This window comes from Mesorhizobium sp. B4-1-4 (assembly GCF_006439395.2).
In the GTDB taxonomy this organism is placed as follows: Bacteria; Pseudomonadota; Alphaproteobacteria; order Rhizobiales; family Rhizobiaceae; genus Mesorhizobium.
This window is the reverse complement of sequence record NZ_CP083950.1, coordinates 230,686-461,371: the sequence shown is the minus strand read 5'-3', so window position 1 is coordinate 461,371 and position 230,686 is coordinate 230,686. Positions and strand designations below refer to the sequence as shown.

The following is a 230,686-nucleotide window of genomic DNA, read 5'->3' as shown; positions in this document are numbered from 1 at the left end:
CACCAGCGTCGACTTGCCTGAGCCGGACAGCCCCATGATGACGAAGATCTCGCCGGTGGCGACCTCGAAAGTGGCGTCGACCACGGCGGGCAGATGCGCTTCGGCACGCAGCCGTTCGGCCAGCGCGTCGGGTTCGATGATGTAGCCGCGTGAATCGAAATAGTAGGCGGGACGCCGCCCATAGACCTTCCACACATTGCGGCAGGCTAGTTTTATCTCTCGGACCGCCTTGCTCATCGTCGGTCGCCCGCATCAAGCAAGCGTCCGGTTCCCGGATCACCGGGAACCGAGCGGCAATTCTCGTCAGTGCCTGGGCAAGGCATGGGCCGAGATCACCCCTTGGCCGCGTCGACCCAGGGTTTCCACACTGCTTCGTTCTTATCGAGCCAATCCTTGACGACGGCGTCGAGGTCCTTGCCCTGCTTGTCGACCGCCAGCATCATCTTCTGCTGCTCGGTGGCATCCATCTTGAATGCCTTGAGGAAGGCATAGGCTGCAGGCCATTTGGCGCCGAAGCCGGACCAGACGATCTTGTCGACATCGGGTGGCGTGATGCAATGTTCGTTGGTCTTGTCTTTACAGGGCGGCATGGTGATCCAGCCGACATCGTTTTCGGCCAGCGCGTAGTGCGGCCCCCAGAACATCATCACCAGCGGTGACTTGGCGGCTTCCGAGGCCTCGAGTTCGGCGACCAGCGCGCCTTCCGAGCCGGCCGGCACGGCGGTGTACTGCATGTTGTTGTCGGCCAGAATAGTCGCGGCTCGCGAACCCCAATCGGCCGGATAGTCGAGGAAGCGGCCGTTGGGCGCGGTCTCGGGTGTCGACAGCGCCTGGATGCACTCCGGCTTGTTCAGCGCGTTCCAATCCGGTAGGCCGGGGCAGACCTTCTCCATGAATTTTGGATAGATCCAGCCCTCCTGCGTCTTCAGATCCAGCTTGCCGATGTCCTCGATCTTCTTTTCGGCCAGCACTTTGGGATAGATGTCGCCGACATTGTTCAGCCAGATTTCGACCGAGGCACTCAGCGTGCCGTCGGCAAGGCCGGAGAATTGCGGGAAGTTGCCGGCGGTGACGTATTCGACCTTGTAGCCGAGCTTTTGAAGCAACTGCCCGGCGATGTGCGTAGACACATGCGATCCGGTCCATTCGAGCATGGCGAGCTTGATCGGCTCGTCCTTGGCGCCGAGATCGGCGGCTCGTCCCTGAGCGGTTACAGCGAGCAGAAGCGCCAGCCCGACGCCGGCGCCTTTCAAGGCATTTGTTCTTGTCATGTCAGTTCCCCTGTCGGTTGGACTTTTTTATTCCTTACTTTTTGCCGACCTCCTCCCATGAAGGCCCGCAGCCATCTCGCGCGGATGCTACCATAATGCTCCGCCGGTGATCTGAATGTTTTCCATGGTGATGCCCTTGGCGATATCCGAGCAGAGGAAGACGGCAAGTGCTGCGATCTCCTCCGGCTGCATCATGCGTCCCTGAGGATTGCTCTTCCTGAATTCCTCCATGACATCCTCGGCGCTGCGCCCCTTGCCTTCGCGCTCGACGACCTGCGCCACGTTGCGGCGCATCAGTTCGGTCTCGACCCAGGTTGGGCTGATCATGACGCAGGTGACGCCATGCGCCGCACCCTCCAGCGCCACGCAACGGGTCAGGCCGAGCAACCCGGCCTTGGAGGCGCAATAGGCCGGATTGTCCTTCCAGCCGACGGTGGCGGCGGTCGAGCCGATGTTGACGATGCGGCCCCAGCCACGTTCGATCATGCCTGGCAGTACGGCGCGGGTGACGCGAAACGCGCCAGTCAGATTGGTGTCGACGATCTTGTCCCACAGTGCGTCGGAATGACCGCAGACCGGTTGCTCGGCGGTGGTGCCGGCCGCGTTGACCAGAATGTCGGCCGGACCGATGGCGGCCTGGGCCTCGGCCGCGAAAAGGTTGGTCACGTCGCTGTCACGCACATCAAGATGGGCAGCATAAACTTTGATGCCGTGGGCCGACAGGGCCGAACACACGCGCTCGATCTCATCGGCGCCGGGATAATAGGCGGCATCGGATTTGTCGGCGCCCGCGGGGGCGATGTAGGAGCCCACGGCGACGTTGGCGCCGGCCCTTGCCAAGGCGGTGGCAATCGCAAAACCCATTCCGGAGAACCCGCCGGTGACGATCGCGCTGCGGCCGGAAAGGTTTGTCATCAGGCGAGATCTCCACAAGGTTTGGTGCGGGCGGCAAGGCCGGGCGGGAATTCACACGGCAAGATAGCCTCCATCGACGACCATCTCGGAGCCGGTGACGAATTTCGATTCATCCGAAGCGAGGTAGAGGACCATGTAGGCGATGTCGTCGGGCTCGCCGAGGAAGCCGATCGGGTGGCGCGACAGCGCCTTGGCCTTTTCCTGGTCGAGCGTGCCGAGATCGCGCAGATAGTTTTCGGTCTGCGGCGTCCAGATGTAGCCGGGGTGGATGGAGTTGCAGCGGATGCCGTAGCGCTTTTCGGCACAGTGCACGGCGACCGCCTTGGTCAGCGTGCGCACGCCACCCTTGGAGGCGCAATAGGCGGCAAGTTCGGCCTCGCCGATGATGCCGTCGATGGACGACAGGTTGACGATCGAACCGCCGCCAGAACGCTTCATCAGCTTGATGCCTTCCTGGCAACCGAGGAAGACACCGTCGAGGTTGATGGCCATGGTCCGCCGCCATTCGGCAAGCGTGGTGTCTTCGATGTTTTTGGCAATCGCGATGCCGGCATTGTTGACCAGAACGTCGAGCCGCCCGAACCGCCCCTCGATCGCGGCCATGACGGAAGGCCAGTCCTCCGGCTTCGAGACATCGTGGCGAAGTGCCAGTGCCTGGCCGCCCGCCTTCTCGATCTGCATCGCCGTATCGGCGGCAAGCGCATCATCGATGTCGCTGACGGCCAGCGTCGCGCCTTCCGCCGCCAAAAGCAGCGCGGACGCCCGCCCGAGGCCGAGACCGGCCCCGGTGACGAGCGCTACCTTGTCTGCAACGCGACCTGTTTTCGCCATCAGCTTCCCTTGTTCATCGACTCCAGCGGCTTGCCCAGCCAGTCGCGGTAGAATCCTTCGAGGTCCGGTTCGAAATCGTGCACGATGGGATAGCCAGGTGCGGCAGCCTCCACCTCGTGCATCGTGCCGCATTGCGGGCAGATGAACTCGCGGATCTCCATCCATTCGGGATCCGGCAGATCGCTGTTGGGATAGATCTCGCGCAGTGACTCTTCGGTGTTGCGCACGATGATCGAGGCCTTCAGCTTCCAGTTCTTGCGGTAGTCGCCAAAGGAGTGGCCGCATTCGCACCGGGTCACCCGCTCGTCGCCGCTCTGGCAGATGAACAGGTGATCGGAGACCGGCAGCAGGATTGGATCCTTCCAGCCGACGCGGTCCTGCAGCACCGCGACATATTTGAAGAAGCGGTCGTCGTCCTTGTAGGCGCTCATGACGCGGCGCGTCTGCGGCCAGGGCAGCGTGCCCGCGACCAGATCGGCGATGACTTCCTTGCTGTACGAGGTCATGGCTTTGCTCCCGGCATGAAGATCGATCTGGCGTCGACGTTCCAGAACGCGCTGAAATCCTTGGTGAAGCGCGGCGACAGCTTGATCGCGCTGGCATACATTTTCTTCACCTCAGGTGCGAAGTCGGCCTTTTCGACCCGGACACGCTCCTTCGCGATCCACTCCGATACCGGCCTTGCCTGGGCGAGCCGCTTCGCGCGCATCTCGGCGCGGTGGCGCTTGGTGGCCTCCAGGTTAGCGACAGGATAGCCATCCGCATCCTCATCCAGCATGATGCCGAAGATGCCTTCGGCGGCTTCGCGGGTGAGATAGCCGTTCTCGACATCCGATGCCGTCTTGATCGGATCGCGCTCCAGCACGTCGCCATAGCCGCCGCCGCCATTGTAGGAATGGGTGAAGACGTCGCCGGTCTTGTGCGGCGCGGTGATGTAGGGGCCTTCCATTGTCACATGCTCGCCCTGCAGCCGGACTTCGAGTTCGGACCGGTGAGGGTTGGTGCCGGTGTGATGTGCCAGCGGCGCGCCCTTTTCAGCCAGTTCGAAGATGTTCGAGTCGCGCACGGCGCGGTGCTTCTGGCAGGTCGGCGCCGGATAGCCGCCGCACATGCCGCCATTGTCGAAGACGCGCGAGGAATGCTCGGAAGTGACCAGCCTGAGATGGTCGGTCTTGCTGACCAGCCATGTCGACAGGAAGGAGCAGCCGCCGCGATATTTGCCGGCGCCGCCAGAATTGGGGACGATGGAGCGGCCGATATAGACCATCGGCATGTTCTGTTCCCAGATTTCGATATTGCCCATGTCGGATTCAGGATTCCAGCCGACATAAGCGGTGTCGAGCCCATCCTTGATGGCGAGCGCGCCGGAGCCGGCGGCGGCGCATTCGAAATGCGCCATGCCGAACAGCGAGCCGTATTGGCTGGTGCCGCCCATCTCGATCATCGGGCTGTTGACCTGGCCGACGAAGGCTTCCTCGACGAAACCGCGGGCGATAAACGAGCGCGACAACAGGCGCTGGAAGACGCCATAGGCGGGCAGCAGCAGCGCCCATGAGGTGGCTGTCGCCACCATCTCGTTGTCCGGATTGGTCCAGGTGCCGTGCGGCAGTTTCAGTTCGGTCGCCATCCAGGCGCCGTCATTGACCAGGCCCTCGAAATTCATGTGCTGGGTCAGCGTCACGAACATGCCGCCGTCCATGCCGGCCGGCGTGCAGTTCATCGAGTGGTAACCCCAGGGCTGCGTGCCCTCGAAGTCCATGATGATCTTGCCATCGGTGGTGATCTCCATCTCGATCGGCATATTGTAAAGCCAGTCGGGGTCGCCGAGCGGCTGATAACCCGGCTTGCCGGCGGTGACATGGCCGTAGAAGGTGTGGCCACGATAGATGCCCGGCACGGTCAGCTGGCGGGTGCGGGCAAGCTGGGCGCGGCGGCCCTCCTCGATGAATTCCTTCGAGATCTTCATCCAGTAGTCGAGGCCGATCTCGTCGATCAGCGCCTTGACGCTTTCGCGCATATCGATACAGGAGGCGACCTTGGCCTTCTCGTCCAGCACCCAGTAGATCGGCATGCGCAGATTGCGCTCGCAGCGGATCACGTAGTCGCGCCGCAGCTCGTCGTTCTGGCCGACCTTTTCGGCGCAGACGAACAGGCCCTCGGTGAAACGCTCCTGCGCCAGCGCCACGTCGCCGCCGGGCGTGATGCCGCCGGCTTCGAGTTCATGGCAGACGGCGCCGGCCCAGCCGACGAGCTTGCCCGAATGGAAGATCGGCACCACGTCCATCACGTCGGGCACCTGTACGGTGCCGATGAAGGCGTCGTTGTTGGCGAAGATATCGCCGTCGACAATACCGGGGTTTTCCTCGTAGCCTTGTCTGATCATCCATTTGATGAAGCGGCTCATCGTGTGCACATGCACCATGATGCCATTGGAGAGCGCGATCGCATCACCTTCCGGCGTGTAGATGGCGACCACCATCTCGCCGACCTCGCGCACGCCGGGCGAGGCCGAGATGCGGCGCGCCATTTCGCGTGCCGACACGCAGTAGGCGCGCAGCTTGGTGTGCAGCGTCTCGAATTTCAGCGGATCCTGGTTGCGCAGCGAAAGTTCCGTGATGCCGTCGTAGCAGCCGGTCTCTTCCATGAGCCGTTCGGATTCGATTAGCCGCTCGCGGATGCGCAGGGCGGAAGCGGGTTTGTCCAGCATGGCGTTCGCCCTTCTCAAGCGTGGGTATAGTGCAGCAGCGTCCACTCATCGACATGGACACGGTCTTGCGGATGGACGACGAGCGTCGTGGCGGGGTGTTCGATGATGGCCGGGCCGATCACTTCATGGCCGGGCTGCAGAAGGTCCATCTCGTAGAGGTCGGCCTTGTGCCAGCGGCCGCCGATATAGGCCTCGCGAACGCCCTTATCGGCCGATGCCGGATCGGACTTGCCGAGCGGGCGCTTCAAGAGCACAGGCTTGACCTTGTCGGCGGTGGCGATGAGCCCGAGCTCCGTGATCGAGAAGCCGGCTTCGCCGTAGCGTGAGACGCGATGGTTTACCTTTGCGTAGACCGCCTCGAATTCGTCGATCACCTTGCGCATGTCTTCGGCCGAGTTGATGGCCGACAGCGGCGCCATCACCTCGACGTCCTCAAGCTGGCCGGTATAGCGCATCATCAGGAACGGCACGGTCTTGACCTTGTCCCTGCTATGGCCATCGGCGATCATCTCGTCGACGGCCGCCTTGGTGAGATCGTCCCAGATGGCGGTGACTTTCGTTCCGAAGGCCACCAGCTGGTCATCGCTTGCGCGCGCGCCGATATCGATCTGCGTCGACACCGAATGCCGGCGCATGAAGTCCGCCGTGGTGCAGCCGAAGGCGGAGAAGGCGGCGGCGAACTGGAAAGTGATGATGTCCTTGAAGCCGATGCCGCGAGCGCAGCCGGCCAGGTGCAGCGGGCCGGAGCCGCCATAGGAAAGCAGCGTGAACTCCGAAGGGTGGATGCCCTGGCCCGAGATGACGCGGCGCAGGGCGTTGTTGGCGTCGGCCTCCAGCATGTCGATCATGCCCTCGGCCGCCTCCTCGACGCCGACGCCAAGCAGGCTTGAGCACTTCTCCTCGAACGCCTTGCGCGCCTTCTCGACCTGCAGCACGACCTTGCCGCCGAGGAAGTAATGCGGGTTGAGGCGACCCAGGATGGCGTCGCAATCGGCGATGGTGGGCTCGGTGCCGCCCTTGGCGAAGCAGATCGGGCCGGGATCGGAACCGGCGCTCTCCGGTCCGAGGGAGACTTTCCTGGTCAGCGGGTCGACCTTGAGGATCATGCCGGCGCCGGCGCCGATCGTGTCGAGATGCAGCGTCGGCACGTTGAGCTTGAACCGGTCCATCAGCGGCTCGTTCTCGATCCGCGTCTGGCCGCGCGTGATGACGCCCATGTCGAAGGAGGTGCCGCCCATATCCGAGCAGATCAGCGAGTCGTTGCCGATCAGCTTGCCGACATAGGCCGCGCCCAGGATGCCGCCGATCGGGCCGGAGATCATGGTCTCGTGCAGGCGCGGATGATTGATCGAGGTCAGGCCGCCGAAGGACAACAGCGTCTGCACGCCATATTTGAAGCCGTATTTCTTCGAGACATCCTCGATGCCCTTGAGCTGCTTGCGGCCGCGCGAAGTGGCATAGGCCTCGATCAGCACCGAGTTCAGCCGCGACTGTTCGCGGATCACCGGCCGCACCTCATGGCTGGTGTAGACAAGGATGTCGGCGCCGACAGCGGCGATCTCCTCGCGGCAAATCTCGGCGATGCGCTTCTCATGTGCCGGATTGACGTGGGAGAAGACGGTCATGATGCAGATCGCCTCGACCTTGTCGGCGATCAGTCTCTTCGCGGCGGCATGAACCTCGTGCTCGTAGAGCGGCAGGATGACGTCGCCGAACTGGTCGATACGCTCGGTGACGCCGTGGGTGCGGCGGCGCGGCACCAGCGGATCGGGATGGTGATGCGTCACCGCATGCAGCCGGTCGGCATAGGAATAATCCGCCCAGGCCTGCAGGCCACGGCCCATCAGGATCATGTCCTCGAGGCCCTTGGTGGTGATCAGGCCAAGCTTGCGGCCGGTGCGCGACAACAGCGTGTTGAGCATGCCGGTGCCGGAGTAGAGCACCACATTGACGCCGGAGAAGAGGTCCTGCAGCGAGATGCCCCAGGCGTCGGCCGCGTCCTCGGCCGAAGCGAGGAAGCCCTCGGCCTCGTTCTTTGGCGTGGTCGCCGATTTGCCGATCTTGAAGTGGCCGTCCTGATCGACAAGGATGGTGTCGGTCATGGTGCCGCCGGCGTCGATGCCGATAACGATGGGGTTGGTGGTGATCTGGTCCACGGGTCGCCTTCCCTTGCCGAAAGTGACCACAGGCTAGATTCGACAGGCCGGTTCGCGCCATATGCCTAAAGGCACAATGACGACGAGGGGTTCGTCGCCGACAAAGAGGCATGCGCATGGGCAATATCTGGGCGCCGCTCGCCAAGGCGATCGCCGCCACCGGCACGGACAGGCATGTCGATTGCCTGATCGACCTGATCGGCGCGGATATCGAGCACGACCTCGTCACGGTGACGCGCTACTCGACGACGCAGACACCGGAATTCGTGAAGCACCGGCGCTTCTCGGATGAAATGGTCCGGCGCTATCTCGACAACTACTATGTATTCGACCCGTTCTATGCCTCGTGGCGGCGCGAGCGCCGGTTGGGCATCATGCCGCTCAAGCGACTGGCGGATGACGAGGCCAAGCGCGGCCAGTACATAGCCGGCTTCCTGGCACAGTCGGAAATCTGCGACGAGGTCGGCATCATGCTGGCCGATGGCGGCGACTGGTGCCTTGGCATCTTCCTCGATCGCTCGACCAGTTCGTTCAAGGAAAGCGAGATCGCCTTGCTGGACGAACGGCTGCCGGTGTTCGAGGCACTGCACGCGCTCGACATCAAGGCGCGCGGAGCCGAGTTTTCCCGCACGTCAGCGCCGACAAGCCCCGGCGCTTCACCGCGACAGAAACCGACAATTCCCGTTAGCCTGTGGCCGGAACTCTCGCCCAGGGAAAGGGAGCTCGTGCAACTCATCCTGGCCGGCCACCCGACCGCCACCATCGCCGAGCGGCTCGGCATCACGGTGGGCACGGTCAAGAACCATCGCCGCCGCATCTACGAAAAGCTCGACATAACGACTGAGCGAGAGCTTTTCCTCCAATTCTTTCAGCACCGCGATCCAGAAATCTGACTGGACCAGAAATGAGCTGTGTCGCAAGTCAGCCGCAGCGGCAGGACGGATTTGACAGCAACGTCGCGGCTGCCCAGTTCCTCGGGATGGGTGAAATTCGGGTTACCTTGGATACCCTCAAGCTGCTGGCTGCATGGCCGCCCTCAGCAACATGCCAAACAGGTCGCGTGGTTCATCGGGATCGGCGAGCAGGTCGAGTTCCTCGTAGAGGCCGGTCGCTTGCAGTTGGTCGCGTATATAGCGCAGCGCCGAAAAATCCTCGATCGCGAAGCCGACCGAATCGAACAGCGTGATCTGCTTGGCGTCTCGGCGGCCTTGGGCCTTGGTGGTGATTACTTGCCAGAGTTCGGTCACGGGATGGTCAGGGGCCAGTTGCTGGATCTCGCCCTCGATGCGTGTCTGCGGCGGGAACTCGACGAAGATATCCGAGCGCAGCAGGATATCCTTGTGCAGTTCGGTCTTGCCGGGGCAATCGCCGCCGACAGCGTTGATGTGGACGCCGGAGCCGACCATGTTGTCGGTGAGAATGGTGGCGTTCTGCTTGTCGGCGGTAACGGTCGTGATGATCCCGGCACCTTCAACCGCTTCCTGCCCGGTCCCGCAGATGATGATATCGAATCCCATGCCTGAAAGGTTCTTCGCGCATTTCAGCGAGGCGGACCGATCGATGTCGTAAAGCCTGAGCCGGTCGATGCCTGTGAGCGCCTTGAAGGCGATCGCCTGGAATTCCGATTGGGCGCCATTGCCGATGATGGCCATGGTGCGCGCGCCGCTCGGCGCCAGATACTTGGCCGCGACAGCGGAGGTGGCAGCGGTGCGCAGCGCGGTCAGGATGGTCATTTCGGTGAGCAGCATCGGATAACCGCTGCCGACATCGGCGAGCACGCCGAACGCCGTGACCGTCTGCAAGCCCTGGCGCATGTTCTTGGGATGGCCATTGACGTATTTGAAGCCGTAGAGGCGCCCATCGCTTGTCGGCATCAGCTCGATGACGCCGTCATGGCTATGCGAGGCGATACGCGGCGTCTTGTCGAACAGTTCCCAGCGACGGAAGTCTTCCTCGATGTAGCTTGCAAGCTCGGTCAGGAAGCGCTCGACACCGATGGCAATCACCAGCTTCATCATACGGTCGACACTGACGAAGGGGACGATGTTCAGCTTTGCCGTGGTCATCATCAAAAGCTCCCGGAATGGCTGCGGGTGGGGCGGTCCATGATGCGGCGACCCATCAGGCTCGCGGTCAGGTCGACCATCAGCGTCGCGGTTCGGCCCCGCTCGTCCAGAAAGGGATTCAACTCGACCAGGTCGAGGCTGGAAACGAGACCGCTGTCGGACAGCATCTCCATCACCAGATGCGCCTCGCGGAACGTGGCACCGCCGGGAACGGTGGTGCCGACCGCCGGGGCGATAGACGGGTCGAGGAAGTCGACATCGAGACTGACATGCAGCAGGCCGTCTTCCGCCGACACGCGCGCCAGGAAAGCGCGCAGGAGTGGAGCAATGCCATGCTCGTCGATGGCGCGCATATCGTGCACGGTTACTCCTGCCTCGTTGAGCGCCGTTCGCTCGGCCGGGTCGACACTGCGCAGGCCCATGGTGCAGATGCGCGAGGGATCGACCGCTGCCGGCAGATCCGGAAAATAGCCGCGGAAACCCGGCTGGCCGCTGGCATAGGCGAGCGGAACACCGTGCAGGTTGCCGCTGGCGGTGGTATCGAGCGTGTGGAAGTCCGGATGCGCATCGAGCCACAGAACGAACAGCGGGCGCCCGCTTTCGGCGGCGCGGCGGGCGATGCCCGATACGGTGCCGGCCGAGATCGAATGGTCGCCGCCGAGAAAGATCGGCATGGCATCCTTGCTCACAGCGTAGGCGGCCTCGGCGATGGCGGATGTCCAGGCCGATACCTCAGGCAGGGCCTTCAGTGCCAGGTTGCCGTGCACGAGGCGTCTTGTCGGAACCGGCTGGACGGCACCCATATCCTCGACAGTGTGGCCGAGGCCCGACAGCACCTGGGAAAGTCCGGCGGTCCGCAGCGCACTCGGACCCATTTCACATCCCATTCTGCCAGCGCCGTCCTGCACCGGCGCCCCGACGATTCTGCAACGCATGGTTTCTCCCGCTGGCAACGCTTGAACAGCCGGGAAGGAACCATGGCGGCATGGCGACGTGAACATATTAAATTGGCAATCCGACAAGGCTGTTTTATCATATCGGTATCGATTTTGATCGAAACGGCAGCACCCGATGGATTCCTTAGACGAACGGCTCGTGACCTTGCTTCGGCACGACGGGCGGCGCAGCGTATCTGATCTGGCCGTGGACCTCGGCGTTTCACGCGCCACGGTCAGAGCGCGCATGGAGCGGCTTGAACGGTCCGGCCAGATCATCGGCTACACGGTCGTGCTCCGCGCCGATGCGGTCGATCAGCGCATTCGGGGCATCATGCTGATCGAGATCGAAGGCCACGCCGCTGATCGCGTGGTGCGCTCGTTAGGAGGCTTCCCCGAGGTCTCGGACATCCACACGACCAATGGCCGCTGGGACCTGGTGGTGGAACTTGGGACGGCCTCGTTGACCGATTTTGATGCTGTATTGCGCCGCATCCGCCTCATTCCCGGCATAACCGGCAGCGAGACGAGCCTCCTCCTGGCAACGCCGCGCACGACTCGGGCACGGCTGGCCTAGCCCTGCGGTTGTCCAAAGCCACCGGCGGCCGCTGTTGGTTCGATAATGACGGTCGGGTTCTTCATTCCCCGAACTTGCGGGTCAGCAGCATGTGCCTAGCGACGGCGAACCCACTGTCTACGGTGAGGCGCGGGTTCAAGCGGCTGGGTACATCGCTGTCCCTGCAAATCGGTCAGGACCGGCGCTCTCGCGCGCTGCTGTGAGCGAAACTGGCCGGCCGTTCGGGATCACCGGTGACGTCGTCGTACGACCGCAGCCATTTGTCCTTGGGACTGTCTTTCAGCCCTTGCCGCCTTGGCTACGGTCCTCCCGGCCCACGCCGATCTCAGCAGACCGAGGATTTCGCCGCGTATCAGCGGCCGCGGATTCCAATAGGCGGACGACATTGCAAGATCGGCGGCGCCGGCGAGATCCGCTTCGCGCATTCCGAGGTCACGCAAGGCCCGTGGCGCTCCGACGCCGTCCGCGAAGATTGCAAGCGCATGACCAATGTCGCCGTCATCAAAGATTTCGCGTATCGGATCCAGAAGGGCACCTGTGGCGGTCGCGTTGAAAGCGATCGTATAGCGCAGCATTACCGCGTGGGTCTCGGCATGAGGCAGGCCGAAGGAGCCGCCGAGCACATGGCATAGCTTGTGGTGCAAGGCCATGCCGACTTGCCCGAGCACAGTGCCGCACAGCCATGCCCCATAGAGGGTCTCGCCACGCGCCGTGAGATCCCGAGGATTGCGGCAGACGTCCGGCAATGCCCTCCGGAACGCTCGAAGCCCCTCTGTCGCGAGAAGCGTCGATATCGGATTGCGATCGCGCGCATAGAGCCCCTCGGCAGCATGCGCCATGGCGTTGAGCGCGCTTGCCACGGTCGTCGAAACCGGCAGCGAACGGATAAGTTCGGCGTCGTAGAGGATGACCTGGGGCTGAATCCGGGCATCCGTCAATGTCGTCTTGACCCCGTCTTCGGTCTGACCGAGCACCGGAGTGGCTTCGCTGCCGGCATAGGTCGTCGGCAGCACGATTTGCGGCAGTCCGGTTCTCAATGAAAGCGCCTTGGCAAGCCCAATGGTCGATCCACCGCCGATCGCGACCAGGCAATCCCCGTCCATTTGTCCAACTTGTAACATGGCCTCCTGGGTCACCGGCACGGGCGTGTGCATTTGCGCGAGCGGCAGTACGCCTGCGGCGAATTCGCCCATATCCGTCCTCAGGTCGTGCGCCATCGCGACCTGGCCGGGGGTCGAAATTATGATCGCGCGCCTGCAGCCGAGGCGCTCTACCTCGGCGCCGGTGTCATGGCGAACCCCTGGGGCAAACCGGACCCGGACTGCTGCCTGGGAGAATGCGAATTCAGGTAGAAACGATGACATCGGCCTGCTTTCTCCGGCTCAGAACGAGCGGATTTCCTGGATATAAGCTTCGAAAAAATCGGAGAAGGTGGCAACCCGGAGCGGTAGCTTTTCGTAAGGCGGATAGTAGAGCGTGAGCCAGATCTGCGGAGTGCTCCAGTCCGCAAGAACCTCCACCAGCCTTCCAGCGGCGAGATCATCGTCGACGATGAACCGGGGCAAGAGCACGATCCCTTCGCCATTGAGGGCAAGTCGGGCGAGCAGATCGCCACTGTTGGAGCTGAAGACGCCGGTTGCCTTGTGGGTTCGCCGGCCGCCGCCTTTCGAGAGTTCCCAATGCTCGTCGCGCGCATCCGACGCGTAGCTGAGGCAAGCATGCTCCGCCAGATCGTCGGGCGACTGCGGGGTACCGCGGGAGGTCAGATAGTTTGGGGCAGCAACCAGCACCCGCGGCACCTCCCTTATCTTGCGCCAGATGGTCGACTTGTCGACGGGCGGCCCGGAAATCCGGATCGCGAGATCGTAGTCCTCTTCGACGATATCGACGAACCCGTCGGAAAGCGCCAGGGAGACGTGCGTCTGCGGATACAGGGTCACGAATTGCGAGAGCACGGGGGGTAGCACCTTCAGCCCTAGTGAAAGCGGGGCGCTGATGCGGATGCCACCGGACGTTATCCCCTGAGCCTCGCGGGTTTCCTCCGCCGCACGGACGAGACCTTGGGAAAGAGGCGCCACGCGCGCCGCGTAGACGGCTCCGGCGGATGTCAGGGACACCTGCCGCGTCGTGCGTACCAGCAATTGCACGCCGAGCTGCCGTTCAAGCCCGGCGATGGTGCGCGTCACCGACGCTGGTGTCATGCCGAGCTGGCGAGCCACGCCGGCGAAACTGCCTCGTTCGGCGACGGCCAGGAATACGCGCAGAGATTCAAGTTCACCCATTCTGAGATTATTACGATATGAGCAACAATCAATGCAAGATTATGCCTATTCCGGGGGCCAAAGAGGGAGGCTATCTGTTTGCTCGACGAAGACAACCAAGAGCGAGGACACCACCATGCTTACCCAGATCAAAGGACTGCATCACGTCACTTCGATGGCTGCCGATGCACAGGAAAACAATGACTTTTTCACCAAGACGCTGGGCCTGCGCCGGGTCAAGAAAACCGTCAATTTCGACGCGCCCGACGTCTATCACCTCTATTACGGCGACGAGGTCGGATCCGCGGGCACGGTTATGACCTATTTCCCGTTCCCGCATATCGCCAAAGGCAATCGCGGCGCCGGTGAGGTCTCCGAGACCGTGTTTTCGGTGCCGAAGGAAACGCTTGGCTACTGGAAGGAACGTTTTGCCGGCAAGGGCGTGCTCGGACTGCAACAGGACGAAGCTTTCGGTGAGAAGCGCCTGCGCTTCCTCGGCCCCGACGGCGACGGATTTGCCCTGACTGAAGTCGATGGCGACAAGCGTCAGCCCTTCGCTGGCGGAACGGTGCCGACCGACGAGGGTGTCCACGGATTTCACGGGGTGACCATGCGGCTGCGTGACGGCGGCGCGACGGGCGAGCTCCTGAAATATATGGGCTACGAGGAAGCCGATCGGCGGGGAGCGCTGACCCGTTACGCCATCAAGGGCGGCAATGGCGCCGACTTCGTCGATATCGAGGTGTTGCCCGGCGCGCCGGCGGCGCGCCAGGGTGCCGGCTCGGTGCATCACGTCGCCTTCGCGGTCGAGGACAGGGCGGCCCAGGCCGAGGTGCGCAAGGCACTGATGGACACGGGCTATCACGTCACCCCGGTTATCGACCGCGACTATTTCTGGGCCATCTATTTCCGCACGCCCGGAGGTGTCCTGTTCGAGGTGGCGACCCACGAACCCGGATTCAATCGCGACGAGGACACCGCGCATCTCGGCGAGGCGCTGAAGTTGCCGCTTCAGCACGCCTCCCTGCGCGACCGGATCGAAGAGATCCTCCCACCCATCGTCGACTGACATCGGAAATCCCGCCGCCGGCTGCGGCCGGCGGCCTTCGGTGAAATAGGAGAACATCATGTCTCGTGACGCTTACCACCATTTCGCAAAGCAGCCCGAAATCGGAGCTCCGCTTGTCTTCGCATTCCACGGAACCGGCGGCGACGAACATCAGTTCACCGGCCTGATAGGGCAGATACTGCCCGGAGCCGGCATCATCTCGGCGCGAGGCGACGTGTCCGAGCATGGCGCAAACCGCTTTTTCCGCCGCAAGGCGGAACGTATCTACGACATGGCGGACCTTGCGACCCGTACCAGGAAGATGACGGATTTCATCCGCGCCCACCGGGAAGCGAATGAAAGCGCAACGGTCTTCGGACTCGGCTACTCCAACGGCGCGAACATTCTCGCTTCGGTGATCTTCGACGCACCAGAGCTTTTCGACCGGGTAGTGCTGATGCACCCGTTGATCCCCTGGTCGCCGCGACCCAATCCGGGTCTTCGATCGCTTGAGGTTCTGATCACCGCCGGCAGGCGCGATCCGATCTGCCCGCTGCCCTTGACAGAGGCGTTGGCCGGCTATCTCGAAGGCCAGGGCGCAAAGGTCGATTTGAAATTGCATGATGGCGTGCATGAGGTCAGGCAGCAGGAGATCGATGCCGTCACCACCTTCCTGACCCGCGGCCCATAAGGCGCTTTGCGCGACCGGTTTCCTCAATACCCCCGGTCGCTGCCACCCCAAGGATAATCGAGAACGCGAGTGTCCACTTCGATTGGGGCCAGAAATTTGAGGCCGGGCAGGCAAGAGGCTCAATGCGGCAAGACAGGTCTGGATCCCGCCTGCCGCCCGAAGACGACGCCGAATTTTCTCGTCCCGGCTATCGACGCTTCAGGTCACTGATCTTAAGCAATCCCTCGATGCGCCGACGAGGTCGCCTTCATGCAGATAAACCCGACAGACAGGATGCCGACATGAGCAGCCATCAGCCAAGCGGCATCCATCACGTCACCCTGATCACCCGCAATGTGCAGGCGAATGTCGATTTCTATGTCGGTTTCCTTGGCTTGCGGCTGGTCAAGCGCACAGGCGGTTATGAGGATGCCGAACAGCTCCATCTTTTCTATGGTGATGGGCTTGGATCTCCAGGTTCACTCGTCACCTTCCTTGTCTGGGAAGACGGCGCGCCGGGGCGTGTGGGCAATGGCCAGGTTTTTGAAATAGCCTTCGCGGTTCCTCCGGCCAGCCTTGGCGAATGGATGACGCGCGCCTTGAAACATGGCGTTGCGGTTGACGGGCCGATGCACGAATTCGGCGAAGCTGTCCTGCGATTGAAGGACCGGATGGCATCATCGTGAAACTGGTCGCTTCCGATCTTTCCGCGACGCATCCATGGGGCAAAGCCGAGATCACCCCGCGACGGTTGCGGGCCGTGACGATCCTGTCAGAGGTTCCGGAAGAGACCGCCGCTTTCATCGAGAGGTTCGGCTATCGGCGTGGTCCCAGCCGGGGCAGTATCACGCGTCTTCTGTCCGATACCGATGCCGTCGACATCCGTGACGGCTCTGGCTATGTTCCTGGCATTCCCGGCACCGGTACGGCCGACCATGTTGCATTCCGTGCCTCGGACACCGCGGCCATTGATGCGCTGCGGGAGCAATTGTCGCGGCTCAATTCGTCGCCCACCAATGTCCACGACCGGCGCTATTTCACGTCGCTCTATGTGCGCGAGCCCGCGGGCACATTGCTGGAGGTGGCAACGGACGGGCCGGGCTTCACCGTCGACGAAACAGCGGAGCAACTGGGGACAACCTTGATGCTGCCTCCGGCCGACAGGGACCGGGCCGATGATCTTCGGATCATGTTGCCGCAGTTCGCCTTGCCTGGAGAGGCGCGTTTGCCACGGCGCGACCTGCCATTCGTGCATCGCTTTCACACACCCGAAAATCCGGACGGCAGCACGATCATCCTGCTGCATGGCAGCGGCGGGACGGAGGCGGATCTGATGCCGCTGGCGCATCGGGTGGCGCCGCGCGCGACACTGCTCGGCGTGCGCGGACGCAGCCACGAAGAGGAAAGCGCGCGCTGGTTCCGCCGGATAACGGCCACCACCTTCGATCAGGCTGACATCCAAGCCGAGGCTGAGGCCTTCGCGGCCTTCGTGGAAGGCGCCATCACGGGTTATGGGCTCGAATCCGGACGCATAAGCTTTCTCGGATTTTCCAACGGCGCGAATTTCGCCGCCGCGATGATTGGTCTGCAACCGGGAGTCATCCGCCGGGCGATCCTTTTGCGATCAATGGCGGTGCTGGAGACCTTGCCCACGGCCGACCTGGGCAACGTTGGCGTTCTGATGGTCTCCGGCTCGCGCGATCCGTTGGGTGACGGCTCCCGGCTGGCGAATTGGCTCGCAGCGTCCGGCGCGACGCTGGAGGTGCACGTCGTCGAAGCAGCGCATGAGCTTACACCGGAGGATACGGTGGTCGCACAGGAGTGGTTTGGCAGGAAGTACGGAGAAGATCATGGCTGACATCAAAATCAGCAAGGAACAAACCGAACCGGGGAGCGGCATGGACGCTATGTGGCCCGCATAGAGGGGATCGACGCAGAGGCCGAGATCACCTTCACGAAGAGGGGCGCCGATCTGATCAGCGCCGATCACACGAGTGCGCCGGAGACGATGAGGGGAACTGGCGCTGCCGCTGCTTTGGTTTCCTTCATGGTGGAAGACGCACGCAGAAACGGCTTCAGGATTCTGCCGATATGTCCCTATGTCCGCGCGCAATATCGCAAGCATCCCGAGTGGGCCGACGTCATGACGATGCCTCCGGGCGCGGAGCCCAATCCCGGGAAGCACGGTTGATCCATCCGGATTTGTAGCTCGCTCGCGGCTGACGTGTCGGAGTGGTACAACGAGGGAAGCACCGTCACGATGCTGCCGGAGACGGTGCGGCCGAATCCTGGCGGGAGGGGGCCTCGTGCCGCATGAGAAAACGCTCAATGGAGCGGATGATCGCGATCAACAGCAGATTGATCACCAGATAGAGCACCCCGGCGATGGCGAAAATCTCGAAGATCGCGAAGGTCTGGCTCATCAGCCGCTTGGCATAGCCGGTGATTTCGAGCACCGTGATTGTCGATGCGAGGCTGGTGCCCTTGACGACGAGAATGAGTTCGTTGCCATAGGCCGGCAGCGCCTGGCGGATGGCGAGCGGAAACTCGATGCGCCGGAACCGTAAGATGCGCGACATGCCGCACGCTTGGGCCGCCTCGACAAGCCCGACCGGAACCGACATCAATCCGCCGCGCAGGATTTCGGATGTATAGGCGGCCGTGTTCAGCGCCAGCGCCAGCACGGCGCAGCGCGCACCGTCGCTGATCACCCACCACAGAGCCGCGTTGTCCTTGATCAGGGAAAGCTGGCCGAGCCCGTAATAGAACAGGAATATCTGCACCAGCAGCGGCGTCCCGCGAAAGACGTTGCTGTAATATTTGGCGAAGCCTGACAGGAGGCGGTTGGAGGACAGGCGCATCAGCGCCAGGCCGAGACCCAGATTGAAGCCGATCAGCACCGAAACGAACGTCAGCGCCGCCGTGACCCATAGGCCCTTGAGCAGAACGGGAACCGCAAGCTGGATGAGGTCCATCATACTACTTTCTCGTCCGCAGCCTGAGCAGGCGTTCGATCCCGTCGAACCCTGCCTGACTTGCAAGCGTGATGAGGAGATAAACCACTGCCGCGATCAGATAGAAGATGAACGGATGGCGGGTGGAATTGGCGCCGATGAATGAAATGCGCATCAATTCCTGAAGGCCGACCACCGAGACCAGCGCCGTGTCCTTGATGGTGGTCTGCCAGACATTGTTGATGCCGGGAACGGCGATGCGCAGCATCTGCGGCGCGATGATGCGGCGGAAGATCCGGCCGCCGGGCAGTCCGAGCGCGCGAGCGGCCTCGATATGCCCATTGGGGATGGCGCCGAGCGCCCCGCGCACGACCTCGGTCGAATAGGCGCCTGAAATGGCGCCGATGGCGATGACCGCGATAACGAACGCATAGCCGCTCTCGGCGACGCCGGCATAGCCGAAAGCGGTCACGACCCTGGTCACGAATTCAACCGAACTGAAAAACAGCAGGTAGATGATCAGCAGTTCGGGCACGCCACGCACCAGCGACGTATAGACATCGACCAGCAGCGAAAGCGGAAATATCCGGGCCCACTTGATCAGGCCGCAGACAATGCCGATCACCAGCCCGGCCGCCATGCTGACGAGACCGACGAGGATCGTTATCGAAGCGCCGCGCAAGATCGCGGGCACCCAACCCGCTTCCCAAACCTGCCAGAGACCGAATTCCATGTGAGTGCTCTAGTCTGCGCGAATGATACGAAGCCCGGATGCATGCGCCCGGTTGCCCGGGCACATGCGATAGAAGTCCACGGCGTTATTGGCAGGGCCGGGAAATGTCCGTCTTGAACCATTTCTGGCTGGCCTTGCCGACCGAACCATCGGCGATCAGCTCGCAAAGCCCCTTGTCGATCTTGGCCTTGAGTTCGGTGTTGTCCTGCGCGATGCCGACGCCGATGCCCTCGCCAAGCGTCGGATCGAACGTGCTCTTGATCTCGACACCGACCAGTTGGAAGTTCTTGCCATCCGGCTTGTCCAGAAAGTCCTGCAAGGCGGATTGATCGGCGAAAGCGGTGTCGATACGGCCGCTCGCAAGGTCGATCTGCATCTGGTCGAGCGTATCGTAGGTTTTCAGGTCGGCGTTCGGCGCACGCTTCTCGAGGAAATGCGCGTGCGTCGTGCCGGCCTGCACGCCAACCTTCTTGCCGTCGAGCGATTTCAGCAGCGTGTCGACGTCGGTGATGGCAGCCAGATCGGAGTCCTTGGCCGCGACGAACATATTGGCCAGTTCGGCGTATCCGACGCTGAAATTGATCTCCTTCTTGCGATCGGCGGTGATCGACATGCCCGAGATGATGACGTCGAAGCGCTTGGCCTTCAGCGCCGGGATCAACCCGTCGAAGGCCTGCACGACGAAGTGGCACTTCACTTGTAGCTTGGTGCAGAGCAAGGCGCCGACATCGGCGTCGAAACCGGTGACATTGCCATTGGCGTCGGACATGCTCCATGGCGGGTAGGCGCCTTCGGTTCCGATGGACAATTCGCCTTCGGCGGCCAATGCGCTGCCCATGCCTCCCGCGAGAAAGGCGAGCAGCGTCAAGACTTTCAGTTTCATGTCAGTTCCCCTTGTTGTTGATCTCATTGCCGTTGTCCGGTGCGAACCGAACGCTTCGAGGGTGCGGTTTTTCCTCACAGCGTGCGCGCCAGGAACTGACGCAGACGCTCCGAGCGCGGGCTGCCGAACAGCTCCGCGGGTGCACCCTCTTCCTCCACCTTTCCCTGGTGGAGAAACAGGACCTTGTGGGAGACCTCGCGCGCGAACTGCATCTCATGCGTCACGAGGATCATGGTGTTGCCTTCCTCCGCCAGTTGACGGATCACCCGCAGCACCTCGCCGACCAATTCGGGATCGAGCGCCGATGTCGGTTCGTCGAAAAGAATGACCTTGGGCCGCATCGCAAGCGTTCGGGCGATCGCCGCCCGCTGCTGCTGGCCGCCGGAAAGCTGGCCCGGATAGTGGGCGTGCTTGTCGGCAAGACCAACCTTCTTCAACAGGGCGTGGGCGTGTTCGATGGCCTTCTCGCGGGGCTCCTTCAGCACATGCCTGGGCGCCTCGATGATGTTCTCGACCACCGTCATGTGCGGCCAGAGATTGAAGTTCTGGAAGACCATCCCGACGCGGGCGCGGATGCGTTCGACCTGCGCCATGTCGGCCGGCCCGATACGGCCGTTGGACAACGGCTTCATCTTGATGACCTCGCCGTCGATGGCGACCTTGCCGCCATCCGGTTGCTCCAGGAGGTTGATGCAACGCAGGAACGTGCTCTTGCCGGATCCGGACGAGCCGATCATGGAAATCACCTCCCCGGCATGGGCCGTGAGATTGACCCCCTTCAACACCAGAAGGGAGCCGAACCTCTTGTGAAGTTCGTCGATCTGCACGGCTGGCGTCGTGGTCTTTGGTTCATGCATGGGAGCCTGGTCGGCCACCGAAGCGCGAATGGTTCGCGACATTTGTTGGCTCCCGATGGCCTCCTCCTGGCCTATCTCGACAGCCTCCAGGTCCGCCAGCGCACGGTCGAAGTATCGCAGGCTGCTCGACAGGCAGGTCCGCTGCCAATCCGCGTCGGCCGGAATGAAGGCCGAGCGCAGCGTGTCCCGGATCCGCTTGCCCAGCGGCGAATCGAGCTTGCCGAACAGATGCAGCCAGTTGTCGGCTTGCACCGCTTCCATCACGGTCGGACCGTCCAGCGTGCCGCATTCGACGACAAGCGGCAGCACACGCGCCTTCGGCATCGCCTTGCGGACGGCATCGGAGACATAGCCGGTCGCAGTTGCGGCGATGCCGGTTCCCGTTTTGGCGCCCGGACCGGTAAGGACTGTCGCAAGCGCAGGCCCGAAGATGGATTTGCCCCAGGCAAGGCCGGGATGCTCGGAACTCGCCACCGAAAGCAGAGCCGGATAACCATAGGGCCCGGCGCCGGTATGCAGGTCGAAGACGATGACCTGACGCGCGCCGCCGGCAAAGGTCTTCAGGATTTCGTTCAAGGTTCGGTTCGACCAGACGGGACCGCCGCCGCCGTAATACAGTCCGTCTGCGAATTCATACTGGCCGGCCTCGACGATCGCCGCCAGTCCGGCATGCCCGAGTTCCTTGCGCGCCGCGGCGAGCTTCTCGTCGGCCGCTATGCGATCCGACCCTTCCCATTCATGATAGGCAAGCGCATCGTGCAAGCCGGCATAGCCGTTGTTGACGGGAGCGCCCGCCGACCAGTCGATCAAGTTGCGGTTGAGATCGACATTGTCTTCATTGACGCGCCGCGACCATGCCGTGCCCCAGGGATTGATGAGGTGGACGGCAAGGATCGCTATGTCGTCGGGCAGACGCCGCAGGTTCTTCTGGCCCAGCCACGCGGTCTGGCAGGTCGAGCCGAACGGCCCCTCGACGCCATGCGTTCCGGAGATGAGCACGATCAGTTTCGGCGCATCGCGACGGCCAAGCAGCGCCACATCGGTCGCCAGGGCCTCGCCATCCGGTCCGTTCAGCGGATGGATATATTCAGACAGTTCCGCGCCCGCCCGCTTGGCCGCCTCGCGGAAGCCCTGGCGCAAGCCGGCGAAATCCGGGGCATAGGGCGCCGGCTCTTCATGGCGTACCATTGGTCCCGCCGGGCGACTGGCAGCCGCGGTCAATCCGTTCATTCCCTGTCGTTCCGCCGTGGGGCTAATCATCGTTGAGATCGCTCGCGTTCTTAAGGGGCAGTCGGCGCTCGCTGCCGGAAGGGAGCGGCCTGGAGGACCGGACGAACCAGGCATCGCAGGCAAGCACCTTGTCGGGGTTCATGATCGACTGATCGTCCAGCGCTCTTTTCACCCGCTCCATCGCGGCGAGTTTCGTCGGGTCGGCTGTCGCCAGCAGGGAATGGATGCGCTTCGACCCAACGCCATGCTCGGCGGAAAAGGAACCGCCAATCTCCCGGAGTTGTTGATACAGGACGTCCTCGACCGCCTTGGCGATGTGAGGAGTCAGCGGACCCTGGCGGTTGAGCACGATATGGAGGTTCCCATCGGCCAGATGTCCGAAGACATAGGGCGCGAGACCCGATTCGATCGCGGCAAGGCCGGGTACGATCCTTTCGAGATAGGTTGAAATCTCCGACAATGGCACGGATACGTCGAAGGAAGGCGCATCGGGATGAGCGCGGTAAAGCACCCCGGTGTCCTCGCGCAGCCGCCACAAATCGTCCTCCTGCCGCCGTGAGCCGGCAATGATGCCGGTCGCTTCGGGATGACGCTCCATCGCTTCCGAATAAATCCGCTCGAAATCCTCGCGCAGCGCGTCCTCGCGCGCGCCGCCAAGCGACAGCAGCAGGAACAAAGGCTGCCCGGGCGCCACGCCGGCTTCGGACCATCCATGCGCGGCGGCTGCCAGCCTGAAATACGAGCTCCACATCGCCTCCGCCGCGCGCAGATGCCCGACATCCGATTCCAGCGCCATGCGGATGATCTGCAAAGCCGCCTCGATCGACGGCAGGCCGAAAAGCGCGGTGGCGGTGGCTCGCGGCGAAGGGTCGAGCTTGACGACCACGCGGGTGACGATGCCGAGCGTGCCCTCGGCACCGATGAAGAGATGCTTCAGGTCGTAGCCGGCGGAATTCTTCACCACCCGGGTCAGATCGGAATAGATCGATCCGTCGGCCAGCACGGCCTCGAGGCCAAGCACGCGATGGCGCATGACGCCGTTGCGAAAGGCCATCACCCCACCGGCATTGGTGGACACCATGCCGCCGATCGTCGCCGAGCCGCGCGCTGCAAGGTCTATGCCCGGTTCCAGCCGGTGTTCGAGCGCGGCCTGCTGCAGGGCTTCCAGAGTGACGCCGGCGCCGACCACCGCCACGCGCTCGATCGGATCGAGCCGATCGATGTGGCTCAAGCGCGCCGTCGACAGGACGATCTCGCCCGGCCGCGAAATGCTGCCGCCGACCAGGCCGGTCCGCCCGCCTTGCGGCACGATGGGAACCTCGTTGCGGCGGCAGATGCGCACCACCGCCGCGACCTCCTCCGTCGACGAAGGCGTGACGACAATGCCGGCGCCGCAATCCATACCGTTCGACCCAAGGTCGATCGCCCTGGCATCGTCGCCGGTCCGCACGTTCGAGGCGCCGACGACACCGCGGATGCTGTCGACAACAGGCAATGGCACCGCCTGGCCGATCCAGCCCGCTTGCCCTGGAGAAGCGAGGCCGGTCATTGTGCCACCAATCCCTGAAGTGCCGTGATCAGCCGGTCATTGTCCGCCGGGGAGCCGATGGTGACGCGCAAAAAGCGCTTATAGCCGGCCTCACGCCACGCCTTGACGATAATCGCCTGCTTGAGGAGACCAGCGGCAAGGCTCGAACTGTCGACCTTGCCGTCGAAGAACAGGAAGTTCGTTTGCGACCGCGCAACCTGGAAGCCAAGGCCGGCAAGCGCGGCGGCTGTGCGGGCACGCTCGGCTCTGATGCGCCCCACCGACGCCTTCATCCAACCTTCATCGGCAAGGGCAGCGACAGCGGCGGTCTGCGCCGCGGCGTTGACGTTGAACGGCGTCTTCGCGGCGGCAATCACTCTCGCCAGTTCAAGGCTGGAACAGACGGCATATCCCACGCGCAGTCCCGCCAGGCCATAAGCCTTCGAAAACGTCCGCAGCACGACATGGTCGATAGAACTGTCGCGCAGAACCTCGATGCCGTCCGGCGCGCCGGGATCGGCAAACTCGAAATACGCCTCGTCGAGGACGAGAAGCGTGCCGGGCCGAACGGCGCCGATCAGCCGTCGCAAGCTGGAGCGGTCGAGACCGGGGCCGACCGGGTTCCAGGGCGAGGATATGAAGACCACTCGCGGCCCGGCGGCGATCGCCGTTTCGAGCGCGGCAAGGTCGAAGCTCATCTCCGGCGTCATGGCGATCTTGACGACATCAGCACCGGCCGCCAGCGGCTCTATCTCATGCAAGCCGAAGCTCGGCACCGTCGTCACCACCGAGGCGCCCGGCACCAGGACGGCACGCGAGATGGCGGCGATCATCTCCTCGGAGCCATTGCCGACGACAATCAGGTTGGGGTCGACCGTCAGTCTATCGCCAAGTGCCGCCCGCAGCGCGGTGCAAGCTGGGTCGGCATAACGCCATGGCTCGAAGGATGAGGAGGCCAATGCGGCCATGACGGCGGGAGAACAACCGTCAGGGTTTTCGTTGCTGGCAAGCCGGGCGATGTCGTGGCGGCCACTCAACGCCCGCGCCATCGCGATGTTCATGCCGGCATTGTAGGGCGGCAATGCCGCGACATGCGGATTGAGAGGCAGGCTCGACGCTGGTTTGACCGACTGTTCCAAATCCCGACTTCCGTTTCCCCTGACCACGCGCGGCACGACGATCTTGTCAAATATCCAGGACGACTGATCCGCGCGGCTTCGAGCAGCACAGCAGCACGTCGCCAGCCTTGAGTTCGTCCAGCGGTTCTTCGAAATAGGCGACGTCGCCCGAGACCAGCCGCGACTTGCAAGTCCCGCAGATGCCGGCCCGGCAGCTGAATTCCGGTGTTAGGCCTTGATCCTCAGCGAAGTCGAGCAGCGATGCCGCCGAGCCGTCCCAGACCGCCTTGAGGCCCGATTTTCGGAATTCCACGGTTGTCGTCTCGCCGGTCGCCTCGATCCTTGCCAGTTGCACGCGAACCGGGGGAGCTCGCACCGCATCCGGCTCGAGCACCGTCGCCGGGCCGAAAAATTCGTAGGCGATGCGATGCTTTGGCACGCCAAGCCCACGCAGCAGGGCGTAGATCGCCTGCATGAACGGTGGTGGCCCGCAGAGGTAGAAGTCATAGTCGTCGATCGGTAGCAGGCGCTGCAGCACGTCTCGCGAAATCATGCCCTCGCTTTGAAAGCGCCGCTCGGCCCTGTCGTGTTCGGACGGCGATCGGTAGCAGTAATGGGCGATCAGCCCGGGCCGGGTGGCGACCAGGCCGGCCACCTCGTCGCGCAAGGCATGCACGTCGCCATTCTCGCAAGCATGGATGAAGACGGCACGGCGGTCCGGCATCGAGGCCAGCGCATGCAGCATCGACACCATCGGCGTCAGCCCGACGCCGCCGCTGAGCAGCACGACCGGACGGGGGCTGGTCCTGTCGAGCACGAAATCGCCGCGCGGCCCTTCCGCCTGGAGCACATCGCCGACGTCGACCTGATCATCCAGGAAGCACGAGCTTATCCCGCTGGGAAGCCCTGGCGCGGGTGCGACCTCGCGTTTGACGCTGATCCGGTAGCGGCCCTTGCTGGCCGGCGAACAGGAGACGCTGTAGTTGCGCAGCACGTATTGCCTTTCGCCGGCGGCATTCCCAGGCACCGGAATGCGAAACACCAGGAACTGGCCTGGCTCGAAAGCGCGCCAGTCGCGTGGATTGACCGGCTCGAAATGAAACGACGTGATGACGGCGCTCTCCTTCACCTTCGCGACCACCTTCAGGTCGCGAAACCCGCTGCTTGCGATAGAGTCGCGGGCGGTGAATGCGTTCATTCGGCGGCCGCCAATTCCTGGCTCTCGCTTGCGATCAGCTTGGCGAGGTTGCGACGGAAGCGCAGCGGCCCGACGTCGATCTTCAGATCGAGATTGGGTGTGTGCTTGTTCGCCATGCCCTTGTGCACGGCATTGAGCACGACGCGATCCTCGTCGAAGGCGCCACGCACGGATGTGGCGAACTGGCGCGAAACCTCCAGGTCGTCGGGCGCGAAATTGCGCATCTGGAACCAGTAGTATTTCGTCTGGTTCTCATCGACCGGCGTCATGAAGTTGTAGCTGTCCATGAGGAACACATCCTCGTGCAGCGGCTTGCCCTCGCCGCCAGTGCGGGCCGGCACGAAGATCGCCTTGATGATCGCGTTTGAGGGGTAACGCACCTCATAGTGCTGCTTGCGGTCGCATTTGCCGCTGAATTTGAGAAAGGGCGCATAGAAGGGCGCCGGCTCGGCATCGACCACCCAGCGCCACACGGTCACACCGTCCGCGCCGACCGTCGTTTCGAGCGGCGCATCCTCCATGGCCTGGACGCCGCCGAAGGAAGATTGGTGGACCCATGACACATGCGAGGGATCGAGCAAATTATCGGTCATGTAGAGATAATTGCAATCCAGCGACATCGACTCGCCGCGGTTGACGCCCCATGCCGGATCGCCCCAGTGGTCGACCTCGAAAATCAAGGCGGGATCGGCCTTGGCCGCCTCGCCCATCCATATCCAGAGCAGTCCGTAGCGTTCGGCGATCGGATAGGAGCGGACGCACGCGACATGCGGTATCTTTTCCGCGCCCGGCACACGCGTGCAGGTTCCCGTGCTGTCGAAGGTCAGGCCGTGATAGCCGCATTCGACCGTGTCGCCCTTGATGCGGCCCATGGACAAAGGCAGCTTGCGATGCGGACATGCGTCTTCGAGCGCCGCCACCTGCCCATCGGTCCGTCGGTAGAGGACAATGTCCTCGCCGAGGATTTGGGTTGGCACCAGCCGGTCGGCGACCTCATGATCCCATGCGGCAACGTACCAGCAGTTTCGAAGAAACATGGCGTCCTCCCCAGCTTGTGAACACGAAAACGAATATCGTGCGAGCTTGGGGCGACATAGGGCTTGCATCTGCGTTCTATTTTAGAAAAACTAAATCAAGCTGACCCCAGGATCGTTGCCCAGGTGAACAAGACGCCCCCGTTGCGTGCGATACAGGCCTTCGAGGCTTTCGGCAGGTGCGGCAGCGTGACCGCCGCGGCAAACGAGCTTGGAGTGTCGGTCGGCGCGGTCAGCCAACAGATACGCAAGGCCGAAGATGCCCTGGAGGCGAGGCTGTTGGAACGGCGCGGCAGGAGCGTGGCCCTCACGGCGTTGGGCCGTGTCTATCACGCAGCGGTTTCCGTCGGATTCGAACAGATTCGCGAGGCTCAGGATGTCATCGAACGGGCCCGCTCCGCGGACACTTTGACCATCTCCTGCCTGCCATCACTGGCCAGCAAATGGATCGGCCCGCAACTGCTGGATTGGCAGGCCAGCCATGCCGGCGCGACGGTGCGCCTGGTTGGCGCCGAGACAGAGCCCCGATTGGACACAGAAGAGTTCGACTTCCGTATTTCCTACGGTGACAAGTATCGTGATTTCAACCACTACACCGAACTGTTCACGGATTGGGTGGTGCCGGCATGCTCGCCAGCGCTGCTCGCAAAGCATCCTGTGCGCAAACCCGCCGACATTCTCGATCTGCCGCTTCTCAGCATAGAGTGGGCCCGCGACCACCGCTCGCCGCCAGGTTGGGCGGAATGGGCCGCAAGCATCGGGGCATCGTACCGAAAGGTTTCGGGCGAAGTCGCCTTCTCCTTGTCGAGCGCCGCGATCGATGCCGCGACGAACGGAAGGGGCATAGTGCTGGCGCAACTTTCGATGGCCGCCGAGGATATCGCGTCCGGCCGGCTCATTGTCCCTTTCGATCAGCGGCTAAAATTATCTCAGGCCTATTTTCTTGCCTGGGACCGTGCAGCCTTGCAAAAGCCCTTCGGTCCGGAACTGCGCGCATGGATCGTTTCGATTTCCAAGCGGATGGGCGCGGCATTAAGCTAATGTCCTCATGTCCCGCTCTCGGTCGCCGCCGAGCGGCGGATGCGAAGGCGTGTGCCGCAGTGGTCTTTCAACCGTTAATGTGTGGAGCGAGAAGATCTTTGAGACCGATGTTTCGAAACATCTCGCGGCGCATGCGATCGCCGATCCTGAACACTTCTTCTGCCCCATCCTGTGAGGGATCAACGAAGACGCGATAGGGCCGTTTTCCGAACGGCGCATTCACGACGTCGGCAATTGCTATTGCGACAGCCGAGGCATCGGCGTCTGCGGGTTCCAATGCGGCCAAACCTTTCAGCGCCTGGTCAGCGACCCCCGCATAAGGGCCGCTCTCATAGGCCGCGACCACGCCTTTATCGGCTGGCGTGCCAGAATGAGCGAAGTGGTTAGTGCCCTTGGTGAAGGCGCCCGGAACCACGATTGAGGTTTCAACGCCCCAGCGTGCGACTTCGCTCGCATAGGATACAGCGAGCGAATCCATAGCAGCTTTGGCGGCGAAATACGGTGCTAGAAACGGCGGTGTCCCACCGCGCGTGGATGAGGACGAAACCCAGACCAACAGGCCACGCCCCTGTTTGCGAAGCTGCGGCAACGCCACCCGGTTGATGCGCTGCGTCGAAAGAACGTTGATGTCATATAGTTCAGCATATTGCTCCGGCGTGAAGGCCTCTGCTGGTCCAAACACCATATGGCCAGCGTTATGCACGATAACGTCGAGCCGGCCATTGTCCGCGATTATCTTGGTAACCCCGGCGGCCACGGACGGATCAGAACTGACGTCAAGCTCGACCGTCCTCAGGTCGACGCCCAACTCCTTTGCATAAGCCTCAACCTCTGCAACTCGCGGCGCGTTGCGCCCGGTGGTCTCCCGCATTGAAGCGTAGACCGTGTGGCCCGCTTGAGCGAGTGCTCGGGCGGACAGCAGGCCGAAGCCGCTAGATGCGCCGGTGACAAGGATCACTTCTTTCATGGTGAGGCTCCTAGACAGTGAGTGGGGATAAGCTTGAGGGGGTTCCCGTCAGCACATTCCGCCGTTCGCGCGAATCGTCTGGCCGTTGATCCAGCCGCCCTCAGGGCCAGCGAGAAAGCCGACGACGCGCGCAATATCCTGGGGCTGGCCGAGACGTTCGAGCGGATTCATCTTCGCCATGTGATCGATGAGTTCCGGGCTCTTTCCGCTCAGGAAGAGGTCAGTGGCGACAGGACCGGGCGCGATCGCGTTCACACTGATGCCGCGGCCGCGCATTTCCTGAGCTAAGACCTGGGTCAGGCCTTCGACAGCGGCCTTGGTAGCGATATAAACCCCATAGGTCGGCAGGCGAGCGCCGATGACACTGGATGAGAAATTGATAATGCGTCCACCGACTCGCAAGCGCTTTGCCGCTTCACGGCAGACGTTGAACGTGCCCTTTAGATTGATTGCGATGGTCTGGTCGAATGTCTTGTCGTCGAGGTCGGCGATTTTAGCGAGCTTCAGGATGCCGGCACAGTTGACGACAACATCGACCCCGCCAAAGGCATTCTCGGCCGCGTCGAACATAGCGATGACCGCCGCGGGATTGGCGACGTCAGCCTGTGCGACGATCGCTTCGCCGCCCGACGCTGCAATCTTGTCGGCAACTTCCCGGGCTGGACCCGCACTGCCAGCATAATTCACGACGATCTTAAACCCGTTCATCGCGAGGTGAAGGGCGAGTTCTGCACCGATACCGCGCGATGAGCCGGTGATTAGTGCAACCTTTCCAGTCTTGCTCATGTGTTGCTCCTTCATGTCTTGCATCGCCATCAAAGGCGGTGGCCGGGAGCAATCTAGGACTTGAGTGAGGCTAAAAAAAATGCATAACTTTCACTGAAAGGATAACTGAAAGTATGCCTATATGGCTTTCGACACTAGATTGCTGAGCGGGGTCGGCGTTCTCTCAGCCGTGGTCGAGGCTGGCAGTTTCGCCCGAGCAGGCGAAGCCATGGGCCTAACTCAGCCCGCGGTGAGTCGCGCCGTAGCTCGCCTAGAGGAGCGGGTCGGCATCCGAATCTTCAATCGCACCTCTCGTGCTATCTCGCTAACTGACGAAGGTCGGCGCTTCTATGAAGCAATCGCGCCACTTCTCGCCGGCATCGAGGATGCATCAGTGACGGCCAGCGGGTCAAAGGCGGTTGTTCGAGGGCGGCTAAGAGTCAACACGGATGGTACATTCGGTCACTATATATTAGCGCGGCGAATGAACGAATTCCTTGACCGTTTCCCTGATCTTTCCGTCGAAATAAGTGTGCGCGACAGAATGGGCGATCTGGTCGCAGACGGCTTCGACGTCGCGATCCGTTTCGGAGAACCAGAGTCCTCTTCCCTAAAAGCTAGGTTATTGCTCGAAACGCGTGTCCTAACGTGTGCTTCCACCGCCTATCTTGCGCGCCGAGGCGAGCCCAAGCATCCGAGGGATTTGGAGAAAGGACATCAATGCATATTAATCCGCGATCCGACGACGGGGCGTCCCTTTGAGTGGGAGTTTCAGCGAGGCCGGGAAGTTGTTCCATTCGAGGCTCCCGGGCGGCTGATGGTCAACGACACAGCCTCCTTAGTTGGGGCTTGCGTCGGGGGAGTTGGCATCGCGCAATTGCTGGAGCTCTATGTCAAAGATCTGCTCTCGGAGGGGCGAGTTGTCCAGTTGCTTCCGGACTGGGTAGACGAGACTTTCCCTCTTTATGCCTATCATCATGCGTCGAATTTAGTCTCCGCCAAAGTTCGCGCCTTTCTAGATTTCGTACAGGAATTGACCGTCTGATGCAGAAACATAGGCACATCAGCAATCGCGTCCTCGGCGCGTCTTAAGAACTGGATCCCCACTTTGCGCCCGATAGAGCGCGCGGCGATGTAGCGTTTCACAAAGGCCAGCAGGTCCTGGTTGATAACGTCGGCGTTCGTCGTGCACATACCATGCGGGTAGGCTAGTGCCCGCCTAAAGTGGATTGAGTGCATCTCCCAGATGGATTTCCAAACCACTCAACCAAAATCTCATCTAGCGAAAGAGACGACACGGAGACAAACCGTGTCGCCCCGGATCGCTCCTCTACTTTGCGATATGCTCGCGAATGCCATCGGCGATTTGCCGCAATGCTGCATCCGTCGATGGAACATGACGTAGCGCGTTCAGAAGCACGAAATCGTGTATCGTACCATTGTAGCGCACGGCAGCTACGTCGACGCCGGCCTGCTCCAGCTTGTGGGCATAGGCCTCCCCTTCGTCGCGAAGAGGATCGTTTTCGGCGGTGATGACGAGCGCTGGTGGCAAGCCCTTCAGCTGATCGAGCGTGGCGCGTAGCGGCGAGACGTAAGGATTGTCGCGTGTCTTGGCGTCGGGTGCATAGAGATCCCAGCCGTACTTCATGAATGAGCGCGCCAGAAAGCGGTCCGTGCCATAGTCCAGATAGGACTGGGTATCGACGCTGGCGTCCGTAGCGGGGATGAGCAGCACCTGATAGCTGATTTTCGGACCATTGCGATCTTTCGCCATCAGTGACAGGGCTGCAGTCATATTGCCGCCGACCGAGTTGCCAGCGACCGCGATGTGCTTCCCATCAGCACCGAACTCGCCGGCATGGGCAGCAACCCACTGGAGCGCAGCGTAGGACTCCTCCAATTGGGTCGGGAATTTGGCCGTCGGCAGCGGCGTATATTCGACGAACACACCAATCTGGCCCGATCCAACCACCAGATCGCGCAGCAGGCGCTTATGGTTCTCGTAGTTGCCGACAATCCAAACGCCACCATGGATAAAGAGCAAGACACCCGTCTTCCCACTCACCTTCTCAGGCTTCATGACGTAAAGCTTCACTTGGTGCCCGTTCTGCGTGATGGTCTTCTCCGCCGTGGTGACGCCGGACATGTCAACCTGCGTCTGGTTCTGGAGTCCCGTCAGAATCTCCTGCGGCTTCGGCTGAGGCAGTTCCCAGAAGGGGCTAGGTGTTTAGTCCCGGCATTTGATGGACCGGGTCGAGTCTGAACCGTTCGGGCTCTTTTTTCCAGATTTTGCAGATGAACTCATAAGGCGTGAGGCCTTTGAGGGTCTTGAGCCTGCGTGCGAAATTGTAGGCTGAGATGAAGTCGGCGAGGTGTCGGCGCAGCTGATCGTGATCGTCATAGTGGAAGCACTTGACGGTCGCGTCCTTGATGGTTCGGTTCATCCGCTCGACCTGGCCGTTGGTCCAGGGATGGTTGATCTTGGTGAGCCGGTGCTCGATGCCATGGTCGGCGCAGACATCATCGAAGATATGCCGGGGGGCATGGCGGTCGCAGCTTCGGTTGGTGAACTGGATGCCGTTGTCGGTCAAAATGGTGTGGATGGCATAGGGCACGGCCGCGATCAGATCTCGCAGGAACTGGACCATCGTCATCTTGTCCGCCGTCGCGTGTAGCTGCGCATAGGCGAACTTGGACGTCCGGTCGACGGCAACGAAGAGACGCAGCTTGCCCTCGGCGGTCTGCACATCGGCGATATCGATATGGAAATAGCCGATCGGATAGGCCTGAAACTTTTTCTTGGCCGGCTTGTCACCATCCACCTGCGGCAATCGCGAAATACCATGGCGTTGAAGGCAACGATGCAAGGACGAGCGTGTCAGATGCGGGATCGTCGGCTGAGACAATCATCCAGTGGCAGCAGCGTGTGCTTGCGAAAGGCGACGATGGCCGCCTCTTCCTCCACAGACAACACCGTCGACTTCGGGTCCTTGGGGCCTGTCGGAAGATCGGCGGTCGAGGTTCGGTTCTTCCACTTTCGAACCGTCTTCTGATCGATCCCGTAGCGCCTGGCCAGCGCCCTCAGGCTCTCTTGACTATTTTGTATTGCTCGACGGATTGCCTCTGTCGTCGTGGCGCGGCCGTGCAGAACTTGTCCCATAACCCATCCTTCCAGTCGGAAGAAAATATCGCACCATTAAAGCTCGGGATCAAACACCTAGGGTCCTTGTTGATCTGCTCCAGGAACGAACGAACCTGCGGATCAATGTTCGGGTCGCTGACGACGTTCGGGGCGGCAAGGGCAGATTGGGTCATGATCGTGGCTCCTGCAAACAGAGAGATGAACTTCAAGAGGCGGGATAGATGCTCTCGGATGGTCGGCGGCCCGGAGCCGTCGTTCTGGATAGTGGTGATAATCACTGCTGGTCTCCTTTGTGGCCCTGTGTAGGGCATGACGCCCTTCGAAGGGCTTCCGACGGCCGCCTCCTGAAAGGGTTCGGGTTTGGGGCATTTGGTTGCGGCTAGCCGTTCACGCTGCGCCAGGCTCAAGCGCAGTTGCAGACGTTGCTCGGCATACTGGACCTGACATCGCGGTCTCGCATCGAACCGTCGAGATCGAGCACCCTCTCCCTCTCCGTTGCTACGGTATTGGCGGCCATTCTGGTCGCGTCACGTAATTCAACTCGATAGAAATCCGCACCAGTCGAACGGCTTTATTTCTCAACGGTTGGTGGTCCCACTCCTTGTCTGACATCACCGTCAGGGTTGGCGGCGAGAGATAGTGTAGGAGTTGCGTATAACTAAAAGAAATGCATAGTGATCAATGAAATAATGACTAAAAGTATGTCTTGAGCCGGTCAGATCTGACGCAAATCCCTTCCGGTGCCTTGGGACAGCCTTGAAATCATTCTCTGGAGTGTCCGATACGCCGTTTACGCGCAGCGTAGCCGCCGGAATTCCCAACGGCTGATGGCCGAGTTGCTCCGATCCTGGCGAACGCCAGTAGATCTGTCACCGGAGTTCGAGCCACGCAACTCGTCGCGAACAGGGTCCGGGCTATTGCACAATCTGTCTGCCGTCCGCGCCGAAGCACGCGTCAGACGCCTTGTGCGATGTACACGCGAGAACGCGATAGAACGTGTCCGATGCCCTCTTGGGCTTCTGACGCCATTCCCGAGCAATCTGCCCCGCATCGCTGGCCATCGCTTGGTCAACACTTGGCGACGTCAAAACAGAAAAGCTCGCGGAAATTGCCGTTTGGTTCGTCCCGATCGATGGTGTCGCTATCAGGTAGCTTTTTCTCCCCGGCCGCTGCCGTACGATCACAAGCGCCACCGCGATGTGTTCGATTGTCTTGAAGCTCCCCCTCGCGCGGGCCAGTCTGGATCCGCGAAGGCTGGCAGCGCTCAATCCCCGTTGGAGTGCAAGGTTCGCGTCTTTCTGACCAAGCAGTATCCCGAAATCTTGAAGGGCAAAGTCGAGAACACGGAAGATACACTTCGTGATGCGATTTTATGGCGTTAACGAGAAGTCGAACCGGCAATGATCGTGCTGGCCTTCGCAGGCGCAGTGTATCTCCTCCGCTTCGATCTTGCCCGACTTCGCCGCCGAGTGACGAAGCAGAAACGAAAGCGCGCCGGTGACAAAGCCCTCGAACATGTAGCAGACGCGCTGGCCGGGTCGCTGCCCGGCCTCGAGGGCAAAGATCGAATTCCTGAGGCTGATGCTTCCGCGACTGCCGGCAACGTCCAACATATCGATCGAGAACTGGCCCCAGCCGCGCTGCGACAGGCGCTGGAAATAGTGGCGGAATGTCGCCTCGCGATGGAGACCCTTGCCACGGACTTGCGCCTCGCACCATTCGATGGCGGACTTTGCCGTCGCCTGACGCAGGATGGCGCGGTAGGTCTCGCGGCCTAGGGCTTCCTCAACCGCGAGATGATTGTTCACCAGAAAGTGCCTGGGCAGATAGACCATGGGCAGCTCGTCGGTCCGCCAGATGCCGCTTGTCTCATCGACATCGATCGGAACCTGGGGCCGCATGATCTCAAGCTGCCTGCCGCTGCGCGGCGACGGAGGCGGACTGGTCCTTGTAGAGCTCGCCGTCCTTCATGATGACGATGAGGTTCTTCTCATGCACCATCATGTCGAGATCCTTCAGCGGGTCGCCATTGACTAGCAGCAGATCGGCGATGAAGCCTTCCTTGACCATGCCAAGCTCATCGCCAAGGCCCATCACCTGGCCGCCGAGTCGCGTGCCGCATTGCAAGGCTTCGCTGGGCGAATAGCCGAGCAGGTCGACGAAATGCTTGAGGTCGCGCGCATTGGTGCCTTGCGGCGTCTGCGCGAAGCCGTAGTCGCCACCGATCAACGCGCGCACGCCGCGCTTGCGGAGTTCCGTGTAGACCTTGCGGCTGTCGTCCAGGATGCGCTGCATGCCGAACTTCACCGCCATCTCATGCGTGAAGCCGAAGGGCTCGCCCTCATAGAGCGTGCCGTAGATGATGCCGATGGCCGGGCCGACGAAGATGCGGTCCTTGGCCGATTCCAGCGCGTCCAGCGCCTCCTCGTCGGCGGATTCGCAGTGGTAGATGACGTCGACGCCGCATTTGACCGCGCGCTTGACCGAGCCGGCGGCGCGGGCATGGCAGTTGATCTTCTTGCCGAAGTCACGCGCCACCTGCACCGCCGTCCGCACTTCGGCCTCGCTCATGACGGTAAGGCCGCCATGCGCCGCCGGGCTCAGATCATCGCCGGAGATATTGATCTTGATGTTGTCGGCGCCTTCGCGACAGCAGAGCCGCACCGCCTTGGTGATCTCCTCGACGCCATCGGCGATCATGCCGAAGCTCTCGTGATACATATGCTGCTGGCGCTCGTCGCCGAGACCGCCGGTGACCGTAATCTCCGGGCTGCCAGCGCGCATGCGAGGACCCGGCAAGCGGCCGGCATTGATCTCATTGCGGATGACGATGTCGAGCCTGAGCTTCGAGGTTGCCGCACTATAGGCGCTGGTGAAACCATGGTCGAGCAAGGTCTTGGCATTGCGCATGGTGAGCAGAAGATGCTCCTCGGGCGGGATCAGGCCGAGGTCGGAATCCTTGATCGCGCCGCCAAAGGAGATATGGGCATGGCCTTCGACGAGGCCAGGCATCAGCGTCATACCGCGGCATTCAACCGTCGTCGCACCGTCGCCGGACAATTGATCTGGCGTGCGCGCAATGGTGACGATGCGGCCATTGTCGACCAGCAGATCGGCCGGATAGGCGTCGGCGCCCGTGCCGTCCCAGATCATGGCATTTCTAAACATCACTCTTGTCATGATATCGTCCTTTCGGGTTTGGCGGGGTTATTGGTTGACGGCTTGCCGGGCGGCGACGTCGTCGGCCACGACATTGGAGAGGATGCCGACGCCTTCGAGTTCGACCTCGCAGACATCGCCATGCTTCATGAACAACTGCGGCTTGCGCGCCACGCCGACGCCCGATGGCGTGCCGGTGACGAGAATGTCGCCCAGCTCCAGCGTGATGGCTTCGCTGATGATCGAGATCAGCGAGACGACGTCGAAGATCATGTCGTCGGTCGAGGCGTTCTGGACGACCTCACCGTTGAGACGCGTCTGGATGCGCAGGCCCTTGCCGCCCGGCGGCAACTCGTCTGATGTCACGAAGATCGGACCGAAACAGCCGGTGCCGTCGAAATTCTTGCCGACGGTCCATTGCGGCGCCTTGGTCTGGAAGTCGCGGATGGAGGCATCGTTGAAGATGGAATAGCCGGCGACGTGGCTCAACGCCTGGGATGGCGCGATGTGGCGGCCGGCCTTGCCGATGACGGCCACCATCTCGCCCTCATAGTCGAGCTGGATCGACGCTTGCGGACGACGGATGGCAGCACCATGCCCGATCAGGCTGGTCGAGAAGCGGGCGAACAAAGTGGGATAGGTCGGCGGCACGAAGCCGCTCTCGATCGAATGATCGACATAGTTCAGGCCGACACAGATGATCTTGCCGGGCCTTGAGATCGGCGGCAGCCATTCTACCCATTCCGGATCGATCCGGCGCCCGCAGGCCAGCCGCCCGCCAGCGGCATGCAACGCCTGCACGCCATCAGCGATCAACTCGTCGAGCCATCCGGGAAACATCGCGTCGCTTGCGTCAATGCCGCGGAACTCGCCTGCCGGCAAGGCGATCGCCAGCCCAGGTCCCCGCGGCGATTTATAGGCTGCAAATCGCACTGGTCTTTTCCTCGCTTCTGAAGGCTGGACTTTGTTGAGAAATTATATATCTGTCAACATAGAATATATTATTTTGCATTCTGACTTCTGCCAGAGATAATGTATCAAGGCTCCTCGATGGACGGATTCGCCCGCAGGCAAACGGATGGCTAGGGAAGGCTCGATCAATCTCACCCAGGGCGCGTATGAAGATTTGCGCGCCGATCTCTTGTCGTGCCGGATCGAACCGGGCAGCCGGCTCAAGGTCCAGGAGCTCTGCGACAGGCTGTCCGTCAGCCTTGGCGCTATACGCGAGGCGCTGTCGCGGCTGACCTCCGAGGGCCTCGTCGTGGCCGAACCGCAGCGTGGCTTTCGTGCCGCTCCGATCTCGGCCGAGGACCTGCTCGATCTTACCAAGACGCGCATCCAGATCGAGACTTTGTGCATCCGCCGCGCCATCGAGGTTGGCGACGTCGTCTGGGAATCGCAACTGGTGGCCGCTCTCCACAGGCTGTCGCGCACCCCCGAGCACACGCCCGACGATCCCGTGCATTCGAGCGACGAATGGGCGACCGCGCACGCAGCCTTCCACAAGGCGCTTGTCGCCGGCTGCGATAGCCATTGGCTGCTGCGCCTGCGCGACCAGCTTTACGACCAGAGCGAGCGCTACCGCCGCCGTTCGGTCTCGCTGGCGCCAAGAGCCCGCAACATCGGCAAGGAACATCAGGACCTCGCCGCTGCCGTGCTCGACCGCGATGCAGAAAAGGCAGCCGAACTGCTGGCGGCGCATCTGGCTGTCACCACCGACATCCTGCTTGCGGCGGAGACCTCCGACCTTCCGGCACGCAAGACGACGGTGCGGGCGTAGCGTTTCATCCAACTTTCTCCGGAAGTACAAAACGCCGTCCGTGCAACTGGACGGCGTTTTGCATCGCCGCCTACTGTCGCAGATTGGTCCAGATGCGGTCATAGGCGCGGATCGCCTTCTCGTCGCATGACGGCGCGAAGGTGATCTTGAGATCGGCCGGCGGATTGAATTCGGGCGAGCCGCCGACATCGGGCGCCAGGAGCTTGTTCGATCCAGCGATCGCGCTCTGGTAGCCGGTATATTTCTGCTGCAGCGCGATGTTTTGCGGATCCATCAGAAAATTGAGGAACTTCTTGGCGTGCTCGACATTGGGCGCGCTGGTCGGCACGGCGACATTATCCATCCAGCCGACAACGCCTTCCTTGGGATAGACGTATTTGACCGTCGATTTCTGCTGTCGCGTCGCCAGCGCCTTGCCCGACCATTGCTCGTGCATGACCGTCTCGCCGGCAACCTGGCGCTCGACGATACCATCGGAATTGTAGACCTTCACAAAGGGCTTCTGCGCCTCGAGCAAGGCGTCAAGTTCCTTGAGGTCGGCTGGATTGCTGTTGCACTGGTCCTTGCCGAGATAGACCAGCGCCAGCGACATCACTTCGGTCGGCGAGCCGAACATGCCGACCTTGCCCTTGAGTTCCGCCGGCGGATCGAACAGCGGTTTCAGGCTGTCGGTCGGGCCTTTGTAGACTGATGTGTCGACCGAATAGGAGGTGGTACCCCACACCCATGGCACGGTGTATTTAGCATCGGGATCCCAGGGACGGTGCTGCCATTTCGGATCGACGTTTTTAAAATTCGGCATCGCGCCCGCATCGACTTCTTGGAACAGCTTCTGCTTGACGAAGATCGGCACGAAGTCGTTGCTGATGATCATCACGTCATAGCCGGCAGCACCCGAACTCAGCTTGGCGAGTGCGGTCTCGTTGGAATCGTAGGTGTCGATGGTGACCTTGATCCCGGTCTCTGCCTCGAACTTCTTGATCATTTCGTCCGAGGTATAGTCGGTCCAGTTGTAGATATGCAGTTCACCGGCATCGGCGAGTGCGGTGGTGGTGATCGCCCCCAGCATGGCGGCGGCCAAGGCTGTTTTCGAAAGTCCTTCCTTCCATTTGGTCACGGTCGTTCTCCTCTGACTGGTTTCTTTGTTGTGACTTCTTGTTTGACCATGATCTCCTCCGAAAACCGGTTCCCACTTTTCAGGATCATGGTCAGGCAAATCGGTTGCGCCGTCCGACGAGCAGGGCCGCCGCGACGAAGATGATGGAAACGGTAAGAAGGATGGTGGAGATGGCGTTGACCTCGGGCGTCACGCCAAGCCGCATCATGCCGTAGATGTAGACCGGCAGAGTGGTCGAGCCGGCGCTCGACACCATCATCGAGATCAGGAAATCATCGAGCGAGACGACGAAAGCCATGATGGCGCCTGCCAGAATCGCCGGGGTCAGCAAGGGCAGCGTGATCCGGCGAAACAGCCGCCACTCGTCGGCATAGAGGTCGCGTCCCGCCTCCTCCAGCGTGCCGCCCATGTCGCGCAGCCGCGCCTGGATCGGCAGCAACGCGAACGGGATGCAAAAGACGGTATGGGCGATCATCAGGTTGATCAGCCCGTGATGCATGCCGAGCCCGGAAAAGAAGATCAATGTGGTGATCGCCACCACGATCTCCGGCACCACCAGCGGCATGGCGATCAGGGCGGTTGCCGCGCCGCGCCCGAAACGCAGCCGGCCGCGTTCGAGCGCCAGAGCACCGGCCGTAGCGATGGCCGTCGAGGCGATGGTGGCAACGATAGCGATGATGAGGCTGTTAAAGGCGGCGTCGCGGATCGCGCCATTGTTGGCGACCGCGATGAACCATTTGAAACTGAAGCCGGACCACACGGTGACCAGCCGGCTCGAATTGAAGGCGTAGATAACCAGGATCAGCAGCGGCGCGTAGAAGAACACGAATATCAGAGCGGTGTAGACCGACAGGCCCGGCGTGTGCCGCCAGTCGAACGGTTTTGCGCCATTCATCGCCGTTGCTCCCCGGCTTTGCGCGAGCGGATGACAAAGACGGTCAGCACGACGACAGTAACCACGGTTGAAAGCGCTGCACCAAAAGGCCAGTTGCGCGACGAGGTGAACTGCATCTGGATCAGGCTGCCGATCAGCAGCTTCTTGCCGCCGCCGAGCAGGTCCGGCGCCAGGAATGAGCCCAGCGCCGGCGCGAAGACTAGCGTCGCGCCGGCCAAGGCGCCGGGCCTCGCCAGCGGCCAGACGATGCGGCGGAAGACGGCGGTGCGGCTGGCGTAGAGATCGTAAGCGGCCTCGATCAGCCTGGGGTCGAGGCGCTCCAGCGTCGAATAGATCGGCAGCACCATGAAAGGCAGGAAGGTGTATACGAGACCGAGCAGGATCGACCCGTCATTGTAGAGCAGCGGCAACGGATCGGAGATGATACCGGCATGGCGCAGCGCGCCGTTGGCCAGACCCTCGTCGCGCAGGATCAGGATCCAGCAATAGGTGCGGATCAGCGTGTTGATCCAGAACGGCAGCGTGACGGCGAACAGAAGCACCCGACGCCGCTCTGGCGTCTGGCAGACGATATACCATGCGACCGGCAGGCCGAGCACGAGGCAGATCAAGGTGGTGGCGACAGCGAGATAGACCGAGCGCAGGATGATTAGCGCATAGCTCGGCGAGAACACCAGGCTGTCGTCGAAATCGCGCTGGTAGAGGAATTGCAGATAGGCGTCAAAAGTTGGCGGCTGGGTTACGCCGCCATAGGGGTTGGCGGTCATGAAGGAATAACCGACCGCCAGGAACAGCGGCAGGACCATGAAGATGCCGATGACCAGCATGGCCGGCGCAATCAAAAGATAGGTGCGGTTCGGACCCATCTCAGTTCGCCAGTTCGCGTTCGACATGGCGCGCCCAGTCGACGACGACGCTATCGCCTGTCGACAGCGACGCACCGCCGCGCGTGCGCGAATGCAGCTTTGCTCCCTCCTCCAGCACGATCTCGTAGAGCGTGTCGGAGCCAAGGAAGGTGATGGCCGAGACCGCGCCCCTGGCATGTCCCCGGACGCCATCCAAGGCCGGCGAGACGACGATGTGTTCAGGCCGCACGACGATCGTCTTTGCCGGATCGCGGCCAAGGGCGGCACCCGGCAAAAGGTTGGACTCGCCGATGAAGTCGGCGACGAAGCGGTCCTGCGGATTGTCGTAGATATCCTTGGGCGTACCGATCTGCAGCACGTCGCCGCCGCACATCACGGCGATGCGGTCGGACATGGCCAGCGCCTCCTCCTGGTCGTGGGTGACCAGCACGAAGGTGATGCCGGTTCCGCGCTGCAGCCGCTTCAATTCGCTTTGCATGCCCTTGCGCAGCTTGAGATCGAGCGCCGAAAGCGGCTCGTCGAGCAGAAGCACGCTGGGCTTCGGCGCCAGCGCGCGCGCCACCGCGACGCGCTGTTGCTGGCCACCCGACAATTGCGCCGGGCGCCGCGCGGCGAAGCCTTGCAGCCGCACCATTTCAAGCGCTTCTCTGACGCGGTCATCGATCAGCGATTTCGGCGCGTTCTGCATTTCCAGCCCGAACGCGACATTCTCGGCCACGCTCATATGCGGGAACAGCGCGTAGCTCTGGAACACCGTGTTGACCGGCCGCTTCTGCGGCGGCAGCGCGGCGACGTCGCTGCCAGCGATGCGGATGGCGCCTGAACTCGGCGCTTCGAAGCCGGCGATCAGGCGCAACAAGGTTGTCTTGCCGCAGCCCGACGGGCCGAGCAGCGTGAAGAACTCGTTGTCGTAGATCTCCAGGCTGACTTCATTCAGCGCGCGGACCGGATCGGCGTCCCTGGTCACGAAGGATTTTGACACGCTCTGGATGTCGATCATGACCGGCACATTCCTGGGACTGCATGGAGATGGCCCTCTCGTCGAAGGTCATCACGGTCGTCTGGCGCCGCATCTAAAAATTCGCTCCAAAATTATATTTGTCAACGGATAATATATTGTTTTAGGTTTTTGACACGTGAAAGTGTGGCGGAGCCGTTGTCGTCTGTGCGGAGCCTTCAGAGCACCTTGCCGCTTTCGGGATCGAGAAGGTGCATATGGCCCATGCCGAGCGACAGCGTCGCCGTCTCGCCCGGTTTCGGCGTCGCCGCCGGGTCGATGCGCGCCGTCGCCTCGGCGCCGGCGATCAGAACATGCAGCAGCGTCTCCATACCCATCGGCTCGACGACCTCGACCGGCACCTTGATCCCGACGGTGTCAGGCCGCTCGCGATGCTCGGTGATGTGCTCGGGCCTCAGGCCGAATTCGAGCTCGCGCCCGACATGGCCAGCATAGCGCGCGGTGCGGGAAGCCGGCACGGCGAGCGCGGTGTCGTTGCCCAGCACCACCGCCAGCCCGTCGCCGCGCGCCTCCAGCCGGCATTTGAAGAAGTTCATACCGGGGCTGCCGATGAAGCCGGCGACAAAGCGGCTGGCTGGCTCATGATAAAGCTCATTGGGCGGCCCGATCTGTTCGATGCGGCCCCTGTTCATCACCACGACACGGTCGGCCAGCGTCATCGCCTCAACCTGGTCGTGCGTGACATAGACGGTGGTGGTGGCGACCATCTGATGCAGCTTCTTGATCTCGGCGCGCATCTTGACCCGGAGCTTGGCATCGAGATTGGAGAGCGGCTCGTCGAACAGGAAAACTTTCGGCTGCCGCACCATGGCGCGGCCCATGGCGACACGCTGGCGCTGACCTCCGGACAATTGGTGCGGTTTGCGCTGCAGGAGTTCGCTGAGATCAAGGATATCGGCGACGCGGGCGATGCGTTGTGTCACCTCCGCTTCCGGCACCTTGCGGATGCGCAGGCCGAAAGCCATGTTCTGCGCCACCGTCATCTGAGGATAGAGCGCATAGCTCTGGAACACCATCGCGATATCGCGATCCCTGGCCTGGACGTTGTTGACCAGCTTGCCGCCAATATGGATCTCGCCGCCGCTTGGCCTCTCCAGTCCAGCCACCATGCGTAATGTCGTCGACTTGCCGCATCCGGACGGTCCGACGAGAACGACGAATTCGCCCTTGTCGATGTCGAGATCAATATCGTGCACGACCTTCAGATTCTGGAAGCTCTTGGAAATCTTGCGTAGTTCGACGTCGGACATGGCGCTATTCCTTTGCCGTGGGCGCGAACATGTCGAGCGCCAGTGCCGCGGTTCCGATCACGCCGGCATCATTGCCGTGCTCGGCAGCCACGATCACCGGCGGGCGTCCGGGCTTGAGCAGCACGAAATCCCTGACGTTCAGTGCGATGCGGTCGGTGAAGAAGGGACCGGCCAGCGACAGGCCGCCGCCGATGATCGCCGCCTCGATGTTGAGCATGTTCGACATGATGCCGATCATCTGGCCGAGCCAGCGTGCCACCTCGTCGACCACCTGCAGCGCGACCGCATCGCCATCCTTGGCGAGGTCGACGACGGTCTTGGCGTTCCTTGCGTCGGTGTCCGGCTCCAGCAGGCGGTAGCGGTTGACCAGGGCGCGCGCGCTGGCCAGATTCTCGACCATGCCCGGCACCGGATCGGCGATATCGGTGCGGGCCGGGTCGAGCGAGATGCAGCCGAACTGCGGCGGCAGCCCATCCGGGCCGTCGATGACCTTGCGGTCGATGACCATGGCGCCACCGATTCCGGTGCCGAGTGTGAGCAACGCAAAGCGTGAGAACGGACGTCCGGCGCCGTGGCGCATTTCGCCATGGGTGGCGCTGACGGCATCGTTGCGGACGACGGCTGGCACACCGAAGCGAATGGCGAACAGTTTCGACAGCGACCCCTTGAGCAGCGCCGGGATCGCGGGACAGCGCCCGTTGAGCATGCCGGTCTCGGGATTTGGCGTGCCTGGAACGCCGATGCCGATCGCGGCGATGCCGGGATGCGCCTTGCTCAGCTTTTCGGTCGCCTCGGTAACCAGATGAACGAAATCGGCGAATTCGATGTCGCGATGCACAGGGACTGTGTCGCGCGCCAGGACCTTGCCCGAACCGTCGACCACGCCGAGCTTGACCAGACTGCCGCCGATATCGATTCCGATCGCGGTTACCATCAGGCCTCCTTGCGGATGCGCACGTTGAGCCGCTTTCCCAGGTTGGGGTAGATCATCTTGTCCGGATCGATACCGCGCGCGATCGCCAGCTCGCAGCCATACCATTGCAGCGGGATGGGCGCCCAGCAGCCGGCGAGCCATTGCTGTTCCGGCGCGAGCGGCCAACTGACGTCCAGGTCGAAGCGGGTCGGATGGCCGGAAAGGTTGAGGACGACAGCGCGCGGCCCGAGTTCGGCCAGGGCTTCGCCCAGATTGGCGGCGACCTTCGCCTCGGTCTCGGTCTGCGCGATGGCGATCACCAGGCTCTTGTCGGTTGTGCCGTAGACATGCCCGTGCAAAGCCTCCTCGGTGTCGAAGGCCGCGGTCGGTACGCCACTGATCTCGGCGATCTTGAGCGATGCCTCGAGCGCGGTGCCGAGATGTGTCGCCTGTCCGGCGACCAGGATGTAGTCGGGTACACCAAACCGGGCGACCAGATCCTTAGCGGCCGCAAGACCGGTTTCGGCCGTCTGCTCCAGCTGCGCGAGCAGCTCCGACAGATCGACCGTCTTGTTGGCAAGCTTTGCGGCGACCGCCAGCACCGAAATGACGGTTGCGGTGTAACCCATGGTCTTGGGCCCGACCATTTCCGGACCGATCGGCATGACGATGACCTCGGCACCTGCCCGGGTGATGAGGCTGTCGGCTTCGCCGGTGATGACGAGCGTCGGGAAGCCGCGCTCCACCGACAGGCGCACCGCCTCGATCGTGGTGATGCTCATGCCGGATTGTGAGGCGGCCAGAACCAGCGTGCGCTGGTCCGATGCCTTTGGCGGCAGACGCAAGAAAGCCTCCGGCTCCTTGGCGATTACCGAAGCGCCTGTGCCCTCCTCCAGCGCCTCGGCGCCGGCCAGCAGTGCATTCATGGAGGAGCCAGTGCCGAGTAGCACAATCCGCGCTGGCCTCTGGCGCAGGCTGTCGAAGTTGGCGAGATCCGCACCGATCGCGGCGGGTAGATCGGTTAGGGTCGAAGGCTGCCGTCGGATGTAATTGCCTATCTGCATCTTGGTGTTCCATCAGTTCGAAATTGCTGGTGCGTGGGAAATTATTTGCTGTAGCCCTTGCTGAGGCCGCTGATGAATTGCCGCGAGAACAGAGTGAACAGCAGAACCAGCGGCACCGCACCCAGCGTGAGCGCGGCGAGCAGTGCTGGATAGTCGTTCATGAACTGGCCAACGAACTGCTGCACGCCGAGCGTCACCGTCTGGTTCTGCCGGCTTGGCGCCAGGATCAATGGGAACCAGAGGTCGTTCCAGACCGGCAGCATGGTCAGCGCGGCAACAGCCGCGAGGCCCGGCCTGACAAGGGGCACCACGATCCAGAAGGTGCGCAACTCACTCGCGCCATCCATGCGAGCCGCTTCCTTGAGATCGGTGGGCACGGTGCGGAAATAGGTGACCATCAGCGTCACCGCGATGGGGATGCTCATGGCGGTGTAGACGAGGATGAGCGCGGCGAGCGTGTCTATCAGCTTCCAGGCGAGCATCATCTGGATCAGCGGGATGGTGCCGAGCCGGATCGGCAGCATGATGCCGAGCACGAACAGGCCGCCGAGCAGCGATGCCAGCCGAATGCGGTACTCGACCAGGGCAAAGGCAGCGAGCGTCGACAGCACCACCGTCAGCCCGATCGTTGTCACCGTGACGACCAGGCTATTGCGGTAGTTGACGATGAAATTGCCCCGCGTAAGGACCCGCTTATAGCCTTCGAGGCTGAAGGTCTTGGCCGTGGGCAGGTCGAACGGCCCGCCGAAGATCGCCGGCGTCGTCTTCAGCGAGTTGACGATGACGATCAGTACCGGCCCGATAGCAAGCAGCACGAAGACGATCAGCAGCGCATGCACGATCACGTGCTCCATCGTCCACGGCTCGCGGTGCTGGCGGCGGGCGGCCGGTATTGTGAGATCGGATGTACGGCCAGGGGTGCTCATCCCGGCTCCTAGACCGAATAGGATTTCAGGCGACGCTGGATCAGCCGGAAATAGGCCGCGGTCACCAACAACACCGTGAGGAAAATGATCGTCGCGACCGCGGCACCCAGATCAAGATCGGCAAGCTGTCCGCTCGAACCGAAGAAGGTCCGGTAGAAATAGGTACCGAGAATATCGGTGCTGTAGTTCGGGCCGGGCGCCGAACCGTTAAGCGCGAACACCAGGTCGAAACCATTGAACGTCCAGATGTATGTGAGGATGGCGATCAGGCCGAATTGTGGTGCGATCAGCGGAAACTTGATCTTCCAGAAGGTCGTCCAGCCGCCGGCGCCATCGATGTTGGCGGCCTCGACGAGTTCGTTGGGCACCGCCAGCAGGGCGCTGTAAAGGAAGACCATGGGAATGCCGAAATACTGCCAGACCGACATCAACGAGATGGTGGTGAGCGCGGTCGATTCCGTTCCCAGCAACGGAAAGCCGACCAGACCCCAGAGCGGGTTGATGATCAGACGCCAGACGAAGCCGACGATGACCACCGACAGTGTCGCCGGGATGAACAGAAGCGTGCGGTAGATGCCTTCCGAGCGCGCCAGCTTGCCCGATGTGAGCAACGCAGCCAGCAGCAGCCCCATCGGCACTTCGACAATCAAATGGATGGCGAAATACTGCATGTTGTTGAGCAATGCATTCCAGAAACGGGCACTGATGGTCGGGTGTGTGAACAGGCGTTCGTAATTGGCGAGGCCGACAAAAACGTCACCCGAGACGCCGCTGGTCTGGAAGAAGCTCATGACGATCGACGTCGCCAGCGGCAGCACTGCAAAGACCAGATAGACGGCCAGAGCCGGCAGCACGAACAGCAGCAGGTTTCGGTGGGCGGCAGCAGGAGATATCAACTGGGAACCTCATGTTCACGCCGGCGTGGATGGCTTCGGCGTGCCGAGAGGCTTGCGCATGCCCCGCCACTTGGCAAGGCATGCGCGAAGCATTGCCGGATTACTTCTTCTGCGGCCCGTACCAAGAGGCAAGACCCGCCTGGAGTTCGGTCGCAACCTGCTGCGGCGTGACGTCGGACTTGGTGAACATCACCTGCAGGAGACGCCAGGTCTCGTCGTCGAGCGGCGGCGTACCGGCGCTCAGGCGGTCCAGCGCCAAGCGCGGAGTCAGTTGAGCACCCTTCTTGAGATCGGCGAAATCCTGCGCCAGCTTGTTCTTGTAGGTGACCGGTTTGCTGCTCATGGCAAAGAAGCCCGGGGCCGCGTTGACGTACAGTTCCTGGAACTCCGGTCCGGCGATCCAGTCGAGGAAGGTTTTTGCTGCGTCCTTGTGCGTGCTCTTGGCGTTGATGCCGATGCCCATGTCGGGCATTTCCTGCAGATAGCGCTGGTCGCCAGTCTTGGGCACCGGCGGCCCGAACACGCCAATGTTGAGGCCGGTCGAGGTTGCCTGGTTGATGTCCCATGAGCCATCGGGAAGGATCGCCGCCTTGCCGAGCGTGAACAACTGCGTCATGTCGGCATAGTTCAGGCTCTCCTGCCCGGCGGGCAGGAACGGCTTCCAGGCCTCGAAAGCGGAGATGGCATCGACGAACTCAGGATCCGTCAGCTTCTTCTTGCCATCGATCAGGCCAAGCCGTCCCTCCTCGCCTTTCCAGTAGGCCGGACCGATGCTGTAGAGCCCATTATAGGCCAGTTGCCAGGACTCCGCCGAACCGTAGGCCAACGGCGTGTAGCGGCCGTCCTTCTTGATCGCCTGCAGCACATTGATGAACTCGGCGCTGGTGGTCGGCACCTTGAGGCCGAGTTCCTTGAAGATGTCGGCGTTGTAGTAGAAGCCGGCGAGCACCGCGGCGACCGGCAAGCAATAGGTTTTGTCGTCGGCGCCGGTCCAGGCCGCCCTGGAGGTCTTGTCGAAATTCGCCAGACCCGGAAGCCCTTCCAGCGGCTCGAAATAGCCGCGCTTGATCCATTCGCGATTCACGTCGAAGGGGCGGCAGGTGATCAGGTCGCCGCCGGCGCCGCCTTCGATCTGCGACTGGATGGCGGCATTGTATTCGTTGGTGTTGATGGGCGCGAACTCGACCCTGATGTCGGGATGTTTGGCCTCGAAGGCAGGCAGGATGGTGTCCTGCCAGACCGCGATGTCCTCGGTGCGCCAGCTGTTCAAGGTGATGGTGACAGGGTCGGCATAGGCCATGCCGACGCCGCCGGAAAACATTACGCCAAACGTCATTGCCAGCGGGATTACTGTCCGTATCGAACGCATTTTGGGGCTCCTCCCTCAACACGGTGCTTCGTGTGGATTCACGATTTTGCACTGTTGCCTCGGACCATACCTACTGATACATCTTGTGACAAGTGGTATTGTGTTGTCTTTTTGCAGCGCCGACCTCATTCGGGTCGAACACAGTCGGGTCGCCGCGCTACTGGATTGGAATTTCTGGGGAGGAATTGATGATTGGAGTTGGAATTCTAGGCTCGGGCTTCATTGCCGAGACTTATGCGGACTCCCTGCTCGACGTGCGCAACGCCGAACTCGTGGCGTGCTCTTCGCGCGGCTTCGAGCGTGCCGCCGCCTTCGCCACGAAATGGGGGCCCAAGGTCACCGCCCACAAGGACATGGAGGCGCTTTGCGCCGATCCTGCGGTCGACCTTGTGGTCATCGCGCTGCCCAACGAGATCCATCTCGAAGCCGTCAGGATCGCCGCGCGCCACGCCAAAGCCGTCATCTGCACCAAGCCGCTGGCGCGCACGGGAAGGGAAGCCCAGGAAATTCTTGAGATCGTCCGGCGCGCCGGCGTCTGGCACGGCTATGCCGAAAGCGCCGTTTTCTCGCCCAACATCGAAAAGGCATATCAAATGGTGAAGGCAGGCGGCATCGGCGACCTGCTGACCATGAGGGCCCGCGAGGCGCATTCGGGACCGCATGCGCCGCACTTCTGGAACGCTGAGCTCGCTGGCGGCGGTGCACTGCTCGACATGGGCTGTCACACCGTCGAAAGCGCCCGCCATTTCTTCGGCAAGGATAATCTCGTGACTGAGGTGATGGCTTGGGGCGCCACCATGGTCCATGGTGACAAGACCACGGGAGAAGATACGGCGATCGCGCTGTTGAAATTCGCAGGCGGCCAGCTCGCCACCATCGAATCGTCTTGGATCGAGAAAGGCGGCATGCAGCTGCGCCACGAATTGGTTGGCTCAGCCGGCCGTATCGTCACGGACACGTCCGTCGGTCCGGTTTGGGGCTTCATCGAGAAACCGGTGGGTTACCTCGTGGAGAAAGCGGACGCCGAGACCGGTTGGGTGTATCCCGTTCCGGAGGAAACAAGGGCGTACGGCTTTTCGCAGCAGATGCGGCACTTCTGCGACCATTTCGCGGCAGGCACGGCGCCGTCAGAGACCTTCGAGGACGGTGTCGTCGTCAACCAGATAATTGACGCCTGCTATCGGTCGATGCGAACGGGCGTGTGGGAAAGGGTAAAGGCGGATGGATGACTGAGATGGAGGGCGCTCCGCTGCAGTCGGATGGGCCAGAGCCGCTGTGGCGGCTGGCGGCCGACGCGATCCTGCATGAGATTGCGACCGGCAAGCTTGCTTCAGGCGCGCGCCTGCCGCCCGAGCGCGATCTGTTCACGCGTATGTCGATCAGCCGGGTCACCCTGCGCCGGGCGCTGCAGAGCCTCGTCGAGGAAGGTGTGCTTACTCCTTCGCATGGGCGTGGCTGGTATGTATCGGCCAAGGTGCCGAAGGAATTTCCCAACACGCTTGAATCCTTCAGCGAGACCGCAAGACGTCTTGGCCTGACGCCCTCCTCCGATGTGTTGCGCGCCGAGGAAGCGCCAGCCTCGCTGGACGAGGCCGAGGAGCTCTCGATCGCGCCCGGCGCGACCTTGTTCCACCTGGAAAGAATCCGACGCCTGGACCAGGTTCCAGTCGCCGTCGATACCTCGTTCTTCGCCGTCGCCCTCTTTCCCGATCTTGGCCGTATCGACTTTCGGAACGCGTCGCTGTTCGGCCTGCTGATCGATGCCGGCGTCGACCTGGCGCGCGCCGAAACCACGATCGAAGCGCGCGGCGCCGATCCTGCACTCGCGCGCCATCTCGCCCTTGACGTCGGCAAATCCACTCTGGTGATGCGTCAACTCATCGTCGACTCGGCCGGTCGGCCGCTCCTGTCCTCGACAATCCGCTACGCTGGCGACCGTTACCGCCTTCGGACGTCATTCTCCCGCGCGGGCAAGGCCGCCGCCCCCCGTGTCCCGCTGCCACGTATGGACCGCGAATAGCGAGGAATCCGCCAAAGGCGGAAGCCAAGGATTCGTTCTCCGGCTGGCGACCTATAGCGACCTGGCTTTGCCCGTCGGCCCGCTTCGCGCCGGAGCTGGTTGCGAAGGGCAATGTTCTTGCAAGCGGCGGCCATTGCTCGGAGTGCCACCCGACCAAGGGTGGGCAGATATTCGTGGGCGACTTCGCGTTCGCAATTCCGTTCGGCGCGCTCTATTCCACCAACATCACGCCCGATCCGGAGACTGGCATCTGCGCCTGGTCGGAGGCGGCCTTCAGGCGCGCGATGCATGAAGGCGTCGCACGCGACGGCTCGCATCTGTTTCCATTGTTCACTTACGATCATTTCACCTCCCGACGACGACGTGCAGGCGCTCTACGGATACTTCATGATCCTGCCCCTGCTCTCGCGCCTGCGCTGTCGAGCGGCATGTCCTGCCCGTTCAACATCCGCTTCGTATTTAGAGGGATCTCCCAAACTGCTGGCGGCGGCATCTTGGCTGCGACGCCAACCTTGCCTCTCTTGGAGAGGAACACCTCTGATCCTCTTCATATTTGAGCACAACAGCGCCAGCAGCCTGACGAAACTATTTCTGTTGCCGCCCACAGATTCCATCCAATACGCACGAAAGACGTCGAGAGGTCGCGCTGGAATTCTTGAGCTGAACACGCTATATGACCATCTACATGGTCAGGAGAATGGCATGGATGAGATCAATCTGGCAGACGCCAAGGCCCATCTGAGCGAGTTGATCGACCGGGTCGAGGCGGGCGATTCAATCGACATCACCCGGCGCGGCAAGCCGGTTGCACGGCTTACCGCCGTGGCCAAGCCGCGCAAACCGATCGACGCCGCCGTGCTCCGGTCTTTGACGGCGATTATGCAGCCGCAGACCGAAAGCGCTGCTGATCTGGTGCGAGCGATGCGGGACGGCGACCGCTACTGATGCTTTATCTCGACACGTCGCTGATCGTCGCGGCGCTCTCCAATGAAGCGGTGACGCCCCGTGTTCAGACCTGGCTGGCGGAGCAGGATGCGGCGCAGCTTCTGATCAGCGACTGGACCATCACCGAGGCGTCTTCGGCCATGGCGATCAAGCTGCGGACCGGCCAGATCAGCTTGGAACAGCGCGCCGGGGTGCTCGCCATGTTCAACAAGCTGGTCGCCGAGAGCTTCACCGTGCTCGGCGTGACGGTCAGGCAATTCCGGACCGCGGCGAAATTTGCCGATCAGCATATGCTTGGGCTTCGGGCCAGCGATGCGCTGCATCTCGCCATGCACCGGAGCATGGCGCCACGGTGCACACGCTCGATCAGCGGCTCGGCGAGGCCGGTCCAGTGCTTGGGGTGCCAACGCAGTTGCTGACATGAAGCAGGGCCTCTCGCTGCTTTTACCCGTCACTTCCACTCGATTGTTTTGACGCGATTAGGCCCTTTACCGCGTCTTTTTGGGTGTGGGCCTAGCACTGTCATTAACAGTGCAAATTAATTCGCCGGAACAGAAGCAAACAACTGGAAACAGGCTGAGTGCCCGGGCGCCCGCGCCGTCGTGGCGCAGGTTTGCCGCTGCTGCGGCCGAGGTCAAACGGCGGAGCCGTTGCCAACTGACAGCCAATTGTCAGCTTCGTCGTGGGATAATGCATCCCAAGCGATCCAGAATGGATTCGCCAGTGCATAAGCCAAGCTGGATTGAAACGCGGATGAAAAAGATTGCCCTGTCGCTCTTCGTGATCGCCGCCTCCGGCGCCTATGTCTGGGAACAACCCGGCAAGGCCCAGACGGACGATATGCTTGGTTCGGCGCTTCCTGCCGACGCTACGGAGCGAGATGCCGGGCAGCCAGCCATCCCCGCAACACCCGCGGATAGCACCCCTAATCCAGCGCCGACCTTGCTCGAGCCTCGCCGGCAGAGCGCGCGGCTGGAGCCCCGTCTCGACGTGCCATCGTCGGCGATCGGCAAGGAAACGACGGCGGCTATTCCGATGCCCGCACCAGAGCCGGAGCAAGCCGCGGTCAGGCTATCGCAGGCGTCGCGGGTGCCAGCCTCCCAGCCCACGGCACCGGCACCGGCGCCAGCCGTGGCCAAACCTCAGCCGAGCGTCGCTGCTGAAACGCAGGAGACTTCGTCATTCGCCGTAACTCCCGCCGTGTACATCCCTATCCCACAACCGCGGCCGGACTATCCGCAAGCACCGGCTCGCATCATCCGCGCAGGAATGAAGGCGATCGCGACAACTCCGGCCACGCACGGTTTCAGGGACGGAACATATGTCGGTCCTGTTACGGACGCCTATTACGGTCCCATGCAGATCCAGGTTTCCGTACAGGGCGGCCGTCTGACCGCGCTGAAAGTGCTGAAGTATCCGTCGGACCGGAGCACCTCCGTCCGCATCAACAGACAGGCGCTGCCCATGTTGCGCGACGAGGCGATCAGCGCGCAAAGCGCCAACGTGGACATCATCTCAGGTGCAACGCTGAGCAGCAGGGCCTTCATCCAATCGCTCCACGGCGCGCTCAGGAAGGCTTCTTCCTAATTCGATGCGCGAAACCCGCGTTCTGATGGGAATGCCCATTACGGTCGATATCGGTGGCGCATCCGGCGCGCTGATCGAGGACGTCTTCGGCTATTTCGACCGAATCGACCGGCGCTTCAGCACGTACAAGGCCGACAGCGAGATTTCCGCCATCAATCGCGGCGACGTTCCGGTCAAGGATTGGAGCCGCGAGATGATGGAAGTGCTGGCACTTGCCGAGCGCACGAAGAACGAGACGGGCGGTTACTTCGACATTCGCAGGCCGGACGGCTCGCTCGATCCTTCGGGGATCGTCAAAGGGTGGGCCATCCGCAACGCCGCGGGCCTCGTTCGCCAAGCGGGCGTCGAGGACTTCTTCATCGAAGCCGGCGGCGACGTCCAGTCGAGCGGTGGGAACGCCTCCGGAACCGACTGGAGCGTCGGCATACGCAATCCCTTCAAAATGGATGAAATCGTCAAGGTCATCTACCCGCGTGGTCTCGGCGTCGCGACTTCCGGCACCTATGCGCGCGGACAACACATCTACAACCCGTATAGGTTCGATGATCCGATCACCGGGATCGTCAGCCTGACGGTTGTCGGACCCGACGTGCTCGACGCCGACCGCTTCGCCACCGCCGCCTTCGCAATGGGCCGGGATGGCATCCACTTCATCGAGCAGGTTTCCGGCATCGAGGGCTATGTCATCCACATCGACGGTCGGGCAACGCTGACAACCGGTTTCGGAGATCTATGCGAACCATGATCAAGGCCCTCGACCGATCCCTCGATCACCTGACCATGTTCAGGCTGGTGCTCTATTATCTGACGGCCCTGCTGGTCACGGCCTTCGCCTTCACCTTTGCCAAGCTCGTGCCCTACGATCCACTCGCGCTCGCCTTTACCTCCGCGCTGACGCTCGCGGTTTGCTGGATCACCAACAAAGCCTTCGAACTGGTCTTCGAGGTTCCGGCAAACAAGGAGTCCGTCTACATCACCGCGCTCATCCTTGCCCTCATCCTCGATCCGGTGGCCGCAACGGACCTCAAGGGCATTGGCGCCGTGGCATTCGCCTCCGTCTGGGCGATCTCATCCAAGTTCATTTTCGCAGTCGGCCGGAAGCATGTTTTCAACCCGGCGGCGCTCGGCGTGGCGCTGTCGGCGCTGCTTCTGGACAAGCCCGCCACCTGGTGGGCCGGCGGCAATTCATGGCTGCTCCCCTTCGTGCTGGTCGGCGGCATTCTCGTTGTGCGAAAGCTGCGGCGCCTGGATCTCGTCGCGGCCTTCATGATCGTGGCGCTGATCACCATCCTGGCCACGACAGAGCCATCGCTCTATGGCGAGGCGCTCAAGGAGACGCTGACCTCGTCGCCGCTGCTGTTCTTCGCCTTCGTGATGCTGACCGAGCCGTTGACGGCGCCTACCACGCGTTGGCCACGCATCGCCTTCGCGGCGGTCGTCGGTTTCCTGTTCGCTCCCAACGTGCATATCGGCTCGTTCTATTTCACGCCGGAGCTGGCGTTGCTCGCTGGCAATGTGTTTGCTTACGCGGCAGGGCCGAAGGGCCGCTTCGTGCTGACATTGGAACGCATAGAGCGCTCCGCCATCGACAGTTACGACTTCGTCTTCAGTTCGCCGCGAAAGCTGGCCTTCGAGGCGGGCCAATATCTCGAGTGGACGCTCGGCATGAACCGCTCCGACAATCGGGGCAACCGCCGCTATTTCACCATCGCCTCGGCGCCGACCGAGGAAACCGTCCGTCTGGGCGTGAAATTCTACCCGCAATCGAGCGCCTTCAAGCGCGAACTGATCGCCATGAAGCCCGGCGGCAGAATCCATGCCGCGCAGTTGGCAGGCAACTTCACCCTTCCGGCGAACCATGGAACAAAGATCGCCTTCCTGGCCGGTGGGATCGGCATCACCCCATTCCGCTCCATGTTGCAACATCTGCTCGACCGCGACGAGAGACGCCCGATCGTCGTTCTCTACGGAACCGAGGGACAGCAGGATATCGCCTATCGCGATGTGCTCGGCACCGCCAGGCAAAAACTCGGCATCAGGACAATCCATGCCGTCGCACGGGGCGCCGAGCGCGGCCAGTATCCAGGCTATATCGACGAGCGCCTGATACGCCTGGCGGTCCCCGACTATCTCGAACGGACGTTCTACATTTCCGGCCCACAGGCCATGGTCAAGGCGCTTCGCCAGAAGCTTCGCGCCATGGGCGTGCGCCGTTCAAGGATAAAGGTCGACTACTTCCCCGGCTTTGCCTGACGAGCAGTCACCCGTGCCTTGGGACCGAAATGGTCACGATCAGGCCCGGGTCGGCATTTGCCATGGCAAGGCTTCCGCCGTAGGCTTCCACGATGTCCGAAACGATAGCGAGGCCAAGGCCGCTGCTGCCGCCCTTGCTGTCCAGCTGAACCCCGCGAGACAGGACGGATTGCCGGTCCGCGTCCGGGATGCCTGGCCCGTCATCAGCAACGGCGATAATTACGGCCGCGGCTGTCACGGATGCCGCTATGCGTACCGATGATCGTGCAAAGCGCGTGGCATTCTCAACGAGATTGCCGAGTATCTCCGACAGATCTCCTTCATCGATCGGCGCGACAAGATCATCGGCGACATCGATCTCGAAGGAAAGACGCTTGCCGCCAGGCGTCCGTTTTACCACGCCGACCACGCCGGCCGCGGTCTCGAAGACGCGGCAAGTGGCCTTGCCGAAAATGCCGGGTGCAAGGCGGGCCCGGGCCAGTTCCCGCTCGACGTGTCGCCGGATCGCGCTGGCGCTTCTTTCAATATCGTCGGCTAGCTCCGTCTCGCCCTTCTTCCGCAGCGCGCGAATGTCCGCTGAGAGCACCTGCAATGGCGTCTTGAGCCCATGCGCCAGATCGGTCGCGCGTGAGCGGGCGCGTAGAAGCGCCTTGTCCTGGGCCTCAAGCAAGCGGTTTATCTCATCGGCGAGCGGTTGCACCTCCCGAGGCGCCGCCACTTCGAGCCGCGTCGCGCGCTGGGCGACAACGTTTCGGACCGCGACCCGCAGGCTTTCCAGCGGGGCGAGACCCACAGTGATCTGGATGAAGAATGCGGCCATTAGGGCCAGGGCAAGAACGATCAGGGCCGGCGCGAGATCGCGGACATATTCGCTCACCGCCACTTCCACGCTGCGGTGGTTCTCGGCGACGATGGCACGAAACGATCGGCCGCCGGGATCGATGACCGTACGCGCGACCGCGATTGCGAGCTCTCCCTCCGGCCCTTCGAACTCCTTGATTTCCTTGAGCTCGCCACCGATCTGGTGTGCGTGCAGTGCAAGGGTCGCATCCCATAACGAACGCGAGCGGACAAGATAGCTCGATGCGATGTCCTCCACCTGCCAATAGTGGCCGGACAGAGGAATGGAAAAACGCGGGTCGGTCAGCGGCGCCTGGACAGAGAGGTGGCTGTCGGCACCGTAAGCGGTGGCGCCGATCAGTTCGTTGAGGTCTACGGTGAGCTCACTGACGATACGCCGTTCTACATTCAGTTCGAATAGATAGCGCAACCCAACGCCTGCGATGGCAAGGGCGATGAGAATTGAAATCGTGGCCGCCAGCCAGAGCCTGAACCGGATCGAGTTTCCCATCAGCTGCCATCATCGGCTATCAGATAGCCGAAGCCGCGCCTTGTCTTGATGATGTCGCTGCCGAGCTTCCTGCGCAGGCGGGCAACGATGACCTCGATCGCATTGGGATCACGATCGTTGCCGGAATCGTACAGATGCTCCGTCAGTTCGGTCGGTGCCACGACGCGCCCGCCATGATGCATCAGGTACGCCAGAAGCCTGTACTCGAGAGGCGAGAGTGAAACAGGGGCACCTTGGACCGAAACACGCATTTGAAGAGTGTCGAGAAGCAAGGGGCCGGATCTGAGCACCGGCGCTGCCTGGCCTGTCGAACGGCGCAGGATCGCCCGCAATCGCGCCAGCAGTTCCTCCATTTCGAAAGGTTTGGGCAGGTAGTCGTCGGCGCCCGCATTGATGCCTTCGACGCGCTCCGTCCACATGCCTCGCGCCGTCAGGATGAGGACTGGAAACCGGCGACCGTTGGCTCGCCATCGTTTGAGGACGGTTAGACCATCGAGCTTGGGCAAGCCGAGATCCAGTATGGCCGCGTCATAGTTCTCGACATCGCCCGCAAACCAGGCTTCTTCACCCTCGCGCACCACATCGACGGCCATCCCGGACGCCTTCAGCGCTGCAGCGACGTCCGCCGCGATCCGGGGTTCGTCCTCGGCCAGGAGGATTCTCAACGGTCGCCCCCTTCGCCTCTTACGATCACGCCGGCTCCAGCATCAACATCCACAAGCTTGCGGCGGCCGTCCGCGCCGACAACCTGCAAGCGATAGATCCATTTGCTCCCAAGGCGGACAAGGTCGACAGCAACAACATCGCCGGGCGCCTTGGCACGCACGATATCCAGAATCCTGGCAAAGCCCTTGATTTGGCCATGCTCGTAAAGGTCCCTTGCCCGGTCGTGATCGCCGTCGTCATCCTCGCCGGCTCGCGCCGCGAACGGCTGGGCGGCGGCGACCCCAATAAGGCCAGCCACGACAAGTCGTTTGAGAATGGTTGTCATCAACCAGGCATCTCGCACACAAAGGCTGTCAATCCGCTGTCAGCCAGCATCCAGCAGACAGCAAAGGTTCGTGCCCAGCAAGCTCGACTCGAATATTGCGGATGCTGCGATTGCCGACAACCCGGCAATCACCGGTCAATCGAGGCCGGTCCGCGATCAGTAAGCAGATCGTGGGGCCTTACGCCCCCTGCTCCAGGCCGACATCGGTCACATCAGCTTGTCGAGCGTTACAGGCAGGTCGCGAATGCGCTTCCCGGTGGCGTTGTAAACCGCGTTGGCGACCGCGGCGCCGGTGCCTGTAATGCCGATTTCGCCGATGCCATGAGCGCCCATCGGCGTGTGCGGATCTGGGATGTCGGTCCAGATCACCTCGATCGGCGGAACATCCAGATGCACCGGCACGTGATAATCGGCCAGGCTGGCGTTCATGATGCGACCGTTGCGTTCATCGAACTCGGTTTCCTCCATCAGCGCCAGTCCGAGGCCCATGATGATGCCGCCGCGGAACTGGCTCGCAGCCGTCTTCGGGTTGAGGATCCGGCCGCAATCGAATGAGCCGAGTACACGGTTGACCCGCGTCTCACCGGTCACGGCATTGACGCGCACCTCGCAAAAGATGGCGCTATAAGAGTGCATCGACCAGTGTTGCAGTTCAAGCGGCGCAGGCGCGCTCGCCTCGGCCACCACCTCGTCGCGTCCCGCACGCGACAGGATGGAAGCGTAGCTCTCGTGGCGTTCCGGCTCATCGAGCTTGGCCAGGCCTGCATCGTAGCCGCCGACCTGGTCGGCGCCGAGCCCCGCCAGCGGCGAGTCGTTTCCCGCGAGCTTGAGCAACTCGGTCACAAGCACGCGCTGGGCGGCGATCACCGACGCTCCGATGGACGCCGTCTGCTGCGAGCCACCCGCCAGAATCACACCGGGAAGGGTCGAATCCCCGTATTCGATCGAAACAGAATAAAGCGGCAGGCCAAGCCTTTCGGCGGCGACGGATAAGTTCACGGTAGCCGTGCCCATCCCCATCTCGTGAGCCGCCACCGCCACCGTCGCCCGGCCGTCGCGGGTGAGCGTGATGCGAGCCGCGCCACCAGGCATGCGGTAATAGGGATAGGTGCCGGTCGCGCACCCCATGCCGACCAGCCATTCTCCTTCACGGCGCGTCCCGGGCGCGGTTCGCTGGCTCCACCCAAAGCGCTCGGCGCCAGCCCGATAGGCTTCGACGATATGCCTTGACGAAAAGGGAGTGCCTTCGGTCGGATCCTTCTCCGGCTCGTTGCGGATGCGCAGTTCGATCGGGTCCATGCCGAGTTCTTCGGCCAGTTCGTCAATGGCACATTCGAGCCCGAATGTGCCGACAGCTTCGCCGGGCGCCCGCATGAAGGTGTTGGCCGCCATGTCTATATACGCCACCTCGACATCGAGCTTGAAGGTGTCGGCGGCATAGCCGCTGCGCGTCGCAATAATAAACGGCTCGGGAAAGGCATTGTGCCGGGTCATCACGGTGACGCCAGTGTGGATGATCGAGGTAAAACGGCCATCCGGCTGCGCGCCGATCGCCACATGCTGTTCGGTCAGGCCGCGGCCGCCGACCACCCTGAAAACGCCTTCGCGCGACAGGGCGATCCGCACCGGCCGGCCGGCAAGCTTCGCCGACGCCGCACCCAGCACCTGGTGCTGCCACAGGCACTTCGAGCCGAAGCCGCCGCCCACATAGGGCGATGTGACATTCACCTGCTTCTCGTCGATGTCGAAGATCTTCGCCAAGGACCATGCGGTGTGCGCCACGCCTTGCGAGGCATCATGCACCCTCAGTTCCTCGCCATTCCACGCCATAGTCGCGGCGTGCGGCTCGATGGCATTGTGGTTTTGGCGAGGTGTGCGATAGGTCACGGATATCTTGTGCGGGGCCGCAGCCAATTGCGCCTCGGCATCGCCGATTTCCAGCTTCAGCGGTTCGCCCATGAATTGACCCGGCTCGGTGCCCTGCGCCTTGGCAGCGGCCAGCGAAGTGGTCGCCGGCTCGGCCTCGTATTCGACGCGGATCAGTGACTTGGCATGATCCGCCTGCTCCTGGGTTTCTGCCAGGACGACGGCGATCGGTTGGCCGTTCCAGTGAATACGATCGTCCTGCATGACCGCCAGATTATCGCCGCCCGCCGCCTTGGCATTCGTCATGAACAGCGGCGTCGGCTTCATGGGCGGCGCATTGAGGTGCGTCATCACCAGAACCACGCCCGGCGCTTCCGACGCAGCCTTGATGTCCAGGGCAGCGATCCGGCCCTTGGCGATCGTGCTGAACGCCACAGCCGCGTAGGTCATGTCGGCGAGCGGGAACTCGGCGGAGAAACGGGCCGCGCCCTTGACCTTGAGAGGCCCGTCGATCCGCGACATGGGTTTGCCGACATGCCCATGCTGGTGATGGATGAGCGGATCGGGCTTCCCGCCTGGCAACCAGCTGTCGGGTGCCAGTTCAATGGCTTTCTTCATCAGGCCCTGGGCCGCGCCCTTGGCCGCCTCGCCGGCTTGTTCCAGGATGCTCATGCGGCTTCTCCCGCCAATTCGCCAAGCACGCTGACGATGGTGCGCTTGGCCAGTTCGATCTTGAACGCGTTGTCACGCAACGGAACGGCGTCCGCGAGTTCCGCTTCCGCGGCCGCCCGAAAGGCCTCGGCGGTAACAGGACCGTCTTTCAGCGCCGCCTCGGCCTTCCAAGCCCGCCAGGGCTTGTGCGCCACTCCGCCGAGGGCGAGGCGCACCGCCTTGACGGCACCGTTCTCCACCCGCAGCGCCGCGGCGACGGAGACAAGGGCAAAAGCATAGCTCGCGCGGTCGCGCACCTTGCGATAGGTTGAAGCCATTGTCAGCGGCGGCAGTTCGACGGCGGTGATCAACTCGCCTGGCTCCAGAACCGTCTCGATTTCGGGGTGTTCGCCTGGCAGGCGGTGAAGGTCGGTCAGCGGCAGCGTCCGCTTGCCTGTCCTGCCTTCGAGTTGGACCTTGGCATCAAGCGCGGCCAGCGCGACGCACATGTCCGAGGGATGCGTCGCGACACAGGCCGGCGAGGCGCCCAGAATTGCGTGCATGCGATTGAAGCCGTCCGCGGCATCGCAGCCTTGTCCGGGGGTTCTCTTGTTGCAGCGCGATCCCTCGTCGTCATAGAAATACGCGCAGCGTGTGCGTTGCAGGATGTTGCCGCCCACCGTCGCCATGTTGCGGATCTGAGCGGAGGCGCCGGCAAGGATGGCGCGGGCCAGAACGGGATAGCGCTCGCGCACCGCGCGGTGCTCGGCCAAGGCGGTGTTCCGGACTGCCGCTCCAATCAGCAATCCGCCCTCATGCTCATCGATGTTTGCCGGCAGCCCGGTCACATCCACCAGGATGGCCGGGCGCTCGATCGTCTCGCGCATCAAGTCCACCAGATTGGTGCCGCCGCCAAGATATTTGGCTGCCTCAAGGCCTGCTCTCTGTACCGCCTCGGCCGCGTTTGTCGCTCGGGAGTATTGGAACGGGGTCATGCTGCCATCTCCGGGCTATCGGGCCGGTAAGGCTGCGCGGCCTCCTTGCTGATAAACGTCGCGGCGATCGCATCGATGATGCCGTTATGCGCGCCGCACCGGCACAGATTGCCGCTCATGCGCTCTGCCAGCTCTTCGCGGCTGGCAGGGATTGAACCGGCTCTCAGATCGCCGGTCACGTGGCTGGGAAGGCCCCGCCCCAACTCCGCCACCATGCCGATGGCGGAGCAGATCTGTCCCGGCGTGCAATAGCCGCACTGGAAACCGTCGCGGTCGATAAACGCCTGCTGAAGCGGATGAAGCTCGTCTCCTTGCGCAAGACCCTCGACAGTGGTGACAGCGCGCCCTTCGGCCTGCACGGCAAGGGTCAGGCAGGAAACCACGCGTTCGCCGTCGAGCAGGACCGTACAGGCCCCGCACGCGCCCTGATTGCAGCCCTTTTTTGTGCCCGTGAGCCGGAGTTCCTCGCGCAGAAGATCAAGCAGCGAAACCCGTGGGTCGGCGGGCAGTGGCACGGCTGAGCCGTTGACGATAATGGACATGGCGACCTCGCTATCGGCGTAGAGAAGGTTACTTGGCGCTCGCGACGGAGGGGTCAACCCACGTCGAGACATCCGATAGCGATTGAGTGCAATCTTCGCTGCCTGGCCCGAGGGCCAGGACGCAAGGACTGTTCAGCCTCGGTGCGTCGTCACAGTTTGACGGCACCTTCCCTGGCCCATAGGCGCAGCTTGCGACAGGCCTCGATGAACGGCTGCACCGAGGCGGCGGAATCGAATTCGATGAGACCCACATCCGCCTCCGCTGCCACACCCGCACTCGCCAGAAGCGGCTTGGCTCCCGGAATGTTCCAAGCAAACTGAAGAGCGATTGAGACCGGGCGTCACTCGCGGCCACGCTGCCTTGCATTCCGTGGCCGCGAGTATTTTTCTTATGCTGTACTCGTGAAAGCGAGGCGGCAGTCATCGGGCCATCTTCAGTCTTTCACATAGGCGCCAGGCTGGCGGCCGCCCTTTGCCGCTTTTTGGTAGTGGGTCAGTACAACCCTGCCGAATGCACTTGCGCACGTAAAGAGCGGATCGAAGGAAACCCCGACATCAAGCATGTCAGCACGTCATTTTCGGAACGCCAGAATCTTAAGATGCGCATGCACATGCGCCGCTTCACGCGCCTGACCAACGGCTTCTCAAAGAAGGTTGAGGCTCACGCAAATGCTGTTGCCCTGCACTTCATGTATTATAATTTTGTGCGAATTCATGCTTCTCTGCGCGTAACCCGGCGATGGCCGCTGGCGTCACCGACAAGCTTTGGGAGATCGCGGATATCGTGGCACTGATCGAGGCGAAGGAAGCTGAAAGGCCGGTCGTGCGCGGCCGTTACGAGAAGCGGGCAGTAGCATGACACTGAGGCAAAGGGTCTCGCTCGCCTCAAAAATCACGCTGTCCTATGTGTTCGGCGTGGTTGGAGGTTTGTTAGCCGTGTCAAATCCTTCGCCGGAGATTCCATGGTCTGAGACACTTTCGCTTTTCGTCGTTTATGTTGCGGCCGGCTTCCTAATGTCTTGGCCGCTTTACTTAGCAGCAGTTGCTGCAGCCATCGCTTTCCCACGCTCTGTTGCCGCAAGACCGGGAACGTGGACTTCAGCGGCGGTTCTTATCGCAGCAAGTTTTTCTTTTTTGATCCTTCCGTGTGACGGGCATTTCAGATCACTCGCTACGCTAGGGGCACTCGCTGCTCTGCTCGCCGGCTTTTGTTTCTATTGCATAGCAAGGCCGACGGGTCAGATTTCAAACTGACCCACTACCCCGCTTTTGCATCCTTTGAGTGTTCGGCAATAGAGGGACCAGCGCCGGAGGTCTTCTCAATGGCCGGGCTCGGTGTTGCCTGCGGTCTTTGGTTTTGGCCGTTCGACTGAAGGGTTCGATCCTCCACTTCGCCTTGTTTTCGCGTGAGGCCCATTGCGCCGCCAGGCTTATCATTGCCGGCCGGTTGGGTGATGAATAACATCGTTGCTGAAAGAGGGTTCCATCACAGGCCGGCGGAAATTGCCGCTGTTTCCATGCAAAATCATAACGAGCGGTTGCGCCTCTAATCCGGATAGCGCCAGGCACTGGCCCCAGTGCGGCGAGACAATGCTGATGGCGCCCCATCAGCGGGATCATCTCGAAAAAGCCGTGAACGTGTTTCGGCTCCCTTGTTGATCCAATCGTCGGACTCGATCGGGGCGTCCTGCTCGTTGATCGCCTCAGCGATATATTCCGGGAGATCGCCCACCTCGTCGCGAATGTCGTCAGGATCGATGCCTACCGCGTGGCTTGACTTCACTCAATCCGAGGGCCCGATAAGCCAAGGTCGGAATTCACGGGTTAATCCCTCAAAAGCGACCCTTGCGGGCTGCTATTTTGGTGTGGAAGTTGCATTGACGGACTCTACCGACCTGGGTTCGGACGACATTGTGAGCTTAAGGCGCTGTTGGCGAAGACGTGCCGTTTTCGCCAGCCTCGCCTGGCGTTCAGCCTCCAGCACCAATTTGGACTCTCTGTTCGCTCTTTCTATTTTTTCCCTGTCGATTTTTCGACGTTTCAAGCCAACCTCCCTGCCTCCATCGATTCCGGTGCAAAAATGCGACGAGCAGCCAAATGTTCCGCACGAATCAGGGTTCCACTGGGCAAGACCGCCGCCAGTCGATAATTGCGCTTGCCTTGCGGTTGCAGCCATCGTGCCACATGCTGAATGTGGAAATTCAAATTGCTCGTGAGAATGACCGATGCGGACATCGCTCTACGATCTCAGCGTGCCAACCTTCCTGCAGACCGTGAGATCCATCGGAGGTTTCCTCGACCGTGCGGCCACGCATTTCTCGAACACCGGTGTCGATCCCGATAATATCGTGCACACCCGCCTCTTCGACGACGTGGCACCCTTCCATTTTCAGATCGAGGCGGCGTGGCATCATTCCGTTTGGGGGGTCGAGGCCCTCAAGTCCGGCGCGTTCACCCCTCCCGCCTTGGTCGGACCTGTTCCCTTCGCTGACCTGCAGGCCATGATCGGCAAGGCAGAAATGATGCTGGAGGCGTTCACCCCCGATGAGGTCAACGGCTGCTCGGGCAAGCACCTGGACCTTCAGATCGGCCCGCGAAGGCTTGCCTTCACCGCGGAGACCTTCATCCTCTCTTTCTCGCTGCCAAATTTCTATTTCCATGCCGTCACCGCATACAACATCCTGCGTTCGCGAGGCGTGCCGCTCGGTAAGCATGATTACGAGGGTCGGCTGCGCACCAGATCATCCTGAGATGAAATCTAGCCTCAACGGAAGGACCTCGGCACTCCACCAGTTTCTGCTAGTCTGACTTGCCCGGCAGTATCGAACCCAGAACCTGCCTGACGGTCCCGCGAATAACACCGGTTTCACTGGGATCGCCCTTTGCAAGCGACGATGTCAGGTTTTTGATCTGGTCGAAGGTGAAATGCGGGGGAAGTGGCGGGACCTCGGGATCGGTCTTGACCTCAAGGACGACGGGGTAATCGGACGCGAATGCTTCGTCCCAGGCCGGTCCGAGGTCTTCTGGGCGATCGACAAACAAGCCTTTAAGACCGATCAGTTCGGCAAACCGATGATAGGGCACGTCCGGGATACGCTGCGACGCCTCGAACTTCGGGTCGCCTTCCATGACCCGCTGCTCCCAAGTAACTTGATTGAGATCCTGGTTGTTGAAGACGCAGATGATGAACCGGCCGTCCGGCCAGGACGACTTCCAGTATTTGGCGACGGTGATCAGTTCCGCCATGTTGTTCATCTGCATGGCTCCATCGCCAACAAGCCCCACCACCGGCCGGTCCGGGTGCGCGAACTTGGCGGCGATCGCGTAAGGGACAGCGGCGCCCATCGAGGCGAGGCCGCCGGAGAGCGATGCCATCATCCCCGGCCTGATCCTGACGTCACGCGCGTACCAATTCGCGCAGGATCCGGAATCGCTCGTCAGAATGACATTGTCCGGCAATCTCGGCGAAAGCTCCCATGCCACCAGTTGCGGATTGACTGGGTCGGCTTTTGTCTTGGCTCGCTTCTCCAGAAGTTTCCACCAGTCGGCTACGCTCTTCTCGATCTGTTTGCGCCACTTGTTTTTCTTCTGCTTCAACAATGGCAGCAGAGCCTTGAGCGTCTCAGTTGCATCGCCGACAAGATTGACGTCCATCGGATAGCGCAAGGACATCATGCCGGGCTTAAGATCGATCTGGACGCCTTTGGCCTGACCTTCTTTTGGCAGGAACTCCGAATAAGGAAAGCCGGATCCGACCATCAGCAACGTGTCGCAGTCCCGCATCAGGTCCCAGGAGGGTTCCGTTCCGAGCAACCCGATCGAGCCAGTTACCCAAGGGAGAAAATCCGGTAAAGCCGCCTTGCCGAGAAGCGCCTTTGCGGCACCCGCGCCAAGGCGATCGGCGATGTCGATCACCTCTTGCGTCGCGGCAAGGGCACCAGCGCCGACGAGGATTGCGACACGCTCGCCTTCGTTGAGGATATCGGCGGCCGCTTTCAAATCATCCGCGTGTGGAATAACCAACGGCTTGCGATAGCCGACGCCGGAATGCACCGTGCCGTGAGCGCGGGACGGTTCCTCATAAGGCATCTCCTGCAAGTCGTTCGGCAGGACGAGCGCCGTCACGGTTCGGTTTGCCAGCGCAATGCGAACGGCCCGGTCAACGAGGTGACGGACCTGTGCGGGCACGGCGGCCTGATGGACGAAATCTCCCGCCACATCCTTGAACAGCGAGGCAAGATCGACTTCTTGCTGGTAGTGGCCGCCGATCGCGCTACGCGCCTGCTGGCCGACAATGGCCAAGACGGGCTGGTGGTCAAGGCGCGCATCGTAAAGACCTGTCACGAGGTGCGTCGCGCCGGGACCGGAAGTTGCTATGCAGACGCCAAGTCCGCCAGAAAACTTGGCGTAGGCCGACGCCATGAACGCGGCCATTTCCTCATGTCGTGCCTGGACGAATTCAATCTTCCCATCCGCACGGTTGAGGGCCCCGAAGACGCCGTTGATGCCGTCACCGGGGTATCCGAACATCCGCCGTACGCCCCAGCCGTGGAGGCGCGAGATCAGGAAATCGCCAACGGTTTTAGACATGAGAAGAGCCTTTCGATCACGCTGGAAAGGGAATTAACCAGCGTGGCGACGTCCCGTTCCCAGCCTCGCCACTGTTCGCCGGCTCTTGGTCCGAGCCATCGGTCCGCCGAGCTCCTTATCGATCAATGGTGTTCACCGCTCCCAGAAGCTTCCCTGCCCGCCGGGGTTCAGCTCCCAGCGACACGCCGGGCGGCTGCCTCGGGATCATCGCGTGCCAATTCAGACGGACCTTGTTGCAGAGCCTGGTCTCGACCGACTTCCTTGCCAATCTTGTAAGCGGCATAGACGATGCCGAGACCGATCAAAAACCTGAACATGGAAAATCTCCTTCGGCGGGAAACCCAATCGTTGACGGGTGGTTCCGGGATGCGTGCGATGACATTGCGCGCGGGCAAGGGGTTTGGCCGAAGCCCCCGCGCCTATTCGCCCAATATGATCCCGGAAGCTATGATTTGAGCCGTGCGCCCTGTTAGCCTTCCGCGTTTCACGAGCGTGGGTTTGACATAGGGTTTTCTCGTCATCACAGATCCACTGTCGGAGATACGTTTACCTTGCCAAGGCGGCATTGCGGCCTAAACGGTCTTCGCGCGCCAGTGTTCCACAGACTCACATGGTTCTGCTGATGAACAAATGCGATATGCAACGGCTTGAGTTTCCGACGGGGACGAGGTCGATCTGAAATCGGCAGCCGAGGACGGGGTCGAGCGATGTGTCCGGGGCCTGAGGGTCACGTGCCCGCGGCCAAATCGGTGCCGGTAAGGTTGATTTCGCGCGGCGGATAGCAGGCAGCGGTCTTCCTTGCCTGACGCAAAAAGACCACCAGTGGAGCAGCAAGCCGCTCGACCTTCGTGCGTCCAGCCAGGAGGCAGAAATCGGCCACATCACCCCGTGACCGCCGAACGACGTCACACCAACTCCATTGCCGTTAGCGCGAAAAGTGCTGCCTGTAACTTATGAGTGGGAGTGGCTTGCAGCATTCCTTTTCCTTGTCGCGGCGGCCTTCTTCGCAGAGGCCGACCTCTCGGCCGCGGAACGAGATGCCTGGGCTTTGCCGCCCTTCTCTCCTCCCTTGTGAGCCGCGGGATGGCCGGTGTGCTTTCCACGTCCCGATCCGCCCTCTTTCTTGCCGCCGCCGTCATCCTTGTTTACCGTTGCCCAGGCACGACGTTCGGCTTCCTTTTCCGATACCCCGCGATGCTCGTAGCCCTCGGCTATGTGATCAGCTTTGCGCTCCTGCTTGTCAGTGTATTTCGACTTGTCGCCACGTGGCATCGTGACCTCCTGTTCTCTAACGGTTGCGAACGAACACATCCCGGTTTGGTTCCAGATTGCCAAGACATCCGAGCGCGATGCCGCTGGGCGATCGAATATCGACCAAGCCCCACCCTTGTCGGACTCTCGGCTGCCGCATCACCGAACCCGGCGTGGCCGATCGCTTCCAATCAGCTGCCTTGCAAATTCGCCCGTCCAGAAATGCAGCCATGCCCGGCGAGCACCGCCGACTTCACCCGGCAAGCACCAGGCGGTCCAACCCGCCGGAGCCCACAACGCGGCGGGGTCAATCGCTTCGTGACGTTTTTCGGCGGCGTGTGCGCCGCTTGGCGACGATTTTGAGCGGCACAGGCGGCGCCGAAGCCAGCGCGCCCAAGGCCGCCTGTACCATACCGGACGCGACGAAATCGGCGCTGATGTCCTTGGCCATATTGTCGGCGTCCTCCTTGTCGGCCCCGTCGAATTTGAACCATAGCGCGATCCCGACCCTGAGGTCCGCTTTGGCCCGCTTCAGTCGGCGCACCAGAAAGCGGGCATGCTTGACGGAATCCTGATTGAGGAAGCCGACCACCACTGTATCGACGCCGCCCAACTCAAGGCGACGAATTGTCGACGGCTCCAAGTCTACAAAGCTCGCCCTTGACACCGTGGCGCCCTGCACTTCCAACACCTGCGCCAGCATCGCCGCCGCCGCGTCGTCGAGTGGACCGCGGCCGCCAGCACAAAGCACCGTCAATCCCGAGCCATCCGGCAATTCGGCATAGCCATTCTTCGCGGCCTCATTGTCCTCGAGCGACCCCGCATCCTCGCCGACAACCGGGGCTTCCTCCTCGTCCATCTCGTGTTGAGCGCTGTCTTCGAGGTTCGCGACCAGCGTCAGCGCGCTGGCTGCGACCTGCTGAATCTGCTGGTCGTCCATTACGCCACGGACGCGGTCCTTCTCACCGAGCAGCAAGGCGGGCAGGGCCACCTTGTCGTAGAATTCGACCAGATAATTCTCCTCGAGAGTTTCCTCGGCATGGTCTGTTGCCTCGTCGGGATCGCCTGCCAGCAGCCGTTGATACAGCCGCGCGTGGGCGTCCAGTACCGGCTCGTTGCCGAACAGCACATCGAGGAATTCGAACTGCGGTACATGCCGGCCAAGCACCACCAGACAAACCGTGAGCGGTGTCGACAGGACCAATCCCAGCGGACCCCATAGCCATGTCCAGAAGATTGCCGCAACGATGATGGCCAATGGCGAAAGCCCCGTGCGCGATCCATACAGCCAAGGCTCGATGACATTCCCGGTAATCAACTCCATCACCACGAATAGAGCTGCCGTCCACAACACAAGCGACCATCCTGGCGCCACCGCCAGCGCAAGGAAGAGGGGCAGAAGCGCGCCGATCACGGGTCCGATATAGGGAACGAAACGAAGGGCCAGCGCCAGCAGTCCCCACAGGAGCGCGTTGGGGATGCCCAACACCCATAGCCCGATCGCAATTGGGATCGCGTAGATCAGGTTGACGACCAATTGCATCAGCAAGTAGCGCCCTACCCGCGAGCCGGCGTCCTGCAGCGCCTGCGTTGTCCGATGAAGGTCACCGTAGCCAACAAGGCGAATGAAACGGTCGCGTAGATCTTCCCGCTCCAGAAGCATGAAGATGACGACGATGACGATCAAGCCAGCTGACCCCAAAGGGCTGATCAGCGGACCGATGATGTTCTGGAGGATTTCGAGCGGCTTTTCCTTGGCAACGATTTCAACCGGCACCGGGTCGCGTTTCGGGGTTTGCGGGGAAGCTGGAAGCGAAGGCTCTTGCCTGTTGATCTCCTGGCCAACCCGCTCGACTACACTGCTCAATCTCGAGATCACGCCGCCGCCCACTCCGGTCTCTTTGAGAGAACGGACCTTGGTGAGGATGTTTGACTGGTAAAGCGAGATGTTCTGAGCGAGTTCGCTGACCTGCGAGGCGACAATAAAGCTGAACAGCGCCAGAACCGCGAATGCCCCGAGCACGCTCAGGATGACCGCGGCGAGGCGCGGCATGCCTGCCCGTTTGAGCGCCGAGACCAGAGGAGCGAGTGCAAAGGTCAGGAGCAGCGCGATCGCGATCGGCAAGAATACTTCTCGTCCGAAATACAACGCCGCAACAGTGGTTACGACGGTGGCGACGGTCGGCAACGCCGTGCGCCGACGCGCTAAGGAAAGGGGTCCTCCCAGTCCGGAACTGGGGGAGATGCCGTTACGATCGATCGCCAAGAAGTTCCTCCGCCTGCCCGCCACGATCATAAACGCTAAAGTGGGATATGTTTTCCATCAAATAGCGGTTTCCTTGGCGGGAATGAGGGCACATCGAGAACCATGTCTGTGGGTACGACGGCTGCGGCAATACACTCCCTATGGCTTTGCCCGACCGCAGCGAAAGCACCCGTCAGTACGCATCACAGGGCCGGCATCCTGAGCCCAACACTCAACCCGGCCAAATCGATGGCCCTCAAAACCAACACGCCGCACGTGCAAAAGCGAGCACCGACCTGGAACATCACGGGGCGCATGACGTTTGGCACCGTAATGCAATCAAGGAGGACCGTCTCATGGACTGGAATCGTGTCGAAGGAAATTGGAAGCAGGTCAAAGGCAAGGTCAAAGAACAGTGGGGCAAGCTTACTGACGACGACCTCGACCGTATTGCCGGCAAACGTGATCAACTCGAAGGCAAGATCCAGGAGCGCTACGGCATCGAGAAGGATCGTGTGCGGCGCGATATTGACGATTGGTACCGACGGCAAGACTGGTAGATATCGCCTGGCACGCCGTGTGAGCTTCTTCTTACCGGCGACCGGCATGGGAACGCTGCAGCCGACGCAACTCGCGTTGCATCCCGGAGCCGCGTTATGATGCGCTCACCTCCTCCGCTGGGCCGCCTCGCGACGCTCTCTACACCCCATTGCTCTTGCTGGCGCGCCGGGTGGTGTCAAGCGGCCGGCGTCCTCACTTGGCTAGCCGTTTTGAGTCCTTTAGGCTCCACATTTGCGATCGCTAAAAAAATGGTTTCGACCAAATCCTTGTCGTGGAAGGGTTTGCCGAGCAAGGGCACGTCCGCCGGTCGATCGGCGATCTGGCTAGCATCGGCATAGCCGGTTATGATAACCGCAGGCCAGTCGGAGCGCAGAGTGCGTGCGAAGCGGATGACGTCCACGCCCGATACGAGTGGCATGGCAAAGTCGGTAACGATGACGTCGAAATCATTAGGAGCGCGCTCGATCAACGCCAATGCCTCGGCCCCCCCTGCGGCGCAGGTCACATCAAAACCATGCTGACGAAGAGACTCGGCTGTCAGTTGCCGCAACGCGTTACTATCATCGATCAGAATGATCGATGGGCGCCTCGCGTCGGCGTCTAGGCGCATATATCCGACGTCGGTCTCGGCAGCAGGACTGTCTGGCTCCGCGACGGAGCGTGGCAGCCAGAGTTGCATGCTCGTTCCACGATCAACGACGCTGTCTATGCGAAGCGCACCGCCGGATTGCCTTATAAAGCCATAGACCGTACTGAGGCCCAGACCGGTCCCTTTCCCGACCGGCTTTGTTGTGAAGAAAGGTTCAATGACCTTGGCGAGAATATCAGGAGCTATGCCAGAACCTGTGTCCTTGACCGTCACAACGACATAGTCACCCGCCGAAACATCCGCCGAAGACCTCCTAAGTGAACGGTTGTGCGCTTGCACGGTTATCGTACCGCCAGAGGGCATGGCATCACGCGCATTGAAAACCAGATTCATTAAAGCCAGCTCGAGCTGTCCGGCATCGACGTGCACTGGCCACACCGTATCGTCGATTTGCCAGTCAAATCGCACCAACGCTCCCAAAACAGGTGCGACCAACCCGTTCATGCTGTCGCCCAGCACTGCCAGGCGCACCGCTTCCGGCTTTAGGGTCTGCCGTCGGGAGAAGGCCAGCATTCGCGTGACCAGGTCAGCTCCTTGTTTCGCGGAACGCCGCATCAAGTCGAGAATCTGCCGTGCTTGACCGTCCAATGTCGCGTGGCGTTCGAGCAATCCCAATCCACTGAGAATTGCAGCCAGCAGATTGTTAAAGTCATGCGCCAGGCCACCCGTCAGTTTGCCGATCGCGTCGAGACGTTGTGATTGTAGCAGTTGATCCTCGAGGCCACGCTGATCGGTAACGTCGAGCAGCGTCCCGAGGATTTCGGACTCGCGGCCGTCAGCGCCGTTCGACATGACGCCTTGATCAAGAAAGATGCGATACTCGCCGTTGGCGCACTTCCAGCGGAATTCGCACGTGTACGAGCCAGCCGTTTTGGCCGCCAGAAGTGCCTGCTCGAGCCGTGCCAGATCGTCGGGATGGACCCGCTTGAGCCCGAATCCTGGATCGGAAGTCAGATCCGCAGGCGAAAAGCCGGTCAAACGCTCGACACCTTTGGTGACAAAGCGCGTCGCAAAGGGCGGCTCGGCCGTCCGCGCGTGAAAGCAGACAGGCAGCGAACTCAGTATGGCATCCTGCCGTTCCTCTGCGCTGCGCAGAGCCCGTTCCGCCTGAAGCTTTTCCTTCTGCGCCTGCAGCGCCTGCGCCAGCAGTCCCTGCTCAATTCCCGCCTTCCGCTGGATTTCGATCGTCTTTTCGTGAAGCTCGACAAAAACCGCGACCTTCGAACGCAGCATGGTCGGATCAAATGGCTTGAACACATAATCCACCGCGCCGGCATCATAGCCGCGCAGCATATGGGCGTCCTCCTTGTTGATCGCGGTGAGAAAGATGATTGGCGTGCGTTTGGACTGTTCGCGCTGTCGGATAAGCGCGGCTGTTTCATATCCATCCAGCCCTGGCATGAGGACATCGAGCAGGATAACGGCGAAGTCTTCCTTCAGCAGAAAGCGTAGGGCCTCTTCGCCCGATTGGGCGCAGATGACGTCGCCGGTGGTCGCGAGCACTTCGCTGATTGCCAGCAGATTGCGCTCATCGTCGTCCACGGCGAGAATACGTGCCCGTGCCGGTCCTTCCGGCAGTTGGACGACCCCAGGTTTTCTTGCTCTGCTTCTTTGCAATTTTTGCATCGAATAGCCGTCAGTTCGCTGCCACGAGCATTTTTTCCGGGATGTCGCCGCGTGACCGGGAACGCCCAATCCAGACACGAAGCAGCGCCAGCAAGAGATCGAGATCGACTGGCTTGGCGATGTAGTCGGAAGCCCCCGCGTCCAGGCATTTTTGCCGATCACCCTTCATCGCTTTGGCCGTAACCGAAATCAGTGGGATGTGAGCTATCGAGGATGTGGTGCGGATTTGCCGCATCGTCTCGTAGCCGTCCATTTCCGGCATCATGATATCGATCAACGCTGCATCGACGTCAGGCGTCTGTTCCAGCAGCGCTATGCCGTCGCGGCCTCGTTCAGCGTGCAGAACTTGGATGCCATAGGTCTCCAGAACGCTGGTGAGGGAATAAATGTTGCGAATATCGTCGTCGACGATCAGAACCTTCGCCCCGGCGAGATCGGACCTGGCGTCCTGTTCTGTTTCGACCATGCTTTCTTCGCGGCCTTCTCCCGGAAGGGCCGCTGAAATATGCAGCGTCAACTGGGCGAAATTCTCGGCGCGCGGCGCATTCGCAAAAGCCGGATTCAGCGACAGGACCGGGTCAAGCGCATCGGGATGGGGGGCAAAGAACAAAAGTTTCGGCAAGGCTTCGCCGAATTGGCCGGTGACCTCGTCTAATGCCTGCGCATTGTCTTTGGCCGAGCGTCCAAACCCGAGCACGACGGCATCATACGAGGCGATCCCGATGTCGTCCGCATTTGCCGCGACCCGACCAACCGCGGTTACCGAGGTGACGCCGTCGCGGATCGCTTCGACCAGCGACAGCCGGCGATCCGGATCGGGGTCGGCGACCAGAACGCGGCGTTGGATGCGCAGCTTTCTGGAATGAATGTCCTGAAACACCTGCATCAGTTCATCCGATGATACGGGCTTAGTGGAAATGCTGGAGGCGCCCTTGCGCGCGAGGCTATTAATATCTCCCGCACCCGAGATAACGTGGACGGGGATTGTCCTCGTCTTCTGATCATGGCGTAACAGATCAAAAAGCACCCAGCCGTCGATATCCGAAAGCCCGAGATCAAGCGTAATGGCATCGGGAACCAGCTTGCGCGCCAATGCCAAAGTGCCGGAACCCGCGTTTGACAAGACGCCTTTCAACCCGGCCGAACGTGCGAGGCCAAGCAACAGGCCTCCAAAGGTCGGGTCGTCCTCAACGATCAGAACGACCCGATCGGTCGGCGAAATAGAATCGCGGTCATCGATTAACTCGGCCGAAGGTGGACTGTTGGGGGATGCTGGCGCCGCGACTTCGTCCGCCACAGGAAGCAAGGCCGATTGCACTGTCGCCATTCTGGGGCCGTCGAATGGGATAACCAGCGTGAACGTCGATCCTTTGCCCGGTGTGCTTTCGACGCGCAATTCGCCGCCAAGCAACCGAGCGATCTCCCGACTGATAGAGAGTCCCAGACCCGTACCGCCATATTTACGACTGGTGGTGCCGTCGGCTTGCTGAAAGGCTTCGAAAATAAGCTTTTGCTTATCCTCAGGTATGCCAATGCCGGTGTCGGTCACGGCAATCGCGAGAGCCTTTATCGGCTGCGCGGCGCCGTTGCGGCGGCCAGTTTTCTCGACCCGAAGGTTCAAACCGACCTCACCTTCGGAGGTGAATTTGAATGCGTTCGAAAGCAGGTTGAGGACAATCTGCTGCAATCGCTTCTCGTCCGTGCGGACAATATCTGGAAGGGCTGGGTCGATCGTTATGGTGAAGCCAAGTCCCTTGTCGGCCGCCAGCTGACGGAACGTGCGCTCCATATGCTGGCGCAGGTGTGACACCGGCATATCGTTGATATCGATGGAGACCGTCCCGGATTCGATTTTCGACAGATCGAGGATGTCGTTGATGAGGCTGAGAAGATCGGTTCCGGCGGAATTGATCGTGCGCGCGAACTCGACCTGCTTTTCGTTGAGATTGCCCTGCTGGTTGGTCGCCAGGAGATTTGAGAGAATAAGCAGTGAATTGAGTGGCGTGCGCAGTTCGTGACTCATATTGGCCAGGAACTCGGACTTGTATTTCGAAGTCAGCGCCAGCTGCTCGGCTTTCTCCTCCAATGCGCGTCGCGCCATCTCGATTTCGAGATTCTTGTTTTCCACCTGCTTCTTTTCGTTTTCGAGCAGCTGTGCCTTTTCCTGCAGCTCCTCGTTCGTGGCATGCAGCTCTTCCTGCTTCTTGGTCAGTTCAGTCTGGCGCGCTTGTAATTCCGAGGTCAGCAGTTGCGACTGCTTGAGCAGGCCTTCGGTGCGCATAGTCGCGGCTATGGTGTTGAGAACGATGCCGACGGACTCCATCAACTGGTTGAGGAACGACTGGTGGGTGTCGCGGAACTCGCCGAACGAGGCAAGTTCGATAACGGCTTTCACCTCATCTTCGAACAAGGCGGGAAGAATGATGACGTTGGCCGGCGAGGCGCTGCCGAGGCCTGATGTGACGCGCAGGAATTCCGGCGGGACATTGTCGAGCATGATTGCGCGCTTGTCGGCAGCACTTTGGCCGACCAGGCCTTCACGCAGGTCGAGGCGCTGCTTGATCGCCGCCTTGCTTTCAGCGCCATAGGACGCCGCCAGCTCGAGATAGGATTCCTCTTCGTCGCGATTGGTAACGTAGAACACCCCATATTGGGCGTTCACCAGCGGCGCGAGTTCGGACATGATGAGCCGCGAGACAGTGGCGAGGTCGCGCTCGCCTTGCAGCATCCGCGAAAACCGGGCGAGATTGGTTTTCAACCAGTCCTGTTCGGCATTCTTCAGCGTCTGATCCTTCAGGTTGCGGATCATTTCGTTGATGTTGTCCTTGAGCGCGGCAACTTCACCCGAAGCTTCGACGCTGATGGAGCGCGTCAGATCGCCCTTGGTGACCGCTGTCGAAACCTCGGCAATTGCACGCACCTGGGTTGTGAGATTGGCGGCGAGCTGATTGACATTGTCGGTCAGGTCGCGCCACAGGCCAGCCGCTCCTGGCACACGCGCCTGGCCGCCGAGCTTGCCTTCGATACCCACCTCGCGGGCGACGTTGGTCACCTGGTCGGCAAAGGTCGCGAGTGTCTCGATCATGCCGTTGATCGTATCGGCAAGGGAGGCGATTTCGCCTTTGGCATCCACCGTCAGCTTGCGTTTGAGATTGCCTTGCGCAACCGCCGTCACCACGTCGGCGATGCCACGCACCTGGTTTGTCAGGTTCGTCGCCATCAAATTGACGTTGTCGGTGAGGTCTTTCCAGGTACCGGCGACGCCTTCGACACGGGCCTGACCGCCGAGTTTGCCCTCGGTGCCAACCTCGCGCGCCACGCGCGTGACCTCACCGGCGAAGGAGTTGAGCTGGTCCACCATCGTGTTGATGGTTGATTTCAGCTCAAGGATTTCCCCCTTCACGTCGACCGTGATCTTTTTCGACAGATCGCCACGGGCAACAGCGGTCGTCACCTCCGCGATGTTGCGCACCTGCCCGGTCAGGTTCTCGGCCATCGAGTTGACGTTGTCGGTCAGATCTTTCCACGTCCCGGCAACGCCGCGCACCTGCGCCTGCCCGCCGAGCTTGCCTTCGGTACCGACCTCGCGCGCGACGCGGGTCACTTCCGAGGCAAAGGAATTGAGCTGGTCCACCATTGTGTTGATGGTGTCCTTCAGCTCCAGAATCTCTCCACGGACATCCACGGTGATCTTCTTCGAGAGGTCACCGAGCGCCACGGCCGTCGTCACCTCGGCGATGTTTCGCACCTGACCCGTCAGGTTGGCGGCCATGGCGTTGACGTTGTCGGTCAGGTCCTTCCAGGTGCCGGCAACGCCGCGCACCTGTGCCTGACCGCCGAGCTTGCCGTCCGAACCCACTTCGCGCGCCACACGCGTCACCTCCGAGGCGAACGAATTCAACTGATCGACCATCGTGTTGATGACATCCTTGATCTGCAGGATCTCGCCCAGGGCATCGACCGTGATTTTCTGCGTCAGGTCGCCCGTCGCGATAGCCGTCGCGACCTTGGACACATCGCGTAGCTGGACGGTCAGATTGCCGGCCATTGCGTTGACGTTGTCCGTCAAGTCCTTCCAGGTGCCACCGACGCCTTCGACATGAGCCTGTCCGCCTAGTTTGCCTTCCGATCCCACTTCACGAGCGACGCGCGTCACTTCCGAGGCGAAGGAGTTCAACTGATCGACCATCGTATTGACGGTGTCCTTGAGCTCCAGGATTTCCCCTTTGACGTCGACCGTGATCTTCTTGGACAGGTCACCGCGGGCCACGGCCGTCGTAACCTCGGCAATGTTGCGCACCTGCCCGGTCAGATTGGCGGCCATCAGATTGACGTTGTCGGTCAGATCCTTCCACGTGCCGCCAATGCCCCTCACCTCGGCCTGGCCACCGAGCTTGCCTTCGGTGCCGACCTCGCGCGCCACGCGTGTGACCTCCGAGGCAAAGGAGTTCAACTGATCAACCATCGTATTGATGGTGTCCTTGAGTTCGAGAATTTCGCCTTGCACCGCCACGGTGATTTTTTTGGAGAGGTCGCCGGAAGCAACCGCCGTCGTCACCTCCGCGATATTCCGCACCTGGCCGGTGAGGTTCTCAGCCATCGAATTGACGTTGTCGGTGAGGTCTTTCCACGTGCCGGCGACGCCACGCACCTGTGCCTGGCCGCCAAGCTTGCCTTCAGTGCCAACTTCGCGCGCTACGCGCGTGACCTCGCCCGCGAAGGAGTTGAGCTGGTCGACCATCGTGTTGATCGTCGATTTCAGCTCGAGGATTTCGCCCTTCACGTCGACGGTGATCTTCTTCGAGAGGTCGCCCAGAGCCACGGCGGTCGTCACCTCGGCGATATTGCGCACCTGGCCGGTGAGGTTCTCGGCCATGGAATTCACATTGTCGGTCAGATCCTTCCAGGTGCCGCCGACCCCTTCGACGCGTGCCTGGCCGCCGAGCTTACCCTCTGTGCCGACCTCGCGTGCCACGCGCGTCACTTCCGAGGCGAAGGAATTGAGCTGGTCCACCATCGTGTTGATGGTGTTTTTCAATTCGAGGATTTCGCCCTTGACGTCGACGGTAATCTTCTTCGACAGGTCGCCCGACGCGACGGCGGTCGTGACCTCGGCGATGTTGCGCACCTGCCCGGTCAGGTTGGTGGCCATTGCGTTGACATTGTCGGTCAGATCTTTCCAAGTCCCGGCGACGCCTTTCACGCGCGCCTGACCACCCAATTTGCCTTCGGTGCCGACCTCGCGCGCCACGCGCGTCACTTCCGAGGCGAAGGAGGCTAACTGGCCGACCATGGTGTTGACGATCTTGCCAATCCGCAGGAACTCCCCACGCAGAGGCCGGCCGTCAATTTCGACCATCATCGTTTGCGACAGGTCGCCCTTGGCAACGGCACCGATGACTCGGGCGACCTCGGCTGTCGGCTGGACCATATCCTCGATCAGATCGTTGACGGACCGGACACTTGATTCCCAACTGCCAGTGGCGTTGCGAACGCGACCGCGCTCACCAATGCGCCCATCCTTGCCGACAACCCTGCTGAGGCGCTCGAACTCACGCGTCACCTGATCGTTGAGGTCAACGATCTCGTTGAAGGTTTCCGCGATTTCGGAATCGACCCCCTTGTATGCGTTCTCGATACGGACGGAAAAATCACCGCGGCGGAAGGCTCTTAGAGAATTCAGAATGATTACATGGTCCAGTTCCCTTTTGGATGCCTGCACGGTCACAGCGCCCCTCCGATGCCGATGGATTGCGTTTGGATAGAAAGCCCCACGGCCAAGCTACATCTCGCCGCAAGCTTGAAAACGTGCCATTTGGATAATGGTTCCATGTCGCTTGGGGGGTGCGCACCGACTGAAAACCCACGTTCCGGCACGATTGTGGTTCTGACGTTCAGCCTCGGACGAACGTTTCCTCAACGCAACGCCGCCAGTTGTGAATCGGCGTGCAAAATTACTCATCCAAGGCAACGAAGCCGGAATCGCTGACCTACTGGTGTGGGGAAAGGCGGTAGCGGTCTAACGCCACCGTCATCAACCACACCAATCTCACCAGCCGATGCATCCTGTTCGCCCCCGAAGGGGTGACCTTCGGCCACCGCGTCACCATCGAGCCGACTTCGATGGCATTTTCCACAAGAGGGTTTGCGGCAAAATTGGCGCGATCTCTCCTGCTTCCGTAGTGCTTACGCACAAAAAGCGCGATGCCAATTGCTAAAATCGTTTTCTTCTAACTATCTGATGTTCCTTCGTAAATTTACGCTCAAGACAGAATTCGGCGCCGATTTTCGTAGGCTGTGGCAGGTCAACATTTTCTTCTGTCTGCTTCCGTGATCTCCTCACCGCCACCTCTTCGTTCCAACTGCCGATCAGATTGCCAAGTCATGATACTATGGCGTTATTTGCCGTCAGTTGCCTCGGTTGTGGAGCAAAACTGACGTCTTGCCTCAGACAGTATCGATCGGGAGCGACCGGTATCGCTTTCCAGTGAGACTGGCCAACGCGTTTACCACGGCCGGCGAAATGACTGGGGTGGCGGGTTCCCCAACACCCAGCGGGGCGTCATCGCTTGGCACGATATGGACATCGATCGCCGCCGGCGCGTCGGACATGTAAGGCGGCCGAAATCCATCGAAGTTCGACTGCTCAACCTCGCCGTCCTTGAGTGTGATGGCCGACGTGAGCTGAGTGAGACCGAAGCCGATCGCGCCCTGGCACTGCGCTTCGATGGAAAGCGGATTCACCGGCAGCCCGCAGGCGATGGCAACGGTAACGCGGTGGACCCTTGGCCGATTGTCGACGAGCGACACCTCGGCCGCACAGGCGATACCCGTATCCCAATAGTCGGCGCAGGCAATGCCGGCGGCATGGCCGGACGCAAGGCCATTTCGCCAACGGCTCTTCTCCTCGAGCAGGGTCAATGCATCGCGGACCTTGGTGGCCTCGGGATCGAGAAGCTTCAGCCGATAGGCGATGGGGTCGGCTTTGGCGCGAACGGCGAGCTCGTCGATCAGCGTCTCCATGACAAAAGTGTTCTGTGAGTGCCCGACGGAGCGCAGGGTGTAGACCGGCACGTTCACCGCCGGATGGTGTACCGACACCTCAAAGTTCGGAATGCGGTATTTGTTGTTCACCGCTCCCTCGATGACGAGCGGATCAACGCCGTCCTTGATGAAGGTCTTCTCCATCGCCGTTCCGATGATGAACGACTGGCCCACGGCGACGTGTCGCCAGGCCCATGGCATCCCATCGGCCCCGATGCCGATTTCGACGCGATGGGTGGTCATGGGACGGTAGTAACCGCTCCGCATGTCGTCTTCGCGCGTGTAGATGAGCTTGACCGGCGTGCCGCGCACGCGCTTGGCAATGGCCGCGGCCTCGAAGGGCACATTGCCGTCGAGCGGGCTGCGCCGGCCAAATCCGCCGCCGGCAAAGACCACATGCAGTGTGACTTGGCCGGGATCCAATCCGAGCGCCTGGGCGAGCACGCCTTGGTCAAGCGTGGCAAATTGGGACGGAATCCATGCTTCCGCGCGGTCGCCGTCATAGCGAAGCGTCATGTTCAAGCACTCGAGCGCGGCTGCGGCCAGATATGGAAGTTCATAATCCGCGACAATGCGCTTGGAGGGTTCTGTCCGGGAAAGCGCGGTCTTGTCGCCTCGGCTGAGAGCGACGTTTCCCGGCGTTTTGGCGAGGGCCTGATACCTGGCGCGCAATTCGTGGCTGTCGGCGCGCTCCACGCCTGAGAAATCCCAGTCGATCTTGAGCTGGTCCCGTGCCTGTTTCGCGCTCCAGAACCGATCCGCGACCACAGCCACGGCGCTCCCCTTGACGAGGGGAATTTCGAACACGTCCCGCACACCGTCCATCGAGCGGACCGCCTGCGCGTCGAACGCCTTGACCTTCGCCCCGAATACCGGCGGCCGTGCGATGAGCGCGATCTTCATGCCTGGAAGGTCGATGTCGAGCGCGAATTTTTGCGACCCATCCGTCTTCGGGCGGCTGTCCATGCGGCGCGTCGGCTTCCCGACAATCCGGAAGTCGCCAGGGTTCTTCAACACGACCTGCTCCGGCACAGGCCTGCGCGAAGCATCGTCCGCGAGTTCGCCATAACCTGCTGACTGGCCGTTTGGACCATGGACCACGCCTGCTCCCGTGCGGCATTCGTCCGGGCGCACCTTCCATCGATCGGCGGCCGCGCCCACGAGCATCGCGCGGATGCGAGCGCCGAACTCGCGGTGCTGTTGATAGCCATAGCGCACGGACCACGAACCGCTCGTGCTCTGTATCCCGAGCGGTGGCGCCTTGTAGGCATCTCCCGCCGGGGCAAGCTCGGCGCTCACTTGGGACCAGTCCGCATCGAGCTCTTCGGCTACGATCATCGGCAGTGATGTGAGCACGCCCTGCCCCATCTCGATGTGCCGCACAGCGATCACGATCCGCCCGTCGGGTTTGATGCGGACATATGCGTCGGCTGGGGCTGGTGGCGCCCCGGCATCCTGCGCGAGCGCGGGAAGATCGAAATGCAGCGAAACCAATAGTCCGCCCGCGGCAACTGCCGATGCGCGCAGGAAGGTGCGGCGGCTCAAATGACCCTTGTCGGGCTGGTATGCGAACCGCATGGTCCGGCTCCTTTGCTAGATCAACCGTGTCGAGGCGTCCTGGATGGCTGCGCGGATGCGCACATAGGTGGCGCAGCGGCATAGATTCGTCATCGTTCCCTCGACATCGGCTTCCGACGGTCGAGGCGTCACCTTGAGGAGCGCCACGGCGGCCATGATCTGGCCGCTCTGGCAATAGCCGCACTGCACGACATCCTTCTCCACCCAGGCCTCCTGCACGATGCGACCGACACGATCGCCGCCGATGCCTTCGATTGTCACCACCTCCTGATCGCCGACGTCCGAGACCGGCAAGCCGCAGGAGCGGGTTGCTTCGCCGGCAAGGTGCACGGTGCAGGCGCCGCACAGGCCGATGCCGCAACCGTATTTGGTGCCTGTCAGCTTCAGCTCTTCGCGCAGAACCCAGAGCAGAGGGGTCGATGGATCAACGGTTACGTCCCGGCGCTGCCCATTCACCGTGATCTTGTATGTCGCCATCGAGGTTCTCCGCCGTATGACGTCGAGGTTGGTGCCGAGCCTTGACGGCTTGAGGCATCTCGCAGCCTATGGCGCGACGCTGACGATCGAAATGACATAAATCCCAGAAAAACTGCCGCCAACGCCGTGAGACATGGGCCTCGCCCAACCGCGCCTATCGCTGACGTTGCAGTTGCCGCGAATAAAGCATCGAGCATCGTTGCCGGGCGCTGATACCGACATCATTCGGCACCCGACCACACGGCAGCCAGAGGCAGATGAGGTGCTGGAGTGGTCGGCTTGCCAAGCCCCGTTCGCTACCAAGTCCGCTCCGGGAAGTGCGCCCCTCCGCTGACCGCCGCGCGAAGGAATGGGCCGTGCAGCAGGTTGTACGGAAAACCGAGCTCGATCGCGCTCGCCGCATCCAGCCGCCTCATCTGTTCGGCGCTCAAGCTGACGTCGAGGGCGCCGAGATTGTTTTCCAGTTGCTGCAGCGTGCGCGCGCCGAGCAGCAGAGCCGTCACCCCGGTATTGGCCGTGACCCAGGCCAGCGCGACCTGCGCCGACGACCGACCGGTTTCCCGGGCGATCTCGCCGACGACATCGGCGATGGCAAGGCTGCGTTCCGACAGGGAACCGTGGGCGCCGGCAACCGCCTTGCGCGACCCCGCGATGCCGGTCTGCGAAGCGCCGAGATCGGCGCGGCTGTATTTGCCCGACAGGACGCCATTGGCGAGTGGCGCCCAGGGCATGAAGCCCATACCCATCTCGTTGGCCATCGGGATCAGGTCGCGTTCCGAGGTGCGTTCGACCAGGCTGTATTCGCTCTGCAGCGCGACGAAGGGCGTCCAGCCACGCAGGTCGGCGATTGCCTGCATCCGAGACGCCTGCCAGGCGGGAATATCCGAAAGGCCGAGATAGAGCACCTTGCCCTGCCGCACGAGATCGTCGAGCCCGCGCAGGATCTCTTCGACCGGGGTCAGCCCCTCCCACTGATGGACATAGAGCAGGTCGATATAGTCGCTTTTCAGCCGGCGCAGGCTTTCCTCGACCGAAGCAACCATGCTCTTGCGATGATTGCCACCCGAATTCGGATCGCCCGGATGCGTCGCCATCGTATATTTGGTCGAGATCACCAACCGGTTGCGCTTGCCCTCGGCGAATTCGCCGACAAGGCGCTCGGAGGAACCGTTGGTGTAGGCGTTGGCGGTATCGACGAAGTTACCGCCGCGATCGACATAGGCGTCGAATATGCGCCGAGCCTCGTCCTGTTCGGCACCCCAGCCCCAATCGGAGCCAAAGGTCATGGTTCCCAGGGCAAGCGGGGAGACGCGCAGGCCGGAACGGCCGAGCAGGCGATAGGTAGCAAGGTCAAGTGATTGGGTCATGGGGTGAACCTCCAGGAACGAGTGAAGTTATGGGACTGAAGATGCACCGTCGCGGCCGGTAAAATAATCCTCTATAATCCTGATGGGTCAGTTAGAGAACGATGCATAATGCGAGGATCAGACTTTGCCGAACTGAAGGCCTTCGCGGCAATCGTGGAGCACGGAAACTTTGCCCGCGCAGCCAACCATCTCGGCTTGTCCCCATCCGCTCTCAGCCAGACTATACGCCTGCTCGAAAGCCGGCTCGGTGCCCGGCTGCTCAACCGCACGACACGAAGCGTGGCGCCGACCGTAGTCGGCCAACGGCTTTATGAGCGGCTGGGGCCAATCCTGCTGGAACTTGATTCAGCGGTGACCGAAGCGGTCGACGCGACCGGCCGTGTGGCCGGTCTGCTGCGCATCAATGCGCCTGGCTATGCTGCGATCATGCTGATCGCGCCCAGGCTCGGGCACTTTCACAGGGCCTATCCGGACGTGGTGCTGGACGTCGTCTCCGATGACAGCCTCAGCGACATCGTCGCCGGGCGCTTCGACGCCGGTATCCGCGCCGGCGAGCGGCTCGAAAAGGACGTCGTGGCCGTTCGGCTGACGCCGGACATGGAGATGATGGCCGTCGCGTCGCCCGACTATCTGAGTACGCGAGGGATCCCGAACACACCGGCGGACCTGCACGCCCATGCTTGTATCAACTGGCGCTACCCCGGCAGCGGCGCGGTCTATCGTTGGGAGTTCGAGAAGGACGGAAAGGCGTTCGAGATGTCGGTCGACGGACCGTTGACCTCGAACATGCAGGAGGTGGTGCTGGATGGCGCGCTTCAGGGTCTCGGCATCCTCTATACATTCAATGATCATCGCATTGTGCGTTCAATCGAGGAAGGACGCCTCCAACGAGTCCTGGTGGATTGGTCGCCGACCTTTCCCGGCCTCTTCCTCTATTATTCGAATCGCCACTCACCGACGCCGGCATTGCGGGCCTTCATCGACTGCCTTCTGGATCGAAATTCGTAAAGCGGGGTCAGTTCGTATCGACGCGCCATCGGAAGGGGCACGCAAATCGCATGCGAGCCGCTCACGACGAGCGCTGGTCCTTGCGGGCACTCGTGCGGTTCTTATTGACCGCCAGGAGACCTGCTCTCCGCCGCCAGCCTCGCCACTGCCAGCAATCCACCGATGACCGCCATGTGTTCGATGGCGAAATCCAAAGAGATCGCGCGGTCGGCGCCCACTTGGTTCCAGAAGTCGTGGGCGACCGGAATTGTCAGCGCGACGAAGCCACTCAGCGCGATGGCGCCAAGCCATTTATATGGACCGACGATCAACATGGCGCTTCCGAGGAGCTGGACCAGGATCGTCGCTGCTGCATAAGGTGCTGGCGGCGACAGATGGAAGCGTGTCATCTCCGAAATCGCGCTATTCCAATCGCCTAGCTTGCTCAGCCCGCTTATCCAAAACGGCGAACTGACGAGTATGCAGAGCAGTCGCAGCGAGACACTGGAAAACAGTCGATGGCTTGATCTAGCGTTCATGCCGAAATCCCTCTTTGGTTCCTGGCGCTGCGCCCGATCTTGAGCGTGGGATCGGGCGCAGTCGACCGTCAGGAACGGTGCGGGAGGAGCTAGGAAGCCTTCTTGGCAGGGTTTGCGGTCTGGGCCTCGTAGCTGTCCATCAACAGGCTGTAGCTGTGATAGTGATCGCGGATGACCGGCCCGAACTCCTGAGCGGTCGGCAGCCTCCAGTCGCGCTGCAGCTCGAATCCAACGGTTGTCCAGTTGATGGGGGTGACCCCGTGATCCTGCATTCTGGCAATGGCAAGGTCGCGAAGGGTCTCGTCACTCCCGCCAGAGGCGTCGACCACGCCATACACATTGTAGCCCGCCTCGACCGCCTGCATGGCGGGGAAGGCGAGGCATACATCGATGGTGACACCGGCCATGATCAGGTTCTTGCGGCCCGTTTTCTCGACCGCGGCCAGGAATTCAGGATCATCCCACGCACTGATGATCCCTTGCCGCCGAATCAGCGGGGCGTCGGGGAACATGCTCAGCACCTCGGGGATAAACGGGCCGTTGGGACCTTGGTCAAGGCTCGTGGTCAGGATGGTAGGCAGGTTGAAGGCTTTGCCGAGCTTCGCAAGCCCCAGAACGTTGTTGCGGTATTCGGCGGGTGAATAGTCATGCACCAGCTGCAATATTCCCGACTGATGGTCGATCAGCAGAAGTGCCGCGTTGTCTTTAGTGAACCTGGACTTTGTATAGCTGTTCGTAGTCATTGCTGTTTGCTCCTGTGGATGGATGTTACGGTGAACGGAATTTGGACCCGCGCCGGGTGGAACAGTAGACTCGCATTTGGAACTCCAGCGTCTTACATTTGGAACGATGACCGACGCCGTTGACCTCTCCGGGATGGCCCTTTTCGTAAAGATCGTGGAGTGCGGCTCCTTGAGCGCCGCCGGCCGCTTGCTCGGTCTTCCCAAGGCGACGATCAGTCGCCAGCTTGCGCTGATGGAGCAGCGCATGGGGGCGCCGCTGCTCCTGCGCTCGACGCGCGCACTCAGTCTCACCGACACCGGCCGGCGTTACTTTGAGCGGATCCGTCCGATCGTTCACGATGCCGAGCAGGCCCAGGTCGAGGCGCTTGCGGAACATGCCATCCCGAGTGGAACGTTAAAGATCGCCGCCCCTATTGCTTACGGCCAGCATGTCCTCGCGCCGAAACTCTTCACATTTCTGCAGCGCTATCCGGAGGTACGCATCGACCTGCACCTCAGCGACGAGCTCGTGAACGTAATCGCCGGCGGCTTCGATCTTGTGATACGGCTTGGCCAGCTTGGCGACAGCGATCTGGTGAGGCGTCGGCTTAGGCATGTCGACAGGAAGCTGGTCGCCTCGCCCGACTATCTCGATCGCGCCGGAACACCTCGGACGGTGGCAGAGCTTGCCAGCCACCGTGGCATCCTCACGCGCACGGATCTCGATCACTGGACGATCGATGATCAGTCGATACGCATCCCGTGGAAAATCAGTACCAGCAACATGCACGTAACCCGCGATGCGGCGTGCGCAGGTCTGGGCATAGCCCTGTTGCCTGGCTATCTTGCAGACGTCCCTATCGCCGAGGGAAATCTTGTCCGAATCCTTCCTGAAAGTCGCCTTGATCAGATTGAGACGACTGCACTGCAGGCGCGCTCGGTTACACCGTCCATCGCCGTAAAAGCGCTCATAAAGCACCTTGTCTGACCCCGACAGCATTGTCGCTGCCGTGAGACGCCATCACCAAATCCCAGCCCTCGCTCTGTCTGATTCGTTGCGTCCTGAACCCGGACCGAGGTCCGCGCTCAGCCTTGCTGTCTTCAGTCGAACCTGGTCCGCTCCTGTGCGATCAAGGCGCCCCCACCCTGCGGGCCGTTGCCTCCGGCTGCGACGTGAGGATCGCCACCGTCCAACATTTCTTCGGCAACAAGGCAAAACTCTTCGAGGCCGTCATCGACTCCATTACGCATGACTACAACGAAGCCTTTAGCCGCCTCGAAAGCGAGACTCTCGGCAATGCAGAGACCAAGCTTCAGCGCATGCTGCATTTCCTGATCGAGGACAACAAGAACGCCCACACCGCCGGGTTCTTCTACGAACTCTGGAACCTAGCGCATCGCGATCCCATCGCCAGCAAAGCGCTGGATCCGCTGTGCGACGAGCAGCTTGTCCGCTTCCGCGATCTGATCCTGCGCATAAGACCGGAACTCTCCTTCGACGCCGGGCTGCAACGCGCTGCCGTCATCATGGCCGCTACGGATGGACTGCTGCTGACGGTTGGCTACGGTCGGAGTCCGCCGGAAGCGCTTCGAGGGTCGGGCCAGGATCGCCTGGTGGATATTTTGATGCACGTGGCAACGGCACAGGCCTGAGGACATCCTGCCCGCTATTTGAGGGCCGTTTGCCGTGATCGCGCCTGCATGACGAAGGTGGAAAAGTGGGCCACGTCGGCGTCGCTTGGTTCCTGCCCGGTGAAGCTGCGCAGATAGGCCGCAAGATGGCCAAGGCGAGTCTCCGCCGGCTCCTTCACGTCGAGCACATAGTAGCCTATTTGCATGTAATAGAGCACGCGGGCGCGAATGAGAGCGTCTTCTTCACTGTAGCCATGACGCAGATAAAGATCGCGTATGGCGCCCAGTCTCTCATCATCCGCCGTGTCAATGATCCTGCGCACTTCGGCGGAGCGGCGTGCCCACTCGCGCACAGCGAAATCGAAGCGCGGGTCGAACAGGCTCTCGTCCGCCCAGCACTCAAAGACGTTCATTACACCGCCTATGATATTCTGTGCAGGCCTTGCCGCCCGTTCGACTATTGCCCTGGTGTTGGTGTCGCGCCAATGCTCCAGCAGACGATTCAACAGATCCTGACGGTTCTCGAAATAATGGTAGAAGCTCGATCGCGACACGCCTAATCTCTCGCCTACCTGCAGGACGCGTACGCTTTCCACGCCCTCGGTGACCAACACCTCCAGAGCCAGATTGATCCAATCCCAGCGGGTCACCTTGATGTTGCCGGGGGTGGGCTCTTTCTGCGGCATCAGCTTGATCATCACTGACGAATGACACAGCCCAAAACATCGCGCAAGGAGTTACTGGACATAGCTGTCCAATCATTGTACATATATGTCCAATGGTGATCATCCTGATCTTGGGAGGCAGGATTGAAGTCACACTACCGAGCAGTCGCAATGGGAGGCAGGGTCGCTGGCGCTTTGGTGTCGTATCGCCTCGCCAAGCCCGGTGGGACGGATGTGGTCCGGATCGGTCGGGCTGAATTCGCAGCTGGCTCAACATGCCATGCGGCCGCTGGCTTCCACGTTTTGAAATGCCGATCCGAACGCCGCCGCTTTCGACGAGCCGCTGGTTCTCGACCTTTCGAACTTCGGCACTTCGACGGAGACCAGTTCGCGCACGGCAACCGAACGCGCCAACGGCATCTGGAGCGGACGCTCGAGGGTTTCCTGTGGCCGCTGCCTCGGCCGAGATCTCGGATGGGTTCATTGCGAGCCGCATAGAAGAGGACGGCGCCATGCCCGTCTCCTGACGGGCATGGCGGACGAAACGGGCCTGATGGCCAATGGGAGGAAGAAATGGGCTTTCTGACACGCAACGACAAACCTGTTCCCGAAACTGTCCAGCGGATGGCGGTGGAGGCCGCTGAGGGACGCATGGATCGCCGCGAATTCCTGGCACTCGCCAGCGTCTTCGGGCTTTCGACAGCCGTCGCCTACGGCATGATCGGTCTCGCGGCCCCGGCGGCGGCGGCACAGCCGAAGAAAGGCGGCGTCATCAAGGTGGCCATGCTGGTCAAGGAGATGAAGGATATACGCAGCTTCGACTGGGGCGAAATGGGCAACATCGCCCGCCAGGTCCTGGAGCCGCTTGTCAGATACACGAAGGATTTCACTTTCAAGCCCATGCTTCTCGAAAAATGGGACGTGAACGACGATGCGACCGAGTACGTGCTGCATGTGCGCAAGGGCGTGAAATGGAACAACGGCGACGATTTCAACGCCGACGACGTCATCTTCAACCTCGAACGCTGGTGCGAAAAATCTGCGGAAGGCAATTCCATGGCCGCGCGCATGGCCAGCCTGATCGACCCGGCGACGGGCAAGGCCCGGAACGGCGCCATCGCCAAGGTCGATGACCATACGGTGAAGCTGACGCCGTCGGTGCCGGACATTTCCATCATCCCCGCCTTTTCGGATTATCCAGCCCTCATCGTGCATCGCGACTTCGAGAAGATGGGTTCGGATTTCGTGAAGAACCCGATCGGCACCGGACCGTTCGAACTCGTCTCCTACGAAACCGCGGTGCACGCGGTCTACAAGCGGCGCGAGAACGGCGGGCCCTGGTGGGGCGGCGAGGTTCATCTCGACGGCATCGAATTCATCGACTACAGCAACGACCCCAACGCCATGATCAGCGCCTTCGAGGCGGGTGAAGTCCATACCAACTATGAGACCACCGGCGACTATGTGGCGATCCTGGACAAGATGGGGCTGGTGCGCAGCGAGATTCTGACCGCCGGCACACTTACGGCCCGCATGAACGTCAACAACAAGCCATATGACGACCAGAGGGTGCGCAATGCCGTGCAACTCGCGGTCGACAATGGAGCGGTGCTCGAACTGGGCTACAACAATCTTGGCGAGGTGGCGGAAAACCATCATGTGTGCGGCATCCATCCCGAATACGCGCCGCTTCCCAAAGTGGAGAGGAATATCGAGAAGGCGAAAGCGCTGATGGCCGAGGCCGGTCAAGCGGACTTCGAGCATGAGATCATCACGGTCGACGAGGATTGGCAGAAGAACACTGGCGACGCGATCGCGGCGCAGATGCGCGAGGCGGGCTTCAAAGTGAAGCGGACTGTTCTGCCAGGCTCGACCTTCTGGAACGATTGGACGAAATATCCCTTCTCGCTCACCGTCTGGTCGATGCGGCCGCTCGGCGTGCAGGTGCTGGCGGTTGCCTACCGCTCTGGCGAAGCTTGGAACGAGTCCGGTTTCTCGAACAAGGAATTTGATGAGAAACTATCTCAGGCGATGGCTACCCCCGACGTAGAGAAGCGGCGCGCGATTATGAAGGATGTCGAGAAGATCCTTCAGGACTCCGGTGTCCTCGTTCAGGCTTACTGGCGCAAAATCTTCAATCACTCTGCACAGGCGGTGAAGAACTATAGCACCCATCCCATGCAGGAAACGATCTTCGAAGAGGTATGGCTGGAAACCTAGGTGAAGCTCACATCGAGCGGCACGGGCTGTCCGTCATAGACACGACCATAGTGTCCGCCCCGATCAACTACGCCGATACCGTTGCCCCCAGATGCAAGGAAACAAAACGTGGCCACACGCTTGACCGAGGAAAGGCATATCGTCCTTGCTGTTTATCCGGGTGTATCGCTGTTGGATCTGGGCGGACCGCTGGAGGCTTTCCGCGTGTTCTCGGAGTTCGGAGGCGAGCACCGCATCCGCTACAAATGCACCGTTGTTTCTTCGCAAGGCGGCCAGGTAGCCACCGCCGACGGAGTGCCGCTTGTCGCTCAATCGATCAAATCCCTCTATCGTGTGAAGATCGATACGCTGATCGTGCCCGGGGCGTTTCTGGTCGATGACGTCACGCGTGATGTCGATCTCATCAAATGGGTGGCAAAAACAGGCCCGCGATGCCGCCGCGTATGTTCCGTCTGCGTCGGCAGTTTCTTGCTCGCCGCGGCAGGCCTGTTGAAGGGTCGACGCGCCGCCACTCATTGGATGCACGCGAAATTGCTTGCCCAACGGTATCCCGAAATAACCGTGGAACCCGACGCCATTTTTGTCCGCGACGGACGTGTCTGGTCGTCTGCCGGAGTGACCACAGGTATTGATCTGGCCTTGGCACTGATCGAGGACGATTGCGGTCGCGAGGCGGCGATGAGCGTAGCGCGGATGCTTGTTGTCTATCTCAAACGCGCCGGCGGTCAATCGCAGTACAGCGCGCTTCTCGCGACTCAAGGAGAAGCGGATTCTGATACGTTCATCGAACTCGACCGTTGGATCGCCGAGAATCTCACCACCTCGCTGAATGTCGAGGCCCTGGCGGATCGTATGCACATGAGCTTGAGGAATTTTACCCGTGTTTACACCCAAAAACGCGGGCGCACTCCCGCCAAGGCGGTTGAAGCAATACGCCTCGACGCCGCGCGACGCCTTCTTGAAGAAAGCGACGATCGGATCGAAGGGATAGCCGAGACTTGCGGATATCGGGGCGAGGAGCAAATGCGGGCCGCGTTTGTGCGCGTGCTAAACATTCCGCCTCGTGAGTATCGCCGCCGCTTCGCCACCAGGAACAGATCGGTGGAGAGGTCAAACGAAGCCGGCGACGGCTGCCAACTCAATTCGCAATGATCCGGCTGTCTTTTGCGTAGTTGGTCGGTTCAAATCGTCGCCGCGACAGTCACCGAGCGACTTTTGTCGCCTATTTTTCAACACCGCCTGCGGCGGCAATAGGGCCTTTACGCGGTTCGGAGCGAGCTCATTGCAATCGAGACACCTGCTCACTGTTGTGCTCCCAGAGCCTCTATTTGACGGGGTTGGCCCGGGCCCAACGGTGTCGATTACGGCGTGGTGAAGCCTCCATCCACGGCATGAACAGTGCCTGTCGCGTAGCGGGAATCATCGGACAGCAAGAAAGCCACGAGCCCGGCTACGTCCTCCGGTGTGCCGTGGCGACCGAGCGGCACGGTCTCGGCGAACGTCTTGTCGGACCCTGCGAACACTTCCTCGGCAAGCTTGAATGTCATGGATCCTGCTATTGGACCCGGAGCGCATGCATTGACCCTGATGCCGCGGTTCCCAACTTCGAGGGCTGCGGTCTTCGTCATGCCGACAATTGCATGTTTAGAGCCGACATAGGCGACGATGCCGGGGCCGCCGACGACGCCAAGCGCGCTCGACATGTTCACCACTGATCCTCCGTCGCGCATTCGCGGAAAAATGTACTTCATCCCGAGAAAGACTCCGCGAACGTTGACAGCCATGACCCGGTCAAAATCCGCTTCGGGAAAGTCGACAATTGGACGAACACGGGTCTGGATGCCGGCATTGTTGACGAACCCGTCGATCGCACCCCACAGCGAGAAGGCCTTTTCGGCGTACGCTTTTACCTGCTCGGTGTTTGTGACGTCGGCGACAAAGGACTCCAACACGCCCGGCGGCGGCGAAATCTTGTCCAGCTTGGTGCGTTCTTCCTCGCGCTCCACCACGGCGAGCACGTTTGCTCCCTCCGATATCAGCCGCTCGGCTATTGCCAGACCAAGGTCGCCGCTGGCGCCTGTAATGACGATGTTCTTTCCCGTGAAGCGCATCTTATCCCCCGTGATCGGCTGTCGATCTCTGTCCGTCATGCGTCCCAGGCTCGCGTCGGGAACGCCGAAATCATGGAAAATCTGCGCAACTCGACGTCGCCGGTGATCAGTGTCGGTGCTGCTGCCAGGAACTCTCGGACATGTTTCGCATGCATGTGGGCGTCCAATCCGCTGGCTGTTTTCCAGTTTTCGTAAACGAACCAAACATCGGGATCCTCGACGGACTGGTGCAGGTTGTAGGTCAGACACTCCGATTCGCTCCGTGTAGGCTCGACAAGGGCCATCAGCGCAATCCCCAGCTCATTCGTCCGCCCTGGGCGAGCGCGGAAGAATGCGAGATTTGTGACCGTGCTCATCTTCTTCGACCCTTCCGAAATCACTGGGCGTCACTTGGTAAGGATCTCGGCCAGGCGCTCACCAATCATTATGCTGGGCGCCTGGGTATTGCCGGTGATGATGTCGGGCATGATCGACGCGTCGGCGATGCGAAGATTGTCGACGCCATAGACCTTCAGCTTTGAATCCACGACAGAAGCATCGTCTTGCCCCATCTTGGCGGTGCTCGTGGGGTGATGCATGGAGGTCGCGCCGTCGCGAATGAGATTGTCCAATTCCTCCCCAGCACGATCACCGGGCAGAAGCTCCCGCTTCACAAATGGCTTCATCGCTTCGGAATTGCCGAGATCGCGGGCCAGTTGCATGCCCCGTCGCAAGGCCGCAAGATCGCGCGGGTCCGACAGGAAGTTCGAGTTTATTTCCGGCGCAGCGCGAGGATCGATCGATTTAAGTTTGAGAAAGCCACGGCTCGCCGGGCGAACCAGGCCAGGTGCAATCGTCCAGGCGCCGTTTACGGCATATTGTGCGGTGACTTCGGAGACATAGGGAACTTCGATCTGGAATATATGAAGATCGGGAGTGGCCAAATCGGCGCTGCTTTTGACGAACAGATTGGCTTCGGCGGCATTGTTACGGACCACCATAGGCTCGTGTGGTTCCCATAGCGCGGAGCCGATAATGGGATGGTCTTGAAGGTTCCGTCCAACGCCGGGCAAATGCGAAACCAGTGGAATCCCGAACCGGTCCAGTTCGGCACGATCGCCGATACCGGAGAGCAACAAGATCTTCGGTGTTTGAATGGCGCCCGCCGAAAGAACCACTTCCCGTGAAGTCGCTACCCGGTGAATTTCACCCTGCCATTCGAATTCGATCCCGGTGACCGCGTTGCCATCGGCCAGCAGGCGGTAGACGAACGCGTTCGTCAAAACCGTAAGGTTCTGTCGGTCCATCACCGGGTAAAGATAGGAAGCAGCAGTATTCAGGCGGCGGCCGTCACGGATGCGGACGTTCGAGATGGCAGCGCCTCCGGAACCTTCCTGCATGACGCCGTTCTGATCTTCAAAGACAGGTATCCCCAAGGATTCAGCCGCCTTCAGGAAGGCCGGCGCGAGGGGGTTGGGGTCCGGTGCCGGTTGGACGAAGACTTCTCCGCCCTGGCCACGGCGTTCCGGGTCGGGTTCACCATGCCAGTCCTCGATGCGCTTGTAGATTTCCAGCACATGCCGATAGCCCCAGTCCGCATCGCCCGCTGCACTGGCCCAGGAGTCGAAATCATGTTTGTGGCCGCGTGCCCACACCATGCCATTGATGCTCGTTCCGCCACCGAGCGCCTTGCCGGAGGCGTGCTTGATCGAGCGGTGGTTGACGCCAGCGCTCGGCGTGGCTTCGTACGCCCAATCAACGTCGGTGCCCTGGTTGAGGTACCAGGATTCGGTCATGAGGATTCCTGGCCTGAGGTCATCGCCGCCTGCCTCAAGCAGGAGCACGTTGTTAAGACTATTCTCGGCCAAGCGGCGAGCCACCGCAGCGCCCGCGGCGCCGGCCCCCACCACGATGTACTCGTAACTCTTCCTCAGTCGAGATCGGAGCGCGGTCTGGTTGGCTCCAATGGCCATAAACTTCTGTGCCGCCTGGTCGGCGTCCGGGCCCGGCAGGCCCAGTTGCGTCGCGCCGTCCAGGAAAACCCGACGATCGATTTGTCCCGTGACCAGTTGGCCTTCCAGCAGAGCAAGCCGGACAGCGTTCGACGCATTGGAAATTTCGTTCATGGCTCCCTCCCCAATTGAATGGCAGGCGGAAAACTGGAGCCAGCGATCGGATTGGGTGCGAAAGCGCCGCTCTGTCATCTCATGAGGGAATATCCGGCTTCACGGAGGTTCGCCGCAATGACAACTATCCCACAAAAACTGCCACCCGCGAGGCAGCCGCCGATCACCGCAGGGATCGCTGAGCGGCCTTTCGATGCCAGAATGGCACCAAGTGTTTGGTCTGCGGGGTCATTACAGCTATTTCCAGGAAGACAGGGCGACCGCTCACGCGGCCGCGCGGGCTGGCGCGCCTTCCGCGGCCCAGTCATTCAGCCTTGTGGCATAGCTGGAGGCAGCGTCGGCCAGTTCCAACGCGGTCAGCTTGTCGGCGCGATAGATCAGGAAGGGGACTTGCGCAAGGCAGCTTGCACCGGTGGGCGTGGCGCAGTGGGTTCAACAGTTCGCCGAGCGGAACCTGGTTTTGCCCACTCAGCGTATAGGCCTCAGGCACGTTGCCAGCCGTCGCCGCGATCAGGATTGGGGTCGAACGAGAAGGCGTCGTTCTCAAAGAGGAATTTCATGTCACTGGCTCCGGTACGGACGAATGCGTAAGCCGGCTCTGAGGTATCGGCCCTACAGTTGAGCGCCAGGAACCTTGGCTACCCCCAGTTGCTGCATGAAAAGCAGGCTGTCGGCATTGGCCCAATATTCAGCCAGAAGACCATCCTCGATGCGCAACGTGTCCGTGCCGGTGAAGGTGATCGTGCGGCCGACCGCATTGGCCGATGCACCGGGGAAACCGCCATGGTAGGTGCCCCGTGCCCGCCAGCGAACAACCAGGAAGTCGCCATCGATGATCGGCCCCTGCTCGATCGTGAAATCGAGGCCGGTGAGGACGGAATTGATGCCGCCGACCCAGGCGTTGAGGGCGGCGCGGCCCTTGATGGTGTCATCGCCGAAGCCGGTCAGCGGCGCGGCGTGGGCGACGAAATCCGGAGCGATGATCTTGTCGGTGTAAGATAGATCTCCGTTCCAGAGCAGACGCCAGGGTTCGGCAAGAGCGGCATGGGATGATGTGTTGGTCATGGGATTCTTTCGAGTTCGAACGGCTTCGTTGGTGATGATGAGGGCGGTCCGCGACGAGTTTTGCGGACCGTGCGAGGCGACAGACGCATCCTCGGCATTCCGGCAACCGACCGACAGCAGAGCGACGGGATTCCCGTCGCTTGCTGCCAAAGTGTGGGCTGTCAATGGCTGCCAAACAGATTACGGTCGCTGCCCTGAACGACGGGCTGCTTGGCCGCGGGCTCCGATTTCTTGATCGAAGCCGTGTACGGGTTGTCGACGGTAGCGGCCGGCTGGTTGGCATCAGCCGAGCCATAATTGTCGCTGCCGGCGAAGGCGGCGCCCATGGCAACGAGCATGGCGGCGGCGGTAATTGCGATCTTGGTCATGTTGGATACTCCTGGTTTTCAAGGTTGGTGGTTTCTGGGAGGGCTGCAGGCCGTCTCCGTGTTTGCTTGCACCTGCTGTATGAAGCCTTTGACTTCGAATAGAAATTGACAGAAAACGGCAATCTGATATTCACAAATGAATGACAGAGATCGACTGGAACCTGATCAAGAGTTTTGTCACCGTGGCGGAAACCGGCAGCCTGTCCGCCGCCGCGCGAAAGCTCGCCGCGAGTCAGCCGACGCTTGGCCGCCACATCGCCGAGTTGGAACAAGCGCTGGGCGTGACGCTGTTCCGGCGCGGCCGAAGCGGCTATGCGCTGACGGAGGCCGGCAGCACGCTTTTCGAACGCGGCCGGGCGGTGAGCGAGCAGGCCAGCGCCTTCTCACGGCTGGCGTTGGGATCCGTCGAGGCCATCGAAGGCAGCGTGCGCATCGCGGCCAGCGAGGTGGTGGCTGCCTATGTCCTGCCGGAGATGACCGCCAGGCTTGCCGTCGAGGAGCCCGGCATCGAGCTCGAAATCGTCGCTTCGAACCAGGTTGAAAATCTCCTGCGCCGGGATGCCGACATCGCCATTCGCATGGTCAAGCCGGCGCAGAACGAGTTGGTGGCGCGCAAGGTCGCGGACATACCGCTGTGCACTTGCGCAGCGATATCCTATCTCGACCGGCGAGGCCGCCCGCGGGAGCTCGGCGATCTCGCCGCCCACGATCTGGTCGGCTTCGACCGCAGCGACGACATGATCCGCGCTTTTGCCCAGTTCGGCATCTCATTGACCCGCAATGCTTTCCGTTTCAGGGCCGACAACCAGATCGTTCTGTGGGAAGCGCTGCGGACTGGAAATGGCATCGGCATCGGTCAGGAGCCGCTGATCCGCCGCGACCCGTTGATGGAAGTGGTGCTGCCGGACCTGCCGCTGCCGGTATTGCCGGTCTGGCTCGCGATGCATCGCGACGTGCGCACCAGCATGCGTATCCGCCGGGTGGCGGATTTCCTGCATGAAGAATTGAAGCTTTATTCGGCCAACGCCGGGTCGGGAGCCAATTGGGCGCGGTGAGCAAGCCCCGCCAGACGGGCCGCGATGGTGGCAGCCGGCTGAACGACACTCATGACAAAGCGCAGGAATGCACGATAGAGTTCCGGGCGCCACTCGACCTTAGGGCGAGGCAAGGTGCCGAAGCCGGGCCAGTCGATGGCGGTCGTCGCGAAGGATGTACCGAGCCGCTCCTGCAGCGACCGCATCTCGGTATGGGTCGAGATTGAGCTGAGCGCCGGCAGCAGGAGCAGGCTCTTGCCCGCTCCAAAACGGGTCAGGCCGATGGCGACCTTGTTGCTATCGGCGCTCCATTCGATTTGATCCTCGATCCAGTCCATGCCTTCAATGCTGTTTGACGTTTACCTTTCGGGGTGAACCCTCCGTCTCCTGGCTGGGAAGCCGCTGCTCGATTTGCAGCGCGAGTGCAATGTCAGGCTTTCCAATCATTGCCGCGGCCTTGCCGACGCGCAAGGAGCGCATCGGACGCCCCTCCTCGAATATGCTGATGACGGTCTCCAGATCAGGACAGCCGGATTCGCGGCAGCGAACCTCCGTAACGGTGACTGCGACGTCTTCCTTCAGATCAAGCCCATTGCGTATCCATTGTCTGATCCTGTCGGCATTCGATGATGGCGGCCCCCGTCTGGGAGCAAAGGGATTGACGAATTTCACCAGCTTCTCAGCCTCTCTTGATCGGCAAAGGTTACGCCCGGCACTCCATGAAGCCGCTTTCGATGATGTCCTTCGGCAGATTGCGACCGATGAAGACAAGGCGACTGATCCGTTCCTCATCGGCCTTCCATGGCCGCTGGTGATCGCCCTCGAGCAGCATATGGACGGCTTGCACCACGAAGCGGTCGTCGTCTTGCTTGAAAGCGAGAATGCCCTTCATGCGCAACATATCCATGCCGAACCGCTGCGTGATCGCCTGGAGCCATGGCAGGAATTTTTTCGGGTCGAGCGCTTCCCTGGTGACCAGAGCGAAGCTGGTAACATGGTCATCGTGCTCATGCTCGTGGAACTCGACGAGGAAATCCGGCTCCACGTCAAGGATCCGGTCGAGGTCGAATGAATGGCGACCGAGAACCTTGTCGAGATCGACGTCGCAACGCTGCGTGCGGTGGATGGAAACGGTGGGATTGATGCGCCGGATGCGGCTTTCGACCTCCTTCAGTTCCTCGGCCGAGACGAGGTCGGTCTTGTTGAGCAGCACCGTGTCGGCGAATGCCAACTGCTCCTGGGCTTCGTGCGCTTCATCGATCTCGCCGAGCAGATGCTTGGCGTCGACCACGGTCACGATGGAATCGAGCCTGGTCTTGGAGCGAACGTCCTCGTCAACGAAAAAAGTCTGCGCGACCGGCGCCGGGTCGGCGAGTCCGGTCGTTTCCACCAGGATAGCGTCGAAACGGTCGCGACGGCGCATGAGGCTGTCGATGATGCGGATCAGGTCGCCGCGTACCGTGCAGCAGATGCAGCCATTGTTCATCTCGAACACTTCTTCGTCGGCGTCGACGATAAGATCGTTGTCGATGCCAACCTCGCCGAACTCGTTGACGATGACGGCATATTTCTTGCCGTGATTTTCGGACAGGATACGGTTCAGAAGCGTGGTTTTGCCCGCGCCGAGATAGCCGGTCAGCACGGTCACTGGAGTCTGGGTCTGCATGGAGGGAACTCCGTTGAGGGACGGTTTTCATCTTGTTATCGGTTATAGTATAACGTATCAAGCAGAAAGATGTGAGACTTGGGTGGATGCATCCATGCTTCACCGCGCATCACCCGGCGGTGGCCGCCGGTGTCGTTGGCAAGCCCTCGAGAGATCGATGATACCGTCGCGCCGATCGAGGCCAAGGAAGCCGAGAAACTAATCATTCGAGAGCCTTACAGAAAGCGATCGAATGGCTTAGAAACCGACCCACTACCCATAAAAGTCCAATTTTGATGGCTCCATCAACGGCAATTGGCGTTTTGGCAACCCTGGCAGGTCCGTGAGTGGCGCAGTTTCCTGAAGAAAAAGCGAGCCTGCCGTCCGGCAGATACGAAATCCGGCTTGGCTACTATTCTTACCGTCTCGTGGCGGCTGCGACCGCTTTGACGGCCGGGTCGACGATGGCGCAAGCGCATATTATTCAGCCAGGGACAGGTGGATTTGGCAGCGGCTTTGAACATCCGCTGACCGGGCCCGATCATTTCCTGGCGATGTTTGCTGTGGGACTATGGGGCGCCCAGATCGGCGGACGTTCGATCTGGGCGCTGCCGGTTGCGTTTCCGCTGATCATGGTCATGGGCGGGATCGCCGGGATTGCAGGGGTCGCGCTACCCGGTGTCGAGATTGGTATCGCCCTCTCGATCATGGCCTTGGGGCTTGCCATCGCATGCGCTTGGCGGCCGGCGGAATGGGTCGCGTTGCTTATGATTGCCGTGTTTGCAATCTGCCATGGATACGCCCATGGGGCGGAACTGCCGAATGCAGCCGACCCTGCCGATTATGCCATTGGGTTTGTCATCGCCACCGGCTTCATCCACTTGCTGGGCATCGGAGTCGGACTTCTGCTGGGCAAGGCATTCGGCGGGCGGTTGTCCCAGGCCTTGGGCGGATTGATCGCGGCGGGAGGCCTCTATTTCCTTGCCGTCTGAAGCAACTCCCGGGCGCTCGGCCGGGCGATTCCTGCTTCGATGGTCGGGCCCGGTTCTGGCTGTCGCCGGGATCGCCATGATCGCCGCGCTCGCAGCGTCCTCCGAAAGGACCCAGACATCATGGTGGATCCTCAACAGCGCCCTTTCGCCCGAACGCATCCTGCCCTTGGTCGGACTGGGCGTTGCAACCGCTTTGGTAGGCGTGAGGCTTCGAGTTTTCACACTCGCGACCTTCCTGCTGGGCGAACTGGTCGGGGCGTTGGTTTACGATCGATATCTTGCCCTTATGGCCGATGTGCCGGGAGCGACGACTCACGCTTTCCTCACTGCGCCATTTTCGATGCTGATAGTTGGCATCGTCCTTATCATTTCCGGTCGTTTCAGAGGCTGGACAATCGCTGTGGCGGCGGCGCTGATCGGCGCTTTTTTTGCCGTCGTCATAAAGCTCACCGACCCTACCGTGAACGACCCTCGAATCCCGCTGGTTGGGACGATCATTGCCCTCTGGGTCATCGTCGCAATCGGCCTGACCGGGCGGATTTTCCGACCTGCATGGTACACGATCGGCGCACGCATCCTGGGCAGTTGGCTGGTCGCGATCGGACTTCTGCTCGCAGGCGCGGCCATCGCCACCAAGCCTCCAGCAGCCATGCCCCAACCATCGGAGGCTCCATCCAACGGGTCGAGCCCTGGCAAATACCGCTACGAGCCGCCTGCTCCGCAATTCACCCGGCCGCGCGATCCCTTGAAGCAAGACACGCATAGGTCGATACCGTGAACGGCACGGCAGGCCTGAAGAAACGCGTGGTCCTTCTGCCCGTCAATGCGCCGCCCTCCAACGCTGGATGAGGCCGGCAGCCAGATAGGCGGCTGCTCCGAGCGACGTGATCCAGAAGCTCGTCGGCCAATCGGTCAGGAAAGCAAGCCACAGGCTGGTCCAGGCGATGACGACCGCTAGCGCGATCGAAATAAGAATGCCTCGCAGCACGCCGCGCGCCAGGCGCAGCGTTGTTGCCGCCGGGGCGACCATCAGCGCGAAAACGAGCAGCACGCCGACTATCTGGGTCGCCTCGGCAGTCGTCACCGCGACAATGATCATGAACATGGTCGAGACGAAATCGAGGTTCACGCCCTTCGCCTCCGCCAGTTCGGGCTGCAGGCTGGCGAAGAGCAGGGGCCGGGAAATGAAGATCAACGCCGCCAGGATCACCACGGACAGGACGGCAAGTATGATGACTGTCCGGTAACTTATGCCGAGCACGTTTCCAAACAGCACATTCGTCGCCTGTGACGCGAAGGCGGTGTAGAAATGCAGGAACAGCAAACCGAGACCGAGCGAAAGCGTCAGCACGATGCCGATCGCGACGTCACGATGTGCTCGTTCCCCCAGAAGTCCGATGCCGATACCGGCCAGAACGGTGAAGATGGTCAGCCCGAAGAATGGCGACAGGCCGAGCAAGCCGGCGCCTGTCGCGCCGGGAAATCCGACATGGGCCAACGCATGTCCGGCGAAAGTCTGGCCGCGCAGCACGAGGAAATATCCGACCGCCCCGGTCACGATGGCGACGACCGTGCAAGCCGCGAAGGCGTTGCGCATGAATTCGTAGTCAAACATCGTGAACATGCGCAGCGCCTTCCAACTCGATGCCGTCCGCCATGACGAAGATGCGCCCGGCTACCCGCACCACGTTGATGTGCGTGCCATAAAGCTTCGACAGGACCGGACCGTTGATGACCTCATCGACGCTGCCGATCGCGGCACTGGCGTTGCCGAGATAGAGCACGGCATCGACGACGCGCAGCAAGGGATTGATCTCGTGCGAGCAGAAAATCACGGCGATGCCCAGCCGTTCGCCGACTTCATGGACGAGTTCGATGATGGTGCGCTGATGCGCGGCATCGAGGCTGATCAGCGGCTCGTCGAGCAGGAGAAGCTTGGGGTCGCCGATCAAGGACTGGGCGATGAGGATACGTTGCCGCTCGCCTCCCGACAGCTCCGCGAATGGCCTCCTGGCGATATCGGCCGCGCCAACCTCTTCCAGCGCCTTCCATGCCATGTCCTTCTCGAGCGCCGACGCCGCCGGCCAGCGCCAGCGATGGCCGCCCGCCGCGGTGACGACGAGATCGAAGCCGCTGATGCCGGCATGGGTCACGATGCGGCGCGCCTGCGGCATGTAGCCTATAACGGGATTGCCGCGTGTCGGTGGCCGGCCAAGAACGGAAATCGCTCCACTGGCCGGGCGGATAAGTCCGAGGATGGCGCGCAGCATGGTCGTCTTGCCGGCGCCATTGGCACCGAGCAGCCCTACGAACGCGCCTTGCGGAATGGAAAAGGAGACGTCGGAAAGCACCCGACGTCCCCCATAGGTCAATGTGACCCTGTCGAAGGCGATGACGTTCATTGCGTGCGCGCGGCAAGGGCTTTCTGCACGTCGCCGATCTGGCCACCGAACCACGACTGGATCGTCTGGCCGGCGGGCTCCGTCTCGGTGACGCCTATGACGGTGACCTTGTTCTGCTTGGCAAGGTCGAGAAGGCGCGTCGTCGCCTCGTCCGTCACCTGCGAATTGTAGAACAGGATCTTGGCCGATCCGTCCTTCAGGCTGTTCTCGAACGCCGCCACCTGTGTCGCGCTCGGCTCCGTGTCGTTCATGACCGCCACCTGGAAGTCGTAATTCAACATCTTGAGGCCGAGGGCTTCAGCCATGTAGCCGAATACCGGCTCCGTAGCGGTTACCGCGGTCCCGCCATAGGCCGCCTTGACGTCATTTATCTGCTTGTTGATTGCATCCAGCGACGACTGAAACTTCGCCAGATTGGCCTGATAATCCGCCGCGTTGGCAGGATCGAGTTTCGAAAGATCGGCGGCGAGTTCCTTGGCGATCGCCGGCAGCGTCACCGGATTGTACCACAGATGCGGGTTGTCGCCCGACTTCTTGCCGATCAGATCCGCGGCCACGATTGTCGTGCGCTGCGTGCTGGTCGAGGCCGAAAGAAGCTTGTCCATCCAAGGGTCATAGTCCGCACCGTTGTAGATGATGATCTTGGCGTCGGCGACAGTACGCGCCGTCGAGGGGCTGGTCTCGAACAGATGCGGGTCGTCGTTGGGGTTGGCAAGGATGCTGGTCACGGAAACGTGGCTGCCACCGATCTGGCGGGCGAGATCGCCATAGAAATTCTCGGCCGCGACGATGTTCACCTTGTCTTCGGCGCGAGCGCCAGCGCCTGCCAGCAGCGTCGCCGCGAACAGCAGCGCCGCCGCGAATGGAAAGGAACGCATGTCTTTCTCCTCTTGCAGTTCGAGAGGCCGGACCGGCTTGCCCCGCTTCACCCGTAGGTAACGGTATAACATTGTGTTAACATTATGGCCGATCTGCCTGACTGCGACCATGCCGCACAGATGTCATCCGAAAACCATCCGGTTCGATAGGTCGTCTCCTGGTCGGGGCACATCCGCCTCACTCATCGGTGCTCGCCATAGAACCCTTGCGTCCTCGAATCGCTGACTGCCGGAAGCTGATCGCCGGCCGAACTGCGCATCTATCGTGACGGTCTACCCGGTCACGATTCGCCTGGTCGACGAATATTCTTCTGTTTCATGGAGGCGGTCTCCACCAACTGGTGAGATATAGCCTGACACGGAAATTTGGCAACGACGTCGGGTAATGCGCTTTTGTCGGCGTGCGAATGCTCGAATGGCCGGTTCCAATCGAAGTCTATTCGAAAGAGTAGATGAATCCTTCCGCCGAGGCGCCCACGGTGACCTTTGTCATCTTCGCCCCTTCGAGTGAACGGTTGAGCACGCGGCGGCTCAACTCCGGCAGCAGCGTGTTGGTCAGGATGGCGTCGATCATGCGTCCGCCAGATTCTATCTCGGTGCAGCGTGCCTTGACCAGATCCATGACGCCGTCGCCGATCACAAGCTCGGCATCGTTGCTTGCCTTGAGCCGCCGCGCGATCTTGCCGAACTGGTGTCTGGTGATCGCCTCGATCATCGCATCGGAAAGCGGATAATAAGGGATTGTCACGACCCGGCCAAGGAAAGCGGCAGGAAACACTTTCAGCAGCGGACCGCGCAAGGCGCTGTCCAGATCGTCGATGCCGGCGCGCAAGGTGCCGTTCTTCGTGCGGTCCATGATGACCTCGGAGCCGACATTCGAGGTGAGCAGGATCAGCGTGTTCTTGAAGTCGATCCGACGGCCCTCGCTGTCGTCCATCATGCCCTTGTCGAAGACCTGGAAGAAGATCTCGTGCACGTCCGGATGCGCCTTCTCGACCTCATCGAGCAGGATCACCGAATAGGGCTTGCGCCGCACGGCCTCGGTCAGGATGCCGCCCTTGCCATAGCCGACATAACCGGGTGGCGCGCCCTTCAGCGTCGAGACCGTGTGCGCCTCCTGGAATTCGGACATGTTAATCGAAATAAGGTTCTGCTCGCCGCCATAAAGCGTTTCGGCCAGCGCCAGGGCTGTCTCGGTCTTGCCGACGCCGGACGGGCCGCAAAGCAGGAACACGCCGACCGGCTTTTCCGGCGCGCCGAGGCCGGCGCGGCTGGTCTGGACGCGTCTCGCGATCATCTCCATAGCATGGTCCTGACCGACCACGCGCTCGGACAAGGTGGCGGCGAGATTGAGTGCCTTCTCGGTCTGGCTGGACAGCATCCGTCCCGTCGGGATGCCGGTCCAGTCCTGGACAACGGCCGCCACGGCATTGCGGTCGACCGACGGCAGGATCAACGGGGTCTCGCCCTGCGCCTCGGCAAGTTCCGCCATCAGTTCGCGCAGTCGTGCCAGATCAGTAACGGTATCCGACACAGGAGCAGGCTCGTGGGCCACAACGGCCTCCGTCTTTTCCGCCTTTGTTTTCGTGAATCCGGTCTTCGAGCCGCTGGGCTCAGCCGCCTCGGACTCCGGCGTTTTGGCCCCAGTTGCCTTCTTTTCATGCGCTTCGGCCGCTGGCGCTTCGACAGCTTCGCCCGGAACAGCTTCGCCGTCCTCCACCACGTCAAGCGGCATGCCCTCGCCACGGAGTTTGGCGCGAAGGTCGAGAATCTCGGTCACAAGTGCCTTTTCCCGATCCCAGCGTGCTTGCGCTGCCGCAAGGGTGGTCTCGGTTTCCGCCAGCCCGGCTTCCACGCGGGCCTGTCTGTCGGCCACTTCGATGCCGATCGCTGCCTCGCGGCCAATGATGCCCTTCTCCACCTCGAGCGCCTGGCGGCGGCGCAGGATGTCCTCGACCTCGGCCGGCGTCGCATGCTGCGAGACGGCAACGCGGGCGCAGGCGGTGTCGAGGAGGCTGACCGCCTTGTCCGGCAGCTGCCTGGCCGGGATGTAGCGGTGTGAAAGGGAAACCGAAGCCTCGATCGCCTCGTCAAGGATCTGCACCTGGTGGTGCTGCTCAAGCACGCCGGCGACACCGCGCAACATCAGCACGGCCACCGCTTCGGAAGGCTCGTCGACCTTGACCGTCTGGAACCGACGGGTCAGCGCCGGATCCTTCTCGATATGCTGCTTGTATTCGGCCCACGTCGTGGCGGCGATCGTGCGCAGCTCGCCGCGCGCCAGCGCGGGCTTCAGGAGATTGGCCGCGTCGCCGGTTCCCGCCGCGCCGCCCGCGCCGATCAGTGTGTGGGCCTCGTCGATGAAAAGGATGATCGGCGTCTCTGAGGCCTGCACCTCGTCAATGACAGCCTTCAGCCGCTTTTCGAACTCGCCCTTGACGCTGGCACCCGCCTGCATCAGCCCGACATCGAGCATGCGCACGCTGACATTCTGAAGCGGCGGCGGCACGTCGCCCTCGGCGATGCGCAAGGCGAAGCCCTCGACGATCGCCGTTTTGCCGACACCCGCCTCTCCGGTCAGGATCGGATTGTTTTGCCGGCGCCGCATCAGGATATCGACGATCTGACGGATTTCAGGATCGCGACCGACGACCGGATCGATCTTGCCGTCACGGGAGCGCTGAGTGAGGTCGGTGGCGTATTTGGCGAGCGCCGAATCCCCGCCTGGGCCGCGTTTCAATGGTGTTTCGGCAGCGGCGGCGGGAGGTGAGCCAGCTTCGAGCGAGCCTTCAGTGACATCGGCTAAGCGGGCAATGACCCCGTCGGCGTCGATCTTGTCGAATTCAGCGCTGATCTTCGAAACCAGCCCTTCCAACACCGGTGTCTTCAGGCAGGCGAGAAGAATATGCGCGCTGCGTACCTCCTCGACACCGAATTCCAGCGTGGCCAGGTTCCAGCCTTCCTGTATCGCGTGAAAAATATGGTCGGAGAATTCCTCCACCGAGGTCGCGCCGTAGGGCAGCTTGTCGATGGCGCGGGTCATGTCCGCCGTCAGCCGGCTGACATCCAGCCCGGCATCGGCGACGATCATCTGCACATCCGAGCGCTCGGACAGCACCAGTTGCTGGACGAAATGGGCGAGCTCGACATAGGGGTTGCCGCGCAGCTTGGCCGTGTCCGCTGCGGCCTTGAACGCGCGCACCCCCGTGGGATTGAGCTTCGCAACGAGTTCCTTGCGCTTGAAACTTTGCGACGACCGGCGCTGTTCCATCTGAACCTGCCCCCGAAATCTGCTGGCCATACCCTGCCATAGAAGCGGCTGCTTGACAAAGCCGTATGACGAGCGAGTTCTTCGAAGCTTATCCGGGCGGCACCGCGCGGTTACACAAACCTTGCACACTCCTGCGACGATTGCGGTTCGAACCATGCGAACCATTTTACATGCCTGATCCGCCAGTCGCCCAAGGGGTTTCGCCGAAAGATAAGTGAGGCATTCAGCTTCTGTTAGTTTTCGAGCATGTGTTCAATTGTCGTGGCGTGGGACCGATGATAACGTTGCGTCACATCGGAGTCACGGGGCCGCCTGCTGGGGGTACGTGTGATTGATCTAGCACTCTGGCTGAATCCTCTGGACGGTGCGAATCCGTCGGGAGAGGATTTACGCAACGACCCGGCTTTCCACGAGCTGGAGCGGCTCACGGAAGCCCAGCTCAAGGTCATCCACGACGGCGGCAACAAGGCTTCGCAGTCGACCATCTCGGTGGACTGGGCGGCCGTCCTCGAAAAAGCGGAAGAATTGCAGTCGCGCGGCCGGGATCTGCGCCTTCTGGTCATCGTCACGCGCGCTCTGGCCAATGAAGAGAGGCTCGCCGGCCTCGCCCTGGGGCTGACCCTGATCGCAAAGACTTTCGACCAGTATTGGGATACGATGCATCCGGCTTTGCGGACAGGTGCCACGCCGCGCGAGGCGGCGCTGCGACGCATCAATGCGTTGCTTGACCTCCAGAACGGCCAGGAAGGCCTGCTGGCGAACCTTAGGCAGACTGTCTTCTTCTCACCGCGCGCGATCGGGCCGATCAGCGGGCGAGATCTGGAACAGGCAGCACTCGACGAGCGCGTCATGCTCCAGGAAGCTGCCTCCGGCCTGGGGACCGCCGAAAAGGCGGCCCTGACGGCCGCCCACAACCAGATGCTGAACCGGGTTCGCACAGGATGCACGGCGCAGTTCGATCAGGCAGCGGACACCGTCACGACACTTTTGGCCGACGCGCGCGCCGCGATTTCGGCGCTGGAGGCGGTGGATACCGCGCTCAATGCCCGCATCGACGGCACTGGCGCGGCCATTCCGGATTTGAAGAAGTTCCTGCAGCGCATGCTGACGACGTTGGAGCGGAATTCCAGCGCCGGCGCCGTGGCCAACGGTCAGGCAAAGCCTGCCCCCCAGGCGTCTCCACCGGCATCGACGCCACCCCGAAACGGTCATGGAGCCGAGACGATGGCAAGTGCGGCAAGATCCGTGGAAGCCAGCACCGGCCTGCCTGACCGGATCAACTCGCGCGACGAGGTCGTCAAATGCCTCGATCTGGTGGTCGCATTCTACGACCGCACCGAACCGTCGAGTCCTATCCCGCATCTCGCCCGGCGCGTGCGTCGGATGGTGCACATGGATTTCGTGGAACTGATGGAAGATCTCGCCCCGTCGGGGCTGAAGGAATTCCGGCTGCTTGCCGGTGTCCCCGATCCCAAGAAGCCGACCCAGAAGGATGAAAGGTAACAGGCATGCCAGCAGAGAGCAAAGCGAAGGTCATCGAAAGAAACCGCGCCCCGCGCGTGCAGATCGCCTACGACGTCGAAACCTATGGCAGCCCGACGACGATCGAGTTGCCGTTCGTCATGGCTGTCATGGCCGACCTTTCCGGCGCCTCGCAGACCAAGGAGGCGTCAAAGTCGGTTCTGGATCGCAATTTCGTCGAAACCGACGCCAATCGCTTCCCCAAATTCATGGAAGCGACGGGGCCGCGCGTGAAGGCGCGCGTGAAGAACACGTTGCCGCAAGCGGAAGGCGCCGAGCGGGACGAGGAATTGGCGATCGATCTCACCTTCTCCAAAATGGGTGATTTCGCGCCGGACAAGATTGCCGAGCAGGTGCCGCAACTGGCCGAGATCCTCAAGATGCGGCGTCAACTCGAGGAACTGCTGGGCTTCATGGATGGCCGCGTCGATGCCGAAAAACGCATCGCGCAGCTTCTGAACAACGAGCCGCTGCTGAGCAAGATCGCCAGCCAGGCGATCTCTGACGGCAAGGGCGAGGAGTAAGTCATGGCCGAACAGCAAAAGACCGCAGCCGCTACCGCCGAAGCGGAAGCCATCGATCTTGGCGAGTTCAGCGGCCTCCTTGAAAAGGATTTCAAGGTCAAGAAGGACGACAGTGAGAAGCTGCAGCAGTTGGTGCGCAACCTGGCGCTGGCCGCTCAGTCCCGTTCCGAGACGACGAGCATCTCGTCCAATGCGATCAAGTCGATCAAATCCCTGATCGCGGGCATAGACAAGATGCTGACGACGCAGGTCAATGAGATCCTGCATGCCCCGGAAGTGCGGGAGATGGAAGGCACCTGGCGAGGCCTTTGGTATCTCATCAACAATACCGAGACGGATACCAAGCTGAAGATCCGGGTGATGAACATCTCCAAGGAGCAGTTGGCCGACACGCTGGAAGACTATGAAGGCCAGATGTGGGACCAGAGCCCGATTTTCAAGAAAGTCTACACGGACGAGTATTCGATGCTGGGCGGCGAGCCGATCGGCTGCATCCTCGGCGCCTACGAGTTTTCCAACCATCCACGTGACGTCGGTCTGCTGCGCAACATCTCGGGCGTCTGTGCCTCGGCGCATACGCCGTTCATCGCGGCAGCCTCGCCGCGGCTGTTCCGCATGGACAGCTGGCAGGAACTGCCGAACCCGCAAGACCTGCAGATGATCGTGAACAATCCGGCCTATGCCTCATGGCAGTCGCTGCGCGAGAGCGAGGACGCACGCTATATCGGGCTCACCATGCCGCGCGTGCTGGCACGCCTGCCCTACGGCTCGGAAACCGTTCCGGTGAAGGGCTTCACCTTCGAGGAAGAGGTGGGTGGCGACCACAATAAATATGTCTGGATGAACGCCGCTTTCCCGATGGGCGTGAACATCAACCGCAGCCACAAGCTCTATGGCTGGGGAACACAGATCCGCGGCGTCGAGAATGGCGGCACGGTGCTCAACCTGCCGGTTCACGCTTTCCCGACGGACGACGGTTCGGTCGCAATGAAATGCCCGACCGAAGTCGCCATCGACGACCGGCGCGAGGCGGAACTGGCGAAGCTCGGTCTGATGCCGATCTTGCATCGCAAGAACACCGATCTCGCAGCCTTCATCGGCGCGCACTCGCTTCAGGATGACGAGACGCGGGCCGGGCGTCTGGTCGACCCCGACGCCCAGTCGAACGAACGGCTGAGCGCCAACCTGCCCTACCTCTTCCCGGTGTCGCGCTTCGCGCATTACCTCAAGGCGATCGCGCGCGACAAGATCGGCTCGTTCAAGGAACGCACCGATATGGAGATCTGGCTGACCGAATGGATCAACCGGTACGTGCTGGCCAATCCGGCCTTTGCCGACGACAAGGCGCGGGCCAAGCGCCCGCTTGCCGCGGCCGAGGTTCAGGTCGACAGCGTCGAAGGCCGGCCCGGTTACTACAATGCCCGTTTCTATCTGCGCCCGCACTACCAGCTGGAAGGCATCAACGCATCCCTCCGGCTGGTGTCGGAACTGCCGTCGGTGAAGGGCTGAAATCGCAGTGAAGTCATCCTGTTTCGTTTTGAAAGCGGTGGAGAAAGACAATGCCGACCACAGAGAGAAGCGATGCTCCTTCAATGAAGATTGATGGTTTTTTGAAAGTTCCGGATATCAAGGGTCCTAGCAAGCGCGACGGCCATGAAGACGAGATCGAAGTGCATGGCATCGATTACAAGATGATTGCTCCCTACGACCCGAACTCGCTTTCGCGACGCGGCCGTGTGTCGATGGGCATGATCAAATTCTCCAAGCACTACGACAAGTCGTCGCCATATCTGAAGAAGGCTCTTTTCGAGAACAAGGCACTCGACGAGGTGGTGTTTTCGGCACGCCGCACCATTGACGGCGAGACCAGCGACTATCTGGTCGTGACGCTCACCGACGCCTCGATCATGGAATACGACATGCGGCAGGCCGCCGACGAGGCGGACCTCATCGAGGAAGAAGTCAGCTTCGCCTATAAGAAGATCAAGTTCGTCTATGACAAGGACGACGAGATCGAAATGGACGTCTATGTCGGCAAGTGAGGCCAAGCGGCCCGGCGCGAAGGCGCAGCTTGCCGGCAGTTCGCGGGCAAAGCGCGAGGCGGTCCAGCCCTCCCTCTGGGACCGCCTCGTCAACGACTTGCCGGGGCTGACGTCGGAGATCGACGGGCTGCGCCGTCAGCTGGATGAAGAACTCGGCGACGAGCGCGTCGAGGCTCTTCTTGCCGGCAGCGCGCGCGCCGTCGATACCGACGCCGAACTCACATCCGAGCAGAAACGGCGCCTGCACCGACTGGCCTTCCAGACCGAGCATCGCGCCGAAATCGAAAGCCGCGGCGTGGTCGTTTCGGCGCGCGTATTGAGAGAAGCCGTGCGGCGCGACATCGAGGCCCTGTTCAACACCGAGCGTTTCGAATCCGTGCCGATGCTCTCCGACGCCGAACATGAACAGCCCCTGGACGAACTGCCGTCGCTCACCGACTTTCCGGAGGTGCGCCGCAGCGTGATCAATTATGGCGTGCCGTCCTTTTCCGGCCGCTCGTCACGGGATTTCGACCGCGATGCGCTGGCGCGCGAAATCCGCGCGGTGCTCGCCACCTTCGAGCCGCGCCTGAAGGAAAGCGCCACCACCGTCAACGTCACGCTCGGCGACAAGAACGTCGGCCTCAAGATCGAGATCGACGCGGTGCTGATCATGGCCCCGACGCCGGAGCGTATGCGGCTGCGCACCACGATCAATCTCGACAACGGCCTGGCACGAACCGAATTCCGGGAGACCTGAGATGGATCGGGTCTTCGTGGAGTATTACGAAGAAGAACTGACCCATATCCGGGCGCTGGCGGCGGAATTCGCCGACATGCATCCGGCGGTTGCCCGCAATCTTTCCCTCGATACGGTCCCATGTCCCGACCCTTATGTGGAACGCCTGCTTGACGGCGTGGCCTTCCTGGCCGCGCGCACCCGTCTGAAAGTCGACGCGGAGCGCTCGCGCTTCTCGCGCGCCGTGCTCGATGTGCTTTACCCGGATCTGGTGACACCGGCGCCGGCGACGGCGATGGCTGTGCTGAAACCCGGCCAGCAGGTGCAGTCGATGATCGCCGGCCACGCCGTCGCGCGCGGCACACGACTGGTCTCCGGCCTGCATCCAGGGCTTTCGACGCGCTCCACCTTCACCACCGCGCAGGAGGTCACGCTGTGGCCGATCGCCATCACCTCGGTCAGCTATTTCCAGGATCGCAGCGCGCTCGCCGCCGCCGGAATCGCGCCGATCGGTGATGTGCGCCGCGAGGCGGCGTTTCGCGTCACCCTCGCCCGGACAGGAAAAGGCAAGCTCAGCGAGCTGTCGCTCGACCGTCTCGACCTTTATTTCGCCGGGCGTGCCAAGGCACCGATGCTTTTCGATGCAATCTTCGGCGCCTGCTCGGCCGTCGGCGCGCGGGCCCAAGGCAAGACCGATCGGTTATCGGCGCTGCCCGAGCCCGAAATGGTCGGCATCCGCGACGACGAAGCGCTGATGCCGCGCACCCGTCCGACCTTCGAGGGATATCGGCTGCTGCGCGAATATTTCATGATCCCGGAGCGCTTCCATTATGTGCGGGTCGCCGGCCTCCAGCCGGTGGTGCGCAAGTGCGATGCGGGGATCGAGATCATCTTCCTGTTCCGCCGCCCCGTGCCCGAGCTCGCGGATGTGACGGCCGCCGATTTCGAGTTGTTCGTGACGCCGGTCATCAATCTCTTCGAACGCGAATGCAACGTCATCGAGATCGATCCGCGCAAAACGCGTCAGGTTCTGCACGCCGACCGCACCCGCGCGCGGGATTTCGAGATCTTCCGGGTCTCCCGGGTCGAGGATGCCGACGCGGAGAGCGGCGAGGCGACAATTCCCGAATTGTTCAGCCTGGGGCAGAACAGCGGCAGCGGCTGGGTCTATTCGACCGAGCGACGGCCGCGCCGGGCCACGGAAGACGAGCGGCGCGAGGGCCTGACCCGCACCTCCTACACGGGCGACGATGTCTTTATCGCCGTCTCACGCCCGGCAGGAAGCGCACCAAACCGGCCGCTCAACCGTCTAGACATCACGGCGCTCTGCACCAACCGCGACCTGCCGATCCTGGACGATACGCCGACGCTGACGCTGGAGACGGCCGATCCGGTCGAAGCGGTACGCTTGCTCGGGGCACTACGGGCGCCGCAGCCGGCAATCCCGGCGTCCCTGCCGGCCGGCGCTGAAGGCGAATCCCGCGCCGACAATCTCGCCTGGCGGCTGGTGGCGCAGCTCTCTCTCAACTTCCTCAGCCTTGCCCAGGAAGGCCGTGGCGTCGATCCGCTGCATGCCTTGCTCGACCTCTATGCCGATCGGGGCGATCCGGGCCTTGCCCGCAACGTGCATTCGATCGTCCGTATCGATTCGCGCCCGGTGATCGAGCGGCTCCAGATCGACGGGCCAATGTGCTTCGGACGCGGCACCGAGATAACACTGCATGTCGACCAGTCCGTGCTGGCGGGTCAAAGCTCGCTGCTGCTTTCGGCCCTGCTTTCGCGGCTGTTCGCCCGCCACGCTGGGATAAACGGATTTGTGCGGACCCGCACGCGGTTGTTGCAGAAGCAGGAGGATGTGCCATGGCCGATGACGCCCGGCAATCGCTACCTGATCTAGAGGAGCCCGCAACGGTCGCAGCCGAACCGTTATCGGAGAGCTTCGACTTTTTCGAGCTGCTGCGACGCCTGGAGCAGCGCCGTGGATTGTTCGGCCATTCCGGAACGGCCGACCGCGAACCGGCGAGACTTGGCCAGCATGTGCGCCTGAGCTTCTCGGCCCGGGATGTCGTCAGGCTCCATGACACCGGGGGCAAGGCCCCGGCGCGAGTAACCGTCGCCAATCTCGGGCTGCTTGGACCGGAAGGACCGATGCCATTGCATCTGACGCGCTGGGTGCTCGACCGGCTGTCGCAGCGCTGGTTCACGGGGGCCGACGCCGAGCAGACCAGCGACACGACCTTCGTCGATTTCGTCAACATCCTGCAGCACCGCATGATGGCGCTTTACTACCGCGCCTGGGCTGACGCGCATCCGGCGGTTCAGGTCGAGCGTTCCGTCGGCGGGCGCGTTCGCGGCATGCTGGAGGCAATGTCCGGGATCGGCCTCCCCGGCACGCAGGATCCCGAACTAGACACTGTGCGACTGCGACAGGCTGGATCGCTCGCCAACCAGGTCGATGGCGTGGAGCGGCTTACCTTGTTTCTCGCCACCGCCTTCAAGGTACCGGTGCAGATCAAGGAATTCGTCGCCGCCTGGATCACCATACCGACGGCGCTGCAGACGCGTCTCGGCAAGGCCTATGCCGGTCTCGGACGCGGTGCTACGATTGGGCCGCGGGTCTTCAGCCGCCAAAGCAGGATCGAATTGCGCGTCGGCCCGCTCAGCCTCGACGACTTCAAGTCGTTCCTGCCCGGCGAACGGCGTCTTGGCCTTTTCAAGAAGGCGGTGAGCGACATGATCGGCGAGACGCTCGACGTCGATCTGCGCGTCGTGCTCGCGCGCGACGCCGTGCCGCGGCCACGGGTCGGGACTGTCCAGCTTGGCCGGACGGCCTGGCTGGCACGGCCCGCCGAAAAGGGTGACGCCGACGATCTCAGGTTGCGCACCATCGTGGGTTGGCGGTCGGAAATGGCGGAGGCGGCCGCATGAGCCTGCTGCTGACGCTGGAACAGGGGCCGCGCTCGCAAGTGGTCAGGCAGACCCGGCTGGACGAGGGCGAATTGGTGATCGGGCGCGGCGCCGATGCCGGCTGGCAGATCGACGACCCGGACATGTTCGTCTCGCGCGCGCATTGCAAGATCAGCGGCGGCCGGGCTGATTATTTCGTTACCGACACGTCGAGCAGCGGATTGTTCGTCGACGATTCCGACAGCCCTCTAGGACCTGGCCGGTCGATGCGGCTGCAGAGCGGCATGCGGCTGCGCATGGGCGACTATGTGGTCTATGTCGAGGTTCAATCCAAAGCGAGCCAGACGTCGATCGGCCCTGCGCCGGTCGCCAGTCATCCCATGCCTGCGTGGTCATCGCCGGGAGCGCGATCGCCGGCCAGCATCGGCGGCGACGACTTCTTCTCGGCCAAGGTCGAGGAAGAGCCGCGGCCGCCGCGCCCGGCGGATCTTCCGAACCCGTTCGAGCAGCCTGTTCCTGGGGCTTATGACCGCCCATCGAGCCAACGCAGTTCGCCCGCCTTTGACGATCCGTTCAGCCTCGACCCGGTGGCGACGCCGGACTCCAGCGGTGCCGCTGCTCCAGGTCAGCCAGATCCGTTCGGGTTTGGTGAAATGTCTTCGCGCAACGATGCGCCCGAGCATGCGGCAAAGCCAGCCAGCCTCGATGACGATTTCAGCTTTGGACCGGTCGCGACGCCGCCTCTCACCAACGGCGCCGACCTGGCAGGACGTGCGCAGCATCAGGTTGAAAAGCCGCGAACCGCGCATTCTTGGGATATGCCGGCGCAGGAAGCGGCATCACCGCCGCCGCGCCGCGCCGTTCCAGCGTCAAAGCCGGCGCACCCCGCACGGCCTGCTTCCGCCGATATGGCGCTTCGTGCCGCATTCTTACGCGGCATGGGCGTCGACGAAGCCGATTTTCCCGGCCGCGATGCGATCGCCGAAATGGAAAAGTTCGGGCGCGAATACCGGCTGATGCTGGATGGCTTGATGCAACTCCTGCGCAAGCGCGCCGAGGAGAAGGGAAGCGCCCGCGTCGCCCAGACGGTGGTCGGTGCTTCCGAGGTCAACCCGCTTAAATTCCTGCCGACGGTCGAGGATGTCATCGTCACCATCATCTCGGAACGCAGTCCGGGCTTTCTCGCCGGCGAGGCGGCGATTTCCGATGCGGTGCGCGATCTCGCGCAGCACCATGTGCGCGCTTGGCGGGGGGTGCAGGCCGCACTCAGGCGCATGATCGACCATTTTGACCCGGCCGCTATCGAGGAAGAACTCAAATCCAATTCCGCCATCGGCAATCTGCTCTCCGGCGGGCGCAACGCCAAGCTGTGGGAGCTCTACCAGAAACGCCACCGCGACATCGCCCAGAGTGCGGAATCGAGTTTCCTGGGCGAGATCGGCGCGGACTTCAGGGACGCATATGAAGAGGAGTAGGACATGATCGACAGACGCGAATTCGTCGTTGCCCTGGGCGCTACGGGGTTGCTTGCGGCTTGCCAGAGCGGCCCGCCGAAACCATCGGTTATCTCGGTCAACGTGACCGGCGGCGCCGGTATGAATCCAGGACCGGGCGGCGGCGACCGGCCGGTGACGGTTCTGGTGATGCGGCTTGCCAGCACCGGCAAGTTCAACTCGGCTGACTATTTCGCGCTGCAGGGCAACGCGAGTTCGGCGCTCGGGGCCGACCTCCTCGGCTCCGACACGATCTCGGTCGCGCCGGGCAAGACGGCGGCCAAGACCATAACGGTCGAACCGAACGCAGCGGCCCTCGGCTTCGTGGCCCTGATCCGCGAGCCTGGCGGACGCAACTGGCGCACGACCAAGTCTGTGTCGCCGGGGTCGAAATTCACCATCAACGTCAGCCTCGGCAAGGGCGGCATTTCCGCCTAGCGACAAAGCAGCAGATGGTTGCGTGCAGAGAGTAGCGGCATGAGCGATGCAAACAGGGTGCTGTGGTCGGAGGGCCTGTTTCTCAGGACCCAGCATTTCCAGCAGCAGGATCGGTTCTTCGAGGGCATGGTGCGCGGCGCATTGCAGGCCGGCCAGCTCCATACTTTCGGCTTCCAGCAACTGACCCTCGACCAATCGCTGCTCGACGCCGGCCAGGTCTCGATCGTGTCCGCCCGTGGCATTTTCCCGGACGGCACGCCTTTCTCCATCCCCGAACTGATGGATGCACCGAAGCCGCTGCCGGTCACGGCCGATACCGGTGCCGGTCCGGTGTTGATCGCACTGCCGCTCGAGCCGCCCGGTGGCGTCGGATTCGACCCGGCGCATGCGGCATCGACGGGCGCGCGCTACCACGGCAAGATCGTTTCGGTGCGCGACGCCGTCCAGAGCCGCGCCGATCCGGAAGAGATCGAGATCGCCCGACCGCAAGCGGCCCTGATCGCGCCCGGCAAATCGGTCGGCGGTTACACCGCCTTGCCGATCGCCGACATAAAAGGTGTGCGCGCCGACGGCGGCGTCTCGCTCGATGAGACGTTCCTGCCGCCGACGCTGATCACCGGCGCGGTCCACTGGTACCGGCAATTGCTGCAGGAGGTCGTCACCGGCCTCGACCAGATCGCCGAAGCGCATGGCAAGATGGTGATGGGCGGCGCCGGCCGCAGCGTCGAAGACCTTTTGATGCTACACCTCGCCAATGCCGCTCGCCCAAGGCTTGCCCATATGCTTGCCCAGGATGTCTTTCATCCGGCCGAACTCTATCTCGAACTTGCCGGACTCGCCGGCGAGATGGCAACCTACGGCTCGAGTTCGCGGCGGCTCGGCGAACTGCCGGCCTATGACCACATGGCACCTGGCCCCTCCTATATGGCGCTGGCGGACGCCTTGCGTTCGCTCATCCTCAGCCTGCGCTACATCGAGCCGAAATCGCGCGCGCTGCCGGTGATGCGGCACGCGACCAATGTCTGGAAAGTGCGCATCGACAACCCGAAGCTTTTGGTCGCCAGCCGCATCGTCATCCGTGTCGGATCGGAACTGTCCGAAGACGCGCTGCGCAAGATCTTCGTCAACCAGGCGACAGTCGGCGCCGCCGATCAGTTCGAAGGGCTCTGGAAGTCCCGCCTGCCGGGCATTCCGCTGAAGCCGCTTCATTCTCAGCCCCGCGAGATTCCCTATGATGGCGACCGGCTGTGCCTGGAACTGGATCAGAAAAGCGAGCATTGGGCCTCGTTGCTCGACGCCCCCGGCTTCGTCATTGGCGTTTCCGGTGTCCTGCCGAGCGAGCCGCAGGTCGACTGCTATTCAGTGAACAGGTGAGGCCATGAGCCGGGATGATCCTTTCGGACTGTCGGAGGATCGAGAGCGCACACGCATCAGGCTGTCGGGCGCCGCGCCACGGCCGATGGCGCCGCTGGTACCGGGCGCGCCGGTCAAAAGGTCGCGCGCTCATCCCAACACACTCATCAACATCTTCGCGCCATTGCTCGAATTCGCGCCCGAACTCGAAAGCGCGCTGGCGCCGGAGAACCCGGAAGTGATGCGGACGCGCCTGCTCGACGAGTTGGTTCAGGCGCGCGACGCCGCGATGGCCGCGGGCTCCTCGCTGGAGCGCGCGGACCAGGCGGCCTGGGCCGTGGCGGCGTTGCTCGACGACCTCGCGCTCAACACACCCTGGGGCGGCGCCAGCGCCTGGCCGCGCCAGCCGCTGGTGGTCATGCTGCGCGGCGACGTCGATGCCGGCACCCAGTTTTTCACCCGCCTTGACGAGTTGGAGCGTCATCCGAACCGCGACCGCGAGATGCTGGAGCTTCAATACTACTGTCTGGCGCTCGGCTTCCGCGGCAAGTATCGGGTGCCGGGCCGCGCCGGTGACCGCTCGCTCAATGCCGTGCGTGTGGCAGCCGCGCGCTTCCTGCGCAATGCGGACGCCGAGGACGCGCCGCTGTCGCCAAACTGGAAAGGCGTGATCGCTTCAGACGAGCCGCAGCGCTTCATCGTTCCGATCTGGGTGATGCCGCTTGCCGCGGCTGTCGTCGCCGCCGCCGCTTATATCGGTCTGTCGATGGGCTTGAGCGGCCAGGCGGTCGAACTCTCCGCGCTCGTGCGCACGCTGCCGCCGGCCTCACGTAGCGACGTCACCCGCGCCGCACCCAAGCAGGATGCTCCCGAACCTGAACCGCCACAGCCGGTCGATTTCGCGCTGCTGCCCGAGTTCAAGGCCAAAGCGCCGGCGAACCTCAAGGGCGCGCTCAGCGGCACCGAGAGCGTCTCGCTGGCCAAGCTGATCATCCAGTCCTCCAACCCCGAGCTCTTCCAATCCTCGCGGCCGACACTGTCCCAAGGCTATGAGCCGCTGATCGAGTCGATCGCCAAGGTGATCCTCGCCAATCAGGAGCTGATTGGAAACATCACGATCGTCGGTCATACCGACAATGTGCGCCTGCAACGGTCCAATCCGCTCGCGAGCAACCAGCGGCTCTCGGAGGCACGTGCCCAAACCATAGCGGACCTCCTGGTGCAGGCGGGAGTGCCACAGGAGCGCGTCCATTCCGAAGGCCGCGCCGACGCCGAGCCGGTGACCGACAACTCGACGCGCGAGGGCCGCGCGCTCAACCGGCGCGTCGAAGTCCTGGTCGAGAAGAGGCTCTGAGATGTTCATCCTCCGCTTCCTCTGGGCGGTCATCACCTCGCGTTTTCTCTGGACGCTGATCGGCATTGCGCTGCTTTCGCTTTTGATCTGGATATTCGGCCCGATCGTGCAGGTCGGGCGGTACGCGCCATTCGAATCCGACAATGTGCGCATTGCCATCATCGCCGGGCTGATCATCCTGTGGCTGATCTGGCTGATCGTCGCGCAACGGCGCGCGATCCGCGCTAACCGCATGTTCGTCGCCGAGATCGCGGCACCCGTGGCCGAAAAGCGGCTTACCCCCGGCGAGGAGAGTGTCGCGGCCGTCGGCGCCAAGTTCGGCGAGGTGATGGCCGAGCTCAAGCGGCGCAAGCTCGGCGGACGGAAATTCCTGCGCGAAATGCCGTGGTATGTGATCGTCGGGCCTCCTGCCACCGGCAAGACCACGGCATTGCGCCAATCGGGCCTCAACTTCCCGATCGACCTCACCGATGATCTGCAAGGCGTCGGCGGAACACGCAATTGCGACTGGTTCTTCTCCGAGAACGCGGTGCTGATCGACACCGCCGGCCGCTACGTCCAGCAGGAAAGCCAGCCGGACGTCGACGCCGCGGAATGGCTGGGCTTCTTGGACCTTTTGAAGAAGCACCGGGGTCGCCGCGCGCTCAACGGCGTCATTGTAGCGCTGTCGATCGATGCGCTCTCGGAGGGCGACGAGGCGATCAAGGCGCACGGCCGCAAGATCCGCCGCCGGCTGGCGGAGCTGAACGATCGGCTGGAAATTCGTCTTCCTGTCTACCTGATGCTGACGAAGGCCGACCTGATCAAAGGGTTCGAAGCCTTTTTCGGCGGCCTGTCGACGACCGCGCGCGAGCAGGTATGGGGAACCACTTTCCCGCTCGATGCCCGCGTCAATGCCGGCACGATCCAGACGGAGCTCGCCAGGCTTGCCACCGAGCTGGAGCGGCGGCTGGTGCCCCGGCTGGAAGACGAGGACAAGCTCGGATCGCGTGCCGAGATCTTCCGCTTTCCGGCGCAGCTGGCGAGCCTCTCCGAGCCGATCCAGGTGCTGGTCGAGGCGATGTTCGGCGAAAGCCGCTATGAGGAAGCCGCCTGGCTGCGCGGCCTCTATCTGACGTCGGCGACGCAGGAAGGCGCGCCCATCGACCGCCTGACCGCGGCGTTGTCGTCCTCCTTCGGCCTGCCGCCGCGCCGTGCCCTGCCGACGGCGCGCGTCGAGAAACGCAGCTTCTTCCTCAGGAACCTCCTCACCGAAGTGATCTTCAAGGAGGCTGGCCTCGGTACATACGATCCGCTGGCGCAGCGTCGCCGCGCCTGGATCTGGCGTGGCGCTGCCGCCGCCTGTGCGCTCGCGGCTCTGCTGGCCGGCGGACTGTTCACCTGGTCTTACCTCGACAACCGCAATGCGATCGCCGAACAGGCCGGCCAGTTCGAAGCCCTGCAGGGGCCGCTCACCGACGTAGCCGCCATGCCGGCCGCGGTCGAGCAGCCGACCATGGATGGCGCGCTGGCGGCGATGGACGCAGTGACGACGGCTCGAACGCGGCCACCGGACGCCGTCCATAACCTGCTCGGCCCGACCGCTTCGGCGGAGCTGGTGCGCGCACAGACCGATACCTACGACCATGCGCTGCGCAATGTGCTCGAGCCGCATATGGTCGCCCTGCTCGAGGCCACGATGTGGCGGCAAATCCGCGATCCGGATTTCATGCTCGGCGCGCTGAAGACCTACCGGATGATGACCGGCCTGTCGCAGATGGACACCGATTTCGCCCAGAACTGGTGGGTAAACAGCCTGCCGCAATTCGCGGCGGCTCCGCCCTTCCCCACTGCCGACGCCGAAGAGCATCAGCTCGCCGCTATCCGCCGCATGGCCGTCGACGACAGCTACATCGCCCCGGATAAGCAACTGGTCGCGGAGGCACTGAAGACTGTATGCACGATCTCGCTGCCGGAGCGCGCCTACAAGCAGCTGCTGGCGGACCCGGAAGTGGCAGCCCTCAAGGAATGGGTGCCGGCCAATTTTGCTGGGCCGAACGGCGCCAAAGTGTTCGCGCGCCGCTCCGACAAGACGTTGCGCGTCGGCGTTCCTGGCCCCTATACCTATGCGGGCTTCCACGACGCGATCCTCGACCGGGTCGAGGATGTTGCGGGACAGGCTGCGCTCGATCGCGCGGTCTTTGCCGGCGGCTGCTCGGAGAATTCGGAGACCTCGGTTTCGGCGCTCTCCGAGGACATCTTGAAGCTCTACTATGACGACTATATCGCCCAATGGGACTCTTTCCTGCGCGACATGCGGCTTGCGCCGCTTACCGATCTCAACATCGCCAGTGAGAACCTCAAGGATCTTTCAAGCGCCGATTCCGCGCTGAAGCGGCTGCTGACGGCGGTGGTGCAGGAGACCGACCTCACCCGCTCCGACGACACGTCGGCCGACAAAGGTGGCGCTGCCGTCACGACCGGCTCGAAGCTGCTCAGCAAACTCGGCAAGCTGGGCAAGGTCGTGACCACAGGGGCGAAGCTGCTGCCGCGCGCCGGTTCCGCCAGTCAGGTGGACATGACCGGCAGCCTCGTTGCCGAGCATTTCAAGCCGCTCAAAGGCACCATCGCCCAGGTCGACGGCCAGCCGCCGGCGCTCGACGCCGCCGTTGTGGCGCTGACGGCGCTGTCGAATGTGCTGCAGACAGTGACTGCCAATCCCAACCCGCAGGATGCGATCAAGAAGCAGGGCGGCCTTGCCGAACTGACCGGCGCGGTCGCCAGGCAGGCGCAGATCCTGCCTTCGCCGATTAATGACTGGCTGGGCGGCATTGCCGGCGACACCAGCGGCCTCTCGCAGAAGGCCGTAACCAACGAGCTCAACGCCATCTGGCGGGCCGACATACTCCCCTTCTGCCAGGCGGCGCTGAACAACCGTTATCCATTCAGCCCGGACAGTGCGGTCGACGTCAATGTGCGCGACTTTCAACGTCTGTTCGGACCGACCGGCATGATCGATGCCTTCACCAACGACCATCTGATCAACTATGTCGACACCGCCAGCGAGCCATGGAAGTGGCGGGCCGATTTCGGCCTCGATCCCGCGGCGCTCGCCGCGTTCGAGCAGGCGAGGCATATCCGCGACGACCTGTTTCCCGGCGGCACCGGCCCGGTGATGAACTTTACGCTGGAGCCCAAGGACCTCTCACCCAATGTGGCGCGGGTCACGCTCAACCTTGATGGCCAGAACCTCGTCTACTACAACAACGCGACCAGGCCGCAGCCGATGACGTGGCCCGGTAAGGATGGCACCGGGGTGATCTCGCTCGCCTTCCAGCCGGTCGACGGCTCGCCAGAGGTGATGCTCAACGAGACCGGCAGCTGGGCGTGGCTCAGAATGCTGCGCGGCGGCCGCTTCGCCGCGACCAAGCTCACCGACGTCTACAGCCTGCGGCTCGGCACGAAGGGAATGTGGGCCGATTTCGAACTCAAGGCCGCCAGCGTCGAGAACCCATACACGCTCGAAATGTTCAAGAAGTTCACATGTCCGCCGCAGATCTGATAGTGCCCGGCTTCTACGGCAAGATGCCCGCCACCGGCGATTTCGTGACCCGGCGGCTGCCTGGAGACTTCGTGCGCACATGGGACCGCTGGCTGGCCCAGCACATCGTGCCGTTGTTCGAGCTCGAAGCCTGGCCCCAGAGCATGGCGTTGCGCTTCCTGGCTGGCCCCACCACCTTCGGCGCCTCGGCCGGCATCGTGCTGCGGAGCGCTGACAGGGTCGGAAGGCGGTTTCCGTTGAGCATCGTGGCGCAGCTCGCCGGAACTCCCCTTCAGCTGGCCTACGCCGATACATGGTTCGACAGCATCGAGGACGCTGCCTTCGCCGCACAACGCGGCGAGATGACGCCCGACGAACTGGACGCCGCGCTTGTCGCCCTGCCGGTGCCATGCGTCGAGCAGAATGGCGACGTCGTTGACGACCTGGTCGTTTGGACAGCGCGTTCGGATATTTTCGATGTCGATCCGCAGGCGCCTCAACCGACCCTGGAGCAGATCTTCGCCGCGAACTGGGAGACCAGTTGATGCAGATCTGGAACCAGATGGGCTATCCGCATCAGTTCACCATGGGCATGGACAAGGCCGGCCATGAGTGGATTGTCATTGTGGTGAAAGGCACGTTCGATTTTCCGGCGAAGCCTGGCGGCCTGGTGCAGAAATCGGCGCAGCAGGTCCCGCTCGTCATGGCCGATACGCAGACCGGCGCGCCCGGCTATTCGGCGACGCTCTGGGAGACTGATTTCGCCTTCCGCAAACCGCGCTGCGACGTGATCGCCAACGGTTGCGCCTATGCGCCGGGAGGACGTCCGGCGGAGCGCGTGCCGGTCGGCATCAAGGTAGGCAACTGGTCGAAGCTGTTCGAGGTTGTCGGCCATCGCGAGTGGCGTTCGATTGGGCCGGTCTTCACCGCAACCGCGCCGCAGCCCTTCCTGAAACTGCCGATCTCCTACGACGTCGCGTGGGGTGGCGTCGACCGGCTGGACCCGGAAGACAAGCTTCCCGCCAGCTACAAGTACAATCCCGTCGGCACGGGCTGGTCGCGCTCGAAGAACCAGCGTTTCGTTCCGGGCCTGCGGTTGCCGAACACCCAGGCCGTCGGCGAAGAGATCCGCTCGCCGTTCGGCGAGTACAAGCCGATGAGCTTCGGGCCAATGGGCCGGGGCTGGCCGGGCCGCATCGAATATGGCGGCACCTACGATCAGAACTGGATCGACAACGTTTTTCCCTTCCTGCCCCAGGATTTCGACGAACGCTATTTCCAGATGGCGCCGCCCGACCAGCAGATCGACCATCCAAGAGGCGGGGAGGAGGTGGTGCTCGTGAATTTGACTCCAGAGGGACGTGTTGGCTTCCGGCTGCCCTCGACAGCACTGCCGATCACCTTGTTCAAGGGCAACGAGAAGTCGTTGGAGGCGAGCATTCACCCGGACACTATCCTGCTCGATCCCGAGAACCGTCGATTCTCGCTCGTGTGGCGTGTTTCGCAGCGCATCCAGAAGACTATCCTCGATTTCTCGGAATGTTGGGTCGGTCCGCCGACGGAGTCGATGCTGCGTGCCCGTGCAACCGGCAGGGACTATGTCCGAAGCGAGGGAGCCGCGTCCGAGGAGGTGGAAGACGCATGAGTACGAGGCTCGACATAGCCTCTGTCGGCATGGTGACGGCCGTCGGTCTCGATGCACCCTCGGCCTGCGCTGCAATGCGTGCGCGCCTCGACGGCTTCCAAGAGACGAGATTCGTCGGCTCGGGAACCGATCTGCTGATCGGCGCGCCCGTGCCGCTGCCACGGGACTGGATCGGCGAAAAACGTATGGCGCACCTGGCCGCAGCCGCGATCTGCGAGGCGTTCGAGACTATCCCTCAGGCGCGTGGCCAGACCGCGCTCATCCTTTGCCTCGCCGAGGAAGATCGCCCGGGCCGTCCGGCCGGCGATAGCGTGCGCCTGCTCCGCAATGTTTCGGAGATTACCGAAATCGAACCCAACATGCGCTCACGTATTGTCGCGCATGGCCGGACTTCCGGACACATAGCACTTGATCAGGCGCGCAGGATGATCGCTTCGGGTGAGGTTCCCTATGTGATGATCGCGGGCGTAGACAGCTATCTGACGGCGCCTGCCATCGCTTATTATCTCGGCGAAAATCGCCTGCTTGCCGCTGACAATCCGAATGGCTTCATTCCAGGCGAGGCTGCAGCCGCCGTTCTATGCACGGGCTCGCGTGGCGACGGCCTCCGCCTCTTCGGACTGGGTTTGGCGCGTGAATCCGCAACGATCTACAATGCCGAGGATCTGCCGCTGCGTGCCGACGGCATGACGTCCGCTTACAGCGCTGCATTCAAGGAAACCGGCATCGAGATGAACCGGCTTGGCTACCGCATCGCCGATCTCATCGGCGAACAATATTGGTTCAAACAGAGCGCCCTGGCGAGCCTGAGGTTGCTACGCGGCCGTCACGATTTTCAGGACATCTGGTCGCCCGGCGAATCCCTCGGCAATGTCGGCGCGGCCGTGGTCCCGCTGATGATCGGCATGGCCTGGATGGCGGCCCGCAAGGGATACGCCGCCGGCAATCCAGTGCTGATCGAAGCGTCGAACGATGCCGGTGCCTGCGGGGCGGCAATCCTCGCCGCGAGGGCAGCCTGATGACTGTCTACGCGAACGGTCTCGAAGTTGCCTGCAAGGCACAGGCCAACAAGGTGATCGCCGCCTTTCCGGACGTCTGCTTCACGCCGCCCGAAAACCCCGCGACGCCGCCGGGCGTCCCCATTCCCTATCCCTCGTTCGGACTTGATTCCGATACCGACAACGGCACCGGCACCGTCAAGATCGGTGGCGAGACCATTACCCAGAAGAATAAGTCGTACTACACCAAGACCAGCGGCACAGAGGCCGGATGCGCCGCCAAGAAAGGCGTGATCACTTCGGTCAATACCGGCAAGGAATATGCTGTCGCCTGGTCGAGCGACGTGAAAGCCGATGGCGAACCCGTCAGCCGCATGACTGACCTGTCGACCAACAATCATGCTTCTCCGACCGGCAACGCACCGCCTTGGCCAAAGATCGGAAAATTGAAGGTCGGCAAGCAGTCCTGCGCGTCAATTCTGGCAAAGCTCGGCATGAAGGTGCACCGCTACGGCGACGCCAGCAAGGAATGCTCGTCCAATCAGCAATCGGACCACATCCTGCAGAATGCCTGTTTCCAGAATTCGCGCGGCGGCCAGGCCATCAGCACGACGCCGAGCTATACGATGAACGATGCGCCCTGCGTCTGCCTCCAAGACGCCACCGATCCCAACACCGAGCATGGCCGCAAAACAGCCGCCCAAGGCGAATGGGCAAAGGCACAGCGCGCGAAAGGCACGAACCCAAGCTACGAGGAAGTTCGGGAAGCCAATATGGAGGCCATGAAAAAGGCCAAGAACATCCCGGATGGACCACGAGGCAAGGAGCACCCCGCCATCGAATGCCTGAGGATGATTTGCGACATTCACTTCAAGGAGATGATGAGCGGACCGGAGAAAAAAAAAGACAGCACCGAGGCGCGTGCACCAGCAACCGGCAAGTTCAAACCAACCCCATCGAGCACGGTTCGCAGACGCTAGGAGAGATAACATGGCTGATTATAGCGTAACGGTAAATGGCACGGTTGCAGCGGATGACGGGACCATTTTCTCCGCCGTCGCGTATTACGACGGAGAGAGTTTTTACTCATTCGTCATTTCGGAATCCGACGTGGCCAGCGACGACAATCAGACTGAACGAATTTACGAAAAACCATGTTGGTTCACCGACATATGGCGCTCCGGTTCCGGTCGTCTCTATGTGTGCGACGACAACGGCATTGTGCATTCGGGCTCGGGGAGCGAATGGACGTCAAGCCAAGTTTCGCCTCGCCACTTGAATACCGTCTGGGGCTTCGACGACAACACCGTCTACGCCGGGGGATCGGAGGGGGTTGTCTATCGCTGGGATGGCGCACGCTGGGCCGCCGTTAGCCCCGCGCTCGGCAACACCATTCTTTGCATTGCAGGGTCGTCGCCGAGTGACCTTTATGTATCCGGCGAAGGAGCGCTTTTCTGGCACTATGACGGCAGGCAGTGGACTCAAATCCAGTTGCCGACCAACGCGATCCTGGTTGGACTGCTGGGATTGTCGTCGACGGATGTCCTGGTCTCAGGCAGCGCAGGGACCCTGTTTCGCGGGGCGGGCCTTGCCTGGACCGACGTCTCGCAACGCGGTCGGGATTTCTACAAAATGGCATTTTACCGGAAGACAATCCACATTGCCGGCGGCGGACAGGGGGTGTTCACGTTCGACGGGGCAACGGTTTCCAACCTGAAAGACGGTTTTCCCGTCTACCGTCTTTCGTCGAACGGCTCGTATCTAACGGTGGCCGGCGGGAACTCAGCCATAAGATATGACGGCTCGGAATGGGTCGGGCCTGACTACACCTGACGGCCTGAGACGGCCGGCGTGTCTGGGTTGGGCTTCGCAGCCAGATAAGCCCGCACCCTTCTGAGGTCGAGATCGGCAATGCGCAACGCCTCTTTGATCGACAGCATGCGCATGACGAATAATTCCCCGGCTTCGGGATATTCGGCGTAGCGCTCGCTCGCGATCTCGATGCCGACCTCGCCAGCCACTCGCAATCCGTCAAGATGTGCTTCCAAACGCTCGACGAGTCGGGCAAGCCGCTCCTCATCCATGTCCGGATTCTTGCCGGGGTTGAGCAGGTTGTAGTCGTAGACAGTCCAGAGGAACGCAGCCATCTCAGCGTGTTGGCGGACAATCTCGCGAAGAACGGGCGCTGGCATCAGTTCAGATTGACCGAGCCACCGCGGAGGCGGTTGGTGGCACTTGCGTGGCTGGTCACATAGGTGCCGCGGATGGTGATGTGCCCATCCTTTTCCATGATGATCGTAGCTTTGCCGCACCGCAGCTCAAGACGTTCATTCGCAGTGATCCTCATTTTCTCACCGTCTCTGATGACGTGGGGAACATTTGGCCGGTGCGCGGGATCGATGATGCGCCCGACAATCAACGGTCGACCGGGATCTCCATCCTGGAACAACAGCGCCACCTCCGCGCCGATCATGTCCGACGTGAGCTCAGTGAGGCTGCGCGCGGCCGCTGCTGTTTCTCGAGGGTTTCCCGGGAAGACGACAAGGGGCGCGTCCTCGCCGAAGCCCAGGAATATGCCAATCACCACGCCTTCAATTCGCTCTACGATCTTTGTCATCGAGGCCCCTCAGTTCTGCTTTATCTCCGAGCCTTTCATGGTGATGTCGCTCGATGCCTTCACATTGATCTTACCCGACCCATTGACGGTAATATCCTTGCCGGAAATGTTGATCGTGCCGTCCTTCTTCATAGCGATCGCAGCCGAGCCACATGTAATTGTGATGGCATCGCCAGCTTCAATGATCAGGGTCTTGCCGACCTTTATGGCTCCGTCCTCGCCGACCTCTACCAGACTGCCTTTGGCTATTTTCAACGCCCGCGAACCGCCGACATCGGTCGCATCGTCCTCGGCGATCTTGGCGTCCCGTCCCTTGCCGATCTGGGAGGCATGCGCTCCACCTATGTTGAAGCTCTGGTTTGCGCCAACATCGACCGATTGGTTTGCCCCCACCGTCCAGCTGTCCGACGTGCCAATGCTGTGGCTCTGTCCCGCACCGACGGTCACGCTCCGCGAGGCCCCGATCGTGTTCGTCTGCACCGCTCCGACACTTCGCGTCTCGGAAGCCCCCACCGTGTCGACGCGCGCGGCACCCACCGTGATGGTCTGGACGATCGCCACGGTCTGCGAATGACTGGAGTCAATGTTTTCCGTCGAATTGCCAACGACATGGATGGTCTCGTTGGCGCCGACGGTCAGCGAGCGGTTCGCGCCCACCGTCTCGGTGTCATTGCTGCCGATATGAGTGGTCTGATCGACGCCGACCTTGACGGTCTTGTTGTTGCCGACGTCCTCGTCAAGATTGTGGCCCACGGAATGCTTGGCGTCGTGATCGATGCGATCGGACTGGTCGTGCTGCACCGTCTTGTTACGGTCGTGCTTGATCAGCAGATGGTGGTCCTTCTGAGCCTGGAAATTGACCAGTTCGGAACCAGCCTTGTCCTCGAACATCAGCTCGTTGTAGCCGCCGCCGCCTTTCGAGGAATTGGACTTCCAGCCAGATTGCGTCGCGTTGCCCGGCAGCGCGTAAGGCGGCATCTCGGCGGCGTTGTACACGCGGCCGGTGATGATCGGCAGGTCCGGATCGCCCTCGATGAAATCGACGATGACCTCCTGGCCGATGCGCGGGATCTGGATGAAGCCCCAGCCGCTGCCGGCCCAGGTCTGCGACACGCGCACGAAACAGGACGAGTTCTGGTCCTTCTTGCCGAGGCGGTCCCAATGGAACTGCACCTTCACTCGGGCATATTTGTCGGTGAAAATCTCCTCGCCCGAAGGACCTACCACCGTCGCGGTCTGCGGGCCACGCATGATCGGTCGCGGTGTAATGCGCGCTGGCCGGTAAGGCAATTTGGTGGGCGCAACGCCGAGCACCACCTTGAAATTCTCGCTATGGGCCTCATTCTGCGTCCGGTAACCCGGATCGAACAGCCGGTATTCGGCGCTGACCACCAGATATTCCTGGTTCTGGTCGTCGCGCGGAAAACTTTCCAGCGTGAATTTGCAGCCGGAAAAGAGGCCGCGCACAGTGCCAACCGCTGTGCTGTGCTGGTGAACGGCCTGCAGTTCCTCACGCCGGATGCCGGCGATCGTGTCGCCGCGCCCGACATCCAGATGCGCTCCGGGCTGCCGATAGTTCTCGCCAGAAGCCTCCTTGTGGCTGAAGGGTTGGGAGGACTTCGCCATCAGGTCGGCGCCGGGCTTCTCGAAGTCATAATCCGTATGAGCGTAGGCGCCCGGACGCACCGCACTGCCTGGAATCCATTCGGTGATGTATTCGACATCGCGTCGCGAGCCATGGCCCTCGAAATTGTAAAGCACCTTCTCGTAGCCTGGCGCTGGCTTCAGCTTGTTCATCGCGTCGCACAGCACGAGCGTGTGCTTGCCCTCATCATGCTCGAAGAAATAGAAGATGCCTTCGTGTTCGAACAATCGCTGCACGAAATCGAGGTCGCTCTCGTCATATTGGACACAGTATTCGCGCGACGGATAGGAACCCTGCAGTCGCTTCTCGAATTTTGCGATGCCGTATTTCGCAAAGATCTTTTCGACGATCTCGACAGCGGTCATGTTCTGGAAAATGCGGCAGTCGGTGGTGTTGCCGAGGAACCAGAGCCATGGCCTGACGCTGGCCTCGTAATAGGCCAACCGATCCTCTATGCGCGTTAGCTTGAAATCCGACACCAGGCCGCTGAACCAGCGCTTTGGATCGGATTCACCTTCGACGGAAACGACGCCGCCCAGCATCTTCAGCGGATCGACGTCACGGCTCTTGCTGACGAACCCGACGGTATAGGCGAAACATCGGCTGATCTCGTCACGACCGACGAGATGAGTAAAGGTCAGCACGTCGGCGTCGACGGGCGTCTGTACAACCGTGGCACGTTCGTTCGGCATGGGTCGTGCCCCTCCTCGACGCGGCCAGTGTGATGGATTGAAGCCCCGCCCTCACGTTCGGAAGGTTTTCGAATTCACCGCATCGGATCGCTGCAAGCGTAGCATATGTTTGATGAAGGCCAAATAAGAGCAAGGGCTAAACCATGGCGTGCGTTCATGTGAAACGCACCTGTCCCACTGCGCTGGCAAGCTGCTAGAATGTCTAGGATTCAGGATTGTCAGTGGTTTCGAATGTTCATTTCGCTCCAGATCAGCAATGTTGACAAGGTGCCGCCAGGCATCGCGACGAGCTACGGCGCCCGCGACCGCAGCTTCGAAATCGGGCGCGAAAATTGCGACTGGACGCTGTCCGACCCCGACAAGTTCATCTCGGGCCGGCATTGCGAAGTCCGCTACCAGGCGGGCTCGTTCTGGCTTCTTGACGTCTCGCGCAACGGCACTTTCGTCAACGGCTCCAGCCAGCGCATGAATGCGCCGCACCGGCTAACCCAAGGCGACCGGCTGCTGATCGGCCGTTATATCATCGTCGTTTCCTTTGACCAAGAGAGCGTTACTACCGGTCGTCCACAAGCCAGGACCGGTTCGACGCAGCACGAGTTGCCATCGTCGACGGGAAGACAGCTTGAACCCGGCGGTGTGCAATTCCCCAATCCGGCGCAGCAGCGCCCCGTCGAGGCAGCGCCGCTGTCGACGTCTCCGGCACTGCAGCCCAGCCCGGCTGTCGCTGCCATGCAGCCAGTGGAAGCGGACGGGATACTTCGCGAAATCGCCAAGGCAGCCGGCTTATCGCCGGAGTTATTGCAGTCGCGTAACCCGCATGACGTCGCCGCCGAGATCGGCTCGGTGTTGAGAACGACCGTCGAGCAACTGTCCTTGCTGCTCAAGGCGCGCGCGGCGGCCAAGGTGCTCGCCAAAAGCGCGAACCGCACGATGATCGGCGCCGAGGACAACAACCCGCTGAAATTCGTTCCGGGCACCGATGACATATTGGAGATCATGTTTGCCAAGCGCCGGGCCGGCTATCTCGATGCCAGGCATAGCATCGAGGACGCGTTCCGCGACCTGAAGACCCACGAAATCGCGACCTACGCCGCCATGCAGGCCGCGCTCTCGAGATTGCTCGACGACCTGTCGCCGGAGGCGACCGCCAAAAGAATCCCGCCGGCGTCCTTTTCATCCAGGAAAAGCCAAGCCTGGGATGCGCTCGTCGCAACGTGGCGGACGATGGAGGACAAGCACGAAAACGGCATGCTGGATGTCTTCCTTGCCTATTTCGCCGACGCCTACGCCAAGGCTGGCAAGCAGAAATAGCCATGCTCGGCAAAAGTCGCGAACACGGCTCTTACAGGCTGTGCGACCGGCCTCGTGGGAAATCCGCTTCTTTGGTCATCCTGCTTTCCGATTTCAATCAGCTTGCTGTGCGACTAGGATAGCACGTGGGAGCTTGCCTGGCTGGCAAAGCGGCGTGGCTTGGAGCGTGTGCAGGAATGTCATGTTTCGGCAAGATCGGTCTTTCCGTGCGGCTCGTTGTTGATACTCAGCCCGGTGCGCATCTTTCATCGGACCTGAAAGAAGCTCGTTGGACCCCTACGATGGTGCGCCAATGAGCTCGAAGGACGATCCCTCCGAGCCGCCGGACAAAACCGTCATCCGCGCGCCGCGGCCAAGGCAAAAGCCGCTCGTGGCTCCCGGTAGTTCCGGTCCGCAAAGCGTGCGACCTCGTCCATCGCCCGCCAGGGAATCGACCGTATTCGACCCCGGCGTCGGCCGGCAGGTGCCGCCCGGCTGGTCGTCCGGAACCGTGGTCGTCCAGGAGGCCAAGCACGGAATGATGCCCGCAGCGACACCGGCATTGCAGCAGGATGTCTTGCTCGACGCCACTGCTGGCGTGGAGTATGCCGCCGCAAATCCTCTCCTTGCCGCTGCGGGCCCTTTGCTTCTGCTGTTCGGTCAATTGCGGCTGATCCCGGTCGAACGGCAAGCGGCGGCCTTGGCGGAGCATATAGCAGACGCCATCGAGACCTTCGACCGTACCGTCGCCAAAGCCGGCATCGTGGAAGAAGATGCGCGGATCGCGAAATTCGCACTTTGCGAAACCGCCGACGATCTCGTCGGCAACCTGCCCTGGCCGAACAAGGAAACCTGGCTTCAGCACAGTCTGGTGGTGCAGTTCTTCCACATGCAACCGACAGGCGCCAGCTTCTACGAAGCGCTGAACAATATCCTCGCCAAGCATGAAGCGCATTACGACCTGCTCGAATTGATGCATGCCTGCCTGTCGCTGGGATTCCAAGGCCAGTACCGGGGATTGCCTGGCGGGCCGAACATGCTCGAACGCGTCCGGCGCGACGTCTACGACACGCTGCGCTATTTCAGGCCGCGCCCCCCCGAGGACATTTCTCCGCGGTGGCAAGGCATGGCTGCGGCGATGGCCAAGCCAAGGAGGAGGCTGCCGCTCTGGGCGATTGCGGCTGCCGCGACGGCTCTGGTGACTGCCGCCTTCTTCGGTCTACGGATATTGATCACCGATGAAGGCGATGCAACCGCCGGCGAGTTGCTGGCGCTCAATCCTTCTACCCCGGTTACCATTGAACGCGCCAGTGTGGCGGCACCCGCTGAACCGGTGCAAGCCAACCCGCCGCCGCCAGTTCCTCCAAGCACCACGCAGATCGACCGCATCCGCGCTACACTCGCCAAGGAGATCGCCGCTGGCGGACTGAGCGTCGGCACGAAGGGCGACTTTATCGTTGTCGAGATCAGCAACCAGCTTTTGTTCGCATCCGGCCAGGCTGAGTTGAAGGCACAGTTCCAGCCCATCGCGGCGGATATCGCCACGGCGCTCGACGCCGAACCCGGACCGATCAGGATCGTCGGCCACACCGACAATGTAAAGCCGAAGAAGTCGAGCACGTTCAAATCGAATTTCGATCTCTCCGTCGCGCGCGCGAAAGCGGTGCAGGCCATGATGGCCAAGCAATTGAAGGATCCATCGCGTCTGAGCGTCGACGGCAAGGGCGAAGACGAGCCCATTGCCGACAATGCGACGGCGGATGGCCGCGCCAGGAACCGCCGCGTCGACGTGATGATCCCAAAGGACGAGACGTTGTGAGCGGGCGCGGCGAGGAGCGGCTGATCCGCTGGGCGCTGCGGATATTCAGCATGCTTGCCTTGGCCGGCTACTCGGCCGCCGTCTGGTATGCCGGACCGCTGATCCGCTTCGCCGATACCCACCCGCTTGGATCCATCTGGCTCAGGGCAGTGATCATCGGCGTCACCATTGCGGTGCTGGCGCTGTTCTATGGCATTCGCTTCTGGCAAAGGCGCAAGGCGCAAAAGGCGCTCGAAACGGCCATTGTGCGCGGAGACGAGCGGAACGACGATTCACAGGCGCTCGAAGCGCGCATGAGCGAAGCCATCGCGACGCTGAAGCGGACGAGCGGCAAGCGCAACTTCCTCTATGATATTCCCTGGTACATCATCATCGGCCCGCCAGGCGCCGGCAAGACAACGGCCCTGGTCAATTCCGGGCTGAAATTTCCGCTTGCGGGCTCCGGCAATGCCCAGCCGGTGGCCGGCGTCGGCGGCACGCGGTCATGCGATTGGTGGTTTACCGATGAGGCGGTGCTGATCGACACGGCCGGCCGCTACACGACGCAGGAATCGGACCGCGAGCGCGACAAGGCAAGCTGGCTTGCTTTCCTCGGATTGCTCAAGAAGAACCGCACCAGGCAACCGATCAACGGCGTGATCCTCGCCATCAGCCTCGCTGATCTCATTGGTCTCGACGACCAGCAAATCGAGGCGCATGTCGCCGAGATAAGAAACCGCCTGCGCGAATTGCACGAGGTGCTGAATATCCAGTTTCCCGTCTATCTGCTTTTCACCAAAGCCGATCTCGTCTCCGGCTTCATGGATTATTTCGGTGAATTCGACGAGGCGCGCAGGCGCAAGGTGTGGGGCGCGACGTTCCAGACCGCCGATCGCACAAGGAACATGGCCGGCGAGGCACCGGCCGAATTCGACGGGCTGGCGAAGCGCTTGGCAGAAGAAGTTGTCGATCGCCTGCAGGAAGAGGCCGACCCTGTGGCGCGCATAGCCATCTTCGGCTTCCCGGCGCAGTTTGGCGCACTCAGGAACCGGATAACGCATTTCATCGGCAGTTTGTTCGATGCCTCTCGATTGCGGGTGAATGTCAGCCTGCGGGGTCTCTATTTCTCCTCCGGTACTCAGGAAGGAACACCGTTCGACCAGGTGCTGGGCACAATCGGCCGCAGCTTCGGCAGTGCCTCGCAGGCGCATCTTTCCGGCACCGGCAAGAGCTTCTTCCTGCACGATCTCCTGACCAATGTGATCTTCGCGGAATCGGGCTGGGTATCCTTCGACCGGACGGCCGAACGGCGCGCCAGGCTTGCCAGGCTTGGTGGCCTCGCCGCGATTGCGCTGGCCGCCCTGGCGGCGCTCGGCGTGCTCGGCCTCAGCTTCTTTGCCAACAAATCTCTGATCGCCTCCACCAGGCAGGCCATGGCGCACTATCGCGACAGCGCGGATTCGCTGCTCAAGAGCACGACGGTGACCGACGTCGACCTGGAAAACGTCATCGGCCCGCTCGACCAGCTGCGCAACCTGCCGGCCGGGTACGAGAATGGCGATCAGGGAAAGCCGATCGAGGAGACGTTCGGGCTTAGCCAGCGCGAGAGGCTGCTGTCGGCCTCCAGGGCTGCCTATCGGCAAGCGCTCGAGCGGACATTCCGCTCCCGGCTCCTGGTGCAGGCGGAGCGGACCATCCAAGCCAGGATGGCCGATCCCATCGCGCTCTACGAGCCGCTGAAGATCTACCTGATGCTGGGCGGCAAGGCTCCCAAGGTCGATGAAGAGCTGATCGTTTCCTGGATGAGGCAGGATTGGGAAGAGAACCGCTATCCCGGCGAGAACAACCGCCAGGGCCGCGCACAGCTCGAAAAGCATCTGCGCGCAATGCTTGCACTCGACGACGCCTATGATCCCGCCTTCGAACTCAACCAGCCGCTGATCGAAGCCGCGCAACGCTCGCTTGGGCGCATGAGCCTTGCCGACCGCGCTTCGGCGCTGATCAAGTCGGCGATCTACGCCGCAAGACTGGAGAACTTTTCCGTCGAAGCGAAAGCCGGCCCTGAGGCGCAGCTCCTGTTCGAACGCGTGGATGGCAGCGACCTCGCTGATCTCAACATTCCCGGGCTTTACACGCGCGCCGGCTTCAACCGCTTCTTCCTGCCGCAACTCTCGCGCATCGCGCAGATGCTCGTCAACGACCAGTGGGTGCTTGGCGGCGGCGGCGAACAGGGCGGCATCGACCAGGACCTGCCCAAGCTCGGTCCCGAGCTGATCGACCGCTATGGCAAGGAATTCTCCTTCGCATGGAACGGTGTACTCGACCAGCTGAAGTTCAAGGCGTTGCTCAAGGACAAGCCTCAATATCTGGCGCTTTCCGCCCTCGCCGCGCCGGACTCGCCTCTCGATCAGCTCTTCACGGCGGTCGCCGATGAGACCGCATTGACGAAGGAGGACACCATGGCCGAAGGCGAGAGCAGCGCGACACGGGAGGACCCCGCCAGCATGGCCAAGGGTCTGGCACGCATCGGCCTGCAGATCGCCGGCGGCAAGTCACAGAGCCGTGCCGGCTCTGGGTCGGCTGTTGCGCAGAATGCCGGCGCGAGCGTCGAGGCACAGTTTCGATCCTTCCAGTCCCTGGTCAGCGGCGCCAGCGGACGGCGGCCGCTCGATGCGTTGACGCGGAATTTCCGCGACATCTTTCAAAGCCTGAAGCTGTCCGCCGATGTCCCTTCACAGACCGAACGGTTCAACGCCAACCTGCAGCTGCAGATCTCCACGCTGCGCGCCAATGTCTCGCGTCTTCCGAAGCCGCTTGCGCACATGATCAACGCGGCAGCGGACGAGTTTGAGGGCAATGTCGCCGAAGCCTCGGTGGCCAACCTCAACAAGAATCTCGACCAGACGGTCACACAAGTCTGCGAGCAGGTGGTCAACGGTCGCTATCCCTTCGCCAGCGACGGCACGGAAGAGATATCGATGGCGGATTTCGCCAAGCTTTTCGCGCCGGGCGGGCTGATGGACCGCTTCTTCGCGCAGAACCTTGCGACGCTGATCGACATGACCGGCCAGGAATGGACCTGGAGACAGGATGCCCGCACCAGCCGCGACCTGGCGAAGTCGACCCTGAAATCATTTGAGTCGGCCGCCGAAATCCGCAGCGCCTTCTTCCCTTCCGGCGGCTCGGTGCCGTCGGTTTCGATCACCATCACGCCTTTTTCGCTGAATGGCGACGCGGACAACGCGGTTCTCGATATTGACGGCCAGACCGTCCAGAGCAGCCAGACGGGGAACGCGCCAGGCACAGTGACGTGGCCGAACGGCACGGCCTCGGCTTCCGCCAGTCTCACCCTGCTGCCGGAAATGCCAGGCCGCGACTCCGCTCTTAAATTCGAGGGACCGTGGGCCTTGAAGCGCCTGTTGGACAAGGCGACCATCACCGCCAATGGCGCCAACACCGAAGCCCGCTTCGTGATCGGCGGACGAGATGTCGCTTACACGATCCAGGCCGGACCGGGGACCAATCCCTTCCTGCTGCCAGCCCTGTCCAGCTTCAGCTGTCCGAAGGCGTTCTGACAGGCCTGTGTTCCAGCGCACCGCCAGCTTCAGCCTTCATTTTGGTACTCTAATCTATGCGGTTGTGGCAAAGTAGCGTGGGCGCGCTGCCCATGCTTGGTCGCAGAGGACGCTCGCGAAGCGCTTGGTGGCAAATTGAGCACTGCCGTCCTTCCCATCGAAAGCTTCGGCGTGAGCCATAAGGGCTGCGTGCGCGACCACAACGAGGACAACTACCTGATAGAGCCGCAGACCGGTCTCTGGGTGGTGGCCGATGGCATGGGCGGGCACGAGGCCGGCGAGGTCGCGTCGGCCAGCATCGTCGATCATCTGGCGACGATCGGCATCGCGAGCTCGGCACCGGACCTTCGCGCGCGCTTCGAAGACCGGATGAGCCGCGCCAATTCTGAGATCCGCAACATCTCTCGATCCCGCGGCATCACCATCGGCTCCACCTTCGCGGCCTTGCTTGCCATGGACGGACGGTTCGCCGGCCTGTGGGCCGGCGACAGCCGCATCTATCTGGTCCGCAACGGCGTGATCCTTCAGGTCTCGAAGGATCACACCGAGGTCCAGGAACTGCTGGACCGCGGCATGATCAGCGCTGAGGAAGCACTTACCTGGCCGCGCCGCCATGTCATCACCCATGCCGTCGGCGTCAGCGATGAGCTCGAGATCGATTTCCAGCAGGGCGAGCTGATGCCGGGGGATGTTTTCGTTCTGAGCACCGACGGGCTGACGGCGCATGTCAGCGATGCCGAGATCGAAGCCGCAGTGAGATCCGCAACACCGCAGGCGGCGTGCCGGCACCTGCTGGAGACTGTGCTGGCGCGCGGCGGAACCGACAATGTGACCATCGTACTCGTGAAGATCGGCGGCGGGCGCAACGATGCGCCCCATTCGGATCAGCCCGGAGCGGAGAGCCTGGCGAGATGAGCGACGACGACAAGACCCGGATATCGACGGACGTCACCTATGCTGGCGTCGGCACGCAGCTCAGCGGCATTTACGAACTCGACGAGAGGATCGCATCCGGCGGCATGGGAGAAGTCTACCGCGGCCACAACATCCAAACCGGCGACCATGTGGCGATCAAGATCGTATTGCCCGAATTCGCCCGCGACCAGACGATCCTGTCGCTGTTCCGCAAGGAAGCTTCGATCCTCAACCATCTGTCGCATGACGCGGTGGTGCGCTATCACGTCTTCACCATCGATCCGAGGATTGGCCGGCCCTATCTCGCGATGGAGTTCGTGGACGGCCAATCACTATTCGACGTAATGCGTCGCGGACCGATGCCGGGGGAAGAAGTGCGTCGGCTTTGCCATCGCCTGACGTCGGGGCTCGCTGCGGTGCACCAGGCGGGCGCGGTTCACCGCGATCTCTCGCCGGACAACATCATCCTGCCTGGCGGACGGGTGGAACGTGCCAAGATCATCGATTTCGGCATCGCTCGGTCGGCGGCCGCAGGCGGTGAAACGCTGATCGGCGGGAAGTTCGCTGGCAAATACAATTACGTTTCGCCGGAACAGCTCGGCCTCTATGGCGGTGAGGTTAGCGAGCAGTCCGATATCTATAGCCTCGGACTGGTGCTCGCCGCCGCGCTGCGCGGAAAGCCGCTCGATATGAGCGGCACGCAATACGAGGTCATCGAGAAACGCCGGACCGTGCCGGACCTGTCCGACATCGATCCCGATTTCCACGAGCTCATCGGCGCGATGCTGCAGCCGGATCCGCGCGATCGGCCGGCCAGCATGGCCGAGATCGCCAGGGCAACGCGTAGCGAGGATGTCGACGCGACATTGCCGCCGGCATCGTATGGTTCGCGTGAACGCTCGGGCTTGCCGCGCGCCGGCTGGACGGCGCTGTCCGAGTCCAGGCCCCAGCCTTCGGCGTCTCCGGGCGAACAGCGCTTCGTCGAACATGTGCGGCCGGCGCATCTGTCGCAACCAAGGCCCGCGCCAGCGCCCGCGCCGGCCAGCGCGCCCAAGCCGGCTGCGCTGCGAAAGTCGTCGCGGATGCCGACTATCGCTGGCGGCCTCCTGACGCTGGCGCTCCTGTCGGGGGGCGGCTTTTACTTCAGTGGGATCCTTGCGCGCCCGCCGGTCGAACAGAGACTCAAACCGCTGACGCCGAAGCCGGTGCCCGAACCCGCTGTGGAGGCCCCCAAGCCGGTGGCCCAAACGCCGCAGCCGGAAACATCGAAACCTCAGCCGAAATCACCGGTACAGCCTCAGCCAGAGCCATCAAAAGCTGACAACGCTGCCCCTATCGGGACAATGAAGCCACCTGCCTTGCCGGATGCACAGGTGAAGTCCCCAATACCGGCTGAGAACCAGGCAGACGCGGCGGGCGAGCAGAAACCGGAGCCAGCCAAGCCCATCGAAATCCCCGTAGCGACCCCCAGTTCGGAGGTGTCGCCGGCAACAGAACCACGGCAGCCCGCCGAGCAGGCGTCGGCGGCCCAGCCGCCGACCACCGACAAGCAGGAGCCTGTCGCGCCGGCCGTAGGAAGGCCGGCGCCGGCGGCCCAGCCCGAATTCACGGCCAACAACAATCAGGCGCAAATACCGCCCGTGTCGGTGCCGAAGGCTGGGGAAAGTGCAAACCCGCCGGCGACAAAACCCAGCGCAACGGATCTCGTCGACATGCTTTCCAAACTGGCCAAGCCTAAGGCTTCCTCGCCGCCGACTTCGGAGAGCCCGTTACCGGCGCAGCCGACCAGCCCGCCGGCTAAACCGGCGGCCCCGACCCCGACCGCCAGCCAGCCGACGCCACCAACGCCGGCACCGACAGCGCAGCCATCTCGGCAGCCGCAGCCGCTGGTGACCACGCAGCCCGGAAATACCGAAGTCGCGATCAATGTGCCCAAGCCGGCGCTTCCGCCGGCGAAAGCGGCCGACGAGACGGTGCAACGCGCTTCATGGGTGCGCGACTTCAGCGGCGGCGACTGTTTCTACGCGTCGCTGACATCGGCAACAGACAGCGCCGCCGCTATCGAAGGCTTTGCAACAGCCGTGCAGCCCTTCGAGCAGATGCTCAATGATTTTAAGACGAGGTTTCATCTCGAGCCGGACATCAGCGTCCGTCTCATCGAGCAGCCCCAGTGTGAAGTGACCAACTTTCTGCGCTTCCTCGACCGGAACCAGGTGGAAAGGCCTGAGCTCGTTCTCGACCGGACGTCGGTGGCGGATGGCGCGCCGATCACCGGCGCGCTGGTAACGCATGGCGGGCTCGTTTCCAACGTCATGCTGATCGACCACAGGGGCATCGCCTTCAACCTCGATGACCGCATGGTGGCGCAAACCGACAAGGCGACCTTCAGCATCCCGATCGGTCTAGGCGCCGCCGACAAGGCGGCCGGAAAGGCCCTGCCGCAGATCATGCTGGTGATCACCGGGCCGCGGGACATTCAGGCGGCAATGTTCTCGATACCGACACCGGCCTCCGAGCTTTTGCCAAAGATCCTCGGGGAGATCGAGGCCGACGGTTCGCAGTTTTCCGCCACCGCCAAGTATTTCCGGCTCGGCGGATAGATATGAAACGCCGATGGACCCTCGCTACCTGCATTCATTTTGCCAGGCTTTGACGCGCATAGACTGGTTTCGATTCTTGCTGGGCTTCTCCGCCCGCGTGGCATTTTCCGCGCTGTTCGGCGCGGCGCTGCTCTTTATCCTCTCGACCAACAGCGCGCACGCCGAATTCACCGTCTGCAACCAGACGCTCGATGTCGTCAATCTCGCCGTTGGACAGAAGGTCGACAATGCCGACCAGACCGACGGCTGGTGGACCATCGGCGCCAACCAGTGCGTGAACGTCATCCGCGAGGAACTGACCAACCGGTACATCTACCTGTACGCGACCGACGTGTTCGGCCATGCGATCCTCGACGGATCGACTGAGATGTGTGTCGATCGGCGCCGCTTCTCTATCCGTGGCATCGAAGAGTGCTGGCAGCGAGGTCATATCGCGGCGCGTTTCGTCGAGGTCGATACGCTCGAGCAGGTGCGCTGGACCTATTTCCTGACCGGAAACAGCCCGTGACGCACAGCATCGACACGAGCTTCAAACGGAAGAAGCTGGCGCGCCAGAGCGAGCGCAGACGCAAATTTTGGCGCCGCTTTCTTGCCGGCATTGCTGCGCTCACCATCATCGCGATCGCCACCGGCTTCTATCTGACCAAGGATGACTGGTCGTTCGGCGACGAGGATGAAGAACTGCATCCGGTCGAAGGTATGGAAGACGTGCCGCCCGACGCCTCGGTCTATGTGCCGGCCATCATCGACCTTGCCGGCGACCCGATGTGGATCACGCTGGCGCCCGATGCCGACACCGCCTCGAAGGGCCATACGGTTGCGCGCCCGGCCGAACTCGACACTTCCGGGGCTTCGCCGCAAATCGAGATTCTGTCCGACGTGATGCTGAGCACCAGCGAGAAATTCATGACGACAATCCCCTCGACGCAGGAGGATTTTGCCTTTTTCCAGGCGCAGCGGCAGGCTGCTCCGAAGCCTTCCGCCGCAACACCGAACGAGCAGCAACCGACTTCGCCCGCGTCTGCTGTGGCGCCCAACGATCAACGAAGCGATCTGGCGAACGACCTGCAGGCGCCGCCGGAAGAGGGCGATATCCCCGCCAGCTCGGCACCCAAAGCCGACGCAGACGATCCTGAGGCCGGCTGGGGCGAGACTATCGACCAAGGCGAGGCAGCGCTCCCCGCCTTCAAGAAAACCGCTATCGAGAACAACACCACCGTCGAGACCGTCATCAGCGAATATCAGCGCTTCGAGGCCACGGAGGATACTTTCGTGAAAATCCTCAACGGCCGCAGCCTGAATAGCGTGGTGCTCGACGCCCATTTCTCCGCGGACGATGCCAGGCTTGCGGGCGAGGCGCTGAAAGCGCTGTTCAACCGCGACGGACTCGAACCCGGTTTTGTGGTCGCGTTGCGCGGTTTCCGGCCGAACCGCGAGACGACGACCATGTCGCTGATGCAGGTCTCCGTCTACGCAAGGAACGTCTATGTCGGTACGCTGACGCGCAATGCGGCCGGCGCCTTCGTTTCAGGCGTCGACCCCTGGGTCCGCGAAGACCTCTTCAACTATTCCGGTGCCTCGGATCAGGGCGGGCCCAAGCGGCAGTATCGCCTGCTCGACGCAATCTACTCGACCGCGGCGCGCAACAAGGTGCCGACCAGCGTGATCGGCGAAGCGATCATGTATCTGTCGAGAGGACAGGATCTGGACGCTTTCGCCAGCGAGGACCAGCGCTTGGTGCTGATCTACTCGCAGACACCGCGCGGCCAGGGCGATATCTCCGGACGGGTGCTTTACGTCGGCGTCCTGGGTAAGGACAAGAACCTCGACTGCTTCGTCTTCCAGCAAAGCGACGGTCAGTATGCCTGCGTGACCGGCGATGATCAGGTTCGTTCGCTGACCGTCATCAACGGCATGGTCACGCCGGTGAGCGGGGTGATGACGTCGACCTTCGGCCCCCGTAAGCATCCGATCCTCGGCACGGTTAGAATCCACAATGGCGTCGACTGGGCGGCTCCGATCGGCACGCCGATCCTGGCCGCCTTTGACGGCGAGATCAGTTTCCAGGGCGATGGCGGCAGCTATGGCAATCTGGTCAAGATCGCCCATTCGAACGGGCGCGAGACGCGCTACGCGCACATGCAGAAATTTGCCATAGCCAGCGGCGTCGGCACCAAAGTGAGGGCCGGCGACGTCATCGGCTATATTGGTACCACCGGGCTCTCGACCGGACCGCATCTGCATTTCGAGCTTTATCAGAACGGCGAAGCGATCGATCCCCTCGGGACGGTCACCACGGTTGCCAGCGCTGATTCCGCCAATCCCGGCGGGGCCGGCAGCTCTGGCGATTCTGCCGTCGAGACGCTAACCGACCGGATCGTGCATGTCGAAAGCGGCGGCAGCGCCCGTGCCAAGAACCCCAACTCGTCAGCAACCGGCGCCGGCCAGTTCATCACCAAGACCTGGATCCGGATGATGAACACCTATCGTCCCGATCTTGCCCGTTCGCTCTCGACCGCTGACCTGCTCGCGCTTCGCTATGACGTGACTTTGTCGCGAGAGATGGTGCGTAACCTCGCGCGCGAAGGCGAGGCCTATCTGCGCGCCCGCGGCCACCAGATAACGGCAGGCCGCCTTTACCTCTGCCACTTCCTTGGCATGGAGGGAGCGCACCAGGTGCTGGCCGCGCCCGGCTCGTCGCAATTGAGGGCCGTTCTGGGCTCGGCCGTGATCGAGGCCAACCCGTTCCTCATCGGCAAGACCGCCAGCTATGTCGTTGACTGGGCCGAACGGAAGATGGGACAGAAAGCGCCGCGCGTTTTGACGGATGTAAGCCAGCCGGCGACGACCACGACCGAACTCAGGCAGACATCGCCGGAGTTCGAAAAATACAAGCAGGCAATAGCGACCCTGCTCGATTCAATCCAGGATACGCCTGGGCCAGGTTAGCGCATTTCACCGCTTCGAGGAAACGGTGAACCGCTCTATCTCTTTGTTTTGGTTTTGAGGCAACTCCCAAGGGAAGGCGCGATGCGCTTTTCCCGGGAAAGCCGTTTCACGATTTTCCTGGAGTTGGACTCCCGTTTGACTGTATCGCCTTTAACGGATCGGCCTGGCGCCAATTGCCTACTCGGTCCTGATGCGCATTTCCACGCGGCGGTTGACAGGATCGTAAGGATTGGCGACGCGCGGATGCGATTTGCCAAGGCCGATTGCTTCGAGCCTGGTAGATTCCACGCCGTTCGCGGTCAGGAAGGCCGCCACCGACTGCGCCCTTCGCTCCGAAAGGTCCTGGTTATAGCGATCCGAGCCGGTTGCATCGGTGTGACCTTCAACGACAAAGCTGAACGTTTTCAGCCGATTGTCCTTCAGCGCCTTGGCGAACTCGTCGAGTTCGGTGCGCGCGATCTGGTCGAGTTGCGCGGAATCAAGGGCGAAATTGATCATCATGTCGAGACCGGTTTTTTGTGAAGCTGAGCCAGTCTTCTCAGCCTTGCTCTTGCACTCTTCCTCCGTGCCGACGCAGATGCCGCGCGATGCGCCCAGATTGCCTGGCTGGCCGGCGAAGAACTTCACGATGTCTTCCGACTTCTGAAGCGGATCGGCGCAGACATGCGTTGAAAGAAGCATGGCCGCCAATGCCAAGGCTGAACTGCCCCATCGCATGACCGTCACTCCTGTCCGAGAGGATTTCGCTGGCGGGTATCATATCAAATCGGGAAGCGGTTGTCTGTGAACAAACGCGTGCTGCTCGTGGCTGCCGGATCTGCCAACACTGACGCTTGACCGGCGCCCGGCCACAGGCTTCAGTGCTATTCCGCTGGCTCTCGGGGTGTGGCAGCCATGGCCAATGAACTCGGATACAGAACGGCACGGGATCTGTTTCTTGCTTGTCCCGCCATCGCCAGGGACATGAAATCGCTGGCCACCGGTCAGCCGCCGCTTGATTTTTGCCGTGCCCTGCTTGCCGGACGCGTGCCGGAAGAAGCCGTCACATTTTGCGCCTATCTCCTGCCCGAGCGAGCCGCCGTCTGGTGGGGACATGAATGCCTGAGCAATCTCGTTGAGCTCCTCGCGGACCGGGATCTGGAATTGCTGGCGCTTGTCCACGACCGCGTCGGCGAACCTGACAATCCTCACCATCAAGCCGCCCTGAGCAATGCCCTGGACCTGCCGCCGGCGACGCCGGCCGCCTGGATCGCATTGGCAGCGGTGTGGCGTGAGCCGACCCTCAACATGGTGTCGACCGGATTTCCTGCCGCCCACGCCGTCAATGCCGGAATTCTGGCCGGGCTCGCCCGCGCCTCGCAGGGGGACCGGTTTACCGTGCTTTCCGCCTTTGTCGAAATGGGCATCCAGATGGCGGAGATGGAGGCGTAACGGCTTTCGCCGATCCCTATTCGCCGTCATGCTGGCATCAGGCCAGCATCACCGGCAACCGCCTTGTGCCCATCTGGCCAGAGCGACCTTGAAGCGGGTACCGAGCGGATGCTGCAGGCGCAGGACCGAGACGTCGTTGGCGGCGAAATTCTTCGCCTGCTCGCACAATCTTGCTTCGTTCCACTCATGGCAGGTGTCGCAGTGCTTGCCTTCCCAAACCGACTTGTCGAGGCCTTCCACCGGACTGAAGAGTGGTTCGCTCCTGATCAACTGGGCGATGCTCTTGCCGTCGATCGCCGGGTCGCCGAATTGGACGGGACGATCGAAAAGGATCGGGCCGTCAGTCGCGAGCTTGGGGATTTTCGCGCGTAGAAGATCGAGCGCAAGCTGATCGTCGGCCTGGCCTGACGACGCGCCGGTGTTGCGGGTCCCGGAGCCGGCTTCAGCCGGCGGAACGCTCGCCTCGCCGACGATCAGCGGCGCGTTGAGATCGACCTTGTGCAGGACAACCTCGGTGGTCAAAGAAACATTGATCCAGGGGCGTTGCTTGCCGGCGGTCGCCTTGAAGACGTCGCTGGTCACCCTGTTCATCGCTTCAGTGATGGAGACATTGGATTCCCCAATGTGCTGGAGCAATGCCGTCGTGAAGGGCGAGTGGTCGCCGGAGCCATCATAGGCGAGCTGGTTGGGACTGGCCGCGAAGGCGACGAGCGTTCCCGCGCCGCCATTCTCGATCGGAATTTCCGCAAGACCGCTGCTTGCACCTTTGATGCCCGCGGTCTTCGCCAGCACATCGGCCAAGGGATTGTCGCGGCATGCGTCCAGGAACACCAGCCTTATGCTGGTCTCGCGAGACATCTGGCGCAGGATGAAATCGACAGACACGGTCTCAAAGTCGAGCGAGGTCTCGTCCTCGAGCGCGGCATCCACCGGAAGCAGATAGTTCTTGCCTGAAACCTGCAAGCCGTGGCCGGCATAGAAGAAAAGCGCCACATCGGCGCCGCGCACCTGCTTGGCGAACTGGGCAACCGTGGCCTGGGTCTGCTGCTTGGTAAGGTCGAAGCCGGAGATCACCTCGAAACCAATGTTCTGCAAGCGCTCGGCCATCGCCTGCGCATCGCGCACGGGATTGGCGAGCGGCGCGGCGTGCTGGTACTGCGAGTTGCCGAGCACGAGCGCGACCCGGCGCTCGGCGCTGGCGACCGTCAAAGTCAAAAGCAAGACAAGGGCGGCAAGACCAGCGCCGCGAAGCAAGCCGGCGCAAAACGCGATTGGACGGGAGCCCACCCCGACCTCAGTTCGCGAGCTTCGTGGCGGAGAATTCGATCCGCCGATTAAGCGCCTTGTTCTTTGGCGTGTCGTTGACGGCAACCGGCCGATCCTCGCCATAGCCCGCTGCACTGATCTGGGTGCGCGGCACGCCGTCGGCGACCAACGCATTGGCAACCGCCTGGGCGCGCCGTTCCGAAAGAGTTTTGTTTGCCTCGGGCGATCCGTCGGAGTCAGTGTAGCCGGACACTTCGACCTTGAGCGTCGGACACTTGCCGACGACACCTTCGACCTCCGCCAGCAGCGGACGGCTCTTGGCATCGAGCCTGACGCTTGCCGGGCGGAAGTAGATGGCGCCGGTGCGCGACAGCACGGCAAACCGGTTGAGGCACTCCTCGTCGCTGAAATTGGTCTTCGCGGCATCGGTGGCCACCGGACCGACATCGGCGGCGCCGGCAGCGACGGTCTGCACCGCAGCCGGCTTGCTGCCGTCGGCAATGAAGACGAAGTCAAAGGACACCGAGGCGGTGGGCACTATGTTCGTCACATTGGCGGCCTGCTGCAGCTTGTCGACGTTCGGCAGCAGGCCGAAGTCCTCGACATGCACCGCGACGGGAGCCTCGGAAGCGACGGAGACCTGAGTGTCGCTGATCATGGTCACGACGACGCTCGCCTCCAGATCCTTGTCGACGCCGTGCAGGCTCAGCCGGAATGGCAAGGTTGCCTTGATCCGGCGTTTGGCCGGCAAGTCGGCGAATGCGGCCGGGTCCACCTTGGCCGTCAGCTCGGCCGTCGGATACTTGAATGTCTCGAAGAACAGGAAGCGCATGCGCACATTGCGGAGGTCGACGCCCGTGTCGACGGAATTGAGATCGAAGCTGATCTTGGCGTCGCCGGCGGAGCTCAGCGTGCCGGTGATGTTCCTGATCTTGTTGGTCTCGACGATCGTGTTCTTCTTCACCGACTGGTAGGTGAGCACCGAGGCGCCAGGATCGAGCGTCCAGTTCGCCGCGGCATTGGCAGCTTGCGGCCAGAACAGCAACAATCCGGCCATTGCCATGATAATGAGACCCGCGGCTTGCGCTGCAGCGCCTGCCTTCGTCCTCCGCCAGAATGCGACGACTTCGACCACGGAACGCCCCCTTGCCCAGGACAACCCAATATCGATACCGACATGCGATCGGAGCATAGAGCACTTGCCCTTGCTTGGCGAGCGGCTCTAACCGTCGGGCAGTGGGTCAGTTTGAAATTCGGGGACCACACCGCATTGCGGTCGCCTCTTTGCACAGGGGGCAATGCACCCACCGCTCAAACATACCTTCATTGCCGAATGGCACGTCATAAACTATGAGGGCGGCGGTCTGGCAAAAGGGACAGGTAACCGGCTCATCTGGTGCTTTATCAAGCATAATGGCGACGGCTACCCATTTGCTAGATTTCTGAGACATTGGACAGCTTTTTGTATGTTCCGCGCGCCATTGGCTTCTCGGCTTCCTTCGCTTCGATAAGCGCAACGATGGCGAGCGGCTTCTTATCTTCGGCCTCGCCGGTGGCTATCGCGACATCGACTTCGCCAACTGGTTGGATCGCGGGGGGCGCTTCGGGTGCTTATCTGTCATGGCTTGAAGATGGCATGCGAAAGCGCCTATTTCCAGACAGAGCCAAGGCGAAAGCGCCTATTGAGATCGGGTCGGAATTTCAAACTGACCCACTACCAACCGTCGAGCGCGGTTGAAGACGCATGCCATGCAATCATCTGAGAGCGCGTCGCCATAGTCCGAGCGCGGCGATCAGCGAGTTCAGTGAAACTTTTGGTCAGCCTCCCCAGCCGCCACCGCCGCCGCCGCTGTTTCCGCCGCTGTTGCCACCACTATTGCCACCACTATTGCCGCCGCCTATGGCCGGTAAGACGGGGGGCGGAGATTCAGGCGTTTCCCCAACGGGTTTGATCAGTTTCTTGGCAACGACAATCTTTGGCGCGGTCGTCGTGCGAATGACCTTCGTCTTGTGTTTCACCGTGGGGGTCGGCTCGGCTCTCGGCGTCACGGTCGTGCACCCCGCGACAACCAGAGCGCCTGATAGGATCGTTGCGACGATTGCGTGTTTTTTCGATGCCCAGCCCACCTTATCGCCTCCACGTTGATCAGAACAAGTCCCGGCGCGGGTTGGCTTGTTCCCAGACCGCCCTGGCCGTTTTGACCAGTCGATCGTCCAACGTGCCGTCCGCCGAAATCTTCGATTTGAGGTCCTCACGCATCCGCTTCAGAGCCGCCGTCTTGGCCTTGGCTCCGAACTTCGCCAGACTGCTCCTGGCATCCGGAATTTCGTTGTGCAGATCGAGCGCGGCGGCGAAAGCAAGGTAACGCACCGCCACGGCCTGGTCCGCCTTGTCACCCCTCTGGATCTCCAGAGCCGCGCGGTCATACGCGGCCGACTGATCGCCGCGGTCGGTCGCCAGCTCGAATAGCCTTTGCGCTTCTGCAAGATCCTGCTGCACGCCGACACCGTCCCTGTACATGCGCGCAAGGCTGCCGGGGGCGTAGGGTTGGCCAAGATCCATGGATTTCTGAAAAAGCGAGAGTGCTGCCTTCGGATCCTTCTCGACCCCCGTGCCGGCGAGATAATTGCGGCCGAGCAAGTTCATCGAATACATGTCCTGTCGCTCGACGCCAGCTTTGAGGAAGGCCACGGCGCGAGCTGGATCGGCAGGCACGCCATTGCGACCTTCCGTGAAGATCGCCGCAAGATCGTTCATGGCATAGGTGTGCCCCATCGCCGCCCCCTTCAGCAGCAGGTCCAGCCCCTTGGTGCTGTCACGCTCGACGCCGTAGCCATTGAACAAGGCGCGGCCCCACGAGGTCATCCCATAGGGATCCCCCTTGTCGGACGCTGCAGCGTAGAAGGTATTGGCCTGCTTGCGATTGACGGGCATGCCCGTTCCCGTCGCGTTGAGGTAGCCAAGCTCGAACACTGCGCGGACGTGCCCCTTGTCGGCAGCCTCCTGGATCGCCTTCTTGGCCTCATCGACCTTGCCGACCGCAAGCAGCGCCCGACCGAGCTGGTAGCGGAAGCGAGCGACGTCCGGATAGGCTTTGACCGCCGCCCGGCAGACGTCAACGGCGTTGCTGCTGATTTCGTTCGGCAGCAGGCCGGGGACGACGCCCTGCAGGTCGAGAGGCTCGCCGGCCTCCCTGTCGCAGGGATCGACGGTTGGTGACAGCTTCATCGTCGCCGGCTTCGACGAAGCGTTGTCCGCCCTGATTTCAAAGCCGACTATCAGTGGTTTGACGGCGCCAATCTGGGGTTCGTAGCGCAGGTGGTCGACTTCATCGGCCATCAGGCGCGAATCCGGAGATAAGGTCCGATCCGGCAGGGACAGTGTCCCGGTTGCCGGGTAGCTCGCAAGCTTCAGGCTGACCGCGGGATCCTTGGTCGGGAAATCCAGCTTCAACGGAACCGGGCCCACGCCGACGGGAACCTGTACGTCACGGTTCTCGATCGCTTCGGCGGCGCCGGTAATGTGAATGCCTCGTTCCACCACTTCCTGTTTCTGCTCGGACTCCATCGAGGCCACAAGTTGCTTGCCCTCGGCGCCCTCCCCATTCTTGACCCTGAACACCAGGATGCCCTGGGATTCGCCACCCCAATTGTCGCGTGTGGCATAGACCAGCATGTCGACTTCTTCCTGGGCGCCAGCACCCTTGGGCACGTCCATCTCCAATCGGGGAAGATCTTTGCCGGCGATCCACTCACCCGCCGCAACCGGCTTGCCATCCAAAATCAGGTGCCCCAACGCCGGCGGTCTCTCGATGCTGACGGTGACCGCGCCGCCATCGACATCGACCGGCTCCGGTAGGTCGAGCGCGACAGGCCCAACGCCGGACGGCACGACCTTTTCCAGCACCGGCGGCAGTGCGGGCCGGCTGGTGCGACGCATAAGGACGACCTCGTCGATCAACGATGAGTTTTCCCACGGCACCTGCTTGCCGGCCGTAGCCTCGACCACATCACGGCGAACGGCCGCCATCACCGAGCGTATCTCCTGGTTCGGCGCCAGCGCGCGACGGGAGAAGGCGGAGGAAAAAGGACTGAGATCGCCACTTCCGTCATAAGCGACAGCACCGGGTTCGGTGGCGAAGGCTATAAGCGTGTTCAGCGAACTTTTTACCTGCGCAAGGCCGGTGTCGCCGGCAGCGATCAGCTGGTCTCGCAACCAATAGTCCTTGCGCGGAAACGGATTGTTGCGGCAGGCGTCGAGGATGATCACCTGGATCTTCGATTTCGCGCGCAACTGCTGCAGCACATCATCGAGCTTTACGGCCTGCACCTCAATATCAGCCGCGTTCCTGAGCGATGCATCGACCGGGATCAGGAAATTTTCACCGCCGATCTGAAAGCCATGGCCGGAATAGTACACGACCGCAAGATCAGCGCCGTCCGCCGCCGCAAGGTAGTTGCGGAACTGCTTTTCGAACTCAATCTTGGTGAGATCCTTAGCGACGAACACGTCGAATCCGGCCAGCCGGAAGGTGTTCGACACATCGTCGGCGTCCTTCTCCGGATTCTTCAGAGCCGGAATTTCGCGGTACTCGGAATTGCCGATGACAAGCGCAACCCTTCGATCGGCGCAAGCTTGGAACGCCGTGAAGCTCGCGAGGATCAGGGCCGCAATGAACGCACAACATCGCAGCATGGCTCATCCTTAACTGTTAGTGACCTGTCGGGTCACAAGACACAGCTCGTGACGCCGCGGTCCGTTAAAGACTTCACATCCGCCGAAACGGCAAGGCACGAAAGGCATCCGCGATGGCTGGCAGATGCCGCACCCAATCAACTGTTAAAATAACCCAGTGGCGTGGGTACCGCAATAAGCTGGGCGAATCGACGCCCGGACTGCAACGGCAAGCGCAATGAGATTTCGGCGGAGCTCGAGGACATGAAGATCATGTTCGACGGTATTCCGCTGGCCATTGAAGCTGGCGATCCGGCCCTGGCCGCTAAAGGATGGCTGCCAGCATGGAACACATCCACGGGAAACGCAGCTGGTGATTCCCAATGAAAAGGCACTTTTTCGATTTTGGCGCGCCAAGAAAACGGTACCGTCAAAAAGACGTCAGAACGGTCCTTTTGCACGCGATCGTTCGCGATCGATGGGCGAAGATTTCTGCTTATTAAATCAGTCGTTTGTAGGGGTATTCCGATAGCACGCGATAGTGCGCGAAGGCCCCAAATCATTCCCACTCGATCATCAACAAGTCTCCTATATATTTGATATTAAAGCAAAAATAACATTGATGGTCCACTCAATACCGTCAAAAATGCCGTCAGATTTTTAGCCTGTTGAAAAGATTGGAATAATGTAGCCGCCGTCGCGGAATGCGTAACTTTGACTACATCATTTCCTATAGCAGCCATTCGGCGAGATCAAAGCAGGCTCGCCCGACGCAGCCAGGGCAAGCAAATGGTCGCTGGCGAATGGCGCGGCGAAATCGTCGGCTCGGCCAACGTCAATTTTGGCCAGGTCGTGCAGCAAGGCCCGCCGAGACAATCATTTGAGTTCACCTACGTCATACTGGCTACCTCGCTCATCATGCCGAATGCCGTATTCAGATGGCCTGGAATCGTAATGGCCATGGCCCCCAACGCCAATGAAGGCAGACCACCCGCGGGCGTTCTTTTTGAGGCCGATCAGCTGCCGTCGCTGAGCCTCTCCCTCTACGTCACCAGAGAGCAATTTTCGGACATGCTGCCTCGCTTCGAAGCGCATCGATTCAAGGATTTTCATTTCACAGTAGAGGAAAAGGACGCAGAGGGCAGATGGCCTGTGCGCAGCTGGGGTATGGGAACCACTAGGCCGACTACCTAACCGGCGATATTGTTGGACCTAACGCGCCTGCAAATGTGGAAAGAACTCTGAAGTACGAGTGGGCGAACGGGCCGAAATTAAAGTGCGCGTAAGTCGCACGGATCGGAATCTACTACCGAAGACCGGGTCGTTTTAGCTGAACCTTATACGGGGCCAGGAGAGCAGATGAGGATCGCATGCTTGGGTTGGGGATCCTTGATTTGGAACCCAGAAGATTTCCCCGTGACGGGTGGGTGGAAAAACGACGGCCCGGTATTGCCGATAGAGTTTGCGCGTGAATCGGGCCGAAAGCGCATAACTCTTGTAATCGCGGATGGCGTTGAGCCGGTTACGACTCTGTGGACGCTGATGAAAGTCGCAAATCTACAAGCCGCCAAGGAAGCCTTGGCGTCACGGGAGCGCATCAACGAAGCGCACATCCAGCATTCGATTGGCTGGTAGCGCAAAGTCGATGGGACGTCACACGGACGCGGTGCACAAGCTATTTCCGGGTGGGCTCCCGCTCACAATCTTGATGCCGTAGTATGGACAAATCTGAGACCCGGACTGAAGGGAAGCCCAAACGTCGTGCCGGACTACGATGTTGTGCTGCAGCACTTCAAGATGCTCATCAACCAAGGTGAACAGGCTGAAGCCGAAGAGTATGTCCGCAAGGCCCCTTTGCAAATCAAAACGGGTTATCGAAAGCGATTGCAACAGGATCTTGGGTGGGCCCCTATCTAGACCACCGGCCTACGATTGGCGCGCCGAACTGGGAACCGGACGGGAATGAGCTACAACGCCAAACAGCATAGCTACGAAGAGATTCGAGAGGCCATCGTCGATATCGTAGTGCGGCCCAACGATCCTCCTCGACAGTGGGCATCTCTAATTTCGGAACTCGCCGACGAGTTCGCGCGACGAGAAGGAGGAGCGCCGGCGGGCGCCCGGGTCAGCCATGGCGCCAATTCGCTCCATCCCTTCGATACCGAGTTGGCCCGCGACGCCTTCTGGGACTTGTTTCGTCAAGGTATGATTACGCTCGGTCTAAACGACTATAACCCGGCTTGGCCTTGGTTTCGGGTGTCACACCTTGGCCGTCAGGAACTCGCTGCACAGAGCCCGTTGCGCTTCTATGATTCCGGGACGTTCATAGCGCTCGTGAAAAAGCAGGTGCCTGACATAAGTGACGAGGCTCTAATCTATCTGCGCGAGGCAGCTGGCGCCTTCTACGCAAGTCTTCTGCTATCGGCGTGCGTGATGGTCGGCGTTGCGGCCGAAGCAGAGTTCACTCGTTTGGTCGAAGTCGCTGCGACTCACCCGGACCACGGCAGTCGCTTCAACAGCGCTCAGAAGGCAGAGTTCATCGGGTCCAAAGTCGAAAAATTCCGAAGGGCCATCGACACGATCAAAAGCGATCTGCCCAAGTCCGTAGTTGAGAATCTAGAGGTCGTGTGGACGATTCAGACAGTGATCCGAACCGCGCGCAATGACGCCGGTCATCCCGTCGCGACGACCGTAACCCGCCAACAGGTCTATGTGTACTTGCAATTGTTCGTGGACATGGCGCGGCAGATGATGCTGCTGAGGCAAGAACTGACGAGCCTGGCGCCTTCCACCTGAGTGGGGACGACCAACGAGGCTTGCCTCGCCGAGCCGGTTATCGTTCGCCAGTTCTTCCCTCTTCGGTTCTACCCGCCCCTGGCCAGTGACAGCGATCCCAACGCAGCCGGCGGCTTGGCTGCCGCACGCAACAATGTGGGAAAACTCTCGAAACTACGGCGACTTAGTTGTTCGTGAAACATTGTGCGCAGCAATGGCAATTTGCGAAGCATGATTAAAAACACAACAAAAGCAACGAATCAACCGCCGCACAATGCGTGCTCTTTTATCTTGCCGTCTTAATCGGCGTATTCTTCAAAACTCTGTTTGCCATCGTAGTTACTCTCAAAAACTACGATAATACACTATTCTACACTCCATGCCACGATTCCGCATTCTGGCATCGAGTTCCGATGCGCCGTGCAGTCTTCCGCGCTCTGCGACGGCTAGCAGCGCTGCTTATTTGCAGCACGGGAACCGTCGTGGCGCACTCTTCCATCTGACTGACGGAGCATCGTCACAGGCAATCGAGCGCGGTCCGGCGATCTCGCGATCGGCGCGGCTGCAGGCAGGATAACGTGCGTTCCGTCGTTCCTGGTCTGCATCGGTTCTCATCCGCGGGCCTTGCCGTGCGAACGCCGCGCGGCGTCGGCATGGCTTGCTGCCGCATCGCCGACGTCGAAGGTGCCGTCGCTCCAGATGGCGTGGACTATGAGGACAGAGAAGCCGGGGCCGGTAGGTCCATTGGATGTCGCAACGCTATTAGGCTGGCCCCGCCGACCACCAGTATCCTTTGTGCAAAGCTTATGTTTTTGGGCAACAGTTGCAATTCCAAGCCTATAATCGGAGGTGGAAGCTTAGCGAAATCACTGAAGCCGCTTGGGGTAGGAAAGTCCATGCTCCCTATCACGTCTCCACCTTGGCCAAAAGCAGTGTACTTCGGGGTACCCGTTCTATCATCTAAAGCGGCTCTGTACCTGAGCATGTAGTCTGAGCTGTCCTTGCCAGAAAGACGAAACCTCAATCCAAAAAACCCAAAATCACCACAGGTTATACCGTCCAGTCCTTCTACATAAACCGGTTCGCACTTCCCGATGTATGGCGACGTACACGACAGTGACCTTCCGCTGCATGCTATGCGCACATCTCGAGCACCACGAGCGATGCCAAAGTCAACTACCATCACTGGAGGATAGAAACCGACCCCGCGCCAGCTACGGAAGGGCAACTGTACCAATTGGCCTGCGCCTCCCGATGCTTCACAGGTTCCACCACCGAGCAATGGGTCAATGGTGCTCCTTAGAGTCACTTGAACAGGAATGTCTACTATCGGGATCGGAACCGGCAACGACGGAAGATCGGCCTCCTTCAGCGCCACCGTTTCCGTGACTTCCGCTGGGCGCTCAAGCAACCGTGCCGCAAAGTCGTTGACCTGTCGCAGCGCCATCTCCAGCCGCTGAAGCGATCCATTAAAAAGGGTTCTATCACCGTTTTCAAATTGATCGGGATTGATGGCCGCATACCGAAAAACATCGATCCTTGCATTAATCTCGTCGCGAATGTAGACGCAGTCCTGTAAAATCGATTTTTGAAGGTCAAAACTAAGCGGCAGAATTCCTGCCCTGTTATCGACAACATCATAACTAACCGTGCTGTACGCCAATTCCGAGCCGAGACCGCTGTTTACCAGTTTTGCTCGGAAGTTGTTACAAAAGTCAAAAACACCATCGATGTACTTAGTTACTGTTTCCTTCTCGGGTCGATGTGCAGGTAGCGACTCGTTCAACCCGACGGAAGAGACCTGCAGATTGATGCTATTCTCCCCACTTGCTTTTGCCAATATACTATTGACGTCTGCAGACCCGGACACTGGACCACTGCTCCCCGAAACCGCGGCTCGCAAACGTTCCGTTTCAGACCTGGATTCGATCTGGATTTCGATTAACACAAACAATATACCGCCATATTCAACGGAATTCACAAATTCGTCGCCGTAGGTACGAAGGAAGTCCTCTCGGGAGGTTTTAAGTAGGGTCAATGCCGTCTCGGTTAATGAGGCATTCACCAACCTGTAACGCTTGCTAAAAAACCTCTTCCTTAGCAAAAAATAGATGTTCTGGCTGCGCATGGTGATAGTTCGAACAAAGTCCATCGAACCGGAGACTTTTCCTTCAAAGCCAGAAAATGATGCCTGGGCACTAACACTTAGAAATGAGTATAGCGAAGAATAGGAATCAACGTAGAGCAATTCCATTGTCTCTTCGGCAAACTCTGAAGGGAGATAATTGTCTCGAATAATTGCGTCACCGCGCTCAAGGAGTCCGATGCTATTAATTCCTTGCCCAAGAGCTTCGGGTATCTCAGGTTTGTCAGTCATTGGAGGCTCCTAGTACCGGCCTTCGTAAGAGAATTGCGTCTCAGCGCGGGAGCCTAACCAAGGCTCGCGCGGAATGCGGTATCGGCCACTTGAGTAAATACGAAGTTCGTTACGGAGTCGAGGGCTGTGAAGCCAAAGTAATTCACAGCTAACTGTTGCTGGACCGCCGAAGGATGGCTCTACGTTGCCGCCAGCCTGTGTGCGCGAAACCATAGCCTGCGCTACACATTGTCTGCTGTTGAAGCAGATTGCCGTCGCGGTTTCTCCGATATCCCAACTCCGGGCAGGCCTTCCTTTCTTGCCTTGGCAAAGGCTCGGTCGCTTTCCAGGAACTCCGACAGCATGAATGGAATGAGTTCAGCCACCGTTTCCGACTCGCCGTAGGTCTGACGGTAAAGCGCCGCATAGTCGTGGAGCGCTCGGCTAAGATCCGCGCTAACAGTGATGGTGATCTTGGAAGGCGTCCGGTCTGGAAGCTTTCTCAGTTTCAGATCGGCCATGAGCTACTCCTGTTCAACTTTGGTATGGCCGGAGCACAAGATCCTTGTGCACGATGACTCGCAGTGGCCAACCAGGGCGGACGGTGATGGTGGGCTGAATATTGAGGTTCTTCCCCGTGATGCGTTGGCCGGCTTGGCTGACGTTCTGTTGGGCGGATTCCCGGATTGCCTTGACGAGATCGCTTTCGTTTTCTCCAAAGCTCAATTCAGTGCCAACGCCCAGCAAGGTGGCCAGCGCAACGCCTTTGATCAACTGCCAGGTGTGGAAATCCACCTTGTCTTCCAGCCCCGCATAACCGGCGGTGTCTGCCGCGGGCAGATTGTCGATTTCGATCGACGAGCCGTCAGGCATCACAATGCGTTGCCAGACCAGCAGTGCGCGTTTTTGGCCAAACGCGACGACGCTGTCATAGGTGCCAATCAGCCGTGAGCCCTGCGGGATGAGCAAGGTGTTGCCCGTGACCGTGTCGTGCACATTCTCGGTGACCTGCGCGACGACCAAACCTGGCAAGTCGGAATTGATGCCGGTGATGAGGCTAGCGGCGATCACGCTCCCAGCCATGAGCTGATATCGCGAAGCAGGCGTCTGTAGCGCATGCGGATTATAGATCCCACGCGAGTCCTGCTGACTGATGAAATCAAGCTTGCGCTGTTGGTTGTTCTGGTCGCCCTCGGCTGGTGCAACCGAGGGCAACCCGCTTCTCACATCGAACTGCGGAAGCGCCTCAAACGGCTGCTGCGCACCTCGCCCATTACCGGCGAGATCTGTCTGGGTGGCTCGATTGACGATGCGGAAGAGGACTTGCGATTCACGCGCCGAAATCGCCTGCTGGGCCAGCCGCTGCTCTTCGGCGGATGCCTCCTGCCCCGGCGCGATGCCGAGTTGCCGCTGCCGTTCCAGGATCGGACGGCCGAGGTCACCGGGCAACGGCGGTCCTAGCATGGGAGGCTTCGGGTTCATTCCGGAATAGTCCTTGGGAAGCGTGTCGAGTCCCTCCGCGGTTGGCTTGTGGTCGGTGTTGTAGAGGTCTTCCGCCTGCTCTCTCATGCGCAAGGCAGGTCCCTGAAGCGCTATCATCGTGACGCCCAGGATGGCACCGGATCCGACTGCGGCGATGGCGACGATCACACCGCGCCTGAACCGCACCGCGCGGCGGGGTGAGGCCCGCAACTGTAGCTGCTCGGGGTCGAGTTTCGGCGGCGCAGCGGGTTGGGAAGTATCGGTCATGAACCCCTCCCCTCAGCGACTGGAACGCGAAAATAGCGGGATACGCCGGGGCGGCTGTCGTCCGTCGGTTCTCGTGATGCGCACCACTTGCTGCTGCTTGCTGCCGAGCCGCAGTTCAGCCGCCGCAAATAGGCGATCGACGATGTAGTAGTTGCCGCGCATCCGATAGTTGACGAGCTGGTTGTTCCCGTCAGCACCGACGATGAAGAGCGGCGGTGCCTCACCCTGATCGATGCGACCCGGGAATTCGATATAGACTTTGCTGCCATCGTCGAAAGCGCGCGTCGGTCTCCAGGGCGGTGTGTCGCCGCTAATCGAGTAGCGGAAGCGAATGTCCTCGAGTGCCACATTCGACGCTACCGGCAGGACAGCCTCGGCCTGAGCGTTACGCTGGCGTAGCGCAATGATCTGGTCCTCGCTGTACGTCCAGGAGATTGCTGCCATCGCGGTCTTCTCGGTGCTTTGAAGTTGTAGGTGGTACGTCCGCCGTTCCGTGGTGATCACCAGATTGGTGCTAAGCCCCGGCGCGAAGGGTTTTACCAGCACATGGGTGCGCTGGTTGTCGCCGTTCCCGCTGACGGTGTCGCCAATGACCCAGCGCACCGTATCGCCGGCCGACACGGCCGTTAGTTTCTCGCCAGGTTGCAGAGCGATATCGCTGACGCGTTCGGGCGCGGCATAAAGCTGATAGAGTGCGCCATCCGTGAAGGGATAGACCTGAACCGCATTGACATAGCCGTACCTGGTGGGTTGCTGCGTCGCCGCCTTGTTGGCATCAGTGACGCGTTCTTCAGGGGAACGCTGGTCGTTGACGGCCTTGCCCGGTTCGGGCTGCAACTGACCGGGCAGCGCCAATGGCTTTGGGATCTCAACGATCTTCACCGGCCTCTCCGGCGCCTTCTCGATTGCCGCCGGTTTGAAGTCGGCAGCATCATAGGAAATCGCAGGCGGTGGCACCGGCTTCGACGCACAGGCTGATAGGACTGCTGCCGAGACCGACAGGATCAGCGTGGCGCGGAATGCTTGGGCTCTATTTGTCATTGGCTGGCTCCTTCGGGGAAACGGATGTCGGCGCGGCGCTGTCGAGCTCACGCGACCAGTCGATGGCGTTGATGAAGACGCCGAGCGGATTGTTGCGCAGTTGGTCCGTATTGCTCGGTGGGCGGATCACGATGGTGAGGATCGCGGTCCAGCGCGTCGTGCTGGCCAGGCTGCCGCGCTCAAAGACCTGCTCAGTCCATTTGACCTGGAACGAGCTATCGGAAGCCCTGACGACGCTGGTCACCTGGACCGAGACGCTGCGCGTGCCGATCTGACCGAAAGGGTCGTTCGCCTTGGCGTATTCGTTGAGGAAGAGCGCCGCGCGATCGGTGGCAAAGTCGTAGGCTGCCAGCCAGTTTTGCCGCACCAGCACCGGATCGGTGGAGATCGAGCGGACGCTCTGAATGAAGTGGCCGAGATGCCAGGCGATCTGGGCATCGGTGGGTTCGTAGTCGCGGATTGCCGGCGCAACGGCGCGTGCCTCGCCGAACCGGTCGACCTCGACGACATAAGGTGCGACCCGGCTTTGCATCGACTGCCACACAAGTCCGCCGGAAAGTCCTGTCGCCAAGGCCAGGCAGCCGAGGGCTATCAGCCGCCAGTTCCTCGCCTGCACTCGAGATGAGCCGATGCGCTCGTCCCAGAGCTGGCCGGCCTTCTGATACGGCGTGACCGGCTCGGGCGTCCTGCCGTAGCGTTGAACGGGTCGCTTGAAGAGCATCTAGTCATCCTTGTCGTTGAGAGAGGGATTGGCGCTGCCGCCCGGCCTGTCGCCGTCACGGACGGCCTGCGTGGCGGCATGTCGATGGGCGCGGGCGGTCTGTTCGGAACGCAGGCGCTTGGCCCAGGCGGGTGCGGCATCCGGGCCTGCACTGGCAAGGCTTCCGGTCATTGACGCGGTTGGTGTACCGCCAGTTGCGGTCCATGCGGCTTCGCGACCAGCATCCGCACCGCGTCCGAACCCTCCTGTAGCAGACCGAGCCGCGCGCATAGCCACGCCGCCGGCGGCACCCGCCACGCCCTGCATTCCAGCAGTCACACCGGACAGGCCGGAGTCAGGTGAGGTTGCGCGTCCCAGCTGCCAAGCCGAGGAAGCGGCCGATCCCATGGTTGTGCCGGCACGGACTGCGGCGAGATTGCCGCCTGCTGCGATGCGGGCGCCGGCAAATGCCGCACCTCCGGCAACGAGCGATGCACCGGCCGCGGCCGCCGTGGTACCAAGTGCGGCGCCCGCACCAAGCTGCGGCGCACCGGATACAAGACCCGAAGCGATCCCAGGCCCAAAAATGCCGAGGCCAAGCAGAGACAGCGCTCCAAGGACCTGCGACATGGCCGCGGCCAGGTCCGGCTCCTTGCCTTGCAGCGCGGCAGCGAACTCACCGAAGAGCGTGGAGCCGATGCCAACAATTACGGCAAGCACCATCACCTTGATGCCCGACGAGATGACATTGCCGAGCACGCGCTCGGCCAGAAACGCCGACCGGTTCCAGAGTGCAAACGGAACTAGAACGAAGCCGGCCAACGTGGTGAGCTTGAACTCCAGGATGGTTATGAAGAGCTGGATCGAAAGAATGAAGAAGGCGATGATGACCAGGAACCAGGCCAGAAGCAGCACGAAGATGGTGAGCGCATTGCCGAAGATTTCCGGGAAGCCGAGAAGCTGGCTTGCTTGATCGAGCAGTGGCCAAGCGGCCTCGAAACCGGTCGCGGCAATCCGGCCTGGATGCAGGAGATTGTCTGCGGAGAGATTGCCAGAAGACGCGTTGATCCCAAGCCCGGCAAAGGATCGATAGATGATGTCGGCCAGGTTCTTGAAATTGTTCAGGATGAAGGCGAAGACGCCGACATAGAGCACCTTGCGAATGAGCCGGCCGAAAATATTGGGCTCGCCTCCGAGCGCCCAGGCCAGACCGGCAAGCGTGATGTCGATGCCAATCAGCGTGGTGGTAAGGAAGGCGACGTCGCCCGAAAGCAGACCGAACCCGCTGTCGATGTAGCGGGTAAAAGTCTCCATGAAGCGATCGATTACCCCGAGGTCGTTCATGCCGCCGCCTTCCTCATCGCAAAGACTGGTGATCAGTTGCCGGGATAGGCCGTGCCGGTGCCCAGGAAACGCTTCGTCGTCTGGCGTGCGGCTTCCTCGGACTGCGCCTTGCGCGCCGCATCCTCGACCTCAGCCCGAAACTGCGTGGCGAGCAGCGTCTGGATCTGCATCTGCTGCTTGGTCGAAAGCGCAATCAGCTGATTGGTGGCCTGGCTTGCCTCGAGCGCACCGGCCGCACCCTGGCTGCGGTTGACGAGATCGGTGAGCAGTTCGCCATCGCCGCGCACATTGTCCACGATCTGCGACTGAACACCCATGGTCTGGCGGAACGCTTGCATGGCGCTCTGCCAGCGTTCGCGCGCAGCGCTTGCCACGTCGCTGACCTTGATCGTGGCGTCGTAGCTGTCTGGATACTGCCGGCGCCACTGGTCTTGGACCTTATCGAGATCAAAACTCAGGCCACTTGCCTGGTCCATCAACCCGTCGATGCGTTGGAATGAACCGGTAAGCTGGCCCACGGAAGAAAAATCCAGACTTTGAAGATTGCGCGCCATGTTCTGCAGCATGGTCGCCTGGTTCTGGAGAGATTGTATCTGATTGTTGATCTGCTCCAACGCGCGCGCCGCCGACAGCACGTTCTGCGTATAGTTCGATGGATCGAATACGATGAGTGCGTTGGCCGGCCGGACATAGTCGGCCATCGGCATGGCGATCAGGGAAACAATCAGGCTGGAGAGAAGGCGGCGTCGCATCATGACAATTGCTCCATGTCAGATTAAGGGAATTGCAGGAGAAGCTCGGCGGCCCAATCGAAGCCACGCGCACTGAGGAATCGGAAAGCAAAGCTCTCCTGCCCGTCTTCGGACAAGACGCTGTCGATCAGCGTCTGCGTGGCTGGATCGGAGGCGCCACAAAGCGCTAGTGTGATCGGACCCAAGCCCAGCTCGAACAGACGGTTGCCGCGACGCGATTGCAGATAGTATTGGCGCTTCGGCGTGGCGCGGGCGACCAGTTCGATCTGCCGCTCGTTTAAACCGAAGCGTTCGTAGGCCGCCCTCGCCTGCGGCTCCACGGCACGATCATTGGGAAGAAAGATGCGCTGTGGGCAGCTCTCTATAATCGCAGGCGCAATTGAAGAGCCGGCGATGTCGGCAAGCGATTGCGTGGCGAAGATGACCGATACGTTCTTCTTACGCAGCACCTTCAGCCATTCGCGGATGCGGGCGGCAAACAGCGGATTGTCGAGATAGACCCAGGCTTCGTCGAGCATGAGCAGCGTCGGCCGCCCGTCGAACCGCTCCTCGAGACGATGGAACAGATAGGTGAGCACTGGCAGGACGGCGCCCTGGCTGTGCATCAGTTCCTCGGTCTCGAAGCACTGCACATCCGACAGGGCCAGCCGATCGTCATCGGCATCGAGCAGCCGACCAAAGGGACCGTCGAGCGTGTAGGGCATCAATGCGGACTTCAGCGCGTTGGACTGAAGCAGGACCGACAGGCCGGTCAGTGTGCGTTCTTGCGCCGGCGCAGTGGCAAGGCTGCCGAGCGCCGACCAGAGCGCCTCCTTCACTTCCGGCGTGACGGTGACGTTCTCATGAGCAAGGAGACCGGCGATCCATTCGGCTGCCCAACTGCGGGTACCTGGGTCGTTAATGTTGCGCAGTGGCTGGAAGGCGAGTGTGCCATCCGCGCCGAGCGCGTGGTGCTCTCCACCCGTGGCGAGTGTCGCCGCGCGGGCCGAATTGCCCTTGTCGAAGACATAGATCTGCGCGCCGGCATAGCGGCGGAACTGCAAAGCGATCAGGGCGAGTAGAACCGACTTGCCGGCGCCGGTCGGCCCGACGATCAGCATGTGGCCGACATCGTCGACATGGGTGGAAAGCCGGAACGGAGTCGAACCGCTGGTCTCGGCGAAGAGAAGCGGCGGGGCTTCGGTCTGGGTGACCTTGGCCAGATGTTCGTTCTCCGCCGGGCCGGCCCACACCGATGACAGCGGCATCAGATGGCCAAGGTTCAGTGTGTGAATGAGCGGCTGGCGAATGTTGGCATAGACATGGCCGGGCAACGAGCCGAGCCACGCTTCTACGGCATTGACGCTTTCACGGATCGTAGTGAAGCCAAGTCCGTTGACGATGCGCTCGACCGTGCGAAGTTTCTCCGCGGCGGCTTGGCGATCCTCGTCCCACACCGTCACGGTCGTGGTGAGATAGCCGAAGCCGACATGATCGCCGCCCAACGCCTGGAGTGCTTCGTCGGCGTCGAGCGCCTTGTTGTCGGCATCGCTGTCGACCAGAGGAACCGGGTCGTTGGTGACTACCTCCCGGAGGATTGCCGCGATCGACTTTCGTTTGGCAAACCACTGCCGCCGGAGCCGTGTCAGAGTTTTAGTGGCTTCGGTCTTGTCGAGCGGAATGAAACGCGTCATCCAGCGATAAGCGAAATCCTGATGGTTAAGTGCGTCGAGTATTCCGGGTCGTGTGAGGTTCGGGAAGCCGAGGATGGTAAGCGTGCGAAGATGCTGCTCACCCAACGCCGGCTCCAAGCCGCCGGTAAGTGGCGCATCGACCAGGATGCCATCCAGGTATATCGGCGTCTCAGGCACGGCGACCGGATGGCGACGGGTCGAGATCGTGCCGTGCAGGTAAGTCAGCGTCTCGGCATCGTCGAGCGCGCGCACCTCGGGCATAAAGCCCGACAGAAGATCTAGAACGCGGTCGGTCTCGTCACGGAACCGCGCCACCTCCTGGCGCCAGTCTCTTTTGCCTTCTGAACGATGAGAGTCGACGAGGGCGCTTTCCGCCCGCGCCTGGCTGTCCGGCGGCGGCATGAACAGCAAGGTCAGATGGTAGCGACTCTCGAAATGCGTGACCTTGCCCTCGAAGGCCGCACGCCGTTCCTCATCGACCAGCCATGAGGCCGCGTCGGGGAAACGCGAATGCGGATAGCCCAGCGCTTCGATGCGCTCCGCCTCGAAGAACAATGCCCAGCCGGAGCCCAAGCGTCTGAGCGCGTTGTTTGCCCGCGCGCAGACGCCGACGAGTTCAGCTTCCGTCGCGCTTTCGAGATCGGGTCCGCGAAACCGAAACGTGCGCTGAAAGCTGCCGTCCTTGTTGAGGACGATACCGGGCGCCACCAGTGCGGCCCAGGGCAAATGGTCGGCAAGCCGGTCGGCCTTGCCGCGATACTCTGAAAGATTCAGCATGCAAGCCATGCCTTCAGGCGAAGGTGGCGGACAAGCACGCTGGCGAACTCCGGATCCCGGCGTGCGGCAAAGACCGCGAGCGTGTGACCGGCAATCCAAAGCAGCATGCCTGCGATCCACTGCTGCAAACCAAGACCGATGGCCGCAGCCACCGTGCCGTTGAGGATCGCCACCGCTCGAGGCGCTCCGCCCAGCAGGATCGGCTCGGTCAGCGCCCGGTGGACAGGAACTTCAAAGCCCTCGATGTGCTGCTCTCCGGCCGCCATCAGACGAGCGCCCCGCCGCCGAAGGAGAAGAAAGAGAGGAAGAAGCTCGACGCCGCGAAGGCGATCGAGAGGCCGAAGACGATCTGGATCAGTCGACGGAAACCACCGGCGGTATCGCCAAAGGCAAGTGTCAGCCCGGTGGTGATGATGATGATCACCGCGACGATCTTGGCGACGGGCCCCTGCACCGACTCCAGAATCTGTTGCAATGGCTGTTCCCAAGGCATGCCGGAACCCGCGGCGAAAGCCGGGGCCGTGATAAGAACCGCGAGCGCGGCGGAGGAAAGAATGCGAAGCCTCTTGCGCATGAGGGTACCTTTCAAAGCTGCTGGAGTTGCGGAAGCGTGAGTTGGGCGACGGCGTAATCGCCGCTGCCGTCGAGACCGGTGACCTCGGCGATCGTGTCGATGCGGCGTGAGGATCCGCGTCCGGCGATAAAGACGATCAGGTCGATCGCCTCAGCGATGAGGCGGCGGGGAACGGTGACGACGGCTTCCTGGGCGAGCTGTTCGATCCGGTAGAGGGCAGATCGCGCCGAATTGGCATGAACCGTGGCGATGCCACCTGGGTGCCCGGTGTTCCAGGCCTTCAGCATGTCGAGCGCTTCCGCGCCCCGGACTTCGCCAACGATGATGCGGTCGGGTCTGAGGCGTAGCGTCGAGCGCACGAGATCGGCAAGCGTGACCGAGCCCCGCCTGGTTCTCAGGGCAACGCAGTCTTTTGCCGCGCATTGCAGTTCGCGCGTATCCTCGATCAGGATCACCCGCTCGTCGCATTCGGCAACTTCGGCCAGCAGCGCATTGGCCAGCGTCGTTTTGCCCGACGAAGTGCCGCCAGCGACCAGAATGTTGCGCCGATCGCGTACCGCGTTCCTCAGCGCATCAGCCTGGAGTGGCAACATGATGCGATCGGCGACATAGTTGGCCAGCGTGTAGAGTTTTGCCGCTGGTTTGCGAATGGCGAAGCATGGCGCCAGCACGACGGGTGGCAGCAAGCCTTCGAAACGCTCGCCCGAGGGTAGTTCGGCACTGACGATCGGGTTGTCGGCATGCGCCTCGGCGCGCACATGGGAGGCAACCAGACGGATGATGCGTTCGGCCTCTGAAGGGTGCATGTGCACGCCGGTATCGACGCGGCCTTCTCCGAGACGGTCGAGCCGCAACGCGCCGTCGGGATTGAGCATCACCTCGATGACCAATGGATCGGAAAGCGCCTCGGTGATCGCTAGGCCCATGGCGGTTCGCAGCATCGCGCGACGGCGATGGTCGGCTTCGGGATGGGAGGTCATCCTTCCACTCCCACGTCACTGCCTTTGCCAAGCGAGCGTTTCCCGGAAGCAATTTGGCGGCCGACTTGCTCGACGAATTTGTCGAAGCGTTCCTGGGCGATCGCCTGCGTTGCCTTGTCCGGAACCGGCGTGTGAGCATGAAGCGTGATCGAAAACCGGATGAAGAGCGCGAGGCTCTCAAGGATCATCTCGGCATCGCGCCTGATATGAGCGAGGTCGCGGGAAAGACGGTCGAGCCTCAAGCCGTAGCGCCGGTCGAGCTCGTTCTCGCCACGCCGCTCGATGAACGCCTCGACCGCCTTCGCCACGATCGCCGATTTGGTCGTCGATGGATCGCGGCTGAGTTTGTCCAGCTTCTCGCTGAGCTCCGGCTCAAGCAGAAACTGATGGCGAATGCGGTGGGGTTTCATGCGGCTTGTTCTCGAAAGGCCGGCATTGCGCCGGCGACGGGAACAAGCATCCACCAGACGCTCGAAATCGCTTATGGCCGTTATCTACGCCGAGATGCGCTTTGCCTTTGAGCGAGCTTTAGAAGCCGGGGACGATGTCCTTCTCGTCGCCCCTACCCTCATTGATGCCGTAGGCGCGTGTCGCGGTGGAAATCCGGTCCATGACGCGCTTATCAGCGATCGTCTCGCTATCATCGTCGGCAGGCTTGAGAAGATCTTCCTGGTCGGGCTCCTGAGTGACGTCGGTCGGTTCTTCAGGCAACCCGGGATGGCGCTGCTGTTGGACACCGCCCTCGTCTTCGATCGTGGCGCCGGCGCTTTCGCCGTCGGCAACAAGACGGCGATCGACGCTGCGCACCTGCCCAGTCCAATCGTCCGGGCGCGATGCAGGGCAGTCCGCGTAGGGACCGTCACGCAACACCGGCGCGGGCAGCACCCGTTCGGTGAAATTTTGATCCTGATAGTAGCGCAGTTTTTTGGCACGGATCGGCGGCAGCCCCGAAACCAGCACTAGTTCGTCCGATGGCGGCAATTGCATCACCTCGCCCGGCGTCAGCAGCGGCCGGGCGGTCTCCTGGCGGCTGACCATGACATGCGAAAGCCAGGGGGCCAGCCGATGGCCGGCATAGTTGCGCATGGATCTGAGTTCCGTGGCGGTACCGAGCGCGTCCGAAATGCGCTTGGCAGTGCGTTCGTCATTGGAAGAAAAAGCAATGCGGACATGGCAGTTGTCGAGAATGGCGTTGTTCTCGCCGTAAGCTTTCGAGATCTGGTTCAAGGATTGCGCGATCAGGTAAGCGCGAATGCCATAGCCGGCCATGAAGGCGAGCGCGGTCTCGAAGAAGTCGAGGCGCCCGAGTGCCGGAAATTCGTCGAGCATCATCAGCAGTTGATGCTTGCGGCTCTTCTTCGGATCGCCCTCCAGCCGCTCGGTGAGCCGCCGGCCGATCTGATTGAGCACCAGTCGCACCAGCGGCTTGGTTCGCGAGATGTCCGATGGCGGCACCACCAGATAGAGCGACATTGGGAGTTGTGCATCCATGAGGTCAGCAATGCGCCAATCGCAGGCCGATGTTGTCGCCGCCACGGTGGGATCGCGATAGAGGCCGAGAAACGACATGGCAGTCGAGAGCACGCCCGAACGCTCGTTCTCTGACTTGTTCAGCACCTCACGGGCCGCCGAGACCACGACCGGATGCACTTGAGGCCTGTCCGCCGTTCCGACGTGGTTGGTCGTCATCATCCGCCCAAGTGTTGCGGCAAACGAGCGTTGCGGGTCCGACAGGAACGTGACGACGCGGGCAAGTGTTTTTTCCTCTTCGGCGTAGAGCACGTGCAGAATGGCGCCAACCAGCAGGGAATGGCTGGTCTTTTCCCAGTGATTGCGCCGCTCGAGCGCGCCCTCAGGATCGACAAGAATGTCAGCGATGTTCTGGACGTCGCGGACCTCATTAGGACCTTTGCGCACCTCCAGCAGCGGGTTGTAGCGCGCCGACCTCGGATCGGTTGGATTAAACAACAGACAGTGCGAGAACTTCGACCGCCAGCCGGCAGTTAGCTGCCAATTCTCGCCCTTGATGTCATGGATGACAGCCGAGCCGGTCCAGGAAAGCAGGGTTGGAACAACCAATCCGACGCCCTTGCCCGAACGTGTCGGCGCAAAGGCCATGACGTGCTCCGGCCCGTCATGGCGCAGATATCGATCCTTAAGCTCGCCGAGGAAAACACCGGCCGGTCGAAACAGCCCTGCTTTTTCGATTTCCTGCTTCACGGCCCATCGTGAGGAGCCATAGGTGGTAACCAGTCCACGCTGCCGCGCGCGCCAGAGCGAACCCGCGACTGCACCAGCGCAGCCCAAGAATCCGCTAGCGCCGGCAAGCATGCCTGCCTTGTCGAAGACCTCAGGCGCATAGGCATCAAAATGATACCACCATTCGAACAGTTTCCACGGTTTATAGATCGGCCGGCCGACCGCGAGGAACCATGGTGTGCCAAGCTGCTGCTGATAGTCCAGCGCGTAGGCGCTCCATTGCGTTGCCGTCCATACTCCGAGAATAGCGGTGGCGAATACTACGGCGATTTGCCCAATCAATAGCTTTGTGGGGGTCATTGGCTCGCTCGGTTCCTCCGGGAGGGTTTGAGCAAGCATCGCGCTTTGCGGTCTGAACGGAAACGCCGCTTATATGCGATCTAGTGTGGCGAAGGACCTAGTTGATGGATGGCGGTCGGGGCCACTGGGTATCCAAGAACCGGCCATGTCCTGCATGTAGCAATCGCGCAGCCGGCAATGCGCAGAACATTGTCGTCCCGCCGTGCATTTTCGAGGCTTGACCGGGGCCTGAATGCCCCCTTGTCTCACCTGAAAGGTGCCACCTTAACCAATCCAGCGTCCTAGCTGTGCGCGTTGTAGCCGAATGCGGCATCGGTTCAAGCAATACCAATGGATGAAAGCCGCAAAGCCTTACAGACCCCCCTTTGGGAATATCCATTCTAAACTTAACGCAAACATCGACTTGCAGGCTTTGCCGATCCCGGCTTATCTTCAGAAGGGCGTCGCGCAACAGTTCCCGTACGGTTCGGACACCAAAGCACCAGTGGCGGAGGTTTTACTGATATTTTTTGTCTTCCAGCATCCGATCTCTAAGCCTTAAGCAAGTAAAGGTTTGATATGCCTCTGATTGATCGTATAACTCGGCAAGGTAAAAAGAAGTTACTTTCGATAGACGGCGGCGGAATTCGAGGCGTACTGGCGCTGGAAATCCTCCTAAAATTGGAAAACCTTCTGCGGCCAGATATCGATGGTGACAGCTTTCGCTTATCACACTACTTCGATTACATTGCTGGTACCAGCACTGGCGGAATTATAGCTGCCGGATTGTCCATGGGATTATCTGTAAGAGATATCCAATCTTTTTATGAAAATTGCGGCGCTCAGATGTTCGTCAGATCTAATGTTCTTGATCGTCTAAAATACAAGTTCGACTCTGAGCCGCTAGCAGTTAAATTAAAGGAGGTTTTTGGTAGTGAGACCACATTAGGCTCAGATAAATTGCAAAGCCTACTGTTGCTAGTCATGCGCAACGCAACCACCGATTCGCCATGGCCGCTGTCAAATAATCCCTTCGGGTACTATAATAATCCAGATCGGTCCGATGACAACGGCAAACTTCCGCTTTGGCAACTAGTCCGCGCCAGCACGGCGGCCCCAACTTACTTTCCACCTGAGGTGATTATTATTCCAGGCATCTCTGACACCGATAGGCATTTTATCTTCGTCGATGGCGGAGTTACTATGTATAACAATCCCACATTCCAAATGTTTTTGATGGCTACTGTTGATCGTTACTGGAGTCGCAATCCGGAAGCCCGTTGGCGGACCGGAGCCGATCAGATGTTAATAGTTTCGGTTGGTACCGGCACCTGTCCGGATGTTCGCTCTGGCCTTAATCCTAATGATATGAACTTGCTCTTCAACGCAACAACGATTCCATCGGCACTTATGTTTGCTGCTTCCAACGAGCAAGACCTACTTTGCCGTATCTTTGGGGAGTGCCGTGCAGGCCAGACAATTGACCGAGAGATTGGAAATCTCGTCGACAGCGTTGGGCCTCTCCCGAAAGAAAATAAGCTGTTCGCGTACGTGCGCTACAATGCAGAACTGACCCGAGCAGGTTTGGATGCCTTAGGGCTAGAGAATGTCCGGCCTGAGACGGTTCAAAGAATGGACGCGATTGACGGAATTCCCGAACTGCATGCAGTTGGCAAGAAGGCCGCCGAAAGGGTAAAGAAGGAACATTTCATCGGCTTCTGAGGATATCGATTTCCTTTCAATGAATCGACGCCAACCTTGGCAGTGAAATGAGCCTAACCTGTCGTTAGACGCTTTTCGGCCCGCCTTTGGATTGGCCAAACAGTCGGAGAATATCGGGTTGACGACGAGCCTTTTGGCTCGTCGGGCAGAGAGGGTAGCGTTCCATGGCTAACGACCAGCACGTCGCATTGCTCAACCAGGGCGTGGCCGCCTGGAACGCGTGGCATGAGGTGAACGCCAGCATCAGCCCGGACCTCGCGGGTGCGCAGCTCCGGGCAGCGAACCTTACCGGAGCGATTTTGAATGGGGCGGACTTACGCGAGGCGAACCTCAGTGGGGCAAACATGAGCGGAGCGTATCTCAGGGGGGCGAACCTCACCGAGGCCATTCTCCGCGGGACGCGTCTGGACGGAGCGGACTTGCGCGGAGCTAACCTTAGTAGCGCGAGGCTCTACCTGGCCGACCTAAGTGGGGCCGATCTCCGCGGGGCGAACCTCGCCGCGGCGGACCTCTTCCCCGCAAACCTCAACGGCGCGGACCTCCGCAAGGCCAACCTTTACTCAGCGAACCTCCGCGACGCATGCCTGCGCGGAGCGGACTTGCGCGGGGCGTGTCTCGAATCTGCAGTCCTGGTCGACACTGACCTGACGGATGCAGATCTTTCCGGCTGCAGGATCTACGGCATATCTGCTTGGGGTCTGAAACTAGAGGGGGCTAAGCAGCAGAACTTGGTGATAGCGCCAGACAACGAGCCCAAGATCACCGTCGACAACATCGAGGTCGCGCAGTTCATTTACCTAATGCTCAGCAATAACAAGATCCGGGACGTGATCGACACGATTACTTCAAAGGTGGTGCTGATCCTTGGTCGTTTCACGGGTGAGCGAAAGGCCGTCCTCGACGCTCTTCGCGAGAAACTGCGCGAGCGTGATTACCTTCCGATCTTATTTGACTTTGAGAGGCCTAGGGGTCGCGATACAGACGAAACAATCACGCTGCTAGCAAGGATGGCGAGGTTTGTGGTTGCAGATATTTCTGATGCCAAATCTGTGTTGCAAGAGCTGCGTGCAATTGTACCGGACCTCCCCTCGGTGCCTGTACAATCAATAATTCTGGCAACACAGGAGGAGCCGGGCATGTTCGACTTTTATCGAACCCGGCCGTCGTTTTTGGCGGTTCATCGCTATGCTGACCAGGAGCAATTGCTTGCTGACCTCTGTGAAAAAGTAATCCGTCCTGCAGAGGTAAAGGTTCTGGAGCTTCGAGATTGAACCAGTGTTCAGTGGTGCAGCGTTGTAACAGCGTGCAGTGATCCTCTCGCCAGTCGCTGTAGGTAACAAATGCGGTCGCTATCGAAGCAAGGGAAAATGAGAAGGATTTTGAGTATGCGCCTTCCGGCCTTGGTCAGTTCGAGTCCAAACGCTAGAAAGAATTGATATGCGAATATTCGTCGCGCATGGATTCAACGAGCGAGACAGATGGATAACGGACCTTGTCTATCGTCTAATCCGCTCATTCGGCGACGAGGTCGTCAGCGGCGAAATCATTGACGGCGTCATAACCGAGACTGTGAGGAACAATATTCGCACGTCGTCTGCCTTGCTTGGATTCGCGACGCGCAGGGTCGAGATCGCCGATGGAATGTGGACGAGCCATCGTTGGGTTCTCGACGAAATTGCGACGGCCCTAGCGGTACCCATACAAGCGGTGGAAATCCGTGAACAAGGAGTTGATCCTCAAGAGGGGATTGCCGGCGGTCACCAGCGCATCAGTTACGAGGAAGAAAAACGAGACGAATGTTTGGTCAGGATTGCTGAATTCCTGCATGAATGGCACCGCAATATCAGCGTCACTTTGCAGCTTATGCCTGACGAACGCGTCCAGGAGATTTGGCCGATCCATCGTAAGCCCGAATTCCGATGCTTTTATCGGGTCCGCTTGAACGGCGACGAGCTTCCTCTTCAACCGACGTCTGTCACCCCGATCGGGCAAGGGCTCTTCGTCGAGGCTAAGCGCGTTCCAAAAGATGCTCTCGTGCAAGTGGTAATCGAACACCAGGGACGCAGCTGGGTTTCGGCTTATGAGAGCACCAACGCCATCGGCGTTCATCTAAGGGGATAGCAAGTGACCATCCGCATCAGGCAGAAGAGTAAATATCAGGGAGATGACTGGTGGCGTTGGTCGATATGGGTCGAGGGTACTCCGGCGGAACTTGATGGTATCGAAAAAGTCATCTACACGCTGCATCCGACTTTTGCGAATCCCGTGCGTACCGTCGAGGACCGCGCGTCCAAATTTGGCCTTCACTCGTCCGGGTGGGGAGGGTTCGGCGTTTTTGCCCAAGTTTTCAACAAGGATGGAAGTTCGCAAAAGTTACAACATTTTCTCAAGCTTTTTTATCCGAACAATAAATTATCCGAAAAGTGAACGCTTCTTTCTTTTTCAAAGATTCTAAATATAGATGCGGCAAAATCCAAGTAACGAGTTTAACTATTATTCAACACATGAGAACAGAGCAGACAGTTACCCCCAGTCGGCCTTTGGTGAGAAGTCCAGATTCCGGATCGAGGCCAAAATCCGAAAACTCGATGCGACGTCGTTGACAACGCGCCGCTCATTGATGTCAGCATCGGCGGTTGTCACCCTGAATCTCGAATAGCGCCACCGCGACCGATTCCTCTCGCGGAGGCCGCGGATCCAAATCAGGATCGTATGGATAGCGACCTAACGCCCTCAAACGTCGAAATCTCCCAACCAGCAGGATTCAACGCCCGGAATAGCTCCTCGTAGATGGACCCCTCGGCTCGCCGCTCAAGCGCATACATTGTGTTTGCAAGGGTTGCATAAACCCATTTTCGGTCGGATCTCTCCTGGAACGATGGCTCGGCGATCATCGACGATAGAATATCAACAAGGGAAATTCTTGTCTTCTTAGCGCTCATGCGATCAAAAAGGATTTCATCTGGATCACTTTGCTCCGCCGCCCTCATGTCAAAACATGTGGCTAAATTCTCGCCGTTGTAATAATCGCGCCTGACTTCGAATCCCCGTCCATAGAGACGCAATGCTTTATCCAAATGAACGCGATCTTTTCTGAGCAACCAGAGGCGTTTATAGATCGCGCCGGTGATCCCAAGCGTCTCAGGATCGTTGGAATCTTCAGGTTGGAGTTGGTCTATAATCCGGAGAGCGTTCAGCAAGGCTTCTTCCTCGGTCGGAAGTTTGGTTTTGTAAGTCGCGAGAGCATATTGCTGTCGAAATGACGCTTCCTCAGGCTTCAGTTCGCAGGCTCTGGCAAAAGCGGCTGCTGCCGCTTGCATATCGCTTCGATCGAAGGCCTCCCGGCCTTCGCGCAAAACGTTGCTTAAAACCTCGTGATGTTCTTCTGCCTCGTCAAGCAACTCGGCGTATTGTTCGTCCGAAAGCCGAGGGCGCCGTAGCTTCGGCAAGAACGTGTAGACGGGGCTGTCTGGGGTTGTGGACGCCATCGCTTTGACGATGAGCGCCGCCAGCTCATTGCTAGCGCGAATGGCCTCTCTGTTGCCGATGTCCTCACCAAGGTGCTTATAGTGAAACGTGTTGATATGGTTGAGATCGAAATATAGCCTTCCCTGGTCCTCCTTCATAATCACCGTCGTGTTGGGCCGAAGCGCATGTCGCACGCCCAGCTCATAAACGGCATTCACGTTACCGGTGGAAATGTCGGCCACAACCACGTCCGCGCGCAGGAGCAGGTCGTACATGGAGACATCAATGACACCACTTCCATTGATATCGACAGCCCGGATTGCCCGCAGGCCTGCTCGTTCAGCCGCCGGCTTGATTATGGCTTCAAATGTCGCGTCTAGGTCGAGCGTCCGACCACTTTCATAGTCAGTCTTTTTGCCAAAACCCATCACGACAAAACATACTGGGCGGACATCAACATTGTGCTCTACGGTCTGCATATGAACCCAGATCATTCCTAGTTGGATCAACCTACACAACAATGCGCGCCATGGCATCTTGCCGGGTCGCTATTCCACTGGCTTATTTGCGCATCCTCTAAGGATATCTTTCCTGCGGAAAACTTGCGCGGAGAACCGGATATGGAAATCGCTGGCGGTCTCTATCGGGAGCTGTGCCTTCACCCGTCCTGGGATGCGGTTATGGGCTCCGGCGGTCGGGCGGCTCGCGCGCTTGTTGACCTATCGCCTAACAGCCGGCTGCATTGCTATTTCGAAAGCGAGGGGAGCTTCGATCGAGTCAAACAGGATCTGGCTATCCAGGCAACCTTCGCCGGTCGCCATACCGGAATCGTATTTGCCTATTTTCACCCGCTGTCTCGGCCTCTTCTGCAGCCGCCATTAGCGGAAATCAAGCGGATGCCGGCTATCAAGGTGGAAGGCGATGCCGTGCTGCGGTTCGGTTTTATCGAGGGCGACGCGATCGTTGCGGCCGATAGAGCAATTTACGACCCCCAGAGTGCTCAAAATTTCGTTCCTTTTCACGACAATGGTTCCCGTGCGAGCGAATTGGCTCTGGTGCTAAACGAGCGTGAACTCCGCGCCGCAGCTCGAACCGGCAGCCTGGCGGATGCGGCCGACGCGATGCTCAAGGACAAGCGGGTCGCGTGCGTCATCGTAAAGAGGGGTGTCAAAGGTGCCCTCGTCTTTTCCCGCGGTTCATTGCCGTCTACCGTCCCGGCCTTCCTAAGCAAACGCATATTTAAAATTGGAACAGGCGACATATTCACCGCAGCGTTCGCGCATCATTGGGCCGAGGCCAAACTCACGCCTTACGATGCCGCCTATTTAGCGTCCATGCACGTCGCGTCCTATTGCGACAATCCTCATGCCCCGCTCACTCCCCCCAATCCGAGCGAAGCGGTCGAAAGGCATCCCATCAGCGACACCGGAAACGTGCTTCTGTTGGGGGCGATAGATACTTTGGGACGGCGCTACACAATCGAAGAGGCTCGATTTGGCCTGGCGGAACTCGGTTTGAATGCAATTTGCCCGGCCCTGGAAGCGGTCGAGTTAGAGAGGATGCATCTCTCGACGGTTCTTATGCTCGTCGACGGCATTGACCAGGAAGGGATCCGAACCGCCAAGCGGCTCAACGACGAGGGTGTGCGATGCATCGCATTAGTGGAAGCTAGATCCTTGGAACCCCTTTTAGCAAATTTCGCAAACTGCGAAACAACCGAGGACTTTTCAACGGCGCTGTACTTATCCGGTTGGAGTGCTTAGCTGCATGAATTCTGTGAACTAGCGTTGCACCTTTAACTGCATAGATTTACACGTGCTAGTGCTTGGGTTGTGATTCGGAGGGGGCGTGGCTGATATCTATTTGATTTATGCCAAAGAGGATCGAAGACAGGTAGCAAAGTTATTCGATTTCTTTTCCCAAACCTGGAGCGTGTGGTGGGACCAAATGATCCGCCATCGCTTTGCCACCGAGATTGAAGAGGAAATTAAGAAGGCAAGCTGCGTGCTCGTCTTCTGGTCCAAGGCATCTCGGTGGAAGGATACGGTGCGTGACGAAGTGGGCCTCGCGGAGAAGAACGACGTACCCGTGGTCTCGGTCACATTGGACGGAAGCGATGCAGCGTATGGATTCGGAGGCTATTCTAACAGCGATCTGTCTGAATGGGATGAGCGGTTCGATCATCCGGATTTGAGGACGCTGGTCAATCGGATTAACGCGGTTGTGCCGGCTCGTGATCGACCAAGGCGACCGGCGACCCTGAACGGATTGGATCTGCCCTGTCTTTTCCTGTCTACTTCTTCGTTCGAGACACAGCTAAAGCCGAGCGAAGCTGTAAAGGCGCTGAACGTTTCTCGATATCCTACCCTGCTAGTCTCAGCCTGGGACCTGGTGCCGCGACGCAAGCCGGAACAATTGAGATCAGCATTGGAGGAATACCGTAAGAATGGTGGATTTGTGCTCGTAGATTCAGGCAACTACGAAGCCTCAAGGCTTACCAACAAGCGGTGGAACCCTTCCGATCTGGCCGCCGCGTTGAGCGGTACCTCATACGACTGGATCTTTTGTTTTGACGATATGCGGCCAAGCAAAAGACCACGGGTCGCTGCGCGATCGGTCATAGACGCCGTCGAGCGTGATCGATCAGCGACAAACTTGAAGACTCTGCCGGTCGTCCATGCGCCGAAAAAGGCATCGGGGGGCCATGATATTCAGATGCTCATTAATACCGCTTTCGCGGTCGCGCAAGAACTGCAGCCAGAGTTGATCGGGATTCCTGAGCGTGAGCTTGGGGCTGGCCTTCTCCAGCGCTGCAGAACGATGATGGCGATTAGAGCTAAACTTGGCCAGCTTCCGTTTTATCAGCCGGTTCACCTCCTCGGCACCGGTAACCCTTGGAGCATCGCGATTTTGACGGCCGCGGGCGCGGACACTTTCGATGGCCTTGAGTGGTGCCGGGTTGTCGCAGACATGCAGCACGACCGGCTTCACCACTTCCAGCACTATGACTTTTTCAACTTTCAGACGGGAGTGGCGGACTCTCCAGTCACGCGCGCAGCTTTCCTTGACGACAAGATCGACTTCGCCGGTAAGGTCGCCTTCCACAACATCGACTACTACACCGCCTTTATGCGGGAACTCCGGAGCGCTATTTCGAACAGCCGCCTGGAAGCCTTCATCGCTGAGCGAATCGGAAAGGCAGCCGCGCAGCAACTGAACCGAGAGGTAGAAGGTTTGTTCCGATGAAAGCCTTCACTGCTCGAGAGCTCACCACGGCCGTCTGCGCCATCTGTCCGGAGATCGAGAGTCGAATCGCAGGAAATTCCAAAGCAACCAGTGAGCGCCAGTTGTGGTGGGAACTTTCAGCGTGCCTTTTGAGCAGTCAAGTTCCGTACGTGCTCGCCGCCGAGGCGGCCTCTGCGATCGAAGCTCACGGAATTCTGCATGGTGGGGATCTTGAAGGAGAGCTCACCGATCAGCTGATCACGATACTCAGGAGTCCGGGTGGCGGGCGGAGTTATCGATTTCCTGTTGCTCGTGCTCGGCAATTGGCAGTCACGAAACGGCGCATAGCCGACCAGTTCGGAACGCTCGGGTCTCTTTTGACGATGTCCGAGAGCCCTGATGCGATGCGGCATTGGTTGGTCGAAACGGCCCCCGGCCTTGGTCCAAAACAGGCGAGCATGTTTCTGAGAAATGTGGGAGTTAGTTACGAGCTCGCCATCCTGGATCGGCACGTGTTGGACTACATGCAGCTGATCGGCCTGCGAACAGTGCAGTCGAGGCCGATCACCACCATGAAGCAATACGAGCGTGACGAAGAAAGTATGCGTGGCCATGCTCGTGAGCTCGGATTCCCCGTGGGCATTTTGGATTGGGCAATCTGGATTGTAATGAGAGTAGCAAAAAGGCAGGAAGAGGCCAAGATATGAGCATCGTGACTTTGGTATCGGGCGGCCTCGACTCCACCCTGGTCGCAGCCTTGGCTCGGGAGGAGGGTCTCGCTCAATATCCCCTCTTCATTGACTACGGACAACGGTCAAGAGATAGGGAACTTGCCGCGTGCAAAGGAGCGATGGTGAAGCTCGGTCTCCCAGAGCCGAAGATTGCGGACTTATCAGGCTTCGGATCGCTCGTTCGATCAGGTTTGACGGACAGCACGCTGCATATCGTCAGCGATGCGTTCACCCCAGGTCGCAACCTACTCTTCCTTCTTGTTGCTGCCGCCTACGCCTTTCAGAAGAATGCCGATGCCGTGTCGATCGGCCTGCTCCATGAGGAAACCAGTCTTTTCCCGGATCAAACATCAGCCTTTCTCTTGGAGGCGGAGAGAATGATCGAACGCAGCATGGGCCGAACCATCAAAGTCCTCGCGCCACTCTCGCAGTTTCACAAAATCGACGTTGTGGAACTTGCCCAACTGAAGGGGATAGTGGGCACCTATTCCTGCCACGAAGGCGGCGAAAAGGCCTGCGGCGAGTGCATTGCGTGCAACGAATTCAAATTCGGAAGGGCTGAATGATGGGTGGCGGAGGAGGAGGAAATTGGAATCGCTTGGGAGACGTTCGATCTCTCGAAGAGAAGGCGAAAGCCGCCCTCGCTGGCGGGAAACGGAACGTCTTCATCAGCTTTGCGACCGAAGACATGGCTGAGGTGAATCTACTGCGCGGTCAAGCCAAGAACGAAAACAGCGACATCGAATTCAACGACCACTCAGTTCGCGAGCCCTATGACAGCGAACGGGCGGACTACATAAAGGGTAAGATCACCGAAAGGATAAAACGGTGTTCGACCACTGTGGTATACGTCTCCGAGAGCACGGCGCAGAGCCGTTGGGTCCGGTGGGAAGTCGAACAGAGCCTAGCACTCGGAAAGACCGTAATCGCGACCCATGCAGGTCCAGCTTCGTCAGCTGCAATCCCAACATGGCTTGCTCAGCCCGGAATAAAGGTGGTGCCTTGGAGCAAGCTGGCGAATGAACTGAAGTGACGCCGAAAAGCGCCTCGTAGGCTACGGATACCAGAACCGATTATGAAGTACCCTGTTTTGTACGAAAGCGCGGACGACGCCTCCAACAGAAGCCAGTGGTGGTTTCTGGCGTTGGTACGCCTTGAATATTTTCTGCTGCTGGTAACCGCTATGTTTTCCCTCGGTTGGAGTTCTAGCCGTGCCTACTTTGCTGCCTACGCCGGATTCTTCGCATTTTCGATGATGGTGATGGTCTACCGCTCCATGAAAAAACCCGAGCGGACGTGGTACCAGGCGCGGGCGCTCGCGGAATCCGTGAAGACACTAGCCTGGCGGTTCGCCATGCGCGCCGAGCCGTTCGACGATGCCAAGTCAAGCGACGCCCGTCGCGATTTTCGTGACTTGCTTAGGGACGTGCTGAAGGCCAATCACTCTGTTAGCGACGCTCTTGTCGGTCTCAGATCGACGGGAGACCAGCTTCCTGACGAAATGCAGGAAATGCGTGAGAGCGGCTTGGAGGAACGGCGCCAGTTCTACCTTAAGAATCGCATTGCAGATCAGCGGGAATGGTACGAGAAAAAGGCATCGGTAAATGAGGCTGCAGCACGGCGTTGGCTCATCATTTCGTGCGCGGCTTACGCACTCGGTCTGGCGTTCATTCTGGCACGCGTCGTTGATCCGTCATCGGAAGGCTGGCCGACCGAGCCATTGGTCGTGCTCGCATCAGCCGCAATTGGGTGGACGCAAATAAAGAAATTCAATGAACTGGCCGCCGCGTATACCCTTACAGCTCACGAGATCGGTCTAACGCAGGGGCTAGTCAAGGACGCTGCAACCCCCGCTGCGTTTTCCGCAGCGATCAACGAAGCCGAGCTTGCGTTTTCTCGCGAACATACTCAGTGGGCGGCACGTCAACAGCAGGGGGCCTGAGATGACATCCCATACAGATCCGACGTACGTGGTTTTCGACGGCGATACCGATGGTTGGGCTTATCGATACATGAGAGGCTGGCGCGCAAACGAGAGGATCGATTTTAACTTCTTAGATGCACACGATCTCGACAGCATGACAAGCCGCGCTCAAAGCGAAGACTACGTGAAGCGGAATTTGAAGGAGCGAATGCGTCAATCTTCGGCGGTGATTGTGCTGATCGGCGAGAAGACTAAAAACCTTTATCGTTTCGTACGCTGGGAATTGGAATTTGCGCTCGATCTTGACCTTCCGATCGTTGCAGCCAACCTGAACGAAAGCCGTGAGCAGGATACTAATTGTCCAAGCATCATCCGTGACCAATGCGTTCTGCATGTTCTCTTCAAGATGCGTGCAATTCGGTTTGCGCTTGATAATTGGCCGGACGAATATCGGCGTATGAGCCAAGCACACCGAAGTGAGGGAGCAAGGCACTACAATTCCGATATATACAAACGACTGTGCTTGTAGCATTGGCGTCGACCTCGTCAGAGAAGCTACGCCTTGCACTCTCCCCTGAACCATGAACGACATCCCAAGATCGTCGCTATCCCGGGTGGCGGTCTAGGCTACGCTCGGCCCGCTCCTCTGCCGACCGACCGTCCAAGAAATTCCATCCCCACTCACGACCCCGGAGACCTCCTTCCCAACATATCGGTCAAGCACCGGCCGCCATGGCACGAGTGTGAACTCTCGCGATTTTTGGACCACTGCATATTTGCCGCCGGCAAGTTCGATCGATCGGCGCAGCGTGCCCTCGACTCGTTCACCAGTTTGGACTTCAGCGTAAAAGAGACCGAGTTCGTCCGCGAGCTGACCCGCAACACGGTTCAGCTCGCGCTGACGCAGGACAGAAATCATGTTGGCGCGATAGAGGGTCCTGTCCTGCTCTTCCCGCGCGAGGCCCTGCGCGATCAGCCACTGCCGCCGGCGGGCTTGCGCCTCCCGGATCTGACGGCCGAAGCCGGTGTTGCGCAAGGGCTCCGGCGTTGCTGAAACCAGCTCACTGTCGAGCCAGGTGGCGCCGTCGAAACCGACCTGCCGTTCCAGCGGCATCGACGAGAGCTTGTCGACAACGACAGGCTCCGCCCTCACCCGTTGGCGTTCGTAATCAGCCACGCGTTTGAGATGATCGGGCGCGATGCTCCAGGTACCGTCCGGCGCACGCTCCACGCCCCCAGGGACTCGCCGGATCGCTTCCAGACGCCGAACATGCGTTTCGGCAAAGCGTTGGGTGGCCGACGGATCATGCTTGAGATGAATGTCGATGGTGTATCGCCCGCCATTGGCTGCAGCGATCTCGGCGACTGTTCGGTCAACCTGCCGGGGCTCGGTACTCGTCGGCGTCACGCGCACGATGCAGCCGTCCGGCGTCGGTTCCGTGGCCTCGCCTTTGCCAATGTCGATGTAATGGCTTTTACCGTCCACACAATCGACGATGAGGTAATGTCGGTCTTTGATCTCGTCGGCCAGACCACGCGCAACAACGCGGCCGACCACGGGCTCGGCATTCTGTCCCACATCGTAGACAACATAGTCTGCGGCACTGCGGGCGAGCCCCTTACCGGTGAGCTCGCGATGCATGGTCTTGATGATGTCGCCGCGCTCGCCGATGTGGCGCAGCGCGGCTTCGAGCCCGTCATCAAGGCGCCAGCGGTCCGGAGCTGCCTGCTCGGCCAGCCCCATGCGCTCCAGCTTGCGCAGCCGGCCTTGGTGCAGCGTCTGGCGAAAGGCATCGCGGCCGTCAGGCAAAACAAGGCCGTCATCATCACGCATTCTAAGCAGCTGCCGGTCGATACTGGTAAAGCGTTCTTGCTCCATCTCCTGGCGCAGGCGAAGCTCGATCTCGCGGTCGGTCCGCGGACCGAGATCTAGGCTGACCAGCTCGGCCGCCCGCTCGCGGATTCCACTTGCAATATACTCACGCGCGATGACGAGATTCTCGCCGCGCTCATCCTTGCCGCGTACAATGATGTGGGTGTGCGGATGGCCGGTGTTGAAATGATCGACGGCGACCCAGTCGAGCTTGGTGCCGAGATCTTCTTCCATCTGCGCCATCAGGCGCCGGGTCAGCGGCCTGAGGTCGTCATAATCTATCCCGTCCTCGGGCGCGACGATGAAGCGGAATTCATGGCGGTCGCCATCAGCACGATCGAGGAACTCTTTTCCGCCGACGCGATCCTTGTCGGCGCCGTAGAGCTCGCCCGGCTCACCCTCGCGCGTGACACCATCACGCTGGATGTAGCGCAGATGCGCACGCGCCCCGTCCTGCCCCTTGCCAGCCAGCTTGACGATGCGCGCCTTGACCACCACCCGGCGCTGGCGAAACGCGGCATAGCGGTCGCGTGACTTGAGCAACGCCGCAGCCGCTCCGCCGCGCCCTACCCGGCTGCCGGTGAAGCGGCCGCCACGCTGGTGTTTGCCGCCTGCCCGATTGATCGCAGACCGAAGCCGGTTGGCGTAGCGCTTGCGGGCTTTCGAGCCATTCGATCGGATCTTGCCAAGCTTGGGCGTGAACTCGTCATCCTTCACGTGAAGCCTCCCGGATGTTTGTCGGAAAATCAAAGGGTTGCGGCGATTAGCCTCCAAGGCACGCGAACAGCCTCCGCGGAAAACGATGTGCAGACAAAGGGTTGACCGCCTCGTGGAGGTGGTCCCTTTATCTTGCCTTACGCCTCCCCCACCCGGCCGCCCCCGCCGACGCGCAGCCGCCAGCCCCGCCCCCCTGCCTCACCGGCCATCCAGCTTGCCTGTCCCAAAGCGATCCTTGCCGAGCGGCACCAGAATTTCGCCGTTCGGCTTGCCCGCAGGCTCGCCGTTGCGCAGGAAGAACAGCGATCCTCCTGAGCGAACGTTTGGCGTCGGTTGCGCGCGGCGGCTTGCCCCCGAACTCGTCCATGTCGGCGGCCGAAACCCCGGCCGCCTTGAGCCCTTTCAGGTAAGCAATCGTCTCGTTCGGAAGTGGTGTTCCGCGCTTCACATGCGCCGCATAGCGCTCCGGGCCGGCATTGTAGGCGGCGAACAGGCCGGGGAAGCCGAAGCGGTCATACATGGCCCGCAGATAGGCGGTTCCGGCGAGAATATTGTCGTGGGGATCATGCGGATCGGCGCCCAAACCGTGCTCGGCACGCATGTCCTGATAAGTGCCAGGCATGACCTGCATGAGGCCCATGGCACCGGCACGCGAGGTGATGGACCGGCCATCGAGCCTGGTCTTGCCGTTACTCTCGGCGTCGATGACGGCATAAATCCAGCGCTGTGGAATACGGAAGCGTTGGCTTGCTTCCGCTACGAACTGCTGCCAGTTTCGAAGCTGCGGACTTAGGGAGATGGCGACCGGCTCAGCGCCGGTCGAGGCGGAACAGGCGCATGGCGCAATGGCGATCATGCCCAGCATCAGGAGGGTTACTCGATCCATAACGGCACGAGCCTCCCGATGACATTCGTGGCCGGGACCGGCCCGAAATAGCGGCTGTCGAAGGAGCGCGGCGCCTCGCCATTGAGCAGGAAGACCTCGCCGGCGGCGAGCTTTCGGCATGCGTTCCACCATGGCAGCGCACGGCCTTGCGTATCGGTTGCGAGGCGGCGCGCGACGATCTCACCGCGTATGATGATGGCGTCGTCGAAGGTGCAGACATGTTCTCCGGGACGTGCCGCGATGCGCTTGACCAGCGGCACGTTGCGGGGCAGATAGCTGCGTTTTTCGGCAAGAACGGCAACCGTATCCGGGGTTCGTACAAGCACCAGATCGCCGCGCGCCGGTGTTGCCGAACTGACGAAATAAAGCCCCACCGGGGCACTGGCCGAGGCGTTCCAGACCAGCCAGGGCGACGGTTTTGCGAAGGCGGTGAAGCCGGTGAGGCCGACGCCAATTGCCGCGATGGCGATTGCCTTGCGCGCCCGGATGCGCCGCAGCCGGCTGCCGATCAGACGGATGGAGGGACGGCTCATGAGCGGCCTCCATCATCGGAATTGGCGGCCTGCGGGCGCCCTTTCGACCACTCGTCGAGCTCGTCGATGTGGTAGCGGACATAGCGGCCGTGCTTGCGGAATTTCGGGCCGGCGCCGGTGAGCCGCATCTTTTCCAGCGTGCGCTGGGAGAGCCCGATATAGAAGGCGGCTTGTGCCGTGTTGAGAAACGGGCTGCCCTTCTTGGCGCGGGCGGCGCGCTCGTTTTCGTCGTCCATTGTCATCCTCGTTGCGCTTGGGAAAAGCCAGCGCGAGGATGAGCGGGTGAGAGCGTCTCGGGGACGGGCGAAGAGTCGGGTGGTGGGTTTTCGCCGCCCCTTGGGAGGAAGCCCCCGCGCCGGTTACGCGCGAGGGCTTGAAGGCTTGCCGGTCAGTCGACCGGGTTCCAGATGATGGCGTAGGTGTCGTCGTCATCCTGGCCGGCGGCGCGGCCGAGATTGGCGTAGAGCTTGCGCGGGCCGAACTCGGGGGCGGCGATTGACAGGCTCACATAGTCCTTGCCGGAGGTTTCGCCGGTGCGGATCCAGCCCGCGCCGACCTCGACCCCTTGGGTCAGCACCCGGAAGTCGGGATGGCTGTCGGCGCCCTTGGCCTGGTTGGGCACGATGTCGATGTCGGCGCGGACGCTGAGCGTCTTGAGCTGGCCCTTGTAGCCGCCGTTTTCCTGCTTGGTGACGTAGCCGATCGCGGTCATGATAGTCTCCTTCTTTGTGTTCGCCGGGGACCATTCCCCTGCGATGGCGGACCGTGATGGGCGCGTCCGGCGCGCCTGAACCCGACAGGGCCGCAGCGGCAGCGAAGGACCCGAGCGGGCGGCTTTTTTGAAGCGAAGCGGGCGCGAGGAGCCGCCACGGGCGGCGGGGAAAAAAGCTGCTGGCCGAGGGTTTCGGGCGGGCCGGATCGCCCATAGGTCGACAAGCCAGCCGCAGGGGAATGGTCCTTGAGAGACGCGATGGAGACAGGTCGCGCTGACCGCGCTGCATGCAACAGGCAGAGGCGATGGCAAGGTGGGGCCGCTGAGGCTCGGAGGTCATGCCGACGACAGATGTGCCGATCGGCGCTGGCGCCCTGCCGTCCATCCCGGCCTGCTGATCGCTAACCAATGGCGAGGCGTTTGGCGGCTGGATTTTGCTGCCGGACGCGATCCGCAAGAGCGACGAAATGGGCAGATCAACCCGACCGGGGCGGCCCGCGTGGGCGGCGGCAAGCGAGGTGCCGCCGCCCCTGCGAGATCATTCGGCGCTGAACAGCGGTCGCACCTTGGCCCACTGGTCGGCGGTGCGGAAACCGCCGCGCCTGGTGTAGGTTTCGGCCGGGAATTTCATCCAGCGCGGCAGCCAGCCATCGACCTTTTGACGGCCGTTCTCGCCGCAAAGAAAGTCGCGCATGATCTTTTTCTGCGTCTTGACCTTCTCGCTGACATTGCCGTCGGCGACATGCTTGCCGGCAACATCGGCCAGCATGGCGTTGGCAATTTCCTTGTCGCGAAGGAGGTCGAAGAAGGCCTCGTCCGGCTGCCAGTAACTGCCGATATCGACACTGAGATGGTTGCCGAGCGCCTCGACCACGGCACTGCCTGCCTGCAAAGTCTCGCCCATGACGATGGCGAGCACGCGCACCACATCATCGTCGGGGAGCGCGAGCAGCCGGGCAAAGACGCTCGCCGTGGCATGGTCGTCGCCGTTTCCCCCGGCGACAGTTGCGTCCTCATCCGGTGCCTTCAACAGGGCCAGGACCTCGCGGCGTTTTGCGGCAAAGGCGGCTTCGGCCTTGCTGTTGGCGAGGCTTGCCGCCACCGCCTCGTTGGCGGCGCGTTGCGGTTCGGGACGCACCTGCCACAGGCCCGGCCCGGTGATCGCATGCGCCACCATCAGCCGCAGGGCAACGCCGGCGTGGTCGAGCATGGCAGCGCGCACGGCGGCGTGGCGATGCAGATCGACATAGTTCTGCATCGGGCCGCTAAGCTCAGGGCGTGACGGTTTGGCCGGTGTTTCGGCCTCGTCACCCGCCTCGCCTTGCGAGCGGGTGCGACGGGCCTCCTTGTGCGACAGCCAGCCTTCGTGACACTCGACCTCGCCACGATGCGAGACGGTGATGAGGACCTTGCCGCCCTTCTTCTTTGGCGTCTTTTCGTGGTCCCATGCGTGGAAATACTGGCCCGGCTCCAGCACCACCACTTCCGCCCAGCCGGCCTCCAGATAGGCGTCGCGCTTGGCGGCGATGGCTGCGTTCTGCTTTTCCCAAAACAGATCGGCATCGGCGAAATAGCTGTCCTCGCCGAACAGGTCGGACACGATCAGGCCGGGGTAATCCTCAATCGAAAACAGCGCCACCTTGGTGGCGATCGACTGGCCGCCGAACAGCCATTGCTTCAACTGGAAGCCGCGCGGCGCTCGATTGTCGGGATCGGAAAACAGCGCCAGCCAGTCCTGTTGCTGCGCCTTCGAGGCCATGGTGAGATAACGCGCGGTCTCGGCGTCGATCTCGTCCCGCCGATAGGCCTCGCGGAGTTTCGGCAACAGGTCGCCAAGCGCCAGAATGCGTTTGACGGCGAGCTCGGTGATGCCGAAGGTGGCGGCGATATCGGGCACGGCGCGGCCTTGCTTGATGAGCCGGGCGAAGGTCTCCCACTGCGAGACCTCGTCGGGATCGAGGCGGGCAATGTTTTCGATCAGTGAGGCTTCGAGGGCGTCGGCATCGTCGCCGTCCTCCATAATGGCGCAGGGCACGGGGTCGGCCTCGCCGCGCTCGTCGGCGATGGATTTCGCCGCGAAGTAGCGTCGGCGTCCGGCGACGATCTCGAACATATCGGGCTCGCCATTGGGCCGCACCAGAAGCGGCACCAGAACGCCGCGCGCGCGCACCGACGGCAAAATGTCGGACACGTCGGGGCTGCGTCTGGCATGACGCATGTTGACGGCGGAAATGTTGAGCTTATCGATTGCGATATGGGCAAGCTGCATGGTGTTTCTCCTTTTTGCACTGGTTGACGTTTTCCCCGCCGCGAGGCCTTGAGGCCGAGCGGCGGGACGGTTTGCGCCTAGCGGCGCTCTCTCGCCGCGTCGGGCGAAAGCTCGGGAATCGCGTTTGAAAGTGCGGTCGCGGCCTGTCGCAACAGCTGTTCGGCCTCGGTGATATGGCCGGATAGCCGAGCGGCTTCGGCATAGACCGAGAGCGGAAACCGCACCTCGAAATAGAGGTCGCGCTCGATGCCGAGTCCAAGCCGCCCCTTGACGGATTGGAGTTCTGCAAGGCTGACGCTGCCGAGTTCCGGGTACCCGAAACCGAGATCGCAAAGGCCGAACAGCGTGTCGCCATCGGCGTCGAGTTCGGTCAGCAGCCAGGTCGCCGCGCCGGTCGGATCGAACAGCTTCACCACCGGATAATGGTCGGTTTCCGCTTCGGCCGCGCCGTTGGCGAGAAGCCGCGCGCGTAGTTCCTCGGTGATCAGGATCATGGCAAAACTCCTTTTCTAGAACAGGTCGAGCTGGTCGCGAGCCGCTTGATCGAAGAGGCCGATATCGAGCGGCTTTTGCGCGGCGCGCGGCCGCATCGGAGCGTCCATCAGAAGCGCAAGCCGGTCGCGCGTGGTGATCCGGCGAACGCCCGGAATAAGCGTCTGCTCGCCTTCCGGCGTCGTCTCGGTCTGCAGGGAATGGGGATCGCGCGCGCTCATGCCGCGATCCCCTCACGCCCCTCGCCCTCGTCGAGGGTCTCGAAAGCAAGCAGGAAATCGGCGGCTTTCGAGGCGCGGCTGGCAGCGCTGAAGATGGCGCGATTGTCCTCGCGCAGCACCTTCAGCCAGGAGCCGATATAGTCGGCGTGGCGTACGGTCGGCTCGATGCCGAGACTGCCGCAGACAAAGGCGGCGGCGAGTTCGGCGACCAGTTCCTCGCGGGCATAGGCCTTGGAGCCGAACGAGCCGGAGAGATCGCGGCCGAGCCGCGTGGGGTGCCCGGTCCAGTGGCCGAGTTCGTGAAAGCAGGTGCGGTAATAGTCAATCCGCAAAAAAGACTCTGGCTGCGGCAGCTGAACGAAGTCGCCGGCCGGCGTATAGAAAGCGCGGTCACCACCAATGCGCAAATCCGCGCCGGTAGAATGAATGAGCGCCTCGGCCTGCGGGATGATTTCGCGTTCGGGCAACGGCTCGGCGGCGGCGCAAACATGCTCGGGCAGGCCGTCGCACTGGGCGACATTGAAGACGGTGAAGCGCTTCAGGAAGGGAATGGCCTGCGGCTCGTCGCCATCGGCCTTGGCGCGCTCATGTTCGTTTTTCGGGATGAAGCGATCGGCATGAACGATGGTCGTTCCGCGCTCGCCCTTGCGGATATTGCCGCCAAGCGCCAGCGCCTGCCGGAAGGTCAGCCAGTTCTGGCAGGGATAGCCGCGCTCGATGACGGCACCCCAAAGGATCAGGATGTTGATGCCGGAATAGCAGCGCCCGGTGGCGGCATTCCTGGGCAGCCCGAGCCCGGCATTTGCCCTGCCCCAAGGCTTTACCCATGGAACGCAGCCGCGCTCCAGATCGCCGATGATGCGATCCGTGATCTCGGAATAGAGGCTTGCCCTTGGCGGCCTGTCCTTCTTCGCGCCGCTCCCGCCATGGCTCGAACGCTTGCCAGTTTTGCGCATCGTTTGGTCCTCCGCTCGCAACTCGCGCGCCCTTCCCCGGAAGTGGGGTGGGCGGCAAGACGCGACCGGAAAGGCCCGCCGTCAGAGGCGACCCGCATCCGAAGGACCGCAACGCAGTGGAGGACCCGAAGCGTAAGCGAAGGTTGCGGGGTGCCGCGGCGGGCCTAGAAGGGAGTGCCGCCCACCCCGCGCCACCGGGGAAGGCTAACCAAGACCGCGCCGGCCAAAGGACGGCGACGACTGGCAGCCGCAAGGCTGCTTTGCGCCAGGGGGCGAAGCCGGATGGCCGAGACCGCCTGAGCCTGGCGAAGGAAAGCGGGCTCGGTTCACGAGCACCCGGTGGGCGCCAAAGGCGCGCGGCGCCATTTCAGATGCGACAGGAACTCCCAACCGACCAGGTTCAGGAGATCCGACCGTGAAGCTCGAAACCTACTTCTTCGGCGGCCTGATCAGATCGCAGGATCGACATTGAGCGCGTGGGCCAATCGCCCGAGCACGCTTACGCTGGCGGAAACGGAGCGCGCTCGATCGCACCCACGTGCGCATGCTAAGCTTAGCGGGAGCGGTACGTCCAACGTGGCCGAATGCGGCGGCACCTGCGCCTGCACCCGCCTTGCAAGAGTAAGCTGCGCCGATGGACCAGGGGATGAGCAGTTGGATTTCGATCGCTCGTGGCCTTTCCCTGCTGCTGCCAACCCTGCCCTTCAGCAGTAGAAACAGACGATCCTTTTGCCAGAGCAACCGTTTTCCCTAAGGCTCACTCTTTGGGGTAAGAACCTGTGCCAGCGCATTGAGAAGCTGGTTTGTATTGTCGATCGAGAATTGCACGCGCTCGCTGGCCCAGGCGGTTTCGGAATACGCGATCGGGGTGCCTTTCATGTCCACGTCCACCTTCTTTGTAAACACGATCGGTTGCGCCTCGGATTGCGCCAGCCGTCGGGCCTCTTGTCTGGTCGGCAGCCGCACGATGATGTCAGTGCGCAAACGGATGTAGTCGGCGACACCATATTCTGCGAGGATGACGCTGACGCTGCGGCCACCGCGTCTGGCCTTATCGAAGCCGGGAAAGCGACGGACCGGATAATAGGCGTTGGAAAAGTCGATCGGTTCCTCGTCGGCCAGACCAAGGCGAACGATGCGATAAACGGGTTCGCCGGGCGGCAGCCTCAACGCCTGGCTGACCCGGCGCGGTGCCGCGATCGCCTCCTCCTTGATGGCCTGGCCCAGCGGCTCGCGACCTTGATCCAACAGGTTTTGCGAAAAGCGAGTCCGCTCGGACAGGCGGTAATCGAGCCTGTTTGCGCGTACGAACGTGCCTTTGCCTTGTTCGACTTGGACAAGCCCGCGGCTCTGCAATTGCGCCATTGCCCGCCGGATGCTGTGCCTGCCGACGCCGAAACGCGCCATCAACTCGGTCTCTCTCGGCAGTTGCATGTCGTCGCCGAAATGTCCGGCGGCAATTTCGGCAGCAAGCGCCTCTTCGACCTGCTGCCATTGGCCATGCAACATCTTGTTTTGCATTGCTGTTCCTTCCCGAACGACAACACGGTTCTTTGCCGCATTCGGTTATGTCATTCGAATGATAAATATCGGGCAGCACGGGCTTTGGCAACGTGCGCGCGCATTCGTTGCGCCGTCATACAGAGGATATCCCCCGCGCCTACGGTGGCCGATGAGATCGGCGCCTTTGCATACACATGCCTGTCATCAAGTCGCGCTACCCAGATCATCCGAATGAAAATGAAACATTCGGATGAATAGGGATGGTCTGATATGGTTCAAATAAGCCGACGTCAATTCATGGCCGGTGCGACTGCATTGGCAGCGACAGGGGTTGCCGGTCTGTATCCGGCGTTTTCCGCCGACGCGCAGATCGAGATTTCGAGCACATGGGGTTCCGACAAGCCGTTCCAGAAGGTTGTCGACGCCTTCAACGACAAGAAGCTCGGCGTCACGGTCGTCAACCGCTTCGACGGCGACTATGAGGCCGCCACCGCCAAGGCGGTCGCCAGCATCGCGGCGGGCCGCCCGCCGGCGATGATGATCACCGGCTGGAAGTTCGGCTATTTTGCCAGGCGCACGCTTGGCGCCCGCGACCTGCGCGAGATCAACGCCGCCAAGGCCGGCGCGATCGCTGCCAACTTCAATCCCTCCGTCCTGCCGTTGGTCACCATCGATGGCGCCTTGATCGGACTTCCCTGGGCCATGTCGACGCCGATCACCTTCATCAACAGCGCGCTATGGCAGGAAGCCGGGCTCGATCCGGCCCTGCCCGAAACGCCGGATGCCGACTGGCTGTACAAATCGGCCCGCCAGCTGGACAGCAAGCTGAAGGACAAGCATGCCACCTACCGCTCGGCGCTGGCGCTGTCCAACAATGAGTGGACGAGCCAGTCCTTCATCCAGAATGCAGGCGGTTTCATCATCGATCCGGCCGGAAAGCTCGCGCTCAACAGTCCGGAAGCCGCCGCCGGTATGGAGCAGTTCTGTGCGCCGGCGTTCGAAGGCCTGTGGCTGCCGGTCAGCGCCAAGGAGCAGGACGCGGCGTTCGAATCCGGCGCGCTGGCGATCTGCACCACCAGTTCGACGCGCGCCACGACCTTCCCGTTCGGCGCCGCCAAGGCGGTCACGACGAAGTTCCCCGGCTTGGCCGGCCACGCCCGCAAGATGAACAGCGGCGGCAATTTCCTGGCCGTCTACACCAGGAACCAGGAGCAGGCCGAAGCCTCGCTCGCTTTCCTCGAATTCTGCGCCTCCAAGGAAGGCCAGGCGATCTGGTCGAGCGTCGGTTACCTCAACACCTCGGTCCACGACATTCCGCTCATCAACGACTTCATGAAGCCGGCCGCCGGCCAGTTGGTTGACGGCCTGACAGCGGAGACCATCTGGCCGGGCAAGCGCGGCCTGGAGGGCCAGACAATCTGGCGCAAATGGGTGTCACGGATGCTGCTGAAGGAAACCTCGGTTGCCGACGGCATGAAGGGCGCGAACGACGAACTCAGTGCCCTTATTGCCGCCGGATGAACAGACCGAATTTTCGTCGAACGACTAGGCTGCTGGCCCCCTATCTCTTCGTGGGGCCAGCGGTTCTGGCCGTTCTGATCTTTCTCTACGGGCCGATCGCCGGCTCGGCCGCTTTATCGCTCCTCGACTGGAACCTGTTATCCTCGGATATCAATTTCGTCGGTGCCGCCAATTATGCGGCCATGTTCAGCAACGCCGATTTCCAGCTGTCGGCGTGGAACACGCTTGCCTATTGCGCCATCCTGATCCCGGCGCAGATCGTCATCCCGCTGGTCCTGGCGGTGATGCTCCATTCGGTGAGCGGATCGCGGATGGGCACCGTCTATCGCGGCATGCTGTTTTTGCCGACCATTCTTGCCTTTTCGGTCGCCGGCGTCGCCTGGTCGTGGCTGCTCAACCCGGTCAACGGCCTTTTCAACGAGGTCTTGACGGCTTTCGGCTTGCCGCGCTCGCGCTGGCACACGGATCCGGACCTGGCGCTGCTGTGCGTATCGCTGATCACCTTCTGGAAGACGTTCGGGCTAAACATGCTTTTGTGGCTGGCGGCGCTTGCCAATGTTCCACATAGCCTGCGCGAGGCCTCGCGGCTCGACGGCGCTAGCCGCTGGCAATATTTCCGGGACATCGAACTGCCGATGATCACGCCCACGGCCTTCTTCATTTCGGTCACCACGCTGTTCCATATCCTGGACGACATTGTCGGGGTTATCGATGTGCTCACCCATGGCGGGCCAGCGGGACGCAGCAGCAGCATCCTCTATTTCCTCTGGCAACAAGGCATGCAGTTCTTCCAATTCGGACAAGCAAGCGCAGTTGCCATGATCATCATCGTGGTCGTGCTCTCGGTTACCTGGATGCAGTTCCGCATCGGCGAAAAGCGGGTGCATTACGGATGAACGGGCAGTCCCTGCCGCTGTCGTTCAAGGTTGAACGCCTGGCCATTCACGTCGTTCTTTTGTGTCTGAGCGTCGCGACGGTGTTCCCGCTGGTCTGGATGGTGACATCGGCCTTCACGCCCAATGAGCTCATCACCGCCAAGGCGATCCGCCTCTGGCCAGAACAGCCGACCGTGTCCAATTTCGCGATCGCCGCGGCGCGTCATCCGATCTGGATGTGGCTGTGGAACTCGATCCTGACATCGAGCCTGATCACGTTCGGCAAGCTGGTGCTGGCGTTGCCTGCAGGCTACGCCTTCGGCCGCATGGAATTTCCCGGACGAAATTTCCTGTTCTGGCTGGTGGTGGCCACCATGTCCTTTCCATCAGTGCTCGCCATCATCCCGACCTATATCGCGGTGGTCAAAGTGCAGGCCTTCGACACTTATGGCGCGATGATCATTCCCTCCATTCCCTATATCGGCTTCTACGTCTTCTATTTCCGCCAGGCCTTCCGCTCGCTGCAGGGCTCGATGTTCGAGGCCGCGCGGATGGATGGCGCCGACGTCTGGCGGCAATTCTGGGAGATCGCGGTGCCGAATGTCATTCCGGCGATCGCGGCGCTGTCGGTAATTTCCTTCATGGGAGCCTGGAACATCTACCTGTGGGGCCAGCTAGTGCTGGAGGATACGTTCAAGAAGACGCTGACCACCGGCATCGCCGCCTTTGCCGATCTCGATGGCGCGGAAATTCTGTGGGGACCGCTGATGGCGACGAGCCTGCTGTCGGTGACGCCCGTTCTGGTGTTGTTTTTGCTCGCGCAGCGCTTCATCGTCGATGCGCTGGCGCCAGGATTGGACGAAAAGTAGCAGGGATGGGCACAGTCGTCGTTATCGGCCACGTCAACCATGACCGAGTCTGGTCGCTCGCATCACAACTCACTCCGGGCGCGCGCATCACCTATTTTGACCGCGCTGTCAGGCTTGGCGGCGGCGGTTTTCATACCGGTGGCCAACTGGCGAGGCTCGGCAATGATGTCCGGTTGGTCAGCAATCTGATAGACGACGGTCATGGTCAGGCTGCGCTTGCCACATTGAAATTCATCGGCGTCGATGTCCGTCACGTCACCATGCTGGCTGGCGAATCCATACTCACGGAGATCCTGCTTGAGCCGAACGGCGAGCGCACCATCTTAAACAGCGGCGACCAGGTGCGCCCGCACTTTGAGGTATCGGAGCCGGTCTGCGGCGACGCAGCCTATCTCAACGCGTTGCTGCTGGGTGACGGTGTCGTCGCTTCCCTGGAGAAGATACCCCTGGTGATCTCGCAGTTTCCGCTGCGCAGCGCATCACCACGGCCGGCAGACATTATCATCGGGTCCCGCGCCGATTTTCCCTGTGAAGACATTCATCGGCTTTGGGAGAAGGCCGCGCTGATTGCTGGACCACGCCTGAACACGCTGGTTCTGACTGATGGCAGACATCCGATCTCGCTCTATGACGGCTGTGAACTACGCCAGGTCACCCCGTTTAGGCAGGTCTCAGTGCCGGACACGATCGGCGCCGGCGACTGCTTCACCGGGGCTTTTCTGCACAGCCTGCTGCAGGGGTTCAGCCTCGTGGTTTCCGCCGAACAGGCAAGCCAGCGCACGGCCGAATGGTTGAGCGAACGCGCCCTGACCGCCTGAGCGCGGCAAACCAGACTTGAACCAGTGTGTCTTTGAAAATCGCAATCCCATTTTTCGGTACAGAAACGCACACTTACTGCTTTACCGAGGTGGATGAGCCCCAGGTATCCGAGAGCACGTAGCCTTGCGGATAAGGATCCGTCGGGTCGAGATAATAGCTATGCTGGCCCGTAATCCAGGCGCGGCCGGTGATCTCAGGAATGATGGCCCTGCGACCGGCGACCTCGGCAAGTTCCACGATCCTGCCGGTAAAACGGGATCCGATGATGGATTCGTGGATCAGAACCTCGCCGACGCGCATCAGGCCCCTCGCCTGCAGCACGGCCATGCGGGCCGAAGTGCCGGTTCCCGTGGGGCTGCGGTCGGAACGTCCGGGCGAAACGATGCAGGTGTTGCGTGTGACATTGCCAGGCCCCTGGAACGGCATGGCGAACTGCACGATCGAGACGCCGCGCACATTGTCGAACTCCGGGTGAACGACATCCAACTGCTCGCGCGCGGCGCGGCGAACCTTCTCGCCGGTTACCGCCAGTTCGCGCGCCTCGTCGGGTGTGACGGAGAAGCCGAGCGCCTTGGCGTCGACGATCGCGTAGAACATCCCCCCATAGGCGATGTCGACCTTCAGCGTTCCCTGGCCTGCCACCTCGATATTGACATCGAGGCGTTCGGCAAAGGCCGGCGCATTGCGAAAGGTGATCGACAGACATTTGCCGTCGCGGCATTCGGCGCGCACCTCGATGACGCCGCCCGGCATGTCCAGCTTGAAGCGCGTCTCGGGCTCGTTGATCGGCACCATGCCGGTCTCGAGCAGCACGGTGGCGACGCAGATCGTGTTGGAGCCCGACATGGGCGGATATTCCGTCGGCTCCATGATGATGGCGCCTGCGACGCAATCCTCGCGCGTCGAGGGGACCAGGAGATTGACGTGCCGGGCAACGCTGCCGCGCGGCTCGCAAATCAGCATGCGCCGGATATGGTCGTGATCACGTTCCATCGCGATCATCTTCTCCATCATCGTGCGGCCTGGCGGCGGCAGCACGCCACCGACGATCACGTCGCCGATTTCCCCTTCGGCATGACAACCGACGACGCGAATGCTGGCTTTCGTGCGCATTGTTGCTCCTGTTGACCGCGACTATTTGCTTGGCAAACAGCGGGGTATGCTCACTGACGTCGAAGCAGATAACGCCACACGAGGATATGCAGACCTGGCTGTGGTTGCTCGAAAAATCCTCCATCGCAATCCGGATCTGGTCCCGCAGATGATGGAAGAAGGCGCGCATGGAAAATCCGTACTCCCCGCTCAGCCCAGCCGACCAGATGCCCGGGCGTTTTCGGAGGGCGCCTTCATCAGCGCGAGCAGCTCTTCATAGAGCGGCGTTGGAATGGTCACGCCAGCGCGAAGGCTTCTGAGCCGAGCGTCGTATCTGCGCTGGGACGGCAATCGCGCATCCTGGCCGATGATCGCGTCAAAAAGCGTTTCGGCGCAGGCGAGATTTTTTCCGAGTGCATCGCCCAGGAACACGCTCGGATCGAATATCAGGATCAGTTCCCCATGGCATGGAATGGCGCCGAGCCCATCATCGAAGGCCTTCGATTCCATACTGATCATGTCGTTGATCAACGGCCCGGCCAGCAATTCCACCATGGTCGACATTGCCGATCCCTTGTGACCGCCGAAGGTCAGCATGGCGCCACGAAGCGCCTCGGCAGGGTCGACGGTCGGCCGACCAGCGGCATCGAGGGCAAGCCCAGGCGCAATGGTCTTGCCGGCCCGCCGGTGGAGTTCGATCTCGCCGCGCGCCGTAGCGCTCGTGGCGAAGTCAAACACGAATGGATGATGGTCTGCTCTCGGCCAGGCGAACGCGATCGGGTTGGTACCGAACAGCGGTCTTGTGCCGCCGGCCGGCGCAACCCAGCTGTGGCTTGGTGTCAGCGCGAGCGCCGCGAAGCCCTGTTCGGCCAGAGGTTCGATCTCGGGCCAAAGCGCCGAAAAGTGGTAGCATCTGTTGATCACGAAGGCGGCGAGACCTTGGCATCGAGCCTTTTCGAGCGCAAGGCCAATGCCTTCATTATAGGCGTAGGATGAAAAGCCGAAATCGGCATCGACCTTGACGATCGACGGCGCCCAGTCGATCACCCTCGGCTTTGCATCCTTGTTCACGCGACCCGTGCCCAGCACATGCGCGCAGCCGATCAATCGATAGAGCCCGTGCGAGTGACATTCGTCCCGCTGTCCGGCGACGATCACCGCGGCCACGGCCTCGGCCTGCTTCCCGCCCAAGCCATGGTCCAGAAGAACACGCAGGCAGAGATCGTGGGCTTCGTCAAGCGTGAGGGTGACGGTTTCAGCCATGGTATCCATTCGCGGCATGATGCTTGGGAGCGGTCGTTGCGAGCCTGTTCGCTGTTGCCATCATGAGCACCGATTAGCCAAGCGTGACCCAGATGGTCTTCAGCTGCATGTATTGATCGAAGGCTTCGAGACCCTTGTCATAGCCACCGAAGCCCGAGGTCTTGTAGCCGCCGAAAGGCGTGGTGATATCGCCCTCTCCATACCCATTGACCGCCACCGTTCCGGCTTGCACTCGACGGGCGACGCGGATCGCGACGTTGATGTCTGTCGAGAAGACGGTGGCCGCCAGGCCGTAGGGGATCGCGTTCGCGATCCGGATCGCCTCCTCCTCAGTGTCGAAGGGCAGGATCGCAACCACCGGCCCGAAAATCTCGTCCCGGGCCAACGCGCTATCTGGACGAACATCGTCAACGACGGTCGGCTCCACGAACCATCCACCGGTCTCGTGGAAGAGTTGGTTGCCGCCCGAAACGACTGTTGCGCCATCCTTGCGCGCCTGGTCGACCGCACCCAGTACGCGGGTCAAGGCGGAGGCTTCGATCAGCGGCCCGAGCTTGGTCGCCTGATCAGTAGGCTCACCGACGACCCAGCTTCTGGAAGCCTTGACCAACCGATCGACGAAATCCTGCTTGATGCTCGACTGGACGAGGATGCGGGAACCGCAAGTGCAGTTCTGGCCCATGTTCCAGAACGCGGCATTTGCAAGGTTCTCGGCGATCTGGTCAAGGTTTCCTGCGGCATCCGCCATGACGATCTGAGGGCTCTTTCCGCCGCACTCCAGCACGACCTTCTTTAGATTGCTGTCGGCCGAGTAGCGCAGGAACTGCCGGCCGATTTCCGTGGACCCGGTGAAGGAAATGACATCGACGTCGGGATGCAACCCGAGCGCCTTGCCAGCGATGTGCCCAAGGCCGGGCACCACATTGAAAACTCCAGCAGGAATGCCTGCCTCGAAGGCCAGTTCGGCAATGCGCAAGCTCGAGAGCGGCGCCAGCTCGGCCGGCTTGACGACGATCGAGTTGCCCGCCGCCAGCGCCGGGGCGATCTTCCAGGAGAGCGTGCCTGCCGGAAAATTCCAGGGCAGCACCATGCCGGCCACGCCGACGGGCTCGCGGACGATCAGACCGAGATTGCCCTCCCCCGTGGGCGAGATCTTGCCGAAGACCTTGTCGATGGCTTCGGCGTACCAGCGGATGTTGTTGACGACGTCGGGAACGTCCAAGTTCTCACAGTCGGCGATCGGTTTGCCTGCGTCGACGGAATCGAGGAGGGCGATCTCCTTTCCGTTGGCCTCGACGAGAGCCGCAAACCTCAGAAGCACTTTTTTGCGTTCTCGCGGCTCGATGCGGCTCCACGTGCCGGCTTCGAAGGCGGCGCGCGCGGCGCTGACCGCCGCATCGACGTCGCGCGCCGAGCACGCGGCCACTTTGATCAGCAGCTTGCCGGTCGCCGGATTAAAATTATCGAACTCGGACCCGTCTTCGGCATCGACGAACTTGCCGTTGATGAAGGCCTGGTTTCTCACTTTATCTGGGAGGCTTGTCATTTGGGTTCCACTAACGATCTTGAAATTTCACAGGACTTTGCTCAGGAAGGCCTTGGCGCGGTCGCTCTTGGTGTTGGTGAAGAGTTCGGACGGGCTGCCCTGCTCGACGACGACGCCCCCGTCCATGAAAACGACCATGTCGCCGACCTCGCGTGCAAAACCAATCTCGTGGGTGACCACGATCATGGTCATTCCGTCCACGGCGAGTTCACGCATCACGTTGAGCACCTCGCCAACCAGCTCCGGGTCGAGAGCGCTCGTCGGCTCGTCGAAGAGCATCAGTTTCGGCTTCATCGCCAGCGCCCGCGCGATTGCGACGCGCTGCTGCTGACCACCCGACAAGGTCCTCGGATAGGAAGCCGCCTTCGCGGTGAGGCCGACTTTTGCGAGCAGTTGCATGGCCTCGTCAGTCGCCTGCTTCTTGTCGACCTTCTTCACGCCGACGGGCGCTTCGATGATGTTTTGCAGCACCGTCATGTGCGGGAAGAGGTTGAAGCTCTGGAAAACCATGCCGATGTCGGCGCGCTGCCTTGCCACTTCGGCCTGCTTCATCTCGTAGAGCTTGCCGGCCTGCTGGCGATAGCCGACCAGCTGGCCGCCGACCTGCAGCAGGCCTTTGTCGATGCGTTCGAGATGGTTCATGCAGCGCAGGAACGTGCTCTTGCCCGAGCCGGAAGGCCCTAGGATACAGGCGACCTTTCCGTATTCCACGGCGAGATCGACACCTTTCAGAACCTGGAGATGTCCGAACGATTTCTCGACGCCACGAGCGACGACCGCAAAACCCTGCGCCGGCCTGAAACTGGAATTGGGTGCTGGCATCTCAGGCGCTCCCCACAATTTGGGCCGAAGCGTCCGTGACATCGTCGGAGGGCACCATCGCTGTCCTGCGGTCGCTTCTGCCGAAATGCCGCTCCAGGAAATATTGCCCGATCGACAGAACCGTCGTCAGGACGAGATACCATATGGAGGCCACGATCAGCAGCGGTATGGTCTGGAAGTTCGCCGAGTAGATAAGCTGCGCCGAATACAACAACTCCTGAAGCGCGATGACGCTGACCAGCGACGTGGTCTTCAGCATGCCGATGAGCTGATTGCCTGTCGGCGGAATGATAACGCGCATCGCTTGCGGTAGGATTATGCGCCACATGACGCGGAAGTTCGACATGCCGAGCGCCTCGGCCGCTTCTCTCTGCCCCACTGGTACCGAATTCAATCCAGACCGCACGATCTCGGACATGTAGGCCCCCTCGTTCAGGCCCAACCCCAGCAGAGCTGCGACATAGACTGTAATGTATTGGTTGGCATCGAAATTGCCGAGACTCGGACCGAACGGGAATCCGAGGGTGATTTGCGGGTAGAGCGCGGAAAGGTTGAACCAGAAGATGAGCTGGACCAGCAACGGGGTGCCGCGGAACACCCATAGATACCCTGAAGCCACGCTTGCCAGCACCGGGTTCTCGGATATCCGCATGAGCGCGATTGCCGTGCCCAGGACGATGCCGATCGCCATGGCGGCAATGGTCAGCCAGATCGTCATCAGCAGGCCCGAGATGATGGAATCGTCGAGCAGGTACTGGAGCACGATCTCCCATTTGAAACGCGGATTGGTGATCATCGAGACGACCAACCCGGCCAGAACCACCAGCAGAACCGCCGCGGCCAGCCAACGCCCGTAATGCCTTAGTGGGACAACAGGCATTTTTTCCATGTCCTGACTGGGGGAGCAGCTTGATGGATCTTTCACGCGCATTCCCCTGAGGGTCCTCCTTGCATTTTGCACTGGCAATTTACGGCGCGAACAGGTAATCGATAACCGGTAGCCGTTTACATAGTGGCGGCCGCTGCTCGCGCAGTCAAGGGGCGCGCGCTCGAAAATGACAGGAGAAGTCGTTTGGGAGGCAGGAATCAATGGTCCAACTGGGGCGGCAACCAGACCTTTCACCCGACTAGGATCATCACGCCGGCAGACGAGGCGGAGGCGATCTCGGAAATTCGCGCCGCTATTGCGCAGAAGCAATCCGTGCGGGTGGCGGGTGGCGGTCACTCCTTCACGCCGGTCGTTCAGACAGAGGGCGTTCTCTTCGATTTCTCGAAGCTCAGCGGCGTGATCTCGGCAGACCGGTCGAGCAAGCGAGCCGAGGTCTGGGGAGGATCGAAGTTGGCGGCCCTGGGAGCTCCGCTGTGGGACCAGGGACTGTCGATTGCCAACCAGGGCGATGTCGACGTCCAATCCATCTCAGGCGCGGTCGCCACGGGAACCAAGGGGTCGGGAACGGCCTTTGGGTCGATGTCATCAATGGTCACCAGCATGCGGATCGTCAACGGCCAGGGCGACATCGTCGACATCGATCAATCCGATCCCGAGCGGCTGCGGGCCGCCCAGCTTTCCCTCGGATTGCTCGGGCCGGTGCTGAGGGTAGGCCTGCAGCTCGTTCCGGCCTACGGGCTGCGTGAGGAAAACATCGTCCTGCCGATGACCGAGGTGCTGCGGCAATGGGACTTCCTTCTTTCCGAATACCGGCATTTCTCCTTCTGGTGGATGCCGACCGATCGATCGTCGCACATGTACAAACTGGGTGATGTCCCGGCCGATCATTGCTTCGTAAAGTTGCTGAAGGAAGTTCCTGCCGACCAACTGGAAGTACCGGTTGGCGAAATGAACCGGCGCACGGATCGAGCCTATCGCATCTATCCGGACGGCACGACCATCGCCGAATTCCACGAGCTCGAATACATGGTCCGCGCCACCGATGCCCGCGCCGTCGTGGAGCTGATGCGTGACCTGATGTGGAAGCGGTTCCCAGACGAAATATCGCCGCTTCAGGTCCGCTGGCAGAAGCCGGATCAGGCGTATCTGTCGGCCCAGAGCGGCAGGGACAGTACGTCAATCTCCGTCTCGGGCGAAATCGGCCGGGACTATCTCCCCTTCCTGCGCGCTGTCGATCAGGCGCTGCTGCCATTTTCTGCCCGCCCGCATTGGGGCAAGCTTCATTTCCTCGACCGGGATCGCGTGGAGCGGCTCTATCCCGATTTCGCGCGCTTCCAGAAGGTCAGGCAGGAAATGGATCCGCACGATCTGTTCCTCAACCCGCACCTTGCCGACCTCTTCGGCTGAGCATCGATCGGGCGATGGGCAGCGACTTTTCAGACCTTGGAAAATCGCCCTTCGACGTCTTGGTCGTCGGCGCCGGCATAAATGGCTGCGCGGCGGCGCGGGAACTTTCCGGGCTCGGCCATAGCGTTGTCCTTGTGGATCGCGCCGACCTTGGCGGAGCAACGACCGCCCGATCGGGACGCGTCCTGCATTGCGGCCTGCAGCTACTCGCGCCCAGGCGATCCATCGCCGATTACCTGAAGAATCCCCAGGAGCTGGCGACGCGTCTTCGGTCTGCCAGGCGAGCCGCCCTGGATTTCGGGGAGTTCTGCCGCGAGCGCTCGGTGCCGCTCGAGCCCATGACGATCTTCGTGCCGATCTTTCGCGACAGCCCCTACACCGGATGGCAGATCGACTTCGGCGCAACGATCATCAGAGCATTCGCAGGCAATGGGGCGAGCTTCCAATATCGTCGCTTGGACCTTGCCGAGAGTCGCTCCAATCCGTACGTCGCGGATCTCGGCAAGCGTGACGCGCTCCGATCTCTGGTTTCGTTCCAGGACTTCCGGTTCTACTGGCCAGAGCGGATCGCGATCGACGCCGCCCTTGCCGCCGAGCGAAATGGTGCAATGCTTCTCAACTTCACCAAGGTTGGTGATCTGCGGCGCGCATCGGATGGCCTGTGGCACGCAAGGCTTCAGCAAATTCGAGATGGCGAGCGGGAAGCGGATGTGTGTGCGCGTGTCGTCCTCAATCTGGCTGGTGTCTGGGTAGACGACGTGATTGCCAGCGCGACGCCCAAGGCAGCCGTCGTGCGGAAGGTCGTCGCGGTTAAAGGCGTCTATCTGCTGGTGAAGCTGCCAGAGCGATATCGCGCCCTCGGCTTGGCCGGAACGAACAGCATCGGTGAGCCGATCTGTTGCCTGCCCTGGGATGATCTCCATTATGTCGGCCCGACCGAAACGCCATTCACCGGCGCGCTTGAGGATGTCAGGCCGCAAGAGGAAGACATCGCATTCCTGCTGGCCGAGCTGCGCAAATTTGCACCGGGCCTTTCAGTCAACCGAAGCAGCATTGTGATGGCCTGGGCCGGGCTGCGGCCGATCACCGTCAGAGATGGGTACCCCAAAGGCCGACGATTGCCGTTCAACGTGATCCACGACCTGACTGCGGAAGGGATGCCGAATATGCTGGCGCTGAGCTGGGGGATCGTTGCAAATCATCTCTCGACCGCCCGAGCCTTGGCCAGGGCAGTCTCTTCGAAAATTCGGCCATTGAAGTCCGCGCCAATGCACCCGGGCGGACACGTTGCCCTTCCCCGAACCGGACGCCGGCTGCAGGACGACTATCCGGCCACGGTCGATGACGTCAGGTTCTGCGTCGAGCACGAGCACGCAAAAGACCTGAACGGTGTATTGTTCAGCAGGACAGGCCTCGGCTGGACTGGCCGCATGACGGCCGAAGCCGTGCACGTCGCCGCGAACGCGATGGCGCCGCTCCTCTCATGGAGTAGCAGCAGAACGCAGGACGAATGCGACGCGTTCAGAGCAAGGTTGAAGGCCGACCATTGCTACGAACTGATGATGTGAGGGCCTGCCGGTCGGCCGTCAAACCTGCGATGGCCGACGACGCCCATTCAGTCATGACCTAAAAAAATCCCGCCTCGAACAATGAGGCGGGATCGCAGTTCAAAGCGGATATCAGAACCCGTATTTGGGAGGCGTCGAGCCCTCCTTATAGATGACGGCTTCCTTTGCCGCTCCATAGGAGGTGTCGTTCTTCTCGAGGATTTTCGCGTATTCGCCACTGCTGATAAGGTGATCGTAGGCCGCTTTTATAGCGGCGAGCAGCTTTTCAGAATTCTCGTTGCGGGCAACGGCGGTGGCGGTCGGCCCTCCCCCGATCTCGCCCGAGGCATCGAGGCCGCCATCCATGTGGATCGATTCCTGGGCGCCGCCGCGGTTGATCAGGACGCCCTCGACACGGCCACTGTTGAGCGCCAGCACGGCGTTGCTGATCGAAGGAAAAGCGCTAACCGTTGCTGCCTTGGAGCACTTCTTCGACGCCGCGTTGAGCGTCTCCAACTCGGCTGAGCCCGCCATCGCACCCACGATATGGCCGCAAATGTCGGTCAGGGCAGTCGGCTTATAGCTTTTCGCCTTGGTGACAAGGAACGAGCTGTAGTCCTGCCAGCTGGTGACGAAGTCCGCCACCTTGAGGCGCTCGGCGGTCACATAAAATTCGCCGTAGGAAATATCGTACTTGTTCGCCTGCAACCCTGTCAGCGCTGCCGCAAACGGGATGAGGCTGACTTCAGCCTTCAGGCCGAGCACATCGGCCACCGCATGCGCAAGGTCCGGGTCCATCCCCTTGAGGTCGGCGCCTTCCTTATAGGCGAGAGGCTTGCCGACGTCCGGCACGGCGATGCGAAGCACGCCGGCGTCCTGGATGGCTTTCGGCAGGAGAGCCGCGACAGCATCCACCTTTTCCGCTTGTGCATTGGCAATGGGCATCAAGGACATGCCGGTCATTGCTGCTATCACGCACAAGGCATTCCGTCTGTTGAAGATCATTCCCGTTCCCTCCGGATTTTTGTGTCGGTTAGAGTTTGCCCAAAGCCCGCGCCGCGCGTTGACAATGATGGCTTACGTGTAATATATTACCGCTTACCGATTGCTTTGACAAGCGCGTTCTTTTGAAGGCCATGCTACGGTGTCGCAACCGAGCCGGTCATGGCATCGACCAGATGAGCCACAGGATTGGGACAACAACCGAATGACGGATACTCACTACGACGCGATTGTGATCGGTGGCGGGCCAGCGGGGATTGCCGCGGCCTGGGAACTTCGGGATCGAAGCATCCTGGTTCTGGAAAAGACAAACCGGCTCGGCGGCCGGCTTTATTCACTCAGCAGAGGCGACTACTGGCTCAATCTAGGCGGCCATCTGTTTCCGGCGGCCGGTTCGCATATGCGCAACATCCTGCATTCGATCGGCCTCGATGTCATCCGGATCCCCGGCAACAAATTCGCGATCTATTGGGGTGGGAAGGTCTACAAGCCGAAGGCCGTGGCAGCACTTCCACTGACGCTCAAGATGAGCCTTCGCGAGCGCCTTTCGCTCGCCTCCATCGGACTTCGCATGCTCAAGGCGGTCAAGGGCTGGCAGCAAGCCATGCAAACTGTCTATGGCGAGACCAATCAACGGCGCCGGGCCAGGGTCGCCCGATATATGGCGGACATCTCGTTCCGCGACTTCATCGGCCACCCGCCCAAGCGCGTCGAAGCGCTATTCCAGTCGGCGGCTCGCCGCGCCGCCGCGGAAATGGAAGACCAGAACGCTGGCGTCGGCGTGTCACTGTTCGGCGCGGTCTGGGCCGGCAAGGGCGACTCGATGGCCCTCAACCTCAATGGCGGCTCTGGCCGGCTGGGTGAGGTGATGATGGAACTGCTCGGCGACAGGGTGCAATACAACGCCACGGTGAAATCGGTCGAGAAGGCCGGCGACAAGGTGACCGTGACCTATGAAGCGAATGGAGGCACCAATACCGTTTCCGCCTCGCAGGTGATCGTCGCCGTTCCAGCCTACCAGGCGGCCGAGATCGTCCGCGACATACCCGAGGAGGTGCGGGCGACGCTGAAGAATGTGCAGTACGGACCGTTCCCCACGATGGGCATCATCACCGATGAAACCGGACCGATGCCCTATGACGACATCTATGCCATCACCACGCCGGATGCCTCGTTCGACATGTTCTTCAACCACGCCAATCCGCTGCGCACAGGCCCAAGAAAGCCGGGCGGCAGCCTGATGGTCTATTCCGGCGGAACACCGGCGCGGGAGATGCTCAAGCTTTCGGACGAAGAGATCCGCGATACCTACCTCACGGATGTCTACAGGATGTTTCCGGAGCTGAAAGGCCACATCAAGGAGGCAATCGTGCAGCGCTGGGTTCCCGGCAATACCTATCGCCCCGCCGGCTTCAATTTCGAACCCATGCTCACCTATTGCGAAAGGGGCGACGTCGACATCCATTTCGCCGGCGACTATTTCGCCGAGATCGGCAACATGGAAATCGCGGCCGGGTCCGCGCATGAAGCCGCTAGGCGCGCCAGAGCCCGCTTGATGGATAAGGAACAGAACGCTGCCATGCTGAAGGTCGTCGGCAGATCCAGATGAACGACCGAACAGTTCGATTTGGCCTGATAGGCGCCGGTGTCGCCTCGGAAACCCACGCTCGTGAACTGAAACGCGTCGCAGGCGCCTCGCTGGAGGCAGTCTTTGCGAGAGACCAGACAAAGGCGGCGGCCTTCGGCGCTGCCTTTGCCGTTCCGCGCTGCTATTGCGACATCTCTAAATTCCTGGCGGACCCGGATATCGACGCGGTGATCATCACGACCCCGAACGGCCGGCATCTGGACTACGCTATAGCGGCCGCAGAGGCCGGCAAGCACGTCATCATCGAAAAGCCGCTGGAGATAAACGAAGAGCGTGCGTTGAGGATCGTCGCGGCATGCCACGACGTCGGCGCGCGGCTATTTGTCATTTACCAGCGACGATACTCCGCTGCGGCTGAGCAGGCGGTGTCGGATATCCGCAACGGCAGGCTCGGGCGGGTAATCCTGGTCAACATCGTCGACAATCAATATCGCTCGCCTGCCTACTACCGGAAGGACGCTTGGCGAGGCACCAAGTCGATCGAGGGTGGCGGCTGTTTGATTACGCAGTCAACCCATCTCATCGATCTCGCGCAATATCTGGTGGGGCCGATCCGATCGGTATTTGCCAAGACGGGAACCACGTATCACGAGATCGAAACCGAAGACGTAGCCGTGGCGGTCTTCGAATTCGAAGGCGGCGCCATCGGCACATTGTCCTCGTCGACCGCGGCATTCCCCGGACAACGCCACCTCGTGACCATTTCGGGGACCGAAGGCTCCATTATCATCAATGGCGAGCACGACGAGATCGTGTTCCGGCAGGCGAAGAACGAGCCGGTCGCTTCAAGGATTCCGGAAAGCTTCAGTTTTGGAGATCCGATCGAGCCTCGCGACTATCCAACGGACGGTCAGCGCAAACAACTGCAAGCGATCGTCAGCGCCCTGGTCGACCCACATGCGCCTGCCACCGAGGATATCGAAGCTTTGATGGCCGTACGCGTGATCGACGCAATCTATCGCTCATCCTCCGAGGGCAGGCCTGTTGAGGTCCGACACACGTAAGCCGTGAGCGACCCGTCGAAATAGTGCCTGTCGGATGCAATGGACAAACGGGATTTCACGCGTATTGAGTTTTCTCACCTGTGATGCGAGACTCGCCGATGGATCGCATGTTATCGGTAATCACTCACCTGTCGAGGCCGTGAATGGAAAACCGATTGCACCAAACCAACCTGAGAGACCAGGCTCTCGAGGTCTTGAAGCTGCGGCTGATCTCAGGCGACCTGGCTCCCGGGCAGATCTATTCGGCGGCATCATTGGCCGCGGAACTGGGCGTGTCCAACAGCCCGGTCCGGGAAGCCATGCTGACGCTTGTCAACCAGGGCCTGATGGAGGCCGTCAGGAACCGCGGCTTCCGCGTCGTGCCGTTGAGCGAGAAAGAGCGGCGCAACATCTACGACCTGCGCCTTCTCGTCGAAATACCATCGATGGCGCGCCTCGCTTCGATGAAGGGGAAGGTCGCGCCTCGCAAGGATGAGTTCTCCAAGATCGCGTCCGACATGGTCCGGTGCGCGAAAAAGGGAGACATTGTCGGATATCTGGACGCGGATCGGCGCTTCCATATCGGGCTGCTCGAGATCCTCGAAAACGACCAGCTCACCGCCATTGTGGAGAACCTGCGCGATATGTCACGCCAATATGGCCTCAAAGCGCTTTCGGAAAGCGGTGCCCTGGTGAAATCGGCCGAGGAGCATCAGCCGGTCCTTGATGCTTTGGTTGCCGGCGACCAGAAACTGACCGCCAAACTGATGACCGAGCATCTGAGTCACCTGGTGACCGACTGGGCCTGATTGCGGCGAGGTCCCCATAAAGAAGGTGGGCGCCCAAGGCGCCCTCCCGTCGTTTCAGTGCCTGGCCCTTGTGAGCAGGATCGGGTCGACCTTGGACAGCGCCGCTTCCAGCTTTTCCATCTGCACGGTCGAGTATGGCCGGATCGGTGCGCGGACGCTGCCGACAGGTAGGCCGAGAATTTCGCAAGCCGCCTTGACACCGCTGTTGTAGGCGCCGTTTCCCAGCACGCGGATCACCGGATTGATCTGCCGCCAGATCTTCGCCACGGTCGCAGCATCTTCCTCCTGGCTGGCCTTGTGGAGCCTGGCCAGCGCTGGGGCCATGAAGTTCGCAACGCCCATGACCATGCCCGGCGCCTTCAACATCAAGGCAGGCAATATCAGGACATCCTCGCCGTTCAGGAACGTGATCCTGTCAGCGTGATCGGAGATCAGCGTGTTCATCTGCACGATATTGGCGGACGAATCCTTGACGTATTTCACCTGAGGGATTTCGGTCGCCAGCCGGACAAGAAAATCCACGTCGAGGTGCAACCCGGTAGCCGGCGGAAAATTGTACGCACAAATGGGCAGACTGGTCGCGTCCGCGACCGCGGCGTAGTAGGCAAGCGCTTCCTCCAGGCCGATTGGCTCATAATACGGCGTCGCCAGCATGATCGCGGTGGCTCCGATCTGCTCGGCGTGCTTCGAAAGTGCAATCGCCTCCCTTGAAGAGGTCGCACCGGTATGAGCAAGTACGGCAACTCGTCCTGCTGTCTGCTCGACGACGATCTCCACCAGCTTCAGCCTCTCTCGGTGAGACAGGACCGAGAACTCGCCGGTGCCGCCCGCGGGCACAAACCCGTCGACCCCGTCGGCGATGTTCTGGTCGACGAGCTTTCGCAGCGCCGCCTCGTCGATTTGCTCACCGTCGGACGTGAACGGTGTGACGATTGCGGAAAGTACACCCTTGAGGGCCATTATGTTCTCCTGTGTCGAACCATCAAAGCAGCGTGAAAGCAGCTGCCCGGGAACCGTCGCTATCGGCAGCGGTCGCATGAACGTCGAGGTAGGCCGGTGCCGCCGACCACGTTGCGGACAAGACGCCGATCGCCACCGTTACCTGACCTCAAAAAGCGCCGGGCCGATCGCCTTCACGTCGACGCAAATGCCGAGACCCGGCCCGTCCGGCGCCCTGCCGCGGCCTCGGCTGGAGCGCGGCAGATATCCAGCCACATGCTCCTTCGTCCAATCGTTGAAGAACGATGCGTGCAGCAAGGCTTCCGGCTGGGTGCTAGCGGCCACATGGGACACGGCAGCCGTGGTGACGTCGCCGCCCCATACGTCTTCGATGCACATCGTCATTCCCAGATCCTGCGCTTGGCCGCGCATACGGACTGCGCCGGTGATGCCGCCGACACGGCCGAGCTTGATGTTTACGGAGCCAGCGCCTGCTTCGTATTTCGCGCGATAGAGCTCCGCGGAATTGACGACGGACTCGTCCATGACCAGCGGGAGCGAGCTCATTTTCTGGACGATTGCGCAGTCGGCAGTGTCGCGGCAGGGCTGCTCGACATAGACCTTAAGACCCGCCAGCTCGCGCACCGCGATAATGCCGGCCTGGAGATTCCAGCCGCCGTTTGAGTCTGCAATGATCACGGCGTCACCCCCGCAGGCTTCGACGACACTGCGAGTGCGTCTGGCGTCGTCAAAGGGATCGTTGCCCACCTTGACCTGAAATCGATTGATCCCGGCTTCGCCTCGCATTCTGACGAAGTCGGCCATCTGCTCAGGCGAAGTCAGGGGAACAGCTTCATAGAGCGGGAAATCGTCCTGCGCTGTCCCGCCAATCAAGGTCGAGATCGGCAGATTGGCGACCTTTCCCAAAATATCCCAACAGGCGATGTCGATAGCGCTCTTGGCATTGTTCTGCCCCAGCAGGACGGCATCCATCGCCCGGTGCACTTTCGACAGATTGGTCGGATCAAGGCCGATCAAAGCAGCGGCAAGGACCCGGACGGCTTCCCGCGTGCCTTCCGCAAAGCTCGGCAGATAGGTCCCGCCGAGCGTGCTGCTTTCGCCCCATCCCTCAAGGCCCGCGTCGGTGCGGATCCGCACGAGCGTCGACGCCTGGCTTTGCGCGGCGCGGCCCTTCGACATCACATACTCGCCATGCGCGTAGGTGAGTTCGTATCCGAAAGCGTCGATCGAGGCGATTTTCATTATCTGTCCCAGCAACAGCCACAACAATGGTTAGTGGTAACCGGTAATATGTCACCTTCTACCCTGTTGTCAATTGCTCAATAAACGGATAGAGAAGCCGTGACAGACGGCCGGCGCCGGGACAAAGTGAGCAGCCGGGCCCGTTCGCCAGCATCAAGGAGAGTCCGAAAATGAACGCCAATGTGTTTTCCGGCTGCATGCCGGCGCTGATGACCCCTTGCACCGGGGACCGCGTTCCCGACTTCGAGGCGCTGGTGCGCAAGGGGCGCGAGCTGATTGCCGCTGGAATGTCGGCGGTCGTCTATTGCGGCTCGATGGGTGATTGGCCGCTCCTGACGGACGAGCAGCGCATGGAAGGTGTCGAGCGGCTGGTGAAGGCCGGCGTGCCGGTGATCGTCGGCACCGGCGCGGTCAACACCGCCAGTGCCGTGGCGCACGCCGCCCATGCCCAGAAGGTTGGTGCACGGGGTCTGATGGTGATCCCACGCGTCCTGTCACGCGGGCCGTCGGTGACAGCGCAGCGCCACCATTTCAAGGCAATCCTTGCCGCCGCTCCCGATCTGCCGGCGGTCATCTACAACAGCCCTTATTACGGCTTTGCCACGCGCGCCGACCTCTTCTTTGCGTTGCGGGCCGAACACCCGAACCTGGTTGGCTTCAAGGAGTTCGGCGGTCCGGCGGATCTGCGCTATGCGGCGGAAAATATAACCAGCCGCGACGATGAGGTTGCGCTGATGATCGGCGTCGACACCGCCGTCTTCCACGGTTTCGTCAATTGCGGAGCGTCCGGCGCAATCACCGGCATCGGCAACGTCCTGCCCAGGGAAGTGCTGCACCTCGTGGGTCTCAGTCGGGCGGCGGCGAAGGGCGATGCCGAAGCGCGCCGTCTGGCATTGGAGTTGGACGCGGCGCTCGCCGTGCTGTCCTCCTTCGACGAGGGTCCGGACCTGGTGCTTTATTTCAAGCACATGATGGTGCTCAAGGGTAACCCTGAGTACCGGCTGCACTTCAATCAGACCGATGCACTGAGCGACAGTCAGCGCGGCTATGCGGAGGCGCAGCTCAAGCTGTTCGATGCTTGGTACGCCCAGTGGTCAAGGCAACCCGTAATGGCGAGATACGCCGCCTGACTGGCCGGCATGGCGGCCGGAGCGTTCTGATATACCATCCCCACTGATCGAGGCGTTGAACTGGAAAAAAGAAGAATGAGCTCAGCGCTGACTGACTGTGGGGTCAAGCTTCTCCCTCATTTCCTCGCCAACTGCTGTGACCGCAATCGAGATCGCGAAAATCACCAAGGCCGGAATGACTGCGATCCACCAGGCGGTGGTAAGATAATCGCGGCCGAAACCGACCATGCCTCCCAAACTGGTTTCTGGAGCCTGGATGCCGACGCCAAGGAAGGAGAGAGAACTTTCCAGCAGAATGACCTGCGGTAGCGCCAGGGTAAAGTTGGTGATCAGGACACCTGCCATGTTAGGCAAAAGGTGTCTCCCGTAGATCCGCAAAGGGCCTGCTCCCAGTCCTTTCACGGCGAGTGCGAAGCCGTGGTTCTTCAAGGAAAGTGCGACGCCGCGAGCCAGTCGCGCGTAACGTTCCCATCCATGAAGGCCGAGTGCCAGCACGAACATGGTCATGTTGCTGCCGAAAACCGTGATCAAGGCGAGCACCATGAGGAGATAGGGGACGGCCGCCTGAAGGTCGATAAGAACGACAAGCAGATCATCGACCCAGCCGCGAAAGTGCGCCGCCAGAAGGCCGATGACGATGCCGATCGTGGCGCCAAAACCGGTGGCGAGAAAGGCGACCGCTATCGTCACACGGATCGAATACAGCAGACGGATGAGCACATCCCGGCCAAGATCGTCCGTGCCGAACGGATGGGCGAAGGTCCCTCCCAGCAGAACAGGCGGTGCCAGGCGTGCACGTAGATCCATCGTTTCGTTGCTGATCGAGTATAGCTCCGGGCCGACCGTGGCTATGAGAACGAGCGCAACGAGAAACAGTGCAGCAACGAGAGCTGATCCAGAGAAGTTGACGCTTCGGTTCCGCACTCAAAGTTCTCCTATCCGTGGATCGAGCCAGGCATAGAGCAGGTCAACCGTCATGTTGACGGCGACCATGGAAATCCCGACGAGCACCATGATCGTCTGAACGACCGCAGCGTCACGCAAGTTCACGGCTTGGACGAGTAACTGGCCCATGCCCGGCCAGGCGAAGACGTTTTCCGTAATCGTGGCACCTACGAACAGGGAGCCGACTGCGAGACCGATGAGCGTGACGATCGGCACCGCCATATTGGGCATCGCGTGGCGCCAGACCGTAGCTCCTGGGCTCAGCCCTTTCGCACGTGCTGCTCGCATAAAGGGCTGGTTCAGCATTTCGAGCATTGTGGTGCGCGTGAACCGGACGAAAACAGCGAACTCCCCAACGGCAACGGTGGTGATCGGAAGAATGTAGTGAATCGCCGTGCTGTTGCCTGTTGTCGGCAGCCACTTGAGTTCGACGCTGAGCAATAGGATCAAGAAGATCGCAATGATGAAGGACGGGACGCAATACCCCGCCAGGGCAACGAAGGTTACAACCTTGTCCACCGCAGTTCCGCGTCGCTGGGCGATGAAGACGCCCAAGGTCAGCCCGAGCACGACTGCTACCAGCAGCCCTGAACCCATCAGCGACAAGGTTGCCGGAACACGCTCCAGCACAACATCCAGAGCTGGACGCCGACCAATGAAAGACTGACCGAAATCGCCATGAAGCAGAGCGTTGATGAAGGCGACGTATTGCTCGACAAGCGGCCTTTCGAGGCCCCACCGGGCGTTGAAGGCTGCGATGGCGGTTGGATCGGCTTCCGCTCCCAGCATGGCGCTGGCGCCGCCTCCAGACGTGCGCAGCACGATGAAAGCGAACGTCGTCAGAAGCAGGATCGTTATGGCGGCGCGCACTAGTCGCCGAAGAATAAGCAAGACCATCGTCAGACCTCCGCGGCGGCAGGAAGCGACGTTCCGTCTTCGGTGGCCGGCGGCAGCCCCGTGCGGACCGAATGAGGACGAGGGATGGATGAGACCAGCATCTTGGTGTAAGGATGCTGAGGAGTTTCCAGCACCTGACGACATTCGCCTGTTTCGACGATCTCGCCCGTTTTTAGGACAGCGACCCGGTCGCACAGGTATCTCACCTGCGTGAGGTCGTGGCTGACGAACAACAGCGACAGGCCTAGACGCTCCCGCAGACCATGCAGAAGCTTAAGGATCTGCCGCTGGGTAGAAGCATCGAGGGCGGAAACCGGTTCGTCGCAAATCAGCAAACGGGGCTGGAGCATCAAGGCCCGTGCCAGCACCACTCGCTGACGCTGTCCGCCGGACAACTCGTGCGGAAACCTGCCGGCAAATGACCGGTCCAGTTCTACCAGCTCAAGCATCTCCACGCATTTTGAATCCCGTTCGCGTCGCTCGCCGATGGCATGTATATCCAACGGCTCGCGGAGTTGATCCTTTATACGAAGGCGCCGGTCCAACGCGCCGGCAGGGTCCTGAAACACATATTGGACACTTCGATGCAGCGCCTTTCTGCCGGTTTGCTCGACCATCGCCCCGTACTTCACGGTGCCGGAATCAGGAAGCTCGAGGCCGGCCACGATACGTGCCAATGTGGACTTTCCAGATCCGCTCTCGCCGACGAGCCCGAACGCCTCACCGGATTTGATGGCGAAACTGACGTCGGAGAGAATTTGGGATCGCTGCCGCGATCCAAAAACGCCTGACTTCCTGGCATAGGACTTCGTTACCGATGCGACGCGCAGGATCGGATCCTCAGAGATAGTGACAAGCACCGGCGGAGGCGTTGTCCAATCAAGGCGTGCCTCGACGAGAGCCTTCGTGTAAGGGTTTTTTGGATTGGTCAGAACCTCGGATGTCGGGCCACTTTCAACTATTCGTCCGCGCTGCATTACTGCGACCCGGTCGGCGATCATCGAGACGATCGCCAGATCATGCGTGACGAACAGAATCGCCAACCCTTGTTCGTCCCTTAGCTTTGTCAGAAGGGTCAGCACTTCGGCCTGAGTGGACACGTCAAGCGCAGTTGTCGGCTCGTCGGCTATAAGCAGCCGGGGACCGTGCAGAAGCATCATGCCGATGACGATCCGCTGGTTGAGCCCGCCTGACATCTCGTGCGGATATTGCTTCATTCGACCGGCTGCGTCCGGGACTTGCACCTTTTCGAGCATTCCGGCCGCCTTTTCCTGGGCGGCACCGGTGGTCGTCCCGGTATGATAGCAAATCATCTCTCGCAGTTGGCTTCCGATCGTGCGCACCGGATTGAGCGCACCTGTCGGCTCCTGAAAGATCATTGCCATCTCTCGACCGCGCAGCGAAGCCTGGGTGGACCCGCCGTCGTCAAGCAGTTCGACGTCATCGAATCTGATCGACCCGGTAGCGACCACGCGCTTGTCGAGGAGCCCGAGGATTGACAGGCCGCACGTCGATTTCCCGCTGCCGCTTTCGCCGACCAAGGCAACGATCTCGCCCGCACCGACGTCGAGATCGATACCGTCGATGGCGACCAATTCCCCTTCCCTCGTCGGAAAGGAGACCCGCAGATTGCGGATCTCCAGGAGTGTGTGCTCAGGGATGATGTTGCTAGCATCCATGATATCAACCAGCTTGCAGGTTCCCAGCACGTAGATCCATGAACGCTGTGTCGTTCGGAGCCCATTTGACCTTCCGGCGTTTGCCGTAGAACATGGGAAGGGTATGGAGATAGGTGCCTGGAGGGTCCTGCTCATAGATGTCGAGGAGGCGCGCGGAGGCCGCACGGCGCTTGGCGTGGTCGAGGCTGAGAAGGTCCTCGCCAACGGTGTCGAATTCAGCGTTGCTCCACTGCTTGCGGCTCGGAATGAGACCTCCCTTGCCGTAGAGGCGGAAGACCTGGCCAAGCGGATCCGGATAGTAGGCGGCGTTGGAGATGTTGCTGATGCCCTGACCAGCCGCCAGAACCTGTTCGGTAGATTCCACCATGCTCAGCTTGACGTTGAGCCCGACTTCTTTCCACATCTGCTGAAGGGCCTGAGCGGTTGCGATCTCATTCGTGTAGTAGTCCTTCAGGTAGCGATAGGCGATTTCGCCTCCGTCATAGCCAGCCTCCTTCAGGAGCTTCTTGGCCGCATCGGGATCGAAGGGGGTCGCTTTGTGCTCGCTGACATACATGTCGCCGAAGGCCTGCATCTGAAGGCCGTTGGGTACAGTCACCTTGCCGTCGAAGAGCGTGTCGACGATGATCTGCCGATCGATCGCAAGATTGAGCGCGCGTCGAATGCGAACGTCCTTCAAGACCTGATGCTGGCTGTTGTAGACCAAGGCGCGAATGTTGCGGATCGGTCCGCCCACAACTTCGGTGTTTGCATCGCCCGCCAGAGCCTTGAACTGGTCCGGAGCAAGTTCGGTGACAATATCGAATTCGCCTGTCCGCAGTCCCGCCGTGCGTGTTGCTGCCTCCGGCGTTAGCTTGAGCGTGAAGGACTTGATCGCTGGCTTTTCACCCCAGTAACCGTCGAAAGCTTCGAACCGGATAAATTGGCCCGGACGGACTTCGGCAATGCGGTATGGACCGGTGCCCACGACGGAGAGACCCCATTTTTCCCAATTCTCAGCCTTTCGGAAGCCGGAAGCACTCGGGACCTGGCCCATCCAGCTCGCGAGGCGCAGCTCAAGTAGGGGATCGGTGGTCTTGGTGGTGATGCGAACCTTGAAGCGCTCGACCGCTTTCACGGAAGCGATCGTACCCAGAAAGGACACGGCAGTTGTGTAGCCAGGTCCCTTCGCGTCGGCTGAACCGTACCGCGCCGGTCCAAACATAAATTCCACGTCTTCTGCCGTGAACTGGCTGCCATCATGGCACTTCACGTCCTGACGGATATCGAGCTCAAGAGTAAGGTCGTCGAGTCGACGCCAGGACGCGGCGAGGCCCGGCTTCAACTGCTTGGTGCCAAAATCGTAGAAGATTAGATTTTCGATGAGATTCTGCGATACGCGCTCGCTGTCGTTTGAATTCGCCCCCATAGGATCGAGACTTACCGGAAGGCTCGTAACCGCGATCGTCAGATCGGATAAACCTGTGCCTGCGGCTTGAGCGTGAGCACCGAAGGCGGCAAAAAGTCCGGCTGCTGCGGAGGCTTGCAACAAATTGCGACGGTTGATGGTGATAGGCATGGATGGTTCCCTTCGTTGACAACTGAAATCTGTTCGACGGAGCGCTTCCGTCGAAAGAAGGGCCCGTATCGATTGCTGCGGCTACAGAAGGAAGGCTGGCGAGAAGCTAGACATCTTCCTGGATTGAGCGCGGCGCGACCTCGACATGGACGCCGGATGCTAAAAGGACTTGCGAGAAAGATTGCGGCGGCTCTTCATCGGTGACGATGGTGTGGATCGACGAAAATGGCGCGATGCACCACGATGCCTTCCGGCCGAAGTTGTGATCGCGAGCCAGCACCATGACGCGGCGTGAACGAGACACCAAAAGACGACGGAGCTGAGCGGTGTAGGATTCGTTGGCCAGCATCCCGTGTTCGAGATCGAAGCCGGACGCGCCCATGATGGTCAGGTCGAAAATCCTTTTTCGGATTTCTTCCAATGGAGCTTCACCGCGCAGGAACTGGTCGCGCCGGTGAAGGAGCCCCCCGGTCAATTCTATTTCGTGAGGGCCGGCAGATGCGGCTTCGGCAACAGCAGGCATGTTGGTCAGAATGTGAAGTTCAGGATGTCCAACGAGCAGCTTTGCGATGCGTATGGTCATTGAGCCTTCGTCGATGAAAACTGTTCTGGGGTTACCGATCAGCGGCAAGGCTGCAGCGGCGACACGGTCTTTTTCGGCTGCGGCTTCCTGCATGCGATGCTGCAAGGACGTGTCATAGGCTGGGGTGCCCCTGATCGCTCCCCCATGGACGCGGCGCACCACACCAGACGCTTCGAGTTGCTTCAGGTCTCGCCTTACCGTCTCTTCGGTGACTGCAAACATCTGCGCCAACTCGGCGATCCGCGCGTCACCACGTTCGGCGACGTGTTCGCCGATCCGCTGCTGACGCTGAGGCGCCAGAAGCCCGGGCTGCTCGTTGTCGCGCGACACGTTCTTCGTGTTGGAAGCCATTTTTGATCCCTGACTTGATGGCGGACACATGGCAGCTTTCCATGAAAGGTGTGTGACAATGTTGTGTTATTTCCGATTTACGCTAGAAATTGCACATAATATAACATATTACCAATTTGTGGCGCGCTGGTGTACGGGTCATTGCAACCTCCGGCGCCAAATGGAAAACGATGCACGATGAACTTCGCACCAACGAAACGCCTGTCTGGCAGACGAGCACCGGCAACCCAAATCTGGTCCATGAACGAGCTTCTGCCGAGCAGCTGGTGGCCCACTGACCTATACGGGAAAGGGATCCGCCGGCTGCCGTTAGGCGGCATCGGGACACCATTGGACCGTCTTGTGGGCGTTGGTGATTGCCTGGGCCTGTCCAACCTCCTCATCAAGCGCGACGATCTCACCCAACTGGCTGGAGGTGGAAACAAGGTTCGGAAGCTTGAATTCTTTCTTGGAGAACATTTGGAGCCGCACCACGACACGCTGGTCACGGTGGGGGCTACCCAGTCGAACCATGCGCGCCAGACGGCTGCCGCCGCGGCGCGTTGCGGTCTGCGTTCCGTGCTCATCCTTGAAGATCGTCGGCCCGGCATCCATGGTCCAAGCTACGACCGTTCCGGCAACCTTTTGCTCAATCGATTGCTTGGACCGGAGATAGTTTGGACCGATGTCACGGGGCGTGCGACGACTCCTGAGAAGGTTCTGACGAGATTGCGGGACGAAGGTCGCAATCCTCTCTTCGTTCCGGCAGGAGCATCGACGCCGTCAGGGAGCTTGGGGTACGTTCACTGCGCCGCCGAAATGTGGACGCAGGCCTCGGCGCTGGGGATGGCCATAGAAAACGTGGTGACTGCGAGCGGGAGCGCGGGAACTCAGGCGGGGCTGGTCGCCGGTTTCAGGCTACTGGGAAAGCACGTAAAAGTCTGGGGCGTCTCGCATGGCGAACCGGCGGACAAGCGGGAAAAGGTAAGGAACCTCTTGAAGGGACTGGAAAGCTTCCTGGAAATGGATTTGAACGCGAGCGAAGAAGAAATATTGAGCGTGAGGGACCACCTCGATGGAGGTTACGGGATTCTTGGAAATTCGACTCTTCGGGCGATGCGGATGATGGCACAGGCCGAAGGGATCATCCTTGATCCCGTCTACACCGGAAAGTCATTCGCGGGCCTATGCGGGCTCATAAGGAAAGGCGCGATATCGCCGAACGCGGTCACAGTGTTTCTGCATACCGGGGGTATGCCTGGGCTCTTCGCCTACGCCGATCACTCCAGCTTCAAGGATGGTGATTGCTGCTAGAATCTAAGCTTCTTGGGTGTCGCTCTTGAAGTTATCCTCAGATGACTTCATTTGCCACATCTTTCGCCAAGGCAAGCTCGACGGCAGTTGACCTTGAAAAGCTGGCGCCGCGCGGTGATCAGCGTGCAGATCAGCATGCTGTCAAAGCCTTTGACTCGAAACTCTCCTTCGATGGGATGAGCCCCCGAGGCAAAGCCTGCTGCAGCGAAGGAGCCCGAAAGCACGGTGAACGGCGCAACGTCCGCTTGTCGCGCATAGTTGCCGTGTCCATCATGGCTGAAATCAACCAACGGTGTCAGTCAAGGCGTGAGCAGGACATCGCTTACCACAACCTGCAAACCGGTGTCCACCGCAACCCTTCGCTTCCCGGTGCGACGGTGATCTCGGAGTAATATATCAGCCGCGTCGTGGAACACGATCCGCTGAGCCGTGCCGGCAATGACCAGACTTTCAATTGAAGACTTTCAATTCAAGTCTGCTCAAACCGACCATCCGCCTCTCCTACCAGTAGCCCTCTGCTGCCGCGCTCGGTCGCTAGCGACGGAGCGATCGCGGAGTTGACCATGATCGAATCTCACGCGATCTGCCACGTTGCTTTGGGTTGACGTTTTCTTCCTGCCGTCATCTCAGGCATTAATTGCTTTGCTGCACTATGAATAGCAACTCTCCCTGAGATAAATGCGAAATGGTGTTTCCATATGCTTGACGTCAAGTCTTCCATAAAACGACAGAAATCGCTGAATGGCCATGCTTGCTTCGGAAAAGGGATCTTGGTCGATGATTGCATCCAAAATACCATGCTGGAGCAATAGACGATTTGTTTCTGTCAATTCGTGCGTAATGAATGTCGTTGAGTGCTCTCTGCCTGTTTCAGTCAATGCGGACGCGATTTCATCGCTCCCGACTGAGGTGTTGTAAATTCCGACAACTCCCGGGATTTCCTTCAGTGCGGAGCGTGTCTGCCGCCAGGTGACCTTCTTGTCCTCAAAGGTTTTAATGGCTCCCACCACAACGCAGTTTGGGAAACGCTTTCCAAGAACGGAGCGAAACCCCAGCTCCCGTTCCTTATGTCCGTGGAAGGATTCTGGTCCGGAAATCAGGAGAACTTGCCCGCCTTGGGGGCCGACGAAGCGGCCCATCAATTCGCCGGCCACGCGGCCTTCGGCGCCTCCATTCGCTCCGATGTAAGCTATCCTGCCTATATCCGGCAAGTCTGACACCAAGGTGAAGACAGGCTTTTTGGCTGCGACCTCCGCGAGGCAAGTGCGGACAAGCGGATCATCGATGACATTGACGGCCAACCCGTCACAGGCCCGTCCAACGGCGACGATTTTCGCAGCGATCACGCGAGGATCCAGCTGTCCGTATAGGTATAGCTTGACCTGTATGTTGAGGTAAGAATAGTCCGAGGCCGAGGTCTGGAATCCCTTTATGAGGTCTTCGAGAAACGGGTCTGTGCGATTCAGCAGCAATACGCCTAGACGTAAGAGACGTGTCGGTCGCAGATGCAGGGCACGGTCGAGTTGCAGCTCTCGTGCGCACTTCAAGACCAGCTCTTCGGTTGCGGCCCGTACACTCCCGCGCGCATTGATCACACGGTCAACGGTGCCGACGCTCACTCCCGCTGCCGTCGCCACATCGGCAAAGGTTGCCTTGCGCCCTACCATTTGCTGAACCCTTGTTGGGATCCAAACATTTTGGCTGGTTCTTGTGAGGTTTCAAGTCCGATATTGTCGTATTCGCAGTTAGCTGCCTCATGAAAGCTCGTGGGAGTTAACGTTTGTGAGAACCGACGTTACCTGGGCGTAGCATGTCCACAGAGCGAAACACTTAGGTCTTGCCTAAATGTATATAACAAAAGTTGCAAATAATCGTGGCGAACTCGTCGTCGGATTGCGGCCGATCCTGCAGCGATATCTCAACAGAAGGGGAGGAGAAAGCTATGAAATTGACCAAGAGCTTGGTGAAGGTGATGATCGCGGCGGCTGCTATGGCGACGAGCGCGATGGCCGTGCTCGCTGATGGCGCGAAGGTCGCCATTATCGGTGGCAAGGCTGACGATGCGTTCTTCGCGAAGATCAAGAAGGGCATCGACGACGGAGAGTTCGTCGTTAAGGCGCACGGCGGTACCGTGAACTATCTCCAGCTCCAGACCTACGACAACGAAGGCGCCGACGCCGCCAATCTCATCCGCACAGCGATCGGCCAAAAGGCCAGTATCATCGTTGCTCCGGACTGGGTCCCATCTTCACAGGATGAGGCCTACAAAGCCGCGCTCGCTGCAGGCATTCCCGTCATGCTCTACAACGCCGGGGGCAGCGACAAAGCCAAAGAGCTTGGCGCCATTAACTACATTGGCAACGAAGAATATCCAGCCGGCTTGGCTGGTGGCGCTTATTTTGCGGCTCACGGCTCCAAGAACGTCATCTGCGTCAATACCATCCCCGGTGCAAAACCTTGAGGAGCGGTGTAAAGGTATTGCCGACGGCCTTTCCAAGGTGGGCGGCAAATCGAAGCAGTTGCCTTTGCCGCCCAGCTCCTTTGGCAATCCGACCGCGGTCGCGCAGGCCATCGTTTCGACTCTTAGGAAAGACCCCGCCGTTGATGGCATCTTCATGATTTCGGCCGCCGATGCAGATTCCGCCTACACCGCCATCCAGCAGGCCGGCGCCGAAGGCAGGCAAGCAGTTGTTTGCGATCGACCAACAGCCGTGGCTGCAAGGCTTCTTGGCGGTGACGCTATCGGATGCGTACGTTAACTATGCGCTCAAGGTTGCGTCTGCTCCGATCCTGACGGGGCCTGGCATCGTCGATTTCTCCAACGTCGACGCAACCCTCGCCGGCGGAAAGGCCGGCTATCGTTAGGCGCCCCCACCCTTGGCGTCCGGCTTGAGGACTTGTCCGACGGCCGGGCATCATTTGACGTCCCGACCTGGCGCCGTTGGCGGCGACATATCAGATATGTTTAGTTTCATTACAGGGTGCTATTCGTGGACAACATCGCCCTACGCCTTTCGCCCGTCGGCCTTTTGCGTCGACCCGAGACGGGCGCTCTCCTCGGCCTCGCGGCCGTCTTCTCATTTTTTTCGATATTCGGCGGCGACAATTTTTTGTCCGTCGCGGGCGTCGCCGGGTGGCTCAATGTTGCTTCTTCAATCGGGATCGTCGCGATTCCGATTGGGTTGCTGATAATTGCGGGCGAACTCGATATCTCTATCGGATCGATGATCCCTGCCGGGTCCATGACTGTCGCCATCATATCCGGATATTTTCAGGAGCCGATTTTCTTGGGAGTGGTTGCGGCACTCGCGCTGGGAGCGCTCGTTGGCTTTTTAAACGGATTGCTCGTCGTTCGCACCGCCCTCCCCTCGCTTATCGTCACCTTGGGCACGCTATTTTCTGTCGCCGGCCTTGTGCTGTTTCTCTCGGTAATCATCACCGGAACCACGAGTGTAGCGATCGATGCCGGCCCGACCGCCAAATTCCTGCTTGGGCATTTTGTTGGCGGGATTCTCCAGGTAGCAATCTTCTGGTGGATGGGCATAGCGCTGTTTTTTGGGTTCATCCTCCACTTTTCGCGCTACGGCAATTGGATCCTCGCTATGGGCGGCGACCGGGTGAGCGCGCGCAACGCAGGAATTCCAACTGAGCGATTGACGATCCTACTTTTCATGAGCAGCGGCGTGAGCGCGGCCTTCGTCGGCGTGGGACAGGCCATTCTCTTCAACAGCGCGCAGGTTTCGGCGGGGCAGTCATACATTTTCAATGCGATCGTTGCGGTGGTCGTCGGCGGCGTCCTTTTGACCGGCGGATACTCCGGGACAGTGGAGATGGACGGCAAGATTATCGATTTCAATAACCCGCGCGAGGCCGGCCACTGCGGGATTGCCACCGTCCATCAGTTCGGAGGGACGTTCCCGCTGATGACCATTGGTCGCTCGTTTTTCGTAGGGCAGGAGCCGACCAGGGGTTGGGGACCGTTCAAGGCGTATGACCGCAGGCGTGCAAATGCGATTGCGGTCAGCGCGGTGCGCGAACTCGGGATTACCCGCATTAACGATGGCGATCGTCTGGTTGGCGGTCTGTCGGGCGGCGAACGTCAGGCGCTGGCCATCGCGCGCGCCGTGTATTTTGGCGCCAAAGTGCTGATCCTGGATGAGCCGACCGCAGCGCTGGGCGTCAAGGAAGCGGCGCATGTACTTCGCATCGTCTTGAAAGCGCGCCAGAAGGGTATCGCCGTGATCTTCATCACCCATCAGGTCGTGCATGCCTTGACTGTAGGTGACCATTTCGCCGTCCTGATCCGCGGTATCAAGGCCTCAGACTTTCGCAAAGGCGAGAAGAGCCGTGAGGAGATCACAGACCTCATGGCGGGCGGGGAGCATATGGCCGAGCTGGAGGCTGAAATCTCGAGCTACATGAAAACCCATGGCGGTCATTCGCCTCACGTCGGCGCAAATTCGGCGGACATCACCGTCGAAATGTAAATGGGTGATGGCTAAAGAACGCCTATAGGCCGTGCACACGATTGGCGCAATGCGGTCAACGACAGCCGACGCGCTGATGGGACTGAAACAATAGCGCTCAACTGTCCGGGCGCGTCGGGAGGAAGTCGACATCGTCGACATCGTCACCTTTCGACGGCATGCCTTGAAGCTCCCCTTCGCCATGCTACGAGAGGCCGATCGGAATACGGCCTCGGATATGGCGGAGCTGATCGAGGCCACGCCCTGCGAGATCCATACGGTCCCGACTGATAACGGCATCGGTTCTGCACCCTCTGCGCAATCGCTCCAGCTGCCCACCGGATCAGCTTTGTAGGCCTGTCCAGATTTCCCTCGATGGCCTATGGCGACTGACGCCTTAAGGCCCTGCATCAGCCGCAGATGCAGCGTGCGGTTGAGCAGCAGCTCTCTGCCCATCACAACACCAACTGTTCGGCTTCTGTCCGCGCTCACCCGCATTGATCACTCGATCGGCGGTATCGACGTTCCTCACACTGCCGTCGCCATATCGGCAGGCTCCGCATCAGCAAACGTTGCCTTTGCGCCCGCCCTTCTGTTGACCGCTTGTTGGAATCCAAACATTTTGGCCAGTTCTTGCGAGGCTTCAGGTCGGATATTGTCGAGTTCACAGTTAGCCGCCTCATGAAAGCGAGCGGATTGAGCTAGCCGTTCTCGGCGAAGCACGTCTCGGACATAGCATTGCAGAATTAGAGCAGCGGGTGGAAAGAAACAATGGCGAACGAGCTTGCCGAATTCATCGCGTCATCGCCGTTATGCAGCACTCACGAACACACTGAGTTCGAGAAATTTTACCAGGAATCTCGACCTGACATATTAAAACATCTCTTTGACAACTACGTTCTGCACGATCTGCTTTCAGCCGGCGCGAGCCGGCAAGCGCTTAGCGCACTCATCGACGTCGGCAACCTAGATATTGAGGCTCGGTTTAATGCCGTGGGGCCTGCGTGGAGGCGCGTGGAATTGGGTGGTTATGGGGAAGCCGTCAAACTGACAGCTACCAAGTTGTTTGACATCGAGGAGATTACCGCAACCTCACTGAGGAATGCGGCTGATAAAACTACGCTACAAGGCAATCCCGGCGAGCGGCTCATGCTACTTAGGGATGTGGCCAATCTGGATCATGTGCAGATCGACTCCGGTTCGAGGCCACTGCCCGATGAAATGATTGGGCAAGATTTTTTCCACTACGACATCAATACGTTCGATCTCTGCAATGGAACGCCCGACCTATCGGGACTGGCCGTAGTGTTGGGAGAAGATATAACTTCGCTGGCGTCGTACCGTTTCGCGATCGAGACGCTGTTCCAGAGCAGCGCCAAGTATGCCGTCGCCGTTAAGTCACAACACGCCTACCGTCGGCCGTTGAAGTGGGCTGAGCGGACCGATCAGGAAGCGGAGGCAGCGCTCGCCTCTTGGTTGCGCATCGGTACTGACATCGATGAGGAGGACCGGATGTGCCTCGGCGATTGGTCCATGTCGCATGTCGCCAGGCTGGCAGCCCAATATGATCTGCCTTTCAAAATACACACCGGCTACTATGCCGAAAACAATTTTATGGTCACACCCGACATCGCCGCAGGAAATCTCTGCCAGTTTATCCGGAGCCATCTGAACACCCGCTTTGTGCTGATGCACATCGCCTATCCATATTCGGACGAACTTATTGCGATGGTGAAACACTACAGCAATGTCGCCGTCGACATGTGTTGGGCCTGGAGCATCAACCCATTCCACGCCAGCGATTTCCTGCGCCGCTTCCTCCACGGCGCTCCAACTAACAAAATCTTCATATTTGGCGGCGACGCCAATGTTCCGGCGGCGACGGTGGGATATGCCTTACAGGCACGCCGATGGCTAGCACGATGTCTTCAAGAAGAAATTGATGACGGATTGCTTTCCGAGCGCACTGGCATCGAGTTGGCTCGTTTCTTCATGCTGGATAGTCCTCGCAGTTATTTCAATATCGTCGAGAAAAACGCCAGCATTAGGTCTTCTACTCGTGACTTTATTTATGCAGAGCCAAGGCCAGCGTTTGGCGAACCACCCAAGTCAATCAGGAATAGTGGCAAGGCGTAGCTCGTCGCGTTGCCATCCTAACTCGCTGAAGCAATAAAGCGCAGCAGGGGCCGTTGAATGACAAGTTTACGTCCAGATTCTGCGGTGATGCCACATTCTACGGAACAGGCTGTCGTAGGAAAACGGCCTCCGAAATCAAGGCTCGAGCGTCTTTTGTCCCGGCCGGAATCCGGGGTCGTGATCGCTGCAGCGCTCGTTTATCTGTTCTTCGCCTTTTCGGCGTCGCATTTCTTTTCAGAGCGGGTTACGTCCAACATTCTCCTGGCCTCGGCTACGCTCGGCATCATAACCGTCGGTGCCACCACATTGATGATCGGTGGGCACTTCGACTTGTCGGTTGGATCGGTCTACGGTCTCAGTGCCGCCGTTATAATTCTGGGCGTTAACGCAGGGATCCCAGGCTGGCTGGCCCTCCCGATCATTCTGGTGTTCGGGCTGCTTGTTGGCGCGATCAACGGGTATCTGGTCACCCGCCTCGGGATTCATTCTCTCATCATTACGCTCGGCAGCCTTATGTTTTACCGAGGCGTCTTGCTAGCCATAACGGAAGGCTTCCCGATCCGGCTGAGGGCGCCGGACGCATTTTTATCGGCTCTCGACTTCACCTGGATCGGAATCCCGGGCCCGTTCTTCTGGTTTCTCGGTTTGGTAGTGATATTCGCCTTGTTGCTTACCTCAACGCGCTTCGGTGGCTGGCTCTATGCGACCGGCGGTCTGCCAGAAGCTGCTCGCAACATGGGCGTGCCGGTCGAGCGCGTCCAAGTCATGGCATTCGCCATTACCTCAATGCTGGCGTGCCTCGCCGGCTATATTTCGGTGGCGCGCTTCTCCAGTGTAGACGCGCTGCGTGGTCAAGGCTTCGAGCTGGAAGTCATACTGGCGGTTGTCGTTGGCGGCGCTTCGTTGAACGGTGGCTATGGCAGCATTCTCGGTGCCGCGCTGGGCGTGATGATCATCGGAATGATCCAGCAGGGACTGCTCCTGATCGGCATCTCCGTCTACTGGTATCAGGCAGGCATAGGGCTCTTCCTCATTATCGCTGCGGTCATCAACCAGCGCGTTCGTGTGAGGACAACCCAATGAACCAAGCTCCACTCCTCGAACTCAAAGATGTCAGCAAGTCCTTCGGTCGGGTTCATTCGCTTCGCGGGATAAACCTCGACATTCATTCTGGCGAAGTGCTCGGCTTGCTGGGCGACAACGGCGCCGGCAAGTCGACACTGATCAAGGTCCTTGCCGGCGTGCATCAGCCCACCACCGGCGCGCTGGTCTGGAAGGGCCAAACCATCACGCTTCCGATGCCTCGCGACGCCATGGCGCGCGGAATCTCCGTCGTCTACCAGGACCTCAGCATAATCCCGCTACTCAGCATCTACCGAAACTTCTTCCTTGGCAGGGAGGACGATGTGTCGATCAAGCTCCCCGGCCTGATGGTGTTGAAGCGTCATAGGATGCGCTCCATCGCACGCGAGGCGCTGAAGCAGCTTGGCATTCACATCGACGATGTCGATCTGTCGGTGGCACGTCTCTCGGGAGGCGAGCGCCAATCGATTGCGATTGCGCGCGCAGTTCACTTCCAATCCGAATTGCTCGTTCTCGACGAGCCAACCGCCGCACTCAGCTTGAAGGAAACCGAAAAGGTGCTTTCATATGTGCGGGAGGCGCGCCGCCAAGGCGTAGCGGTCGTGCTTATCACCCACAATATCAGCCACGCTTATGAAGTCTGCGACCGCTTTGCTGTGGTTTTCCACGGTCGCGTCGCCGAGATCGCGGACAAGAATGATGTCACGACCGGCGACCTCGCCAATCTTATCAACACCGGTTCGCGCCATATCGGCGGAGCAGTAGCCTGACGTTTGCCAACAATGAGGAGGAACCTAAATGACAGCCAATCACGCATTTGCAACCATGACCGCCGTGGCGCTGGCTACCGCGTTAGTGGGCACCGCCTCGGCTGCAGACCGATGTGCGGGCAAAAAACCGTACCTGATCTACTATGCCACCCACGCCATTGCCGAGCCTGTCTGGGCGACTGTCAAGAAAGGTGCTGAGCAAGGTGCGGATGACAATTGCCTCCGGATCAAATGGACGCAGGACCAGAAATTCTCGATCGAGACAACAATCAACCGCATGGAGACGGCAATCAGCGAAAAACCCGATCTTTTGGTGATTACCGCGACCGATCCTACGGCCATGCGGCCTACTGTTGATAAGGCCGTGGCCGCCGGCATCCCGATTATCGCAATCAATGTGCTCGACCCCGCACCAAAAGGGCAGCGCTTGCCTTACCTCATCGGTATTGGTGCCGACCTCTATCAGAGCGGAGTGGCAGCCGCCCAACAGATTCTAAAGAAAAATCCGCATCCCAAGCATGCTTTAGTACCAAACCACGTGCCTGGCCATGTCGGGCTCGAGCAGATGGCCAAGGGCTTTACCGACACACTGCAAAAGGCTGGGGCCACGACGGATGTGATCGCGATTGGTACTGACACGTCACAGACCGCAGCGACCATTTCCAACTATTTCCTGGCTCATCCGGATACTGATGCGCTGTTTTGTATGAATGCCGGACCGTTCTGCTTCGAGACCGTACTCGACGTGGCGCGGCGCGAAAAGCTTGGGGCCGGCGATAGACTATCGCTCGTCACCTTCGACGTGTCGCCGGCCTTGCTCGACGCGATTGGCTCAGGGGAAGCGGTCGCCGGCATTGACCAACTGATGTACTTACAAGGCTACTTGCCGGTGGTGCTTGCCCGCACGTATCTCGACTATGGCATGATGCCTGATGCCGACATAGTCACTGGTCCCGCAATCATAGACAAGAGCAATCTCGACAAGGTCCGTCATCGATTGATGGAAGCAGGCCTCAACTAAGCTCGATCGGAGATAGGCGGCTCGCGTCGCCCATCTTCGTGCCACCGGCCACCAATCTGGGTCATAACCGCTGCCGATTGACCCGTTGGCGGCGGGAGCCTCCGAAATCGGATGTCCGGCCTGACCCGCAAGATGCTCGATGCCTCGGCGCTTCGTAAGGTTTCTTGCAAGATGGTGGGACGCGCCGCGCGGCACAGCGACCAACTGCGTGCAGCCCGGATGGAATTGAGGTCCCGACTTGGCTCCGCAGTCCGATCGCGAATGCTTTGCGATCATGCGGGGCCTGCCCTGCCGGTGATCCCTCCCCGCCGGCAGGGTTTTCTCAGACCTTGCATGGCGGGCGAACGCCAGTCGATATTGGGTTGTGAGGACCCTGGGCGGTGAAGCTGGGGGGTTGGTCCCTTTGTTGGGCAAGGACATGTCGTGCTACGCGACAACTGTTTTGGCCGTCATGACGCGAGGAGGGAACCTATCGGGTACCGATCGGCGCCGCAGATCGATCTGATCCGGCAACAACGAAGCCAAAGACGAAGGAGCAAGAAGGTCACCAATTGCAAGCGCGATGAGATGCAGTGACGAACCGGTCACACCGGGAGCTGGCAAAAAGCATGCCGACGTGGTGGGCGCCGTTGCCCGCAGCAGAGAGGGGCCCGACTCGCAAATACCATCAACGCCAGCGGTCGACATGGACGACTGGAACGGGCTGACATAAGACTGCACCAGAGCCAATCGTCAAAAACGCCAAATCACCTTTGCGCCACAGGAGCCATCCACAGAAGAAATTGTCAGCAACCACGCTGAAGATCGCGGATGTGCCGCGAGCAGGTCGGTCCACTTGCTAGGTCATGGGCCGTCCTGGGTCTATTTCGGGTTGCCACCATCGGCTGGGTCGAACTCATTCGATACTTCCCACCCATATGTTGGGAGGTTAAACCGAGTGAAAACCCCGAAGTCGACCAAGGACTGATCGCTGTCGCGCTGAGCCTTGGACTGCCGGGAGTGTAGCATCGCGTTCGACATTAGCTCTGCGGGGTTCTGAGCAACTACGAAGTCTATTAATCCTTCCTGCAGGATCGGTCGGGTGACGTGGTTTACCTCATGGCCGACAATTAAAAGATCGGTCCCGCGACCCGCTTCTCTCAATGCCTCTAAAAGCCCCAAATTGCCCCCGGCAACATTATAAAGGGCACCCAGAGCGGGATACTCAGAAAGCAACCGGCGAACGGCCGCGTACGTCTTTTGCTGATTGTCCTGCCCGATCGCCTCACCGACCAGGATCACTCTCGGGAAATAGGCACGCAGAGCGGCTCGAAACCCGATTTCGCGGTCCTCGTGACATCTATAGGCGTGATCACCAAGGACGACGCCCACCGTGGTCGGCCGGTCGCCCAACATGCGACCGACAAGAAACGCTGCTGTCTGGCCTGCCGCCCGGTTGTCGATCCCCACGTAAACATCCCGCGCCATCTGATCCAGATCAGACACCAGTGCTATCACAGCCTTACCCCGGCGCCGCGCCCGTGCCAGTTCCGCGACAACCTGCGGCGTGTTCTTGACGGTAAGGATTAGGGGCCGGGAGACGTCTTGGCAGAGCGCCTTCACGCGGGAGAGCACCGCTGCATCGTCAAGCTGGTAGAGATCGTGAAGCACAAGCTCTGCCGGACCGAGATCATTTGCAACACGCTGGATTTGCGTCATCAAGCCTCGTCCGATGCGTAGGGCCATGTCAATCGTTGGACGTTTCGGCTGTATGTCGCGTGCGGCATTGAGCCTCTGAAGCGCCGCCTCCACCAGAATCCTGGTTCGGCCGTGCACCCCCTGCCGGTTGTTGAGGGCGCGATCCACAGTCGCCCTCGATAGCCCCGACTCTCGAACTATGTCCGCGATCGATATGCGCGCCATTGCGTTAATCGTCCTTTTGAGAAGCCTCAAAATGCGTCACGTTTCATCGAGGCGCTTTTAGTATCAGGTCGAGCCTGGGAAAAACTGAGTTTATATGAGTTTTCTGCGAAAATTATCCGCCAATTTTGAGGCTTTTGGCAAGAAAGACTTGTTGCTTCTGAGGCAACACGTCGCCTTAAATAAGGATCAGGAGGAAGTGCGAGACCCCAGAAGCTCGTAGCGCAAGGTTTGTCCATAAGCCTTGCCGAAGGAGGAACTATATTGGTGACGCAAGAACAGCCGTTTGCGCCCGCGTCTACGACCGCGATCGCAAGGAAACGGCCTCCGAAGACCCGACTTGACCGCCTGCTCGGGCGCCCCGAGAGCGGCGTCGTAATCGCGGCGGTGCTCGTCTATCTCTTCTTTGCACTCGTGGCTCCGCACTTCTTTTCGGAGCGGGTCACAGCCAACATTCTCTTGGCAAGCTCCGCACTCGGCATCGTCGCGGTCGGTGTTGCGACACTTATGATCGCAGGGCAATTCGACCTTTCAGTCGGCTCGGTCTACGGCCTGTCGGCCGCCATTGTGATCCTGCTGGTCAACCAGGGCGTGCCGGCGTGGGTGGCCCTGCCGATCATCATGTTGTTCGGGCTTGCGGTCGGCACCATCAACGGCCTTCTCGTAACACGCCTGGAAATCCATTCCCTTATAATAACGCTTGGCGGCCTGATGTTTTATCGTGGGGTACTCCTGGCCATCACGCAAGGCTTTCCGATTCGTCTCAAGAGCCCTGATGCCTTCCTCTCCTCGATGGACTTCAGCATCTGGATCATTCCTGGCCCGTTCTTCTGGTTCCTCGGCCTGGTCGTTCTCTTCGCCTATCTGCTCAGTCGCACGAGGTTCGGAAACTGGCTTTTCGCCACCGGCGGCTCGCCCGATGCCGCGCGAGGCATGGGTGTGCCAGCCGAGCGCGTCCAGATTACTGCCTTTGCCCTTACTTCGTTGCTTGCGTGTCTGGCTGGTTTCATTTCTGTCGCGCGCTTCTCGTCGGTCGATGCCCTTCGCGGCACTGGGATGGAGCTGGAAGTCGTGCTGGCAGTCGTCGTCGGCGGGGCATCGCTCAATGGCGGCTATGGGTCGATCATCGGTGCGTTCCTGGGCGTCCTGATCATCGGGATGATCCAGCAGGGCCTCATCCTGATTGGCATCAACGTCTATTGGTACCAAGCCGGGATAGGCCTGCTGCTCATCGTCGCCGCCATCGTGAACCAGCGCGTCCGCAAGCGGAGCACCTCGTGATGAATCTCCTTGAACTCAGAAACGTCAGCAAGTCTTTCGGCCGCGTCCACTCGCTTCGTCAGGTCAACCTGGCGGTCCGCCCTGGCGAAGTGCTGGGCCTGCTGGGCGACAATGGTGCGGGCAAGTCCACCCTGATCAAGATCCTCGCTGGAGTCCACCAGCCAACTTCGGGCGAGATCTTCTGGAATGGGGAGAGGACGTTACTCGACACGCCCAGGGTGGCGATGAGCCGTGGCATTTCGGTAGTCTATCAGGATCTCGGGATCATCCCGCTGCTTTCGATCTGGCGGAACTTCTTCCTCGGCCGAGAAGAGGAAGTAAGCCGAAAGCTGCCGTTCCACTGGCAGCTGCGTGTCGGTCACATGCGTGATGTCGCCCGTGGAGCGCTTAACAGGCTCGGAATCCACATCGACGATGTCGATCTGACGGTGGCAAAGCTGTCGGGCGGCGAGCGTCAATCGATTGCCATCGCAAGAGCAGTCCATTTCCAATCGACGCTGCTCATCTTGGACGAGCCCACCGCTGCCTTGTCGCTGAAGGAAACCTCGAAGGTTCTTTCCTATGTGCGCGCGGCTGCCGAACAAGGTGTCGCTGTGATCCTGATCACGCACAACATCGCCCATGCCTATGAGGTGTGCGATCGCTTCACGGTGCTGTTCCACGGAACCGTTGCCGAGGCGCCTGAGCGGGAACAGGTCACGGTGCAGCAACTTGCCAATCTGATCAATACCGGCACGCGTGTACCGCAAAAAATTGCCGTCTGAGAGACCTCGTTAGCCAAGGGAGGATATCCACGATGTTTCGGAAATTTGCTGCTGCCGGCGGGCTTGTGCTGCTGGCGGCCGGGTCGGCTGCCGCCGCGGATCACTGCGACGGCAGAAAGCCATACCTGATCTACTACGCCACCCACGCTATCGCCGAGCCCGTATGGGAAACGGTCAAGAAAGGGGCCGAACAGGGCGCGGCCGACAACTGCCTCAAACTGAAATGGACCCAGGACCAGACGTTCTCGATCGAAACCACCATCAACCGGATGGAGACCGCGATCACCGAGAAGCCTGACCTTCTGGTGATCACCGCAACCGATCCGACGGCCATGCGGCCAACCATCGAAAAGGCGAAGGCCGCCGGCATTCCGATGATTGCGATTAACTCGCTGGACCCGGCGCCGAGAGACAAGCGGGTGCCGTACCTGATCGGCATCGGAGCCGACCTTTACCAGTCGGGCGTGGCCGCAGCCAAAGAGGTCCTGAAGAAGAATCCGCATGTGAAGCATGGCGTGGTGCCAAACCATGTCCCGGGTCACGCAGGCCTCGAAGCCATGGCTAAGGGCTTCAACGACACACTGATTGCAGCAGGGGCAACCTCCGAGACGATAGCCCTGTCGACCGACACGGCCCAAATCGCCGCGACCTTGGATAATTACTTCCTTGCGCATCCGGATACCGACGCGCTCTTCTGCATGAATGCTGGTCCTTTCTGCTTCGAGACCGCCCTCGATGTGGAACGCCGGGCCGGGATTTCGAAGAAGGTGGCTAACGTCTCCTTCGACATATCGCCTACCTTGCTGGACGCGATCGGATCTGACGAGGCGATCGCCGGCATCGACCAGCTAATGTACCTGCAGGGTTATCTGCCGACCGTCATCGCGCGGAACTACCTCGACTACGGAATGATGCCAGATGCAGACATCCTGACCGGCCCGGCAATCATCGACAAATCCAACCTAGAAAAGGTCAAGCACCGCGTGATGGAGGCGGGCCTGAACTAGTTGGGCAGCACTGCGCTGCTTCAGCCCTTCCACGCTCCCGTGGAAGTCTCTTCCCCCTCCGCGGAAGAGAATGCGCAACGGATCGGGCGGAACCTCTCCGCCCGATCCAGCCACGGAGAAATTTGCATGAACGACCTGAAATTCGGCAAACGGGACAAGCGCGGGAATTGGACTCCCCAAGGCACCCTCCAAACGGGGCCGTTGTTCGAGCTTCCGCCGAAACCGGTCGCCATTCTGAAATGGCTGCCGGGCTATTTTCTTCCTTGGAACCTGCTCTTCATGGCGTCGGCATGCGTCTTCTGGTTCTGGCTGACACCGGACTGGCAAACGCTCAAGACGCTGAACTGGCAGTGGGCCGGCCTGCTGCTGCTTCGAAACATGCTCGCGGTTTTCCTGTTCTACGGGGCATTCGAGCTGCGGCTCTATGTTCAACGGCGGCAAGGAAGCCGCTTCAAGTTCAACGCCAAATTCCCTTCCGATACGAAGAGCGACATCTTCTTTTTCGGCAGGCAGAACGTCGACAACATGATCCGGGCTTTCGGCACCGGGGTTCCGATCTGGACAGCCTATGAGGTGCTCATCCTATGGGCGTTCGCCAATGCGTATGTTCCGACGGCCGATCTGCCGGCCAACACGTGGTGGCTTGCGGTAATCGCCCTGTTGCTGCCGCTGTTCCATGAGCTACATTTCTATCTGATCCACCGGGC

199 protein-coding genes and 6 pseudogenes (2 of these 205 running past the window's edge) are annotated in these 230,686 nt (G+C 61.0%); 90 read left to right on the top strand and 115 right to left on the bottom strand.

Going from position 1 to position 230,686, the window contains the following annotated elements:
- The 7 genes from FJW03_RS02060 to FJW03_RS02030 all read right to left on the bottom strand — a co-directional run.
- On the bottom strand, nucleotides 1-237 hold the beginning of the coding sequence (locus FJW03_RS02060) for a quaternary amine ABC transporter ATP-binding protein (RefSeq protein ID WP_140766146.1). Its footprint begins 825 nt before the window's first position; only the first 237 of its 1,062 coding nucleotides appear in the window; the start codon lies at nucleotides 235-237; its stop codon lies beyond the left edge, outside the window.
- 95 nt (nucleotides 238-332) lie between these two features.
- The gene (locus FJW03_RS02055) at nucleotides 333-1,271 is read right to left on the bottom strand and encodes an ABC transporter substrate-binding protein (protein WP_140612140.1); all 939 of its coding nucleotides are present in this window, start codon (nucleotides 1,269-1,271) and stop codon (nucleotides 333-335) included.
- An 87-nt stretch (nucleotides 1,272-1,358) separates the two neighbouring features.
- Nucleotides 1,359-2,186 (bottom strand): SDR family NAD(P)-dependent oxidoreductase, encoded by an 828-nt coding sequence (locus tag FJW03_RS02050; protein ID WP_140766145.1) that lies wholly within the window; start codon nucleotides 2,184-2,186, stop codon nucleotides 1,359-1,361.
- A gap of 51 nt (nucleotides 2,187-2,237) precedes the next feature.
- Entirely contained in the window at nucleotides 2,238-3,017 is a 780-nt protein-coding gene (locus FJW03_RS02045) for a glucose 1-dehydrogenase (RefSeq protein WP_140695794.1), read from the bottom strand.
- The gene (locus FJW03_RS02040) at nucleotides 3,017-3,523 is read right to left on the bottom strand and encodes an acetone carboxylase subunit gamma (RefSeq protein ID WP_140766144.1); all 507 of its coding nucleotides are present in this window, start codon (nucleotides 3,521-3,523) and stop codon (nucleotides 3,017-3,019) included. The genes FJW03_RS02045 and FJW03_RS02040 overlap by 1 nt, the downstream gene beginning before the upstream one ends.
- Nucleotides 3,520-5,724, bottom strand: a complete 2,205-nt coding sequence (locus FJW03_RS02035; protein ID WP_140766143.1) for a hydantoinase B/oxoprolinase family protein — start codon at nucleotides 5,722-5,724, stop codon at nucleotides 3,520-3,522. Before FJW03_RS02035 ends, FJW03_RS02040 begins: the two co-directional genes overlap by 4 nt.
- 14 nt (nucleotides 5,725-5,738) lie before the next feature.
- Nucleotides 5,739-7,880 (bottom strand): hydantoinase/oxoprolinase family protein, encoded by a 2,142-nt coding sequence (locus FJW03_RS02030; RefSeq protein ID WP_140766142.1) that lies wholly within the window; start codon nucleotides 7,878-7,880, stop codon nucleotides 5,739-5,741.
- 110 nt (nucleotides 7,881-7,990) lie between these two features.
- Between FJW03_RS02030 and FJW03_RS02025 the strand changes: the two genes are divergently transcribed.
- Nucleotides 7,991-8,773, top strand: a complete 783-nt coding sequence (locus FJW03_RS02025) for a helix-turn-helix transcriptional regulator (RefSeq protein ID WP_140766141.1) — start codon at nucleotides 7,991-7,993, stop codon at nucleotides 8,771-8,773.
- 117 nt (nucleotides 8,774-8,890) lie between these two features.
- Here FJW03_RS02025 and FJW03_RS02020 read toward each other — a convergent pair whose 3' ends face one another.
- Together FJW03_RS02020 and rocF are read right to left on the bottom strand one after the other, a co-directional pair.
- Nucleotides 8,891-9,946, bottom strand: a complete 1,056-nt coding sequence (locus FJW03_RS02020; RefSeq protein WP_140766161.1) for an ornithine cyclodeaminase — start codon at nucleotides 9,944-9,946, stop codon at nucleotides 8,891-8,893.
- Between the two features lie 2 nt (nucleotides 9,947-9,948).
- The gene (rocF, locus tag FJW03_RS02015; protein ID WP_140766140.1) at nucleotides 9,949-10,881 is read right to left on the bottom strand and encodes an arginase; all 933 of its coding nucleotides are present in this window, start codon (nucleotides 10,879-10,881) and stop codon (nucleotides 9,949-9,951) included.
- Nucleotides 10,882-11,017: 136 nt separating this feature from the next.
- Between rocF and FJW03_RS02010 the strand changes: the two genes are divergently transcribed.
- On the top strand, nucleotides 11,018-11,458 hold the full coding sequence (locus tag FJW03_RS02010) for an Lrp/AsnC family transcriptional regulator (RefSeq protein ID WP_140612158.1): 441 nt from the start codon (nucleotides 11,018-11,020) through the stop codon (nucleotides 11,456-11,458).
- A 227-nt stretch (nucleotides 11,459-11,685) separates the two neighbouring features.
- Here the strand turns inward: FJW03_RS02010 and FJW03_RS02005 are convergent, their stop codons facing one another.
- Nucleotides 11,686-12,822, bottom strand: coding sequence for a maleylacetate reductase (locus tag FJW03_RS02005; protein WP_140766139.1), 1,137 nt, complete (start codon nucleotides 12,820-12,822; stop codon nucleotides 11,686-11,688).
- Nucleotides 12,823-12,840: 18 nt separating this feature from the next.
- On the bottom strand, nucleotides 12,841-13,740 hold the full coding sequence (locus FJW03_RS02000) for a LysR family transcriptional regulator (protein WP_140766138.1): 900 nt from the start codon (nucleotides 13,738-13,740) through the stop codon (nucleotides 12,841-12,843).
- Nucleotides 13,741-13,855: 115 nt separating this feature from the next.
- Between FJW03_RS02000 and FJW03_RS01995 the strand changes: the two genes are divergently transcribed.
- From FJW03_RS01995 to FJW03_RS01980, 4 genes and pseudogenes are all read left to right on the top strand, one after another.
- Nucleotides 13,856-14,788 (top strand): ring-cleaving dioxygenase, encoded by a 933-nt coding sequence (locus FJW03_RS01995; protein ID WP_140766137.1) that lies wholly within the window; start codon nucleotides 13,856-13,858, stop codon nucleotides 14,786-14,788.
- A 58-nt stretch (nucleotides 14,789-14,846) separates the two neighbouring features.
- The gene (locus FJW03_RS01990; RefSeq protein WP_140766136.1) at nucleotides 14,847-15,458 is read left to right on the top strand and encodes an alpha/beta hydrolase; all 612 of its coding nucleotides are present in this window, start codon (nucleotides 14,847-14,849) and stop codon (nucleotides 15,456-15,458) included.
- Nucleotides 15,459-15,739: 281 nt separating this feature from the next.
- A pseudogene (locus FJW03_RS01985) lies at nucleotides 15,740-17,295 on the top strand (VOC family protein).
- 51 nt (nucleotides 17,296-17,346) lie between these two features.
- The gene (locus tag FJW03_RS01980) at nucleotides 17,347-17,628 is read left to right on the top strand and encodes a GNAT family N-acetyltransferase (RefSeq protein ID WP_140766135.1); all 282 of its coding nucleotides are present in this window, start codon (nucleotides 17,347-17,349) and stop codon (nucleotides 17,626-17,628) included.
- A gap of 64 nt (nucleotides 17,629-17,692) precedes the next feature.
- Here the strand turns inward: FJW03_RS01980 and FJW03_RS01975 are convergent, their stop codons facing one another.
- The 8 genes from FJW03_RS01975 to FJW03_RS01935 all read right to left on the bottom strand — a co-directional run bounded on the left by FJW03_RS01975 (nucleotide 17,693) and on the right by FJW03_RS01935 (nucleotide 26,975).
- Nucleotides 17,693-18,412, bottom strand: coding sequence for an ABC transporter permease (locus FJW03_RS01975; protein ID WP_181165761.1), 720 nt, complete (start codon nucleotides 18,410-18,412; stop codon nucleotides 17,693-17,695).
- A 4-nt stretch (nucleotides 18,413-18,416) separates the two neighbouring features.
- Entirely contained in the window at nucleotides 18,417-19,124 is a 708-nt protein-coding gene (locus tag FJW03_RS01970; protein ID WP_140613051.1) for an ABC transporter permease, read from the bottom strand.
- A gap of 85 nt (nucleotides 19,125-19,209) precedes the next feature.
- On the bottom strand, nucleotides 19,210-20,007 hold the full coding sequence (locus FJW03_RS01965; RefSeq protein ID WP_140766134.1) for a transporter substrate-binding domain-containing protein: 798 nt from the start codon (nucleotides 20,005-20,007) through the stop codon (nucleotides 19,210-19,212).
- A gap of 74 nt (nucleotides 20,008-20,081) precedes the next feature.
- A complete protein-coding gene (locus FJW03_RS30185) occupies nucleotides 20,082-22,052 on the bottom strand; it encodes a DUF2817 domain-containing protein (protein ID WP_319022903.1) in 1,971 nt (656 codons plus the stop codon).
- A 64-nt stretch (nucleotides 22,053-22,116) separates the two neighbouring features.
- On the bottom strand, nucleotides 22,117-23,643 hold the full coding sequence (locus tag FJW03_RS01950; protein ID WP_140766132.1) for an FAD-binding oxidoreductase: 1,527 nt from the start codon (nucleotides 23,641-23,643) through the stop codon (nucleotides 22,117-22,119).
- On the bottom strand, nucleotides 23,640-24,761 hold the full coding sequence (hisC, locus tag FJW03_RS01945; protein WP_140766131.1) for a histidinol-phosphate transaminase: 1,122 nt from the start codon (nucleotides 24,759-24,761) through the stop codon (nucleotides 23,640-23,642). The genes FJW03_RS01950 and hisC overlap by 4 nt, the downstream gene beginning before the upstream one ends.
- Nucleotides 24,762-24,807: 46 nt before the next feature.
- Nucleotides 24,808-25,938: a 2Fe-2S iron-sulfur cluster-binding protein gene (locus tag FJW03_RS01940; protein ID WP_140766130.1), complete on the bottom strand. Its 1,131-nt coding sequence runs from the start codon at nucleotides 25,936-25,938 to the stop codon at nucleotides 24,808-24,810.
- Nucleotides 25,935-26,975, bottom strand: coding sequence for an aromatic ring-hydroxylating dioxygenase subunit alpha (locus FJW03_RS01935; protein ID WP_140766129.1), 1,041 nt, complete (start codon nucleotides 26,973-26,975; stop codon nucleotides 25,935-25,937). Before FJW03_RS01935 ends, FJW03_RS01940 begins: the two co-directional genes overlap by 4 nt.
- A 123-nt stretch (nucleotides 26,976-27,098) precedes the next feature.
- Here FJW03_RS01935 and FJW03_RS01930 point away from each other — a divergent pair, with 123 nt between their 5' ends.
- Nucleotides 27,099-28,013, top strand: a complete 915-nt coding sequence (locus FJW03_RS01930) for a LysR substrate-binding domain-containing protein (RefSeq protein ID WP_140695841.1) — start codon at nucleotides 27,099-27,101, stop codon at nucleotides 28,011-28,013.
- 67 nt (nucleotides 28,014-28,080) lie between these two features.
- Here the strand turns inward: FJW03_RS01930 and FJW03_RS01925 are convergent, their stop codons facing one another.
- Entirely contained in the window at nucleotides 28,081-28,980 is a 900-nt protein-coding gene (locus FJW03_RS01925) for an SDR family oxidoreductase (protein ID WP_140766128.1), read from the bottom strand.
- Between the two features lie 48 nt (nucleotides 28,981-29,028).
- On the bottom strand, nucleotides 29,029-29,766 hold the full coding sequence (locus tag FJW03_RS01920; protein ID WP_140766127.1) for an SDR family oxidoreductase: 738 nt from the start codon (nucleotides 29,764-29,766) through the stop codon (nucleotides 29,029-29,031).
- Between the two features lie 121 nt (nucleotides 29,767-29,887).
- Here FJW03_RS01920 and FJW03_RS01915 point away from each other — a divergent pair, with 121 nt between their 5' ends.
- Nucleotides 29,888-30,790, top strand: coding sequence for a LysR family transcriptional regulator (locus tag FJW03_RS01915; protein ID WP_140695744.1), 903 nt, complete (start codon nucleotides 29,888-29,890; stop codon nucleotides 30,788-30,790).
- 285 nt (nucleotides 30,791-31,075) lie between these two features.
- On the opposite strand, the gene FJW03_RS01910 is transcribed toward FJW03_RS01915, so the two are convergent.
- From FJW03_RS01910 to FJW03_RS01885, 6 genes and pseudogenes are all read right to left on the bottom strand, one after another.
- Nucleotides 31,076-31,891, bottom strand: coding sequence for an alpha/beta hydrolase (locus FJW03_RS01910; RefSeq protein WP_140766126.1), 816 nt, complete (start codon nucleotides 31,889-31,891; stop codon nucleotides 31,076-31,078).
- A gap of 73 nt (nucleotides 31,892-31,964) precedes the next feature.
- Nucleotides 31,965-32,905 (bottom strand): annotated as a pseudogene (locus FJW03_RS01905) (IS481 family transposase).
- Nucleotides 32,827-33,165 carry a hypothetical protein gene (locus tag FJW03_RS01900; protein WP_140763980.1) on the bottom strand — a complete coding sequence of 113 codons (339 nt, stop codon included), beginning with the start codon at nucleotides 33,163-33,165 and terminating at the stop codon, nucleotides 32,827-32,829. The pseudogene FJW03_RS01905 and the gene FJW03_RS01900 overlap by 79 nt, the downstream one beginning before the upstream one ends.
- Nucleotides 33,166-34,257: 1,092 nt before the next feature.
- A complete protein-coding gene (locus FJW03_RS01895; protein WP_140763977.1) occupies nucleotides 34,258-34,788 on the bottom strand; it encodes a 4-vinyl reductase in 531 nt (176 codons plus the stop codon).
- Nucleotides 34,789-34,792: 4 nt separating this feature from the next.
- On the bottom strand, nucleotides 34,793-36,067 hold the full coding sequence (locus tag FJW03_RS01890; protein WP_140613059.1) for a metal-dependent hydrolase family protein: 1,275 nt from the start codon (nucleotides 36,065-36,067) through the stop codon (nucleotides 34,793-34,795).
- Between the two features lie 27 nt (nucleotides 36,068-36,094).
- Nucleotides 36,095-36,979 (bottom strand): fumarylacetoacetate hydrolase family protein, encoded by an 885-nt coding sequence (locus FJW03_RS01885; RefSeq protein ID WP_140763974.1) that lies wholly within the window; start codon nucleotides 36,977-36,979, stop codon nucleotides 36,095-36,097.
- Between the two features lie 145 nt (nucleotides 36,980-37,124).
- Between FJW03_RS01885 and FJW03_RS01880 the strand changes: the two genes are divergently transcribed.
- Complete coding sequence (locus FJW03_RS01880; protein ID WP_140613061.1) at nucleotides 37,125-37,826, top strand: GntR family transcriptional regulator; 702 nt, start codon at nucleotides 37,125-37,127, stop codon at nucleotides 37,824-37,826.
- A 70-nt stretch (nucleotides 37,827-37,896) separates the two neighbouring features.
- On the opposite strand, the gene FJW03_RS01875 is transcribed toward FJW03_RS01880, so the two are convergent.
- From FJW03_RS01875 to FJW03_RS01830, 10 genes are all read right to left on the bottom strand, one after another.
- Nucleotides 37,897-38,943: an extracellular solute-binding protein gene (locus FJW03_RS01875; protein WP_140763971.1), complete on the bottom strand. Its 1,047-nt coding sequence runs from the start codon at nucleotides 38,941-38,943 to the stop codon at nucleotides 37,897-37,899.
- Nucleotides 38,944-39,034: 91 nt separating this feature from the next.
- Entirely contained in the window at nucleotides 39,035-39,838 is an 804-nt protein-coding gene (locus FJW03_RS01870; protein ID WP_140695729.1) for an ABC transporter permease, read from the bottom strand.
- Nucleotides 39,835-40,704 (bottom strand): ABC transporter permease, encoded by an 870-nt coding sequence (locus FJW03_RS01865; protein ID WP_140613064.1) that lies wholly within the window; start codon nucleotides 40,702-40,704, stop codon nucleotides 39,835-39,837. Before FJW03_RS01865 ends, FJW03_RS01870 begins: the two co-directional genes overlap by 4 nt.
- A 1-nt stretch (nucleotide 40,705) precedes the next feature.
- The gene (locus tag FJW03_RS01860; protein ID WP_140763967.1) at nucleotides 40,706-41,704 is read right to left on the bottom strand and encodes an ABC transporter ATP-binding protein; all 999 of its coding nucleotides are present in this window, start codon (nucleotides 41,702-41,704) and stop codon (nucleotides 40,706-40,708) included.
- A gap of 176 nt (nucleotides 41,705-41,880) precedes the next feature.
- A complete protein-coding gene (locus tag FJW03_RS01855; RefSeq protein WP_140763964.1) occupies nucleotides 41,881-42,972 on the bottom strand; it encodes an ABC transporter ATP-binding protein in 1,092 nt (363 codons plus the stop codon).
- 4 nt (nucleotides 42,973-42,976) lie between these two features.
- Nucleotides 42,977-43,906, bottom strand: coding sequence for an ROK family protein (locus FJW03_RS01850; RefSeq protein ID WP_181173246.1), 930 nt, complete (start codon nucleotides 43,904-43,906; stop codon nucleotides 42,977-42,979).
- Nucleotides 43,906-44,949, bottom strand: a complete 1,044-nt coding sequence (locus FJW03_RS01845) for an SIS domain-containing protein (RefSeq protein ID WP_140763958.1) — start codon at nucleotides 44,947-44,949, stop codon at nucleotides 43,906-43,908. The genes FJW03_RS01850 and FJW03_RS01845 overlap by 1 nt, the downstream gene beginning before the upstream one ends.
- A gap of 41 nt (nucleotides 44,950-44,990) precedes the next feature.
- Entirely contained in the window at nucleotides 44,991-45,803 is an 813-nt protein-coding gene (locus FJW03_RS01840; protein ID WP_140613075.1) for a carbohydrate ABC transporter permease, read from the bottom strand.
- A gap of 80 nt (nucleotides 45,804-45,883) precedes the next feature.
- Nucleotides 45,884-46,771: a carbohydrate ABC transporter permease gene (locus tag FJW03_RS01835; protein WP_140613069.1), complete on the bottom strand. Its 888-nt coding sequence runs from the start codon at nucleotides 46,769-46,771 to the stop codon at nucleotides 45,884-45,886.
- A 100-nt stretch (nucleotides 46,772-46,871) separates the two neighbouring features.
- Nucleotides 46,872-48,140 (bottom strand): ABC transporter substrate-binding protein, encoded by a 1,269-nt coding sequence (locus tag FJW03_RS01830; protein ID WP_140763955.1) that lies wholly within the window; start codon nucleotides 48,138-48,140, stop codon nucleotides 46,872-46,874.
- Nucleotides 48,141-48,328: 188 nt separating this feature from the next.
- On the opposite strand from FJW03_RS01830, the gene FJW03_RS01825 reads away from it, so the two are divergent.
- The 8 genes and pseudogenes from FJW03_RS01825 to FJW03_RS01790 all read left to right on the top strand — a co-directional run bounded on the left by FJW03_RS01825 (nucleotide 48,329) and on the right by FJW03_RS01790 (nucleotide 54,945).
- The gene (locus FJW03_RS01825; RefSeq protein ID WP_140763952.1) at nucleotides 48,329-49,369 is read left to right on the top strand and encodes a Gfo/Idh/MocA family protein; all 1,041 of its coding nucleotides are present in this window, start codon (nucleotides 48,329-48,331) and stop codon (nucleotides 49,367-49,369) included.
- The gene (locus FJW03_RS01820) at nucleotides 49,366-50,160 is read left to right on the top strand and encodes a GntR family transcriptional regulator (protein WP_140763949.1); all 795 of its coding nucleotides are present in this window, start codon (nucleotides 49,366-49,368) and stop codon (nucleotides 50,158-50,160) included. Before FJW03_RS01825 ends, FJW03_RS01820 begins: the two co-directional genes overlap by 4 nt.
- A gap of 173 nt (nucleotides 50,161-50,333) precedes the next feature.
- Nucleotides 50,334-50,717 carry a hypothetical protein gene (locus FJW03_RS01815; RefSeq protein WP_140763946.1) on the top strand — a complete coding sequence of 128 codons (384 nt, stop codon included), beginning with the start codon at nucleotides 50,334-50,336 and terminating at the stop codon, nucleotides 50,715-50,717.
- Between the two features lie 145 nt (nucleotides 50,718-50,862).
- A complete protein-coding gene (locus FJW03_RS01810; protein ID WP_140763943.1) occupies nucleotides 50,863-51,105 on the top strand; it encodes a type II toxin-antitoxin system Phd/YefM family antitoxin in 243 nt (80 codons plus the stop codon).
- Nucleotides 51,105-51,529, top strand: a pseudogene (locus tag FJW03_RS01805) (type II toxin-antitoxin system VapC family toxin). Before FJW03_RS01810 ends, FJW03_RS01805 begins: the two are co-directional and overlap by 1 nt.
- A 329-nt stretch (nucleotides 51,530-51,858) precedes the next feature.
- The gene (locus FJW03_RS01800; RefSeq protein WP_140764001.1) at nucleotides 51,859-52,692 is read left to right on the top strand and encodes an FMN-binding protein; all 834 of its coding nucleotides are present in this window, start codon (nucleotides 51,859-51,861) and stop codon (nucleotides 52,690-52,692) included.
- Between the two features lie 25 nt (nucleotides 52,693-52,717).
- A complete protein-coding gene (locus FJW03_RS01795; protein ID WP_226890557.1) occupies nucleotides 52,718-53,437 on the top strand; it encodes an FAD:protein FMN transferase in 720 nt (239 codons plus the stop codon).
- Complete coding sequence (locus tag FJW03_RS01790; protein ID WP_140763937.1) at nucleotides 53,434-54,945, top strand: RnfABCDGE type electron transport complex subunit D; 1,512 nt, start codon at nucleotides 53,434-53,436, stop codon at nucleotides 54,943-54,945. Before FJW03_RS01795 ends, FJW03_RS01790 begins: the two co-directional genes overlap by 4 nt.
- A gap of 7 nt (nucleotides 54,946-54,952) precedes the next feature.
- Here FJW03_RS01790 and FJW03_RS01785 read toward each other — a convergent pair whose 3' ends face one another.
- The 6 genes from FJW03_RS01785 to FJW03_RS01760 all read right to left on the bottom strand — a co-directional run bounded on the left by FJW03_RS01785 (nucleotide 54,953) and on the right by FJW03_RS01760 (nucleotide 61,341).
- A complete protein-coding gene (locus tag FJW03_RS01785) occupies nucleotides 54,953-56,296 on the bottom strand; it encodes a sensor histidine kinase (RefSeq protein WP_140763933.1) in 1,344 nt (447 codons plus the stop codon).
- On the bottom strand, nucleotides 56,296-56,961 hold the full coding sequence (locus tag FJW03_RS01780; protein WP_140608550.1) for a response regulator transcription factor: 666 nt from the start codon (nucleotides 56,959-56,961) through the stop codon (nucleotides 56,296-56,298). The genes FJW03_RS01785 and FJW03_RS01780 overlap by 1 nt, the downstream gene beginning before the upstream one ends.
- Nucleotides 56,958-57,287 (bottom strand): PepSY domain-containing protein, encoded by a 330-nt coding sequence (locus FJW03_RS01775; RefSeq protein ID WP_140763930.1) that lies wholly within the window; start codon nucleotides 57,285-57,287, stop codon nucleotides 56,958-56,960. The genes FJW03_RS01780 and FJW03_RS01775 overlap by 4 nt, the downstream gene beginning before the upstream one ends.
- 207 nt (nucleotides 57,288-57,494) lie before the next feature.
- The gene (locus FJW03_RS01770; RefSeq protein ID WP_226890741.1) at nucleotides 57,495-59,771 is read right to left on the bottom strand and encodes a xanthine dehydrogenase family protein molybdopterin-binding subunit; all 2,277 of its coding nucleotides are present in this window, start codon (nucleotides 59,769-59,771) and stop codon (nucleotides 57,495-57,497) included.
- A 50-nt stretch (nucleotides 59,772-59,821) separates the two neighbouring features.
- The gene (locus tag FJW03_RS01765; protein WP_140763924.1) at nucleotides 59,822-60,799 is read right to left on the bottom strand and encodes an FAD binding domain-containing protein; all 978 of its coding nucleotides are present in this window, start codon (nucleotides 60,797-60,799) and stop codon (nucleotides 59,822-59,824) included.
- A complete protein-coding gene (locus tag FJW03_RS01760) occupies nucleotides 60,796-61,341 on the bottom strand; it encodes a (2Fe-2S)-binding protein (protein ID WP_140608542.1) in 546 nt (181 codons plus the stop codon). Before FJW03_RS01760 ends, FJW03_RS01765 begins: the two co-directional genes overlap by 4 nt.
- A 494-nt stretch (nucleotides 61,342-61,835) precedes the next feature.
- Here FJW03_RS01760 and FJW03_RS01755 point away from each other — a divergent pair.
- A pseudogene (locus FJW03_RS01755) lies at nucleotides 61,836-62,200 on the top strand (IS1 family transposase); the annotation flags it as partial.
- Between the two features lie 1,366 nt (nucleotides 62,201-63,566).
- Nucleotides 63,567-64,091: a DUF1993 family protein gene (locus FJW03_RS01750; protein ID WP_140763915.1), complete on the top strand. Its 525-nt coding sequence runs from the start codon at nucleotides 63,567-63,569 to the stop codon at nucleotides 64,089-64,091.
- Between the two features lie 49 nt (nucleotides 64,092-64,140).
- Here the strand turns inward: FJW03_RS01750 and FJW03_RS01745 are convergent, their stop codons facing one another.
- The 4 genes from FJW03_RS01745 to FJW03_RS01730 form a co-directional block, all read right to left on the bottom strand.
- Nucleotides 64,141-65,931, bottom strand: coding sequence for a thiamine pyrophosphate-requiring protein (locus FJW03_RS01745; protein WP_140763912.1), 1,791 nt, complete (start codon nucleotides 65,929-65,931; stop codon nucleotides 64,141-64,143).
- Nucleotides 65,932-66,098: 167 nt separating this feature from the next.
- Entirely contained in the window at nucleotides 66,099-66,248 is a 150-nt protein-coding gene (locus FJW03_RS01740; protein WP_181165557.1) for a hypothetical protein, read from the bottom strand.
- 634 nt (nucleotides 66,249-66,882) lie between these two features.
- Nucleotides 66,883-67,203 (bottom strand): plasmid stabilization protein, encoded by a 321-nt coding sequence (locus FJW03_RS01735; protein WP_140608534.1) that lies wholly within the window; start codon nucleotides 67,201-67,203, stop codon nucleotides 66,883-66,885.
- 286 nt (nucleotides 67,204-67,489) lie between these two features.
- A complete protein-coding gene (locus FJW03_RS01730; protein ID WP_181173245.1) occupies nucleotides 67,490-69,478 on the bottom strand; it encodes an AI-2E family transporter in 1,989 nt (662 codons plus the stop codon).
- 305 nt (nucleotides 69,479-69,783) lie between these two features.
- On the opposite strand from FJW03_RS01730, the gene FJW03_RS01725 reads away from it, so the two are divergent.
- On the top strand, nucleotides 69,784-69,987 hold the full coding sequence (locus tag FJW03_RS01725) for a CsbD family protein (RefSeq protein ID WP_140690704.1): 204 nt from the start codon (nucleotides 69,784-69,786) through the stop codon (nucleotides 69,985-69,987).
- A gap of 176 nt (nucleotides 69,988-70,163) precedes the next feature.
- Here FJW03_RS01725 and FJW03_RS01720 read toward each other — a convergent pair whose 3' ends face one another.
- The 5 genes from FJW03_RS01720 to FJW03_RS01700 all read right to left on the bottom strand — a co-directional run bounded on the left by FJW03_RS01720 (nucleotide 70,164) and on the right by FJW03_RS01700 (nucleotide 82,729).
- Nucleotides 70,164-72,263 carry a response regulator gene (locus FJW03_RS01720; RefSeq protein WP_140763906.1) on the bottom strand — a complete coding sequence of 700 codons (2,100 nt, stop codon included), beginning with the start codon at nucleotides 72,261-72,263 and terminating at the stop codon, nucleotides 70,164-70,166.
- Between the two features lie 10 nt (nucleotides 72,264-72,273).
- Nucleotides 72,274-77,985: a HAMP domain-containing protein gene (locus FJW03_RS01715; RefSeq protein WP_140763998.1), complete on the bottom strand. Its 5,712-nt coding sequence runs from the start codon at nucleotides 77,983-77,985 to the stop codon at nucleotides 72,274-72,276.
- A gap of 725 nt (nucleotides 77,986-78,710) precedes the next feature.
- Nucleotides 78,711-80,885 carry a xanthine dehydrogenase family protein molybdopterin-binding subunit gene (locus FJW03_RS01710; protein WP_140763903.1) on the bottom strand — a complete coding sequence of 725 codons (2,175 nt, stop codon included), beginning with the start codon at nucleotides 80,883-80,885 and terminating at the stop codon, nucleotides 78,711-78,713.
- A gap of 15 nt (nucleotides 80,886-80,900) precedes the next feature.
- A complete protein-coding gene (locus FJW03_RS01705) occupies nucleotides 80,901-81,362 on the bottom strand; it encodes a (2Fe-2S)-binding protein (protein ID WP_140763900.1) in 462 nt (153 codons plus the stop codon).
- Between the two features lie 296 nt (nucleotides 81,363-81,658).
- Nucleotides 81,659-82,729 carry an aldo/keto reductase gene (locus FJW03_RS01700; RefSeq protein ID WP_140763897.1) on the bottom strand — a complete coding sequence of 357 codons (1,071 nt, stop codon included), beginning with the start codon at nucleotides 82,727-82,729 and terminating at the stop codon, nucleotides 81,659-81,661.
- A gap of 108 nt (nucleotides 82,730-82,837) precedes the next feature.
- Between FJW03_RS01700 and FJW03_RS01695 the strand changes: the two genes are divergently transcribed.
- Nucleotides 82,838-83,737, top strand: a complete 900-nt coding sequence (locus FJW03_RS01695; protein ID WP_140608520.1) for a LysR family transcriptional regulator — start codon at nucleotides 82,838-82,840, stop codon at nucleotides 83,735-83,737.
- A gap of 101 nt (nucleotides 83,738-83,838) precedes the next feature.
- Here FJW03_RS01695 and FJW03_RS01690 read toward each other — a convergent pair whose 3' ends face one another.
- Both FJW03_RS01690 and FJW03_RS01685 read right to left on the bottom strand, forming a co-directional pair.
- Nucleotides 83,839-84,255, bottom strand: a complete 417-nt coding sequence (locus FJW03_RS01690; protein WP_140608518.1) for a DoxX family protein — start codon at nucleotides 84,253-84,255, stop codon at nucleotides 83,839-83,841.
- Nucleotides 84,256-84,344: 89 nt separating this feature from the next.
- On the bottom strand, nucleotides 84,345-84,998 hold the full coding sequence (locus FJW03_RS01685) for an isochorismatase family protein (protein WP_140763894.1): 654 nt from the start codon (nucleotides 84,996-84,998) through the stop codon (nucleotides 84,345-84,347).
- A gap of 106 nt (nucleotides 84,999-85,104) precedes the next feature.
- Between FJW03_RS01685 and FJW03_RS01680 the strand changes: the two genes are divergently transcribed.
- Together FJW03_RS01680 and FJW03_RS01675 are read left to right on the top strand one after the other, a co-directional pair.
- The gene (locus FJW03_RS01680; RefSeq protein ID WP_140608514.1) at nucleotides 85,105-85,965 is read left to right on the top strand and encodes a LysR family transcriptional regulator; all 861 of its coding nucleotides are present in this window, start codon (nucleotides 85,105-85,107) and stop codon (nucleotides 85,963-85,965) included.
- A 185-nt stretch (nucleotides 85,966-86,150) separates the two neighbouring features.
- Complete coding sequence (locus FJW03_RS01675; RefSeq protein ID WP_140690718.1) at nucleotides 86,151-86,630, top strand: TetR/AcrR family transcriptional regulator; 480 nt, start codon at nucleotides 86,151-86,153, stop codon at nucleotides 86,628-86,630.
- A 14-nt stretch (nucleotides 86,631-86,644) separates the two neighbouring features.
- Here FJW03_RS01675 and FJW03_RS01670 read toward each other — a convergent pair whose 3' ends face one another.
- A complete protein-coding gene (locus FJW03_RS01670; protein WP_226890556.1) occupies nucleotides 86,645-87,295 on the bottom strand; it encodes a TetR/AcrR family transcriptional regulator in 651 nt (216 codons plus the stop codon).
- A gap of 552 nt (nucleotides 87,296-87,847) precedes the next feature.
- Here FJW03_RS01670 and FJW03_RS01665 point away from each other — a divergent pair.
- Both FJW03_RS01665 and FJW03_RS01660 read left to right on the top strand, forming a co-directional pair.
- Nucleotides 87,848-89,494 carry an ABC transporter substrate-binding protein gene (locus FJW03_RS01665; protein ID WP_140763891.1) on the top strand — a complete coding sequence of 549 codons (1,647 nt, stop codon included), beginning with the start codon at nucleotides 87,848-87,850 and terminating at the stop codon, nucleotides 89,492-89,494.
- A gap of 108 nt (nucleotides 89,495-89,602) precedes the next feature.
- Nucleotides 89,603-90,646, top strand: coding sequence for a GlxA family transcriptional regulator (locus FJW03_RS01660; RefSeq protein ID WP_210240594.1), 1,044 nt, complete (start codon nucleotides 89,603-89,605; stop codon nucleotides 90,644-90,646).
- A gap of 209 nt (nucleotides 90,647-90,855) precedes the next feature.
- Here the strand turns inward: FJW03_RS01660 and FJW03_RS01655 are convergent, their stop codons facing one another.
- From FJW03_RS01655 to FJW03_RS01635, 5 genes are all read right to left on the bottom strand, one after another.
- Nucleotides 90,856-91,605: an SDR family NAD(P)-dependent oxidoreductase gene (locus FJW03_RS01655; RefSeq protein WP_181165555.1), complete on the bottom strand. Its 750-nt coding sequence runs from the start codon at nucleotides 91,603-91,605 to the stop codon at nucleotides 90,856-90,858.
- 35 nt (nucleotides 91,606-91,640) lie between these two features.
- Nucleotides 91,641-91,961 (bottom strand): putative quinol monooxygenase, encoded by a 321-nt coding sequence (locus FJW03_RS01650; RefSeq protein ID WP_140608504.1) that lies wholly within the window; start codon nucleotides 91,959-91,961, stop codon nucleotides 91,641-91,643.
- 30 nt (nucleotides 91,962-91,991) lie between these two features.
- Nucleotides 91,992-93,710, bottom strand: coding sequence for a GMC family oxidoreductase (locus FJW03_RS01645; protein ID WP_226890555.1), 1,719 nt, complete (start codon nucleotides 93,708-93,710; stop codon nucleotides 91,992-91,994).
- A 612-nt stretch (nucleotides 93,711-94,322) separates the two neighbouring features.
- The gene (locus FJW03_RS01640; protein WP_140763886.1) at nucleotides 94,323-94,775 is read right to left on the bottom strand and encodes an ester cyclase; all 453 of its coding nucleotides are present in this window, start codon (nucleotides 94,773-94,775) and stop codon (nucleotides 94,323-94,325) included.
- A gap of 161 nt (nucleotides 94,776-94,936) precedes the next feature.
- Nucleotides 94,937-95,143, bottom strand: coding sequence for a DUF680 domain-containing protein (locus FJW03_RS01635; RefSeq protein WP_140608500.1), 207 nt, complete (start codon nucleotides 95,141-95,143; stop codon nucleotides 94,937-94,939).
- A 140-nt stretch (nucleotides 95,144-95,283) separates the two neighbouring features.
- Here FJW03_RS01635 and FJW03_RS01630 point away from each other — a divergent pair, with 140 nt between their 5' ends.
- A complete protein-coding gene (locus FJW03_RS01630; protein WP_140608498.1) occupies nucleotides 95,284-96,198 on the top strand; it encodes a LysR family transcriptional regulator in 915 nt (304 codons plus the stop codon).
- On the opposite strand, the gene FJW03_RS01625 is transcribed toward FJW03_RS01630, so the two are convergent.
- From FJW03_RS01625 to FJW03_RS01615, 3 genes are read right to left on the bottom strand one after another with little or no spacing between them, the layout of a single operon-like run.
- Complete coding sequence (locus tag FJW03_RS01625; RefSeq protein ID WP_140763883.1) at nucleotides 96,156-96,515, bottom strand: hypothetical protein; 360 nt, start codon at nucleotides 96,513-96,515, stop codon at nucleotides 96,156-96,158. The genes FJW03_RS01630 and FJW03_RS01625 overlap by 43 nt on opposite strands.
- Before the next feature lie 4 nt (nucleotides 96,516-96,519).
- The gene (locus FJW03_RS01620) at nucleotides 96,520-96,849 is read right to left on the bottom strand and encodes a nitrate reductase (protein WP_140690737.1); all 330 of its coding nucleotides are present in this window, start codon (nucleotides 96,847-96,849) and stop codon (nucleotides 96,520-96,522) included.
- Between the two features lie 31 nt (nucleotides 96,850-96,880).
- On the bottom strand, nucleotides 96,881-97,843 hold the full coding sequence (locus FJW03_RS01615; protein WP_140763881.1) for a CobW family GTP-binding protein: 963 nt from the start codon (nucleotides 97,841-97,843) through the stop codon (nucleotides 96,881-96,883).
- A gap of 326 nt (nucleotides 97,844-98,169) precedes the next feature.
- Between FJW03_RS01615 and FJW03_RS01610 the strand changes: the two genes are divergently transcribed.
- Both FJW03_RS01610 and FJW03_RS01605 read left to right on the top strand, forming a co-directional pair.
- On the top strand, nucleotides 98,170-98,814 hold the full coding sequence (locus tag FJW03_RS01610) for a HupE/UreJ family protein (protein WP_226890554.1): 645 nt from the start codon (nucleotides 98,170-98,172) through the stop codon (nucleotides 98,812-98,814).
- Between the two features lie 76 nt (nucleotides 98,815-98,890).
- Nucleotides 98,891-99,592: a hypothetical protein gene (locus FJW03_RS01605; RefSeq protein WP_140763879.1), complete on the top strand. Its 702-nt coding sequence runs from the start codon at nucleotides 98,891-98,893 to the stop codon at nucleotides 99,590-99,592.
- 42 nt (nucleotides 99,593-99,634) lie between these two features.
- Here FJW03_RS01605 and FJW03_RS01600 read toward each other — a convergent pair whose 3' ends face one another.
- The 4 genes from FJW03_RS01600 to tssH all read right to left on the bottom strand — a co-directional run bounded on the left by FJW03_RS01600 (nucleotide 99,635) and on the right by tssH (nucleotide 105,365).
- Complete coding sequence (locus tag FJW03_RS01600; protein ID WP_210240593.1) at nucleotides 99,635-100,438, bottom strand: metal ABC transporter permease; 804 nt, start codon at nucleotides 100,436-100,438, stop codon at nucleotides 99,635-99,637.
- Nucleotides 100,422-101,216 (bottom strand): metal ABC transporter ATP-binding protein, encoded by a 795-nt coding sequence (locus tag FJW03_RS01595; protein ID WP_140608489.1) that lies wholly within the window; start codon nucleotides 101,214-101,216, stop codon nucleotides 100,422-100,424. The genes FJW03_RS01600 and FJW03_RS01595 overlap by 17 nt, the downstream gene beginning before the upstream one ends.
- Nucleotides 101,213-102,094, bottom strand: a complete 882-nt coding sequence (locus FJW03_RS01590) for a metal ABC transporter solute-binding protein, Zn/Mn family (RefSeq protein ID WP_210240592.1) — start codon at nucleotides 102,092-102,094, stop codon at nucleotides 101,213-101,215. The genes FJW03_RS01595 and FJW03_RS01590 overlap by 4 nt, the downstream gene beginning before the upstream one ends.
- 436 nt (nucleotides 102,095-102,530) lie before the next feature.
- The gene (tssH, locus tag FJW03_RS01585) at nucleotides 102,531-105,365 is read right to left on the bottom strand and encodes a type VI secretion system ATPase TssH (RefSeq protein ID WP_140763875.1); all 2,835 of its coding nucleotides are present in this window, start codon (nucleotides 105,363-105,365) and stop codon (nucleotides 102,531-102,533) included.
- A gap of 327 nt (nucleotides 105,366-105,692) precedes the next feature.
- Here tssH and tssA point away from each other — a divergent pair, with 327 nt between their 5' ends.
- The 17 genes from tssA (at nucleotide 105,693) to FJW03_RS01500 (ending at nucleotide 125,711) form a co-directional block, all read left to right on the top strand.
- Nucleotides 105,693-106,868: a type VI secretion system protein TssA gene (gene tssA / locus FJW03_RS01580; protein WP_140763873.1), complete on the top strand. Its 1,176-nt coding sequence runs from the start codon at nucleotides 105,693-105,695 to the stop codon at nucleotides 106,866-106,868.
- 5 nt (nucleotides 106,869-106,873) lie between these two features.
- Nucleotides 106,874-107,410, top strand: a complete 537-nt coding sequence (gene tssB / locus FJW03_RS01575; protein ID WP_140763871.1) for a type VI secretion system contractile sheath small subunit — start codon at nucleotides 106,874-106,876, stop codon at nucleotides 107,408-107,410.
- Nucleotides 107,411-107,413: 3 nt separating this feature from the next.
- The gene (gene tssC, locus FJW03_RS01570) at nucleotides 107,414-108,919 is read left to right on the top strand and encodes a type VI secretion system contractile sheath large subunit (protein WP_140763869.1); all 1,506 of its coding nucleotides are present in this window, start codon (nucleotides 107,414-107,416) and stop codon (nucleotides 108,917-108,919) included.
- Between the two features lie 83 nt (nucleotides 108,920-109,002).
- On the top strand, nucleotides 109,003-109,452 hold the full coding sequence (locus FJW03_RS01565) for an Hcp family type VI secretion system effector (RefSeq protein ID WP_181173249.1): 450 nt from the start codon (nucleotides 109,003-109,005) through the stop codon (nucleotides 109,450-109,452).
- Nucleotides 109,439-110,191, top strand: coding sequence for a type VI secretion system baseplate subunit TssE (gene tssE, locus FJW03_RS01560; protein ID WP_140608475.1), 753 nt, complete (start codon nucleotides 109,439-109,441; stop codon nucleotides 110,189-110,191). The genes FJW03_RS01565 and tssE overlap by 14 nt, the downstream gene beginning before the upstream one ends.
- 1 nt (nucleotide 110,192) lies before the next feature.
- Nucleotides 110,193-112,067: a type VI secretion system baseplate subunit TssF gene (gene tssF, locus FJW03_RS01555; RefSeq protein WP_140763863.1), complete on the top strand. Its 1,875-nt coding sequence runs from the start codon at nucleotides 110,193-110,195 to the stop codon at nucleotides 112,065-112,067.
- The gene (gene tssG / locus FJW03_RS01550) at nucleotides 112,031-113,098 is read left to right on the top strand and encodes a type VI secretion system baseplate subunit TssG (RefSeq protein ID WP_140763860.1); all 1,068 of its coding nucleotides are present in this window, start codon (nucleotides 112,031-112,033) and stop codon (nucleotides 113,096-113,098) included. The genes tssF and tssG overlap by 37 nt, the downstream gene beginning before the upstream one ends.
- Complete coding sequence (gene tagH, locus FJW03_RS01545) at nucleotides 113,095-114,552, top strand: type VI secretion system-associated FHA domain protein TagH (protein ID WP_140763857.1); 1,458 nt, start codon at nucleotides 113,095-113,097, stop codon at nucleotides 114,550-114,552. The genes tssG and tagH (FJW03_RS01545) overlap by 4 nt, the downstream gene beginning before the upstream one ends.
- Nucleotides 114,553-114,555: 3 nt before the next feature.
- Nucleotides 114,556-115,008 (top strand): type VI secretion system lipoprotein TssJ, encoded by a 453-nt coding sequence (gene tssJ / locus FJW03_RS01540; RefSeq protein ID WP_140763854.1) that lies wholly within the window; start codon nucleotides 114,556-114,558, stop codon nucleotides 115,006-115,008.
- 39 nt (nucleotides 115,009-115,047) lie between these two features.
- Entirely contained in the window at nucleotides 115,048-116,382 is a 1,335-nt protein-coding gene (gene tssK / locus FJW03_RS01535) for a type VI secretion system baseplate subunit TssK (RefSeq protein WP_140763851.1), read from the top strand.
- A gap of 4 nt (nucleotides 116,383-116,386) precedes the next feature.
- Nucleotides 116,387-117,715 carry a type VI secretion system protein TssL, long form gene (gene tssL, locus FJW03_RS01530; RefSeq protein WP_140763848.1) on the top strand — a complete coding sequence of 443 codons (1,329 nt, stop codon included), beginning with the start codon at nucleotides 116,387-116,389 and terminating at the stop codon, nucleotides 117,713-117,715.
- 1 nt (nucleotide 117,716) lies between these two features.
- Nucleotides 117,717-121,256, top strand: a complete 3,540-nt coding sequence (tssM, locus tag FJW03_RS01525) for a type VI secretion system membrane subunit TssM (protein WP_140763845.1) — start codon at nucleotides 117,717-117,719, stop codon at nucleotides 121,254-121,256.
- Between the two features lie 2 nt (nucleotides 121,257-121,258).
- On the top strand, nucleotides 121,259-121,780 hold the full coding sequence (tagF, locus tag FJW03_RS01520; protein ID WP_226890553.1) for a type VI secretion system-associated protein TagF: 522 nt from the start codon (nucleotides 121,259-121,261) through the stop codon (nucleotides 121,778-121,780).
- A complete protein-coding gene (locus tag FJW03_RS01515; protein ID WP_140690757.1) occupies nucleotides 121,780-122,880 on the top strand; it encodes a DUF2169 domain-containing protein in 1,101 nt (366 codons plus the stop codon). The genes tagF and FJW03_RS01515 overlap by 1 nt, the downstream gene beginning before the upstream one ends.
- Nucleotides 122,877-123,899, top strand: coding sequence for a 3-oxoacyl-ACP synthase (locus FJW03_RS01510; protein ID WP_140690759.1), 1,023 nt, complete (start codon nucleotides 122,877-122,879; stop codon nucleotides 123,897-123,899). The genes FJW03_RS01515 and FJW03_RS01510 overlap by 4 nt, the downstream gene beginning before the upstream one ends.
- Complete coding sequence (locus FJW03_RS01505; RefSeq protein WP_226890552.1) at nucleotides 123,899-124,858, top strand: DUF4150 domain-containing protein; 960 nt, start codon at nucleotides 123,899-123,901, stop codon at nucleotides 124,856-124,858. Before FJW03_RS01510 ends, FJW03_RS01505 begins: the two co-directional genes overlap by 1 nt.
- 10 nt (nucleotides 124,859-124,868) lie before the next feature.
- The gene (locus FJW03_RS01500; protein ID WP_140763842.1) at nucleotides 124,869-125,711 is read left to right on the top strand and encodes a WD40/YVTN/BNR-like repeat-containing protein; all 843 of its coding nucleotides are present in this window, start codon (nucleotides 124,869-124,871) and stop codon (nucleotides 125,709-125,711) included.
- Here FJW03_RS01500 and FJW03_RS01495 read toward each other — a convergent pair.
- The 3 genes from FJW03_RS01495 to tssI are packed head-to-tail and all read right to left on the bottom strand — an operon-like array spanning nucleotide 125,702 to nucleotide 128,832.
- A complete protein-coding gene (locus FJW03_RS01495; RefSeq protein ID WP_140763839.1) occupies nucleotides 125,702-126,070 on the bottom strand; it encodes a hypothetical protein in 369 nt (122 codons plus the stop codon). The genes FJW03_RS01500 and FJW03_RS01495 overlap by 10 nt on opposite strands.
- Nucleotides 126,070-126,495 (bottom strand): DUF6484 domain-containing protein, encoded by a 426-nt coding sequence (locus FJW03_RS01490; protein ID WP_140763836.1) that lies wholly within the window; start codon nucleotides 126,493-126,495, stop codon nucleotides 126,070-126,072. Before FJW03_RS01490 ends, FJW03_RS01495 begins: the two co-directional genes overlap by 1 nt.
- A gap of 9 nt (nucleotides 126,496-126,504) precedes the next feature.
- Nucleotides 126,505-128,832 (bottom strand): type VI secretion system tip protein VgrG, encoded by a 2,328-nt coding sequence (gene tssI / locus FJW03_RS01485; protein WP_140763833.1) that lies wholly within the window; start codon nucleotides 128,830-128,832, stop codon nucleotides 126,505-126,507.
- A 231-nt stretch (nucleotides 128,833-129,063) separates the two neighbouring features.
- On the opposite strand from tssI, the gene tagH (FJW03_RS01480) reads away from it, so the two are divergent.
- The 7 genes from tagH (FJW03_RS01480) (at nucleotide 129,064) to FJW03_RS01450 (ending at nucleotide 141,959) form a co-directional block, all read left to right on the top strand.
- On the top strand, nucleotides 129,064-130,143 hold the full coding sequence (tagH, locus tag FJW03_RS01480; RefSeq protein ID WP_140763829.1) for a type VI secretion system-associated FHA domain protein TagH: 1,080 nt from the start codon (nucleotides 129,064-129,066) through the stop codon (nucleotides 130,141-130,143).
- Between the two features lie 292 nt (nucleotides 130,144-130,435).
- Entirely contained in the window at nucleotides 130,436-131,941 is a 1,506-nt protein-coding gene (gene tssL / locus FJW03_RS01475; protein ID WP_140763826.1) for a type VI secretion system protein TssL, long form, read from the top strand.
- A 50-nt stretch (nucleotides 131,942-131,991) separates the two neighbouring features.
- Nucleotides 131,992-135,495, top strand: a complete 3,504-nt coding sequence (gene tssM, locus FJW03_RS01470; protein ID WP_226890740.1) for a type VI secretion system membrane subunit TssM — start codon at nucleotides 131,992-131,994, stop codon at nucleotides 135,493-135,495.
- 135 nt (nucleotides 135,496-135,630) lie between these two features.
- Nucleotides 135,631-136,410: a PP2C family protein-serine/threonine phosphatase gene (locus tag FJW03_RS01465; RefSeq protein ID WP_140763823.1), complete on the top strand. Its 780-nt coding sequence runs from the start codon at nucleotides 135,631-135,633 to the stop codon at nucleotides 136,408-136,410.
- Nucleotides 136,407-139,010, top strand: coding sequence for a serine/threonine-protein kinase (locus tag FJW03_RS01460; RefSeq protein ID WP_140763820.1), 2,604 nt, complete (start codon nucleotides 136,407-136,409; stop codon nucleotides 139,008-139,010). The genes FJW03_RS01465 and FJW03_RS01460 overlap by 4 nt, the downstream gene beginning before the upstream one ends.
- Before the next feature lie 13 nt (nucleotides 139,011-139,023).
- Nucleotides 139,024-139,518 (top strand): DUF1036 domain-containing protein, encoded by a 495-nt coding sequence (locus FJW03_RS01455; RefSeq protein WP_181165553.1) that lies wholly within the window; start codon nucleotides 139,024-139,026, stop codon nucleotides 139,516-139,518.
- On the top strand, nucleotides 139,515-141,959 hold the full coding sequence (locus tag FJW03_RS01450; protein WP_140763817.1) for a M23 family metallopeptidase: 2,445 nt from the start codon (nucleotides 139,515-139,517) through the stop codon (nucleotides 141,957-141,959). Before FJW03_RS01455 ends, FJW03_RS01450 begins: the two co-directional genes overlap by 4 nt.
- Nucleotides 141,960-142,136: 177 nt before the next feature.
- Here the strand turns inward: FJW03_RS01450 and FJW03_RS01445 are convergent, their stop codons facing one another.
- The gene (locus FJW03_RS01445) at nucleotides 142,137-142,640 is read right to left on the bottom strand and encodes an OmpA family protein (protein WP_140763814.1); all 504 of its coding nucleotides are present in this window, start codon (nucleotides 142,638-142,640) and stop codon (nucleotides 142,137-142,139) included.
- Nucleotides 142,641-142,853: 213 nt separating this feature from the next.
- Here FJW03_RS01445 and FJW03_RS01440 point away from each other — a divergent pair, with 213 nt between their 5' ends.
- Nucleotides 142,854-143,390 carry a DUF6931 family protein gene (locus tag FJW03_RS01440; RefSeq protein ID WP_226890550.1) on the top strand — a complete coding sequence of 179 codons (537 nt, stop codon included), beginning with the start codon at nucleotides 142,854-142,856 and terminating at the stop codon, nucleotides 143,388-143,390.
- Between the two features lie 48 nt (nucleotides 143,391-143,438).
- Here FJW03_RS01440 and FJW03_RS01435 read toward each other — a convergent pair whose 3' ends face one another.
- The 3 genes from FJW03_RS01435 to FJW03_RS01425 all read right to left on the bottom strand — a co-directional run bounded on the left by FJW03_RS01435 (nucleotide 143,439) and on the right by FJW03_RS01425 (nucleotide 149,352).
- Nucleotides 143,439-144,677, bottom strand: coding sequence for a caspase family protein (locus FJW03_RS01435; protein ID WP_140763808.1), 1,239 nt, complete (start codon nucleotides 144,675-144,677; stop codon nucleotides 143,439-143,441).
- Nucleotides 144,678-144,684: 7 nt separating this feature from the next.
- Entirely contained in the window at nucleotides 144,685-145,791 is a 1,107-nt protein-coding gene (locus FJW03_RS01430; RefSeq protein WP_140763805.1) for an OmpA family protein, read from the bottom strand.
- A gap of 1,011 nt (nucleotides 145,792-146,802) precedes the next feature.
- Entirely contained in the window at nucleotides 146,803-149,352 is a 2,550-nt protein-coding gene (locus FJW03_RS01425) for a caspase family protein (RefSeq protein ID WP_140763799.1), read from the bottom strand.
- A 243-nt stretch (nucleotides 149,353-149,595) separates the two neighbouring features.
- Between FJW03_RS01425 and FJW03_RS30000 the strand changes: the two genes are divergently transcribed.
- From FJW03_RS30000 to FJW03_RS01405, 5 genes are all read left to right on the top strand, one after another.
- Nucleotides 149,596-149,718, top strand: coding sequence for a hypothetical protein (locus FJW03_RS30000; RefSeq protein ID WP_264296510.1), 123 nt, complete (start codon nucleotides 149,596-149,598; stop codon nucleotides 149,716-149,718).
- A 402-nt stretch (nucleotides 149,719-150,120) separates the two neighbouring features.
- Complete coding sequence (locus FJW03_RS01420; RefSeq protein ID WP_140763796.1) at nucleotides 150,121-150,525, top strand: hypothetical protein; 405 nt, start codon at nucleotides 150,121-150,123, stop codon at nucleotides 150,523-150,525.
- Between the two features lie 165 nt (nucleotides 150,526-150,690).
- Nucleotides 150,691-150,966, top strand: a complete 276-nt coding sequence (locus FJW03_RS01415; RefSeq protein ID WP_140763793.1) for a hypothetical protein — start codon at nucleotides 150,691-150,693, stop codon at nucleotides 150,964-150,966.
- 126 nt (nucleotides 150,967-151,092) lie between these two features.
- Entirely contained in the window at nucleotides 151,093-151,248 is a 156-nt protein-coding gene (locus FJW03_RS01410) for a hypothetical protein (protein WP_181173244.1), read from the top strand.
- Nucleotides 151,249-151,293: 45 nt separating this feature from the next.
- On the top strand, nucleotides 151,294-152,127 hold the full coding sequence (locus FJW03_RS01405) for a hypothetical protein (RefSeq protein WP_140763790.1): 834 nt from the start codon (nucleotides 151,294-151,296) through the stop codon (nucleotides 152,125-152,127).
- 688 nt (nucleotides 152,128-152,815) lie between these two features.
- Here the strand turns inward: FJW03_RS01405 and FJW03_RS01400 are convergent.
- The 13 genes from FJW03_RS01400 to FJW03_RS01340 all read right to left on the bottom strand — a co-directional run bounded on the left by FJW03_RS01400 (nucleotide 152,816) and on the right by FJW03_RS01340 (nucleotide 166,611).
- Entirely contained in the window at nucleotides 152,816-154,483 is a 1,668-nt protein-coding gene (locus FJW03_RS01400; protein WP_140763787.1) for a hypothetical protein, read from the bottom strand.
- 221 nt (nucleotides 154,484-154,704) lie between these two features.
- Complete coding sequence (locus FJW03_RS01395) at nucleotides 154,705-154,983, bottom strand: DUF2274 domain-containing protein (protein ID WP_140763784.1); 279 nt, start codon at nucleotides 154,981-154,983, stop codon at nucleotides 154,705-154,707.
- Between the two features lie 13 nt (nucleotides 154,984-154,996).
- Nucleotides 154,997-156,211, bottom strand: a complete 1,215-nt coding sequence (locus tag FJW03_RS01390) for a TrbI/VirB10 family protein (RefSeq protein ID WP_140763781.1) — start codon at nucleotides 156,209-156,211, stop codon at nucleotides 154,997-154,999.
- A gap of 12 nt (nucleotides 156,212-156,223) precedes the next feature.
- Nucleotides 156,224-157,252, bottom strand: a complete 1,029-nt coding sequence (gene trbG / locus FJW03_RS01385) for a P-type conjugative transfer protein TrbG (protein WP_140763986.1) — start codon at nucleotides 157,250-157,252, stop codon at nucleotides 156,224-156,226.
- A complete protein-coding gene (trbF, locus tag FJW03_RS01380; protein WP_140763778.1) occupies nucleotides 157,242-157,973 on the bottom strand; it encodes a conjugal transfer protein TrbF in 732 nt (243 codons plus the stop codon). The genes trbG and trbF overlap by 11 nt, the downstream gene beginning before the upstream one ends.
- Nucleotides 157,974-159,296: a P-type conjugative transfer protein TrbL gene (gene trbL, locus FJW03_RS01375; protein WP_140763775.1), complete on the bottom strand. Its 1,323-nt coding sequence runs from the start codon at nucleotides 159,294-159,296 to the stop codon at nucleotides 157,974-157,976. It lies immediately after the preceding gene.
- A gap of 32 nt (nucleotides 159,297-159,328) precedes the next feature.
- Nucleotides 159,329-160,051 (bottom strand): P-type conjugative transfer protein TrbJ, encoded by a 723-nt coding sequence (gene trbJ, locus FJW03_RS01370; RefSeq protein ID WP_140763772.1) that lies wholly within the window; start codon nucleotides 160,049-160,051, stop codon nucleotides 159,329-159,331.
- A gap of 20 nt (nucleotides 160,052-160,071) precedes the next feature.
- Entirely contained in the window at nucleotides 160,072-162,498 is a 2,427-nt protein-coding gene (gene trbE, locus FJW03_RS01365; RefSeq protein ID WP_140763769.1) for a conjugal transfer protein TrbE, read from the bottom strand.
- Nucleotides 162,492-162,764, bottom strand: coding sequence for a VirB3 family type IV secretion system protein (locus FJW03_RS01360; protein WP_140763766.1), 273 nt, complete (start codon nucleotides 162,762-162,764; stop codon nucleotides 162,492-162,494). Before FJW03_RS01360 ends, trbE begins: the two co-directional genes overlap by 7 nt.
- Nucleotides 162,764-163,072, bottom strand: coding sequence for a TrbC/VirB2 family protein (locus tag FJW03_RS01355; protein ID WP_140763764.1), 309 nt, complete (start codon nucleotides 163,070-163,072; stop codon nucleotides 162,764-162,766). The genes FJW03_RS01360 and FJW03_RS01355 overlap by 1 nt, the downstream gene beginning before the upstream one ends.
- Nucleotides 163,073-163,083: 11 nt before the next feature.
- The gene (gene trbB / locus FJW03_RS01350; RefSeq protein WP_140763761.1) at nucleotides 163,084-164,052 is read right to left on the bottom strand and encodes a P-type conjugative transfer ATPase TrbB; all 969 of its coding nucleotides are present in this window, start codon (nucleotides 164,050-164,052) and stop codon (nucleotides 163,084-163,086) included.
- Nucleotides 164,049-164,462, bottom strand: coding sequence for a CopG family transcriptional regulator (locus FJW03_RS01345; RefSeq protein ID WP_140763759.1), 414 nt, complete (start codon nucleotides 164,460-164,462; stop codon nucleotides 164,049-164,051). The genes trbB and FJW03_RS01345 overlap by 4 nt, the downstream gene beginning before the upstream one ends.
- Nucleotides 164,463-164,580: 118 nt before the next feature.
- Nucleotides 164,581-166,611 carry a conjugal transfer protein TraG gene (locus FJW03_RS01340; protein ID WP_140763756.1) on the bottom strand — a complete coding sequence of 677 codons (2,031 nt, stop codon included), beginning with the start codon at nucleotides 166,609-166,611 and terminating at the stop codon, nucleotides 164,581-164,583.
- Nucleotides 166,612-167,169: 558 nt separating this feature from the next.
- Here FJW03_RS01340 and FJW03_RS01335 point away from each other — a divergent pair.
- From FJW03_RS01335 to FJW03_RS01320, 4 genes are all read left to right on the top strand, one after another.
- Nucleotides 167,170-168,312 carry a patatin-like phospholipase family protein gene (locus FJW03_RS01335; RefSeq protein WP_140763754.1) on the top strand — a complete coding sequence of 381 codons (1,143 nt, stop codon included), beginning with the start codon at nucleotides 167,170-167,172 and terminating at the stop codon, nucleotides 168,310-168,312.
- A gap of 164 nt (nucleotides 168,313-168,476) precedes the next feature.
- On the top strand, nucleotides 168,477-169,583 hold the full coding sequence (locus FJW03_RS01330; protein WP_140763751.1) for a pentapeptide repeat-containing protein: 1,107 nt from the start codon (nucleotides 168,477-168,479) through the stop codon (nucleotides 169,581-169,583).
- 166 nt (nucleotides 169,584-169,749) lie between these two features.
- Entirely contained in the window at nucleotides 169,750-170,433 is a 684-nt protein-coding gene (locus tag FJW03_RS01325) for a hypothetical protein (RefSeq protein ID WP_140763748.1), read from the top strand.
- Between the two features lie 3 nt (nucleotides 170,434-170,436).
- Complete coding sequence (locus FJW03_RS01320; protein WP_140763745.1) at nucleotides 170,437-170,739, top strand: pYEATS domain-containing protein; 303 nt, start codon at nucleotides 170,437-170,439, stop codon at nucleotides 170,737-170,739.
- Between the two features lie 275 nt (nucleotides 170,740-171,014).
- On the opposite strand, the gene FJW03_RS01315 is transcribed toward FJW03_RS01320, so the two are convergent.
- Nucleotides 171,015-172,259: a TRAFs-binding domain-containing protein gene (locus FJW03_RS01315; RefSeq protein WP_140763742.1), complete on the bottom strand. Its 1,245-nt coding sequence runs from the start codon at nucleotides 172,257-172,259 to the stop codon at nucleotides 171,015-171,017.
- Between the two features lie 141 nt (nucleotides 172,260-172,400).
- On the opposite strand from FJW03_RS01315, the gene FJW03_RS01310 reads away from it, so the two are divergent.
- From FJW03_RS01310 to FJW03_RS01280, 7 genes are all read left to right on the top strand, one after another.
- Nucleotides 172,401-173,543, top strand: coding sequence for a carbohydrate kinase family protein (locus tag FJW03_RS01310; RefSeq protein WP_140763739.1), 1,143 nt, complete (start codon nucleotides 172,401-172,403; stop codon nucleotides 173,541-173,543).
- Between the two features lie 85 nt (nucleotides 173,544-173,628).
- The gene (locus FJW03_RS01305; protein ID WP_140763736.1) at nucleotides 173,629-175,026 is read left to right on the top strand and encodes a TIR domain-containing protein; all 1,398 of its coding nucleotides are present in this window, start codon (nucleotides 173,629-173,631) and stop codon (nucleotides 175,024-175,026) included.
- Complete coding sequence (locus tag FJW03_RS01300; protein ID WP_140763733.1) at nucleotides 175,023-175,712, top strand: DNA lyase; 690 nt, start codon at nucleotides 175,023-175,025, stop codon at nucleotides 175,710-175,712. The genes FJW03_RS01305 and FJW03_RS01300 overlap by 4 nt, the downstream gene beginning before the upstream one ends.
- Nucleotides 175,709-176,302 carry a 7-cyano-7-deazaguanine synthase gene (locus FJW03_RS01295; protein ID WP_140763730.1) on the top strand — a complete coding sequence of 198 codons (594 nt, stop codon included), beginning with the start codon at nucleotides 175,709-175,711 and terminating at the stop codon, nucleotides 176,300-176,302. Before FJW03_RS01300 ends, FJW03_RS01295 begins: the two co-directional genes overlap by 4 nt.
- Before the next feature lie 32 nt (nucleotides 176,303-176,334).
- Nucleotides 176,335-176,769 carry a TIR domain-containing protein gene (locus FJW03_RS01290; RefSeq protein WP_226890549.1) on the top strand — a complete coding sequence of 145 codons (435 nt, stop codon included), beginning with the start codon at nucleotides 176,335-176,337 and terminating at the stop codon, nucleotides 176,767-176,769.
- A 42-nt stretch (nucleotides 176,770-176,811) separates the two neighbouring features.
- On the top strand, nucleotides 176,812-177,678 hold the full coding sequence (locus FJW03_RS01285) for a DUF4231 domain-containing protein (RefSeq protein WP_140763727.1): 867 nt from the start codon (nucleotides 176,812-176,814) through the stop codon (nucleotides 177,676-177,678).
- Between the two features lies 1 nt (nucleotide 177,679).
- Nucleotides 177,680-178,189, top strand: a complete 510-nt coding sequence (locus tag FJW03_RS01280; protein WP_140763724.1) for a TIR domain-containing protein — start codon at nucleotides 177,680-177,682, stop codon at nucleotides 178,187-178,189.
- Nucleotides 178,190-178,282: 93 nt separating this feature from the next.
- Here the strand turns inward: FJW03_RS01280 and rlxS are convergent, their stop codons facing one another.
- The 10 genes from rlxS to phnF all read right to left on the bottom strand — a co-directional run bounded on the left by rlxS (nucleotide 178,283) and on the right by phnF (nucleotide 187,828).
- Nucleotides 178,283-180,250 carry a relaxase/mobilization nuclease RlxS gene (gene rlxS / locus FJW03_RS01275; protein ID WP_140763722.1) on the bottom strand — a complete coding sequence of 656 codons (1,968 nt, stop codon included), beginning with the start codon at nucleotides 180,248-180,250 and terminating at the stop codon, nucleotides 178,283-178,285.
- A gap of 127 nt (nucleotides 180,251-180,377) precedes the next feature.
- Complete coding sequence (locus FJW03_RS01270; RefSeq protein WP_226890548.1) at nucleotides 180,378-181,136, bottom strand: lytic transglycosylase domain-containing protein; 759 nt, start codon at nucleotides 181,134-181,136, stop codon at nucleotides 180,378-180,380.
- A complete protein-coding gene (locus FJW03_RS01265) occupies nucleotides 181,124-181,669 on the bottom strand; it encodes a S26 family signal peptidase (RefSeq protein WP_140762715.1) in 546 nt (181 codons plus the stop codon). Before FJW03_RS01265 ends, FJW03_RS01270 begins: the two co-directional genes overlap by 13 nt.
- Entirely contained in the window at nucleotides 181,666-181,905 is a 240-nt protein-coding gene (locus FJW03_RS01260; protein ID WP_140762712.1) for a helix-turn-helix transcriptional regulator, read from the bottom strand. Before FJW03_RS01260 ends, FJW03_RS01265 begins: the two co-directional genes overlap by 4 nt.
- A 152-nt stretch (nucleotides 181,906-182,057) precedes the next feature.
- The gene (locus FJW03_RS01255) at nucleotides 182,058-182,381 is read right to left on the bottom strand and encodes a DUF736 domain-containing protein (protein WP_140762709.1); all 324 of its coding nucleotides are present in this window, start codon (nucleotides 182,379-182,381) and stop codon (nucleotides 182,058-182,060) included.
- 538 nt (nucleotides 182,382-182,919) lie between these two features.
- Nucleotides 182,920-184,650, bottom strand: coding sequence for a ParB/RepB/Spo0J family partition protein (locus FJW03_RS01250; RefSeq protein WP_140762706.1), 1,731 nt, complete (start codon nucleotides 184,648-184,650; stop codon nucleotides 182,920-182,922).
- Between the two features lie 77 nt (nucleotides 184,651-184,727).
- On the bottom strand, nucleotides 184,728-185,144 hold the full coding sequence (locus FJW03_RS01245) for a DUF2958 domain-containing protein (protein WP_140762703.1): 417 nt from the start codon (nucleotides 185,142-185,144) through the stop codon (nucleotides 184,728-184,730).
- 15 nt (nucleotides 185,145-185,159) lie between these two features.
- Nucleotides 185,160-185,363 (bottom strand): hypothetical protein, encoded by a 204-nt coding sequence (locus tag FJW03_RS01240; RefSeq protein ID WP_140762700.1) that lies wholly within the window; start codon nucleotides 185,361-185,363, stop codon nucleotides 185,160-185,162.
- Entirely contained in the window at nucleotides 185,360-186,319 is a 960-nt protein-coding gene (locus tag FJW03_RS01235) for an ArdC family protein (protein WP_140762697.1), read from the bottom strand. Before FJW03_RS01235 ends, FJW03_RS01240 begins: the two co-directional genes overlap by 4 nt.
- A gap of 750 nt (nucleotides 186,320-187,069) precedes the next feature.
- Nucleotides 187,070-187,828, bottom strand: coding sequence for a phosphonate metabolism transcriptional regulator PhnF (phnF, locus tag FJW03_RS01230; RefSeq protein ID WP_226890739.1), 759 nt, complete (start codon nucleotides 187,826-187,828; stop codon nucleotides 187,070-187,072).
- Between the two features lie 264 nt (nucleotides 187,829-188,092).
- Here phnF and FJW03_RS01225 point away from each other — a divergent pair, with 264 nt between their 5' ends.
- The 4 genes from FJW03_RS01225 to FJW03_RS01210 are packed head-to-tail and all read left to right on the top strand — an operon-like array spanning nucleotide 188,093 to nucleotide 191,905.
- Nucleotides 188,093-189,343: an extracellular solute-binding protein gene (locus FJW03_RS01225; protein WP_140762691.1), complete on the top strand. Its 1,251-nt coding sequence runs from the start codon at nucleotides 188,093-188,095 to the stop codon at nucleotides 189,341-189,343.
- The gene (locus FJW03_RS01220) at nucleotides 189,340-190,239 is read left to right on the top strand and encodes a carbohydrate ABC transporter permease (protein ID WP_226890547.1); all 900 of its coding nucleotides are present in this window, start codon (nucleotides 189,340-189,342) and stop codon (nucleotides 190,237-190,239) included. The genes FJW03_RS01225 and FJW03_RS01220 overlap by 4 nt, the downstream gene beginning before the upstream one ends.
- Nucleotides 190,236-191,087 (top strand): carbohydrate ABC transporter permease, encoded by an 852-nt coding sequence (locus FJW03_RS01215; RefSeq protein ID WP_226890546.1) that lies wholly within the window; start codon nucleotides 190,236-190,238, stop codon nucleotides 191,085-191,087. The genes FJW03_RS01220 and FJW03_RS01215 overlap by 4 nt, the downstream gene beginning before the upstream one ends.
- A gap of 5 nt (nucleotides 191,088-191,092) precedes the next feature.
- Nucleotides 191,093-191,905, top strand: a complete 813-nt coding sequence (locus FJW03_RS01210) for a PfkB family carbohydrate kinase (protein ID WP_140762682.1) — start codon at nucleotides 191,093-191,095, stop codon at nucleotides 191,903-191,905.
- A 73-nt stretch (nucleotides 191,906-191,978) separates the two neighbouring features.
- Here the strand turns inward: FJW03_RS01210 and FJW03_RS01205 are convergent, their stop codons facing one another.
- The 5 genes from FJW03_RS01205 to FJW03_RS01185 all read right to left on the bottom strand — a co-directional run bounded on the left by FJW03_RS01205 (nucleotide 191,979) and on the right by FJW03_RS01185 (nucleotide 197,509).
- Complete coding sequence (locus FJW03_RS01205) at nucleotides 191,979-193,019, bottom strand: proline racemase family protein (protein ID WP_140762679.1); 1,041 nt, start codon at nucleotides 193,017-193,019, stop codon at nucleotides 191,979-191,981.
- A 189-nt stretch (nucleotides 193,020-193,208) separates the two neighbouring features.
- Entirely contained in the window at nucleotides 193,209-194,261 is a 1,053-nt protein-coding gene (locus tag FJW03_RS01200) for an Ldh family oxidoreductase (RefSeq protein WP_140762676.1), read from the bottom strand.
- Nucleotides 194,262-194,334: 73 nt separating this feature from the next.
- Nucleotides 194,335-195,807, bottom strand: a complete 1,473-nt coding sequence (locus FJW03_RS01195; protein ID WP_140762673.1) for an aldehyde dehydrogenase — start codon at nucleotides 195,805-195,807, stop codon at nucleotides 194,335-194,337.
- A gap of 27 nt (nucleotides 195,808-195,834) precedes the next feature.
- Nucleotides 195,835-196,629 carry an amino acid ABC transporter ATP-binding protein gene (locus FJW03_RS01190; protein WP_140762670.1) on the bottom strand — a complete coding sequence of 265 codons (795 nt, stop codon included), beginning with the start codon at nucleotides 196,627-196,629 and terminating at the stop codon, nucleotides 195,835-195,837.
- Nucleotide 196,630: 1 nt separating this feature from the next.
- A complete protein-coding gene (locus tag FJW03_RS01185) occupies nucleotides 196,631-197,509 on the bottom strand; it encodes an amino acid ABC transporter permease (RefSeq protein ID WP_226890545.1) in 879 nt (292 codons plus the stop codon).
- 192 nt (nucleotides 197,510-197,701) lie between these two features.
- Between FJW03_RS01185 and FJW03_RS01180 the strand changes: the two genes are divergently transcribed.
- Both FJW03_RS01180 and FJW03_RS01175 read left to right on the top strand, forming a co-directional pair.
- Nucleotides 197,702-198,925, top strand: coding sequence for a D-arabinono-1,4-lactone oxidase (locus tag FJW03_RS01180; RefSeq protein WP_140762667.1), 1,224 nt, complete (start codon nucleotides 197,702-197,704; stop codon nucleotides 198,923-198,925).
- Nucleotides 198,926-198,939: 14 nt separating this feature from the next.
- Nucleotides 198,940-200,493, top strand: coding sequence for an FAD-dependent oxidoreductase (locus tag FJW03_RS01175; protein WP_140762664.1), 1,554 nt, complete (start codon nucleotides 198,940-198,942; stop codon nucleotides 200,491-200,493).
- Nucleotides 200,494-200,604: 111 nt separating this feature from the next.
- On the opposite strand, the gene FJW03_RS01170 is transcribed toward FJW03_RS01175, so the two are convergent.
- Entirely contained in the window at nucleotides 200,605-201,435 is an 831-nt protein-coding gene (locus FJW03_RS01170; RefSeq protein WP_210240584.1) for a transporter substrate-binding domain-containing protein, read from the bottom strand.
- A gap of 244 nt (nucleotides 201,436-201,679) precedes the next feature.
- Here FJW03_RS01170 and FJW03_RS01165 point away from each other — a divergent pair, with 244 nt between their 5' ends.
- The 3 genes from FJW03_RS01165 to FJW03_RS01155 all read left to right on the top strand — a co-directional run bounded on the left by FJW03_RS01165 (nucleotide 201,680) and on the right by FJW03_RS01155 (nucleotide 204,914).
- The gene (locus FJW03_RS01165; RefSeq protein WP_140762658.1) at nucleotides 201,680-203,083 is read left to right on the top strand and encodes an NAD(P)/FAD-dependent oxidoreductase; all 1,404 of its coding nucleotides are present in this window, start codon (nucleotides 201,680-201,682) and stop codon (nucleotides 203,081-203,083) included.
- Complete coding sequence (locus tag FJW03_RS01160) at nucleotides 203,080-204,126, top strand: Gfo/Idh/MocA family protein (RefSeq protein WP_140762655.1); 1,047 nt, start codon at nucleotides 203,080-203,082, stop codon at nucleotides 204,124-204,126. Before FJW03_RS01165 ends, FJW03_RS01160 begins: the two co-directional genes overlap by 4 nt.
- 155 nt (nucleotides 204,127-204,281) lie before the next feature.
- The gene (locus FJW03_RS01155; RefSeq protein ID WP_210240583.1) at nucleotides 204,282-204,914 is read left to right on the top strand and encodes a GntR family transcriptional regulator; all 633 of its coding nucleotides are present in this window, start codon (nucleotides 204,282-204,284) and stop codon (nucleotides 204,912-204,914) included.
- A gap of 54 nt (nucleotides 204,915-204,968) precedes the next feature.
- Here the strand turns inward: FJW03_RS01155 and FJW03_RS01150 are convergent, their stop codons facing one another.
- Together FJW03_RS01150 and FJW03_RS01145 are read right to left on the bottom strand one after the other, a co-directional pair.
- Complete coding sequence (locus FJW03_RS01150; protein ID WP_140762649.1) at nucleotides 204,969-205,874, bottom strand: dihydrodipicolinate synthase family protein; 906 nt, start codon at nucleotides 205,872-205,874, stop codon at nucleotides 204,969-204,971.
- A 138-nt stretch (nucleotides 205,875-206,012) separates the two neighbouring features.
- Nucleotides 206,013-207,116 (bottom strand): mandelate racemase/muconate lactonizing enzyme family protein, encoded by a 1,104-nt coding sequence (locus FJW03_RS01145; protein WP_140762646.1) that lies wholly within the window; start codon nucleotides 207,114-207,116, stop codon nucleotides 206,013-206,015.
- Nucleotides 207,117-207,286: 170 nt separating this feature from the next.
- Here FJW03_RS01145 and FJW03_RS01140 point away from each other — a divergent pair, with 170 nt between their 5' ends.
- Nucleotides 207,287-208,246 (top strand): dihydrodipicolinate synthase family protein, encoded by a 960-nt coding sequence (locus FJW03_RS01140; protein ID WP_140762641.1) that lies wholly within the window; start codon nucleotides 207,287-207,289, stop codon nucleotides 208,244-208,246.
- An 81-nt stretch (nucleotides 208,247-208,327) separates the two neighbouring features.
- Here the strand turns inward: FJW03_RS01140 and FJW03_RS01135 are convergent, their stop codons facing one another.
- From FJW03_RS01135 to FJW03_RS01115, 5 genes are all read right to left on the bottom strand, one after another.
- Nucleotides 208,328-209,170 (bottom strand): ABC transporter permease, encoded by an 843-nt coding sequence (locus tag FJW03_RS01135; RefSeq protein ID WP_140762638.1) that lies wholly within the window; start codon nucleotides 209,168-209,170, stop codon nucleotides 208,328-208,330.
- A complete protein-coding gene (locus tag FJW03_RS01130) occupies nucleotides 209,171-210,088 on the bottom strand; it encodes an ABC transporter permease (RefSeq protein ID WP_140762635.1) in 918 nt (305 codons plus the stop codon).
- A gap of 2 nt (nucleotides 210,089-210,090) precedes the next feature.
- On the bottom strand, nucleotides 210,091-211,767 hold the full coding sequence (locus tag FJW03_RS01125; RefSeq protein WP_181173219.1) for a dipeptide ABC transporter ATP-binding protein: 1,677 nt from the start codon (nucleotides 211,765-211,767) through the stop codon (nucleotides 210,091-210,093).
- A gap of 4 nt (nucleotides 211,768-211,771) precedes the next feature.
- On the bottom strand, nucleotides 211,772-213,325 hold the full coding sequence (locus FJW03_RS01120) for an ABC transporter substrate-binding protein (RefSeq protein WP_140762629.1): 1,554 nt from the start codon (nucleotides 213,323-213,325) through the stop codon (nucleotides 211,772-211,774).
- Between the two features lie 106 nt (nucleotides 213,326-213,431).
- Nucleotides 213,432-214,259: a DeoR/GlpR family DNA-binding transcription regulator gene (locus tag FJW03_RS01115; protein ID WP_181173218.1), complete on the bottom strand. Its 828-nt coding sequence runs from the start codon at nucleotides 214,257-214,259 to the stop codon at nucleotides 213,432-213,434.
- A 177-nt stretch (nucleotides 214,260-214,436) separates the two neighbouring features.
- On the opposite strand from FJW03_RS01115, the gene FJW03_RS01110 reads away from it, so the two are divergent.
- A complete protein-coding gene (locus FJW03_RS01110) occupies nucleotides 214,437-215,552 on the top strand; it encodes a D-cysteine desulfhydrase family protein (protein WP_140762623.1) in 1,116 nt (371 codons plus the stop codon).
- A gap of 47 nt (nucleotides 215,553-215,599) precedes the next feature.
- On the opposite strand, the gene FJW03_RS01105 is transcribed toward FJW03_RS01110, so the two are convergent.
- The gene (locus FJW03_RS01105) at nucleotides 215,600-215,842 is read right to left on the bottom strand and encodes a hypothetical protein (protein ID WP_140762621.1); all 243 of its coding nucleotides are present in this window, start codon (nucleotides 215,840-215,842) and stop codon (nucleotides 215,600-215,602) included.
- A 360-nt stretch (nucleotides 215,843-216,202) separates the two neighbouring features.
- Complete coding sequence (locus tag FJW03_RS01100) at nucleotides 216,203-217,219, bottom strand: LacI family DNA-binding transcriptional regulator (RefSeq protein ID WP_140762618.1); 1,017 nt, start codon at nucleotides 217,217-217,219, stop codon at nucleotides 216,203-216,205.
- Nucleotides 217,220-217,494: 275 nt separating this feature from the next.
- Between FJW03_RS01100 and FJW03_RS30305 the strand changes: the two are divergent.
- The 6 genes and pseudogenes from FJW03_RS30305 to FJW03_RS01070 all read left to right on the top strand — a co-directional run bounded on the left by FJW03_RS30305 (nucleotide 217,495) and on the right by FJW03_RS01070 (nucleotide 225,028).
- Nucleotides 217,495-218,417 (top strand): annotated as a pseudogene (locus FJW03_RS30305) (substrate-binding domain-containing protein).
- A 116-nt stretch (nucleotides 218,418-218,533) separates the two neighbouring features.
- Entirely contained in the window at nucleotides 218,534-220,039 is a 1,506-nt protein-coding gene (locus tag FJW03_RS01090; protein WP_319022900.1) for an ABC transporter permease subunit, read from the top strand.
- Nucleotides 220,040-220,789: 750 nt separating this feature from the next.
- A complete protein-coding gene (locus tag FJW03_RS01085) occupies nucleotides 220,790-222,154 on the top strand; it encodes an amidohydrolase family protein (RefSeq protein WP_140762615.1) in 1,365 nt (454 codons plus the stop codon).
- Between the two features lie 177 nt (nucleotides 222,155-222,331).
- A complete protein-coding gene (locus tag FJW03_RS01080; protein WP_181173217.1) occupies nucleotides 222,332-223,237 on the top strand; it encodes an ABC transporter permease in 906 nt (301 codons plus the stop codon).
- Nucleotides 223,234-224,007, top strand: coding sequence for an ATP-binding cassette domain-containing protein (locus tag FJW03_RS01075; protein WP_140762609.1), 774 nt, complete (start codon nucleotides 223,234-223,236; stop codon nucleotides 224,005-224,007). The genes FJW03_RS01080 and FJW03_RS01075 overlap by 4 nt, the downstream gene beginning before the upstream one ends.
- A 28-nt stretch (nucleotides 224,008-224,035) precedes the next feature.
- Nucleotides 224,036-225,028, top strand: a complete 993-nt coding sequence (locus tag FJW03_RS01070) for a substrate-binding domain-containing protein (protein ID WP_140762606.1) — start codon at nucleotides 224,036-224,038, stop codon at nucleotides 225,026-225,028.
- 861 nt (nucleotides 225,029-225,889) lie between these two features.
- Here the strand turns inward: FJW03_RS01070 and FJW03_RS01065 are convergent.
- Together FJW03_RS01065 and FJW03_RS30300 are read right to left on the bottom strand one after the other, a co-directional pair.
- A complete protein-coding gene (locus FJW03_RS01065) occupies nucleotides 225,890-226,726 on the bottom strand; it encodes a substrate-binding domain-containing protein (RefSeq protein WP_226890738.1) in 837 nt (278 codons plus the stop codon).
- 78 nt (nucleotides 226,727-226,804) lie between these two features.
- Nucleotides 226,805-226,930: pseudogene (locus FJW03_RS30300) on the bottom strand (LacI family DNA-binding transcriptional regulator); the annotation flags it as partial.
- A 264-nt stretch (nucleotides 226,931-227,194) separates the two neighbouring features.
- Here FJW03_RS30300 and FJW03_RS01055 point away from each other — a divergent pair.
- The 4 genes from FJW03_RS01055 to FJW03_RS01040 all read left to right on the top strand — a co-directional run.
- Nucleotides 227,195-228,208, top strand: coding sequence for an ABC transporter permease (locus FJW03_RS01055; protein WP_181173216.1), 1,014 nt, complete (start codon nucleotides 227,195-227,197; stop codon nucleotides 228,206-228,208).
- Nucleotides 228,208-228,972, top strand: a complete 765-nt coding sequence (locus tag FJW03_RS01050) for an ATP-binding cassette domain-containing protein (protein WP_226890737.1) — start codon at nucleotides 228,208-228,210, stop codon at nucleotides 228,970-228,972. Before FJW03_RS01055 ends, FJW03_RS01050 begins: the two co-directional genes overlap by 1 nt.
- Before the next feature lie 32 nt (nucleotides 228,973-229,004).
- Entirely contained in the window at nucleotides 229,005-229,979 is a 975-nt protein-coding gene (locus tag FJW03_RS01045) for a substrate-binding domain-containing protein (RefSeq protein WP_140762594.1), read from the top strand.
- A 126-nt stretch (nucleotides 229,980-230,105) separates the two neighbouring features.
- Nucleotides 230,106-230,686 carry the 5' portion of a sterol desaturase family protein gene (locus tag FJW03_RS01040; protein ID WP_140762591.1) on the top strand. The gene runs 436 nt beyond the window's last position, so the window shows 581 of its 1,017 coding nt (coding positions 1-581); it begins with the start codon at nucleotides 230,106-230,108; its stop codon lies off the right edge, out of view.

Excerpts from the sequence above, each read along its gene's own strand:
- FJW03_RS02055 (WP_140612140.1), bottom strand. The coding sequence starts at position 1,271 with ATGACAAGAACAAATGCCTTGAAAGGCGCCGGCGTCGGGCTGGCGCTT.
- FJW03_RS02050 (WP_140766145.1), bottom strand. The coding sequence starts at position 2,186 with ATGACAAACCTTTCCGGCCGCAGCGCGATCGTCACCGGCGGGTTCTCC.
- FJW03_RS02045 (WP_140695794.1), bottom strand. The coding sequence starts at position 3,017 with ATGGCGAAAACAGGTCGCGTTGCAGACAAGGTAGCGCTCGTCACCGGG.
- FJW03_RS02040 (WP_140766144.1), bottom strand. The coding sequence starts at position 3,523 with ATGACCTCGTACAGCAAGGAAGTCATCGCCGATCTGGTCGCGGGCACG.
- FJW03_RS02035 (WP_140766143.1), bottom strand. The coding sequence starts at position 5,724 with ATGCTGGACAAACCCGCTTCCGCCCTGCGCATCCGCGAGCGGCTAATC.
- FJW03_RS02025 (WP_140766141.1), top strand. The coding sequence starts at position 7,991 with ATGCGCATGGGCAATATCTGGGCGCCGCTCGCCAAGGCGATCGCCGCC.
- FJW03_RS02020 (WP_140766161.1), bottom strand. The coding sequence starts at position 9,946 with ATGACCACGGCAAAGCTGAACATCGTCCCCTTCGTCAGTGTCGACCGT.
- rocF (WP_140766140.1), bottom strand. The coding sequence starts at position 10,881 with ATGCGTTGCAGAATCGTCGGGGCGCCGGTGCAGGACGGCGCTGGCAGA.
- FJW03_RS02010 (WP_140612158.1), top strand. The coding sequence starts at position 11,018 with ATGGATTCCTTAGACGAACGGCTCGTGACCTTGCTTCGGCACGACGGG.
- FJW03_RS02005 (WP_140766139.1), bottom strand. The coding sequence starts at position 12,822 with ATGTCATCGTTTCTACCTGAATTCGCATTCTCCCAGGCAGCAGTCCGG.
- FJW03_RS02000 (WP_140766138.1), bottom strand. The coding sequence starts at position 13,740 with ATGGGTGAACTTGAATCTCTGCGCGTATTCCTGGCCGTCGCCGAACGA.
- FJW03_RS01995 (WP_140766137.1), top strand. The coding sequence starts at position 13,856 with ATGCTTACCCAGATCAAAGGACTGCATCACGTCACTTCGATGGCTGCC.
- FJW03_RS01990 (WP_140766136.1), top strand. The coding sequence starts at position 14,847 with ATGTCTCGTGACGCTTACCACCATTTCGCAAAGCAGCCCGAAATCGGA.
- FJW03_RS01975 (WP_181165761.1), bottom strand. The coding sequence starts at position 18,412 with ATGGACCTCATCCAGCTTGCGGTTCCCGTTCTGCTCAAGGGCCTATGG.
- FJW03_RS01970 (WP_140613051.1), bottom strand. The coding sequence starts at position 19,124 with ATGGAATTCGGTCTCTGGCAGGTTTGGGAAGCGGGTTGGGTGCCCGCG.
- FJW03_RS01965 (WP_140766134.1), bottom strand. The coding sequence starts at position 20,007 with ATGAAACTGAAAGTCTTGACGCTGCTCGCCTTTCTCGCGGGAGGCATG.
- FJW03_RS30185 (WP_319022903.1), bottom strand. The coding sequence starts at position 22,052 with ATGGTACGCCATGAAGAGCCGGCGCCCTATGCCCCGGATTTCGCCGGC.
- FJW03_RS01950 (WP_140766132.1), bottom strand. The coding sequence starts at position 23,643 with ATGACCGGCCTCGCTTCTCCAGGGCAAGCGGGCTGGATCGGCCAGGCG.
- FJW03_RS01940 (WP_140766130.1), bottom strand. The coding sequence starts at position 25,938 with ATGAACGCATTCACCGCCCGCGACTCTATCGCAAGCAGCGGGTTTCGC.
- FJW03_RS01935 (WP_140766129.1), bottom strand. The coding sequence starts at position 26,975 with ATGTTTCTTCGAAACTGCTGGTACGTTGCCGCATGGGATCATGAGGTC.
- FJW03_RS01925 (WP_140766128.1), bottom strand. The coding sequence starts at position 28,980 with ATGAAAGAAGTGATCCTTGTCACCGGCGCATCTAGCGGCTTCGGCCTG.
- FJW03_RS01920 (WP_140766127.1), bottom strand. The coding sequence starts at position 29,766 with ATGAGCAAGACTGGAAAGGTTGCACTAATCACCGGCTCATCGCGCGGT.
- FJW03_RS01915 (WP_140695744.1), top strand. The coding sequence starts at position 29,888 with ATGGCTTTCGACACTAGATTGCTGAGCGGGGTCGGCGTTCTCTCAGCC.
- FJW03_RS01910 (WP_140766126.1), bottom strand. The coding sequence starts at position 31,891 with ATGTCCGGCGTCACCACGGCGGAGAAGACCATCACGCAGAACGGGCAC.
- FJW03_RS01895 (WP_140763977.1), bottom strand. The coding sequence starts at position 34,788 with ATGCGGCCCCAGGTTCCGATCGATGTCGATGAGACAAGCGGCATCTGG.
- FJW03_RS01890 (WP_140613059.1), bottom strand. The coding sequence starts at position 36,067 with ATGACAAGAGTGATGTTTAGAAATGCCATGATCTGGGACGGCACGGGC.
- FJW03_RS01880 (WP_140613061.1), top strand. The coding sequence starts at position 37,125 with ATGGCTAGGGAAGGCTCGATCAATCTCACCCAGGGCGCGTATGAAGAT.
- FJW03_RS01870 (WP_140695729.1), bottom strand. The coding sequence starts at position 39,838 with ATGAATGGCGCAAAACCGTTCGACTGGCGGCACACGCCGGGCCTGTCG.
- FJW03_RS01865 (WP_140613064.1), bottom strand. The coding sequence starts at position 40,704 with ATGGGTCCGAACCGCACCTATCTTTTGATTGCGCCGGCCATGCTGGTC.
- FJW03_RS01860 (WP_140763967.1), bottom strand. The coding sequence starts at position 41,704 with ATGATCGACATCCAGAGCGTGTCAAAATCCTTCGTGACCAGGGACGCC.
- FJW03_RS01855 (WP_140763964.1), bottom strand. The coding sequence starts at position 42,972 with ATGTCCGACGTCGAACTACGCAAGATTTCCAAGAGCTTCCAGAATCTG.
- FJW03_RS01850 (WP_181173246.1), bottom strand. The coding sequence starts at position 43,906 with ATGGTAACCGCGATCGGAATCGATATCGGCGGCAGTCTGGTCAAGCTC.
- FJW03_RS01845 (WP_140763958.1), bottom strand. The coding sequence starts at position 44,949 with ATGCAGATAGGCAATTACATCCGACGGCAGCCTTCGACCCTAACCGAT.
- FJW03_RS01840 (WP_140613075.1), bottom strand. The coding sequence starts at position 45,803 with ATGGAGCACGTGATCGTGCATGCGCTGCTGATCGTCTTCGTGCTGCTT.
- FJW03_RS01830 (WP_140763955.1), bottom strand. The coding sequence starts at position 48,140 with ATGCGTTCGATACGGACAGTAATCCCGCTGGCAATGACGTTTGGCGTA.
- FJW03_RS01825 (WP_140763952.1), top strand. The coding sequence starts at position 48,329 with ATGATTGGAGTTGGAATTCTAGGCTCGGGCTTCATTGCCGAGACTTAT.
- FJW03_RS01820 (WP_140763949.1), top strand. The coding sequence starts at position 49,366 with ATGACTGAGATGGAGGGCGCTCCGCTGCAGTCGGATGGGCCAGAGCCG.
- FJW03_RS01810 (WP_140763943.1), top strand. The coding sequence starts at position 50,863 with ATGGATGAGATCAATCTGGCAGACGCCAAGGCCCATCTGAGCGAGTTG.
- FJW03_RS01800 (WP_140764001.1), top strand. The coding sequence starts at position 51,859 with ATGAAAAAGATTGCCCTGTCGCTCTTCGTGATCGCCGCCTCCGGCGCC.
- FJW03_RS01795 (WP_226890557.1), top strand. The coding sequence starts at position 52,718 with ATGGGAATGCCCATTACGGTCGATATCGGTGGCGCATCCGGCGCGCTG.
- FJW03_RS01790 (WP_140763937.1), top strand. The coding sequence starts at position 53,434 with ATGATCAAGGCCCTCGACCGATCCCTCGATCACCTGACCATGTTCAGG.
- FJW03_RS01785 (WP_140763933.1), bottom strand. The coding sequence starts at position 56,296 with ATGGGAAACTCGATCCGGTTCAGGCTCTGGCTGGCGGCCACGATTTCA.
- FJW03_RS01775 (WP_140763930.1), bottom strand. The coding sequence starts at position 57,287 with ATGACAACCATTCTCAAACGACTTGTCGTGGCTGGCCTTATTGGGGTC.
- FJW03_RS01770 (WP_226890741.1), bottom strand. The coding sequence starts at position 59,771 with ATGAAGAAAGCCATTGAACTGGCACCCGACAGCTGGTTGCCAGGCGGG.
- FJW03_RS01765 (WP_140763924.1), bottom strand. The coding sequence starts at position 60,799 with ATGACCCCGTTCCAATACTCCCGAGCGACAAACGCGGCCGAGGCGGTA.
- FJW03_RS01760 (WP_140608542.1), bottom strand. The coding sequence starts at position 61,341 with ATGTCCATTATCGTCAACGGCTCAGCCGTGCCACTGCCCGCCGACCCA.
- FJW03_RS01750 (WP_140763915.1), top strand. The coding sequence starts at position 63,567 with ATGCGGACATCGCTCTACGATCTCAGCGTGCCAACCTTCCTGCAGACC.
- FJW03_RS01745 (WP_140763912.1), bottom strand. The coding sequence starts at position 65,931 with ATGTCTAAAACCGTTGGCGATTTCCTGATCTCGCGCCTCCACGGCTGG.
- FJW03_RS01740 (WP_181165557.1), bottom strand. The coding sequence starts at position 66,248 with ATGTTCAGGTTTTTGATCGGTCTCGGCATCGTCTATGCCGCTTACAAG.
- FJW03_RS01735 (WP_140608534.1), bottom strand. The coding sequence starts at position 67,203 with ATGCCACGTGGCGACAAGTCGAAATACACTGACAAGCAGGAGCGCAAA.
- FJW03_RS01730 (WP_181173245.1), bottom strand. The coding sequence starts at position 69,478 with ATGATCGTGGCGGGCAGGCGGAGGAACTTCTTGGCGATCGATCGTAAC.
- FJW03_RS01725 (WP_140690704.1), top strand. The coding sequence starts at position 69,784 with ATGGACTGGAATCGTGTCGAAGGAAATTGGAAGCAGGTCAAAGGCAAG.
- FJW03_RS01720 (WP_140763906.1), bottom strand. The coding sequence starts at position 72,263 with ATGCAAAAATTGCAAAGAAGCAGAGCAAGAAAACCTGGGGTCGTCCAA.
- FJW03_RS01710 (WP_140763903.1), bottom strand. The coding sequence starts at position 80,885 with ATGCGGTTCGCATACCAGCCCGACAAGGGTCATTTGAGCCGCCGCACC.
- FJW03_RS01705 (WP_140763900.1), bottom strand. The coding sequence starts at position 81,362 with ATGGCGACATACAAGATCACGGTGAATGGGCAGCGCCGGGACGTAACC.
- FJW03_RS01700 (WP_140763897.1), bottom strand. The coding sequence starts at position 82,729 with ATGACCCAATCACTTGACCTTGCTACCTATCGCCTGCTCGGCCGTTCC.
- FJW03_RS01695 (WP_140608520.1), top strand. The coding sequence starts at position 82,838 with ATGCGAGGATCAGACTTTGCCGAACTGAAGGCCTTCGCGGCAATCGTG.
- FJW03_RS01690 (WP_140608518.1), bottom strand. The coding sequence starts at position 84,255 with ATGAACGCTAGATCAAGCCATCGACTGTTTTCCAGTGTCTCGCTGCGA.
- FJW03_RS01685 (WP_140763894.1), bottom strand. The coding sequence starts at position 84,998 with ATGACTACGAACAGCTATACAAAGTCCAGGTTCACTAAAGACAACGCG.
- FJW03_RS01680 (WP_140608514.1), top strand. The coding sequence starts at position 85,105 with ATGACCGACGCCGTTGACCTCTCCGGGATGGCCCTTTTCGTAAAGATC.
- FJW03_RS01670 (WP_226890556.1), bottom strand. The coding sequence starts at position 87,295 with ATGCCGCAGAAAGAGCCCACCCCCGGCAACATCAAGGTGACCCGCTGG.
- FJW03_RS01665 (WP_140763891.1), top strand. The coding sequence starts at position 87,848 with ATGGGCTTTCTGACACGCAACGACAAACCTGTTCCCGAAACTGTCCAG.
- FJW03_RS01655 (WP_181165555.1), bottom strand. The coding sequence starts at position 91,605 with ATGCGCTTCACGGGAAAGAACATCGTCATTACAGGCGCCAGCGGCGAC.
- FJW03_RS01650 (WP_140608504.1), bottom strand. The coding sequence starts at position 91,961 with ATGAGCACGGTCACAAATCTCGCATTCTTCCGCGCTCGCCCAGGGCGG.
- FJW03_RS01645 (WP_226890555.1), bottom strand. The coding sequence starts at position 93,710 with ATGAACGAAATTTCCAATGCGTCGAACGCTGTCCGGCTTGCTCTGCTG.
- FJW03_RS01640 (WP_140763886.1), bottom strand. The coding sequence starts at position 94,775 with ATGACCAACACATCATCCCATGCCGCTCTTGCCGAACCCTGGCGTCTG.
- FJW03_RS01635 (WP_140608500.1), bottom strand. The coding sequence starts at position 95,143 with ATGACCAAGATCGCAATTACCGCCGCCGCCATGCTCGTTGCCATGGGC.
- FJW03_RS01630 (WP_140608498.1), top strand. The coding sequence starts at position 95,284 with ATGACAGAGATCGACTGGAACCTGATCAAGAGTTTTGTCACCGTGGCG.
- FJW03_RS01625 (WP_140763883.1), bottom strand. The coding sequence starts at position 96,515 with ATGGACTGGATCGAGGATCAAATCGAATGGAGCGCCGATAGCAACAAG.
- FJW03_RS01615 (WP_140763881.1), bottom strand. The coding sequence starts at position 97,843 with ATGCAGACCCAGACTCCAGTGACCGTGCTGACCGGCTATCTCGGCGCG.
- FJW03_RS01605 (WP_140763879.1), top strand. The coding sequence starts at position 98,891 with ATGATCGCCGCGCTCGCAGCGTCCTCCGAAAGGACCCAGACATCATGG.
- FJW03_RS01600 (WP_210240593.1), bottom strand. The coding sequence starts at position 100,438 with ATGTTCACGATGTTTGACTACGAATTCATGCGCAACGCCTTCGCGGCT.
- FJW03_RS01595 (WP_140608489.1), bottom strand. The coding sequence starts at position 101,216 with ATGAACGTCATCGCCTTCGACAGGGTCACATTGACCTATGGGGGACGT.
- FJW03_RS01590 (WP_210240592.1), bottom strand. The coding sequence starts at position 102,094 with ATGCGTTCCTTTCCATTCGCGGCGGCGCTGCTGTTCGCGGCGACGCTG.
- tssH (WP_140763875.1), bottom strand. The coding sequence starts at position 105,365 with ATGGAACAGCGCCGGTCGTCGCAAAGTTTCAAGCGCAAGGAACTCGTT.
- tssB (WP_140763871.1), top strand. The coding sequence starts at position 106,874 with ATGCCAGCAGAGAGCAAAGCGAAGGTCATCGAAAGAAACCGCGCCCCG.
- tssC (WP_140763869.1), top strand. The coding sequence starts at position 107,414 with ATGGCCGAACAGCAAAAGACCGCAGCCGCTACCGCCGAAGCGGAAGCC.
- FJW03_RS01565 (WP_181173249.1), top strand. The coding sequence starts at position 109,003 with ATGAAGATTGATGGTTTTTTGAAAGTTCCGGATATCAAGGGTCCTAGC.
- tssE (WP_140608475.1), top strand. The coding sequence starts at position 109,439 with ATGTCGGCAAGTGAGGCCAAGCGGCCCGGCGCGAAGGCGCAGCTTGCC.
- tssF (WP_140763863.1), top strand. The coding sequence starts at position 110,193 with ATGGATCGGGTCTTCGTGGAGTATTACGAAGAAGAACTGACCCATATC.
- tssG (WP_140763860.1), top strand. The coding sequence starts at position 112,031 with ATGGCCGATGACGCCCGGCAATCGCTACCTGATCTAGAGGAGCCCGCA.
- tagH (WP_140763857.1), top strand. The coding sequence starts at position 113,095 with ATGAGCCTGCTGCTGACGCTGGAACAGGGGCCGCGCTCGCAAGTGGTC.
- tssJ (WP_140763854.1), top strand. The coding sequence starts at position 114,556 with ATGATCGACAGACGCGAATTCGTCGTTGCCCTGGGCGCTACGGGGTTG.
- tssK (WP_140763851.1), top strand. The coding sequence starts at position 115,048 with ATGAGCGATGCAAACAGGGTGCTGTGGTCGGAGGGCCTGTTTCTCAGG.
- tssL (WP_140763848.1), top strand. The coding sequence starts at position 116,387 with ATGAGCCGGGATGATCCTTTCGGACTGTCGGAGGATCGAGAGCGCACA.
- tssM (WP_140763845.1), top strand. The coding sequence starts at position 117,717 with ATGTTCATCCTCCGCTTCCTCTGGGCGGTCATCACCTCGCGTTTTCTC.
- FJW03_RS01515 (WP_140690757.1), top strand. The coding sequence starts at position 121,780 with ATGCAGATCTGGAACCAGATGGGCTATCCGCATCAGTTCACCATGGGC.
- FJW03_RS01510 (WP_140690759.1), top strand. The coding sequence starts at position 122,877 with ATGAGTACGAGGCTCGACATAGCCTCTGTCGGCATGGTGACGGCCGTC.
- FJW03_RS01505 (WP_226890552.1), top strand. The coding sequence starts at position 123,899 with ATGACTGTCTACGCGAACGGTCTCGAAGTTGCCTGCAAGGCACAGGCC.
- FJW03_RS01500 (WP_140763842.1), top strand. The coding sequence starts at position 124,869 with ATGGCTGATTATAGCGTAACGGTAAATGGCACGGTTGCAGCGGATGAC.
- FJW03_RS01495 (WP_140763839.1), bottom strand. The coding sequence starts at position 126,070 with ATGCCAGCGCCCGTTCTTCGCGAGATTGTCCGCCAACACGCTGAGATG.
- FJW03_RS01490 (WP_140763836.1), bottom strand. The coding sequence starts at position 126,495 with ATGACAAAGATCGTAGAGCGAATTGAAGGCGTGGTGATTGGCATATTC.
- tssI (WP_140763833.1), bottom strand. The coding sequence starts at position 128,832 with ATGCCGAACGAACGTGCCACGGTTGTACAGACGCCCGTCGACGCCGAC.
- tagH (WP_140763829.1), top strand. The coding sequence starts at position 129,064 with ATGTTCATTTCGCTCCAGATCAGCAATGTTGACAAGGTGCCGCCAGGC.
- tssL (WP_140763826.1), top strand. The coding sequence starts at position 130,436 with ATGAGCTCGAAGGACGATCCCTCCGAGCCGCCGGACAAAACCGTCATC.
- tssM (WP_226890740.1), top strand. The coding sequence starts at position 131,992 with ATGCTTGCCTTGGCCGGCTACTCGGCCGCCGTCTGGTATGCCGGACCG.
- FJW03_RS01460 (WP_140763820.1), top strand. The coding sequence starts at position 136,407 with ATGAGCGACGACGACAAGACCCGGATATCGACGGACGTCACCTATGCT.
- FJW03_RS01455 (WP_181165553.1), top strand. The coding sequence starts at position 139,024 with ATGGACCCTCGCTACCTGCATTCATTTTGCCAGGCTTTGACGCGCATA.
- FJW03_RS01445 (WP_140763814.1), bottom strand. The coding sequence starts at position 142,640 with ATGCTTCTTTCAACGCATGTCTGCGCCGATCCGCTTCAGAAGTCGGAA.
- FJW03_RS01440 (WP_226890550.1), top strand. The coding sequence starts at position 142,854 with ATGGCCAATGAACTCGGATACAGAACGGCACGGGATCTGTTTCTTGCT.
- FJW03_RS01425 (WP_140763799.1), bottom strand. The coding sequence starts at position 149,352 with ATGCTGCGATGTTGTGCGTTCATTGCGGCCCTGATCCTCGCGAGCTTC.
- FJW03_RS30000 (WP_264296510.1), top strand. The coding sequence starts at position 149,596 with ATGAAGATCATGTTCGACGGTATTCCGCTGGCCATTGAAGCTGGCGAT.
- FJW03_RS01420 (WP_140763796.1), top strand. The coding sequence starts at position 150,121 with ATGGTCGCTGGCGAATGGCGCGGCGAAATCGTCGGCTCGGCCAACGTC.
- FJW03_RS01415 (WP_140763793.1), top strand. The coding sequence starts at position 150,691 with ATGAGGATCGCATGCTTGGGTTGGGGATCCTTGATTTGGAACCCAGAA.
- FJW03_RS01405 (WP_140763790.1), top strand. The coding sequence starts at position 151,294 with ATGAGCTACAACGCCAAACAGCATAGCTACGAAGAGATTCGAGAGGCC.
- FJW03_RS01400 (WP_140763787.1), bottom strand. The coding sequence starts at position 154,483 with ATGACTGACAAACCTGAGATACCCGAAGCTCTTGGGCAAGGAATTAAT.
- FJW03_RS01395 (WP_140763784.1), bottom strand. The coding sequence starts at position 154,983 with ATGGCCGATCTGAAACTGAGAAAGCTTCCAGACCGGACGCCTTCCAAG.
- FJW03_RS01390 (WP_140763781.1), bottom strand. The coding sequence starts at position 156,211 with ATGACCGATACTTCCCAACCCGCTGCGCCGCCGAAACTCGACCCCGAG.
- trbG (WP_140763986.1), bottom strand. The coding sequence starts at position 157,252 with ATGACAAATAGAGCCCAAGCATTCCGCGCCACGCTGATCCTGTCGGTC.
- trbF (WP_140763778.1), bottom strand. The coding sequence starts at position 157,973 with ATGCTCTTCAAGCGACCCGTTCAACGCTACGGCAGGACGCCCGAGCCG.
- trbL (WP_140763775.1), bottom strand. The coding sequence starts at position 159,296 with ATGAACGACCTCGGGGTAATCGATCGCTTCATGGAGACTTTTACCCGC.
- trbJ (WP_140763772.1), bottom strand. The coding sequence starts at position 160,051 with ATGATGCGACGCCGCCTTCTCTCCAGCCTGATTGTTTCCCTGATCGCC.
- trbE (WP_140763769.1), bottom strand. The coding sequence starts at position 162,498 with ATGCTGAATCTTTCAGAGTATCGCGGCAAGGCCGACCGGCTTGCCGAC.
- FJW03_RS01360 (WP_140763766.1), bottom strand. The coding sequence starts at position 162,764 with ATGGCGGCCGGAGAGCAGCACATCGAGGGCTTTGAAGTTCCTGTCCAC.
- FJW03_RS01355 (WP_140763764.1), bottom strand. The coding sequence starts at position 163,072 with ATGCGCAAGAGGCTTCGCATTCTTTCCTCCGCCGCGCTCGCGGTTCTT.
- trbB (WP_140763761.1), bottom strand. The coding sequence starts at position 164,052 with ATGACCTCCCATCCCGAAGCCGACCATCGCCGTCGCGCGATGCTGCGA.
- FJW03_RS01345 (WP_140763759.1), bottom strand. The coding sequence starts at position 164,462 with ATGAAACCCCACCGCATTCGCCATCAGTTTCTGCTTGAGCCGGAGCTC.
- FJW03_RS01340 (WP_140763756.1), bottom strand. The coding sequence starts at position 166,611 with ATGACCCCCACAAAGCTATTGATTGGGCAAATCGCCGTAGTATTCGCC.
- FJW03_RS01335 (WP_140763754.1), top strand. The coding sequence starts at position 167,170 with ATGCCTCTGATTGATCGTATAACTCGGCAAGGTAAAAAGAAGTTACTT.
- FJW03_RS01330 (WP_140763751.1), top strand. The coding sequence starts at position 168,477 with ATGGCTAACGACCAGCACGTCGCATTGCTCAACCAGGGCGTGGCCGCC.
- FJW03_RS01325 (WP_140763748.1), top strand. The coding sequence starts at position 169,750 with ATGCGAATATTCGTCGCGCATGGATTCAACGAGCGAGACAGATGGATA.
- FJW03_RS01315 (WP_140763742.1), bottom strand. The coding sequence starts at position 172,259 with ATGCAGACCGTAGAGCACAATGTTGATGTCCGCCCAGTATGTTTTGTC.
- FJW03_RS01310 (WP_140763739.1), top strand. The coding sequence starts at position 172,401 with ATGGAAATCGCTGGCGGTCTCTATCGGGAGCTGTGCCTTCACCCGTCC.
- FJW03_RS01300 (WP_140763733.1), top strand. The coding sequence starts at position 175,023 with ATGAAAGCCTTCACTGCTCGAGAGCTCACCACGGCCGTCTGCGCCATC.
- FJW03_RS01295 (WP_140763730.1), top strand. The coding sequence starts at position 175,709 with ATGAGCATCGTGACTTTGGTATCGGGCGGCCTCGACTCCACCCTGGTC.
- FJW03_RS01285 (WP_140763727.1), top strand. The coding sequence starts at position 176,812 with ATGAAGTACCCTGTTTTGTACGAAAGCGCGGACGACGCCTCCAACAGA.
- FJW03_RS01280 (WP_140763724.1), top strand. The coding sequence starts at position 177,680 with ATGACATCCCATACAGATCCGACGTACGTGGTTTTCGACGGCGATACC.
- FJW03_RS01270 (WP_226890548.1), bottom strand. The coding sequence starts at position 181,136 with ATGGATCGAGTAACCCTCCTGATGCTGGGCATGATCGCCATTGCGCCA.
- FJW03_RS01265 (WP_140762715.1), bottom strand. The coding sequence starts at position 181,669 with ATGAGCCGTCCCTCCATCCGTCTGATCGGCAGCCGGCTGCGGCGCATC.
- FJW03_RS01260 (WP_140762712.1), bottom strand. The coding sequence starts at position 181,905 with ATGGACGACGAAAACGAGCGCGCCGCCCGCGCCAAGAAGGGCAGCCCG.
- FJW03_RS01255 (WP_140762709.1), bottom strand. The coding sequence starts at position 182,381 with ATGACCGCGATCGGCTACGTCACCAAGCAGGAAAACGGCGGCTACAAG.
- FJW03_RS01250 (WP_140762706.1), bottom strand. The coding sequence starts at position 184,650 with ATGCAGCTTGCCCATATCGCAATCGATAAGCTCAACATTTCCGCCGTC.
- FJW03_RS01245 (WP_140762703.1), bottom strand. The coding sequence starts at position 185,144 with ATGATCCTGATCACCGAGGAACTACGCGCGCGGCTTCTCGCCAACGGC.
- FJW03_RS01240 (WP_140762700.1), bottom strand. The coding sequence starts at position 185,363 with ATGAGCGCGCGCGATCCCCATTCCCTGCAGACCGAGACGACGCCGGAA.
- FJW03_RS01235 (WP_140762697.1), bottom strand. The coding sequence starts at position 186,319 with ATGCGCAAAACTGGCAAGCGTTCGAGCCATGGCGGGAGCGGCGCGAAG.
- phnF (WP_226890739.1), bottom strand. The coding sequence starts at position 187,828 with ATGTTGCATGGCCAATGGCAGCAGGTCGAAGAGGCGCTTGCTGCCGAA.
- FJW03_RS01225 (WP_140762691.1), top strand. The coding sequence starts at position 188,093 with ATGGTTCAAATAAGCCGACGTCAATTCATGGCCGGTGCGACTGCATTG.
- FJW03_RS01220 (WP_226890547.1), top strand. The coding sequence starts at position 189,340 with ATGAACAGACCGAATTTTCGTCGAACGACTAGGCTGCTGGCCCCCTAT.
- FJW03_RS01215 (WP_226890546.1), top strand. The coding sequence starts at position 190,236 with ATGAACGGGCAGTCCCTGCCGCTGTCGTTCAAGGTTGAACGCCTGGCC.
- FJW03_RS01210 (WP_140762682.1), top strand. The coding sequence starts at position 191,093 with ATGGGCACAGTCGTCGTTATCGGCCACGTCAACCATGACCGAGTCTGG.
- FJW03_RS01205 (WP_140762679.1), bottom strand. The coding sequence starts at position 193,019 with ATGCGCACGAAAGCCAGCATTCGCGTCGTCGGTTGTCATGCCGAAGGG.
- FJW03_RS01200 (WP_140762676.1), bottom strand. The coding sequence starts at position 194,261 with ATGGCTGAAACCGTCACCCTCACGCTTGACGAAGCCCACGATCTCTGC.
- FJW03_RS01195 (WP_140762673.1), bottom strand. The coding sequence starts at position 195,807 with ATGACAAGCCTCCCAGATAAAGTGAGAAACCAGGCCTTCATCAACGGC.
- FJW03_RS01190 (WP_140762670.1), bottom strand. The coding sequence starts at position 196,629 with ATGCCAGCACCCAATTCCAGTTTCAGGCCGGCGCAGGGTTTTGCGGTC.
- FJW03_RS01185 (WP_226890545.1), bottom strand. The coding sequence starts at position 197,509 with ATGCCTGTTGTCCCACTAAGGCATTACGGGCGTTGGCTGGCCGCGGCG.
- FJW03_RS01175 (WP_140762664.1), top strand. The coding sequence starts at position 198,940 with ATGGGCAGCGACTTTTCAGACCTTGGAAAATCGCCCTTCGACGTCTTG.
- FJW03_RS01170 (WP_210240584.1), bottom strand. The coding sequence starts at position 201,435 with ATGACCGGCATGTCCTTGATGCCCATTGCCAATGCACAAGCGGAAAAG.
- FJW03_RS01165 (WP_140762658.1), top strand. The coding sequence starts at position 201,680 with ATGACGGATACTCACTACGACGCGATTGTGATCGGTGGCGGGCCAGCG.
- FJW03_RS01160 (WP_140762655.1), top strand. The coding sequence starts at position 203,080 with ATGAACGACCGAACAGTTCGATTTGGCCTGATAGGCGCCGGTGTCGCC.
- FJW03_RS01150 (WP_140762649.1), bottom strand. The coding sequence starts at position 205,874 with ATGGCCCTCAAGGGTGTACTTTCCGCAATCGTCACACCGTTCACGTCC.
- FJW03_RS01145 (WP_140762646.1), bottom strand. The coding sequence starts at position 207,116 with ATGAAAATCGCCTCGATCGACGCTTTCGGATACGAACTCACCTACGCG.
- FJW03_RS01140 (WP_140762641.1), top strand. The coding sequence starts at position 207,287 with ATGAACGCCAATGTGTTTTCCGGCTGCATGCCGGCGCTGATGACCCCT.
- FJW03_RS01130 (WP_140762635.1), bottom strand. The coding sequence starts at position 210,088 with ATGGTCTTGCTTATTCTTCGGCGACTAGTGCGCGCCGCCATAACGATC.
- FJW03_RS01125 (WP_181173219.1), bottom strand. The coding sequence starts at position 211,767 with ATGGATGCTAGCAACATCATCCCTGAGCACACACTCCTGGAGATCCGC.
- FJW03_RS01120 (WP_140762629.1), bottom strand. The coding sequence starts at position 213,325 with ATGCCTATCACCATCAACCGTCGCAATTTGTTGCAAGCCTCCGCAGCA.
- FJW03_RS01115 (WP_181173218.1), bottom strand. The coding sequence starts at position 214,259 with ATGGCTTCCAACACGAAGAACGTGTCGCGCGACAACGAGCAGCCCGGG.
- FJW03_RS01110 (WP_140762623.1), top strand. The coding sequence starts at position 214,437 with ATGAACTTCGCACCAACGAAACGCCTGTCTGGCAGACGAGCACCGGCA.
- FJW03_RS01100 (WP_140762618.1), bottom strand. The coding sequence starts at position 217,219 with ATGGTAGGGCGCAAGGCAACCTTTGCCGATGTGGCGACGGCAGCGGGA.
- FJW03_RS01085 (WP_140762615.1), top strand. The coding sequence starts at position 220,790 with ATGGCGAACGAGCTTGCCGAATTCATCGCGTCATCGCCGTTATGCAGC.
- FJW03_RS01075 (WP_140762609.1), top strand. The coding sequence starts at position 223,234 with ATGAACCAAGCTCCACTCCTCGAACTCAAAGATGTCAGCAAGTCCTTC.
- FJW03_RS01070 (WP_140762606.1), top strand. The coding sequence starts at position 224,036 with ATGACAGCCAATCACGCATTTGCAACCATGACCGCCGTGGCGCTGGCT.
- FJW03_RS01065 (WP_226890738.1), bottom strand. The coding sequence starts at position 226,726 with ATGACGCAAATCCAGCGTGTTGCAAATGATCTCGGTCCGGCAGAGCTT.
- FJW03_RS01050 (WP_226890737.1), top strand. The coding sequence starts at position 228,208 with ATGAATCTCCTTGAACTCAGAAACGTCAGCAAGTCTTTCGGCCGCGTC.
- FJW03_RS01045 (WP_140762594.1), top strand. The coding sequence starts at position 229,005 with ATGTTTCGGAAATTTGCTGCTGCCGGCGGGCTTGTGCTGCTGGCGGCC.